Origin of the sequence: Nocardiopsis sp. CNS-639 (genome assembly GCF_000381685.1) — a bacterium.
Lineage (GTDB): Bacteria > Actinomycetota > Actinomycetes > Streptosporangiales > Streptosporangiaceae > Nocardiopsis > Nocardiopsis dassonvillei.
The window spans coordinates 230,687-435,968 of sequence record NZ_KB906857.1; the positions used below are offsets into that span (position 1 = coordinate 230,687).

Annotated in this window: 181 protein-coding genes, 2 tRNA genes and 2 pseudogenes (1 of these 185 only partly in view); 69 read left to right on the plus strand and 116 right to left on the minus strand. The window is 73.2% G+C overall.

Going from position 1 to position 205,282, the window contains the following annotated elements; all coding sequences use genetic code 11:
• From G011_RS0108430 to G011_RS0108450, 5 genes and pseudogenes are all read right to left on the minus strand, one after another.
• Nucleotides 1-447: the 5' portion of an HAD family phosphatase gene (locus G011_RS0108430; RefSeq protein ID WP_019608085.1), read on the minus strand. The gene continues 228 nt to the left of window position 1, outside the view; 447 of the gene's 675 nt are visible here — the first part of the coding sequence; it begins with the start codon at nucleotides 445-447; its stop codon lies off the left edge, out of view.
• Nucleotides 448-560: 113 nt separating this feature from the next.
• On the minus strand, nucleotides 561-2,237 hold the full coding sequence (locus tag G011_RS0108435) for a glycoside hydrolase family 3 protein (RefSeq protein WP_019608086.1): 1,677 nt from the start codon (nucleotides 2,235-2,237) through the stop codon (nucleotides 561-563).
• A 152-nt stretch (nucleotides 2,238-2,389) separates the two neighbouring features.
• Nucleotides 2,390-2,878: a PTS glucose transporter subunit IIA gene (locus G011_RS0108440; protein WP_026338139.1), complete on the minus strand. Its 489-nt coding sequence runs from the start codon at nucleotides 2,876-2,878 to the stop codon at nucleotides 2,390-2,392.
• Between the two features lie 47 nt (nucleotides 2,879-2,925).
• Nucleotides 2,926-3,174, minus strand: a pseudogene (locus tag G011_RS0108445) (glucose PTS transporter subunit EIIB); the annotation flags it as partial.
• 101 nt (nucleotides 3,175-3,275) lie between these two features.
• Entirely contained in the window at nucleotides 3,276-4,319 is a 1,044-nt protein-coding gene (locus G011_RS0108450; protein ID WP_013154737.1) for an SIS domain-containing protein, read from the minus strand.
• Nucleotides 4,320-4,635: 316 nt separating this feature from the next.
• Here G011_RS0108450 and G011_RS0108455 point away from each other — a divergent pair, with 316 nt between their 5' ends.
• From G011_RS0108455 to G011_RS0108465, 3 genes are all read left to right on the plus strand, one after another.
• Nucleotides 4,636-5,373, plus strand: coding sequence for a GntR family transcriptional regulator (locus G011_RS0108455; RefSeq protein WP_013154738.1), 738 nt, complete (start codon nucleotides 4,636-4,638; stop codon nucleotides 5,371-5,373).
• Between the two features lie 42 nt (nucleotides 5,374-5,415).
• Complete coding sequence (locus G011_RS0108460; RefSeq protein ID WP_019608088.1) at nucleotides 5,416-6,894, plus strand: PTS transporter subunit EIIC; 1,479 nt, start codon at nucleotides 5,416-5,418, stop codon at nucleotides 6,892-6,894.
• Between the two features lie 116 nt (nucleotides 6,895-7,010).
• Nucleotides 7,011-7,751 carry an MBL fold metallo-hydrolase gene (locus G011_RS0108465; RefSeq protein WP_013154740.1) on the plus strand — a complete coding sequence of 247 codons (741 nt, stop codon included), beginning with the start codon at nucleotides 7,011-7,013 and terminating at the stop codon, nucleotides 7,749-7,751.
• A 37-nt stretch (nucleotides 7,752-7,788) separates the two neighbouring features.
• Here the strand turns inward: G011_RS0108465 and G011_RS0108470 are convergent, their stop codons facing one another.
• Complete coding sequence (locus G011_RS0108470) at nucleotides 7,789-8,409, minus strand: LysE family translocator (protein WP_019608089.1); 621 nt, start codon at nucleotides 8,407-8,409, stop codon at nucleotides 7,789-7,791.
• A gap of 106 nt (nucleotides 8,410-8,515) precedes the next feature.
• On the opposite strand from G011_RS0108470, the gene G011_RS0108475 reads away from it, so the two are divergent.
• The gene (locus G011_RS0108475; protein WP_019608090.1) at nucleotides 8,516-8,968 is read left to right on the plus strand and encodes an Lrp/AsnC family transcriptional regulator; all 453 of its coding nucleotides are present in this window, start codon (nucleotides 8,516-8,518) and stop codon (nucleotides 8,966-8,968) included.
• A gap of 143 nt (nucleotides 8,969-9,111) precedes the next feature.
• Here the strand turns inward: G011_RS0108475 and secA are convergent, their stop codons facing one another.
• Nucleotides 9,112-11,955 (minus strand): preprotein translocase subunit SecA, encoded by a 2,844-nt coding sequence (gene secA, locus G011_RS0108480; RefSeq protein WP_019608091.1) that lies wholly within the window; start codon nucleotides 11,953-11,955, stop codon nucleotides 9,112-9,114.
• Nucleotides 11,956-12,412: 457 nt separating this feature from the next.
• Between secA and G011_RS0108485 the strand changes: the two genes are divergently transcribed.
• Complete coding sequence (locus G011_RS0108485; protein ID WP_026338140.1) at nucleotides 12,413-12,937, plus strand: hypothetical protein; 525 nt, start codon at nucleotides 12,413-12,415, stop codon at nucleotides 12,935-12,937.
• A 145-nt stretch (nucleotides 12,938-13,082) separates the two neighbouring features.
• On the opposite strand, the gene hpf is transcribed toward G011_RS0108485, so the two are convergent.
• The 6 genes from hpf to mtrA form a co-directional block, all read right to left on the minus strand.
• Nucleotides 13,083-13,760: a ribosome hibernation-promoting factor, HPF/YfiA family gene (gene hpf, locus G011_RS0108490; RefSeq protein ID WP_019608093.1), complete on the minus strand. Its 678-nt coding sequence runs from the start codon at nucleotides 13,758-13,760 to the stop codon at nucleotides 13,083-13,085.
• 742 nt (nucleotides 13,761-14,502) lie between these two features.
• Entirely contained in the window at nucleotides 14,503-15,297 is a 795-nt protein-coding gene (locus G011_RS0108495; protein WP_019608094.1) for a ComF family protein, read from the minus strand.
• A gap of 290 nt (nucleotides 15,298-15,587) precedes the next feature.
• A complete protein-coding gene (locus G011_RS0108500) occupies nucleotides 15,588-16,430 on the minus strand; it encodes a maleylpyruvate isomerase family mycothiol-dependent enzyme (RefSeq protein WP_019608095.1) in 843 nt (280 codons plus the stop codon).
• Nucleotides 16,431-16,518: 88 nt separating this feature from the next.
• Nucleotides 16,519-18,393 carry an LpqB family beta-propeller domain-containing protein gene (locus G011_RS0108505; protein WP_019608096.1) on the minus strand — a complete coding sequence of 625 codons (1,875 nt, stop codon included), beginning with the start codon at nucleotides 18,391-18,393 and terminating at the stop codon, nucleotides 16,519-16,521.
• Entirely contained in the window at nucleotides 18,390-20,207 is a 1,818-nt protein-coding gene (gene mtrB / locus G011_RS0108510) for an MtrAB system histidine kinase MtrB (protein ID WP_026338141.1), read from the minus strand. Before mtrB ends, G011_RS0108505 begins: the two co-directional genes overlap by 4 nt.
• 16 nt (nucleotides 20,208-20,223) lie before the next feature.
• Nucleotides 20,224-20,901 (minus strand): MtrAB system response regulator MtrA, encoded by a 678-nt coding sequence (mtrA, locus tag G011_RS0108515; protein ID WP_013154750.1) that lies wholly within the window; start codon nucleotides 20,899-20,901, stop codon nucleotides 20,224-20,226.
• Between the two features lie 419 nt (nucleotides 20,902-21,320).
• Here mtrA and G011_RS0108520 point away from each other — a divergent pair, with 419 nt between their 5' ends.
• From G011_RS0108520 to G011_RS0108545, 6 genes are all read left to right on the plus strand, one after another.
• Entirely contained in the window at nucleotides 21,321-22,937 is a 1,617-nt protein-coding gene (locus G011_RS0108520) for a glycerophosphoryl diester phosphodiesterase membrane domain-containing protein (protein ID WP_019608097.1), read from the plus strand.
• Entirely contained in the window at nucleotides 22,934-23,557 is a 624-nt protein-coding gene (locus G011_RS0108525) for a DUF4129 domain-containing protein (protein ID WP_019608098.1), read from the plus strand. The genes G011_RS0108520 and G011_RS0108525 overlap by 4 nt, the downstream gene beginning before the upstream one ends.
• Nucleotides 23,554-24,768 carry a DUF4350 domain-containing protein gene (locus G011_RS0108530; RefSeq protein ID WP_019608099.1) on the plus strand — a complete coding sequence of 405 codons (1,215 nt, stop codon included), beginning with the start codon at nucleotides 23,554-23,556 and terminating at the stop codon, nucleotides 24,766-24,768. Before G011_RS0108525 ends, G011_RS0108530 begins: the two co-directional genes overlap by 4 nt.
• Before the next feature lie 58 nt (nucleotides 24,769-24,826).
• Nucleotides 24,827-25,810, plus strand: a complete 984-nt coding sequence (locus G011_RS0108535; protein WP_013154754.1) for a MoxR family ATPase — start codon at nucleotides 24,827-24,829, stop codon at nucleotides 25,808-25,810.
• A complete protein-coding gene (locus G011_RS0108540) occupies nucleotides 25,810-27,114 on the plus strand; it encodes a DUF58 domain-containing protein (RefSeq protein ID WP_019608100.1) in 1,305 nt (434 codons plus the stop codon). Before G011_RS0108535 ends, G011_RS0108540 begins: the two co-directional genes overlap by 1 nt.
• A 64-nt stretch (nucleotides 27,115-27,178) precedes the next feature.
• Nucleotides 27,179-29,203, plus strand: coding sequence for a tetratricopeptide repeat protein (locus tag G011_RS0108545; RefSeq protein WP_019608101.1), 2,025 nt, complete (start codon nucleotides 27,179-27,181; stop codon nucleotides 29,201-29,203).
• Between the two features lie 126 nt (nucleotides 29,204-29,329).
• Here G011_RS0108545 and G011_RS32950 read toward each other — a convergent pair whose 3' ends face one another.
• Together G011_RS32950 and G011_RS0108555 are read right to left on the minus strand one after the other, a co-directional pair.
• Entirely contained in the window at nucleotides 29,330-29,536 is a 207-nt protein-coding gene (locus tag G011_RS32950) for a DUF397 domain-containing protein (protein ID WP_036552419.1), read from the minus strand.
• 155 nt (nucleotides 29,537-29,691) lie between these two features.
• The gene (locus G011_RS0108555; RefSeq protein ID WP_019608103.1) at nucleotides 29,692-30,696 is read right to left on the minus strand and encodes a stage II sporulation protein M; all 1,005 of its coding nucleotides are present in this window, start codon (nucleotides 30,694-30,696) and stop codon (nucleotides 29,692-29,694) included.
• A 163-nt stretch (nucleotides 30,697-30,859) separates the two neighbouring features.
• Between G011_RS0108555 and G011_RS0108560 the strand changes: the two genes are divergently transcribed.
• Nucleotides 30,860-31,717 (plus strand): RDD family protein, encoded by an 858-nt coding sequence (locus tag G011_RS0108560; protein ID WP_019608104.1) that lies wholly within the window; start codon nucleotides 30,860-30,862, stop codon nucleotides 31,715-31,717.
• 109 nt (nucleotides 31,718-31,826) lie between these two features.
• Here G011_RS0108560 and ahcY (G011_RS0108565) read toward each other — a convergent pair whose 3' ends face one another.
• Together ahcY (G011_RS0108565) and ahcY (G011_RS0108570) are read right to left on the minus strand one after the other, a co-directional pair.
• Nucleotides 31,827-33,089, minus strand: a complete 1,263-nt coding sequence (gene ahcY, locus G011_RS0108565) for an adenosylhomocysteinase (protein WP_019608105.1) — start codon at nucleotides 33,087-33,089, stop codon at nucleotides 31,827-31,829.
• Nucleotides 33,090-33,096: 7 nt separating this feature from the next.
• A complete protein-coding gene (ahcY, locus tag G011_RS0108570) occupies nucleotides 33,097-34,533 on the minus strand; it encodes an adenosylhomocysteinase (protein ID WP_019608106.1) in 1,437 nt (478 codons plus the stop codon).
• 128 nt (nucleotides 34,534-34,661) lie between these two features.
• Here ahcY (G011_RS0108570) and G011_RS0108575 point away from each other — a divergent pair, with 128 nt between their 5' ends.
• Nucleotides 34,662-35,072: a MerR family transcriptional regulator gene (locus G011_RS0108575; protein ID WP_019608107.1), complete on the plus strand. Its 411-nt coding sequence runs from the start codon at nucleotides 34,662-34,664 to the stop codon at nucleotides 35,070-35,072.
• A gap of 95 nt (nucleotides 35,073-35,167) precedes the next feature.
• Complete coding sequence (locus tag G011_RS0108580) at nucleotides 35,168-36,313, plus strand: hypothetical protein (RefSeq protein WP_026338143.1); 1,146 nt, start codon at nucleotides 35,168-35,170, stop codon at nucleotides 36,311-36,313.
• Nucleotides 36,314-36,340: 27 nt separating this feature from the next.
• Here the strand turns inward: G011_RS0108580 and G011_RS0108585 are convergent, their stop codons facing one another.
• The 4 genes from G011_RS0108585 to G011_RS0108600 form a co-directional block, all read right to left on the minus strand.
• Nucleotides 36,341-37,687, minus strand: a complete 1,347-nt coding sequence (locus tag G011_RS0108585; RefSeq protein WP_019608109.1) for a serine/threonine-protein kinase — start codon at nucleotides 37,685-37,687, stop codon at nucleotides 36,341-36,343.
• 142 nt (nucleotides 37,688-37,829) lie between these two features.
• On the minus strand, nucleotides 37,830-38,006 hold the full coding sequence (locus G011_RS31025; protein ID WP_013154764.1) for a Trm112 family protein: 177 nt from the start codon (nucleotides 38,004-38,006) through the stop codon (nucleotides 37,830-37,832).
• Nucleotides 38,007-38,055: 49 nt separating this feature from the next.
• Complete coding sequence (locus G011_RS0108595) at nucleotides 38,056-39,417, minus strand: phosphomannomutase/phosphoglucomutase (RefSeq protein WP_019608110.1); 1,362 nt, start codon at nucleotides 39,415-39,417, stop codon at nucleotides 38,056-38,058.
• A 150-nt stretch (nucleotides 39,418-39,567) separates the two neighbouring features.
• On the minus strand, nucleotides 39,568-39,969 hold the full coding sequence (locus tag G011_RS0108600; protein WP_026338144.1) for a DUF3499 domain-containing protein: 402 nt from the start codon (nucleotides 39,967-39,969) through the stop codon (nucleotides 39,568-39,570).
• A 271-nt stretch (nucleotides 39,970-40,240) separates the two neighbouring features.
• On the opposite strand from G011_RS0108600, the gene G011_RS0108605 reads away from it, so the two are divergent.
• Entirely contained in the window at nucleotides 40,241-40,636 is a 396-nt protein-coding gene (locus G011_RS0108605) for a metallopeptidase family protein (protein ID WP_026338145.1), read from the plus strand.
• Between the two features lie 59 nt (nucleotides 40,637-40,695).
• Here G011_RS0108605 and G011_RS0108610 read toward each other — a convergent pair whose 3' ends face one another.
• The 4 genes from G011_RS0108610 to G011_RS32850 form a co-directional block, all read right to left on the minus strand.
• On the minus strand, nucleotides 40,696-42,351 hold the full coding sequence (locus G011_RS0108610; protein WP_019608113.1) for a DUF5719 family protein: 1,656 nt from the start codon (nucleotides 42,349-42,351) through the stop codon (nucleotides 40,696-40,698).
• Nucleotides 42,352-42,597: 246 nt separating this feature from the next.
• Nucleotides 42,598-46,011, minus strand: a complete 3,414-nt coding sequence (locus tag G011_RS0108615) for a glycosyltransferase family 2 protein (protein WP_019608114.1) — start codon at nucleotides 46,009-46,011, stop codon at nucleotides 42,598-42,600.
• A gap of 417 nt (nucleotides 46,012-46,428) precedes the next feature.
• On the minus strand, nucleotides 46,429-46,716 hold the full coding sequence (locus G011_RS0108620) for a WhiB family transcriptional regulator (protein WP_013154770.1): 288 nt from the start codon (nucleotides 46,714-46,716) through the stop codon (nucleotides 46,429-46,431).
• Between the two features lie 238 nt (nucleotides 46,717-46,954).
• On the minus strand, nucleotides 46,955-48,295 hold the full coding sequence (locus tag G011_RS32850) for a hypothetical protein (protein WP_026338146.1): 1,341 nt from the start codon (nucleotides 48,293-48,295) through the stop codon (nucleotides 46,955-46,957).
• A 240-nt stretch (nucleotides 48,296-48,535) separates the two neighbouring features.
• Between G011_RS32850 and cofD the strand changes: the two genes are divergently transcribed.
• From cofD to G011_RS0108645, 4 genes are all read left to right on the plus strand, one after another.
• Nucleotides 48,536-49,525, plus strand: coding sequence for a 2-phospho-L-lactate transferase (cofD, locus tag G011_RS0108630; RefSeq protein WP_026338147.1), 990 nt, complete (start codon nucleotides 48,536-48,538; stop codon nucleotides 49,523-49,525).
• A complete protein-coding gene (locus tag G011_RS0108635) occupies nucleotides 49,522-50,817 on the plus strand; it encodes a coenzyme F420-0:L-glutamate ligase (RefSeq protein WP_019608116.1) in 1,296 nt (431 codons plus the stop codon). The genes cofD and G011_RS0108635 overlap by 4 nt, the downstream gene beginning before the upstream one ends.
• 269 nt (nucleotides 50,818-51,086) lie before the next feature.
• Nucleotides 51,087-52,670: a Na+/H+ antiporter gene (locus tag G011_RS0108640; RefSeq protein ID WP_019608117.1), complete on the plus strand. Its 1,584-nt coding sequence runs from the start codon at nucleotides 51,087-51,089 to the stop codon at nucleotides 52,668-52,670.
• A 343-nt stretch (nucleotides 52,671-53,013) separates the two neighbouring features.
• On the plus strand, nucleotides 53,014-54,276 hold the full coding sequence (locus tag G011_RS0108645; RefSeq protein ID WP_019608118.1) for a glycosyl hydrolase family 18 protein: 1,263 nt from the start codon (nucleotides 53,014-53,016) through the stop codon (nucleotides 54,274-54,276).
• Nucleotides 54,277-54,425: 149 nt separating this feature from the next.
• On the opposite strand, the gene G011_RS0108650 is transcribed toward G011_RS0108645, so the two are convergent.
• The gene (locus G011_RS0108650) at nucleotides 54,426-57,053 is read right to left on the minus strand and encodes a bifunctional FO biosynthesis protein CofGH (RefSeq protein ID WP_081642942.1); all 2,628 of its coding nucleotides are present in this window, start codon (nucleotides 57,051-57,053) and stop codon (nucleotides 54,426-54,428) included.
• 387 nt (nucleotides 57,054-57,440) lie between these two features.
• On the opposite strand from G011_RS0108650, the gene G011_RS29630 reads away from it, so the two are divergent.
• Both G011_RS29630 and G011_RS0108660 read left to right on the plus strand, forming a co-directional pair.
• The gene (locus G011_RS29630; RefSeq protein ID WP_036552391.1) at nucleotides 57,441-58,397 is read left to right on the plus strand and encodes a lysylphosphatidylglycerol synthase domain-containing protein; all 957 of its coding nucleotides are present in this window, start codon (nucleotides 57,441-57,443) and stop codon (nucleotides 58,395-58,397) included.
• 39 nt (nucleotides 58,398-58,436) lie between these two features.
• Entirely contained in the window at nucleotides 58,437-58,676 is a 240-nt protein-coding gene (locus G011_RS0108660; RefSeq protein WP_026338148.1) for a hypothetical protein, read from the plus strand.
• Here G011_RS0108660 and G011_RS0108665 read toward each other — a convergent pair.
• From G011_RS0108665 to G011_RS0108675, 3 genes are read right to left on the minus strand one after another with little or no spacing between them, the layout of a single operon-like run.
• The gene (locus G011_RS0108665; protein ID WP_019608122.1) at nucleotides 58,649-59,767 is read right to left on the minus strand and encodes a glycosyltransferase family 4 protein; all 1,119 of its coding nucleotides are present in this window, start codon (nucleotides 59,765-59,767) and stop codon (nucleotides 58,649-58,651) included. The genes G011_RS0108660 and G011_RS0108665 overlap by 28 nt on opposite strands.
• Complete coding sequence (locus tag G011_RS0108670) at nucleotides 59,764-60,699, minus strand: glycosyltransferase family 2 protein (protein WP_019608123.1); 936 nt, start codon at nucleotides 60,697-60,699, stop codon at nucleotides 59,764-59,766. The genes G011_RS0108665 and G011_RS0108670 overlap by 4 nt, the downstream gene beginning before the upstream one ends.
• Nucleotides 60,700-60,752: 53 nt before the next feature.
• Nucleotides 60,753-62,801, minus strand: a complete 2,049-nt coding sequence (locus G011_RS0108675; protein ID WP_019608124.1) for a hypothetical protein — start codon at nucleotides 62,799-62,801, stop codon at nucleotides 60,753-60,755.
• 97 nt (nucleotides 62,802-62,898) lie between these two features.
• Here G011_RS0108675 and G011_RS0108680 point away from each other — a divergent pair, with 97 nt between their 5' ends.
• Nucleotides 62,899-63,723 carry a TIGR03089 family protein gene (locus G011_RS0108680; RefSeq protein ID WP_019608125.1) on the plus strand — a complete coding sequence of 275 codons (825 nt, stop codon included), beginning with the start codon at nucleotides 62,899-62,901 and terminating at the stop codon, nucleotides 63,721-63,723.
• A 70-nt stretch (nucleotides 63,724-63,793) separates the two neighbouring features.
• Here the strand turns inward: G011_RS0108680 and G011_RS0108685 are convergent, their stop codons facing one another.
• Together G011_RS0108685 and G011_RS0108690 are read right to left on the minus strand one after the other, a co-directional pair.
• Nucleotides 63,794-65,002 carry an amidohydrolase gene (locus G011_RS0108685; RefSeq protein ID WP_013154783.1) on the minus strand — a complete coding sequence of 403 codons (1,209 nt, stop codon included), beginning with the start codon at nucleotides 65,000-65,002 and terminating at the stop codon, nucleotides 63,794-63,796.
• A 65-nt stretch (nucleotides 65,003-65,067) separates the two neighbouring features.
• Nucleotides 65,068-65,880 carry a Scr1 family TA system antitoxin-like transcriptional regulator gene (locus G011_RS0108690; protein WP_013154784.1) on the minus strand — a complete coding sequence of 271 codons (813 nt, stop codon included), beginning with the start codon at nucleotides 65,878-65,880 and terminating at the stop codon, nucleotides 65,068-65,070.
• Between the two features lie 284 nt (nucleotides 65,881-66,164).
• Here G011_RS0108690 and G011_RS0108695 point away from each other — a divergent pair, with 284 nt between their 5' ends.
• The gene (locus G011_RS0108695; RefSeq protein WP_019608127.1) at nucleotides 66,165-66,851 is read left to right on the plus strand and encodes a peptidylprolyl isomerase; all 687 of its coding nucleotides are present in this window, start codon (nucleotides 66,165-66,167) and stop codon (nucleotides 66,849-66,851) included.
• A 171-nt stretch (nucleotides 66,852-67,022) separates the two neighbouring features.
• Here the strand turns inward: G011_RS0108695 and G011_RS0108700 are convergent, their stop codons facing one another.
• Nucleotides 67,023-68,198 carry a cysteine desulfurase family protein gene (locus G011_RS0108700; RefSeq protein WP_019608128.1) on the minus strand — a complete coding sequence of 392 codons (1,176 nt, stop codon included), beginning with the start codon at nucleotides 68,196-68,198 and terminating at the stop codon, nucleotides 67,023-67,025.
• A gap of 165 nt (nucleotides 68,199-68,363) precedes the next feature.
• On the opposite strand from G011_RS0108700, the gene aroA reads away from it, so the two are divergent.
• Genes aroA through G011_RS0108715 form a run of 3 tightly spaced genes read left to right on the plus strand, consistent with a single transcriptional unit; the run spans nucleotide 68,364 to nucleotide 70,992 of the window.
• The gene (gene aroA, locus G011_RS0108705; RefSeq protein WP_019608129.1) at nucleotides 68,364-69,710 is read left to right on the plus strand and encodes a 3-phosphoshikimate 1-carboxyvinyltransferase; all 1,347 of its coding nucleotides are present in this window, start codon (nucleotides 68,364-68,366) and stop codon (nucleotides 69,708-69,710) included.
• Complete coding sequence (rsgA, locus tag G011_RS0108710) at nucleotides 69,707-70,723, plus strand: ribosome small subunit-dependent GTPase A (RefSeq protein WP_019608130.1); 1,017 nt, start codon at nucleotides 69,707-69,709, stop codon at nucleotides 70,721-70,723. Before aroA ends, rsgA begins: the two co-directional genes overlap by 4 nt.
• Before the next feature lie 32 nt (nucleotides 70,724-70,755).
• Complete coding sequence (locus G011_RS0108715) at nucleotides 70,756-70,992, plus strand: hypothetical protein (protein ID WP_013154789.1); 237 nt, start codon at nucleotides 70,756-70,758, stop codon at nucleotides 70,990-70,992.
• Between the two features lie 15 nt (nucleotides 70,993-71,007).
• Here the strand turns inward: G011_RS0108715 and G011_RS0108720 are convergent, their stop codons facing one another.
• Entirely contained in the window at nucleotides 71,008-71,364 is a 357-nt protein-coding gene (locus G011_RS0108720; RefSeq protein ID WP_019608131.1) for a helix-turn-helix domain-containing protein, read from the minus strand.
• 96 nt (nucleotides 71,365-71,460) lie between these two features.
• Between G011_RS0108720 and G011_RS0108725 the strand changes: the two genes are divergently transcribed.
• Nucleotides 71,461-72,351: an NAD(P)-dependent oxidoreductase gene (locus G011_RS0108725; protein WP_019608132.1), complete on the plus strand. Its 891-nt coding sequence runs from the start codon at nucleotides 71,461-71,463 to the stop codon at nucleotides 72,349-72,351.
• A 223-nt stretch (nucleotides 72,352-72,574) separates the two neighbouring features.
• Here the strand turns inward: G011_RS0108725 and G011_RS0108730 are convergent, their stop codons facing one another.
• On the minus strand, nucleotides 72,575-72,865 hold the full coding sequence (locus G011_RS0108730) for a DUF2087 domain-containing protein (protein WP_019608133.1): 291 nt from the start codon (nucleotides 72,863-72,865) through the stop codon (nucleotides 72,575-72,577).
• Between the two features lie 13 nt (nucleotides 72,866-72,878).
• Nucleotides 72,879-73,463 carry a TetR family transcriptional regulator gene (locus G011_RS0108735; RefSeq protein ID WP_019608134.1) on the minus strand — a complete coding sequence of 195 codons (585 nt, stop codon included), beginning with the start codon at nucleotides 73,461-73,463 and terminating at the stop codon, nucleotides 72,879-72,881.
• A 155-nt stretch (nucleotides 73,464-73,618) separates the two neighbouring features.
• Here G011_RS0108735 and hisN point away from each other — a divergent pair, with 155 nt between their 5' ends.
• From hisN to G011_RS0108760, 5 genes are all read left to right on the plus strand, one after another.
• Nucleotides 73,619-74,425: a histidinol-phosphatase gene (hisN, locus tag G011_RS0108740; RefSeq protein WP_019608135.1), complete on the plus strand. Its 807-nt coding sequence runs from the start codon at nucleotides 73,619-73,621 to the stop codon at nucleotides 74,423-74,425.
• Nucleotides 74,426-74,485: 60 nt separating this feature from the next.
• Entirely contained in the window at nucleotides 74,486-75,001 is a 516-nt protein-coding gene (locus tag G011_RS0108745; protein WP_019608136.1) for a hypothetical protein, read from the plus strand.
• 199 nt (nucleotides 75,002-75,200) lie between these two features.
• The gene (locus G011_RS0108750; RefSeq protein ID WP_019608137.1) at nucleotides 75,201-76,457 is read left to right on the plus strand and encodes an ABC transporter permease; all 1,257 of its coding nucleotides are present in this window, start codon (nucleotides 75,201-75,203) and stop codon (nucleotides 76,455-76,457) included.
• A 10-nt stretch (nucleotides 76,458-76,467) separates the two neighbouring features.
• Complete coding sequence (locus tag G011_RS0108755; RefSeq protein ID WP_019608138.1) at nucleotides 76,468-77,499, plus strand: efflux RND transporter periplasmic adaptor subunit; 1,032 nt, start codon at nucleotides 76,468-76,470, stop codon at nucleotides 77,497-77,499.
• Nucleotides 77,500-78,219 (plus strand): ABC transporter ATP-binding protein, encoded by a 720-nt coding sequence (locus tag G011_RS0108760; RefSeq protein WP_019608139.1) that lies wholly within the window; start codon nucleotides 77,500-77,502, stop codon nucleotides 78,217-78,219.
• Between the two features lie 205 nt (nucleotides 78,220-78,424).
• On the opposite strand, the gene G011_RS0108765 is transcribed toward G011_RS0108760, so the two are convergent.
• The 3 genes from G011_RS0108765 to G011_RS0108775 all read right to left on the minus strand — a co-directional run bounded on the left by G011_RS0108765 (nucleotide 78,425) and on the right by G011_RS0108775 (nucleotide 82,051).
• Nucleotides 78,425-78,501: transfer RNA gene (locus G011_RS0108765), tRNA-Met, on the minus strand.
• A 249-nt stretch (nucleotides 78,502-78,750) separates the two neighbouring features.
• A tRNA-Met gene (locus G011_RS0108770) sits at nucleotides 78,751-78,827 on the minus strand.
• A 266-nt stretch (nucleotides 78,828-79,093) separates the two neighbouring features.
• Nucleotides 79,094-82,051, minus strand: coding sequence for a UPF0182 family protein (locus G011_RS0108775; protein ID WP_019608140.1), 2,958 nt, complete (start codon nucleotides 82,049-82,051; stop codon nucleotides 79,094-79,096).
• Nucleotides 82,052-82,348: 297 nt separating this feature from the next.
• Here G011_RS0108775 and G011_RS0108780 point away from each other — a divergent pair, with 297 nt between their 5' ends.
• A complete protein-coding gene (locus G011_RS0108780; protein WP_013154801.1) occupies nucleotides 82,349-82,870 on the plus strand; it encodes a PPA1309 family protein in 522 nt (173 codons plus the stop codon).
• A gap of 135 nt (nucleotides 82,871-83,005) precedes the next feature.
• On the opposite strand, the gene G011_RS0108785 is transcribed toward G011_RS0108780, so the two are convergent.
• The 3 genes from G011_RS0108785 to G011_RS0108795 all read right to left on the minus strand — a co-directional run bounded on the left by G011_RS0108785 (nucleotide 83,006) and on the right by G011_RS0108795 (nucleotide 85,946).
• Nucleotides 83,006-84,064, minus strand: a complete 1,059-nt coding sequence (locus G011_RS0108785) for a S16 family serine protease (RefSeq protein ID WP_019608142.1) — start codon at nucleotides 84,062-84,064, stop codon at nucleotides 83,006-83,008.
• A 90-nt stretch (nucleotides 84,065-84,154) separates the two neighbouring features.
• Complete coding sequence (locus tag G011_RS0108790; protein ID WP_013154803.1) at nucleotides 84,155-84,592, minus strand: molybdenum cofactor biosynthesis protein MoaE; 438 nt, start codon at nucleotides 84,590-84,592, stop codon at nucleotides 84,155-84,157.
• Nucleotides 84,593-84,878: 286 nt separating this feature from the next.
• Nucleotides 84,879-85,946 (minus strand): NAD-dependent epimerase/dehydratase family protein, encoded by a 1,068-nt coding sequence (locus G011_RS0108795; protein ID WP_019608143.1) that lies wholly within the window; start codon nucleotides 85,944-85,946, stop codon nucleotides 84,879-84,881.
• 123 nt (nucleotides 85,947-86,069) lie between these two features.
• On the opposite strand from G011_RS0108795, the gene G011_RS0108800 reads away from it, so the two are divergent.
• Together G011_RS0108800 and G011_RS0108805 are read left to right on the plus strand one after the other, a co-directional pair.
• Nucleotides 86,070-87,557 carry a zinc-dependent metalloprotease gene (locus G011_RS0108800; RefSeq protein ID WP_019608144.1) on the plus strand — a complete coding sequence of 496 codons (1,488 nt, stop codon included), beginning with the start codon at nucleotides 86,070-86,072 and terminating at the stop codon, nucleotides 87,555-87,557.
• Nucleotides 87,558-88,148, plus strand: a complete 591-nt coding sequence (locus G011_RS0108805; RefSeq protein WP_019608145.1) for an NUDIX hydrolase — start codon at nucleotides 87,558-87,560, stop codon at nucleotides 88,146-88,148.
• A gap of 280 nt (nucleotides 88,149-88,428) precedes the next feature.
• Here the strand turns inward: G011_RS0108805 and G011_RS0108810 are convergent, their stop codons facing one another.
• From G011_RS0108810 to G011_RS0108835, 6 genes are all read right to left on the minus strand, one after another.
• On the minus strand, nucleotides 88,429-89,004 hold the full coding sequence (locus G011_RS0108810; RefSeq protein WP_026338149.1) for a M48 family metallopeptidase: 576 nt from the start codon (nucleotides 89,002-89,004) through the stop codon (nucleotides 88,429-88,431).
• A gap of 285 nt (nucleotides 89,005-89,289) precedes the next feature.
• Nucleotides 89,290-89,451: a hypothetical protein gene (locus tag G011_RS32050; protein ID WP_013154808.1), complete on the minus strand. Its 162-nt coding sequence runs from the start codon at nucleotides 89,449-89,451 to the stop codon at nucleotides 89,290-89,292.
• Nucleotides 89,452-89,505: 54 nt separating this feature from the next.
• On the minus strand, nucleotides 89,506-89,784 hold the full coding sequence (locus tag G011_RS0108820; RefSeq protein ID WP_013154809.1) for a WhiB family transcriptional regulator: 279 nt from the start codon (nucleotides 89,782-89,784) through the stop codon (nucleotides 89,506-89,508).
• A 203-nt stretch (nucleotides 89,785-89,987) separates the two neighbouring features.
• Complete coding sequence (locus tag G011_RS0108825) at nucleotides 89,988-90,332, minus strand: hypothetical protein (RefSeq protein ID WP_013154810.1); 345 nt, start codon at nucleotides 90,330-90,332, stop codon at nucleotides 89,988-89,990.
• Nucleotides 90,333-90,771: 439 nt separating this feature from the next.
• Nucleotides 90,772-91,683 carry an acyl-CoA thioesterase II gene (gene tesB, locus G011_RS0108830; RefSeq protein ID WP_019608147.1) on the minus strand — a complete coding sequence of 304 codons (912 nt, stop codon included), beginning with the start codon at nucleotides 91,681-91,683 and terminating at the stop codon, nucleotides 90,772-90,774.
• On the minus strand, nucleotides 91,676-93,802 hold the full coding sequence (locus G011_RS0108835) for an ATP-dependent DNA helicase UvrD2 (RefSeq protein WP_019608148.1): 2,127 nt from the start codon (nucleotides 93,800-93,802) through the stop codon (nucleotides 91,676-91,678). The genes tesB and G011_RS0108835 overlap by 8 nt, the downstream gene beginning before the upstream one ends.
• A gap of 247 nt (nucleotides 93,803-94,049) precedes the next feature.
• Here G011_RS0108835 and G011_RS0108840 point away from each other — a divergent pair, with 247 nt between their 5' ends.
• Together G011_RS0108840 and G011_RS0108845 are read left to right on the plus strand one after the other, a co-directional pair.
• Nucleotides 94,050-94,310 carry a mycoredoxin gene (locus tag G011_RS0108840; RefSeq protein WP_019608149.1) on the plus strand — a complete coding sequence of 87 codons (261 nt, stop codon included), beginning with the start codon at nucleotides 94,050-94,052 and terminating at the stop codon, nucleotides 94,308-94,310.
• A gap of 147 nt (nucleotides 94,311-94,457) precedes the next feature.
• On the plus strand, nucleotides 94,458-94,913 hold the full coding sequence (locus tag G011_RS0108845; RefSeq protein WP_174546883.1) for an ANTAR domain-containing protein: 456 nt from the start codon (nucleotides 94,458-94,460) through the stop codon (nucleotides 94,911-94,913).
• A 144-nt stretch (nucleotides 94,914-95,057) separates the two neighbouring features.
• Here the strand turns inward: G011_RS0108845 and nudC are convergent, their stop codons facing one another.
• Nucleotides 95,058-96,008, minus strand: a complete 951-nt coding sequence (gene nudC, locus G011_RS0108850) for an NAD(+) diphosphatase (protein WP_019608151.1) — start codon at nucleotides 96,006-96,008, stop codon at nucleotides 95,058-95,060.
• Between the two features lie 165 nt (nucleotides 96,009-96,173).
• A complete protein-coding gene (locus G011_RS0108855) occupies nucleotides 96,174-97,550 on the minus strand; it encodes a dipeptidase (protein ID WP_019608152.1) in 1,377 nt (458 codons plus the stop codon).
• Between the two features lie 234 nt (nucleotides 97,551-97,784).
• On the opposite strand from G011_RS0108855, the gene G011_RS0108860 reads away from it, so the two are divergent.
• Nucleotides 97,785-98,339 carry an EF-hand domain-containing protein gene (locus G011_RS0108860; RefSeq protein WP_019608153.1) on the plus strand — a complete coding sequence of 185 codons (555 nt, stop codon included), beginning with the start codon at nucleotides 97,785-97,787 and terminating at the stop codon, nucleotides 98,337-98,339.
• Between the two features lie 59 nt (nucleotides 98,340-98,398).
• Here G011_RS0108860 and G011_RS0108865 read toward each other — a convergent pair whose 3' ends face one another.
• The 14 genes from G011_RS0108865 to moeZ all read right to left on the minus strand — a co-directional run bounded on the left by G011_RS0108865 (nucleotide 98,399) and on the right by moeZ (nucleotide 114,508).
• Nucleotides 98,399-98,656, minus strand: a complete 258-nt coding sequence (locus tag G011_RS0108865) for a Txe/YoeB family addiction module toxin (protein WP_019608154.1) — start codon at nucleotides 98,654-98,656, stop codon at nucleotides 98,399-98,401.
• Entirely contained in the window at nucleotides 98,653-98,898 is a 246-nt protein-coding gene (locus G011_RS29635; RefSeq protein ID WP_036552396.1) for a hypothetical protein, read from the minus strand. The genes G011_RS0108865 and G011_RS29635 overlap by 4 nt, the downstream gene beginning before the upstream one ends.
• A gap of 135 nt (nucleotides 98,899-99,033) precedes the next feature.
• The gene (locus tag G011_RS0108875; RefSeq protein WP_019608156.1) at nucleotides 99,034-100,086 is read right to left on the minus strand and encodes a 2-aminoethylphosphonate ABC transporter substrate-binding protein; all 1,053 of its coding nucleotides are present in this window, start codon (nucleotides 100,084-100,086) and stop codon (nucleotides 99,034-99,036) included.
• A 30-nt stretch (nucleotides 100,087-100,116) separates the two neighbouring features.
• Nucleotides 100,117-100,914, minus strand: coding sequence for an ABC transporter permease (locus tag G011_RS0108880; protein ID WP_026338151.1), 798 nt, complete (start codon nucleotides 100,912-100,914; stop codon nucleotides 100,117-100,119).
• Nucleotides 100,901-101,830, minus strand: coding sequence for a 2-aminoethylphosphonate ABC transporter permease subunit (locus G011_RS0108885; protein ID WP_019608158.1), 930 nt, complete (start codon nucleotides 101,828-101,830; stop codon nucleotides 100,901-100,903). Before G011_RS0108885 ends, G011_RS0108880 begins: the two co-directional genes overlap by 14 nt.
• On the minus strand, nucleotides 101,827-102,882 hold the full coding sequence (locus G011_RS0108890) for an ABC transporter ATP-binding protein (protein WP_019608159.1): 1,056 nt from the start codon (nucleotides 102,880-102,882) through the stop codon (nucleotides 101,827-101,829). The genes G011_RS0108885 and G011_RS0108890 overlap by 4 nt, the downstream gene beginning before the upstream one ends.
• A gap of 4 nt (nucleotides 102,883-102,886) precedes the next feature.
• Nucleotides 102,887-103,570 (minus strand): phosphonatase-like hydrolase, encoded by a 684-nt coding sequence (locus G011_RS0108895; protein WP_013154821.1) that lies wholly within the window; start codon nucleotides 103,568-103,570, stop codon nucleotides 102,887-102,889.
• Between the two features lie 2 nt (nucleotides 103,571-103,572).
• Complete coding sequence (locus tag G011_RS0108900) at nucleotides 103,573-104,688, minus strand: TIGR03364 family FAD-dependent oxidoreductase (RefSeq protein WP_019608160.1); 1,116 nt, start codon at nucleotides 104,686-104,688, stop codon at nucleotides 103,573-103,575.
• A 158-nt stretch (nucleotides 104,689-104,846) separates the two neighbouring features.
• Nucleotides 104,847-105,629, minus strand: coding sequence for a GntR family transcriptional regulator (locus G011_RS0108905; protein ID WP_013154824.1), 783 nt, complete (start codon nucleotides 105,627-105,629; stop codon nucleotides 104,847-104,849).
• Between the two features lie 50 nt (nucleotides 105,630-105,679).
• Entirely contained in the window at nucleotides 105,680-109,090 is a 3,411-nt protein-coding gene (locus G011_RS0108910) for an ATP-dependent helicase (RefSeq protein WP_019608162.1), read from the minus strand.
• Nucleotides 109,083-112,283, minus strand: coding sequence for a UvrD-helicase domain-containing protein (locus tag G011_RS0108915; RefSeq protein ID WP_019608163.1), 3,201 nt, complete (start codon nucleotides 112,281-112,283; stop codon nucleotides 109,083-109,085). The genes G011_RS0108910 and G011_RS0108915 overlap by 8 nt, the downstream gene beginning before the upstream one ends.
• 86 nt (nucleotides 112,284-112,369) lie before the next feature.
• Nucleotides 112,370-112,696: an MGMT family protein gene (locus G011_RS0108920; RefSeq protein WP_013154827.1), complete on the minus strand. Its 327-nt coding sequence runs from the start codon at nucleotides 112,694-112,696 to the stop codon at nucleotides 112,370-112,372.
• A 76-nt stretch (nucleotides 112,697-112,772) separates the two neighbouring features.
• Nucleotides 112,773-113,159: an SPW repeat protein gene (locus tag G011_RS0108925; protein WP_019608164.1), complete on the minus strand. Its 387-nt coding sequence runs from the start codon at nucleotides 113,157-113,159 to the stop codon at nucleotides 112,773-112,775.
• A 185-nt stretch (nucleotides 113,160-113,344) separates the two neighbouring features.
• The gene (gene moeZ, locus G011_RS0108930; RefSeq protein WP_013154829.1) at nucleotides 113,345-114,508 is read right to left on the minus strand and encodes an adenylyltransferase/sulfurtransferase MoeZ; all 1,164 of its coding nucleotides are present in this window, start codon (nucleotides 114,506-114,508) and stop codon (nucleotides 113,345-113,347) included.
• 282 nt (nucleotides 114,509-114,790) lie between these two features.
• Between moeZ and G011_RS0108935 the strand changes: the two genes are divergently transcribed.
• From G011_RS0108935 to G011_RS0108945, 3 genes are all read left to right on the plus strand, one after another.
• Nucleotides 114,791-115,015 (plus strand): hypothetical protein, encoded by a 225-nt coding sequence (locus G011_RS0108935; RefSeq protein WP_013154830.1) that lies wholly within the window; start codon nucleotides 114,791-114,793, stop codon nucleotides 115,013-115,015.
• Between the two features lie 264 nt (nucleotides 115,016-115,279).
• The gene (locus tag G011_RS0108940) at nucleotides 115,280-115,918 is read left to right on the plus strand and encodes a TetR/AcrR family transcriptional regulator (protein WP_013154831.1); all 639 of its coding nucleotides are present in this window, start codon (nucleotides 115,280-115,282) and stop codon (nucleotides 115,916-115,918) included.
• A 296-nt stretch (nucleotides 115,919-116,214) separates the two neighbouring features.
• Nucleotides 116,215-117,012 carry a mechanosensitive ion channel family protein gene (locus tag G011_RS0108945; protein ID WP_019608166.1) on the plus strand — a complete coding sequence of 266 codons (798 nt, stop codon included), beginning with the start codon at nucleotides 116,215-116,217 and terminating at the stop codon, nucleotides 117,010-117,012.
• Between the two features lie 105 nt (nucleotides 117,013-117,117).
• Here G011_RS0108945 and G011_RS0108950 read toward each other — a convergent pair whose 3' ends face one another.
• From G011_RS0108950 to G011_RS0108960, 3 genes are all read right to left on the minus strand, one after another.
• Nucleotides 117,118-117,360 carry a hypothetical protein gene (locus G011_RS0108950; RefSeq protein ID WP_013154833.1) on the minus strand — a complete coding sequence of 81 codons (243 nt, stop codon included), beginning with the start codon at nucleotides 117,358-117,360 and terminating at the stop codon, nucleotides 117,118-117,120.
• Nucleotides 117,361-117,631: 271 nt separating this feature from the next.
• The gene (locus G011_RS0108955) at nucleotides 117,632-117,943 is read right to left on the minus strand and encodes a DUF6401 family natural product biosynthesis protein (protein ID WP_013154834.1); all 312 of its coding nucleotides are present in this window, start codon (nucleotides 117,941-117,943) and stop codon (nucleotides 117,632-117,634) included.
• A 161-nt stretch (nucleotides 117,944-118,104) separates the two neighbouring features.
• Nucleotides 118,105-118,788: a ferritin-like fold-containing protein gene (locus tag G011_RS0108960; RefSeq protein ID WP_019608167.1), complete on the minus strand. Its 684-nt coding sequence runs from the start codon at nucleotides 118,786-118,788 to the stop codon at nucleotides 118,105-118,107.
• 561 nt (nucleotides 118,789-119,349) lie between these two features.
• Between G011_RS0108960 and G011_RS0108965 the strand changes: the two genes are divergently transcribed.
• Together G011_RS0108965 and G011_RS0108970 are read left to right on the plus strand one after the other, a co-directional pair.
• Nucleotides 119,350-120,900, plus strand: a complete 1,551-nt coding sequence (locus G011_RS0108965; protein ID WP_019608168.1) for a DEAD/DEAH box helicase — start codon at nucleotides 119,350-119,352, stop codon at nucleotides 120,898-120,900.
• A gap of 188 nt (nucleotides 120,901-121,088) precedes the next feature.
• Nucleotides 121,089-121,961, plus strand: a complete 873-nt coding sequence (locus G011_RS0108970; protein ID WP_019608169.1) for an alpha/beta fold hydrolase — start codon at nucleotides 121,089-121,091, stop codon at nucleotides 121,959-121,961.
• 86 nt (nucleotides 121,962-122,047) lie between these two features.
• Here the strand turns inward: G011_RS0108970 and G011_RS0108975 are convergent, their stop codons facing one another.
• The 8 genes from G011_RS0108975 to G011_RS0109015 form a co-directional block, all read right to left on the minus strand.
• The gene (locus tag G011_RS0108975) at nucleotides 122,048-123,067 is read right to left on the minus strand and encodes an MBL fold metallo-hydrolase (RefSeq protein WP_019608170.1); all 1,020 of its coding nucleotides are present in this window, start codon (nucleotides 123,065-123,067) and stop codon (nucleotides 122,048-122,050) included.
• 110 nt (nucleotides 123,068-123,177) lie between these two features.
• Nucleotides 123,178-124,053, minus strand: a complete 876-nt coding sequence (locus G011_RS0108980) for a PHP domain-containing protein (protein WP_019608171.1) — start codon at nucleotides 124,051-124,053, stop codon at nucleotides 123,178-123,180.
• A gap of 61 nt (nucleotides 124,054-124,114) precedes the next feature.
• The gene (locus G011_RS0108985; protein ID WP_013154840.1) at nucleotides 124,115-124,780 is read right to left on the minus strand and encodes a DUF6758 family protein; all 666 of its coding nucleotides are present in this window, start codon (nucleotides 124,778-124,780) and stop codon (nucleotides 124,115-124,117) included.
• Nucleotides 124,781-124,871: 91 nt separating this feature from the next.
• Nucleotides 124,872-126,764, minus strand: coding sequence for a translational GTPase TypA (typA, locus tag G011_RS0108990; protein ID WP_019608173.1), 1,893 nt, complete (start codon nucleotides 126,762-126,764; stop codon nucleotides 124,872-124,874).
• Between the two features lie 323 nt (nucleotides 126,765-127,087).
• Nucleotides 127,088-127,522, minus strand: a complete 435-nt coding sequence (locus G011_RS0108995; protein ID WP_019608174.1) for a (deoxy)nucleoside triphosphate pyrophosphohydrolase — start codon at nucleotides 127,520-127,522, stop codon at nucleotides 127,088-127,090.
• Nucleotides 127,523-127,774: 252 nt separating this feature from the next.
• On the minus strand, nucleotides 127,775-130,027 hold the full coding sequence (locus G011_RS0109005) for an ATP-dependent RecD-like DNA helicase (RefSeq protein WP_019608175.1): 2,253 nt from the start codon (nucleotides 130,025-130,027) through the stop codon (nucleotides 127,775-127,777).
• Between the two features lie 19 nt (nucleotides 130,028-130,046).
• Entirely contained in the window at nucleotides 130,047-130,472 is a 426-nt protein-coding gene (locus tag G011_RS0109010) for an MmcQ/YjbR family DNA-binding protein (RefSeq protein WP_019608176.1), read from the minus strand.
• A 93-nt stretch (nucleotides 130,473-130,565) separates the two neighbouring features.
• On the minus strand, nucleotides 130,566-131,651 hold the full coding sequence (locus tag G011_RS0109015; RefSeq protein ID WP_019608177.1) for a hypothetical protein: 1,086 nt from the start codon (nucleotides 131,649-131,651) through the stop codon (nucleotides 130,566-130,568).
• Nucleotides 131,652-131,830: 179 nt separating this feature from the next.
• On the opposite strand from G011_RS0109015, the gene G011_RS0109020 reads away from it, so the two are divergent.
• On the plus strand, nucleotides 131,831-132,904 hold the full coding sequence (locus G011_RS0109020) for a serine/threonine-protein kinase (protein WP_026338154.1): 1,074 nt from the start codon (nucleotides 131,831-131,833) through the stop codon (nucleotides 132,902-132,904).
• A gap of 164 nt (nucleotides 132,905-133,068) precedes the next feature.
• Here the strand turns inward: G011_RS0109020 and G011_RS0109025 are convergent, their stop codons facing one another.
• Nucleotides 133,069-133,629, minus strand: coding sequence for a hypothetical protein (locus G011_RS0109025; protein ID WP_013154847.1), 561 nt, complete (start codon nucleotides 133,627-133,629; stop codon nucleotides 133,069-133,071).
• Between the two features lie 285 nt (nucleotides 133,630-133,914).
• Between G011_RS0109025 and G011_RS0109030 the strand changes: the two genes are divergently transcribed.
• Nucleotides 133,915-136,053, plus strand: a complete 2,139-nt coding sequence (locus G011_RS0109030; RefSeq protein ID WP_019608178.1) for a 5'-nucleotidase C-terminal domain-containing protein — start codon at nucleotides 133,915-133,917, stop codon at nucleotides 136,051-136,053.
• A 232-nt stretch (nucleotides 136,054-136,285) separates the two neighbouring features.
• Here the strand turns inward: G011_RS0109030 and G011_RS0109035 are convergent, their stop codons facing one another.
• Nucleotides 136,286-136,894 carry a hypothetical protein gene (locus tag G011_RS0109035; RefSeq protein ID WP_026338155.1) on the minus strand — a complete coding sequence of 203 codons (609 nt, stop codon included), beginning with the start codon at nucleotides 136,892-136,894 and terminating at the stop codon, nucleotides 136,286-136,288.
• Nucleotides 136,895-137,724: 830 nt separating this feature from the next.
• Here G011_RS0109035 and G011_RS0109045 point away from each other — a divergent pair.
• Together G011_RS0109045 and G011_RS0109050 are read left to right on the plus strand one after the other, a co-directional pair.
• Nucleotides 137,725-138,393, plus strand: a complete 669-nt coding sequence (locus tag G011_RS0109045) for a response regulator transcription factor (protein ID WP_013154850.1) — start codon at nucleotides 137,725-137,727, stop codon at nucleotides 138,391-138,393.
• Nucleotides 138,394-138,456: 63 nt separating this feature from the next.
• Nucleotides 138,457-139,743 (plus strand): HAMP domain-containing sensor histidine kinase, encoded by a 1,287-nt coding sequence (locus tag G011_RS0109050; protein WP_013154851.1) that lies wholly within the window; start codon nucleotides 138,457-138,459, stop codon nucleotides 139,741-139,743.
• A gap of 145 nt (nucleotides 139,744-139,888) precedes the next feature.
• Here G011_RS0109050 and G011_RS0109055 read toward each other — a convergent pair whose 3' ends face one another.
• The 3 genes from G011_RS0109055 to wecB all read right to left on the minus strand — a co-directional run bounded on the left by G011_RS0109055 (nucleotide 139,889) and on the right by wecB (nucleotide 145,299).
• Nucleotides 139,889-142,075 carry a glycosyltransferase gene (locus G011_RS0109055; protein ID WP_026338156.1) on the minus strand — a complete coding sequence of 729 codons (2,187 nt, stop codon included), beginning with the start codon at nucleotides 142,073-142,075 and terminating at the stop codon, nucleotides 139,889-139,891.
• A gap of 65 nt (nucleotides 142,076-142,140) precedes the next feature.
• Nucleotides 142,141-143,859: a hypothetical protein gene (locus G011_RS0109060; protein WP_019608181.1), complete on the minus strand. Its 1,719-nt coding sequence runs from the start codon at nucleotides 143,857-143,859 to the stop codon at nucleotides 142,141-142,143.
• 330 nt (nucleotides 143,860-144,189) lie between these two features.
• Entirely contained in the window at nucleotides 144,190-145,299 is a 1,110-nt protein-coding gene (gene wecB / locus G011_RS0109065; RefSeq protein WP_019608182.1) for a non-hydrolyzing UDP-N-acetylglucosamine 2-epimerase, read from the minus strand.
• Nucleotides 145,300-145,528: 229 nt separating this feature from the next.
• On the opposite strand from wecB, the gene G011_RS0109070 reads away from it, so the two are divergent.
• The 4 genes from G011_RS0109070 (at nucleotide 145,529) to G011_RS0109085 (ending at nucleotide 150,836) form a co-directional block, all read left to right on the plus strand.
• The gene (locus G011_RS0109070) at nucleotides 145,529-147,256 is read left to right on the plus strand and encodes a glycosyltransferase family 4 protein (RefSeq protein WP_019608183.1); all 1,728 of its coding nucleotides are present in this window, start codon (nucleotides 145,529-145,531) and stop codon (nucleotides 147,254-147,256) included.
• A 103-nt stretch (nucleotides 147,257-147,359) separates the two neighbouring features.
• A complete protein-coding gene (locus tag G011_RS0109075; protein ID WP_019608184.1) occupies nucleotides 147,360-148,721 on the plus strand; it encodes a nucleotide sugar dehydrogenase in 1,362 nt (453 codons plus the stop codon).
• A 244-nt stretch (nucleotides 148,722-148,965) separates the two neighbouring features.
• Complete coding sequence (locus G011_RS0109080; protein ID WP_019608185.1) at nucleotides 148,966-150,120, plus strand: glycosyltransferase; 1,155 nt, start codon at nucleotides 148,966-148,968, stop codon at nucleotides 150,118-150,120.
• Between the two features lie 110 nt (nucleotides 150,121-150,230).
• On the plus strand, nucleotides 150,231-150,836 hold the full coding sequence (locus tag G011_RS0109085; protein ID WP_019608186.1) for a malonic semialdehyde reductase: 606 nt from the start codon (nucleotides 150,231-150,233) through the stop codon (nucleotides 150,834-150,836).
• A 113-nt stretch (nucleotides 150,837-150,949) separates the two neighbouring features.
• Here G011_RS0109085 and G011_RS0109090 read toward each other — a convergent pair whose 3' ends face one another.
• From G011_RS0109090 to G011_RS0109115, 6 genes are all read right to left on the minus strand, one after another.
• Entirely contained in the window at nucleotides 150,950-152,632 is a 1,683-nt protein-coding gene (locus G011_RS0109090) for a PP2C family protein-serine/threonine phosphatase (RefSeq protein WP_019608187.1), read from the minus strand.
• A complete protein-coding gene (locus G011_RS0109095; protein ID WP_019608188.1) occupies nucleotides 152,629-153,678 on the minus strand; it encodes a SpoIIE family protein phosphatase in 1,050 nt (349 codons plus the stop codon). The genes G011_RS0109090 and G011_RS0109095 overlap by 4 nt, the downstream gene beginning before the upstream one ends.
• Nucleotides 153,675-154,109: an anti-sigma regulatory factor gene (locus G011_RS0109100; RefSeq protein ID WP_019608189.1), complete on the minus strand. Its 435-nt coding sequence runs from the start codon at nucleotides 154,107-154,109 to the stop codon at nucleotides 153,675-153,677. The genes G011_RS0109095 and G011_RS0109100 overlap by 4 nt, the downstream gene beginning before the upstream one ends.
• Nucleotides 154,106-154,501 carry an STAS domain-containing protein gene (locus tag G011_RS0109105; protein ID WP_013154862.1) on the minus strand — a complete coding sequence of 132 codons (396 nt, stop codon included), beginning with the start codon at nucleotides 154,499-154,501 and terminating at the stop codon, nucleotides 154,106-154,108. The genes G011_RS0109100 and G011_RS0109105 overlap by 4 nt, the downstream gene beginning before the upstream one ends.
• 12 nt (nucleotides 154,502-154,513) lie before the next feature.
• Complete coding sequence (locus G011_RS0109110) at nucleotides 154,514-155,401, minus strand: STAS domain-containing protein (RefSeq protein WP_026338157.1); 888 nt, start codon at nucleotides 155,399-155,401, stop codon at nucleotides 154,514-154,516.
• Nucleotides 155,402-155,527: 126 nt separating this feature from the next.
• Nucleotides 155,528-156,652: a PP2C family protein-serine/threonine phosphatase gene (locus G011_RS0109115; protein ID WP_019608192.1), complete on the minus strand. Its 1,125-nt coding sequence runs from the start codon at nucleotides 156,650-156,652 to the stop codon at nucleotides 155,528-155,530.
• 286 nt (nucleotides 156,653-156,938) lie between these two features.
• Between G011_RS0109115 and G011_RS0109120 the strand changes: the two genes are divergently transcribed.
• From G011_RS0109120 to G011_RS0109130, 3 genes are all read left to right on the plus strand, one after another.
• On the plus strand, nucleotides 156,939-157,364 hold the full coding sequence (locus tag G011_RS0109120) for a MarR family transcriptional regulator (RefSeq protein WP_013154865.1): 426 nt from the start codon (nucleotides 156,939-156,941) through the stop codon (nucleotides 157,362-157,364).
• Nucleotides 157,365-157,741: 377 nt separating this feature from the next.
• A complete protein-coding gene (locus G011_RS0109125) occupies nucleotides 157,742-157,927 on the plus strand; it encodes a hypothetical protein (RefSeq protein WP_019608193.1) in 186 nt (61 codons plus the stop codon).
• Nucleotides 157,924-158,271: a hypothetical protein gene (locus G011_RS0109130; RefSeq protein WP_019608194.1), complete on the plus strand. Its 348-nt coding sequence runs from the start codon at nucleotides 157,924-157,926 to the stop codon at nucleotides 158,269-158,271. Before G011_RS0109125 ends, G011_RS0109130 begins: the two co-directional genes overlap by 4 nt.
• Before the next feature lie 145 nt (nucleotides 158,272-158,416).
• On the opposite strand, the gene G011_RS0109135 is transcribed toward G011_RS0109130, so the two are convergent.
• From G011_RS0109135 to G011_RS0109170, 8 genes are all read right to left on the minus strand, one after another.
• Nucleotides 158,417-159,283, minus strand: coding sequence for a glycosyltransferase family 2 protein (locus G011_RS0109135; RefSeq protein WP_019608195.1), 867 nt, complete (start codon nucleotides 159,281-159,283; stop codon nucleotides 158,417-158,419).
• Between the two features lie 302 nt (nucleotides 159,284-159,585).
• A complete protein-coding gene (locus G011_RS0109140; protein ID WP_019608196.1) occupies nucleotides 159,586-160,356 on the minus strand; it encodes a CDP-alcohol phosphatidyltransferase family protein in 771 nt (256 codons plus the stop codon).
• Entirely contained in the window at nucleotides 160,334-161,383 is a 1,050-nt protein-coding gene (locus tag G011_RS0109145; RefSeq protein WP_019608197.1) for an iron-containing alcohol dehydrogenase family protein, read from the minus strand. The genes G011_RS0109140 and G011_RS0109145 overlap by 23 nt, the downstream gene beginning before the upstream one ends.
• 5 nt (nucleotides 161,384-161,388) lie before the next feature.
• The gene (locus tag G011_RS0109150) at nucleotides 161,389-162,120 is read right to left on the minus strand and encodes a sugar phosphate nucleotidyltransferase (protein WP_013154871.1); all 732 of its coding nucleotides are present in this window, start codon (nucleotides 162,118-162,120) and stop codon (nucleotides 161,389-161,391) included.
• Between the two features lie 33 nt (nucleotides 162,121-162,153).
• Nucleotides 162,154-162,885 carry a DUF5941 domain-containing protein gene (locus G011_RS0109155; protein WP_019608198.1) on the minus strand — a complete coding sequence of 244 codons (732 nt, stop codon included), beginning with the start codon at nucleotides 162,883-162,885 and terminating at the stop codon, nucleotides 162,154-162,156.
• The gene (locus tag G011_RS0109160; protein ID WP_026338160.1) at nucleotides 162,882-163,868 is read right to left on the minus strand and encodes a hypothetical protein; all 987 of its coding nucleotides are present in this window, start codon (nucleotides 163,866-163,868) and stop codon (nucleotides 162,882-162,884) included. The genes G011_RS0109155 and G011_RS0109160 overlap by 4 nt, the downstream gene beginning before the upstream one ends.
• Nucleotides 163,869-164,082: 214 nt before the next feature.
• Nucleotides 164,083-164,973, minus strand: a complete 891-nt coding sequence (locus G011_RS0109165; RefSeq protein ID WP_019608199.1) for an ABC transporter ATP-binding protein — start codon at nucleotides 164,971-164,973, stop codon at nucleotides 164,083-164,085.
• Nucleotides 164,973-165,821: an ABC transporter permease gene (locus G011_RS0109170; protein ID WP_019608200.1), complete on the minus strand. Its 849-nt coding sequence runs from the start codon at nucleotides 165,819-165,821 to the stop codon at nucleotides 164,973-164,975. The genes G011_RS0109165 and G011_RS0109170 overlap by 1 nt, the downstream gene beginning before the upstream one ends.
• 862 nt (nucleotides 165,822-166,683) lie before the next feature.
• Here G011_RS0109170 and G011_RS0109175 point away from each other — a divergent pair.
• Together G011_RS0109175 and G011_RS0109180 are read left to right on the plus strand one after the other, a co-directional pair.
• Nucleotides 166,684-167,433 (plus strand): 2-C-methyl-D-erythritol 4-phosphate cytidylyltransferase, encoded by a 750-nt coding sequence (locus tag G011_RS0109175; protein WP_019608201.1) that lies wholly within the window; start codon nucleotides 166,684-166,686, stop codon nucleotides 167,431-167,433.
• The gene (locus G011_RS0109180) at nucleotides 167,430-168,203 is read left to right on the plus strand and encodes a glycerophosphodiester phosphodiesterase (protein ID WP_019608202.1); all 774 of its coding nucleotides are present in this window, start codon (nucleotides 167,430-167,432) and stop codon (nucleotides 168,201-168,203) included. Before G011_RS0109175 ends, G011_RS0109180 begins: the two co-directional genes overlap by 4 nt.
• Nucleotides 168,204-168,292: 89 nt before the next feature.
• Here G011_RS0109180 and G011_RS0109185 read toward each other — a convergent pair whose 3' ends face one another.
• From G011_RS0109185 to G011_RS0109195, 3 genes are all read right to left on the minus strand, one after another.
• Nucleotides 168,293-169,351 carry a DUF4429 domain-containing protein gene (locus G011_RS0109185; protein ID WP_019608203.1) on the minus strand — a complete coding sequence of 353 codons (1,059 nt, stop codon included), beginning with the start codon at nucleotides 169,349-169,351 and terminating at the stop codon, nucleotides 168,293-168,295.
• Between the two features lie 99 nt (nucleotides 169,352-169,450).
• On the minus strand, nucleotides 169,451-170,446 hold the full coding sequence (locus G011_RS0109190; RefSeq protein ID WP_026338161.1) for a glycosyltransferase family 2 protein: 996 nt from the start codon (nucleotides 170,444-170,446) through the stop codon (nucleotides 169,451-169,453).
• A gap of 124 nt (nucleotides 170,447-170,570) precedes the next feature.
• Nucleotides 170,571-170,807: a TM2 domain-containing protein gene (locus G011_RS0109195; RefSeq protein WP_013154880.1), complete on the minus strand. Its 237-nt coding sequence runs from the start codon at nucleotides 170,805-170,807 to the stop codon at nucleotides 170,571-170,573.
• A gap of 360 nt (nucleotides 170,808-171,167) precedes the next feature.
• On the opposite strand from G011_RS0109195, the gene G011_RS0109200 reads away from it, so the two are divergent.
• From G011_RS0109200 to G011_RS0109215, 4 genes are all read left to right on the plus strand, one after another.
• Complete coding sequence (locus G011_RS0109200; RefSeq protein WP_026338162.1) at nucleotides 171,168-172,661, plus strand: LCP family protein; 1,494 nt, start codon at nucleotides 171,168-171,170, stop codon at nucleotides 172,659-172,661.
• A 19-nt stretch (nucleotides 172,662-172,680) separates the two neighbouring features.
• The gene (locus tag G011_RS0109205; protein ID WP_019608206.1) at nucleotides 172,681-173,382 is read left to right on the plus strand and encodes a hypothetical protein; all 702 of its coding nucleotides are present in this window, start codon (nucleotides 172,681-172,683) and stop codon (nucleotides 173,380-173,382) included.
• A gap of 230 nt (nucleotides 173,383-173,612) precedes the next feature.
• Nucleotides 173,613-174,944 (plus strand): UDP-glucose/GDP-mannose dehydrogenase family protein, encoded by a 1,332-nt coding sequence (locus tag G011_RS0109210; RefSeq protein ID WP_026338163.1) that lies wholly within the window; start codon nucleotides 173,613-173,615, stop codon nucleotides 174,942-174,944.
• Between the two features lie 166 nt (nucleotides 174,945-175,110).
• Complete coding sequence (locus tag G011_RS0109215; RefSeq protein ID WP_019608208.1) at nucleotides 175,111-175,854, plus strand: TNT domain-containing protein; 744 nt, start codon at nucleotides 175,111-175,113, stop codon at nucleotides 175,852-175,854.
• Between the two features lie 126 nt (nucleotides 175,855-175,980).
• Here the strand turns inward: G011_RS0109215 and G011_RS0109220 are convergent, their stop codons facing one another.
• Complete coding sequence (locus G011_RS0109220; protein WP_019608209.1) at nucleotides 175,981-177,522, minus strand: MFS transporter; 1,542 nt, start codon at nucleotides 177,520-177,522, stop codon at nucleotides 175,981-175,983.
• 70 nt (nucleotides 177,523-177,592) lie between these two features.
• Here G011_RS0109220 and G011_RS0109225 point away from each other — a divergent pair, with 70 nt between their 5' ends.
• Complete coding sequence (locus G011_RS0109225) at nucleotides 177,593-178,195, plus strand: TetR/AcrR family transcriptional regulator (RefSeq protein ID WP_019608210.1); 603 nt, start codon at nucleotides 177,593-177,595, stop codon at nucleotides 178,193-178,195.
• 31 nt (nucleotides 178,196-178,226) lie between these two features.
• Here G011_RS0109225 and purE read toward each other — a convergent pair whose 3' ends face one another.
• Both purE and G011_RS0109235 read right to left on the minus strand, forming a co-directional pair.
• Nucleotides 178,227-178,781 (minus strand): 5-(carboxyamino)imidazole ribonucleotide mutase, encoded by a 555-nt coding sequence (gene purE, locus G011_RS0109230; RefSeq protein WP_019608211.1) that lies wholly within the window; start codon nucleotides 178,779-178,781, stop codon nucleotides 178,227-178,229.
• Entirely contained in the window at nucleotides 178,778-179,935 is a 1,158-nt protein-coding gene (locus G011_RS0109235; protein WP_081642943.1) for a 5-(carboxyamino)imidazole ribonucleotide synthase, read from the minus strand. The genes purE and G011_RS0109235 overlap by 4 nt, the downstream gene beginning before the upstream one ends.
• 240 nt (nucleotides 179,936-180,175) lie before the next feature.
• On the opposite strand from G011_RS0109235, the gene G011_RS0109240 reads away from it, so the two are divergent.
• The gene (locus G011_RS0109240; RefSeq protein ID WP_019608213.1) at nucleotides 180,176-180,685 is read left to right on the plus strand and encodes a GtrA family protein; all 510 of its coding nucleotides are present in this window, start codon (nucleotides 180,176-180,178) and stop codon (nucleotides 180,683-180,685) included.
• Here G011_RS0109240 and G011_RS0109245 read toward each other — a convergent pair.
• Nucleotides 180,682-181,743, minus strand: a complete 1,062-nt coding sequence (locus tag G011_RS0109245; RefSeq protein ID WP_019608214.1) for a type II CAAX prenyl endopeptidase Rce1 family protein — start codon at nucleotides 181,741-181,743, stop codon at nucleotides 180,682-180,684. The two genes, G011_RS0109240 and G011_RS0109245, sit on opposite strands and share 4 nt — an antisense overlap.
• Before the next feature lie 463 nt (nucleotides 181,744-182,206).
• On the opposite strand from G011_RS0109245, the gene G011_RS0109250 reads away from it, so the two are divergent.
• Nucleotides 182,207-183,346 (plus strand): Mrp/NBP35 family ATP-binding protein, encoded by a 1,140-nt coding sequence (locus tag G011_RS0109250; protein ID WP_013154891.1) that lies wholly within the window; start codon nucleotides 182,207-182,209, stop codon nucleotides 183,344-183,346.
• 123 nt (nucleotides 183,347-183,469) lie between these two features.
• Here G011_RS0109250 and G011_RS0109255 read toward each other — a convergent pair whose 3' ends face one another.
• From G011_RS0109255 to sigE, 4 genes are all read right to left on the minus strand, one after another.
• Entirely contained in the window at nucleotides 183,470-184,531 is a 1,062-nt protein-coding gene (locus tag G011_RS0109255) for a S1C family serine protease (RefSeq protein ID WP_036552427.1), read from the minus strand.
• Nucleotides 184,532-185,391: 860 nt separating this feature from the next.
• Nucleotides 185,392-186,474, minus strand: coding sequence for a hypothetical protein (locus G011_RS0109260; RefSeq protein WP_019608215.1), 1,083 nt, complete (start codon nucleotides 186,472-186,474; stop codon nucleotides 185,392-185,394).
• Nucleotides 186,471-187,145 carry an anti-sigma factor gene (locus G011_RS0109265; RefSeq protein WP_019608216.1) on the minus strand — a complete coding sequence of 225 codons (675 nt, stop codon included), beginning with the start codon at nucleotides 187,143-187,145 and terminating at the stop codon, nucleotides 186,471-186,473. Before G011_RS0109265 ends, G011_RS0109260 begins: the two co-directional genes overlap by 4 nt.
• A 2-nt stretch (nucleotides 187,146-187,147) precedes the next feature.
• Nucleotides 187,148-187,762, minus strand: a complete 615-nt coding sequence (gene sigE, locus G011_RS0109270; RefSeq protein WP_165435966.1) for an RNA polymerase sigma factor SigE — start codon at nucleotides 187,760-187,762, stop codon at nucleotides 187,148-187,150.
• A 314-nt stretch (nucleotides 187,763-188,076) separates the two neighbouring features.
• Here sigE and G011_RS0109275 point away from each other — a divergent pair, with 314 nt between their 5' ends.
• Nucleotides 188,077-188,682 (plus strand): O-methyltransferase, encoded by a 606-nt coding sequence (locus tag G011_RS0109275; RefSeq protein ID WP_019608218.1) that lies wholly within the window; start codon nucleotides 188,077-188,079, stop codon nucleotides 188,680-188,682.
• Nucleotides 188,679-189,692 carry a GNAT family N-acetyltransferase gene (locus G011_RS0109280; RefSeq protein ID WP_019608219.1) on the plus strand — a complete coding sequence of 338 codons (1,014 nt, stop codon included), beginning with the start codon at nucleotides 188,679-188,681 and terminating at the stop codon, nucleotides 189,690-189,692. The genes G011_RS0109275 and G011_RS0109280 overlap by 4 nt, the downstream gene beginning before the upstream one ends.
• Nucleotides 189,693-189,902: 210 nt before the next feature.
• On the opposite strand, the gene G011_RS0109285 is transcribed toward G011_RS0109280, so the two are convergent.
• The 7 genes and pseudogenes from G011_RS0109285 to G011_RS0109315 all read right to left on the minus strand — a co-directional run bounded on the left by G011_RS0109285 (nucleotide 189,903) and on the right by G011_RS0109315 (nucleotide 196,988).
• The gene (locus G011_RS0109285; RefSeq protein ID WP_019608220.1) at nucleotides 189,903-191,393 is read right to left on the minus strand and encodes a leucyl aminopeptidase; all 1,491 of its coding nucleotides are present in this window, start codon (nucleotides 191,391-191,393) and stop codon (nucleotides 189,903-189,905) included.
• Between the two features lie 99 nt (nucleotides 191,394-191,492).
• Nucleotides 191,493-191,660, minus strand: coding sequence for a DUF3117 domain-containing protein (locus G011_RS30735; RefSeq protein ID WP_013154899.1), 168 nt, complete (start codon nucleotides 191,658-191,660; stop codon nucleotides 191,493-191,495).
• A 482-nt stretch (nucleotides 191,661-192,142) separates the two neighbouring features.
• Complete coding sequence (locus G011_RS0109295) at nucleotides 192,143-192,736, minus strand: hypothetical protein (protein WP_019608221.1); 594 nt, start codon at nucleotides 192,734-192,736, stop codon at nucleotides 192,143-192,145.
• 732 nt (nucleotides 192,737-193,468) lie between these two features.
• Nucleotides 193,469-193,825, minus strand: a pseudogene (locus tag G011_RS29640) (hypothetical protein); the annotation flags it as partial.
• A 165-nt stretch (nucleotides 193,826-193,990) separates the two neighbouring features.
• Nucleotides 193,991-194,776 (minus strand): TIGR00730 family Rossman fold protein, encoded by a 786-nt coding sequence (locus G011_RS0109305; protein ID WP_019608222.1) that lies wholly within the window; start codon nucleotides 194,774-194,776, stop codon nucleotides 193,991-193,993.
• Nucleotides 194,777-194,912: 136 nt separating this feature from the next.
• Entirely contained in the window at nucleotides 194,913-195,977 is a 1,065-nt protein-coding gene (dapE, locus tag G011_RS0109310; protein WP_019608223.1) for a succinyl-diaminopimelate desuccinylase, read from the minus strand.
• A 174-nt stretch (nucleotides 195,978-196,151) separates the two neighbouring features.
• Entirely contained in the window at nucleotides 196,152-196,988 is an 837-nt protein-coding gene (locus tag G011_RS0109315) for a 2,3,4,5-tetrahydropyridine-2,6-dicarboxylate N-succinyltransferase (RefSeq protein WP_013154904.1), read from the minus strand.
• A gap of 188 nt (nucleotides 196,989-197,176) precedes the next feature.
• Between G011_RS0109315 and G011_RS0109320 the strand changes: the two genes are divergently transcribed.
• Nucleotides 197,177-198,058, plus strand: a complete 882-nt coding sequence (locus tag G011_RS0109320) for a hypothetical protein (RefSeq protein WP_019608224.1) — start codon at nucleotides 197,177-197,179, stop codon at nucleotides 198,056-198,058.
• Nucleotides 198,059-198,339: 281 nt separating this feature from the next.
• On the opposite strand, the gene dapC is transcribed toward G011_RS0109320, so the two are convergent.
• On the minus strand, nucleotides 198,340-199,446 hold the full coding sequence (gene dapC, locus G011_RS0109325) for a succinyldiaminopimelate transaminase (RefSeq protein ID WP_013154906.1): 1,107 nt from the start codon (nucleotides 199,444-199,446) through the stop codon (nucleotides 198,340-198,342).
• A gap of 219 nt (nucleotides 199,447-199,665) precedes the next feature.
• Nucleotides 199,666-199,986 carry a ferredoxin gene (gene fdxA / locus G011_RS0109330; RefSeq protein ID WP_013154907.1) on the minus strand — a complete coding sequence of 107 codons (321 nt, stop codon included), beginning with the start codon at nucleotides 199,984-199,986 and terminating at the stop codon, nucleotides 199,666-199,668.
• A gap of 183 nt (nucleotides 199,987-200,169) precedes the next feature.
• Between fdxA and G011_RS31035 the strand changes: the two genes are divergently transcribed.
• From G011_RS31035 to G011_RS0109340, 3 genes are all read left to right on the plus strand, one after another.
• Nucleotides 200,170-200,427, plus strand: coding sequence for a hypothetical protein (locus tag G011_RS31035; protein WP_081642944.1), 258 nt, complete (start codon nucleotides 200,170-200,172; stop codon nucleotides 200,425-200,427).
• 235 nt (nucleotides 200,428-200,662) lie between these two features.
• Entirely contained in the window at nucleotides 200,663-202,024 is a 1,362-nt protein-coding gene (locus G011_RS0109335) for a hypothetical protein (protein WP_019608225.1), read from the plus strand.
• Between the two features lie 130 nt (nucleotides 202,025-202,154).
• Nucleotides 202,155-203,246, plus strand: a complete 1,092-nt coding sequence (locus G011_RS0109340) for a site-2 protease family protein (RefSeq protein ID WP_019608226.1) — start codon at nucleotides 202,155-202,157, stop codon at nucleotides 203,244-203,246.
• Between the two features lie 69 nt (nucleotides 203,247-203,315).
• Here G011_RS0109340 and G011_RS0109345 read toward each other — a convergent pair whose 3' ends face one another.
• The 3 genes from G011_RS0109345 to G011_RS31040 all read right to left on the minus strand — a co-directional run.
• Entirely contained in the window at nucleotides 203,316-203,864 is a 549-nt protein-coding gene (locus tag G011_RS0109345) for a hypothetical protein (RefSeq protein WP_231391409.1), read from the minus strand.
• 37 nt (nucleotides 203,865-203,901) lie between these two features.
• Nucleotides 203,902-204,768, minus strand: coding sequence for an N-acetyl-1-D-myo-inositol-2-amino-2-deoxy-alpha-D-glucopyranoside deacetylase (gene mshB, locus G011_RS0109350; RefSeq protein ID WP_196808499.1), 867 nt, complete (start codon nucleotides 204,766-204,768; stop codon nucleotides 203,902-203,904).
• A 158-nt stretch (nucleotides 204,769-204,926) separates the two neighbouring features.
• On the minus strand, nucleotides 204,927-205,282 hold a 356-nt coding region (locus G011_RS31040), incomplete at its 5' end, for a zinc ribbon domain-containing protein (RefSeq protein WP_155979738.1).

A 205,282-nucleotide genomic window follows, 5' to 3' on the forward strand; every position in this document is an offset into this window, starting at 1 on the left:
CATCCCCACCTCGCCCGAGATCACCACCGCGTCGAAGGTGGTGTCGAAGTGCTCACGGGGATAGCAGTTGCCCCAGGAGTTGGACAGCAGGGCGGTCACGGCCCCGGCGGTCCTGGCCTCGCGTAGGGCCTCGTACATGTCGTGCACGGGGTCGAACTCGCAGAACATGCGGTTGATCAGCCCCTCGGCCACCACCGGGCCGCCGTGCGTGCAGCGCAGCAGGGCCGCCAGCTCGCGCTCGAACGCGCAGGTGTCGATCTCGCCCCGCTCCAGCGCGTGTACGAGGTTCTCCCCCTCGACGCTGCCGTCGAAGTAGGGCCGCATGACCTCGTGGTAGTGCTCGACGTCGATGCGGTCGGCGTGCAGCCAGGCCCGGATGCCCACGGGCAGCGGCGGTGTGAGGACACCGCCCCAGTCGCAGATGACCCCTCGCCGGGTGCCGTCCATCCGATCCCCTCCTCCGGTCGTCGGTGACCTCTCCCCCCAGACGCCCGCGGGTCGGGCGGGGAAGCGTTCTTCCCGTTCCCCGCCCGTTTCAACCCCCGGCGAAACCCGGCCGGTCAGGTGGTCAGCCCGGTCCCGATCTCCACGTCGGCCGCGGGGATGTCCACCGGCAGCTTGCCGGAGGGCTTCACCTGTCCGGCGACGACCCTCGCGGCGGCCGCCCGCGACACGTCCATGGACGAGTACACCGCCACGAACGCCTCCGCCTCCGGGAAGGCCGCCAGGTCGTAGGGCGTGCCCTGGGACACCACGACCACCGGCAGCCCCTCGGCGCGCGCGGCCTGGACCAGGCCGCTCTGCTCCGAGGCCCCGCTGCCGCCCCCGGTGCCCACGACCACGGCGTCGGCACCGCTCTCCACCACGTCGATCCCGGCCTCGGTGAGCGCGGCCGCGATCTGCTCCGCGCCCACCCCCTCGACGCGGACTCCGCTGCCCTCGGCCAGGGGCAGCAGGTCGCCCTCGTTGCGCAGCAGGGTCGCGGAGGCGTCCGCCACGCGCTGGGCGGCCTCGGCGTGCTCGGGGTCCTCCAGGACCGCCGCGGCGCCCTGCGCGTCCACCGGTTCGGCCTCCAGGATCCCGCGCTTCTCCTTGAGCGCCAGGACGCGCAACACTGACTCGTCGATGCGCTCCTCGGTCAGGCGGCCCTGCTCGACGGCCTCGCGGATCGCCGACACCGCGGCGGCGGGGTCCGGCGGCATGAGCAGCTGGTCCACGCCCGCCTCCAGCACGCGCACGGCGATCTCGCCGTCGGAGTGGCGCTGGCGCACGCCCTCCATGTTGAGGGCGTCGGTGGTCACCACGCCGTCGTAGCCCAGTTCGTCGCGGAGGATGCCGTCGATCAGCTCCGGGGAGATGGTGGCGGGCTCGGGGTCCTCGCTCCCGTCCAGCTGCGGCATGAGCACGTGGGCGGTCATGATGGCGTCCACGTCGGCGTCGATGGCCGCCCGGAACGGCGGCAGGTGCCCGGCCTCCCACTCCTCGCGCGGCATGTCGATGACGGGCAGGCCGCTGTGGCTGTCCACGTCGGTGTCGCCGTGCCCGGGGAAGTGCTTGACCACCGACACCACACCGGCGCCGGAGTAGGCGCCCGACTCGGCGACGGCCATCTGCGCGACCAGGTCGGGGTCGGAGCCGAAGGAGCGGATGCCGATGACCGGGTTGCCGGGGTCGGTGTTGACGTCGGCGTCGGGCGCGTAGTTGAGGTTGACTCCCAGGGCGGTGAGCTCCTCGGCGGTGGTGGAGGCGCGCAGCTCGGCCAGCTCGGTGTCGCGGGTGGCGCCGACGGCCATGGCGTCGGGGAAGCGGGTGCCCACGGGCAGCCGGGCCACCAGGCCCTGCTCCTGGTCGATGCCGACGAACAGCGGAACGCCCTGCCCCTGGTCGGCGGCGAGGTCCTGCACGCCCGCCGACATGGTGGCGATCTGCTCGGCGTCGGTGAGGTTGGCGTCGAAGTAGATGAGGCCGCCGGGCCGGTAGGCCTCGATCTGGGCGGCGTTCTCGGCGGCCGAGGTGCCCTGCGCGGTCAGGACGAGGAGCTGGCCGATCTTGTCGTCCAGGTCCATTTCGGACAGCAGCCGGGGTGCGAGCACGGGCTCGAAGGGTTCGGCCTCGGCCGACGGCTGGGTTGCGCGGTCCTCCTGCGAGGAACCCACCTCCTCTGTGGTGCATGCGGTGGCGATCAGTGCGAGTCCCACGCAGGCCGGGGCCAGGGCGTGCGGAACGGACAGTTTCATGGCGGACTTCATCTCCGGCGAAATCGTGGGTTCGCCGCCGGAGAATACCCGTTGTGACAGGCCCAGAGGCGGAACCGCCGCCACGCGGGCGCGCGTGGCGGCGGTTCGGGGCCGCGTTGGGCGGGGTGCGCGGGCCCGGGTCCGCGCACCCTTCAGGCCCAGGTGAAGAGGGCGTCCCCCCGGTCGACCGAGCCGCTGGCCACCTCGCCCAGCGCGTCGGGCGAGGCGTCCAGGGCGACCACCGGGACCACCGACGGCCTCCCCTGCGCGGCCACCGAACCCGGCGACCAGCGGACCACCGGGGTGCCCGCCTCGACCTCGTCGCCCTCGGCGGCCAGGAGGGTGAACCCCTCCCCCGCCATCTGGACGGTGTCGATGCCCAGGTGCACGAGCACGCCCCGTCGGTGGTCGGGCGCCATCACCACGAACGCGTGGGGATGCAGCTTGACCAGGGTCCCCGCGATGGGGGACACGGCGTCCTGGACGCCCTCCTGCCCGCCCTCCTGGCCGGGCTCGGGGTGGACGGCGACCCCGGGGCCGACCATCGACTGGGAGAAGACGGGGTCGGGCACCGTTTCGAGGGACAGCGCCGTTCCGGGCACGGGGGAGAGTACGCGCAGCGTACCGATCACGTCTGGCATGGGGGGTGTCTTCCCTCCCTGGAGGGTTTGATCCTTCCGGGCGGGGCCTATTCGAGCAGGTCCCGAATGTCGTCGGTGAGGACGTCGGCCTCGGGACCGACCACCACCTGGACGACGTTGCCCGAGACCAGCACGCCGTGGGCTCCGGAGGCCTGGAGGGCCTTCTCGTCCACGAGACCGGGGTCGGCCACCTCGGTGCGCAGCCGGGTGATGCAGGCCTCGATGTCCTCGATGTTGTCCGCGCCGCCCAGACCGGCGACGATCGCCGCTGCCTTGTCCGCCATGTGTCCTCCGTGTTCTGCCGTGGAACGGGGTGTACCCGAAACCTGAGGGCGAGCTTAGGGGCGGGGCACCGCGCGCACCAGGGTCGGGGGCCGGACGGGGTGTTGTGCCCCGCTCAGGAGGTCTGCGTGACCTTGTTCAGGCCGCGCGGGACGTCGGGGTTGTAACCCAGGCGCCGGGCCAGGCGCTCGGTGAGCAGCTGGGCGGGGACGATGAGGTTCATCGGGGACACCCACTCGGGCACGTCGGGGACCGGCACGGACACGTCGCTGGCGGCGGCCAGGGCGTCGCCGCCGCCGAAGCCGAAGACCGGCGCCCCGGCGGAGCGGACGCGCTCGGCGAGGGAGACCGTGCCCTGGAGGGTCGGGCCGGTGGGCGCGGCCACCAGCAGCGCGGGGGTGCGCGGGTCCACCACGGCGATGGGGCCGTGCAGCAGGTCGGCGTAGGACAGGCCCATGGCGTGGAGGTAGCAGGCCTCCTTGAGCTTGAGGGCGGCCTCCAGCGCGGTGGAGAAGGCCATGCCGCGGCCGGAGATGACCGCTCCCTGGACGGCGACCATCCGCTCGACGATCTCCTCCAGGGCGTCCGAGGGCGCCGCGAGGGTCTCCTCGATGCCCTCGGAGACGCGGGTCAGATCGCCGGGGTCCAGGTCGGCGCCCAGGCCCAGGGCCAGGACGGCGAGGGCGGCCAGCTGGGTGCTGTAGGTCTTGGTGGCGGGTACCGCGACCTCGCTCCCGGCCCGGGTGACCAGGGCGACGTCGGCCTCGCGGGCCAGCGGGGACTCCGCGCCGTTGGTGACGCCGACGGTGCGCGCTCCGCAGTCGGCGGCCCAGCGCATGGTCTCGACGATCTCCTCGGTCTTGCCGGACTGGGAGATCGCGACGGCCAGGACGTCGGACAGGTCGATCCGCGCCCCGTAGGTGGTGGCGATGGACGGCGAGCCCAGGGTGGCCAGGCGGCCGGTGTGCGCCTGGAGGAGGTAGCTGCCGTAGACCGCCGCGTTGTCGGAGGAGCCGCGGGCGATGAACAGCACGTGCCTGGTGCGGCGGCCCAGGGCCTCGATCTCGGGGCGCAGCGGCAGGAGTTCGGTGAAGGTGCGGCGCAGCGCCTCCGGCTGTTCGGCGATCTCGGAACGCATCACGCTCGTGGTGGTGGTCATGGAGGGCCCTTCCTGTGGGTGGCGCGGACGGTGGACGCGGCGGAGCGCGCGCCTCGGCTGGCGGACGGCGGACAGGGGGTCGCGCGGGTGGTCCGGACTCCCGGGCGGACCCCTCGGTCTGCCCTGATAACAGGTGCGAACCGCCTGCCCTTGGGTGGATTGACACGCGGTCGGAGCTGTGGTCTAGTCCGGACTATACCAGTCGCGCCCGAATCGTCCCGGAGGAACCCGGACCGGGTGCGCCGGACACGCAGGGTCCGTCCGCGCTAAGGTCTGACGCCAACTCCACCCGCCGACCGAGAAGGCCACCCGCTCCATGTCGATCGACCCCAGCAACCCGCTGCCCAAGTACAGCCAACTACGCGACCTGCTCCTGGACTGGATCACCGCGGCGGGGCTGGGCGTGGACGACATGATCCCCTCCGAGCGCGAGCTCAGCGCCACCTACGGGCTCTCGCGGATGACCGTCCGCCAGACCATCGACCTGTTGGTGGCCGAGGGGCGGCTGTACCGGGTCCCCGGCAAGGGGACCTTCATCGCCCGCCCCAAGATCGAGATGTCCCTGGTGCTGGCCTCCTTCAGCGAGGACATGCGCGCACGCGGCTTCGAACCGGGGGCCCGCGAGCTGATCCGCCAGGTCATCCCGGCGAGCGGGCACACCGCGCGCATGCTCGACATCGCGCCGGGCACCCTGGTGCACCACATCGAGCGCATGCGCACCGCCGACGACGAGCCGATGGCCGTGGAGCGCTCCAACATCCCCGCCGCCATGGTCCCGGGCCTGGAGGACTACGACCTCGCCGAGCGGTCCCTCTACGAGGTGCTGGAAAACGAGTTCGACATCCTGTTGGATTCCGGGGAACAGACCATCGAGGCCGGGATCTGCGACTCGGCCGACTCCCGACTCCTCGGCCTGCCAGCTGGGAGCCCGGTGCTGGTGATGCAGCGCCGGAGCTTCGCCAACGGACAGTGCGTGGAACTGGCGCTGTCCACCTATCGAGCCGACCGCTACCAGCTGCACTCCCGGCTGGACCCCCGGCGGCACGGCGACTGAAGTCCCGCGCCCACGAGGCGCGTGTCCGAGGAAGGACCCCCCATGAGTTCGGACCAGACCCCGACACCGACCGCGTCGCAGCCCCCGGGCGGCGACGCGGGCCGGTCCAAGCGCGGCTCGTCCGCGCTCGCCGTCCTGCAAAGGCTCGGCCGCAGCCTGATGATGCCCATCGCGGTCCTGCCCGCCGCCGCGATCCTGCTCCGCCTGGGCCAGCCCGACCTGCTCGGCGCCGACGGCCTGGCCGGGCTTTCCGGGATGGGCTGGATGGAGCCGGTCGCGGGCGCCGTCGGCATGGCGGGCGACGCGGTCTTCCAGGCCCTGCCGCTGCTGTTCGCGATCGGTGTGGCGATCGGGTTCGCCAAGCGCGCCGACGGTTCGACCGCCCTGGCCGCGGTCGTGGGCTACCTGGTGTTCGACCGGGTGGCCACCTGGACGATGGTCACCTTCGACGGCGCCACCGGTGACCTGGGGTCGCGGCTGACCACGTACCCGCTGGCGGTGGACCCGGTCACACGCCAGCCCGTCACCGACCCCGAGGCCGTCAACGCGGTCATGCCGGTGATCAACCACGCGGTGAAGAACCCGACCGACGTGCTCGGCGGCATCGCGGTGGGTCTGGTGGCGGCCCTGCTGTGGCAGCGCTACCACCGGATCAAGCTGCCGACCTGGCTGGGCTTCTTCGGCGGCCGCAGGTTCGTGCCGATCGTGACGGCGCTGGCCGGTCTGGTGATGGGCGTGGTGCTCGGCCTGGTCTGGCCGGTCGTGGGCGGATGGATCCAGGACCTGGGCGAGGGCATCATCGGCGCGGGCGCGGTGGGAGCCGGAGCCTACGGGGTGATCAACCGCCTGCTGCTGCCGCTGGGCCTGCACCACGTGGTGAACTCGTTCATCTGGTTCGTGTCGGGCACCTACACCGCTCCCGACGGCACCGTGGCGCACGGCGAGATCACCCGCTACTTCGCCGGCGACCCGGACGCGGGCGGTCTGCTGTCCGGGTTCTTCCCGGTGCTGATGTTCGGCCTGCCCGGTGCGGCGCTGGCGATGTGGCTGGCCACGCCCAAGGCCCGGAGGACGCAGATCGGGTCGATCATGATCCCCGCGGCGCTGACGGCCTTCGCGACGGGCATCACCGAGCCGGTGGAGTTCGCGTTCATCTTCGTGGCCCCGGCGCTGTTCGCGGTGCACGTGGTGCTGACCGGCATCTCGATGGCGGTGCTCAACGCGCTGGACGCCCAGTTGGGCTTCGGGTTCTCGGCGGGTCTGATCGACATGCTGTTGAACGCCACCAAGGACAACACCCAGGGGCTGGGGGTGATCCTGTTGGTGGGCCTGGTGTACTTCGCGGCCTACTTCGGGATCTTCTACCTGCTCATCACCCGCTTCAACCTGCCCACGCCGGGCCGGGAGCGCGACCCGGACGAGCCGGGCGAGACCGTGCGGGCGCGCACCGAGGCCGACGCGGGTGAGGACCCGCCGGGGGCCGGGGGGACGGCCAAGGGCGGGACGGGCTCGTCCGGCTGACCCGCCGGGACGCCCGCGGGCCCGCGGCCCGGAACCCGTGCACGGGTTTCGGGCCGCTCGTGTCAGGGCAGTCCGACGCACCAGACCGGATTCATCGACCTCCCGGGAGGTGGGCGATGTTCAGGAAGGACGTGGCGGAGGGCATCCACTGCGTGCGGGACGGGTACGTCAACTGGTTCATCGTCGAGGACGAAGGGCTGCTGACGATCGTCGACGCCGGGGTGGGGGGCTCGTGGGACTCCCTGCGGCGGGCCCTGATGCTGCTCGGGCGGCAGCCCCGGGACATCCGCGCCCTGGTGCTGACGCACGGGCACTTCGACCACCTCGGGTTCGCGGAACGGCTCCGGTCCCGGATGGGCGTTCCCGTCCACATACACGAGAACGACGTTCCGCTCACACGGCATCCCCGCCAGTACGGGCACGCGCGTGCCCGCACCCCCTACTTCCTGACGCAGGTGAAGGCCTTTCCGATGGTCGCCTCGTTCGTGGGGCGGCGGGCGTGGTGGCCGAAGCCGATCAGGGAGGTACACCGCTTCCGGGACGGCGAACTGCCGGTGCCCGGGGCGCCGCGGGTGGTTCCCACCCCGGGTCACACACTCGGCCACTGCGCACTGCACTTCCCGGACCGCGGAGCGGTCATCGCCGGCGACGCCGTGGTGACCCTCAACCCGTACCGAGGCACGTACGGACCGCAGATCGTGTCGGGAGCGGCGACCGCGGACGAGGAGCGCGCTCTGGCGTCGTTGGGCGCGATCGCGGACACGGGAGCGCGGACCGTGCTCGTGGGACACGGCGAGGAGTGGCGGGACGGTGCGGAGAGGATGGCCGAGCTCGCCCTTCGGCACGGCCCCTCCTGACACCGCGACGGCGTCGCGGGGACGGTCGGCCCGCGCCCTAGAGGAGGCGTTCGGCCAGCAGGCCCACGCCGATGACGATCATGGCGGCCCCGGAGAAGCGGCTGACGGCGCGCGCGGCGGCGGGGCGGGTTCCCAGCACCGTGCGGGCGAGCACGCCCACGCACAGGTAGACCGCCCCGCAGCTGGCCGTGTGCACCAGGCCCAGGGTGCCGATCTGCGCGGCCATCGGCCACCCGCCCGCGGGGTCGGTGAACTGCGGCAGCAGGGCCAGGAACAGCAGCAGCGCCTTGGGGTTGAGACCGCTGACGCCGGTGCCGGTCAGCACCCGCGAGCTCCAGGAGGAGGGCACCGCGGCGCCGCCCGCTCCGGGCACCGCGGGACGGGCCAGGGTGGCCGCTCCGAGCCACACCAGGTAGACGGCGCCCGCCAGGGTCAGGCCGGTGAGCACGGCCGGTGTGCTGGCCACCAGCGCCGCGACCCCGCCCGCCACGACCCCGGTGAGGGCGACGTAGCCCAGCAGCAGCCCGGACACCGCCGGGAGCACCGAGCGGTCCCTCAGCCCGGCGGAGATGGTGTAGGCCCAGTCCGCCCCCGGTACCAGGATCAGCAGGACCGACACCGTCCAGAACGCCGCGACCGAAGCCGGTTCCACGGCCACCCCTCTCCTCGAAACTCCTGTTCAGAGGGGAAGAGTAGCCACAAAACGCCCGAAAATAGTTCCACTTCTTGCGGCTGGAACCGCCAGTGGTGGAAGAATCTCCTCCATGGACAACGTCGACCGGAAGATTCTTGCGGAGCTCCAGGAGGACGGCCGTCTGAGCATCACCGAACTGGCCCACCGCGTCGGGCTCAGCGTCTCCCCGTGCCATCGCAGACTGCGCGAACTCGAACGCGCCGGAGTGGTCAGCGGGTACCGCGCGGTCGTGGACGCCGAGGCGGTGGGGCTGGGCTTCCAGGCGCTGGTCTTCGTCACCATGCGCCAGGAGGACCGGGACACCGTCGCGGCCTTCGAGCGGGCGGTCGAGGACATCCCCCAGGTCGTCCAGGCCGAGCGCCTGTTCGGCGACCCCGACTACCTGCTGCGCGTGGTCAGCGCCGACCTGGCCGCCTTCCGTGTGCTCTACGACGAGTCGCTGGCCACCCTGCCCGGCGTCCAGCACCTGAGTTCGACGCTGGTGATGAAGCACGTCGTGCGGGAGCGGCCCCTGCCCGCCTGAACCCGGGCGCCCGTGTCCGGGCGGCGGTCCGGAGCCCCGGACACGCCTGCGGAGCGGTCGGCGGACGCGCTCGGGCGCGGCCCCCCGTGGGAGCCGCGCCCGAGCGCGTTTCGTTCCGGCTGCCGCCGGGGCCTACCGTCCGCCTACTTGGCGGCCGGGTCGCCGTGGCACTTCTTGTACTTCTTGCCGGAGCCGCACGGGCAGGGCGCGTTGCGCGCCGTGCCGGAGTACTCGTCGGCCGTCTCGCTGTGGCGCTCGACGGTGCCGTCCTCACTCGGCGCGGAGTACTGGAGCCGGTTGGGCTGGCCCTCGCCGAAGCCGGGGACGACCACGTCCTCGGCGGGCTCGGCCTCCTCCACCGGGGAGGCGGCGTCCTGGACCTCCTCGTCCTCCTCCACCGCGGTCGCGACGGCGGTCGCGCTGGCGGAGCCGCCGACTGCCGCGGCGGTCCTGGCCGCGGCGGCGGTGGTGAGGGCGGGCTCCTCCTTCTTGCGGACCTGCACCTCGACGTTGAAGAGGTAGCCGACGGACTCCTCCTTGATGGCCTCCAGCATCTGCTGGAACATGTCGAATCCCTCGCGCTGGAACTCGATCAGCGGGTTGCGCTGCGCCATGGCGCGCAGCCCGATGCCCTCCTGGAGGTAGTCCATCTCGTAGAGGTGCTCACGCCACTTGCGGTCCATGACCTGGAGGATGACCCGGCGCTCGACCTCGCGCATGGCCTCCTCGCCCAGCTCGGCCTCGCGGGCCTCGTAGGCGGTGTTGGCGTCCTCCACCACGCGGTCCGCGATCACCTCGGTGGTCAGCGTGTGCAGGTCGCCGTTCTCCTCGATGAACTCGTCGACGGTGAAGCTGATCGGGTAGACCTGCTTGAACGCCCGCCAGAGCTTGTCGAGGTCCCAGTCGCTGGGGTCGCCGCTGGCGGTCTCCTCCACGACGTAGCCGCGCAGGACCTCCTCCAGCATGCTCATGACCTGGTCGCGCAGGTCCTGGCCCTCCAGGACCTTGCGGCGCTCGGCGTAGATGACCTTGCGCTGGCGGTTGAGGACCTCGTCGTACTTGAGGACGTTCTTGCGGATCTCGAAGTTCTGCGTCTCGACCTGGCCCTGCGCGGAGGCGATCGCCTTGCTGACCATGCCGGACTCGATGGGCTGGTCGTCCGGGATGTTCAGCTGGTTCATGAACGCCTCCAGACGGCTGCTGTTGAACAGGCGCAGCAGGTCGTCCTGGAGGGAGAGGTAGAAGCGGGAGATGCCGGGGTCGCCCTGGCGGCCGGAGCGGCCGCGGAGCTGGTTGTCGATGCGCCGCGACTCGTGGCGCTCGGTGCCGAGCACGTACAGGCCGCCGGCCTCGACGACCTTCTCGTGCTCCTCCTCGTAGTCGGCCTTGGCCTTCTCCAGCGCCTCGGGCCAGGCGGCCTCGTACTCCTCGGGGGTCTCCAGCGGGCTCAGTCCGCGGCTCTGGAGCTCCTCGTCGGCGAGGAAGTCGGGGTTGCCGCCCAGCATGATGTCGGTACCGCGACCGGCCATGTTGGTGGCGACGGTGACCGCGCCGAGCTTGCCCGCGCGGGCGATGATCGCGGCCTCACGGGCGTGGTTCTTGGCGTTGAGGACCTCGTGGGGCACGCCCTCGCGCTTGAGCATCCGGGACAGCAGCTCGGACTTCTCGACGCTGGTGGTACCGACCAGGACGGGCTGCCCGGCCTCGTGGCGCTCGGCGATGTCCTCGGCGAGCGCCTGGAACTTGGCGTCCTCGTGCTTGTAGACGACGTCCTTGACGTCCTGGCGGACCATCGGCTTGTTGGTGGGGATGGGCACCACGCCGACGTTGTAGGTCTGGGTGAACTCCGCCGCCTCGGTCTGGGCGGTACCGGTCATGCCGGCGAGCTTCTCGTAGAGGCGGAAGTAGTTCTGGAGGGTGACCTTGGCGAGAGTCTGGTTCTCGTCCTTGATCTTGACGCGCTCCTTGGCCTCGATGGCCTGGTGCATGCCCTCGTTGTAGCGGCGGCCCGCGAGGACGCGGCCGGTGAACTCGTCGACGATGAGGACCTCACCGTCCTTGACGATGTACTCCTTGTCCCGCTTGTACAGCTCCTTGGCCTTGAGCGAGTTGTTGAGGAAGCTGATGAGCGGGGTGTTGACGGCCTCGTAGAGGTTGTCGATGCCCAGCCAGTCCTCGACCTTGGCCACGCCGGACTCGGTGATGCCGACGGTGCGCTTCTTCTCGTCGACCTCGTAGTCCTCCTCGCGCTTGAGGCGCGGGGCGATCTTGGCGAACTCGGCGTACCACCGGGAGTTCTGCTCCGAGGGGCCGCTGATGATCAGCGGGGTGCGGGCCTCGTCGATGAGGATGGAGTCGACCTCGTCGACCAGGGCGAAGTAGTGCTCGCGCTGGACGGTGTCCTTGAGCGAGAGCGCCATGTTGTCGCGCAGGTAGTCGAAGCCGAACTCGTTGTTCGTGCCGTAGGTGATGTCGGCCTGGTAGGCGCTGCGGCGGTCGGCCGCGGTCATCTGCGGTCCGACGACGCCGACCTCGAGGCCGAGGAAGTGGTAGATGCGGCCCATGTTCTGGGCGTCGCGCTTGGCCAGGTAGTCGTTGGTCGTGATGACGTGGACGCCCTTGCCCGCGAGCGCGTTGAGGTAGACCGCGAGGGTGCCGGTCAGGGTCTTGCCCTCACCGGTCTTCATCTCGGCGATGTTGCCGAGGTGCAGCGCGGCGCCGCCCATGATCTGGACGTCGAAGTGGCGCTGGCCCAGGGTGCGCTTGGCCGCCTCGCGGACGGTGGCGAAGGCCTCCGGGAGCAGGTCGTCCAGGGACTCCCCGTCCTCGTAGCGCTCCTTGTACTCCCCGGTGAGGTCGCGCAGCTCCTCGTCGGTGAGGTCGACGTAGTCTTCCTCGAGCGAGTTGACCTGGTCCTTCAGCTTGTTGAGTCGGCGCAGGATCTTTCCCTCACCCGCGCGCAGGAGCTTGTCGAGTATCCCTGGCACTTCCTATGCGCTCCTCGCAGATCGCGGTTGGCTCCACCCACGTGGAGTTCAGATCTAGGCCCGCTGACCGCTTTCCCGTGGCCGCGGAGGACGGCGGGGGTTCCTGGGCCCTCGGCCCTACATCCTAGAGGACACGAACCCTACGCCCACCCTCTCAGGTGGAGCGGCCCGTCCGCACGTTTCCCTGTGCGCAACGAAGAGAACCAACCGATATGTTCCCGCATGTCACAGACCTGGCAGAGGGGTCGGAAGGTTTTTGGCGACGTCCCGGTACCAGGGGGGATCCGATACCGGCGCGGACGGTGCGCCGGGCGCGTACGCCGACCGCCTCCCCGTGCTTTCGGCGTGGGCACCGATGGCTCCCGGCTTTCGTGGGTAGGCACGTGGTAGGAGGTCGCACCGCGGCCGAAGGGCCGCGGACGGACCGGACGCGAACGTGTTCCCAGGGGGGATCACCATGCGAACAAACCGAGACAAGAAGGACCGCGGGACACGGGGCGGCGGGGGCCGCGAGGCGAGGGACATGTCGGCCCCCTCCCCGCGTTCTCCCGACGACGTGGCCAAGGAGGTCGTCGGGGAGTCGCCCGTACTGCGGCGCGACCCGGTGGCCGACGACCCGGCGCTGGCCTGGGAGAAGGAGCATCCCGACAGCGACAGCCGTTTCGGGCGCATCCGGGGCTTCCAGCACCAGGGCGGCAGTCTCGCACCGAGCAACAGCCATCGCGGGCGCGTGTCGTCGTGGGCGGCGGTCCTGCTGGCGTGCGTCGGGTTCGTCGTGGGCGGGATCGGCGTCGCCTTGGGGATGTCCGTGGTCCTGCTGGTGATCGCCGCGGTCCTGCTGGTGGCGGCGGCCGTCCTGGCCCTGGTCTTCGACCTGATGGGCGACGTCGTCCTCGACACGCCCCGGGCCGAGCCCGAGGAGCCGCACGACACCCCGCTGCACCGGATCAAGCAGGAGGAGGCCGAGCACCGGCCCGAGTAGGCGCGAACCGAGGGCCCGACCGGCCGGGACGGGGGACGGGTTCCTGGCCGGGCGCGGGGAGGGAGCGCACACCGCCGCGGCGGGTCCGAGCGGACCCGCCGCGGCTTCGTGTGCGGGGGGATCCGTCGAGGGCGGTGGCGAACGTCTAGTCGACCAGTCGGAGGACGCCGTAGTTGAAGCCCTTGCGCCGGTAGACGACGCTCGGGGCGTCCTTGACCTCGTCGTGGAAGAGGTAGAAGTCGTGGCCCACGAGTTCCATCTCCATGAGCGCCTGGTCGATGCTCATGGGCTTGGCCCTGTGGAACTTCTCCCGGACGACGACGGGAACCTCTCCCTGGGTGTCGAGTTCGACGAACTCGTCGGAGAACCTTCCGTCCACCTCGGTGCCGTTGACGTCCTCCTCGCCGCTGCGCCGCTGGGCGGGGGGAGCCTGCGTCGCGGTGGCGGTGGCGGACGAGGGCAGGTCTCCGGGGAGGTCGGCGGTGGCCGACGCGACGGAGACGGGGGCGTGGTTACCCCGGTGGACCTTGCGCCGGTCCGCGGACTTGCGCAGGCGGGCCTCGATCTTGTCGAGGGCGAGGTCGAGGGCGCCGTACCGGTCCGAGGCGGCGGCCTCGCTGCGAATGACCGGACCGTTGGTCCGGATGGTCAGCTCAACCCGCTCGCAGACGTCGGCGAGCTTGGGGTTGCGCTCTTTGGACACCTCCACGTCGACGGTCATGCCCTTCTTCTCCCACTTGGAGAGCCTGTCGAGCTTGTTGTCGACGTGCTGACGGAACTTCTCACTCACACCGGTGCGTCGACCCTTGACGATGATGTCCATAGGACCCCCTTCATCGCGTGGCCGCCGGAAGACGACGGCCAGGCTGGCTCTGCGTCCCTTCCGCCGTCAGGGGGGCGGGAGGGGTGTCGCGCGCTAGCCCCCTTCCCCTGGTGCCCCTGTTCGGTGGGGGGCACGGCTCGGTTGGAGATGCGTATACCCACCAGCGGGGGTGTCATCACGCGCACCAGGGGCGCGATTGGCGAAGGCCGCCGCGCTGAGGGAAAGGACTGCCGGGACTGACGGTACGGGGCACTCCTCGAAGAACCGCAGGTCACCCGGGGCCGCGACGGGACGCGCGCGGCGGGGAGGCGAGGGGATCGTCTCCGGGGGTTCGCCGTTGGCGAACCCCCGGACGATGGGATGCCACCCGTCCGGCCGACCTGGTCTTCGTCCCCACATCCGCCTGCTGAGAGTGTCGCCGCTCTTGATCGCGACTACTGCTCTTCTCCCTGTCATGAGGGACATCTGGACCCTCCGCGGGGCAGGGCTTACCTCTAAGGCGCACCGTGATCGGTCGACGAAAAGTCGCCTTACGTGGGCCGTTTCGCCTGCGCCTGGCATCGGCTTGCCGGAGCGGCGCCCCGGTGTTCCCGGGAGCTCACAGACTCCGACGCAACCACGGACCCGGACGGGTGCCATACCGTGACCGTAACCTGTCCTGGCGAGGATGTCAGGTAGCAGCCACCCTCTCAACTCATCGGTAACTGCCTCAAACCCCTTCGTACATGGACTTTTCGCCTGTTCACGAGGGTTCGTAAAACCTTCTTGCACCGTCCGCCTCCTTCTCCCGGGAAGGACCTCCGACAGCACCGGGCAGGCGTTCGAGGAGGACCACCGCACCCGCCACGGCGATCCCGCGGGCCCGCAGTGCGCGGGTGGCCTCGGCCACCGTGGCGCCCGTGGTGAGGACGTCGTCCACCACGACCGCGCTCCCCCCGGACCCCGAGCCAGACCCCGAGCCGGACTGCGCGCCGGAAACCGCGCCGAGGGCCCGGGGAAGGGGGCGGTCCGCGACGAGGGTGCCCGCCCGGTTGGCCAGGCGCTCGGCCCTCCCCAGGCCTGCCTGGCGCCTGGGGCGGCTCCGGTAGCGCAGCAGGGGCGCCACCCTCCCCGCGCCCGCTCCGCCGGCCTGCGCCAGGCAGGCGCGCGCCAGCCTGGTGACCGGCGCCCGGGGGTCACCCGGCGGGCCGCGCCCGGGTACGGGGACGAGCAGGGTGTCCGGGCGGGCCAGGCCGGACGCGGTGTGGGCGGCGGCCAGCCACCCGCCCAGGGGCGCGGCCAGGGCGTCCGCGCCGCCCTCCTTGTAGGTGAGCAGCACCCCGCGGTGTCGCCCGGCGTAGGGTCCGGCCGCCCAGACGGGCGGGCAGCCGGGCCTGGGCGCGCACCGGTGGGGGCGGCGCCGCAGCGCGGTGAGGCAGTGCGCGCACAGCGGCCCCGAGGGGCCCGCGCACGCCGCGCAGGGCTGCGGCAGGAGCAGGTCGAGCAGCGCGCCGAGTATCCACCGCAGCACGCCCGTGGGGTGTGTCCGTTCGTCCATACCCCAAGGTTCGATGCCCGGAACGGCCCCCGCCAGCCCCTTCTCGAACCTGTGGACAACGCTCCCGACGGCCTCCTCCACTCCCCTCACCGGTGCCGGCACCGCGGTCACGGCCCCGGGAGAAGCCCGGACCGACCGGTCGCCGCCCGGGCCGCGGCCCGTGCCCGCGAGCCTGCGGCCGTCATCCCGGCGTCGCGGCCGCGGCGCGAAGGCGGTACGGGAGAGCCCCTCGAGGCGCGGGGCCGGTCGGCACACGGACCGGCGACCACCGTCCGGGCCGGTCCGCGCGGTCAGCGGATGATCGACACGATGCGGCAGCAGGCCCGGGCCAGGTCGGGGTCGCCCGAGAGGTCTCCCCTGGCCTCGGCCTCCTCGGGTTCGATCCCCCGCACGCACAGCCGCCAGGCGGTCTCGAAGTCCCAGCGCACGGCCGCCGCGGGCGGGCCGGAGTCCCCCGCTCCGGCGGGGGCCAGCGTCCACCCGGCTCCGGCGCGGGTGACGGTCCACTCGCCGCCGTCCGGGCCGTCCACGGCCACGCTCACCCGGGTTCCGGTCCGCGCCGGGGCGTCGCGCAGGGTGTGCGGCAGTGCGCGCATGAAGGTGTCCAGGACCAGGGAGCCCGCGGGCCCGGGGTCGGTGGCCCGCCCGACCGCGTGCCGGATCTGCTGCCGGTGGGCCCAGTTCTCGGTGAGTTCGCGGGCGCAGTCCAGCCAGACCGGCGCCGGGTCGGCGCCCGCCCAGGAGACGGCGACGCCCGGGGCGTGCGGGTCCGCGGAGCGCCAGAGCCGCACGAGCTCGCGCCCGGTCATCTCCAGCGTCTGGATCAGCGCCTGCGGGCTGATCCTGGCGGTGGCCCGCACCCACTCCTGGTTGTTGCGGTGGATGAACGCCGCCAGCGGCTCCCCCGGCGCCGGTGCCGGGGCCGCCCGGTAGCGGTCGCGCATCCCCGCGATGCGCCAGTAGTCGTCGCCGAGCAGGTGGGCGGCCACGTCGCGCGCGCTCCACCCGGTCACGGCCTCGGCCTGCCACTCGTCGGGGGTCAGGCCGCGCAGGAGCGCGAGGAGGTCCTCCCGCTCCCCGGCGAAGTGGGGGCTTGCGTCGATCGGCGTACCCAGCCGCGTCAGGTCGTCCATGGCGCCACCCTTCCAGGCCCGCGCGACGGGCGCACCCCGGTTTCACCGCGGGCGTGCGGCCGGAGTCCGACCGCACGCCCGCGGGGCCTCAGCCCGGGAAGGCGGGCGAGCCGCCCTCCACGACGCTCTGCCAGTTGAGCGGGTCGCTGGACACCCAGATGTTGCCGTCGTCCGAACCGGCCACCAGGGGCTGGCCCGGGGCTCCGGAAACGGTCACCATGCTGGCGACGGGGGTTCCGGCGCTGGCGGGCGGCGTGCCGCCGTCCAGCGACACCAGGAGGGCCTGGCTCGTACCGCCCTCACGGGTGCCGAGCACGACCAACTGGTCGCCCGAGCGCCAGGAGATGTCGGTGACGTCCTCCAGCTCGCGGGCCAGGGTCACGAACGACTCCACGGAGACCTGCCCGTCGGCGTCCTGCACCACGCGGCCCACCTGGAGCGAGCGGCGCCCGTCCACCTCGGTCACCACCGCGGCGCGGGTGCCGTCCCGGGAGATCTGGAACTGCACCAGCGGCCTGTCGCGCAGGTCGGACACGTCCACGCGGACCACCTCGTGGCCGTCGCGCAGCAGCCACAGGTCCGTCGGCCCCGGGGAGGGCGGCGGCCCGTTGAGGTTGGGGCTCTCGGCGTCGGAGTCCTCCCGGGCCTCCTCGCTGTCCTCCCCGTCCTCGTCGTCGACCTCCTCGACCACCCACAGGTCGCCGTTGACGTCCCAGGACAACTCGGTGAAGACCCCGTCGGCCAGGACCTCCCGGACGTCGGCGCCCGGGGTGGCCTGGCTCGTGACGACCTTGCGGCCGCCCGTGGTGACCCCGGCGATGGTCTGTTCGTCCAGCGACACCGCGAACCTGCCCAGGGGGACCTCGCCCGATCCCAGGGGCCCGGGTACCGGCTCGCCGCTGCCGAACGTGTCGGTGTCCCAGTCCGAGGCCGACCACAGCTGGCCCTCGTGGGAGTAGTAGACGTGGACGCCGGGCGAGGTCGCGCCGGGGCTGACCTCCGACCAGTAGGTGCTGCCCGGGCGCGGCCGGTCGGCGCTCTCGCCCTCGGCCCCGGGGAAGTCCACCTCGTTGCCGTTCACCCGCAGCGTGAACTCCTGGATCTCCGGCAGCTGGCGCAGGGTCCAGGCGATCTGGGCGCCCATGCCGAACTCGTCGGCCTGGCCGGGGGCGGTCACGCTGACGTTCACCCGGTCCTCCTCCACCTCCACCTCGGGATCGGTGTCCTCGGCGAAGGAGGAGTGCACGGAGGGGTCCAGCCAGGCGCTGGGGCCGCGGACGAGCCTGTGCAGCAGGCGCTTGGTGAGCTCGTCGTTGCTGACGGGCAGGTAGACCGGGTCAGGGACCAGGGCGTTCTCGTCGGGGTTGAAGTAGTAGAGGTTGAACGGGCGGTGGGTGCGCTCCACGTCGAGTTGGCTGAGGATGAGCTCGTCGGGCAGGCTCTGGATGCGCCACTCGCCCTCGGGGTCCTCGTCCTCCCGGGCCAGGACGAAGGTCTCGTCGAGCAGGCGACCGGAGTCGCCGGAGACGTACCTGCCGTCCTCGTCGATCGTGGCCACCAGTGAGCTGCGCATCCGCACGGTGGCGGTGAGCCCGTCTCCGCTGATCTCGGTGTCGAGGTCGACGGTGTCGTGGCCGGGGAAGACCTTGACCGTCCCGTCCGGGTTCCACGACTGGTCCGTGCTCGACAGCATGTAGCTGCGGGCGGCCTCGTAGTCCTGCTCGAAGCTGCCCATGTCCTTGAGGAAGTCGCTGACCAGGCCCTCCGGCGCCACGCCCTCCTGGGGTCCGGCGGGCAGCAGGCGCACGTAGCCGCCGTAGGGGTCGCCCTCGGACTCGTTGCCGTCGCTGGCCACGACCGGGCCGGTGGTGGGGACGGTCGCGCAGGCGGCCATGGACACGACCGCCACGGCCGCGGCCAGGCAGGCGCGCGCGGCGCGGCCGAACCGGTGCGGTGTCCTCACAGCTTCTCCTCGTCCTCGCGCTGCTCGGCGCGGGTGGCGGCCGCGCCCTCCTCCGCGGTGTCCGCGCCGTTCCGGGCGGGCACCTTCTCGGCGCGGGCGGCGCCGTTGCCGTTCTCACCCTTGTCGGCGAAGGTGGTGTAGGTGCGGCCCAGCGCGAACTCCGGCGGCACCAGCGGCAGAGGGGAGCCGCGCAGTTCGCTGCCGGAGCGGCGCGGCAGGGACAGGCGGAACTGGGAGCCCTGGCCGGGCTGGCCCCACGCCTGGAGCCAGCCGCCGTGCAGGGTGGCGTCCTCCTTCGCGATGGAGAGCCCGAGGCCGGTGCCGCCGGTGGTGCGCACCCGGGCCGGGTCGGCGCGCCAGAAGCGGTCGAAGCACAGGTGCTCCTCCCCCTCCTTGAGGCCCACCCCGTAGTCGCGCACGGCCACGGCTACCGCGTCGCGGTCGCACGCGGCGGTGACCACCACGTCGCGGCCCTCGCTGTGCTCGATGGCGTTGACCACCAGGTTGCGCAGGATGCGGTTGATGCGGCGGCCGTCGTACTCGGCGGTGCAGGGGTCGGTGGGCAGGCGCAGCACGACCTTGATGCCGCGCCGCTCGGCGATCTGCTCGGCGTCGCCGACGGCCTTCATGACGGCGTCGCGGATGTCGAGCGACTCGGTGCCCAGGGTGGCGGCCCCGGCGTCGTGGCGGCTGATCTCCAGCAGGTCGGAGAGGAGTTCCTCGAACCGCTCCACCTGGCTCTGCAGCAGCTCCACCGAGCGGCGCATGGTGGGGTCGAGCTCCTCGCGCTCGTCGAAGAGCACGTCCCCGGCCATCTTGATGGTGGTCAGCGGGGTGCGCAGCTCGTGGGAGACGTCGGAGACGAACTGGCGCTGGAGCTTGGACAGCTCCTCCAGCTCCTGGATCTTCTCCTGGAGGTTGCCCGCCATGTCGTTGAAGGACAGGGCGAGCCGGGCGAGGTCGTCCTCGCCGTGCACGGCCATGCGTTCGGTGAGGTCGCCCGAGGAGAGGCGTTCGGCGGACTGGGCGGCCGAGCGGACCGGGCTGACCACCTGCCGGGTGATGACGAAGGCGATCAGGCCCAGGAGGATGACCAGCAGCACGCCCACCAGGCCGACCGTGCCCTGGACCAGGTCGAGGATCTGCTGCTCGTGCTGGAGCGGGAAGATGTAGTACAGCTCGTAGGCGCGCGTGAGCTGCGCGCCGACCACCAGCGCGGGCTCCTCGCCCTGGTCGGTGGTGATGCGCGTGTACGTGTGGTACTGCTGCTCGTCCACCTCGGACTCGTGGACCTGGTTGATGAGCCGCTGCGGGACGCTGCCCTCGCCGGTGGCCCAGCCGACCTCTCCGCCCACCGAGGGCAGGATGACCACGCTGTACAGTCCGGTGTCGCCGCTGCGGCTGGTGAGCTCGTTGGCGAGGTTGTACATGAGCCGGTTGCGGTCGCCCGACTCGTTCTCCTGGAGCTCGGCGGACGCGTAGTTGAGCCCGGCGCGGTGGTCGGTGACGGCCGTGGAGATCTTGGCGTCGAGCAGACCGCCGCGCACCTGGGAGATGAGCACGTACCCCAGGCCCACCATGACCACCAGGGACAGCACCAGGGTGGTGGAGATGACCCGCAGGTGCAGCGAGCGGCGCCAGTTGCTGTGGACGCCGCGCACCAGGGCGCGGGCGGCGCGCTGGGCGAGCGCGTAGGAGCGGGTGAGCCCCGTGCCGCCGTCGCGCCAGCGCCCTCCGGCCGCGGACGGCCCGGAGGGCGGGATCTGGGTGTCGGAGGCGGTCCCCCGCTCCTCCTCTGGTGTGGCTGCGGTCATGTGCGGCTCGGGAGGATCAGGCGGTTCCGGCCTTGTAGCCGACGCCGCGGACGGTCACGACGACCTCGGGGTGCTCCGGGTCCTTCTCGATCTTGGCGCGCAGGCGCTGCACGTGGACGTTGACCAGGCGGGTGTCGGCGGCGTGCCGGTAGCCCCAGACCTGCTCCAGCAGCACCTCGCGGGTGAAGACCTGGCGCGGCTTGCGGGCCAGGGCCACCAGGAGGTCGAACTCCAGCGGGGTGAGACTGATCTGCTCGCCGTCGCGGCGCACGGCGTGCCCGGCGACGTCGATGGTGATGTCCCCGATCTGGAGCACCTCGGGCGCGGGCTCCTCGGTGCGGCGCAGGCGCACCCGGACGCGGGCCACGAGCTCCTTGGGCTTGAAGGGCTTGACGATGTAGTCGTCGGCGCCCGACTCCAGCCCGAGGACGATGTCGATGGTGTCGCTCTTGGCGGTGAGCATCACGATGGGCACGCCGGACTCGGCGCGGATCTGACGGCAGACGTCGATCCCGTCCGCGCCGGGGAGCATCAGGTCGAGGAGGACCAGGTCGGGCTTGGTCTCGCGGAAGGCCTCCAGGGCCTTGTCCCCGTCGTGCACGAACGAGGGCTCGAACCCCTCTCCACGCAGAACGATGCCCAGCATCTCAGCGAGGGCGAGGTCGTCGTCGACAACCAGTACACGTCCCTTCATCGGTGCGTCCGGCGCCGGGCGTCGGACCCGCGGGCGGGTACGGCGGCGCCTACTCCTCTCTCTGGAAACACTCAAGCGGCATGAACGTTCGGTGCGCCCCGAGACGCAAGAAACTGCTTCGTCCTCCCCCACCTTGCCACCTTCGGGCGGGATCGGGAGAGTGGTCGGTGTTTTTCGGTCTGTGGGAACCGTTTCGGCCTGCGGCGCGTCGACCCTGGTGACCTGGCACGCGAACCTTCGCGACTCGGCCTGTTGGTAACAGAAAGCATACAAAAGGAATGAAGTGGGTCGGTTGCGCCTGCATACGCCCGAACATCGCGGGCACCGGTGGAACCGGCGGGTAGGTTGGTTTACCAGAGGCCGAAAACCGCGGAAGCGTGCTCGCGCAGCGTAACCGAACCCCATGGAGGGCGGGGCAGATGACCCAGGAGGACGACCACCGGGACACGTCGGGGAACCCCCCGGACGGACCGGACGGCGGCGGGGCTTCCGAGGCCGCTCCCCCGCCCGCGTCCGGCGGATGGGCCGCCCCCGGTCAGGAGGGTCCGTCCTCCGCCTCCTCCGCGCCCTCCGGTACGGGGCCGGACTCCGCGTCGGCCGGTCAGACGCCCCAGGGACAGCCGGACTTCGCCCCTCCCGAGCAGACCCCCGGGTACGGGCAGCAGGGCTACGGACCAACGGCCGCTCCCGGCTACGGACCGACGGCCGCCCCCGGACAGGACCCCGGCCAGCAGGGGGCCAGCGGACAGCAGGGCCACGGGCAGCAGCCCGGATACGGACAGTACGGCCAGCACGCCTCCGGCCAGCAGCCGTCCCAGGGCGGCGGGTACGGACAGCAGCCCGCGTACGGGCAGCAGCCGGGTTACGGCCAGTACGGCCACGGACAGCAGGCGCAGTGGCAGCAGTCCGGATACGGTCAGCAGCCGGGCTACGGACAGTACGGCCAGCAACCCGGTTACGGACAGCCCGGATACGGAGCACAGGCCGGATACGGCCAACAGCCCCCTTACGGGCAGCCGCGCGCGCTCAAGCCCGGTGTGGTCGCGCTCCGGCCGATGACGCTCGGGGACATCCTCAACGGTGCGTTCAGCCTCATCCGCAACAACCCCAAGACCACCGTCGGGCTCGCACTGGTCGTCATGGCAGTCGCGAGCATCGTGAGCTCGGTCGGTTTCAGCGGCTACATGTCCGGCTACGGGGCCTTCCTCGACCAGGTGATGGCCGACCCCGCGTCGGTCGACCCCAACGACCCGTTCCCGTTCAGCGGCTGGTCCCTCGTGGCCCTGTACGGCGGCGGCCTGCTGACCCAGGCCGGGATCATCCTGGTCACCGGTCTTCTCACGGCCGTGGTCGGTATGGCGGTCCTCGGCCGCAAGCTCAGCCCCTCCGAGGCCTGGACCGCCGTACGCAGCCGGATCTGGACCGTTGTGGGCCTGGCACTGCTGCAGCTGGTGGCCATCTTCGTCCTCTACGTGGCCGTCACCGTCGGAATCGTCGTCTTCTTCATCGGTGTCTTCGTGGCCATCGCGGAGAGCCAGGGCGTCGGCATCATCGTCGTGATCGCCTCGATGCTGGGGGCCGCCGGAGGCATCGCCCTGGTCGCCTGGATCTACATCCGCATCTACTTCGCCATACCGGTCGCGGTGCTCGAGCGTGTCGGTGCGGGCACGGCCTTGACCCGCTCCTGGCGACTCACTCAGGGCAGATGGTGGCGGACCTTCGGCATCTCACTGCTTGCCTTCATCCTCATGTTCCTCGTCCAAGGACTGCTGAGCACGCCCTTCAGCATCGTCTCGGTGGTCCCCACCTTCATCGCTCCCGGTGCCGCCTGGGCCGCCGTCGTGGCGGGCGCCGTCATCTATGTGGGCAACGTCGTGGTCTACGCGATCACCGCGCCCTTCAGGGTGGGCGTGAAGACCCTCCTGTACGTGGACGCGCGGATGCGCAGTGAGGGCCTGGACCTGAAGCTGCACCAGGTGGCCCAGGCCGGCTACGAGGCGGGCCCGGAGATCTACCTGCCGGAGCCGCGGACGTGAGGGCACCCGCCGTCGGGGAGGTGACCCGTGAGGAGGGGCAGCGGCGCGCCGTCGAGGAGCTGAGCGACCCCCTGTACGGGGAACAGGAGCCCTCCCTGTGGGACCGCTTCCTCTCCTGGCTCCAAGAGCTGCTCGCGGACCTGGTCTCCCAGGCGCCGGACGCCCTCGGCGGCTGGACGGTCCTCGGACCGCTGCTGGTGGTCGTCGCGGTCCTGGTGGTCTGGCTGGTCTTCTGGCTGCGCCCGACCCGGAGCCGTCGCGCGGGAGCGCCCGTGCACGAGGGCGCGCCGCTGGACGCGGCCGACCACCGGGCCGCCGCCGACCGGCACGAGAGGGCCGGTGAGTTCGCGGCCGCCGTCACGGAGAGGCTGCGGGCCATCAGCGTGGACCTGGAGGAGCGGGCGATCATCACGCCGCGCGCGGGGCGCACCGCGACCGAGCTGGCGGCGGAGGCCTCCGCCGTGCTGACCGCCGAGGCCGAGGGGCTGGGCGAGGGGGCGCGGATCTTCAACGACGTGGCCTACGGCGACCGCCCGGCGACCGCCGACTCCGCCCGCCTCCTGCGCGAACTGGACACGCGGCTCAGGGCCGCCCGGCCCGTCGGGGAGGTGGGCCGATGACGGCCACCGCTCCCCCGGCCGCGCCCCCGCGCTCCCCCGGCCGCGCGCCGTCCCGGGAGGACTCGCGCGCCCTGCGGGTGTGGCGCTCGGTCCGGGTTCCGGCAGCCGTGGTGACCGCGCTCGTCACGGTCTCGGTGCTGCTGTCGCTGGGCAGCGAGCAGTTCCCCACCGGCCGCCTGGAACCCGGTTCCATCACCCCGGACGGCACGCGGGCGCTGGTGAACGTGCTGGAGGAGGACCGCGACGTGCACGTGGTGCGCTCCTCCGCCGCCGCCGAGGAGGCCGTGGCCGACGCCGGGGGCGACGCCGTGCTCGCGGTCTTCCTGGACCACCGCCTGCTCCCCGAGGAGCTGGACTCGCTGGCCGCGCTCGACGTGGACACCGTCCTGGTGCAGCCGTCCACGCAGTCCCTGGAGGCTTTCGCCCCCGGGGTGACGATGACCGGCCGGGAGGAGCCCGAGGGGTTCCCCACGCCGGAGACCCCCTACGCCCCCGAGTGCGGGCTGTCGGCCGCCGAGGCCGCGGGCGAGGCCTACGTCGCCGGTGAGCTGTACACGGCCGGTCCCGGCGCGGACGCCGTGGGCTGCTACCCCGGTGGCAGCGGCGACGCCCTGGTCCGGGTGGAGCGGGACGGGGCCGCCACGACCGTGCTGGGCACCGGCAGGCCGCTGACCAACACCGCGCTCTCCGCCGGGGGCAACGCCGCGCTGGCGATGAACCTCCTGGCCGCCGAGGACGTGGTGTGGCTGCGCCCCGACCCGCCCCAGCAGGAGGGCGGCTCCGGGCTGTGGCAGCTGCTGCCGCTGGGCCTGCGCTGGTCCCTGGTGCCGCTGGTGGCCGCGTTGGCGCTGCTCGCCCTGTGGCAGGGGCGCCGGATGGGCGCCCTGGTGCCCGAGTCGCTGCCCGTGGTGGTGCGCGCCTCGGAGACCACCGAGGGGCGTGCGGGGCTGTACCAGTCACGCAGGGCCCGGGACCGGGTCGCGGCCGCGCTGCGGTCGGGGTTCGTGGACCGGGTCGCGCCCAAGCTCGGGCTGGGCGCGGACGCCGCGCCCGACACGGTCGTGGCGGCGGTCGCCTCGCGGACCGGTGACGACCCCGCCCACCTGCGGGCCCTGCTCCACCCCGGGCAGCCCGACCCGTACGCGGGCGACGACGACATGCTGGTCAGGCTCGCCGACGAACTCGACGAGCGCGCCCGGAGGCTCCGGTGACCCTGAGCCGCGACGACCAGCGAACGACCACTGAGGTATCGAGAGAGGTAGACGGCACGTGAGCGCCTTCACACCCGAGGCACTGCCATCAGCCGACGAGGCGCGCGCGGCCCTGGTCGCCCTGCGCCGCGAGGTGGCCAAGGCGGTCGTGGGCCAGGACGAGACGGTGACCGCGATGGTCGTGGCGCTGCTGTGCCGCGGCCACGTGCTGATGGAGGGCGTGCCCGGTGTCGCCAAGACGCTGCTGGTGCGCACCCTCGCGGCGGCGCTGTCCCTGGACCACAAGCGGGTGCAGTTCACCCCGGACCTGATGCCGGGCGACGTGACGGGCTCGCTGGTCTACGACCAGCACACCGCGAAGTTCGAGTTCATGGAGGGGCCGGTCTTCACCAACCTGCTGCTCGCGGACGAGATCAACCGGACCCCGCCCAAGACCCAGGCGTCGCTGCTGGAGGCGATGGAGGAGCGCCAGGTGACCGTGGAGGGCAGGCCGTCCGCGCTGCCCGACCCGTTCATGGTGGCCGCCACCCAGAACCCGGTGGAGTACGAGGGCACCTACCCGCTGCCCGAGGCCCAGCTGGACCGGTTCCTGCTCAAGGTGACCGTCCCGCTGCCCGAGCGGGCGGCCGAGGTGGAGATGCTGGGCCGCCACGCGGCCGGTTTCGACCCGGGTGACCTGGCCGCGGCCGGGGTCACCGCGGTGGCGGGCGCGGCGGAGCTGCGCGCGGCCCGGTTGGCCGTGGAGCGCGTGCGGGTGGCGCCCGAGGTCCTGGGCTACATCGTGGACCTGTGCCGGGCCACCCGGCAGTCGCCGTCCCTCCAGCTGGGCGCGTCCCCGCGCGGCGCCACGGCGCTGCTGCGCACCAGCCGGGCGTGGTCGTGGCTGTCGGGCCGCGACTACGTCACCCCCGACGACGTGAAGGCGCTGGCCAAGGGCACGCTGCGGCACCGGATCTCGCTGCGGCCCGAGGCCGAGCTGGAGGGGGCGACCACCGACGGAATCCTGGACGGTGTGCTCGCCTCCGTCCCGGTGCCGCGCTGATGGTGGTCACCGGCCGGGCGGTGCTGCTGGCGCTGGCGGCCACGGTCGCGGTGGCGCTGTCCGGTCTGATCGGCGCCGCGGCCGCGGCCGTGGCCCTGGGCGTGCTGGCGGCGCTGCTCGCCCTGGACGTCGTGCTGGCGGCGAGTCCCAAGGCGGTGCTGCTGTCCCGTGAGGGCGACACGTCGCTGCGCCTGGGCGACTCGGCGACGGTGTACGTGACCGTCGCCAACCCCACCCGGCGGGCGCTGCGGGGGTCGGTGCGCGACGCCTGGCCTCCGAGCTCGCACGCCGCGCCGCGCAGCCAGCCGCTGCGGGTACCGGCCGGGGAGCGGCGCCGGGTGGGGACCGTCCTGACCCCGACGCGGCGCGGCGACGCCCGGGCCGCGGGCGTGACCGTGCGCAGTCTGGGGCCGCTGGGGCTGGCGGGCAGGCAGCGGACGCTGCCCGCGCCGTGGACCGTGCGCACGCTGCCGCCCTTCCACAGCAGGCGCCACCTGCCGGGCAAGCTGTCCCGGCTGCGCGAGCTGGAGGGGCAGCACACGGCGATGGTGCGGGGGCAGGGCAGCGAGTTCGACTCCCTGCGCGACTACGTGCCCGGCGACGACGTGCGGTCGATCGACTGGCGGGCCACGGCCCGCGGCGACGGCGTGGTGGTGCGCACGTGGCGGCCCGAGAGGGACCGGCGCATCCTCATCGTGCTGGACACCGGGCGCACGTCGGCCGGGCGGGTGGGCGACACCCCGCGCCTGGACCACGCCATGGACGCCGCGCTGCTGCTGGCCGCGCTGGCGGGCAGGGCGGGCGACCGGGTGGACTTCCTGGCCTACGACCGGCGCACGCGCGCGCAGGTGCGTTCGTCGGGCAAGGGCGGCCAGCAGGTGGGCCGGATCGTGGAGGCCATGGCGCCGCTGGAGGCGGAGCTGGTGGAGTCCGACCCGGCGGGCCTGGTGGGGACGGTCCTGGGCACGCAGGGGCGGGCCCGGCGGCTGGTGGTGCTGCTGACCGACCTGAACGCGGCGTCGCTGGAGGAGGGGCTGCTGCCGAGGCTGCCCGTGCTCACCTCCCGGCACCTGCTGCTGGTCGCCGCGGTCAACGATCCGGCGGTGGAGCTGATGGCCGCCGAGCGGGGCAGCGCGGACGCGCTGTACCGGGCGGCGGCCGCGGAGCGGACGCTGGGCGAGCGGCGCCGGGTGACCGCCGAGCTGCGGCGGATGGGTGTGGAGGTGGTCGACGCCGACCCCGAGCACATCGCGCCCGCGTTGGCTGACGCCTACATCAACCTCAAGGCGCAGGGCAGGCTGTAGGCCCGGGCCTCCCGCCCTCACCATCCAGGTGCCGCCCCCTCGGGGCGGCGCCCGGACGTGCACTATGGAGGGCATGGTTCCTCCCCCCGACGCCCACGGCAACGCCTCCTCCGGTGCCGTCCACGGCCAACTGCTCCAGGTGCGCGACATCCACGGCGGCGTGACCCTCCAGGCGCCCGCTCCCGCTCCGCCGCCGCTCGCCGACGTGTCCCTGGACCCGCCGCGCCCGGCGACGGCCGTACGGGGGCGTGAGGGGCTTCTGGAGGCCCTGGGCGAAGCGATGGAGGCCGGTGCGCCGGTTCCGCACGTGCTGACCGGTCCGGGCGGGTTCGGCAAGACCACGGTGGCGGCGGCGCTGGCCGAGCGGGCGCGTCGTGACGGGTGGACGGTGTTCTGGGTGCGGCCCGGAAGCGTGGCGTCGAGCATGGTCGAGGCCGCGGTGGAGGTGGGCGGCTCCCGGCAGGAGGCCGAGCGGGTGAAGGGGGCGCGGCGCCAGGCGGCCCGGTGGGTGTGGCGGCACCTGGACGCGGCGGCGCGGCCGTGGCTGCTGGTGATCGACAACGCCGACCGGCCCGAGGAGCTGGACCCGGAGAACCGGCCCGGGGACCAGTTGGGGTGGATGCGGGCGAGTCCGGGCGGGTTCGTGCTGGTGACCAGCCGTGTGGACGACCCCGCGCAGTGGGCGCCCGCGCGGGTGCACCGGATCGGGGAGCTGGAGGGGTCGGCGGCGTCCGAGGCCCTGGCCGACCACGCGGGGGCGGGCGGTGCGGCGGGGCTCGCGGGCGCGGAGGAGTTGGCCCGGCGGCTGGGCGGGGTGCCGCTGGCGCTGTCGCTGGCCGGGCGGATCCTGGCCACGCACCGGGTGCTGTTCCCGGACGCGCACGCGCTGCTGGCGCGGCTCGGCGAGGGAGTGGGGGCTCTGGACGAGCTGGCTGCGCCCCTGGTCGGAGGCGTCGGGGCGGAGCGGGGGCTGTTGTCGGGGGTGTGGGGGCTGTCCCTGCGCCTGGTGGAGGAGCGCGAACCCAGGGCGGTGCCGCTGTTGAAGCTGTTGGCGGTGCTGGGTCCCGATGCCAGTGAGGTTCCGCTGCGCAGACTGCCGCTGTCGGAGCTGGACGGCGGGGTGCTGGGATCCCTGACCGACGCGGACCTGGCCAGGGCGGTGAACGCGCTGGTGGTGCACGGTCTGGTCTCGGTCGTCCCGTCCCAGGGGGAGACCGCGCTGCGGCTGCACCCGCTGGTGTCGGAGACCGTGCGCGCGGGGTTCGGGGAGGAGGACCTGGCGCTGGTCAACGAGGCGGAGCGGCTGCTCGCCTGGCAGCGCGGCCGGGATCTGGGCTTCGAACTCCGCGCCCATGATGCCGTCACCCGTCTCTACCTCCGATTGTGGTCCCGGATGGACCCGGCCGTCGTCGACAGCGTGGTGTCCGGCGCCCGCAGCCTGACGTTGCTCAGCCTCACGGACGAAGCCCTCGGCATCCTGGAGAACGCGGTCGCGGAGGCGGTGGAGGTGCTCGGGAACTCCCACCCCGCGACGCTCCGCGCCCGGCATGCGCTAGGAGACGCGCTCCGTGAGCAGGAGCGGATCGAGGAGGCCGAGGAGGTCTACCGCTCGGTGTACCGCGACCGCGAGGCCGTTCTCGGGCCCGTGCACCCCGAGACCCTGAGCACCCGCCACCAGGTCGCCCTGATGGCCGGACTGCGCGGTGACCTGGACACCGCCGAGGAGGGGTTCCGCGCTGTCTGGGAGGCCCACGGGGAACGGGAGGAGGAAGAGACCGCACTGCACGCGCTGGAGAACCTGTCCTACGTATGGATGCTCAGAGGTGACCCGGACGCGGCGGAGGAGGGGTTTCGTCGTGTGTTGCGGGTGCGTTCACGTGACCTGGGTGCCGCGCATCCTCTGACGGTGTCAGCCGAGTTCAACGTGGCTCGGAACGCGTTCGAGCGAGGCGAGTACGCGCGAGCGGCGGAGGTGTTCGAACGAGTGGCCGGAGCCCGGAAGTCGTTGCTGGGCGAGGATCACCCCAGAACTCTGATGGCCTGCGAGTGGCGGGATCGGGCCTTCGGGAAGGCTCAGGCAGGCGGGTGAGGGCCACAGCGTTATCCACAGGCCACGGCGGGGACTGCCGATCCTGACTGGCCCCGCCGTACTGTTGGAAACAAGGGGGTCCCCATGGCCGCCCGCCTTGTGCTGCCCCGCGTGAGGCGGGGACGGTTACGCCTCTATGGCACCGGAACCGGCGCAGAGGGAGCGAACCAGGACGGACCACTCGCCTTGGCCGACCGCGAGGCTTCCCGCCGTGGGCGCGAGGGAGTCGCGGACACGCACACAGTTTCCCGGGCGGTCGAAGGCCGCCTCCACACAGCTGTCAGCGAAACTGCTGTGAGAGCTCTTGAACCAGTGCAGGGATTCGGTGTCCATGGCCCGGATGATGGCACGGCACCGCCCGCCCGGCCAGCCCGTGGCCGCAGGCGGCCAGGGACCGGACAGCTCGGCCCGCGCGCAGCGGACCGGCCGGTGACCGCAGGCGGCCACGCCCCCGGTCCTCGGCCCTCCGCGCTCGTCGGGACAGGCCCTCAGGCCACCGGGACGGCGGCGGGGGCGTTCTCCAGGTCTCCGGTCTCGCCCTCCTGGTAGGCCTTCCTGCCCAGCGTGAACACGTAGACCAGGAACAGCACCTCCGCCAGCACGCCGATGCCCAGCGCCACCGGGATCGGGATGACCCCGGCCGCGGCGTTACCGGTCACCACGCCCTCGATGAGCCCGGAGATGAGCAGCACCACCACCAGCCCCAGGGCCACCGCGATGGCGGCGCGCCCCTCCTCGCCCAGGGCGCGCATGCGGGTGCGGTCGCCGGGCGCGATGATCGTCCACCCCAGCTTGAGGCCCACTCCACCCGCGACGAAGACGGCGGTCAGCTCCAGCAGGCCGTGCGGCAGGAGCAGCCCGAAGAACACGTCGCCCTGGCCGTGGGCGAGCATGATCCCGGCGGCGACGCCCACGTTCACCGCGTTCATCAGCAGCACCGCCAGGGTCGGCAGCCCCAAGGCCACGCCGTAGATGATGGCCTGCGCCGACACCCACGCGTTGTTGGTCCACACCTGGGCGGCGAACGAGCCCCGGGGGTTCTCCATGTAGTAGTTCGCGAAGTCGTGGTCGACGTACTGGGCCATGAAGTCCGGCGTGCCCAGGGCGTGCAGCACGTCGGGCTCGGACACGATCCACAGAGCGGTGACCGCCGCGATCGCGACCATGCCCGCGCTGGTGCCGATCCACCACCACCGCAGCCGGTACAACACCGCCGGGAAGACGCGGGTGAAGAACCCGCCGACGTCGCGCCACGCGGAGGCGTGCGCGCCGGTCACCGCCGAGCGGGCCCGGGCCACCAGCGCGGACAGCCTGCCCACCAGCGCCGGGTCCTGCCCGGAGGAGCGCACCACCGACAGGTGGGTGGACACCCGCTGGTAGAGCTCGACGAGTTCGTCGATCTCCTCACCGTCCAGCGAGCGGCGCCCGCGCACCAGTCGGTCCAGCCGTTCCCACTCCGGGGCGTGCGCCGCGGCGAACACGTCGATATCCACGCAGGGAACCCTATCCGTTCCGCGCGCGGTCCGGCTCTGGCGCCGGTCGACGAGGTCCCCGTCGACCCGTCCGTCCGGGTGCGCTCCCGACTCCGCCGCGAACAGCCGTCCCGTGTGCCGGGTAGTGTCGGGACGACGGTTTCAGACAGTCCCGAGGGAGCGAGTGCTGGTGTCCTATCCCGGCAACGGCGACGCCCGCGCCGACGTGTACGGCGTGACACCCCTGGTCACGGGTGACGCCGTGGTCCTGGACCTGCGTCCGGCCGGTTTCGCCACCAGGGCCGCGGCTCTGGCCATCGACGCCCTGGTCCAGGTCATCGCCCTGATCGCGCTGAGCGTCCTGGTCACCTGGATCGGCAGGGGCCTGGACCCCGCGATCACCGCGGCCGTGTCGCTGTCGAGCGTGATCCTGATCCTGGTCGGCTACCCGGCCGTCTTCGAGACCGTGAGCCGGGGACGTTCCCTGGGCAAGATGGCCCTGGGCCTGCGCGTGGTCGGCACCGACGGCTCCCCCGAGCGGTTCCGTCAGGCGCTGGGCCGGGCGCTGGCCGCGTTCGTGGAGATCTGGCTGACGAGCGGCGTGGTCGCGCTGATCACGTCGATGATCAACCGCGACGGCCGCCGCGTGGGCGACTTCGTGGCCGGGACGATGGTGGTGGAGGAGCGCGGCGGCAGGCCGCGCGAGGAGGTCATCCCGATGCCCCCGCACCTGGCGGCCTGGGCGGCCAACACCGAGCTGTCGCGGCTGTCCCCGGAGACCGCGGCGGCGGCGCGCCAGTACGTGCTCCGGTACGGGGAGCTGGCCGAGCACACCCGCCACGAGATGGGCGTCCGGCTGGCCGACACGGTGGCCGCGCAGATCAGCCCGCCCCCGCCGCCGGGGACCACACCGCCCTACTTCCTGGCCGCGGTGCTCGCCGAGCGCCGGCGCCGCCACGAGGCGGCCGCCCAGCGCACCCAGCCCGGGCACCCGCAGGGCGGCCCCCGACAGCAGTGGTACGGCCCGCACTCCTCCCGCTGAGCCCAGGCGCGCGGGAGCTGCTGGCGCGGCTGGGCGCGGCGGCTTCCCGCTCCGGCCGCGACCACGCTGAGCGCGGCCTGAGGCGACCGGTCGGGCGCGGGAGCGCCCGTCAGGCGTGCCAGGAGCGCAGGTAGGCCTCCTGCCCGGGGGTGAGCGCGTCGATGCGCACCCCCAGCGCTGCCAGTTCGAGCCGGGCCACCTCGGTGTCGGTCTCCGCCGGCACCTCCACCACGCCCGGCTCCAGGTCGGAGGCGTTGCGGGCCAGCCAGGCCGTGGTCAGGGCCTGCACGGCGAAGGACAGGTCCATCACGGCCGCCGGGTGCCCCTCGGCGGCGCCGAGGTTGACCAGGCGTCCCTCGGACAGCAGGAGCAGGCGGCGCCCGTCGGCCAGCACGTACTCGTCGGCCTGCTCGCGCACGCCCCGGTTGACCTCCACGGCCCGGCCCTCCAGGGCGTTCAGGTCGATCTCCAGGTCGAAGTGGCCGGAGTTGGCCAGGATCGCGCCGTCCTTCATCAGGTCCAGGTGCTCGGCGCGGACGACGTCGCGGTTGCCGGTGACGGTGACGAACACGTCCCCGGCGGGGGCCGCCTCCTCCATGGTGGTGACGGTGTAGCCCTGCATGACCGCGTCCAGGGCCTTGACCGGGTCGACCTCGGTGACGACCACGCGGGCGCCCATGCCGCGGGCGCGCTCGGCCAGGCCCCGCCCGCAGTAGCCGAACCCGGCGACGACCACCGTGCGCCCGGCGAGCAGCGCGTTGGTGGCCCGCAGGATGCCGTCGATGGTGGACTGGCCGGTGCCGTACCGGTTGTCGAACATGCGCTTGGTGGCGGTGTCGTTGACCGCGACCATGGGCAGCCGCAGTTCGCCCTCGGCGCTCATCCGGCGCAGCCGGATCACGCCGGTGGTGGTCTGCTCGCAGCCGCCCAGCACGCCGTCGAGGAGGTCGGGGCGGGCCAGGTGGGCCGTGTTGACCAGGTCGCACCCGTCGTCGAGCAGCAGGTGCGGCCGCGACTCCAGGACCGTGACCAGGTTCCGGTCATAGGCCGCCGGGTCCATTCCGGCCCACGCGTGGACGGAGACCCCGTACTCGGTGACCAGGGCGGCGGCGGTGTCGTCCTGGGTGGACAGCGGGTTGGACGCCGCCAACCACACGTTCGCCCCGCCCGCGCGCAGGGCCCGCAGCAGGTTGGCGGTCTCGGCGGTCACGTGCAGGCACGCGGCCACGCGCAGGCCGTCCAGGGGGCGTTCGGCGGCGAAGCGCTCGCGCACGCTGCGCAGCACGGGCATGGAGCGCTCGGCCCAGTCCACGCGGCGGACCCCGGCCCCGGAGAGGCCGAGGTCCGCCACCTGGTGGGAGGGGAGTGTCATGTGCTGCCTAGTAGCGGTAGTGGTCGGGCTTGAAGGGGCCCGTGACGTCCACGCCGATGTAGGCGGCCTGCTCCTTGGTGAGCTGGGTCAGCTTGACGCCGAGCGCGTCCAGGTGCAGCCGGGCGACCTTCTCGTCGAGGATCTTGGGCAGCGTGTACACGTCGGTCGGGTACTCGTCGGGCTTGGTGAACAGCTCGATCTGCGCGATGACCTGGTTGGTGAAGCTGTTGGACATCACGAAGCTGGGGTGGCCGGTGGCGTTGCCCAGGTTGAGCAGGCGGCCCTCGGAGAGCACCAGGACGGACTTGCCGTCGGGGAAGGTCCACTCGTGGACCTGCGGCTTGATCTCCTTCTTGACCACGCCGGGGACCCTGGCCAGGCCCGCCATGTCGATCTCGTTGTCGAAGTGGCCGACGTTGCCGACGATCGCCTGGTGCTTCATGCGGGTGATCTGGTCGGCCATGATCACGTTGAAGTTGCCGGTGGTGGTGATGAAGATGTCACCGGTCTCCAGCACGTCCTCCAGGAGCGTGACCTGGTAGCCGTCCATGGCGGCTTGGAGGGCGTTGATCGGGTCGATCTCGGTGACGACCACGCGGGCGCCCTGGCCGCGCAGGGCCTCGGCCGCGCCCTTGCCGACGTCGCCGTAACCGCACACCACGGCGACCTTGCCGCCGATGAGCACGTCGGTGGCGCGCATGATGCCGTCAGGCAGCGAGTGGCGGATGCCGTACTTGTTGTCGAACTTGCTCTTGGTGACCGAGTCGTTGACGTTGATCGCGGGGAAGGCCAGGGTGCCCTCGCGGCGCATCTCGTACAGGCGCAGGACACCGGTGGTGGTCTCCTCGGTGACGCCCTGGATCCGCTCGGCGATCCGGGTCCACTTGGTGTTGTCGCGCTCCAGGCTGGCGCTGAGCAGGCGCAGCACGACGCCCATCTCCTCGCTGTCGGCGCTGTCGGGGTCGGGGACCGCGCCCGCCTTCTCGTACTCGGCGCCCTTGTGGACGAGCATGGTGGCGTCGCCGCCGTCGTCCAGGATCATGTTGGGGCCCTCGGCGCCCGGCCAGGTCAGCGCCTGCTCGGTGCACCACCAGTACTCCTCCAGGGTCTCGCCCTTCCAGGCGAAGACCGGCACACCCTTGGGGTCCTCGGCGGTGCCGTCGGGGCCGACGACGACCGCGGCGGCGGCGTGGTCCTGGGTGGAGAAGATGTTGCAGCTGACCCAGCGCACCTCGGCGCCCAGGGCGACCAGGGTCTCGATGAGGACCGCGGTCTGGACGGTCATGTGCAGCGAGCCCATGATGCGCGCGCCCTGGAGGGGCTTGCTGTCCCCGTACTCGGCGCGGGTGGCCATGAGGCCGGGCATCTCGTGCTCGGCGAGCCGGATCTCGTCGCGTCCGAAGGCGGCCAGGGAGAGATCGGCGACCTTGAAGTCGAAAGCCATGCGTTCCTCACTCGTGATGGTCGTGGCGCACCCGATTCTAGGGCCGCGACCGGGATCACCGTGCGAAATTGACATTTCACCGTCAGGTTCGCGCTCCTTGGCGGGGAGGGTCGGTTAGGGTCGCGTGCATGGCCGCCCTCGACGACGACCCGACCCCCTCCGACCTCCGGCCGCGCGGCCCCGTGCCGATCTCCGCGGCCGCCGACCGTGTGGGCACCACCGCGCGGATGCTGCGCTACCGCGAGGGCCTGGGCCTACTGCCCCGTACCCAGGAGCAGCCCACCGGGCGCGGGCACCGGCACCGCCGGTTCACGGAGGAGGACCTGCGCACGATCGCGGTGGGCCTGGAGCTGGAGCGCGAGTTCGACATTCCGCCCGCCGCGCTGGCCTTCGCCCTGCGGGTGCTGGCCGAGCCCGAGGTGCTGGCGCGGGTGCGCTCGCACGGGGAGCGCCTGGGCAGGCTCGCCGCGGCGCCCGCCCGCGCGCTGGACTTCGAGAAGCAGAAGGCGATGCGGCTGCTGCACGGCCGCCGCCCCTGAACACTCCCGGTTTACGCTCCGACGCGTCCGGTAGCGGCCACAGGTCGGGGCCCGAGACAGGTTTTGGCCAACTGTCCACTGGCTACGGAAGACACGTGGATACCCTACGTTGCGGTGCGGACCTGGACCGGATTCCGGCCCTGGTGCGCGAGGACCTCATGGACGTCGACCGGCTGCGGGCCATCTGGGCCCAGCACCGGCAGAGCCAGCCCCGACGGGCCAGGGACGCGGCGCGGCGCGAGCTGACCGGCCGCCGGGTGCGGGCGCTGGGCGGCGGGCCCGCCCTGGAGGAGCTGGTGGTCTCCGCCGCGGCGGACGGGGCCTCAGGGCGTCAGTTGACCGCCGCGTTCGTCCTGGAGCTGGCCGAGCGCGCCAGGAACCTGCCCGAGGACTGCCCGGCGCGCTCTCCCCAGCGCCCGGTGGACTCCGAGCAGGCGCTGCGGCTGGCGCGGGCCGCCTCGGTGCCCGCCCATCCGGTGGTGCGCGCCGCCCAGGTCTACGCCGAGGCCGTGGCGGTGCTGGCCGAGCTGGACCCCGAGCGCCCCGGGGGCACGCACGCGTGGGCGCTGCCGTGGCTGCTGGCGTCCCTGGTGCTGCGGCGGGCGGACTTCCCACCGCTGCTGCCCGATCCCCTGGCGCCGCCGTGGAGCGGGCGCGACGCCGACGAGCGCCTGGCCGGGATGGTCCGCCACTTCGCGCGCCTGGTGACCGGCACGCTGCTCGACGAGCTGAGCTGGACCCCCGAGCACGTCCCCGAACCCCGCTCCCCCGTGTCGCCGCTGGCGGCGGTGACGCGCCGCCGCGTCCTGGACTACGTGCGCTCGCGCCGGAGCTCGCTGGCCATGATCCTGCGGGCGCTGGACCCCGCGGCGCGCACGTCGGTGTACTCGGGCGGTTCGGACGACTCCGAGCCCGGAACCGCCTCGGAGGTGGTGGTCCGCAACCTGCTCACGCCGGGGGCCGCGCACTGGTGGACGGCGCTGGAGCTGACGGTGGGCGGGGCGTCCCTGTCGCTGTTCGTGGTGGTCCAAGAGGTGGGCCGTCCCCGGACGGGGGTGCTCGCGGTCACCGCGGACGCGCGCCTGACCACCCCGGAGGGGGCGCGCGACGCGCTGGGCATGTCCGGCACCGACAGCGTGACCGTGATGCCCACGGACTGTGTGGACGACCGCTGGCCCCAGGTGCGCGACCTCGTGGACGAGGCCGTGTCCCGGGCCATGAACGAGCTCACCCGGGTCTGAGCGGTCAGCGCCGCTGGTGGCCGGGGATCAGCCGCTGATGGCCAGCAGGAGCAGCACAAGCAGCAGGATCACGATGGTGATGAGCACCGCCGGGATCACCCAGCTCTGCTGGAGCACCGAGTTCTGCTCGACGGGGCGCGGCATGGGCTGCTGCGCGCCGGGGCGGGCGTAGGTCTGGTTGGGGTTCATGCCCGTGGCCATGGGGTTGGCGCCCGCGTGCAGGCCGTGGGGCATGCCGGGCGGCGGGGGCGGGTAGGCGGGGGCGCCCGGGCGCGGGTTGGACGTGCCCGGGTGGCCGGGGATTCCGGGCCTGGGGTTGGAGGTGCCGGGGTGGACGAAGCCGTGGCGGGGGTCGGAGCCCATGGGGTGCCCCGGCATGCCCGGACGGGGGTTGGAGGCACCGGGCTGCGCGTACCCCGCGGCGCCCGCCTGCGGGCCGCTGTGCGGCTGCTGCGGCCCGGTGTGCGGCCGGTAGGGCATCTGGGCGCCGGTGAACAGGCCGGTCTGGGCGATCTGCTCGCCCTGCTTGACGGCGTCGTCGGTGGAGGGGCCGGAGGCCTCGGGGCCCTCGTGGCCCAGCAGGCGCATGAGGAGCGTCTGGGCGTTGGGCCGGTTGTCCGGGTTCTTGTCCAGGCAGGACTCGACGATCGGACGCAGGGCCTCGTCCATGCCGGTCAGGTCCGGGGGCGCGCTGACCACGCGGTGGACGACCGCCGGGACGGTGTCGGAGCCGAACGGCGCCCGCCCGGTGGAGGCGAAGGCGATGACGCAGCCCCAGGCGAAGATGTCGCACTTGTCGGTGATGTCGCGGCCCTCGATCTGCTCGGGCGCCATGTAGGAGGGCGTGCCGACGATCGAGTTGGTCATGGTGGCGGTGCCGTCGTCGATCCGGGCGATGCCGAAGTCGATGACGCGGGGGCCGTCCGGGCCGATCAGCACGTTGCCGGGCTTGAAGTCGCGGTGGACGATGCCCGCCTTGTGGATGGCGACCAGGGCGGTGGCGGTGGTGATGGCGAGCCGCTGGAGGGTGGAGCCCTTCTGGGTGGCGCCCTTGGCGATGGTCTCCTGGAGGTCCTTGCCCGGTACGAACTCGCTGACCACGTAGGGCGGGTCGCCGTCGAGCCGGGCGTCGATGATCGCGGCGGTGCAGAAGGAGGCGACCTTCTGCGCCGCACGGACCTCCTTCTCGAACCGCTTGCGCAGGTCGCTGTCGCGCGACCACTGGTCGTTGAGGACCTTGACCGCGTACTGCTCGCCGCCGGAGTCCTCGGCGAGGTAGACGATTCCCTGGCCGCCCTTGCCCAGCCGCCCTGTCACGCTGTACTCGCCGAACGAGGAGGGGTCGCTCGGCAGTAGCGGTTCGGGACCGGGCATCGGTGTCCTCCGGGAGATTAGGGGTGAGGGGGCGCGCAGCACCAGGGTACGGGTTGCGGGGAACGCGGTGGTGCGTCCCGTCGTGCCCCGTTACCCCGGCGCAACCGTTATGACTGCTGGAACGCCCGGGGCGTTCCCGGTCTCACCCGATTTTTCGCGCCTCGTCGACCAGCAGGACCGGGATGCCGTCCCGGATGGGGTAGGCCAGGCCGCTCTCGTCGCAGACCAGCTCGTCGGTCTCGGGGTCGTGGCGCAGCGGGGCCTGGCTCTGCGGGCAGGCCAGGATCTCCAGCAGCCAGCCGTCGATCTTCGTGCTCATGTCCTCGTTCCTCTGCAGTGGGGTGTCCCTCTGCCCCCATGATGCCTGGTCAGGCGCGGACGATGGCCAGGACCTCGTCGCGCAGACCGGCCATGGACGCCTCGTCGGGGGCCTCGACGTTGAGCCGCAGCAGCGGTTCGGTGTTGGAGGCGCGCACGTTGAACCACGACCCGTCGGGGAGGGAGACGGTCAGGCCGTCGAGTTCGTCGACGGTGACGCCGTCCCGCCCGGCGAAGGCCTCGCGTACCGCGGCCATCCGCCCGGGGGCGTCGGCGACCTTGGAGTTGACCTCCCCGGACCCGGCGTAGCGCGAGTAGGCCTCGGCGATCCGGGAGAGGGGGCGGTCGTCGTTGCCCAGCACCCGCAGGACGTGCATCGCGGCGAGCATACCGGTGTCGGCGCGCCAGAAGTCGCGGAAGTAGTAGTGGGCGGAGTGCTCCCCGCCGAAGATCGCGCCCGTCTCGGCCATGGTGGCCTTGATGAAGGAGTGCCCGACCCGGGTGCGGACGGGCTTGCCGCCGTTCTCGCGGACGATCTCGGGCACGGCCTGGGAGGTGATGAGGTTGTGGATGATCGTGGCGCCCGGCTCGCGCTCCAGCTCCTGGGCGGCCACCAGGGCGGTGACGGCCGAGGGCGGAACGGCGTCGCCGTTCTCGTCCACGACGAAGCAGCGGTCGGCGTCGCCGTCGAAGGCCAGGCCGATGTCGGCGCCGGTCTCGCGGACCTTCGCCTGGAGGTCCACCAGGTTGTCGGGGTCCAGGGGGTTGGCCGGGTGGTTGGGGAAGGTGCCGTCCAGCTCGAAGTAGAGGGGGACGACCTCCAGCGGCAGGCCCTCCAGGACGGCGGGGACCGTGTGGCCGCCCATGCCGTTGCCCGCGTCCACCGCGACCCTGAGCGGGCGGACGCCCGAGAGGTCGACCAGTTCGCGCAGGTAGTCCGCGTACCCCGCCAGCAGGTCGCGGTGCGTGACCGTTCCCGCGGGGCCGTCGTGGGCGGGCGCTCCCCCCTCCAGGATCTCCTCGGCCAGGCGGCGGATCTCGTCCAGGCCCGTCTCGCCGCTGATGGGCGCGGCCCCGGCCCGGCACATCTTGATGCCGTTGTACTCGGCGGGGTTGTGGCTGGCGGTGAACATGGCGCCGGGCAGGTCCAGGTGGCCCGAACCGTAGTAGAGCAGGTCGGTGGAGCCGAGCCCGGCGAAGACCACGTCCAGGCCCTGGCCGGTGACGCCCTCGGCGAAGGCGGTGGCCAGCTCGGGCGAGGAGGGGCGCATGTCGTGGGAGACCACCACGGCCTCCCCGCCGACCACACGGGCGAAGGCCGCTCCGATCGCCCGCGCGATGTCGGCGTTGAAGGTGTCGGGGATCACGCCCCGCACGTCGTATGCCTTGAAGATGCTTGCGAGGTCAGCCACGTCTTCTCCGGCCAGGTCGGTCCTGCTTGGGTTCGGTCCCGCGCGGCCGGGCCGCGCGCGGTACAAAACTAGCAAGGCGTCCCCGTGAACCCCCGCACCACCGCCGGTTCGGGCCCGGGCGGCTCCCCGCCGCGGCGGGGGCGGCGTCGTCTACCCGCCGGAGTGCCGGGGGGGCTGCTGTTCGCCGCGCCCCGGATCGGATCTGACCACGCGCAGGTGCCCCCGGCGCAGAGTCCCGGTCCCCTCGCCGATCTCGTCGGAGGGGTCCTTGCGGGCAGGCGGGCGGGCCGCCTCACGTACGGCGTCGGCGAGGGCCTCCAGGTCGTCGCTGCCCGGGCCGCCGCCCGTCGTCTCGACCGGGAGTCGGACGACCTCCCAGCCGCGCGGTGCCGTCAGCCGGTCGGCGTGCACGGCGCAGAGGTCGTAGCAGTGCGGTTCCACGTAGGCGGCGAGCGGGCCGAGGACGGCCGTCGAGTCCGCGTAGACGTACGTGAGCGTGAAGACGGCAGGCTGTCTGCAGGCGGTACGGGAGCAGCGTCGAACAGGGCTCACAGCGTTCGACTGTATGCCTTTACTGAGGGACACGCCAGCATCGTTCCATGAGCTGGCCCGTTCGCGCTCGTCCGCGGGCTCCGCGCGCCGCCCTCCGACGCTCTCCCGGGGGTCGGCGCACCCCCTCCGACCCGTCCCCCGTCACCGTCCGGCGGCCCGCTCCTCGGGCGAGTGAGCGCTTTCGCCTCGGGAGGGACTACGCGCGGGGCCCGTGATGGCTTAGTCTCGAAGTGTGCGACGAGTGCGCCTTTCCAGTGGCCAACCAGACCGAGTGCGGCGCCGGGACCGCCGCGGCCGAGGCATCCGCGGTCCTCTCGTGCCCTCTGACCTGCCGGTTTTCCGTAGCCGGGCGCAGGCCTTCGACGACCTTGTCCTGGACGCCGTCGAACGCCTCGAACGCCTGTGGGCGCGGGAGCTGGCCAATGTCGACTTCCTCGTGGAGGACGTCCCCCCTGTCGAGCCCCACGGCCCCCTGACCGAGGCGATCCCCTTCTCCCGCCTGGAGACCGATCCCTCCGGCCGGGCCAGAATCGTGGTGTACCGGCGTCCGGTGGAGATCCGGACGAAGGATCCGGAGGAGATGGCCCTCCTCGTCCACGAGACGGTCGTCGAGGAGGTCGCCAACCTGCTCGGCGTGGAACCGGAGTCGGTGGACCCCGAGGGCTGACCGGGCCGGCCCGGGACCCCTCAGGGCCGCCCGGACGCGTCGGCCCCCGGTCAGCGCGGCTAGGGGACCACTCCCACCATGCTGTCGCGTACCACCGGGAGTTCGACCCGCACCGGCGCGGGCGTCACCGGCAGTACACCCAGCCCGCCCCCGCCGCCGCGCAGCACGCGGGCGACGTGGACGGGCTCGGAACCGTCCAGGACCTCCAGGCGGACCGCGTAGCCGTCCTCGGGCGCGGTGCCCGGAGGCGCCTGCCAGCCGTCGTCCCCGCCGAACACGGTGGTGGTCCCGGCGGCGACCTGCACGCGCACGGCGTCGCCCTGGGTGGCGTCGGCGCCGATGGGGGTGGCCATGAGGGTGGCGTCGCCCCCGACGGCGGTCAGGAGCAGCTCGGTGTCGGCGCCCTCGGGGACGTCGGGCAGGACCGCGGTGGTGTCCAGCGGGAAGCCGAGCGGCGGCACCGCGGAGGTGTGGGCCGCCTCGACCACCTCGACGTCGTCCCCCTCCCCGCTGACCGCCTCGGCGGCGACACCGGCGACCACGGGCGCGTCCGCCCGCACCACGACCGCGCCGGGCTCCCCGGCCAGGACGGTCTCCAGGCTGAGCCAGGCGGAGGCGGCCGGGGGCACGCTGAAGGTCAGCGGGTCGTCGGCGCTGGCGCCCTGTGCCTCCCCCTCCTGCCCGTCCTCCTCCCGCGTCTCGTCCGGCCCGTCCTCCGGGGCCGGGGTGACGGTGTGCACGCGCACCTGGACGGGCTCGTCGCCCGGCGCGGCCACGTGCAGGCGGCGACGGCCGTCGCCGCCGGGAACGCCGGGGATCACGTGCTCCCGGGCGGGCGCAGCCGTGGGCGGGACCCAGTCGGCGGTGCCGGAGGAGTGCTCGGCGAGCAGGGAGGCCGCGACCCGTCCCGTGCTGGTGCGCACGTGGACTCCGACGGCGCTGGTTCCGCCGACCAGTTCGGTCAGGTCCAGTTCGGTCGCCGCACCGGCGGGCAGGGCGATGCCCCTGCTCTCCTCGGAGGAGGAGGGACCGCCCTCGGTGTAGACGTCCACGCTGACCGTGGCCCGGGAGTCCTCGGGGTTGGCCAGGTGCACGGTGAGCGCGTCGAGTCGCATGCCCTCGATGCCGTCGCCTCCGGGGAGGGCGAACCAGGTTCCGACGGAGGGTTCGAGGCAGCGGACCTCGGTGGCCGAGCCGTCGGAGAGGGTGGTCTGGGCGGTGTCGAGTCCGGAGGCCAGGGAGCCCTCGGCGCGCACGGCGGTGGGGGCGTCGCTTCCGGCGGTGTCGGTGTTCCACACGCGGCCGGGCTCGGTCAGCTCCTCGCCGACGGTGCCGCCCCGGGCACCGTCCGCGCCGCCGTCGTCCCCACCGGCCTCACCGTTCCCGGGGTCCTCCTCGTTCCGGCCGTCCCCACCGGTCTCGCCGTCCCCGGGGTCCTCGGCGTCCTCCTCGGGGGCCTCGGGAACCGACTCGGCCCACAGCTCGCCCTCGTCGTCGCGGCTCACCCTCGGAGCGAAGGCGGCCACGGAGCTGTCCCCCGACTCGTGCGGGGCGGGGCACACCCGCACCGCGTGGTCGGGCCGCACGGTCCCGGGGGCGGTGACGCCCAGCTCCGCGGTGATCGGCCCGGTCGCGAACGCGACGCCGAACAGCGCGGCCAGGGCCAGCGAGACCAGCCCGAACAGCGCGAACCGGTTCTCCACGATCAGTCGCACGGTCGGGTCCTCCCGCTCGGTACCGGACGCATGGCGGGCCTGGTCGGCCCGGCCGTCCCGGTGTCCTCGTCTGCTGCTCCCCGGAGCGGCGCCCCCGCCCGGCACACCGTTCCCGGGGCCACCGTTGCCGGGTACGCCGTTCCCGGGACCGGTGACGGCCACGGGTGCACCCCCGTCGCCCCCGGTCGCGGGGCCGCCGTCCGCACACCGCCCTCCGGGCTCCCCCGGCGCGCTCTCCTCCCGCGGTCACCGGCCACGGCGCCGCTCCCCCCTGCGCACGCCGCGGGTGCCCCGGCGGCGGCCCCCGCCCCGCACGGCGGGCAGCGTGCCGGTGTCCTCCTCGGACGCGGAACCGGGCGGGACGCCGTCCTCCGGCGCGTCCGCTCCGGCGTCCCCGTCCGCGCGCACGCCGGAGTCCTCACCGCCGGGCCGCGACCGGCCGGGCCTGGCGCGTGAGCCCCGGCGCGAGGACGCCCGGGGCCTCCCCGAGCGCCGCAGCCGCTCCGGCCGCCGCGGGCGGGGTGTGGGCGTGGCCTCGATCAGCCGCGCCTCCTCCTCGGTCCGCACACCCGGCGCGGCGAGGACCGCGACCACCGTGAGCAGGATCCCCTGCGTGAGCAGCCAGGCCGCGTGGACGTAGTCGGTGTGCCAGACGCGCAGGTCGCCGCCCTCCACGGGCAGCGCCCAGGCCTGGGTTCCGTTCTGGGTGGGGACGGGGTCCAGTTCGACGCCGTCCAGGCTGGCGCGCCAGCCGCTGTCGGCGGCCTCGGCCAGGGCGAGCCGCCGCCCGGTGCCGCCCTCGGGGACCGGGGCGCTCACCTCGTCCGCGTCCCCGCGCACCGCGAGGACCTCGGCTTCGACGCCGTCCTCGGAGACCACCCGCAGCGCGCCGGTGGGGGCGGCCAGCCGCCAGAGCGCGTAGTGGCGCGACAGCGACTGCCGCTCCAGCCCCGGCGTGCCGTCCAGGGTGTCGACCATGGTGACGTCGGCGGGGCCGCTGATCCGCGGGCGCGGGTAGAGCACGTACTGGATACCGAAGTCGGCCAGGGTGTACATCTGGTCGCCGCCCTGGCCGACGGTGAGTTCGGCCACGGCCCGGTCCATCGCCCCGCGGATCCCGCTCTCGGGCACGAGGTGCTCCTCGCCCAGACGGGGTTCGCGTCCGCGCACGACCAGGTAGTCCACGCCGCCCTCACCGTCGGCGGTGACCACGAGGGTGCGCGGCCGGGTCCCCGCCCCGTCGGACCCGCCGCCCTCGACGGCCCCGGCCCCGGTCAGCGCACCGGGGACGACGGGTTCGGCGTGCGCGGTGACCGGCCCCCGCACGCCCTCCCACATCCACACGCCCGCGGCGCAGACGGGGGTCGCCAGGGCGAGCAGTCCCACGGCGAGCGCGAAGACCCGCCTGGGTCCGCCCAGGCGCACCATGTCGCCGAAGGAGCGCGCGGCGGTCGCCGCCGACAGCAGCACCGCCGTGGCGGCGAAGGTCAGGGCGACCCCGGGCCAGACCGGCGCCGGGGGGCCGCCGTAGTAGGGCTCGACGACCACCCGGCTGGTCAGGATGGCCACGAGGATCCCGAACAGGGCGAGCGACCACCCCGCTGCGGCCAGCATCCGGTTGCGGAGCAGCAGCAGGGAGCACAGCGCGGCCACGGCGAACCCGGCCGTGACCCAGAACGGCGGTGTCCCGGGGCCGCCCGGCGAGAGCATGAGCAGTTCCTGCGGGGTCGGGCCCGGCGCCGACAGCTCGGGGCGGTGCAGTCCCGCCTCCAGCAGCCACAGGCTGGGGTGCAGGAGCAGTTCGAGCGTCCACGGCATCAGCAGCACGAGCGGGACGGCCAGGCCCAGCGCGACGCTGACGTAGATCCGGCGGCCGAGGTGGCCGAAGGCGACGGCCACCAGCACACCGGTGACCAGTGACAGGAGCCACACCATCGGCACGAACGCGGTGGCGACCGTCAGGACCAGGCCCACTCCCCAGGCCGCGCGGCGCGAGGGTTTGGGCGGCATCGACACCAGCCGCACCAGCAGCAGCCCCAGCACCGGCAGCAGGACGTGGACCAGGGCGGTACCCAGGCGGCCCTGGGCGACCGCGCCGGTGGCCACCGGCAGCAGCGCGTAGGCCGCGGCCGTCCACAGGCGTGCGGGGCGAAAGCCCAGCACCTCGCGGGCGAGCAGGTAGGCGGTCAGCCCGGACAGGGGCACGCAGCCCAGCAGGACGATCGTGACGGCCAGCCAGGGCTTGCCCAGGGTGAGCGTGGACAGCAGGGCGAGCAGTCCGACGTAGGGCGGGACGGGGTCGGCCGCGCCGAGCCCGCTGTCGGGGCTGCCGGACAGGTACAGGTTCCACAGGTCGCCCGCGCCGCCCGCGACCGGGGGCAGGGCACCGCCCGCCAGGAGGTCGCCCAGGAGCAGGGAGCGCTCGGCGACGAGGGCCACCGCGGCCAGGGCCAGGACCAGCAGCACCCCTGGCCGCAGGAGCACGCTGCGCACGAAGCCGGCGGTGTCGGTGGGGATCTCGTCCTCGTCCTCGGCGGCGGGCGGCGCGGTGACGGCCTGGTGGCGGCCGGGGGTGTTGCGCACGGGCTCCCCGGACAGGATCCCGGTGAGCACGTCGTGGACCTGGCGCATGGCCACGCCGCGCGCGAGGAAGGGCCGGATGGCGCTGTAGGTGCGGCGGCGGTCGCGGCGGCGCCGGAAGCGGGCGCGCATCAGCCGGAGCGGCCGCAGGTAGACCAGGGTGATCGCGGCGGCCTCGTCCAGGGCGTTGGCGGGCTGCTTGATGAGCAGGTACCCCACCACCCGCAGCAGCGAGGCCACGGAGTTGCGCAGCAGCGCGGCCACCATGCCGCCCAGGGGCAGGTTGGCCAGCAGCACGAAGACGGCGTGGCGGCGGTCCACCCGGCGCGGATGGTTGCGGGTGGCGGAGATGGGTCGGCGGCGCCGGGCGGAGGCCTCGGCGTGGTAGGCGACCGCGTCGGTGACGAGTACGGCGCGCAGTCCGGCGCCGCCCACCCGCCAGCAGAAGTCGATGTCGTCGCGGAACAGCGGCAGGGAGGGGTCGAAGCCGCCGAGGCGGTCCCACACGTCACGGCGCACGAGCATGCCCGCGCTGGAGACCGCCAGGACCTGGCGTGTGCCGTCGTGCTGGCCGTGGTCGAACTCGCGCTGCTCCAGGCCGGTCTCGCGGCGGCCCGCGCCGTCGATGGTCACGCCCGCCTCCACCAGGAGGCGGCGGTCGAACCAGTCGCGCAGCTTGGGGCCCAGGACGGCGGCGCGGGGGTCCTGGTCGGCGGCGTCCAGCAGGTGGGCGAGCGCGTCCCGGTCCGGGGTGAGGTCGTCGTGGATCAGCCAGATCCACTCGGTGGCGTCCTCGTCGAAGCCGCGTACGGCGCTGGTGGAGCGCGGCAGTTCCAGGGCGGCGCGGACGGCGTCGCCGTACCCGGTGTCGGCGGGCAGCTCCACGACGGCGTCGGCGGGCAGGAACCGGGCCAGGATCTCGGCGCTGTCGTCGGTGCTGCCGGTGTCGGCGGCGACGGCCCGCTGGACGGGCCAGGACTGGCCGCGCAGCGCCTGCATCGTCTCGGGCAGCCAGCGGGCGCCGTCGTGGGAGACGATGACCGCGGTGACGACGTGTCGGGCGAAATCCTGGTCAGGCACGGCTGTGGTGGGTTCTCTCCGGGAGGGGGCGCGGCCCCGATCGGGTCCGCGGGTCCGGCCGGGCGGGGCCGACGGGCGCGACCGCGCTCCGGACGCGGTCCGCACGCGGGACGTCACGGCCGACCGCGGCCCTCGTGACCTCGTGGGGCCGGACAGGGCCCGCGCGGGACATCACCCTACGCCACTCGCCACCATTACGGGCCTATTCGTCACACGCCGCTGCGGCCGACCATATCGGAGCATTCACACCGCGACGGAGAGCCCTATTCGAACACACATTCGAATAGAGTCCGGCATATCCGGGCATTACAGCCCCCGGCCGCGCCGCGGACACAATCGCCGCGCGCCGGGGAAGGGACCGAACATGAAAAACGCGCGCCCGGGCTCGCGGCCCGGACGCGCGTCTCACACGCGGCCCTACAGCATCTCCGCCAGGAAATCGAAATCTCCCCCGGCGGCTTTCTTCAGCCTGCGGCGCTCGCGTTCGGAGAGTCCCCCCCAGATGCCGAAGCGCTCATCGTGCTCCAGCGCGTATTCCAGGCACTCCGCGCGTACCTCGCACGACTGGCAGACCTTCTTGGCTTCCCGCGTCGAGCCGCCCTTCTCGGGGAAGAACGCCTCCGGGTCGGTCTGCGCGCACAGGGCACGCTCCTGCCAGCCCAGATCCTCATCCGAGCCGTGCGCCAGCGGGATGACCTCGCTCATGCGCACCTCCTGTTGCCCCCCATAGATGTCCCCGGCCCTTTTCGTCCCCCGGGCCGGGTGGAATCCCACCTTGAAATTACACGTGGGTCGCTTGCTGAGAGTCAAGCGCCCTGCGTGGTAATCCACTGAATATCATGTAACGAACCGCCAACGGCAGCCCGGTGATGTCCGTTCTGCGGATTACCACGCAATTCACGACCTTCCGAGGCGGTGGGGAGCGCGGGCCGACGGAGCCGGGTCAGCGCTTGTCCTCGCCGCCGTACCACCCCTGCTGGTCACCGGTTCCGCCCTGTCCCTGCTGGTCAGAGCCGTATCCGGTGCCCGCTCCGTACTGCCCTCCGTACGATCCCCCGCCCTGGCCGGGCGTCTGGTTGCCGTTGTTCTCACCGGAGTTAAAGAAAGGATCAAGATTGCTGTCGGCCGGGGTGTCCTGCGCCTGCTTCCCCTGGTCAGCGCCCTGGTACCAGCCGTACTGGATCGCGTCCTGGGCGGCCTGCTCGCCGGAGGCGGGCTGCTGCTCGGTGCTCTGCGGGGCGTACTGGGACGGGTCGTAGGCGTACTCGCCCGGCTGGCCGTAGGCGGCCTGCTGGCCCGAGGCGTCGGTGCCGTACTGCTGGCCGTAGGACTGCTGGGCGCCGGTCCCGTACTGCTGCTGGACGGGGTCGGTCCCGTACTGCTGACCGTAGGCCTGCTGCGCGGGGTCCGCCCCGTACTGCTGGCCGTACTGCTGGGAGGCGTCGTAGCCCTGCTGGACGGGCTGCTGCCCGGAGGCGTCGGTGCCGTACTGCTGGCCGTAGGACTGCTGGGCGCCCGTGCCGTACTGCTGCTGGACCGGGTCGGTCCCGTACTGCTGGGCCGGGGCGTCGGTCCCGTACTGCTGCCCGGAGGCGTCGGTGCCGTACTGCTGGCCGTAGGACTGCTGGGCGCCGGTCCCGTACTGCTGCTGGACCGGGTCGGTCCCGTACTGCTGACCGTAGGCCTGCTGCGCGGGGTCCACGCCGTACTGCTGGGCGGCGCTCTGGGCGGGGTCGGCGGGCTGGCCCGGGTAGGCCGGCTGGGCGAAGGACTGCTGCGCGCCGGTGGCGGGCGGGAACTGCTGCGGGTAGGCGTTCTGCGGCCGCACCACCCTGGGGACCAGGGTGGGGTCGTTGAAGGCCTTGAGCGCGGCGAAGCCGAAGATGCCGAGCACCGCGCCCTGGGCGACGGTCCCCAGCATCCGGGCGAAGCCGTGGCCGATGTTGATCGCGTCGATGAAGCCGCAGATCACCGTGATCAGGCAGAACAGCAGGCCCACACCGGTGATGATCATCGCGGTCAGCACGACCGGGGAGGCGCCCGCCCTGGTCCTTTCGCTGGTCAGCACGAGGGCCACGGCGACGGCGACCAGGATCGTGATGGTCACACCGAAGAAGTTGGCGGAGCCCGCGTCGTACATGGCCGAGGCGAAGGACGTCTCCGAGCGCCAGCCGCTGGATCGGACGATCACCTGGATGAGCCCGGAGAGCATGAGCACGCCCGCGGCTGCAAGCAGGACCCAGGCCCCCGGAAGGCGCAGGCGTTCTAGCGTTTCGTTCTTCAAGAGAGGTTCCCCATCTACTGCTGCTTCGCCGTCGGGTCGTTGGGAACGGCGTCGGGCTGTCACGTGTGGATCGACCGCGTCCGGGCATGGATGTGGGGACACCGGGCGGGGCCGAAGAGTGGGATGGCGACCGCGGCCACGGAGTTCACGGATCTCCGATACCGGAACGGTCACACACGGATCATGCCCACGGCGGGGCAGACGACCCATACACGCCCCCAGACTGCCAGACTTGGACGCATGCGGATAGTCGTACCGGCTGGCGGTATCGGCGGCGCGCGGTTCCTCCGCGGCCTCAGGGCGGCGCTCGGAACCGTGGCGTCGGCCACCGAAGAGCACACCACAGACAACAGCATCACCGTCATCGGCAACACCGGTGACGACATCACCCTGTTCGGGCTGAGAATCTGTCCGGACCTGGACACGGTGATGTACACCCTCGGCGGGGGGATCAACGAGGAGCAGGGCTGGGGCCGGACCGACGAGTCCTTCACCGTCAAGGAGGAGCTCGCCGCCTACGGCATGAAGCCCACCTGGTTCGGTCTGGGCGACCGCGACACCGCCACCCACATCGTGCGGACGCAGATGCTCGCCGCCGGATTCCCCCTCTCGGCGGTCACCGAGGCGCTGTGCGACCGCTGGCGCCCGGGCGTGCGGCTGCTGCCGATGACCGACGACCAGGTCGAGACGCACGTGGTCGTCGACGACGGCGAGGGGCGCCGGGCCATCCACTTCCAGGAGTGGTGGATCCGGCACCGCGCGGCGCTGCCCGCCGAACAGATCGTCAGCGTCGGGGCCGAGACGGCCAAGCCCGCACCCGGTGTGCTGGAGGCGATCGCCGAGGCCGACGCCGTGATCCTGCCCCCGTCCAACCCGGTGGTCAGCGTGGGCTCCGTCCTGGGCGTTCCCGGAATCCGCGAGGCCATGGCGGCCAAGACCGTGGTGGGCGTCTCCCCCATCATCGGCGGAGCGCCGGTGCGCGGCATGGCCGACGCCTGCCTGACCGCGATCGGGGTGGAGACCAGCGCGGGCGCGGTCGCCGCGCACCTGGGCGCCGACCTGCTGGACGGCTGGCTGGTGGACGAGGCCGACGCGGGCACCGAGGTGGAGGGGATCGAGGTGCGCTCGCGTCCCCTGTACATGAGCGACCCCGCCACCACCGAGGCGCTCGCACGGGCGGCCGTGGACCTGGCCGTGGAGCTGGCGCAGAGCAGGGGAGGCGGCGAGTGAGCACCGAACTGCGCGTGCGCGGGCTCGGCGGCATCCCCGAGGTGCGGTCGGGCGACGACCTGTCGGCCCTGGTCGCCGAGGCGGTGGCCGCCTCCGGGACCGCGCTGGCCGACGGGGACATCCTCGTGGTCACCTCCAAGATCGTGAGCAAGGCCGAGGGCCGCGCCCGCCGGATGGACCGGGAGGAGGCCGTCGCCTCCGAGACCGTCCGAGTGGTGGCCCGCACGGGCAGGACCGGGATCATGCAGACCCGGCAGGGGCTGGTCATGGCCGCCGCGGGGGTGGACGCCTCCAACGTCGAACCCGGCACCGTGCTGCTGCTGCCCGAGGACTCCGACGCCTCCGCCCGCGCGCTGCGCGCCGGGCTGCGCGAGCGCCTGGGTGTGAACGTCGGTGTGATCGTGTCCGACACCTTCGGGCGGCCGTGGCGGATCGGGCAGACCGACGTGGCCATCGGCGCCGCCGGGCTGTCCGCCGTGCAGGACCTGCGCGGCACCGCCGACACCCACGGCAACCTCATGGAGGCGACCGTCAACGCGGTGGCCGACGAGATCGCCGGGGCGGGAGAACTGGTCAAGGGCAAGACGAACGGGGTCCCGGTCGCGGTGGTCAGCGGCCTGGGCGGCCTGGTCACCGAGGAGGACGGTCCGGGGGCGGCGGTGCTGATCCGCACGCCCGAGGCCGACCTGTTCCGGTACGGGTCGCGGGACGTGGTCCCGGCCCGGCGGACGGTGCGCTCGTTCACCGACGCGCCGGTGGATCCGGCGGCGGTGCGGCGGGCGGTGGCCGCGGCGGTGACGGCCCCCGCGCCGCACCACACCACGCCGTGGCGCTTCGTGCTGGTGGAGTCGGCGAACACGCGCAAGCGGCTGCTGGACGCGATGCTCGCGGCGTGGGTGGCGGACCTGCGCGGTGACGGGTTCAGCGAGGAGCAGATCGCCCGGCGCACGCGGCGCGGCGACGTGCTGCGCGGCGCGCCGTACCTGGTGGTGCCCTTCCTCGTGGCCGACGGGGCGCACCCCTACCCGGACGCGCGCCGGGCCGACGCCGAGCGGTCGATGTTCCTGGTGGCGATGGGCGCCGGGGTGCAGAACCTGCTGGTGGGGCTGGCCGTGGAGGGGCTGGGGTCGGCCTGGGTCTCCTCGACCATGTTCTGCGCGGACGTGGTGCGCGAGGTGCTGGAGGTGCCCGAGGAGTGGCGGCCGATGGGCGCGGTGGCCGTGGGGCACGCGGCCGAGGCGCCGAAGGAGAGGCCGCCGCGCGACCCGGAGGACTTCGTCGCCGTGCGTTAGCGGACCGGCCGCGACCGTCGTCGGCGTGGACCGGGGGACCTCCTTCGTGTCGGTCCCGTACCCGTAGCGGGGTCGGACGGTCCCGACCCGCCGCAGGTGCGGGACCGCACTGGGCGGCACCGGTCGCGACGCGTCGGGCGGCGCTCCCTCCGCTCGGTGACGCGGTGGTCGCCGGGGGCCTCTCCCCCCGGCGACCGGCGCGTCAGGGCGGCCGGCGGGCCCCGGCAGCGCCATGCTGGTGCGTGCGGGGGTCGGCGGGGAGGTGCGGAGTGTCCGTCGAGGAGTACGTGGTCGCCACACTGGTGATCGTGGTCGCGGTGATCTGCGGCCGGCTGGTCGCGGGGCGGCTGCGGGTGCCGGGCGCGGTCGTGCTGGTGCTGCTGGGCATGCTCCTGGGGCTCGTGCCCTGGCTGCACTCGCTGTCGATCTCCCCCCAGGTCATCCTGCTGGTGTTCCTGCCCCCGCTGATCTACAACGCCGCGTTCTTCTCCTCGCCCAAGGACATGCGCGAGCTGGCGCGCCCCATCGTGGTGATGGCGGTGGGGGTGACGCTGCTGACGGCCTTCGGCCTGGCCGGGATCGTCCACCTGCTGATGCCGTCGGTGGGGTGGCCCGCTGCGATCGCCCTGGGCGCCGCCGTCGCGCCGACCGACGCCGTGGCGGCCTCGGCGATCCTCAAGCGGGTGGGCACCCCGCGCCGGGTGCTGACCCTCCTGGAGGGCGAGTCCCTCATCAACGACGGGGTCGCGCTGACCCTGTTCAGCCTGGCCGTGACCGCCATGGTGCACCCGCTCACACCCGAGGAGGGCCTGGTCGAGCTGGTGAAGGTCGTGGCGGGCGGCCTGGTCTACGGCGCCGTGGTGGCCCTGGCGGTGTCGTGGTCGCGGACCCGCATGCGGGATCCGTCCCTCCAGCTGATGGTCGTGCTGATCACGCCGTTCGCGGCCTACATCCCGGCGGAGATGGCGGGGTTCTCCGGGGTGCTGGCGGCGGTGGTCGCCGGTTTCTACCTGGGCACGCGCGGTGAGGGGCTGCTGCCGCCGCGGGTGCGGGTGAACGGGCAGACGATCTGGGGCGCCCTCGTGGGGCTGTTGGAGTCGATGCTGTTCGTGGTGCTGGGGTTGCAGCTGGACTCGGTGGTCACGGCGGTGCGGGACCAGTTCGCCTTCCTGGACCTGGTGTGGGTGGCGCTGGCGACGACGGCCACGGCGGTCGCCCTGCGCATGGGGCTGATGCTGGTGGTGATCCCGCTGCACCGGATCCCGCCGTTCTCGAAACTGGAGGGCGCCGACCTGCGGGAGCGGTTGGTCGTCGGGTGGAGCGGGATGCGCGGGGCGGTGTCGCTGGCGATAGCCCTGTCCCTGCCCGCGGAGCTGGGCGGTGAGCCGTTCACCGAGCGGGGCGCGCTGGTGTTCGTGGCGGGGGTCGTGGTGCTCGGGACGCTGGTGGGGCAGGGGATGACGCTGCCGCTGCTGCTGCGCAAGCTGGGCATGGCGCGCGAGGGCGCGCGGCGGATGGAGTTCCTGCGGGCGGACGAGCAGATGAGCTGCGCCGCGCTGAGCAAGGTGGACGAGCTGCTGCGGGAGGGCGAGGTGGACGACCGCACCGCCGACTCGCTGCGCGCGGTGTACACGCGGCGCGTCTCGCAGGTGCGGGGGCTGATGGACGCCGCGGACGGGCGGGCGCGTGAACGGGTGGACAGCGGCAGGGCCGTGCACGCGCAGATCACGCAGGCGCGCAGGGACGCGCTGGTGTCGATGTACCGGGAGGGCGACATCGACCACGCCGTGTTCCAGGAGATGAGCCGGGACCTGGACATCCGGGACACGGGGACGGGTCCGTACGGTTCGTGAGCCGCGGGGCGGCCGGGGCCGGGGCCGCCTTCCCCGTGGGAAGCGGGGCCTTCCGGGACCGTTCCGCACGCCGCGTGTGAATGTGTGGGAACCGGAGCCCGCGGGGCGCGAACGCCCGCGCGGGCGCGCACGGACTGTGACGAGCGGTGGACGCGGCGGTCGTCCCTCCTGGTACTGAAGAGGCTTTTGAGGCTTGAGAAAAGCACTGAGGCTCCCAGAAAAACTACAAACTTTCCTTACCGTTTTCGTTGACGCAGCCGCGTGACAACTTTAAAGTTTCCTAACAATTAGCGGCTCACAGAGCCCCTTCGTCACCCCCGCTCGACGACAGGAGCAACCCCCGATGCCCGAACACCGCCTCAGGAAGGCCCCCAGGGCCGCGAAGGCCGCGCTGACCGGCGCCCTCGCCCTCCTGACCGCCGGACTCCTCGCCGGTTTCAGCCAGCTCTCCCCCGCTCCCGCCGAGGTCGAGACCGTGTCCGACAGCGACTCCGCCCAGGTCCAGCAGACCGGCCAGTGGCTCACCGGGTACTGGCACAACTTCGACAACGGCTCCACCGTGATGCCGCTGTCGGAGATCCCCTCCGAGTACAACCTGGTGGCCGTCGCCTTCGCCGACAACCACCCCACCCTCGACGGCGGAATCACGTTCAACCTGGCCAGCGGCGAGCTGGGCGGCTACACCGACCAGCAGTTCCGCGACGACATCGCGGCCATCCAGGCCGAGGGCCGCAAGGTCATCATCTCCGTGGGCGGCGAGCGCGGCCACGTGGACGTCACCAACGCCACCCAGGCGAGCAACTTCGCCGACACCGTGTACCAGCTGATGCAGGACTACGGCTTCGACGGGGTCGACATCGACCTGGAGCACGGCATCAACGCGCAGTACATGTCCCAGGCCCTGCACGACCTGAGCGGCCGGGCCGGGTCGGACCTGATCATCACGATGGCGCCGCAGACCATCGACTTCCAGAGCCCCGACCGGGAGTACTACAAGCTGGCGTCGGACATCTCCGACATCCTCACCATCGTCAACATGCAGTACTACAACTCCGGCTCGATGCTGGGGTGCGACGACCAGGTGTACCACCAGGGCACCCCGGACTTCGTCGCCGCGCTGGCCTGCATCCAGCTGGAGATGGGGCTGAGCCCGGACCAGGTGGGCCTCGGACTGCCCGCCGTGCAGTCCGCCGCCGGGGGCGGGTACATGGCGCCCAGCCAGGTCGTGCGCGCCCTGGACTGCCTGGAGGCCGGGACCGACTGCGGCTCCTTCTCCCCCGCCGCCCCGTACGGCCCCATCGGCGGTGTGATGACCTGGTCCATCAACTGGGACGCCACCAGCGGCTACGCCTTCGCCGAGACCATCTCGGCGCGCCTGGCCACCGGCCCCGGCAGCGGCGGCGGGCCCACCGAGGAGCCGACCGAGGAACCCACCGAGCAGCCCGGCGACTGCACCGCCGCGGCCTGGACGGCCGACAGCGTCTACACCGGCGGCGACGTGGTCTCCCACGGGGGCTCGGAGTACCGCGCCCAGTGGTGGACCCGCGGCGAGGAGCCGGGCACCACCGGCGAGTGGGGCGTCTGGAGGCTCGTCGGCACCTGCTGACCCGAGGCCGCGTGGGAGGGTCCCCACCCCTTCCGTCACACGCGGCTCCCCGGCGGCCCGTCACACACTCCCCGCGGGTGACGGGCCGCCGCCCCCACGAGGAGGGGGTGAAGCGCCGTCCCCCGGCGCTTCACCCCCTCCTCCGGCGTCTAGACCAGCGGCAGCGAGGGGCGCCGGACGCTGGGGGCCACGCCGTCGCTGGCCTCGGCCGCGCGCTGGCGCTCCTGCGGCACCGGACCGTAGGTCGTGGTGCGCTGGCGGACGGGGCGGCCCGTCGGCTCGACCAGGGCGCGGATGTCGCTGATGGTCTTGAACGACCCCTGGCCCGACCCGGCCATCCGGCTGATGGTCTCCTCCATCAGGGTGCCGCCGACGTCGTTCACCCCGCCCGAGAGCAGCTGGCGGCAGGTGTCCTCGGCGAGCTTGACCCACGAGCACTGGATGTTGTCGATGTGCCCGTGCAGCAGCAGGCGGGCCAGGGCGTGCACGGCGCGGTTCTCCCGGACCGTCGGCCCGGTGCGGGCCAGCCCGGCCAGGTAGATGGGCGCGTTGGTGTGCACGAACGGCAGCAGGACGAACTCGGTGAACCCCCGGCGGCCGTTGCGCTCCACCGACCGCTCCTGGAGGGAGCGCAGCAGCTTGATGTGCGCCACCCAGTGCCTGGGCGAGTCCACGTGCCCGTACATCATCGTGGACGTGGTGGGGATGCCCAGGTCGTGCGCGGACGTGATGACGTCGATCCACTCGGCCGCGGGCAGCTTGCCCTTGGTGAGGATCCAGCGGACCTCGTCGTCGAGGATCTCGGCGGCGGTGCCCGGCACGGAGCCCAGCCCGGCCTCGCGGGCGCGCAGCAGCCACTCGCGGACCGGCAGGTTGGTGCGCGCCGCCCCGTTGACCACCTCCATCGGGCTGAACGCGTGGACGTGCATGTCCGGGACGCGCTCGCGCACGGCGGCGGCGATGTCGAAGTAGGCGGTGCCGGGCAGGTCCGGGTGGATGCCGCCCTGCATGCACACCTCGGTCGCCCCGGCCTTCCACGCCTCCTCGGCGCGGTCGGCGACCTGCTCCAGGGAGAGCGTGTAGGCGTCGGCGTCGGTGCGGCGCTGGGCGAACGCGCAGAAGCGGCAGCCGGTGTAGCAGACGTTGGTGAAGTTGATGTTCCTGGTCACGACGTAGGTGACGTCGTCGCCGACCGCGTCCCGGCGCACCCGGTCGGCCAGGTCGGTCAGCGCCTCCAGCTCGGCCCCGTCGGCGTGCAGCAGGGCGAGCGCCTCGTCGTCGGACAGCCCCGCGGGGTCGGACTCGGCGCTGCGCAGGGCCGCCGCGATGTCGGGGTCGAACCTGCGCGGCACGGCCCCCTCGCGGTCCACGCCGGAGCGCAGCTCGTCCCAGTCCCCGTAGACGGCGTCGAAGTCGCCGCGGCGGTCGGCGGTGCGCCCCTCGGCGTCGATCCCCGTGTGCAGGTCGGTGCGGCCGGAGGAGACCAGCACCGCGTCGGGCTCCTGCCAGGGGCGGCCCACCACGGGCGCGTCCTCGCGGGCCAGGCCGGTCTCGGGGTCGGCGAGGGCGGCCACGTGCCCGGCCACGCGCGGGTCCAGCCAGGGCTCCCCGGCCAGGACGTACTCGGGGTAGACGGTGAGCCGCTCGCGCAGGGCGAAGCCGTGGGCGGCGGTGCGCGCGGCGAGGTCGTCGATCTGCGGCCAGGGCCGCTCCGGGTTGACGTGGTCGGGGGTGAGCGGGGAGACCCCGCCCCAGTCGTCGATCCCCGCGCGCAGCATCAGCCCGTACTCGTCCACGCCCCCGTGCTCGGCGCCGATGAGGTTGGGCGGCGCCTGCACGTGCGCCCTGGGCCCCATGACCAGACGGGTGACGGCGATGGCGGCGGCCATCTCCTCGCGTTCGGCGTCGGGCCGGTGCATCATCGCGGTCGCGGGCTTGGCGCGGAAGTTCTGCACGATGACCTCCTGGACGCCGCCGTAGCGCCGGGAGGCGCCGCGCATCGCGAAGATCGACTCGGCGCGCTCGGCGGTGTTCTCACCGATGCCCAGGAGGATGCCGGTGGTGAAGGGGACGCTGGAGCGCCCGGCGTCCTCCAGCACGCGCAGCCGTACCGCCGGGTCCTTGTCCGGGCTGCCGTAGTGGGCCTGGCCCTTCTCGGTGAACAGCCGGGTGGAGGTGGTCTCCAGCATCATCCCCATGGAGGGGGCGACGGGCTTGAGGCGCTGGAGGTCGGCCCAGGTGAGCACGCCCGGATTCAGGTGCGGGAGCAGGCCGGTCTCCTCCAGCACCATGATGGCCATGGCCCGCACGTAGGACAGGGTGTCGTCGTAGCCGTGGGCGTTGAGCCACTCGGCGGCCTGCTTCCAGCGGTCCTCGGGCCGGTCGCCGAGCGTGAACAGGGCCTCCTTGCAGCCCATCTCGGCGCCCCGTCGGGCGATGTCCAGGACCTCGTCGGGCGACAGGAACGGGGCGTCGAGTCGGCCCGGCACCGTGGCGAACGTGCAGTAGTGGCAGCGGTCGCGGCACAGGCGGGTCAGGGGGACGAACACCTTGCGGCTGTAGGTGACGACCCCGGGGCGGCCCGCGGCCTCCAGCCCGGCGTCGCGCACCCTTCCGGCGTGTTCGAGGAGGACGTCCAGGTCCTCGCCCCTGGCGTGCAGGAGTACCTCTGCCTCGGTGACGTCGAGGGTCTTGCCGTCCCGGGCGCGGGCCAGGGCCCTGCGCATGGCGGACGGGGTCGGGGAGGGGACGGGGGACGGGTCGTTCGCACCACTCATAGGGCGCAACCCTACGCCCCGGCCCTTTCGCGCGCGCGAACGCACCACCAGTGGCGCCGGATGTGTGCGGGGCGTCACCGCCGGGTTCCGCCGCTGGTCGGGAGTGCGGGAGGGGCCCCGGGGCGTGGTGGGGCCTGTGGTCCAGGAGTGCACGCTGTGGCCCACTGATCCGGGAATCCACGATGGCTGGGACGGCGTGGACGGACCCGCTGAGCCGGAACGCCCGCAGCGGCCGGGAGGCGGAGCGCGAGGCGCGGACGGAGGTGCCGGTCCGGTACGTCCGCGGGGCTGGGCACGGCGGCGTGGGCGGGCCTCCGTCCGTAACGTCCACGGGGACCGGCGGGTGCGCGGGCGGCGTAGGGTCGGCACGTACGGGAGGGAGGCCACGTGCTGAGTCGGCTGCGCAGTAGTCCGTGGGTGCGGTTGGCGCTGTTGCTGGTGGTGTGCGTGTGCGTGGGACTGGCCCTGCGCGCGAACTGGGCACAGGCCCGGGACGCCGCGGCGGCGCTGCCCCTGTGGGTGCTGCCCGCGGCGGTGCTGACGGGCATGGCGGGGCTCACCGCGCAGATGCTCGCCTGGCGTGCGCTGCTGGCCGGGATGGGCTCCCCCCTGCCCCGCCGCACGGCGGCCCGCGTCATGTTCGTGGGACAGCTCGGCAAGTACCTGCCGGGTTCGGTGTGGGCCTTCGTGGCCCAGGTGGAGCTGGCCCGGGACTGGAACGTGCCGCGCACACGCGGTGCGGCGGCGACCCTGCTCGCGGTGGGGGTGACGGTCGCGGCCGGGCTGGCGGTCGCGGCGGTGGCCCTGCCGCTGTCGTCGGCGGAGGCGGCCCGCCGCTGGTGGTGGGCGCTGGCGCTGGCACCCGTGCTGCTCGCCGCGCTGCACCCGCGCGTGGTCGGCTGGGGGATCCGGCTGGCGGCCCGGCCCTTCGCCCGGTTCCGCGAGGTCGCCGAGGCCGGGCCCCTGGACGTGCGCGGGAGGTCCATGGCCGCGGCCGTGGGGTGGACCCTGGTGGCGTGGGTGCCCCTGGGCCTGCACGTGTGGCTGCTGACCTGGGCGGTGGGCGGCGAGGCGCTGCGGTCGCTCGGTCCGGCGGTGGGCGCCTACGCGCTGGCGTGGACGCTGGGGCTGCTGGTGGTGTTCGCCCCGGCGGGCCTGGGGGTGCGCGAGGCGGTACTGGTGGTGGCGCTGGCGCCGGTGGTGGACGCAGGGGCCGCGCTGGTGGTGGCGGTGCTGTCGCGGCTGGTGATGACCGTGGCGGACGTGGCCTGGGCGGGGCTGTCGGTGCTGCTGTCCCGGAGGGCCGTGCCGGGGCCGGAGGCCGTGCCCGGACCGCGTTCCTGACGGGCGTCGTCTCGTTCCCCGGCCGGTCCCGCGGAGGTGGTGGACCCGGAGCGGGGGTGGCGGCCGGGATCGTGGCGGCGCTGGGGCACCACCGCGCTCACCCGCGACCCGGCCGCCGCTCTGACGCGCCTGTCCGAGGACGACCGCGACGCCCTGCTCCTGAGCGCCCGGGGAGAGCTGGCCTACGGGGGGACCGCTCTGGCGGCGTCCCCGTGGGCGCCGCGCACTCCCGTCTCCGGTGCCGGAGACCCTCAGGCCCCGAGCAACCGCTCGGTGTAGGCCCGCCAGTACGGCTCGGTCTCCACCGGGCGGACCCCCGCGCGCAGCCGCTCGGGCTCCCCCGGCGCGTAGAACTCCCCCAGCGCGCGGGCCAGGTCGGCGGCGTCGCCCGGCGCGCACAGCAGGCCGTCGACCCCCTCGCGCACGTGGTCGGGGAGGGTTCCGGCGCGGGTGGCCACCACCGGAATCCCGTGCTCGTGCGCCAGCCACACGTTCTGGGTGGCGGTGGCGGTGCGGTAGGGCAGCACCACCGCGTCGGCCGAGGCGAACAGCTCCGGCAGCTCACCGGCGGGGACGTACCCGTCCCGCAGCCGCACCCGGTCGGCGATCCCCAGCCCGGCGGCCAGTTCCTCCAGCTCCGCCGTGCCACCCCAGAACTCCCCGGCCACGGTGAGCGCCACGTCCCCGGGCACTCCGTCGGCCAGGGCGCGCAGCAGCAGGTCCACCCCCTTGTAGGGGCGGACGATACCCAGGAAGAGCAGGTGCCGCCGCTCCCCCGGCGCCGGGGCGACCGCGCCGCCGGTCTCGGGCAGGTGCGGGGGCATCCGGGCGACCACGGGCCGCCGCGCCCCGGGCCCCCGGAGCCCCTCGGCCAGGCGCGCCTGCTCGGGCGAGTGGGCGACCACGCCGTCCACCCGCCGCAGCAGGGCCCGCACGAGGGACACGTCCACGGCCCGGCGCTCGTGGGGCAGCACGTTGTGGCACAGCGCCACCACCCGCGCGCCCCCGGAACGCCGCACGGAGCGCACCCCGGCGAGGACGCCGAGGTAGGCGGGCACCTGCACCGGGGAGAACAGGGTGAGCACCACCAGGTCGGCCTCGCGGGCCAGGCGCCGCCCCGTCCGCCACCACCCGTCCGGCCGGTACCAGGCCAGCTCGTGGCGGGTGCCGGGGTAGGGCTCGCCCTCGGGGACCTCGATGGTCTGCTGTCCGGGGTAGAGGGCGGCCGGGTACTGCGCCCGCCAGGACTCCACGGCCGTGGGGTGGCCCAGCGCGCTCAGCCGGTGCGCCAGCTCGGTGGTGTGCCGGGCGCCGCCGCCCTTGTAGGGGTGGGCCGGCCCGACCAGGGCCACCCGCGCCGCCGGGCTCACGCGCTCTCCCTGGAGCGCACGATGAGGTCGGCCAGCAGGGCGATCGCCGCGATGATCAGCCCCGTCATGAGGATCATGACGGTGTTGTTGGGGATGTAGAGCGGGTTGCGCACCTGGTCGAAGACGAACTTGGCGGTGCCGACCCCCAGCAGCACCAGGGAGGGCGGCATGAGCACCTTGAGCGGGTTGAAGTACATCACCATGCGCAGCACCTGGAGGATGTAGCGGTAGGCGTCGCCCACGAAGTGGAACTTGGACGTGCCCGCGCGCTTGGCGTACTCGATCGGCACGTACCTGACCGGGTGCTGGTTGGACAGGAAGGCCAGCGTGATGGTGGTGACGCAGGAGAACCCGGGCGGCAGCAGCCGCAGGTAGGGACGGGCGACCTCGCGGCGGAACACCCGCAGCCCCGAGTTGAGGTCGGGGATGCGGGTGTTGGTGAGGCGTTCGGCGATCTTGCGGATGACCCACTTGGCGGGCACCCGCAGGGCCTTGTGGCTGCCCATCTCCTGCGTGCGCGCGCCCACGACCTGGTCGGTCTCGGGGTCCTCCTCCAGCATGCCGACCAGCTCGGGGATGCGCTCGTTGGGGTAGCTCATGTCGGCGTCGGTCCACACGACGAACTCGCCGCGGGCCCGCTGGCTGCCGATCCGGCGGACGGTGCCCGACCCGCCGTTGTGCCCGAACGCGATGACGCGCATGTGCGGGTAGAGGGGCTCCACCTCGCGCAGCCGGGCCAGGGTCGCGTCGGTGGAGGCGTCGTCCACGGCCAGCAGCTCGTAGGAGTACCCGGAGGCGTCCATGGCGCCGCAGATCCGTTTGACCTCGTCGACGACGTGGGTCTCCTCGTTGTAGCAGGGGAGCACGATGGTGACGCGGACCGGCTGGTCCTCGCCGTGCTGCCTGGGTGCGTCGTCGCTTCTGTGGCTCATGGGTTCTTCTTCGGCGGGATGGGGTGGGTTCGGGAAGGGGCCGGGCCGGGCACTCATCCCCCGTCGGGGAACACGGACACCCACACGTTTCCCCTGAAGGCCCAGGAACCGGTCGGCGGTTCCATGAGGGTACTCGGGTCCATCTGAGCGTTCACCTGGAAGGGGCGCTCGGGCTCGGCCTCACCGCCCGTGAGGTCCTCCAGGACCTGCCAGTCGGAGGCGGCGAGCACGGCGTCGCGGTCGCGTTCGTGGATCTCGGAGACCACGCGGTCCACGTCCCCGGGGGTCGGCTCGTCCATGGACGCGGTGGGCACCCCGCAGACGTTGCGCAGCAGCGGCATGTAGTTCCCGGCCATGTCGGAGTCGACCACGACCACCGAGGCGTCCTCCGACAGCGCCGCGCAGAGCCGGTGCGTGGCGGCGACGCTGCCGACGTCCTGTCTGTACCCCATGATCCCGGCCGCCGTGCCCGCGGTGGGGACGATCAGCGCCACCGACGCGCTGGCGGCGACCACGACGGGGAGGGCGCGGGCCGCCGCCGTGCTCCGACCGGAGTGGGCGGCGACGGCGCAGTAGCGGGTGAGCCAGGCCAGGAACCAGACGGCGAACAGGATGAACGCCGGGATGACCAGGGCGATCAGCCGTCTGCTGGCCCAGGGGTGGTCGGGGGTGATGGCGGGCCGCAGCAGGGTGGTGCCGACCGTCCACACCAGCAGCATGGCGGGCAGCAGCCACTGGGGGTCGCGCCGCTGGAAGAGGCGGCGCAGCACGTGGGCGACGCCGAGCGAGGCGAACAGGACCGTGGCCAGGCCCACGTACCAGCCCACCCAGTACAGGCTCATGTCGTAGTAGGTGCGGCTGCCCTCGACGGGCAGGCCCTCGCGCTGCTGGACGTAGGCGACCCAGCCGTCGGTGAAGTCGCTGCCGTGCCCGTAGTCCGGCCACAGCAGGGGGCGGACGGCGAACAGCACCATGGCGAGCAGGGCGAGCGCGGCCACCGCGTCGGGCAGCCGGCGCACGCGTTCCACGCGCGGAACGCCGTGGCGCCACAGGGCGGCGGTGGCCGCGACGGTGACGGCGATGACGACGGCGCTGATGAGCAGCAGGGGGTTGAGGGAGTCGGAGAGGTACTCCAGGTAGGGCAGGGACAGCCCGTACCCGGCGTACAGGCCCAGCCCCACACCCGCGGCCAGCCCGCCCAGCAGCGGCAGGGCCTGTCCCCGGCGGGCGAGCAGCAGCAGGCCGATGAACCCGACCACGGGCAGCAGGTCGCGGATCGCGTCGATGCGCACCACCAGCCCCAGGCCGAACGCCAGTCCCGCCACGGCGGCCAGCGTGTGCGCGGCCGACCACCGGTCGGTGAGCCGGGTGCGCCGCGCGAGCGCGTCGTAGGCCAGGACCAGGCCGCCCAGCAGCAGGATCTGGGTGACCGGCTCGCTGTAGGTGAAGCGGCTGACCCACTGCTGGGGCAGGCACACGGCCAGGACCAGGGCGGCCAGGGGCGCCCAGCGGATCCCGACCAGACGCGCGGTGAGTCCTGCGAAGGTCAGCACGCCCAGCGCGCCCAGGACCGGCGTCGTGACGAGCATCCCGTCGAGCCCGCCCAGCCAGTAGCCGATGGAGGTCACCAGGGGCGCACCGGCCATGAACTGCGGCCAGATGACGTCGCCGCGCTGGTAGTGGGCCAGGCTCTGGTAGTTGAGCGAGGGATCGTCGCCCGCGATCAGCTCGCGCTGCTGCGGGATGGGCAGGAACCCGTTCTCGGCGATCCACGCCGTGTACATGGCGTAGGAGGCGGGGTCGCGGCGGATGACCAGGGCCTCGGCGTGGTAGGCGATCTGCACGGCGGCGAAGGCGACCGTGATCAGCACGACGAGGACGACCGGCCACCAGGGCGCGTCCTCCTCGTCGGGCGGGTCCGGAATGAGCCGGGGCACCAGGAGGCAGGCCGCGAGCACGGCGGGCGTTCCGATGACGGCTGCCGTCAGCGGGGTGAGGGAGCCCAGGGCCAGGAGGGGGAAGGCCACCAGGAGCCAGGCCGAGACGGCGATCGCGGGGAGCGCGGTGGCACGGGCGAGGAACCGTGCGGGGAGCAAGCGCATGGGGCAACTCTGACAGCTCCCCGGCACCAACGCACACCCGTGGCGGCTCGCGCGCGGGGGCCGCGCGGACCCCGCGCGACGCCCTAGAGTGGCGGGCATGTCCGAAACTCCCGCGCAGCTGTGGCGCGCCCTGGTCTCCGACGACCCGTCCCGACCCTTCGTGACCTCCTACGACGCCTCGGGCGGCCGGGTGGAGCTGTCGCGCGCCACCTTCGACAACTGGGTGTCCAAGACCGCGAACATGCTGGTGGACGGCTTGGGGGCGCAGCCGGACGACCGGGTGGTGCTGGCCCTGCCGGTGCACTGGCAGTCGCTGGTGTGGCTGGTCTCGTGCTGGTCGGTGGGGGCCGTGGCGGAGTTCGCGCGGCCCGGCGCGGACCTGCCCGAGGGCGCCCAGGTCGCCGTGGCCGACGCCGACCGCCTGGAGGCCGCACTGGACAGCGGAGCCGAGGAGGTGGTGGGCACGTCCCTGCACCCGTTGGGGCTGCCGCTGGCCGAGGTGCCGCCCATGGTGCTCGACTACTCGGTGGAGGTGCGCGGGCACGGCGACCACTTCTCGCCCTACCCCGTGGACCCGGGGGCGCCCGCTCTGCGCGGCCCCGGCGTCCGGACCGGCGCGGAGCTGACCGCCGGGGGCCGCGACTGGGCGCGGCGGTGGGAGCTGGACGCCGAGGACCGGGTGGCGCTGTTCGCCGAACCCGACGCCCCGCTGACCCTGCTCGGGGAGGGCGCGGAGCTGCTGCTGGCCCCGGTCGCGGCGGGCGCGCCGCTCGTCCTGACGCCGCTGGGCTCCGCGGGCCCCGACGAGGTGCTGCGCAGGGCCGGCATGGAGAAGGTCACCGTGGCGGTGCGCGGGGCGGAGGGGGCCGGTGGCGCGGCGCTGCCGGACGGGGCCCCCTTCCGGACGGTGGGGCTCTCCTAGGGGACGTGTCCTGCGGGCTCCTGGGCGGCGCGTCCGGCGACCCGGGGTCGGGGGGTCCCGGCGCGGCCGTTCACCCCTCGCGGTAGTAGGCGTCGAGCACGGTGCGCTCGCGTGTGGCCTCGTCGTAGGTGTAGACCTCGCGGCCCTCGACGAACACGCGCAGGGCGCGGCTCATCACGTCCAGCGGGTCGCCCGACCACACGACCACGTCGGCGTCCAGGCCCGGTTTGAGGGAGCCGACCCGGTCGGAGATGCCCATGATCTCGGCGGGGTTGACCGTGAGGGCGCGGATCGCGGAGCGCGGGTCCATGCCCTCCTTGACGCACAGGGTGGCCTGGTGGACCAGGAACTCGATCGGGACGACCGGGTGGTCGGTGGTCAGGGCGACCTTGACCCCCGCCCGGTCGAGGATGCCGGGGTTGGCCAGGGTCTTGTTGTTGACCTCCACCTTGGAGCGGCTGGTCATGAGCGGGCCGGTGATGACGGGGATGCCGCGCGCGGCGATCTCGTCGGCCAGCAGGTGGCCCTCGGTGCAGTGGTTGATGATCAGCCGGTAGCCGAACTCGTCGGACAGGCGCATCGCGGTGTGGATGTCGTCGGCGCGGTGCGTGTGCTGGCACCACGGGAGTTCGCCGTCCAGGACCCGGACCAGTACCTCCAGGGTGGTGTCCCGCTCGAACGGGGTGCCCTCCGAGGCCGCGTGCTCGCGCCTGGCCCGGTAGTCCTGGGCCCTGGTGAAGGCGTCGCGGATGACGGCGGCCACGCCCTGGCGGGTGGAGGGCAGCTTGTCCTTGTTGCCGTAGACCCGCTTGGGGTTCTCGCCCAGGGCGCTCTTGACGCTGGCCGGGTGCCGGATCAGGCGGTCCTCCATGCTGCGGCCCCAGCACTTGATCGCCACGGTCTGGCCGCCGATGGGGTTGCCCGAACCGGGCTTGACGACCGAGCTGGTGACGCCTCCGGACAGGGCGTCGGCGAAGCCGCGGTCGGCGGGGTTGATGGCGTCCAGCGCGCGCATGCGGGCGCCGTTGGGGTCGGTCATCTCGTTGGTGTCGTCACCGGCCCAGCCGACGCCCTCCTCGTCGATGCCGATGTGGCCGTGGGCCTCCACGAAGCCGGGGAGCACCCACTTGCCGGAGGCGTCGACGACGGTGGCCCCCTCGGGGACCGTGACGTCGGCGCCGACGGCGGCGATCCGGCCGTCGGAGATGAGGACGGTGCCCCCGTCGATGGGGTCTCCGTCGACGGGCACGACGTATCCGGATGTGATCGCGATATCCATGGCGGGCAACCTAGCCCATCACGGGGCGTATCCCCAAGCCCTCCGGGGCTCGGGCGGACGGCCCGCTACCCCGCCGGCCAGCGGGCGGTGAGCAGCTCCGACCCCGGCGTGAGTTCCACGGTCGCGGCCTCGATGGCGTCGCGCACCGTGGTGCAGCGGCCCACCTGCTCGGGTTCGGCGGTCAGGTCCCCGCCCTCGGCCGCGAACGCGTAGACCATGCTGGGGCGGTCGGCGAACTCCATCAGCCGGAAGGCGCCGCCCAGACCGGGATGGTTCGGGGTCTGCTCGGGGATGACTCCCATGGTGACGATGCCCGCCTCGATCAGGTCGGCGAGGAAGTCGCGCTGGGCGTTGAGGACGGCGGCGCCGCCCTGCGGCCGTTGGAGGGCCGACTCGTTGAGGACCACCCGCAGCACGGGCCCCTCCGTCCCGGTCATCGCGGCCCGGTGGGCCATCTCCTCCTCCACCATCTCCTCGACCTCGTCCGGGGACAGGTCCGGATGGCGCGGGCGCAGCACCGCGCGCGAGTACTCGCGGGTGCGCAGGAACACCGGGACCGCCATGGGCTGGTGCTCCCACAGGTGGGTGGCGTGGACGCCCAGCTCGCGCTGGTCGCCGAACTCGTTGGGGAAGGCCTCGGCCTGGAGGGTGATCGCCCAGGCGTCCACGAGCTGGTGTTCGGCGCCCAGTGCGGTGTCCACCCGTTCGACCAGCGAGCGGGCCGGCCGGCAGTGCGCGCTCTCCACCTCGCGGAGCTTGTCGTCGGTCACCCCGACCGTCGCGGCGAGTTCGGCGCGTGAGAGCCCCCTGTCGGAGCGCGCGCGCAGTACCCTCGCGGCGAAGGGGAGCCACATCGCGGACGGCAGTGCGGTGTTCAATCCACTTCCCTCCCTCCAGCGCCAGGCGGGACCTCGCCCCCGGCACACCGCCGGCGCCCCGCCCCGTCCTCTTCCGACCCTCTCCCGTGCCGGGGTCGCCGGTCAAGCGACCGGACGGGTACGGCGATCCGTGACAAGTCATCGGGGCGTCTCGGCGGAGCGGCCCCCGGGGCGGACCGTGGTCGCGCCATGACGGAAAGCCAACCCGCTGACGAGGGCACTTCCCCCGGCCGAGTAGCCTGTGTGCCGCCCAGCCGCGATCCTCATTTTCCGGAAGTGAACCGATGAAGCTTCTGCCCCTCCCGGCGACAGCCCTCCTGGCCTGCACCGCCCTGCTCGCCGCCTCCGCCTGCGCCAACGGCGCCGCAGCCCCGGCCGACCAGGGCGGATCGGAGGGCGGCGGCACGCCGGAGGAGACCGCCTCCGAGCAGACCGGCAGCCCCGCCGAGGTGGACGTCACCGGAGTCGAGGGCGCCACGCTGCACACCAGCGAGGGCGACATCGAACTGGAGCTGTTCCCCGAGGAGGCGCCCGTCACGGTGGCCAACTTCGTGGGCCTGGCCGAGGGCGAGGGCGTGCCCAACCCGGCGACGGGCGAGGCCGCCTTCTACGACGGCACCGTGTTCCACCGGGTGATCGACGACTTCATGATCCAGGGCGGCGACCCGCAGGGCACCGGCCAGGGCGGCCCGGGCTACACCTTCGAGGACGAGTTCGACTCCGGCCGCGAGTTCTCCGAGCCGGGCGTGCTGGCCATGGCCAACCGCGGCCCGAACACCAACGGCTCGCAGTTCTTCATCACCGTCGAGCCCACCCCGCACCTGAACGGCATGCACACGATCTTCGGGCACGTCGCGGACGAGGCGTCCATGGAGGTGGTGAACGGCATCGCCAACGTCGAGACCGACATGAACGACCGCCCCACCCAGGACGTGACCATCGAGTCCGTCACCGTGCACCGCGCGGAGTAGCCGCACCCCGGGCGCCGGTCGGAGAGTGGTGGTTCGGGCGCCCACGGGGTTCTGGAGGTGCCGGAGGCGGGTTCGTGAGGAACGAGCGAATCCGCCGTAGGCGCCGAAGGTTCCCGTTCTCCGGGCGCCCGAACACGGACCGAAGCGGAGCGGAGGTCCAAAAAACACTGCCTAACGGCGTCTGGCGCGGGCGGCCCTGGCCCGCTCCACGGCCGGTCCGATGGCCCGCGCCAGAGCCGCCACATCCTCCCGGGTGGAGGTGCGGCCCAGCGACAGACGCAGGCTGCTCAGCGCGGTCCCGGCGTCGGCGCCCATCTCCAGCAGCACGTGGCTGGGCTGGGCCACCCCCGCCGAGCAGGCCGAGCCGGTCGAGCAGGAAATGCCCTTGGCGTCCAGGAGCATGAGCAGCGCGTCCCCCTCGCAGCCGGGGAAGGAGATGTGCGAGATCCCCGGCAGTCTGTGCGCGGGGTCGCCGTTGACGACCGCGTCGGGCACCGCCTCGCGGACCCGCTCCTCCAGCTCGTCGCGCAGGCCCGCCAGGTGCTTGGCGTGCTCCTCGCGTTCGGCGACCGCCAGGTGGACGGCCGTGGCCAGTCCGCGCAGCAGCGGCGGGGACAGGGTGCCCGAGCGGATGTCGCGCTCCTGGCCGCCACCGTGCAGGACCGGCACCGGGGCCAGGCCGCGCGCGACCAGCAGCGCGCCCGCGCCCACCGGGCCGCCGAGCTTGTGGCCGCTGACCGTCAGCGCGCTCACCCCGCTCCCGGCGAAGTCGACCGGTTCCACGCCCACGGCCTGGACGGCGTCGGTGTGGAAGGGGATGCCGTACTCGGCGGCGACGGCGGCCAGCTCCCGGACCGGCTGCACCGTGCCCACCTCGTTGTTGGCCCACATGACCGACACGAGCGCGACCGCCTCGGGGCCGGAGCCGCCCTCGATCGTCTCCCGCAGGACCTCGGGGTCCACCCGGCCCAGCGCGTCGACGGGGATCTTCTCGTGCACGGCCCCCTGGTGCTCGGCCATCCAGTGCGCGGGGTCGAGGGCGGCGTGGTGCTCGACGGCACTGGTGAGAATCCTGGGCCTGCGGGCGTCGGGCGTGTTGCGCGCCCAGTACAGGCCCTTGACGGCGATGTTGTCCGACTCGGTGCCGCCCCCGGTGAAGACCACCTCGTGCGGGGTCGAGCCGAGCGCCCCGGCCAGGCGTTCGCGCGCCTCCTCCACCGTGCGGCGCGCGGCGCGCCCGTGGCCGTGCAGGGACGACGGGTTCCCGAGGGCGCCGAGCTCGGCCGCGACGTCGGCGGCGACCTCGGGGCGCACGTCGGTCGTGGCAGCGTGATCCAGATACACCATGGCCTGACAAGGATACGTCCGTCCCGGGTCGCCGGCCCCTCCGGGCCCGCGGCCGCACGCGCCGCCGGGCCAGTCGCCGAGGCGGCCGCCGCTCGCCTCCGACGCGTTGTCCACAGGCGGGAAGGCGTTCCCCTGCGGCCGCGCCGCTCCCGATAACCTTGTGTCATGCCTGAGTCCGCGTCCTCGCAGCCCGTCCAGTCCGGCCAGAACCCCGAGACCGCACCGTCCCCGAGCCCGGCCGGGGCCCCCGGCGGGCACTGGCCCGCGCCCACGGCCGAGCGGCCGGTGCGCGCCCGGCTGTCGCTGCCGGGGTCCAAGTCGATGACCAACCGCGCGCTGGTCCTGGCCGCCCTGTCGGAGACGCCGTGCCTGGTGCGCCGCCCGCTGGTCAGCCGGGACAGCGAGCTGATGGCGGGCTCCCTGCGCGCCCTGGGTGTGGGGATCACCACCGAGGGGGAGGACATGGCGGTCACCCCCGCCCCGCTGCGCGGCCCGGCCTCCGTCGACGTCGGCAACGCGGGCACGGTGATGCGGTTCGTGCCGCCGGTGGCGGCCCTGGCCTCGGGCACGGTGGAGTTCGACGGCGACCCGCGCGCCCGCGAGCGGCCCGTGGGCGAGCTGCTGGCCGCCCTGCGCGCCCTGGGCGCCGACATCGACGACGGCGGCCGCGGCGCGCTGCCGATGGCCGTGCACGGCACCGGCGCCGTGCGCGGCGGCGAGGTGACGCTCGACGCGTCCGGCTCCTCCCAGTTCGTGTCGGCCCTGCTCCTGAGCGGCGCCCGCTTCACCGAGGGCGTGCACGTGCGCCACTCCGGTCCCCCGGTGCCCTCCCAGCCGCACCTGGACATGACCGTGGAGATGCTGCGCGCGGCCGGGGTCACCGTGTCCACCGCCGACAACTCCTGGAGGGTCGAGCCAGGACCGGTCAAGGTCTCCGACATCACCGTGGAGCCCGACCTGTCCAACGCCGCGCCCTTCCTGGCCGCCGCGCTGGTCACCGGGGGCGAGGTGACGATCGAGGGGTGGCCGGAGCACACCACCCAGCCCGGCGACGAGCTGCGTTCGCTGTTCACCCGGATGGGCGGCGAGGTCTCCCGCTCCCCCGAGGGACTGCTCACCCTGCGCGGCACCGGCCGGATCCTGGGCATCGACGCCGACCTGCGCGACGTGGGCGAGCTCACGCCCACCGTGGCCGCCGTGGCCGCGCTCGCCACGACCCCCTCCCGGCTGACCGGCATCGCGCACCTGCGCCGCCACGAGACCGACCGGATCGCCGCGCTGGCCGCCGAGATCAACCGGCTGGGCGGCGACGCAGAGGAGCTGCCCGACGGGCTGGTCATCAACCCGCGCCCGATGCGCGGCGGGGTGTTCCACTCCTACGACGACCACCGGATGGCCACCTCGGGGGCGGTGATCGGGCTCGCGGTGCCCGGCGTGGAGGTGGAGAACATCGCCACCACGCGCAAGACCCTGCCCGACTTCCCGGGCCTGTGGGCGGAGGTCCTGGCATGAGCCGCACGCGGGGCGGGGGACGCCACCTGGACGAGGACGACATCCGCGTGCGCGCCCGGGGCGGTTCGCGCCCCCGCACCCGCACCCGGCCCAAGCACGAGAACGCCGTGGAGGGCCTGGTCACCGCCGTGGACCGGGGCCGGTACCGCTGCCTGGTCAACGGCGTCCCCGTCGTGGCGATGAAGGCCCGCGAGCTGGGCCGCGGCTCGATCGTGGTCGGCGACCGCGTCGACGTGGTCGGCGACCTGTCCGGCAGACCCGACACCCTGGCCCGCGTCGTGCGGGTCAGGGAGCGGGCGTCCGTGCTCAGACGCACGGCCGACGACACCGACCCGGTCGAGCGGGTGATCGTGGCCAACGCCGACCAGCTGGCGATCGTCTGCGCCCTGGCCGACCCCGCGCCGCAGCCGCGCTTCGTGGACCGCTGTCTGGTCGCCGCCTACGACGCCGGGCTCGCACCCCTGCTGTGCCTGACCAAGGCCGACCTGGCCGCCCCGGACGAGCTGGTGCGGGTGTACGCGCCCCTGGGCGTGCCCTACGAGGTGCTCGACCCCGAGAGCGGCCTGGACGGCCTGCGCGCCCGTCTGGCCGACCGCACCACCGTGCTCGTGGGCTCCTCCGGGGTGGGCAAGTCCACCCTGGTCAACCGGCTCGTCCCCGGCACCGACCGGGCCGTGGGCCACGTCAACGCCGTCACCGGACGGGGCCGCCACACCTCCACGTCCGCCGCAGCGCTGCCCTTCGAGGGCGGCTGGCTGATCGACACCCCGGGCGTGCGCAGCTTCGGCCTGGCCCACATCGACCCCGAGGACATCGTCGAGGGCTTCGCCGACCTGGCCGAGGCCGCCGAGGACTGCCCCGCGGGGTGCTCCCACCAACCCGACGCCCCCGGCTGCGCGATCCAGGCCGCGCTGGAGCGGGGGGAACTCGACCCGGACCGCGTGGCCTCCCTGCGCCGCCTGCTCACCAGCCGCGAGGGGGACGCGGGGGGCACTGACGAGAACGAGTCCTGACCGGCACCACCCCCTGTTCCCGGAGGAACCCCATGAAGGACGACGACAGGCGTACGAGCGCGGTGGGCGTCACGGGGGCCGCCAGTGCCCTCCTCGTGACAGCGGCGGTGCTCCTGGACATATGGATGGGGAACGGCGGGCCGGACCTGACGGTACTCGCCTACGTGCTCCTCGGGCTCGCCGTCGTCGCGCTCGCCTGGCAGGCGGTTCTCCTCGTACGGCCCCTCCGGCGTCGAGGCGCCCCGGGGAAGCACTCCGTCGAACGGTGACGGTGGTCCCGGACGTCAGCTCCGGCGGGCGTCCACCGGCTCCCCGGTGTCGATGACGTGCGCGCGGCCCCAGGCCCCGAGCGGGGCCAGGGCCTCGTTCAGGGACTCCCCCAGCGGGGTGAGCGAGTACTCGACCCGGGGCGGCACCTCGCCGAAGTCCTCCCGGTGCACGATCCCGTCCTGCTCCAGCTCGCGCAGGTGCGAGGCCAGGACCTTCTCGGTGACGCCGTCGAGCGTCCGGCGCAGCTCACCGAAGCGGCGCGGCTCCTCCTCCAACGCCCACAGGATCAGCACCTTCCACCTGCCGCCGATGACGTCCATCGCCGCGTCGATGCCGCAGTGGTACGCGCCGGGCCTCCGTACGCCGACCATCGCCCCTCCCTCCCACCAGCACGCTTACCCCGGAGTGCGCACGCACTTCGAAGTGCGTACTTGTCGGGGCTCCGACGGGCGACGAGCCTAGTGCACATGAACGCACACGACACCGACAAGCCCCGCGTCGCCCTGCTCGGGCTCGGGGACATGGGCACCGCCCTCGCCCGCGCCTGGCTCGCCGCCGGGTACCCGCTGACCGTCTGGAACCGGACCCCGTCCCGAGCCGAGCCACTGGCCCGGGAGGGCGCCGACGTCGCCGCGACGGCGGCCGGGGCGGTCGCCTCCGCCCGCCTGGTGGTGGCCTGCCTGCTCGACGACGACTCCGTGGGCGCGACGCTGGCCGACGCCGACCTGGCGGACCGGGACCTGTTCAACCTCACCACCGGGACGCCGGACCAGGCGCGGGCCCGCGCGGAGTGGGCTCGCGGGCGCGGCGCCCGCTTCGTCAGCGGCGGCGTCATGGCCGTTCCGCCGATGATCGGCGCCTCCGGCTCGGGCGGGTACGTGTTCTACAGCGGTTCCGAGGAGGCCTTCGCCGAGCACGAGGCGGCCCTGTCCGCCGTGGCCGGGACCGTGTTCGTCGGCGAGGACGCCGGGCTGGCCGACCTGTACGACGTGGCCCTGCTCAGCGCGATGAGCGGCATGTTCGCCGGGGTCGCGCACGCCTTCGCCCTGGTCCGCGACGAGGACGTGCCGCTGAAGGGGTTCGCGTCCCTGCTGGCGGACTGGCTGGGCGCGATGACCCTCGGCGTCCACACCACCGCGGAGCACCTGGAGAGCGGCGACTACACCACGGGGGTCGTGTCCAACCTCGCCATGCGGGTGAGGGGCAACCGGACCCTGCTGCGCACCGCCGAGGAACGGGGGGTGAGCACCGAACTCCTCGCACCGTACGCGGAGCTGATGGAGCGCCGCCTCGCCCGGGGCCACGGCGACGAGGACGATACGGGGGTGGTGGACCTGCTCGCCGCGTCCCGCCGCTGAACGCGGGCGGGCCGCGCTCACCGGGCAGCCGCACCGGCTTCCGCCGGCTGCGGCCGCCCGGTCCGGGTCCCGGGGCGGCGGTGGCCGGAAGGGTCCGTCGTGCCGGTGCTCCGCGGCGTGACCCCGTACCCGTAGCGGGGTTCGGGCGCCGACACCGGCTACGAGCACAGGAGCATCACAGCTCGGAGTCCCTGGGACCACACCGGCGGCGCTTCCGCCCTGGTCAGACCTCCACGGTCCCGCCGCAGCGCCAGTACCGAGTGCGGTCGCGCTCCATGAACCCCTCGTCGACCAGGCCGCGGCGCAGCACCGCCACGTTGGCGCTGAACCCGCTCAGGACCGCGTTGACCTCGGCCTCGCTGTAGCGCACCCCCGGTTCGAAGGCCCGGGCCACCTGGTCGAGCAGGACCAGCCGGGCGGTGCGGCGGACCGGGATCGCGGTGATCCGCCCGTCCGCCATGCAGGCGCGCAGCACCTCCCGGCGCTCGCTCTCCGTCAGCGGACCCTCCACCACGCCGCCACCTCCCTCAGCGGCCGACCATCAGCATCCCGTGCACGACCGTCTCGACCCTGCGCGCGGCCTCGTCGGGGTCGATGGGCTGCAGCGAGTAGGACACCGTCAGGCGCAGGGCGACGTCGGCCGCGACCTCGGCGGCGGAGTCGGCCAACTCCGGGTAGCGCTCCCCCAGCAGGGCGGTGATGCGCTCGCCCAGGACGCCCAGCAGGGGCTCGGCGCGCGTGGTGAGCACCGGCAGGAGCCCGTGGTCCCCGGTCACCACCGCGCGCAGCAGCGGGTTGTCGCGGGCGGACAGCAGCACCAGGCGCGTGGCCCGGCTCACCGCGTGCGGGGGGTTCTCGCCCTCCTCCTCCAGGAGGCGCACCACCCGGTCCAGCAGCGCGTTGACCTCGCGTACCACGACGGCCTGGAGCAGGCCCTCCTTGCTGCCGAACACGTTGTACAGGGTCTGGCGCGACACCCGGGCGACCGCCGCGATGTCCGCCATGCGCCGGTCGGACCAGCCGCCCGAGACGACCTCGGCGTAGGCGGCGTCCAGCAACCGCTCCCGCGCCGAGGTGCCCTCGGCGCGCCCCTGTCGGTTCGCGGTGTCCATGCTCCCCATCCTCGCATCCGCCGCCGCGGACGACATCCCCGACGCCCCGCCGGGCCGCCGCTCCCGCGGTGCCGGGCGGTCGGGACCTAACACTCTGGTCACGCGTGTGCGCCCCTTTGGCCATGTTCGTGCCCGTGAAGGTAGCGTTACCGGTCATGGTGTCCTTTGACGATGACCTGCGGCTGGCCCACGTGCTCGCCGACGCTGCCGACGACATCGCGCTCAAGCGCTTCCGGGCGCTCGACCTCGTCGTCGACACCAAACCCGACTTCACCCACGTCACCGAGGCCGACCGGATGGTGGAGGAGACGCTGCGCGGCGTACTCTCCCGCGCCCGGCCCCGCGACGCCGTGGTGGGCGAGGAGTACGGCAAGACGGGCAACAGCAACCGGGTGTGGGTCATCGACCCCATCGACGGCACCGCGAACTACGTCCGCGGCGTCCCGGTGTGGGCGACCCTGATCGCCCTGCTGGAGGGGGACCGCCCCGTGGTGGGCGTGGTCTCGGCCCCGGCGCTGTACCGCCGCTGGTGGGCCTCCCGGGGTGCCGGCGCCTGGCAGGGCCGCAGCCTGTCCAAGGCCTCGCGCTGCCACGTGTCCAAGGTGTCGGATCTGTCGGAGGCCTCGCTGAGCTTCGCCTCGCTGACCGGCTGGGAGCAGCAGGGCCGCCTCGACTCCTTCCTCGGCCTGACCCGCTCGGTCTGGCGCACCCGCGCCTACGGAGACTTCTGGTCGCACGTGATGGTCGCCGAGGGCGTCGTGGACATCTCCGCCGAGCCCGAGCTGTCGCTGTGGGACGCCGCGCCGCTGCCCGTCATCCTGGAGGAGGCGGGCGGCCGGGCCACCAACCTGCGCGGCGAGGGCTTCGAGGACGGCGGCCCCCTGGTGTGCACCAACGGGGAGATCCACGACCAGGTGCTGACCTGGCTCAACGGCGGCCCCACCCCGCTACACCGCGTCTGAGCCCCCCGAGCACGACAGCGAGTACACGCGGGAGCACCGTACGTAGTAACGTGCGGTGGTGTGCTGAACACGACACCCCTGCGGGCCGTCCTGTGCGCGGCCGCGGTCCTGCTGGCCACCGCCTGCGGCGGTGGCCACGGACACGGTCCCGAACAGCTGGGCGAGATGATCGCCGACACCGTGCGCTCCTCCGTACGGGGTGAGGGCCCCGGCCTGGGCGTCCCCGACACCGCGTTCGACCCCGCCAGGTACCTGTGCGTGCCCGCCGTGGACGGCCGGACCGCCCGCCTCTGGCGCACCGAGGCGCCGCGCACGGCCTCGGACGGCCCCGTCGAACTGGGCGTCCTGGCGCCGGAGGACGCGGACACCCGCTCGGTGACCGTCTCCGTCATCGGACCCCGCGGCGGCACCGCCGCCACCGAGGCGGCGGTCTCCCCCGGCGAGTGGACCCGCGTGCGCTACCCCGACGACTTCGAGGGCGCCGGGGGCGACCCCTCCGCCGGGGCGCACACGGTGGTCTGGTCGGACACCGGCTCCGGGACGCCGCTCACCTGCGACGGCTTCGAGGCGGTCTGAGGCCCCGGTCGCGCCGCGTCCCCAGCCGCCCCTCCCCCCTGCGCACGGCCCGAAACGGCGACCCGAGATTCGCGCCGTCGGGCTGAACCGAAACCGTCCCCTTCCACGATGAGTCTGGTGAAACCCCGCCACCCCCGCGGGTATCCCGCCGCCGCCGTCGCGGCGTCCGGATCTCACAGACATCACGGGAAGGGGCCGAATGCTGCGTTCCCTCACAGCCGGGATCGTGCTGGCCTTCGCCGGTTCACGGGCCAACGTGGCCCGGACCATCCTGTCCTGCGCGGGCATCGTCGTCGGTGTCGGCGCGCTGATCCTCGTGGTCAGCGCCAGTGACTTCGGCCAGCGCTTCGCCACCGCCTACAGCGAGGCCAACGCGGGCCGCCCGGCGACCCTGGAGGTCACCGTGCACGGCCGGGTCACCGACCGCGCCGCCTTCGAGCAGGACCTGGTCCGGGCGGGCGGCCAGGACATCTCGATCTACCACAGGCCCTCCCAGGTCCCCTCGATCCGCTCCGGCGGCTCCGTCCTGCCCGACGTGGAGTTCCTCGGCGTGGACCCCACCCTGGGCGACATCCGGCGGATGAACCTGGCCGAGGGCCGCTGGTTCACCGAGGCCGACACCGAGTCTCTGGCCCCGGTCATGGTCGTCAACGAGGAACTCGCGAACGCGTTGGGCGACCTCACCCGCGTCCAGGTCGGCACCGACCAGTGGACGGACGTGCGCGTCATCGGCGTCCTGGAGGGCTCCGCGCTGGACATGGGCTGGTACAGCGCCTACCTGCTGCGCGCCCCCGCCTCCGAGGAACTGCTCTTCGGGACCTCCACCGGCGCCCGGGAGCAGGAGGAGTCGGCCGACCCGTTCCTCATGGGCGACATGACCACCTACCAGGTGCGGATCGACCCCAGCGACCCCGCGGCGCAGGACCCGTGGGGCGAGGTCTTCTCCGAGCGCCTGGCGTCGGTGTCCTGGCGCTGGGGCGTGGAGGACCGGGAGGCCGTCATGGCCTACCGCACGGACTACGCCGAGGAGATCGGCCAGGTCATCACCTACATGTCCTGGGGTCTGACCGGCATCGCCGCCGTCACCCTCACCACCGGCCTGCTGGGCGTGCTCAACGTGGGGCTGGTCACCGTGCGCGAACGCCGCCGCGAACTGGCCACCTACCGCGCCCTGGGCGCGAGCCGGTTCACCCTGTTCGTGGCCGTGGTCATGGAGTCGGTCGTGGTGTCCCTGGTGGCCGGGCTCATCGCGCTGGCCGCCTGCTGGGCCCTGCTGGCCGCCGTCGGCGCGGTGCTGGGCGGCCTCGTGTCGCTGCCCGCCGACGTCCCCCTCGTCATCCCCGCGTCCGGAGTACTCGTCGGCCTGGGCAGCGCCGCCCTCGTCGGGATGCTGGCCGGGATCATCCCCGCGATGCGGGCGCTGCGCGCGTCCGTGGTCGCCGGACTCCGGGAATAGGAGACATCACGTGAAGAAGTGGATCATCATCGGCGCGGTCCTGGTCCTCGTGGGAGGACTGACCGGCGCCGGCTACCTCCTGGTGTCCCGTCTGGGCGGCCCGGGCGCCGGAGAGGACGCCGGCATGCAGGAGGCCGCCCTGGACGTGGGCGGGGCCCCGGTCGAGGTGGTGCTGGGCGAGGTCAACTCCGTGCTGGTGCTGGACGCCGTCGTCCGGGCCGAGCCCGGCGAGGCGGTCGAGGCCCGCAACGGGGGCACGGTCTCCCACCTGTGGGTGGGCGAGGGCGCCGAGGTCGACCAGGGCGCCCCGGTGGTCAACGTGAGGGTTCCCGCCGAGGGCGCGCCCGTCACCGGGGAGGACGGCCGGGTCCCCGACGCCCCCACGACCGAGGAGGTCACCCTGTACGCGCCCGCCGCCGGAACGGTGTCGGGGCTGGAGGACGTCATGGTCGGCGACGTGCTGGAGCCCGGCGCGGTGGTGGCCACGGTCGCCCCCGAGGAGTTCCGGGCCGTCGCGTCGATCCCGCCCAACGACCTCTACCGGTTCTACGAGGACCCCGAGGACATCCTGCTCCAGATCGACCAGGGGCCGCCCGCCGCCGCGTGCGAGTTCCTGTCCCTGGGCACGGCCGAGGGCGGCGCCCCCGTCCCCGGGGACGGGGGCGGCGAGGGCACCGAGGACGCCGGCGGGGGCGGCGGCGGGGCCGAACTGTCCTGCCGCGTGCCCGCCGACCTGGAGGTCTTCGAGGGCGTCCAGGGACAGCTGTCGGTCAGCACCGGCGCGGCCACGAACGCGATCATCGTCCCCGTGACCGCGGTGCGCGGCACCGCCGGGTCGGGCGAGGTCGTGGTGGTGGGCGAGGACGGCGCCGAGGAGACCCGCGAGGTGGTGCTGGGCGTCTCCGACGGGTCCTCCGTGGAGGTCACCGAGGGACTGAGCATCGGCGAGATGGTCCTGGACCCGATCCCGCTCGATCCCCGGTTCGACGTGCCCGGCGCGCACGACCCCGAGGACGCGTTCGTCGAGGAGGGTGAGGGCTAGATGTCCGTCGACGCACCGGCCCCCGAGGCCGCGCCGCGCCACGCCCGCCCGGCGCCCCTGCTGGACGTGGCGGGGATGACCCGGCACTTCACGGTGTCGGGGGCCCGGATCGACGTGCTGCGCGACTGCACGTTCCGGGTGGGGCGGGGCGAGGTGGTGGCGATCGTCGGCCAGTCCGGCTCGGGCAAGTCCACCCTGCTCAACGTGCTGGGCCTGCTCGACCGGCCCAGCGGCGGCACGTACACGTTCGACGGCGTGGACACCACCCGCCTGGGCGAGGGGCCGAGGTCGCGCCTGCGCGGCGAGGGGATCGGCTTCGTGTTCCAGCAGTTCCACCTGTTGGAGCGGCGGACCGCCCTGGCCAACGTCGGCGTGCCGATGGTGCTCGGCGGCGTGCCGCTGCTGCGCCGCAGGGCGCGGGCCCGCGAACTGCTGGAGGCCGTGGGGCTGGGGCACCGGCTGCACTCGCAGCCGCACCAGCTCTCCGGCGGTGAGCAGCAGCGTGTGGCCCTGGCACGGGCACTGAGCCGGGAACCCGCCCTGATCCTCGCCGACGAGCCCACGGGCGCCCTGGACGCCGCCAGCAGCACCATGATCATGGACCAGCTGCTGGAGCAGGCCCGGCTCCGCGACGCGGCGGTGGTCGTGGTGACCCACGACCCCAAGGTGGCAGAACGGGCCGACCGGGTGGTCGAACTCGTGGAGGGCCGTACCCGCTGAGCGCGCGCCGCCCGGTCTCCCGGGCGGCGCACCGCCGCTCGGGCACACGGGCACACGGGCACACGGGCACACGGGCACACGGGCACACGGGCACACGGGCACACGGGCACACGGGCACACGGGCACACGGGCACACGGGCACACGGGCACACGGGCACACGGGCACACGAAAAACGCCGGGCGCGAAATGCGCCCGGCGTTTTGCTGGTAGCGGGGACAGGATTTGAACCTGCGACCTCTGGGTTATGAGCCCAGCGAGCTACCGAACTGCTCCACCCCGCGTCGTGATCTCTATTTTAGGGGGTTTGGCCCCTGGTGGCAAATCGGTTTTCCCTGCTTTTCCGCGTGGAAAACCGGTGGAGATCCCACCCTTCGGCAGTCGGTTTCCCGACCGCCTTCGGCAATCCTACCAGCGCTTGCGCCCTGGTCCGACCGCCCGGGCTCCCCTGGAGGAACCCGCCTTCCGTTCCCCTCCGCAAAAGGAGGGATCCGGAAAACCGACGGACCCGGGATTTCTCCCGGGTCCGGGTCTGGTAGCGGGGACAGGATTTGAACCTGCGACCTCTGGGTTATGAGCCCAGCGAGCTACCGAACTGCTCCACCCCGCGTCGTTGTGTCTACACAGTAGCGCGCCCCGGACCGAAACCCAAATCGGCGGACCCGGACGCGTCAGCGGGTCCGCGAAACCCCGGTCGACGCCGGACGCGGCGCCCGGTGAGTCCCGCGGGCCCGGCCCGCCCCGACGGCCACCGCCCCGGGCTCCGGCGCCCGGGGAGCGCGCGGGCCCCGGACGGGACCTCCCGGGAACGCCGAGGGGGCGGGGGTCCGAGGACCCCCGCCCCCTCACGGAACGGTCACCGCCGCGAGGCGGGGCTCAGTTCTCGTCCAGCTGCTGCTGGATGTCCTCCAGCGCCTCACGCAGGCGGTCGTTGGCCTCCTCGTTGGACTGCTGGGCCTCTTCCCAGGCCTCGACGGCCTCGTTGAGGGACTGGGTGAGGTCCTCGTTGCCCCCACCGCCGCCTCCGCCGCCGCCACCGGCCTCGGACTCCTCCTCGGGAGTCTGCTCGGCGCCCTCCTCGGGGGCCGCGCCCTCTCCGTCGAAGAGGTTGCTGAGCGCGTCCGGCAGGCTGTTGCCGATGGCCACCTCGTCACCGAAGCCGACCATGACCTGCTGGAGCAGCGGGAAGGAGGCGGCTCCGCCGCCGCCCGCCTGCACGTACAGCGGCTCGACGTAGAGCAGGCCCCCGGCGAAGGGCAGCGTGAGCAGGTTGCCCCGCGTCACCTCCGCGTTGGACTGCTCCAGCGGCAGCAGCACCTCGCGGACGTCGGCGTCGGCGTCGAAGGCGTTCTGCACCTGCCCCGGGCCGAGGATCACCGTGCTCCGCGGCAGTTCCAGCAGCTTGAGCTGACCGTACTCCTCGGAGCGCGGATCGCTGTCCACCGCCATGAAGGCCGCCAGGTTCTCACGGCCGCGCGGCACGAACGTGCTGGTCAGCGAGAAGGTGGACTCCTCACCCGGGTACTGGATGGTCTGCCGGTAGGGCGGCTCGGGGACCTCGGTCTCGCTGGTCGGGTCGCTGGGGACCGACCAGAAGTCCTGACCGCCGTAGTAGGCGGCGGCGTCCGTCACGTGGTACTCGCGCATGATCTGGCGCTGCACCTTGAACAGGTCGTCCGGGTAGCGCAGGTGGTCGACGAGCTCCTCGCTCATCTGGTCCCTGCTGACGACGGTCCCGGGGAAGGCGTCCATCCAGGTCTGGAGGACCGGGTCCGCCTCGTCCCACGCGTACAGGGTGACGGTGCCGTCGTAGGCGTCGACGGTGGCCTTCACCGAGTTGCGGATGTAGTTGACCTCGTTGCCCGGCAGCGCGCCCACCTGCTGGGCCGAGCCGTCGGTGAAGGTGTCGGTCACCGCCTGGGTGAAGTCGATCCGGTTGGCGTACGGGTAACCGTCGGACGTGGTGTAGGCGTCCACGATCCACACGACCCGGCCGTCGACGACCGCCGGGTAGGGGCGGCTGTCCGTGGTCAGGTACGGGGCCACCTTCTCCACGCGCTCCACCGGGTCGCGCTCGTAGATGATGCGCGAGTCGTTGGTGATGGCGCTGTTGAGCAGGATGTTGGGTTCCTGGTACTTGATCGCGTACAGGATCCGGTCGAAGAAGCTGGCCAGCTGGACGCCGCCGTCACCGTCGTAGCGGTTGTAGGCCTGCGAGTCGCTGCCCTCCTCACCGCCTCCACCTCCGGCGCCTTCGCCGCCCTCGCCGCCCTCGGCGGGCGCCTCCTCGGCGGTCTGCTCCGCGGCCTCCTGGTCCGCGTCGGCCGGGGCGCGGGCCTCGTCCGGGCTCGGGGAGACCTCCGGCTCGACCGCGTCCTCCGGGGTCGGGACGTCGCCGGTCTCCTCCTCGGCGTCGAGGGGGTAGTCGTACTCCTCCTCGGCCTGCACGATCGCGTACTCGGCGCCCTCACGGCCGTAGTAGATGCGCGGCTCGTACTCGCCGACGACGTCGCTGAGCTCACCGCGCGGAGGGATGTTGTACTCGGTGAAGACCGGGCGTCCCTCGGCGTCGATCTGGGTGCCCGCGGCGGCGACCATGCCGTAGCCGTGGGTGTAGATCAGGTGCCGGTTGAGCCAGTTGTCCTGGTCGGCGGGCGGCCCGTCCAGCTCGCGGACGGCCACGATCGTGTCGATCAGGTTGCCCTCGGAGTCCGGGTAGCGGTCGACCTCCAGCACCTCGGGGAACTGGTAGAAGCCGCGGACCTGCTGCATCTGCTGGAAGGTCTGCGAGACGACGGAGGGGTCGACCAGGCGCACGGTGGTGTCCTGGGACTCCTCCACCAGGTCCTGGGCGCTGAGCTCGGTGGTGGCGTCGTAGGCCTGCACCTCGGCGTCGTCGATGCCGTAGGCCTGGCGCGTGTACTCGATGTTGCGCTCGATGTAGGGGCTCTCCAGGCGCTGCTCGTTGGGCGCGACCTGGAAGCGCTGGACGATCTCGGGGTAGGCCACGCCGACCAGCACCGCGGACAGCACCAGCAGTCCGAGGCTGGCCATGGGCACCATGATGTTCTTGAAGTAGATGTTGGCGAAGAACAGCACGGCGCAGATGACCGAGATGACCGTGAGGATGAGCAGCGCGGTCTTGACGGCGTTCACGTCGGTGTACGAGGCGCCGAAGGTGTAGCCGCGCTCGGAGAAGACCAGGCCGTAGCGGTCCAGCCAGTAGGAACCGCCGCGCAGCAGCACGAACAGGCCCAGCAGCACCGACAGGTGCACGCGGGCCGAGGGGGTGGCGCGCTGGCCGGAGTCGTTCTGGAGGCGGACCCCGCCGTACAGGTAGTGCACGATCACCGCGGCGATGAACGCCAGGATGACCGCCGCGTACAGGTAGCCGAGCAGGATGCGCAGGAACGGGTAGGTGAACGCGAAGAAGGCCACGTCCATGCCGAACTCGGGGTCGTTCACCCCGAAGTCGGTGCTGTTCACGAACTGGAGGTAGGACCGCCAGTCACCGCTGGCCGCGGCTCCGGCCAGCAGCGCGAGGGCGCCCACGGCGATCCAGAAGAACAGCTTGCGGTGCGGGTCGATGGACTGCCGGTAGCGGTCCAGGCCCTGCTGCTCCAGGCTCATCGGTCGGATGCCGGGCCGGGAGCGGTAGGCGAAGAAGATGCTGGCGCCGACGATGACGGCCATCACCAGTCCGGCGACGGCGAACAGCAGCACGCGGGTCCACAGTTCGGTCAGGAAGACCGAGGTGTAGCCGACGGATTCGAACCACTTGAAGTCGGTCCAGAAGTTCGCGGCGAGCATCAGCCCCGCGATGATGACGACCACGGTCGCCGCGACTGGCGCGAGCAACCTTGATCGGCGAGGCATACGCGCAGGTGGTGCGCCGGGCGATCGGAAGCTCACGCCTCCCCCTCGTTCTGGCTTGGTAGGTGCGTATGGGTGCGCGTGTGGCGCTCTGTTACTGAAAACTTAATCGGTGGTCTCCGGGTTCCCGAAACGGCCCTCGTCCGGGTGACAAGGCTGCATCGTTGCTGTATCGGAGTCGCATCCGGAAGGCCACGTGGCGACCCTACTGTCCGAAAACAGGGGCGTCGCGCTTCCCGCATCGGTCACTATGGAAACGTGTCGAACATTCGCGAAGCCGTCATGGACCTCGAACGCCACGCCGCCGAGCAGGGCTGGGACCGGCCGCTGGGCCTGTACGCCCTGGTGCCGACCGCGGAGCTGCTGCGGGCGGAGCCCGCGCTGGCCGGTCTGCTGGGCATCGACTCCCCCGCCGACCCCGACGAGTTGACCCCCGTCGAGCAGGAGCAGCTGCCCGCCGACGTCCCGCTGGAGGAGGCGCTGGGCCGCATCCTGTGGCCGGAGGGCGTGGCCGGGTGCGCGCTGGTGATGGAGCGCCTGGTGGTCAAGGGCACGGACGAGACCCTGGCCCCGGACGAGCAGCCGGGCTCCTCCGGCCGCGAGACCGAGGAGATCCGCATGGTCGCCGGTGTGCTGCGCGACGGCTCGCGGCACTGCGCGATGCGCATGCGCAGCCACGACAGCGAGTCGGAGGTGCTCAACGGGGCGGACCTCATCCCGGCGCTGACCTCCGCGCTGGCGCTGACCCTGGACCTGGACGAGGAGTCCGGACAGGACTGATCCGGGCCGGTGGGGGCGCCCGCGTGGTTGCGCGGGGCCCGGGCGCGCACCCGTGGAACGCGGGTGCGCGCCCGGGGAGTCCCCTGTCCAGGGCGCCCGGGCACGGACCCGAGCCCGGGACGGGCGCCGCGCCCCCTACTCGCAGCGCGGCAGCTCGCCCTCGCCGGTGCGGATGGTCTCCAGGGCCGCGACCGCGTCGTCGAGGGTCTCCACACGGACCACCTCCAGTTCGCCGTAGGCGGCCGACTGGGCGACCTGGGAGCAGCTGTCGGCGGCCACGAGGAAGTACTCGGCGCCGTCGCGCTGGGCGCTGACCATCTTCTGCGGGATGCCGCTGATCCCGCCCACCCGGCCGTCGGCGGTGATGGTGCCCGACCCGGCGACGGCCGCGCCGCCGGTGAGGCCCTCCTCGCTGAGCCGGTCCATGATCCCGAGCGCGAACATCATGCCCGCGCTGGGCCCGCCGATGTCGCCGATCGTGATCTCCACGTCCACGGGGAAGTCGGTCTCGTCGGCGATGAGCACGCCGATCGCGGCGCCGCCGGAGTCGCCCTCCTCGCTGGCGACCTCCACCTCGACGGTCTCGCCGTCGCGCTCCAGGGTGAGTCCGACCGGGTCGCCGGGCTCGCGGTCGCCGACCATCTCCACGACCGCGGCGCTGCCGGCGGGGACGTCGGGGTCGCCGCCCTGGGTGGGTACCGGCTCGCCGTCCACGGCCACGACCGTGTCGCCCGCCTCCACCACGCCGTGCGCGGGCATGCCCTCCAGGGTGCCGCTGACCACGGGGACCGCCTCGTACTCCATGCCGAGCTGGGTGAGCGCGGCGGCGGTGGCGTCGGTCTGCGAGTCGTTCATCTGCACCGTCTGGCGCTCGGTGACCTCCTCGGGCGTGCGCCCGGCTGGGAAGAGCAGCTCCTCGGGCAGGACCGCCTGGGTGGACGAGAGCCAGGCGGTGACGACGGTGAGGAAGTCGAGCCGGTGCCCGGGCCCGCCCGCGTACTGCACGGTCACCATGGACAGGGTGCCGTCGTGCTCGTAGCTCTCGGCGCCCTCGATCTCGATGACCTGCCCGCGGTCGGTCTCCCCGACCGTGTTGACGGTCAGGCCCGGCGCGGCGACCAGGTAGGGCACGGGCAGGTGGAGGCTGCCGATCCCGAGCCCGACGAGGAGGACGAGCGCGACAACGAGGGTCATGGCACGACGAAGCATGCTCCCCAGCCTATTGCCGCGTCCGGACCGGCGAGGGTCCGCCCTCCCTCCGGCTCACCCGGCCGCCGTGGGCGGTCAGGGGGCGCCCACCCACTCGCTGCGGCCGTCCTCGAAGTCCTGCTGCTTCCAGATGGGCACCTGGGCCTTGAGGTCGTCGATGAGGCGGCGGCAGGCCTCGAAGGCCTCCTGCCGGTGCGCGGCGGCGGCGGCCACGACCACCGCGATGTCGCCGATCTCCAGTTGGCCGACCCGGTGCGTCGCGGCCATCCGCACCACGGGGCGGCCCGGGACGGAGGTGTCGCTGAGGACCTTCTCCATGACGACGCGCAGCTGGGCCTCCACCGTCGGGTGGGCGGAGTAGGCCAGGCGTGCGACGTCACGGCCGTGGTCGTGGTCGCGGACGGTGCCGACGAAGACCGCGGTGCCGCCCGCGCGCGGGTCGGAGACCGCGGCGAGGACCTCGTCCACCGACAGGGGGGTGTCGCGTACTGACGCGAGAGTGATCTCTTCCACGACATGACCGTATCAACCGGTTGTTCCCCCATGTGGGGACACGGGTGCGCGTTCCGCCGCACGCGCACGGGCACCGGCACAGGAAGCGCGCCGCACGCGCACGGCCCCCGGCCGGGTGTTCGCGGACCCGGTACAGGAAGCGCGCCGCACTCCCGCGGTCCCGGGTCGGGCTGGGAGCCGACGTCGGCCGCGTCCCCGGCGCGTGCCGCGCGCACGGGCTTCGCGGGTCAGGTGGTCGGGGTTCGTCGGCGCGCCGTCGATACGCGTGCCGCGCGGCCCCCGGGCCTCACGCCCCCTTGCGTTTGCGCAGGTGGCGGATGGCTGCGGCGGTGCCGATGGCCGCCGCGGCGGCTCCGGCGGCGCCCGCGGCGGTGATGGTGACCTCCTTGCGGCCCAGGCTGCGGCCGACCAGCGCGGGCCTGCCGCTGCGGGACTCCAGCAGGGCGGCCAGGGCGGACTCGTTGTCGTGGGCGGGCTTCCACCCGGCCTCGCGCAGCACCGCGCAGTCCACCACGCACGGGTAGACGAGGAACTTCAGCTCGCCCTCGGCCGCCGGGGTGATCCGGGCCTGGTGGAGGCGGCGGACGGCGCCGAAGGCCAGGTTGGCGGGCACCTCGAAGTGCTTCATCCCGGCGACGGCCTCCACCTCGTCCTGTGTGAGGGAGCCCTCGCTGGCCACGGCGACCACGCCCTCGGGCCCGTCCACCCCGTGCAGGGCGCAGAAGGCCAGGGCGCTGACCAGGTCGTCCTCGTGGCAGAACTGCCAGTGCTGTTCGTGCCCCTTGACGGTCAGCAGGCGCGGGGCGGAGAAGTGGCGGCTGAGGAGGGTGTCGAGCCCGGGCCCCACGAGCGGGGCGGGGCGCACGACGGTGACGGTGAGGCTGGGGTGGGCCCGGCGGGCGCGCTCGGCGAGGGCCTCGATCTCGGCGAAGTCGCCCATGAGCCCCTCGCTGTTGTCGGACACGCGCGGCGCGTTCTCCGCCAGGGGCACGGGGCTGTCGGGGGCGGCCCCGTAGACCATGGTGCTGGTGACCAGGATGACTCGGGGGACTCCCGAGGCCGCGGCGGCGGTCAGGACCGTCTGGGCCGCGCGGATGTTGTGCGCGCGGCGCCGCGCGGGCCGGGTCTCCAGGGAGCGGTCGTCGGCGGTGTGCACGAGCACGTCCACCCCGCCGAGCCGGGAGACCAGCCCGGGGTCGCACACGTCGGCGATGCGCCAGGTGACGCCGCGCAGGTCGGCGAGCTCGGCGTCGATGGCGACGACCTCACGCAGGCGCGCGGAACTCTCCGGCGCGGCCAGGCGTTGCACGAGGAGCCGGCCCACCCCGGAGGCGGCACCGGTGACAGCGACCACCGTGCCCGCTCCCTCGGAGGGGCTGTGCTCTGGGCGAACCTGGCTGCTTTCGGTATTCACTCCGGGCGACTCCCAGCTAACGTGACAGTGGAGACCAAACCTAATCCTGCCTGAGGTCTGATTGTGAGCGACCTGCCATTCGGTTTCAGCATGCCGAACGATCCCGATGACGAGTCCGGACGCCGTTCTGGCGACTCCGGCTCGGGTGCCGGCAGCGGCGGCCCGGGCGGAGGAGGATCCGGAACGCCGGACGGCTTCCCGTTCGGCGACCCGCAGCAGATGGCCAACATGCTGCGTCAGTTCGCCGACATGATGTCGGCCCAACCCGGCCCCGCTCCCGGTTCCGGCGGCGACCAGAGGTCGTCCTCCGGTGTGAACTGGGACATGGCCAAGGACGTCGCGCGCCAGACGGTCGCCCAGGAGGGCGACCCGAGCGTTCCGGCGTCCGACTACGCCAAGGTCGAGGAGGCCCTGCGCCTGGCCGACCTGTGGCTCGACCAGGCTACCGACCTGCCGTCGGGCGTCCACACCGCCCAGGCCTGGAGCCGGTCGGAGTGGATCGAGCGGACGATGGACTCGTGGGCGCAGCTGTGCGACCCGCTGACCAGCAAGACCGTCCGGTCGATGGGGCAGAACCTGCCCGAGGAGATGCGGTCCGTGGCCGGTCCGCTGCTGGGCATGATCCAGCAGATGGGCAGCATGATGGTCGGCCGCCAGGCGGGCCAGGCCGTGGGCGAGCTGTCCCGCGAGGTGGTCGGCACCGCCGACATCGGACTGCCCCTGGCCGGTGAGGGCCGTGCGGCGCTGCTGCCCTCCGGCGTGGCGCGCTTCAGCGAGGGCCTGGAGGTCCCCGAGGACGAGGTCCGCCTGTACCTGGCCGCCCGCGAGGCGGCCGTGCACCGGCTGTACTCGCACGTGCCGTGGCTGCGCTCGCACGTGTCCCGGCTGGTCAACGAGTACGCGGACGGGATGTCCTTCGACATCAGCGGCCTGGAGGACCGGCTCGGCGAGATCGACCTCACCAACCCCGAGGCGCTCCAGGAGGCCCTGGGCGGTGTCGGGGGCGAGGGACTGTTCCAGCCCGAGGACACCCCGCAGCAGAAGGCGGCGCTGGCCCGGCTGGAGACCACCCTGGCGCTGATCGAGGGCTGGGTGGCCACCGTGGTCTCGTCCGCGGTGTCGGGCCGTCTGCCGCAGGCGGACGCCCTGGCCGAGGCGACCCGGCGCCGCCGGGCGACCGGCGGGCCCGCCGAGCACACGTTCGCCGCCCTGGTCGGCCTGGAACTGCGCCCGCGCCGCCTGCGCGAGGCGTCCGCGCTGTGGTCCGCCCTGGAGGAGGCGCGCGGTGTGGAGGGCCGGGACGCGGTCTGGGAGCACCCGGACCTGATGCCCACCGGCGACGACCTGGACGATCCCGAGGCCTTCGTGCGCGGGGGCGGTGACGGGTTCGGCGACGCCGACTTCGACATCTCCTCGCTGACCGGGGACGCTCCCGGCCGGGAGAAGGCGGGGACCGACGGGGACGCGTCCGGGGAGGGTCCTTCCGACGAGGGCGCCCCCGGCGGTGACCGGGACGGCGACGGGGACGACGACCGGCGAGAGGGCGCGTAGGTGTCGCTGCACGCGGACGCCCGGGCGGTGCTGGGCGCGTGGACCGCGCCCGACGCCCGGCAGGAGGAGCTGCGCCGCTCCTACCTCGACCACCTGGAGGCGCACGGGGACGGGATGTGGCGCTCCTGCCTGCCCGGTCACGTGACGGCCAGCACGGCGATCATCTCCGCCGACGGCTCGCGTGCGGTGCTCACCCTGCACCGGATCCACCGGATCTGGTTGCAGACCGGCGGGCACTGCGAGCCGGAGGACGCCACCCTGGGCGCGGCGGCGCTGCGCGAGGCCACCGAGGAGTCGGGCATCAGGGGGCTCACCCTGCTGCCCGAGCCCGTCGGGCTGGACCGCCACGCGGTGCCCTGCGGGGGCGGCAGCTTCCACTTGGACGTGCAGTACGCGGCGGTCGCCCCCGAGGACGCGGTGCTGGTGCGCGACCCCGACGAGTCGGCCGACCTGGGCTGGTTCCCGGTGGACGACCTGCCCGAGCCCTCCGACGAGGTGTGCCGTTCGCTGGTGCGCGCCGCCGCCGAGGCGGTGGGGCGCCGCCTGCGGGCGTCCGACCGTCCCCTGGGCACGGACCCGGGCACGCGCTGACCTGAAACGCGGCGGCGCGCCGGAGCGGGCGCCGGCCCCGTGCCAGCGGTTCCACGGCACACGACGGCCCCGCTCCGGTCACGGGTTCCAGCGATCCCCGCGGCGCCCCGGGTTCCGGGGTGCCGCGGGGATCGCGGGTTCGGGGCCGAAGGCGGGGTTCTCCGAGGCGCTGGACCGGGAAGACGACGGTGTCCGGGCGGGGCCGTTCGCGTCGGGTCGGCGGCGCGGCCCTCGGCGGCCCGGGCACCGCAGCACCCGCCCCGCCGGTGCGTGGCCGGGCTCACTCGTCGAAGGCGACCTCGGCGGCGTCGAGCTCCTCCTCGTCGTCCCCGACTCCGAAGGGGTCGTCGGACTCGGCGCGGGAGGCGGCGCTGAAGCCCTCCAGGTAGCCGCGGGCCCGCTCGGCCTTGGGGTAGCGGCGCACCAGGTCCCAGAACTCCCGGCCGTGGTGCGGGATGAACAGGTGCGCGAGTTCGTGGATGAGCACGTAGTCCACGACCCAGGAGGGCATTCCGGCGACGCGGCGGGAGATGCGGATCGTGCGGGTCTCGGGGGTGCACGACCCCCAGCGCGAGTTCTGGTTGTCCACCCAGCGCACGCTCTCGGGGAGTTCGGTGCCGTCCAGATAGCGGCGGGCCAGTTCGAGCGCGCGCTCGTGGAGTTCGGCGTCGCCGGGGTTGCGGCGCCCCTCGCGGGCCTCGAGTCGTTGCAGCATGCGGCCCACCCAGCGCTTTTCCTCTGCGCGGGAGAACGTCGCGGGCACGAGGACGACCGTGGTGTCCCCGTCCCTGTAGGCCGACACCGTGCGTCGGCGACGAGGACTGCGTCGTACCTCGATTTTGGTGTTCGAGGGCACGAAGTTTACGGTAGCCGAGCGAGGCGCTCCAGCACAGGTGTGTCCTGTCCTGTTATGTCGCCGATCTTGCGTCTTCTCCGGATCCCGGAACGTAACCGAAAAACACGTCCCTGTAGCACATTCCGCCCTGACCAGGGTCCTTTTTCGGCTGTGGGACGGGCCACGGAGGGGCCCGCCGGGAAGTTCCGTTGCCCTTTCGGATACACAAAAGAGACCGGACGGTGACTCCCGGAGGAGCCCCGCCCGGTCCCGTGATCAGCTCAGGGCGCCGTGCGTCCCGTCACGTCAACACAGACGTGACCACGCGATTTCCATGAGCGCCTGTTCGGCGCGGCGCTCCTCGCGCTGGCGGGCGCGCAGCTGGCGGGCGGTGAGCCTTCTGCCCTGCTGTTCACGCGTTTCGACGTCGGTCCGCTCGACCACGCGCATGAGTTCCATCATCATCATCCGTCTTCGTCCTTCGGGTCTTGTGGGGGTTGGGTGAGGCTGTGGCTGGAACGGTCAGGCCGCGACCGGGGCGGGGTTCTTCCGGGGGCGGCCCCTGGGGCGCTTGCGCGCCACGACCTGTCCGGAGACGAGCAGCTGCCCGCCCCAGACGCCCCAGGGCTCACCGCGCTCCAGGGCGTCGGCCAGGCACTGCTCCCGCACCGGGCACGCGCCGCAGACGGCCTTGGCCGCCTCGACGTCGGCGGGCGCCTCGGCGAAGAACAGGTCGGGCTCCAGGCGGCAGGGAACTTCGGTGTCGCCCAGCCAGGGCGTTTCCAGGACCGACGCAAGCATCGGTGCCCTCCAAGATCTTTGATCGTTTCGTACAACGCGGTCGGTGACTGGTCACCGGAACCGGTCCGGTGGGGGACCTGGACTTGCGATGCCGCCGCCCTCTCCCTCGTCCCTGGGGGACGGGGAGCTGGCGAAGATACAAAGAAAGCCGCGGCCCCTGTCGGGGTCCGCGGCCACGGTCGAAACTCTCGGCCTGTCCTGCTCTAGGCCGGAATCCTCCGTGGACACTCCCCCGATGCGCCATACGGGCGCTGGGTAGCTTCTGCTGCGTGCTTCGTCTGGCGCTTGCCGCGATCAAGGGCGAGCCCGGACTCGACGGACACACCACTGCCGTCGCCGAGGACGGTCCACTCGACCTGGGACACCGTCAACGGGGAGCGGGATCCGGGGACCCCGGTGCCGCCGTTGCCGATGGTGGCCTCGCCGAAGAGGGCGAAGACGTCCGTGTGACCGCGCAGGAGGTTGCCCTGAACAGCGGTCGGGGACAGCTGATGCGACGGCATGGCGAAGCCGGCGACGAAGCCTGTGGTCTCCGTGATGCTGGTCATTGGATCGGGCACCTCCTTCACTTTCGGGCGGCGGGATCTTGCACCCGCGCCGGGAGCGGTCATTGCGACGGGGTACACACTATGGGCTGGCGCGGAAAGAGGGCAACCCATTTTTGACCTGCGTAAACGTCCGCATCCGGTCAGGGGTTGGCGGGAATGCCGCGACGCCCGGAAGCGTTGCCTTTGGGCATCCCCCGGGCGCCCTGGCGACGCCCCGCCCGCGACGCGGGGAAGGCCCCGGTCACGGCGAGCGGCCCGAGCCTCCTCCGTCCCGAAGCCCGGGGGCGGCACGGCGGCACCCGCCGCGGTGCCCGGGCCCGCCTCGTCCACCGTGATCTCGTACGCACGGCGGGGCCGGATGCTCCGACCTCGCCACAAGTACGGGATCACCGCAGGTCAGAACCCCCGCTTCACACCGGCGACGGTTCCGGCCGGTCCGCTAGAGCGGTTCCGGAAGGGTGTCGGACCAGCCCTCGGCGTCCACCACCCGGATCAGTCCCTCCTGCACCACCGAGCACACGAGTTCGCCTTCGCGGGTGTAGACCAGCCCGCGCGCCAGACCGCGGGCGCCCTGGGCGGTCGGCGCCTCCTGCGCGTACAGCAGCCACTCGTCGGCGCGGAACGGCCGGTGGAACCACATCGCGTGGTCCAGGCTGGCCATGGAGATCCCCGCGAAGGAGCGGCCGTGGCGCAGCAGCACGGTGTCCAGCAGGGTCATGTCCGAGGCGTAGGTCATCAGGCACACGTGGGTGAGGCGGTCGTCGGGCAGCTCGCCGTCCACCTTGAGCCACACCGGGTTGTTGGCGGTGCGCAGCCGCGGGTCGCGCTCGGCCTCGTAGGACAGCGGCCCCACCGGGCGCAGCTCGATGGGGTGCCAGCGCACGAACCCGGGCACGCGGCCGAAGGCCTCCTGCAGGCGCTCGCGCGCGCTCGGCAGCTCCTCCGGCGGCGGGACGTCGGGCATCGGGATCCGGTGGTCCAGGCCCGGCTCCTCCTTGTGGAAGGAGGCCGACAGGGTGAAGATCGGCTTGCCGTGCTGGATGGCCACCACCCGCCGGGTGGTGAAGGAGCGGCCGTCCCGGACGCGGTCCACCTCGTAGACGATGGGCACCGAGGGGTCGCCGGGGCGTATGAAGTACGCGTGCAGGGAGTGCACGTAGCGTTCGGTGGGGACGGTGCGCCCCGCCGCGACCAGCGCCTGGCCCGCGACCTGGCCGCCGAAGACCCGTTGGGGGCCCTCCTCGGGGCTGCTGCCCCGGAAGATGTCGTCCTCGATCCGCTCCAGGTCCAGCACGGTCAGCAGGTCGGCGAGGGACTGGCCCCGCGCCTGCGCGTCGGCGCTCTCACTCATCCGCCGCTTCCTCCCCGTCGTCCTCGGTCCGGCGGTCCATGACGTCCGCCGGGTCCGCGCCCGCCACCAGCGCCAGTACCGCCTCACCGTAGCGATCGAGCTTGACCGCGCCGACACCGGACACCGCCGCCAGCTGGGTGAGGCTGCCGGGCTCCTGCTCGGCGACGGCCTGGAGGGTGGCGTCGGTGAAGATCACGTAGGCGGGCACCTTCTGCTCCTGCGCGCACGCGCGGCGCCAGTCGCGCAGCCGCTCCAGCAGGGCCTCGTCGTAGCTGGAGGGGCAGTCCAGGCAGCGGCCCAGCTTGCGCTCGGCCGCGTCGGTGAGGGTGGCCGAGCACACCCGGCAGCGGGTCACGCCGCCCTTGCGGCGCTCGGCGCGACGGGAGGCGGTGGACGGGGAGGCGGGGCGCAGGCCGTCGAGGAAGCGGGAGGGCTTGCGGGTCTTCCTGCCGCCGGGCGAGCGGGCCAGGGACCACGACATCGCCAGGTGCTCGCGGGCCCGCGTGACGCCCACGTAGAACAGGCGGCGCTCCTCCTCCACCTGCTCGTCGGTCTCGGCGTAGATGATCGGCATCATGCCCTCGGTGAGGCCGACCAGGAAGACGGCGTCCCACTCCAGGCCCTTGGCCGCGTGCAGGGAGGCGATGGTGACGCCCTCGAAGCCGGGCGCGTGCTCGGTGGCCATGCGCACGTCGAGCTCGTCCACGAGGTCGGCCATGGTCACCGGAGTGCCGTCGGGCCTCGGCGCGGCGGCCATGTCCTCGGCCAGCTGGGCCAGCGCGGTCAGCGACTCCCAGCGTTCGCGGGCCTGGCGCCCCTCGGGCGCGCTCTCGGTCAGGCCGAGTTGTCCGAGCAGCTGGCGGACGGTGCGCACCAGGGGCTCGGCCTCCTCCCCCGCCGCCCCGTGCCGGGCGCCGCGCAGGGTGTGCACGGCCTGCTTGATCTCGGGGCGCTCGAAGAACCGGGTGGTCCCGCGCATCGTGAACGGCACGCCCTCGTCGGTCAGCGCCTGCTCGTAGGAGGCCGACTGGCCGTTGGTGCGCACCAGCACCGCGATCTCGCTGGCCGGGGTGCCGCCCTCCAGCAGGACGCTGATCTTGCGGGCGACCCCGGTGGCCTCGGCGGGCTCGTCGTCGTACTCCTGGTACATGGGGTCGGGGCCGTCGGGGCGCTGGGCCTGGAGGGTCAGGTGCTGGGCGGAGGTCGTGCCGCGCGCCTGGGCGATGACGTGGTTGGCCACCCGCACGACCTGGGGGGTGGAGCGGTAGTCGCGGACCAGCTGGACCACGGTGGCGTGGGGGTAGCGGGCACCGAACCCGGTCAGGTAGCCGGGGGTGGCCCCGGCGAAGGAGTAGATGGTCTGGCTGGGGTCGCCGACCACGCACAGGTCGTCGCGGTCTCCCAGCCAGGCGTCCAGGAGCAGGCGCTGGAGCGGGTTGACGTCCTGGAACTCGTCGACGACGAAGTACCGGTACTGCTCGCGCACGCGCTGGGCGATGGCCGGGTACTCGGTGATCATGCCGGCGGTGAGTTCGAGCATGGACTCGAAGTCGAGGAGGTTGTGCTCGCGGCGCAGGTCCTCGTAGGCCTCGAAGACCCGGGCCACCTCGCCCGCGGGCAGCGGGGGCTGGCGGCCCGCCTTGACCACGGCCTTGTCGTAGTCGGTGGGGCGCACCTGGGTGACCTTGGACCACTCGATCTCGCCGGCCAGGTCGCGCAGGCCGTTGCGGTCGGGCTGGAGGCCCACCGAGTGGGCGGCGCGGGAGACCACCGGGATCTTGCTCTCGATGAGGGTGGGCTTCTCGCCGCCCACGACCTGGGGCCAGAAGAAGGAGAGCTGGCGCAGGGCGGCGGCGTGGAAGGTGCGGGCCTGCACGCGGGGGGCGCCCAGGGCGCGCAGCCGGCCGCGCATCTCCCCTGCGGCGCGCGCGGTGAAGGTGACCGCGAGGACCTGCTGCTCGGCGACCACACCGCTGGAGACCGCGTACGCGATGCGGTGGGTGATGGCCCGGGTCTTGCCCGTCCCGGCACCGGCCAGGATGCACACGGGGCCGCGCAGCGCGCGTGCGGCCTGGGTCTGCTCCGGGTCCAGTCCCTCCAGGACGCGGTCGGGATCCATGGTGCTCCTGCGTAGGGTCGGGGTGGATGGGGTCCCAGTCTCTCAAGTATCGGCCGTGACGGGGAGCGGATCGGACCCCGTGCCCGCCGCCGGGGCCGCGGGAGGCACATCAGACATTCCAGAACCAGTTGGTCCTGTGAGGCGTCCCACCTTGTGTCACGCGGTCCCGGGAAGCGGTCCGGACCCCTCGGTGTTGAGATGACCGGACCGACCCATCGACCGTAGACGAAAGAAGGACGTGAGCGACATGACGAGCGCGGCGACCGAACAGTTCACGATGTACACCACCCCCTGGTGCGGGTACTGCAAGCGGCTCAAGAGCCAGCTCGCCCGCGAGGGGATCACCGGTCGTGAGGTGAACATCGAGGAGCACCCGGAGGCCGCGGAACTGGTCATGAAGGCCAACAACGGCAACCAGACGGTTCCGACGCTGGTCTTCAGTGACGGTGCGGCGATGACCAACCCGTCGCTCGCTCAGGTGAAGCAGAAACTGGCCGAGCTGTCGTAGGACGGTACGCGGGCCGCGGGACCACGCCCCAGGGCGGGTCCCGCGGCCCGCACCGCGGGGCCCGCCTTCGGCGGTGCACCTCCGACGGCGCTCGGGTCACCGAGGACTCGGACGATGACGACGGGGAGTGTGGAGTTGGGGGAGGACATGAGGCCTCATGACATTGCGGTCGCCGACACGGTGGACACCGGTGTGGTCCGCCGCACCCCGGCCGGGTGGCGGGTGGGCGACGGCGAGGAGGTACCCGACCTGGTGAGCGCGATGGTCCTGGCGGACCTGCTGACCGGCGAGTCGGGGACCCGGACCCCGCGTTCCCAGGCGCCCGGCCGTGCGCCGGAGGGCGCTTCGGAGGTGGAGCGGCTGCGGCACACCATCGCGCAGCTGGAGCACGCGCTGCAGTCGCGCGTGGTGGTGGAGCAGGCGATCGGGGTCCTGGCGGAGCGGCACACCATGGCGCCCCGCGAGGCCTTCGAGCGGCTGCGCTCCTCGGCGCGCTCGCGCGGGCGCAAGGTGGCGGACCTGGCGCGGGACGTGGTGGAGAGCAGCACGAGCCCCCTCACCGTGCTGCCCGACGAACTGGGCGCCTCCCCCGGTTCGCGCTAGCGCGGCGACGGGCCGGGCGGGGTCCCGAGCGAAACCCTGAAAAGAACCCGGCCCCGCCCCGGGCGCGTCCCCGCTCCCCGGAACCGACCCCGCGGGCGGCGGCTCCCGGCCGCCGCGGGGCCGGGAGCGGCCGTCGGCCCGGGGTCACCAGCCGCCGGGGAGCTCCGCGCCGTACCAGTGCTCGATGAGGGTGCGGGCGATCGAGACCCGCCCGGGCAGCAGGATCTCCTCCGCGTGCACGGCCTCGGCCAGTTCGGCGCGGGTGAACCACCGGGTGGCGCCGATCTCGTTGTCGGTGCGCTCGGTCTCGCCCACGGCCCGCGCGGTGTAGCCCACCATCAGGCTGCGCGGGAAGGGCCAGGGCTGCGAGGACAGGTAGCGCGGGCGCTCGACCACGATCCCCGCCTCCTCGGCGACCTCGCGGACCACGGCCTGCTCCAGCGACTCCCCCGCGTCCACGAACCCGGCCAGCACGGAGAAGCGGCGGGCGTCCCAGTTCGGGTTGTTGCCGAGCAGCATCTCCTCGCGGCCGTCGCGCTCGCGGTGCACCAGCATGATCACCGCCGGGTCCATCCGGGGGTACTGCTCGGTGCCCTCCCGATCGCACACGCGCACGTGCCCGGCCGCGGCCGGGGTGGTGCGGGAGCCGCAGCGGGGGCAGAACCCGTGGGTGGCGTTCCAGTTCGCGAGGGCGACGGCGCGGGTCATCAGCCCGGTGTCGCGGTCGCCCAGGAGCGCGCCGATCTCGCGCAGGGAGGCCGGGGCGGTCCGTTCGGTGGCGGTGAGCTCCCGGCCGGAGCGGACCGCGAAGTAGGCGTCCCGTCCGTCGGTGCCCAGCAGGTAGCGCTCGCCCTCGGGCGCCTCGTCCGGGGGGACCAGGACCAGTCGGGGTTCGTCCCCGGTGGTGATCAGGGCCCGGGACTGCTTGGCCATGACGGCCCGCCAGCCGTGGGTGACGGGGTCCCCGCCCTCCAGGACCAGCACCCGGGTGCCGGGGGCCGCCCACGCCTCGGCCAGCCACTCCCCGTCCAGGCGCCGGTGCGCGGCGGGGTCGACGGAGAAGCGGGAGAGGGAGGGAGTCGCGTCGGCGTCCATGGGTCCTTCCGGGTCGGCGGGCCGCCTGGCGGGGCCCGTGTCCACAACGTGCATAACACCCGTCGGGGCCGCGCGCATCCTGGCGCGGCCCCCGTGCGCGGCGGGTCCCCCGTGGGCGGGCCGGCACCGTGTGCGGAGCGGGCCCCGGCGCCGCGCGGTCACGGCTCAGCCGAGGCCGCCGAGCTCCTCCCACAGGTAGGCGGCGCTCTCGGCCCCCTTGAGCAGCAGGGGGATCTCCACCTTCTCGTTGGGGGCGTGGATGCGGTCCTCGTCCAGGCCGACGGCGAGGAAGACCAGCGGCGCCCCGAGGATGTCGGCGATGTCGGCCTCGGGGCCGCTGCCGCCCTCGCGGGTGAACAGGACCTGGGTGCCGAAGGCGCGCTCCATGGCCGAGCGGGCCGCCTTCAGCGCGGTGGAGGACAGGTCGGAGGCGCAGGCGCGCACGCCCGGCCCGCCGAACTCCGTCTCGGCGCGCAGGCCCTCGGGGACGGCCGCCTCGACGTGGGCGCGGACGCGGTCCTGCACGTGCAGCGGGTCCTGGCCGGGCACCAGGCGGAAGCTGACCTTGGCGTGCGCGGAGCGCGGGACGATGGTCTTGCCGCCCGAGCCGGTGTGGCCGCCCCACATGCCGTTGATCTCGGCGGTCGGGCGCAGCCAGATCCGCTCCAGCGTGCTGTAGCCCTTCTCTCCCCAGGTGGCGGTGGAGGCGGCGGTGGCCAGCCACTCGCGCTCGTCGAAGGGCAGCCGGGCGATGAGTTCGCGCTCCTCCTGGCTGGCCTCGACCACCCCGTCGTAGAAGCCGGGGACCGCCACCCGGCCGTCCTCGTCGTGCAGGCCGGACAGCAGGTCGCTCATGGCCTTGAGCGGGTTGGGCACGGCGCCGCCGAAGGAGCCGCTGTGCAGGTCGCGCTCGGGGCCGTACAGGCTGATCTCCACGTCGGTGACGCCGCGCATGCCCACGCACATGGACGGGGTGTCGGCCGCCCACATGGTGGTGTCGGAGATGACGACGACGTCGCAGGCCAGGCGGTCGCGGTTGGCGCGCATCAGGTCGGCGAAGTGGACCGAGCCCGACTCCTCCTCGCCCTCCACGAGCAGCTTGACCGTGACGGGCGGGGCGTCGGCGCCGGAGGCGGCCAGGGCGGCGCGCACGCCGAGGGCGTGGAAGAGCACCTGCCCCTTGTCGTCGGAGGCCCCGCGCGCGAACAGGGAGGTGCCGCGCTCGGTGGGCACGAACGGGTCGGTCTCCCACTCCTGGACCGGGTCGACGGGCTGGACGTCGTGGTGTCCGTAGACGAGCACCGTGGGGGCGTCGGGGTCGGCGGCGGGCCACTCGGCGAACACGGCGGGCAGGCCGGGGGTCTGCCACACCTCGACGGTGGGGAAGCCGGTCGCGGTGAGGTGGTCGGCGAGCCACCGGGCGGAGCGGACCACGTCGGGGTGGTGCGCGGGGTCGGCGGAGATGGAGGGGATCGCCAGCCACTCCTTGAGGGAGGAGACGAACTCGTCCCGGTGTGCCTCGATGTGGGCGCGTACGTCCATGGGACCGTCCTTGCTCGACGTCGTTGTCGGAACGAGCCTAGGACCTGCGCGAACCGTCCCGGCACGCGGGCCGGGAGCCCCGCACGCCCGTCCCCGGTCCGGTCCCGGTCCGGCCCGGGGGGGTTCGGGAGCCCGGCCGCCCGGGCGGCGGAGCCGCGGGGGTCGGGGAACTCCTCGGCTCGCGGGACACTCGAAGGTGCAGGGGCGGGACGCGCCCGCCCGCCGACGAGAGGAATGCACGTGGACACCGTTCCCGCCACCGCGGTCGCCGAGAGGTTCGGCCGCCTCTTCGACACGCTGGACACCGACCGCGACGGGGCCATCACCTGGGACGACTACCAGCGCCTGGTCGACCGCTACACGAAGGGGTACGCGCTGGACCTGAGCGACCGCCGGGCCCAGGCCGTCCACGCCTCCTACCAGATGCTCTGGCTGGAGCTTCTGCGTCACGGCTCGCCCGCCCAGGCGCGCCTGGACCGGGAGGCGTTCGTCGCGGCGATGCACGCGGCCTCCGAGGACCGCAGCCGGTTCAACATGACCGAGGGCGTGGCCGAGGCGGTCTTCGACCTGCTCGACACCGACGACGGCGGGTCGATCAGCGAGGCGGAGTACGTCAGGTACGCCGAGGTCCTGGGGGCTTCCTCCTCCGACGCCCTGGACCGGTTCAGGGCCCTGGACACCGACGGCGACGGGTTCATCGGCCGCGCGGAGTTCGTCCTGTCGGCACGGGAGTACCTCTTCGGCGAGGACTCCGCCGCCCCGGGCGGGTTCGTCTTCGGCGTGATCTGAGACCTCCCGCCGGTCCCGCGCGGTTCCTCCGGCGCGCGGGACCGGCGGCCGCGCACGGGTCAGTAGTGGCCCCGGGCGCCCAGCACCGTGATCTCCTCGTCCGTCACCACGTAGACCAGGCGGTGTTCGCCGGTGATGCGGCGTGACCAGCGGTTCGGCCCCAGATGTTTGAGCGGCTCGGGTTTGCCCGTCCCCGCGAAGGGGTCCCGGAGAGCTTCCTCGATGAGTTTGCGGACCTTCTTCGCCGTGCGGCGATCGTTCTCCACCCACCACATGAGGTCGTCCCAGCCTTCGGCGTGGAAGGCCAGCTTCCTCACCCGCCGTCCTCCAGCATCCGGTCGATGTCGTCGAGGCTGGCGCTCATGACGTTGCGCCCGGCGTCCACGTCGTCACTGCGGCGGCGGATGTCCTCCGGAGTGGGGTCGGCGACACGGGTGACCCGCACGGGGTGGAGGGTGATAGTCCCGTTGCCGGCCTTCTCCACCTCGTAGTACTCGCTGGTCGCGACCTTCTCACCGAGTGTCACCCGGCCTCTGCTGCCGGTCTTGACAAGTTCCATCGTTCAACCCCCTTGCCCTGTGTGGGTACTACCCACATTACCCGAGTGGGCGGCTGCCACCAGTACCGGAGATCTGCCTCCCGTGAAGCACGGCAGGCCCCCGGGCGGGCGCCCGGGGGCCGCGACCGGGCGAGGTCAGCTGCCGGTGGCCTCGCGCCAGGCGTCGAGGTACTCGGGCAGGTTGGCGTCGATGTCGTCCCAGTCGGGCTCGAAGACCTCCACGCCCTCCATGAGCGCCTCCAGCTCCTCGGCGCCCTCGCCCTCCACCGGGACGTCGGTGCGGGCCGGGAAGCCCCCGGCCACGGGGACGACCTGCTCCTGGGCGGCCTCGGAGAGCAGGAAGTCCAGGAGGGCGCGGCCGTTGCCGGCCTGGGGCGCGCCCTCGACCAGCCCGGCGGTGTAGGGCAGGGCGAAGGTGGTCGGCTCCCCCTCCTCGTGCGCGGGGAACCAGATGCCGAGGTTGGGCATGGTGCGGGCCTGGGCGAAGTTCATCTGGACGTCGCCGTTGGCGACGAGCAGCTCGCCCTTGTCCACCTTGGGGCCCAGCGCGCCGGTGGAGGAGGACGGGCCGACGTTGTTGGCCTGGAGCCGTCCGAGGTAGTCCATGGCGGGTTCCAGTCCGCCGAAGTCCTGCATGGTCTGGATGAGCACGGCCGTGCCGTCGCCCGCCACGCCCGGCGTCGAGTACTGGAGGCGGCCCTCGAAGCGGGGGTCGAGCAGGTCGTCCCAGGTGGCGGGCGGCTCCTCCAGCTCCTCGGTGTTGTAGGTGAGGCAGAAGTAGTTGTCGACGATCGTGGTCCACCTCCCGTCGGGGTCCTTGGTCTCGACGTGCTCCGCGCCCTGCGGCTCGTACTGCTGGAGCAGGCCCATGCCGTCGGCCTGCTGGATGAAGGGCGGCAGGGTGATGATGACGTCGGCCTGCGGGTTGGCGGTCTCGCGCCCGGCGCGCTGGACGATCTCGCCCGAGCCCCCCTCGACGTACTGGACGGTGACGCCGGTCTCGGCCTCGAAGTCGGCGAAGACCTGGTCGAGCCAGCCGGTGCCCTCCTCGTTGCGCAGGCCGTCGGCGGTGTAGACGGTGACGGTGTCGGCGGGGTCGGAGGCGGCGCAGGAGGTCAGGGCTCCGGCGAGGGCGAACGCGGCGGTGGCGGCGGACACGCGGGCGGCGGTCGTGCGGACGGCGGGCATGGCGGGCCTTCCTGGGAGAAGGAGAAGAGGTCAGCGGTAGACGGCGCGGGTGCGCACGCGGGACAGCAGCAGCAGGACGGCCAGGGTGGTGGCCATCAGGACGATGGCGGAGGCCGCCCCGGAGAAGAGGGCGCCCCGGTCGGTGGCGGCGTAGATCTGGACCGGCAGCGGCATCCAGCTGGGCGGGTAGAGCATCATCGTGGCGCTCAGCTCGCCCATGGACAGGGCGAAGCAGAGCCCGGCGGCGGCGCTGAGCGAGGGCAGCAGCAGGGGCAGCCGCACCTGGAACAGCACCCGCGCCGGGCGGGCGCCGAGGGAGGCGGCTACCTGGGCGTAGGCCGGGTCGAGCCGGTCCAGGGCGGCGGAGACCGACTGGTGGGCGAAGGCCGTCACCAGCACGGTGTGCGCGATGATCACGATGGTCCGGGTGCCGTTGAGCAGCACGGGCGGTTGACTGAAGGCCACCAGCAGGGCCAGGCCGACGACCACCGTGGGGACCGCGACGGGCAGCATGAAGAGGGCGTCCAGGACGGCCCTGCCGCGTCGGCGCAGCGCGTGCGCGGTCAGCGCGGACCAGGTCCCGGCCACCAGGGCCAGGACGCTGGCGGTGGCGGCGGTGACCACGCTGACGCGCAGCGCCTCCAGGGTGGAGCCCCGGGACAGTCCGGCGAAGTTGTCCAGGGTGGGCCCCGAGGGCAGGACGCCGCTCCAGTTGGTGGACACCGACGCGGTGACGATGACGCCGAGCGGGAGCAGGAACAGCGGCAGGACGAGCGCGGCGAACAGCGCCCACACGACCCAGCGGGCGGGTCGGCTATGCACGAGCACGGCGGCCTCCGGAGGGTGCGCGCAGCCGGGCGGTGGCCGCGCGGTAGACGAGGTAGAGCGAGACCGACAGGGCCGCGTTGACCGTGGCCACGACGCAGGCGGTGGTGTAGTCGGCCTCCAGGATCGCCGCGCTGTAGACGAGCATCGGCAGGGTCACCACGTCCTTGGCCCCGGTGAACAGGACGATCGCGAACTCGTTGAGGCACAGCACCAGCACGAGCGCGCCTCCGGCGGCGAGCGCGGGCAGGGCCTCGGGCAGGATGACGGCCCGCACGATCCTGAGGGGGCGGGCCCCCAGGGAGGAGGCGACCTCGATCTGCGCGGTGTCGAGCTGGGCGAACGCGGCGAGCAGCGGCCGCATGACGAACGGCGTGAAGTAGGTGATCTCCGCCAGGATCACGCCCCAGGGTGTGGCGAGGAAGCTGATCGGCCCGGTCTCGGCCCCGGTGACCTCCGTCCACGCGCCGTTGGCCACGCCCACGGTGCCGTAGAGGAACAGCAGCGCGAGGGTGATGAGGAAGGACGGGAAGGACAGGTAGGTGTCGATGAACCGGGCGGTGGCCCCGCTGCCCGGGAAGGGCACGAACGCCACGACCAGGGCCAGGAGGAAGCCCAGGACCAGGCAGCCCAGCGTGGCGGTGACCGCGATGAACACGGTGGTGGCCAGCGCGGACCGGAAGGACTCCGAGCCCAGGACGTCGGCGTGGTGGGCGAGGGTGAGTCCGCCCCCGGGCGCGGTGACCGACTCCAGGGCGACGAGGACGAGCGGGTACAGGAACACCAGGGCGAGCAGCACGACGGGCGGCACCGCCCACACCCACACGGGGAGGGCGCGGGGCGCCCGGGCCGGGGCGTCCCCGCCCACGGAGGGCGCGGACGCGGTGCCCGCCGGGGTCGGCGCGGTCCGGACGTTCACGAGGCCTCCTCCTCCGGCAGCAGGACGGCGTCCCGGCGGGCGAAGCCGAGCGTGACCGCCGCACCGGTCTCGGGCGGGGTCCGCATCTCCCGGAGTTCGGCGGTGACGGGGACGCCGTCGACCAGGGCGGTGACCCGGTGGGTGGAGCCGCGCCACTGGACGTCGGTGACCCGGCCCTCCAGGGTGTGCTCGCCCCCGCCGAGGGTGAGCCGGTGCGGGCGCAGGCACACGCGCAGCCCGTCGCCGTCGCCGGTGCCGGGCGGCAGGTCGCCGGGGTCGGCCTCCAGGACGGTGCCGCAGCAGTGCACGCGCCCGTCGGCCAGGCTCGCGGGCAGCAGGTTGGCGCCGCCGACGAAGCGGGCGGTGAACGGCGTCCGGGGGCGCTGGTAGAGGCGCTCGGGCGTGTCGCAGTCGCGCAGCCGGGCCCGGTCCAGGACCGCCACCCGGTCGGCCAGGGTGAGCGCCTCGTTCTGGTCGTGGGTGACGTACAGGATCGTGACGTCGGGAAGTTCGCGGTGCAGGCGGGCCAGTTCGGCGAGCATGTCCGAGCGCAGTTGGGCGTCGAGCGCGGACAGCGGCTCGTCCAGCAGCAGCACGCCGGGGCGGATGGCCAGGGCGCGGGCGATGGCCACTCGCTGCTGCTGTCCGCCGGACAGCTCGCGCGGGTGGCGGCGCGCGTAGTCCCCCATCCCGGTCATGGCCAGCACCTCGGCGACCCGTCCGGCGATCTCGCGGCGGGGCACGCCCTGCGCCCTCAGCCCGAAGGCGACGTTCTGGTCCACCCGCATGTGGGGGAAGAGGGCGTAGCTCTGCACGACCATGCCCACGCCCCGCAGGTGCGGCGGCAGGCCGGTGACGTCTCGCCCGCCGAGCAGGACGCGCCCGGAGGCGGGGCGGACGAACCCGGCGACGGCGCGCAGCGCGGTGGTCTTGCCCGAGCCGGAGGGGCCCAGCAGCGCCATGAACTCGCCGGGTTCGACGGTGAGGTCGAGGTCGTCCAGGACCACGGTCTCCCCGTAGGCGACGCTGACGCGGTCGAAGCGGATGCCCACGGGTTCAGCCCTCCCTCGACGCGAGCAGTCCGGGCAGGTCCGCCACGCCGTCCAGGACGTGGGTGGCCCCGGCCGCGCGCAGGGCGTCGTCGTCGTGGGCGCCGGTGCGGACCCCGGCGGCGACCGAGGCCCCCGCGCTCAGCCCGCTGCGGATGTCGGAGGCGGTGTCGCCGACGACGGCGACGGCGGCCACGGAGGAGACCCGCGCGCGCAGGGCGGCCGTGAGCACCATGTCGGGGTGGGGGCGTCCGCGCCCGCCCGCGTCGGCGGGGCACAGGACGAGGTCGGCGGCCTCCCGCCAGCCCAGGGCGCTCAGGATGCGCTCCTGGGTGTCGCGGGAGAAGCCTGTGGTCAGGGCGGTCGTGCGGCCCTGGGCGCGCAGCTCGCGCAGGGCGTCCTCGGCTCCGGGCAGGGGCGCGCAGCGGCCCTCGTCCACCAGGCGGGCGTAGGCACGCTCGAAGGCGCGGTTGGCCTCCTGGGCGCGGTCCTCGTCGCCGCACAGGTGGCGGAAGACGGTGATCTTGGACTCGCCCATGGTGGCGCGCACGTACGCGGCGGCCTCGGGGGTGTGGTCGGGCAGGGCCGCCTCGAAGGCCGCCTCGACGAGGCCGTCGTCGGCGACGGTGGTGCCCGCCATGTCCAGGACGACGAGTTCGACGGGCGGGGCGGGGACGGTGGTGGAGTGCATGGTTACCAGCCCAGTTCGTTGGCGGTGGTCTCGGCGATGGCCGGGGAGCAGGTCATCCCCCGCCCGCCCGGTCCGGTGACCAGCCAGGCGTCGGGGCCCACGGGGGCGCGGTGGACGACCCGGGAGGGGTCGGCGCACTGGGCGTAGACGCCCGCCCAGCGCTGGCGGATCGGGGGCAGCGGTCGGCCCAGGAGGCGGCTGGCGACCCCGGCGAGGTGCTCGTAGGGGTCCTCGGCGGTGTCGAAGGAGAAGGGCGCGTCGTACTCGTGGGTGTCGCCGATGGTCAGGGAGCCGTCGGCGCGCTGGACCATGAGCAGCTGCATGCGGTGGTCGCGCGCGGTGGGCGGTTGGGGCTGGGCCTCGTTGAGGGCGTCCAGCTCGGGGCCCCGGTAGGCGGGGTAGTAGCGGAAGCTGTCGCCGTCGGCGACGGAGGTGGTGAGGGTCTCGCCCAGGGGCTCGGTCTGCGCCATCTGGAGGCGGACGCGGCGCACGGGCAGGTCGGGGACGAGTTCGCGGACCAGGCCGCCGAGCCAGGCGCCGGTGCACAGGACGACGGCGTCGCCCCGGTGGACCTGCCCGTGGTCGTCGCGGACGGCGCCCGGTCCGGCCAGGTCGCGGACCTCGCGCCCGGTCAGGAGGGTGTAGCGGCCGCTGCGGCCGAGTTCGGCCTGGAGGGCGGCCTGGGCGGTGCGGGGTTCGACCTGGGCGTCGCTGCGGCACCACAGGGCGCCGAGGTGGTCGCCGCGCAGGGCCGGGTTGACCTCGCGGGTCCGCTCGGGGTCGAGGAGTTCGTAGCCGCGCTCGGCGGCTTCGGAGCCCCGGGCCGCCGCCTCGGCCACGGCCAGTTCGTGGTCGGTGGTGGCGACGGTGAGGGATCCGGAGGCCCGGAAGCCCAGGGCGGGGACGCGTTCGGCGATCTCCTGCCACAGGACGCGGGCCCGGCGGGCGGCCTCCAGCTCGGGGCCCGGGGCGCGTCCGCCGACCCAGACGAGGCCGAAGTTGCGGACGGAGGCGCCGCGGGCGGCCGCCTCCCGTTCGAGGTGGACGACCTCGTGACCTCGGGAGACGGCGTGCCAGGCGTGCATGGTGCCGAGGACTCCGGCACCGACGATGATCACTCGCATGGTTCGAGGTTCGCCGGTGCGGATGGAGACGACCGAGCGCGGCGGGGACGTCCCGGTGAACCGGGGTCAAACTTTGGACCAGACCCGTTATCTTTTCGATACAAAAGCGCCCGGCGGACGGGCCGCGGTCCGGTGCCCGCCGGCGGACTCCCCTACTCGCGCCCGTCCCCGGCCAGGTGGACGCTGAAGCTGAACCGGTCGCCCCGGTAGAGCGAGCGCACCCGTTCGAAGGGGCCGCCCTTCTCGTCCCGGGAGACGCGGTGGATGAGCAGCATCGGCAGCGCCGGAGGGGTACCGATGAGCAGGGCCTCGCGCGGGGTGGCCAGCACGGTCTCCAGGCGCTCGTCGGCGTCGCCGAACGTGATGCCGACCCTGTCGGCGAGGTAGCCGTAGAAGGTGGAGTCCGGGTCGAAGTCCACGTCCAGGCGGGGCACGCGCGCCACCGCGATGTAGGTGGACTCCAGCCCCACCCGCTCGTCGTCGGCCAGCAGCACCCGCTCCAGGTGCCAGACCGGCTCGCCCGGGCTCAGGTGCAGCTCCTCGGCCAGCCGGGGCGGGCACGGCCAGCTGCGCAGGTCGATGAGGGAGCGGCCCGGCCGCCGCCCCTGGCGGCGCACGCCCTCGGTGTAGCTGGCCAGGGACAGGGGCTGCTCCAGCTTGGGGCCGGCCACCACCGTGCCGCGCCCGCGGCGGCTGAGCCTGCCCTCCAGCAGGAGGTCGCGCAGCGCCTGGCGGACCGTCTCGCGGGCCGCGCCGAAGCGCTCGGCCAGCTCGCGTTCGGTGGGCAGCGGCTGGCCCACCACCAGCCCGGACACCAGCTCGGTGAGCTGTATCCGGACCGCGTAGTACTTGGGGACGCGCCCGTGCTCGGGGACGCCCGCGCGCACGGGGGCGCCGCTGTCCTGGGGGATTCCTGGGATCGACACGCGGGTCATTGTCCACCACACCGGTGAACGGACGGCGACCCGCGGTGGTGGCGGACCTCTCACCCGGGTTCGGGTACGGCGTCGATGAGCGCGGCCAGTCCCTCGGCGTCGAGCAGGTCCGCGGGGCGCACGGTCAGCCCGGCCCGCACGTAGTGGAAGGCGGCGCTCACCTCCTCCAGCGCGACCCCGGCCAGGTCGGCCCAGGCCAGCCGGTAGGCGGCCAGCTGCACGCCCACGGCGCGGCGCTCGGGGCCGTTGCCGGGCGGGCTCCCGGTCTTCCAGTCCACCACGTCGTAGCGGCCGGAGGCGGGGTCGTGGAAGACCGCGTCCATGCGCCCCCGCACGAGCCGGTCGCCGATGACCGTCTCGAAGGGCACCTCCACCTCGACGGGCACGCGCGAACCCCACTCGCTCTCCTCGAAGCGGCTCTGGAGGTCGGCGAGGTCCTCGTCCCGGCCCGCCGTCTCGTCGGCGGCGCCGGGCAGCTCGTCCAGCAGGGCGGCGCGCTGGCCGAACCGCTGCTCCAGCCAGGCGTGGAACGCGGTGCCCCGGCGCGTGTGCGGCGCGGGCGGGCGCGGCAGCGGCCTGCGGATCTGCCGGGCCAGGGCGGAGGGGTCGCGGGCCAGCCACACCATGGACGACACCGACAGGTGCGCGGGCAGTTCGACCTGGACCGTGCCGTCCCCGGATCCCGGCCCCTCGGCGCGGCGGTGGGCGAGCAGCAGCTCGGTGTCGCGCTCCCAGCCCCCGATGCGGCGGCGCAGCCCGGGCGGCGGCGCGGCCTCCTCCGCGGGGTCGGCCTCCCCCGCGAGCAGGCGGGCGCGGGCGCGCTCGACCATGGCCGCGCCCTCGGCGATCTGGGCGCGGCGCAGGGCGGCGGGATCAGGCTCCCCGTCCTTCCCCTCCTCCAGGCGGTCGGACGGCGGCCACACGGCGGAGCCCTCTTCCTCGTCGTGCGGGTTGGTCTCGCCGTCCTCGGGTGGAGGCGCCCACTGGACAACCTTCCCAGCCCCCCGCTCGCAGGCCTCCCGGACCTCCTCCAGGAACACCGACGGCCCACGCGGCGAACTGCCGGTCCTGCCCCACCAGTGACCGGTGCACACCAGCGCGAAGGAGGCCCGGGTGACGGCGACGTAGGCCAGGCGCCGCTCCTCCATGAGGTGGCGGTCGGCCTCGGCCTGCTTGAAATCGGCGATGGCGTCCTTGTCTACCCCCGTGAGTCTGGGCAGGCTGTCGCGGTCGCCACGCAGCGGGTAGGGCAGCAAGTGCTCCGCCCTGACCCAGGCCAGGGAGTCGCGGGCCTTGGCCGGGAACAGCGGAGCCTTCTGCCCTGCGCTCACACCAGGCACGACTACGACCGGCCACTGCAGACCCTTGGCGCCGTGCATGGTCATGAGCTTGACGCTGTCGGAACCGCCAACGCGCTCACCCGGAGCCAGACCGCTCTCGTTCTCCTCGGCGGCGTTGAGATAGCTCAGGAAGCTGCCCAGCGTGGGGTCCTCGCTGTTGCCGACGAAGCGGACCGCGTGGTCGATGAAGGCGTCCAGGTCGGCGCGGGCGGACAGGGGGTCGCGGCCGGTGCGAGCGCCCACCTCGATGTCCAGGCCGAGCATCCGCTCAATATCGGTGACCAGATCGGGCAGCGGCTGGCCCACGAGCTTGCGCAGGGAGCGCAGCTCCTCGGCGAGGCGACCGAGGCGCTCGTAGGCGACCGCAGAGTAGTTCTCGGCGGGGCCGGGGTCGTCCACGGCGTCCACCAGGCTGCCGCTCTCGGCGGTCAGGTCCAGGACCGTGCGACGCAGGATGTCGTCGTCGGGTTCCTCATCAGGGCCGGGCGAGGTGAGGTCGCGCCGGGTCTGGCGGGCCAGCTCGGCGGCGCGGGCCCCGAGGGCGGCCAGGTCGCGCGGGCCCAGCCGCCAGCGCGGGCCGGTGAGGAGACGGGCGAGCTCGTTCCCAGCTGAGGCGTCGTGGACCACGCGCAGGGTGGCGATGATGTCGCGGACCTCGGGCACCATCATGAGCCCGCCTAGGCCGACCACCTCCACGGGAATGCCGCGTGCCTCCAGGGCTTCGCGCAGCGGCGGGAACTGGGAGCGCTTTCGGCACAGTACTGCGACGTCACCGGGGCTGGTTCCGCCGTCCTCAGCACTGCCGGACTCGCCCTCGGGCCAAGGTAGGAAGTCCGGCGCCACGTGGGCGCTGCCCGCAGCGTCCGGCTCGGCGTGGACCAGACGGTACACCTGGTCGGCGATCCAGGCCGCCTCCTCGGTCTCGGTGCGGAACAGGGCGGCCATGGCGGCGCCCCGGCCACGGCGGGCGGGGCCCGGGTGCAGGACGGGGACGTCGCGGGCCTCGGCGCGTAGTTCCTCGGAGATTCGCTCAGCCACACCCAGAACGCGCTCACCGTTGCGGAAGCTGGTGGACAGACGGCGCACGGGAGCCGGGCGGCCGGGGGCCGCTGGGAAGTCGGTAGGGAAACGTGTGAGGTTGGCCGCGATCGCACCACGCCAACCGTAGATGGACTGGCAGGGATCACCGACGGCCGTTACCGGGTGACCCTCACCGAACAGGGAGCGCAGCAGGACGAGCTGAGCGTGGCTGGTGTCCTGGTACTCGTCCAGCAACACCACCCGGAACCGTCCCCGCTCGATGAGCCCGACCTCGGGGTGATGCTCGGCGATACGGGCGGCCAGTGCCATCTGGTCGCCGAAGTCCATGGCCTCCCGGGCATGCTTGGCGTGGTTGTAACGCTCCACGAGCGGCAGGAGCTGCTCGCGTCTGCGCTGGGTGTCGGCCAGGTCCCGGGTGGGCGCGGTGGGCCTACGGGCCATGACGTCCAGGCCCGCCTGGATCCACCGACCGATGCCGCGCACCTGGTCGGTGGTGGCCAGGTGGTCGGCGATCTCCCCGGACAGGTGCAGCACCCGCTGGGTGACGGTGTCAGCCCCGACCGTGATCAGGTCCATGGGGCCGTCGTACTCGCCGACGACGCGGGCGGCGATCTGCCAGGCCTGCCCCTCGCTGAGCAGCCGGGAGGTGGGCTCGACGGCCTCGCGCAGGGCGTGGTCGGCGACGATGCGCCCGGCGTAGGCGTTGTAGGTGGACACAGTGGGCTCGCCGTCGAGCAGCTCCTCGGGCAGCTGTTCGGTGGCGCGCAGCTGCTCCAGGCGTTTGCGCACGCGCTCGGCCAGCTCGGCGGTGGCCTTGCGGGTGAAGGTCAGGCCGAGGATCTGCTCGGGGCGCACGTGGCCGTTGGCGACCAGCCACACCACGCGCGAGGCCATGGTCTCGCTCTTGCCGGACCCGGCGCCCGCGATGACCACGCCCGGCTCCAGCGGGGCGCAGATGACCTCGGACTGCTCGGCGGTGGGCTCGGGCTGGCCGAGGAGGCGGGCGAGTTCCGGGGGCGAGAAGCGGGGAAGGGGCGGGGTTCGGGGTTCGGGGCGGGGGTGGGGGTGGGTTTCAGACATGTCTGCCCTCGTCCTGAACCGGGCAGCAGGCGCGCACGGCGCACGCATTACAGCCCTTGTTGCGTGTGGCGGTGAAGCGGGATCCGCCCATGCCGGTGGCGACCTCGCGCACCAGCGTCCCGGCCCATCCGGGGTCGGGGTCCTCGCCGAGCGGAACCTGGGGTTGCTCGCGTGCCTCGTGCTTGAAGGCGGCCCCGCCGACCTGCACGAGCGCGGCGCCGCCCGGCTCGGTGAGGCCGAGCTTGGCGAAGGCGCCCTTGAGCACGGCCATCTGGTAGACGCCGAGCTGGGGGTGGCGGGCCAGGTCGTCGGCCTTGTTCTTCCCGGTCTTGATGTCCACGACCACGGCCCTGCCCTGGCCGTCGCGTTCGAGGCGGTCCACGCGGCCGGTGATCTCGATGCCGCCCACGTCCACCCGGAAGCCCTCCTCGGTGACGACGAGTTCGCGGTCGTTGGCGGCCTCCCAGTCCACGAGCTTGCGGACCATCGTGTCGGCGCGGTCGCGCTGCGCCCTGGCCTGCCAGGGGCCGCCGAAGTCCAGGTCGGCCCAGATCTCGTCCATGCGCCCGCTGATCTCGTCGGGGGTGCTGCCCTGGGCGACCAGGACGGCGACCGCGTGCACGACGGTGCCCAGGGCCGAGGCGGAGTCGCCTGAGGAGGCCCCGGCGGCGCGTTCGAGGAGCCAGCGCAGCTGGCAGTTGGTGAAGCTCTCCACCTGGGAGGGCGAGACGCGGATGGTGTCCTCCTCCTCGGCCAGGGGCCGGTCGTCGGTGAAGGGGGTGAGCGCGTACCACTCCGCGGGGTCGGCGCCGCGCACGCCCTCCTCGGCCAGGCGGGCCAGGTGGGTGGCGGCGGCCTCGCGCAGCGGTTCGGGAGCGCCGGGGTCGGTGACCACCGAGCGCAGGTCGGCGACGAGCGAGGGCAGGGACAGCCAGCGCAGGCCGGTGCTGACCGGCTCGGGCTCGCCCGCGCCCATCTCGGCCAGGAAGCGCGAGGGCCGCTCGTCGGTGTCCTCCCCGCCCACGGCGGTCACCACCAGGGTGCGGCGGGCGCGGGTGAGGGCCACGTAGAACAGGCGGCGCTCCTCGTCCAGGAGTTTGGAGGCCAGGGCCGCTCCGGAGGAGTCGGCGGAGTGCACGTCGGTGTCGACGAGTTCCTCCACGCCGAGCAGGGAGCCGCGCAGGCGCAGGTCGGGCCAGTCCCCCTCCTGGGCCCCGGCGACCACGACCAGGCCCCACTCCAGGCCCTTGGAGCGGTGGGCGGTGAGGATGCGCACCGCCTCGCCCTCGGGCGCGCGCTCGGCGAGGCTGTCGCCGGGAATCTCCTGGGCGGCGAGGTCCTCCAGGAACCCCGCGGGGCTGCCGGGGGGCAGCCGGTCGCAGTAGCGGGCGGCGCTCTCGAACAGGGCGACCACGGCGTCCAGGTCGCGGTCGGCTGCGGCGCCCCGGCGGCCCCCGGCCAGGCTGGCGCGCAGCAGGCGGTCGGCCAGGCCGCTGTCGCGCCACAGCTCCCACAGGAGCTGTTCGGCGTCGGCCCCCCTGGCGTTCAGGTCGCGGACGGTCCGCAGCGCCTGGGCGACACGGGTGGCAGGCGCGGCGATCTCGGGGTCGACGAGGGTGAGCTCGGCCGGGTCCCGCAGGGCGTCCACGAGCAGCTGTGAGGACGGCCGGTAGGCGCCGCCCCCCTCCGGGCCCGCCTCCTCCCGGGCGCCTTCCCGCGAGGCGTCCCCTTCCGGGGTTCCGCCGTGGGCGCCGCCGTCGTGGGCGCGGTCCAGGTCCAGGCGGCGCAGCGCGCGCACGAGCCTGCGCAGCCGTACCGTGTCGGCCTCGCCGAAGGGACTGGTGAGCAGTTCGCGCGCGGCGTCCTCGTCCAGCTCGGCCGGGGCCAGCCCGTAGCGGATCAGCGCGAGCATGGGGCGCACGATGGGCTCGGCGGCCACGGGCAGGTCGTCGGCGCCGACCGCGACCGGGACCGAGGCGGCGGTCAGGGCGCGGCGCAGCACCGGCAGCTGGCGGGTGGAGGAGCGCACGAGCACGGCCATGTCCGACCACGGGACGCCGTCCACCAGGTGGGCGCGGCGCAGGGTGTCGGCGATGACCGCGGCCTCCTGGGCGGCGCTGTCGGCCAGCAGCACGCGGACCTCGCCGTCGGGCACGCCCTCGGCGGGGGTCAGGTCGCGGTGCTCGTTGACGTGGCCGCGGGCGGAGGCGACCGCGGGCAGGCGCCGGGTCAGGCCGCGCGAGGCCGACAGCAGGGCGCGGCCGCTGCGGCGGCAGGTGCGCAGCGCGACCACGGGCGCCTCGGTGCGCCGCGCGGTCGGGAAGCGGCGCGGGAAGTCGAGGATGCCCCGCACCTCGGCCCCGCGGAAGGCGTAGATGGACTGGTCGGGGTCGCCGACCGCGACCAGGTCGCGGCCGTCCCCGGCCAGGGCGCGCAGGAGTTCCTCCTGGGCGGGGTCGGTGTCCTGGTACTCGTCGACGAACACCGCCTCGTGGGCGGCGCGCTCGCGTTCGCGGACCCCGGGGTCGGAGAGCAGGTTGGCGGCGACGCGCACGAGTTCGGCGTAGTTGAGCGTGGGCACGGGGGCGATGTCGAACCGGCCGGTGTAGCGGTCCAGGAACCCGGCCGCGGCCACCCAGTCGTCGCGGTCGCGCTCTCGGCCGAGCGCGGCCAGCTCGTCCGGGCCCATGCCGCGTTCCTGGGCGCGCATGAGGAAGTCGCGCAGCTCCTCGGCGAACCCGCGGGTCTCCAGGGCGGGGCGCAGGCGCTCGGGCCAGTCCGCGGCGCCGTCCAGGGCCTCGCCCCTCAGGAGTTCGCGGACCTCCATGAGCTGCTCGGGTCCCGAGAGCAGGCGCGGCGGCAGGTCGCCCATGCGCTGGAACTCGCGCCGGATCAGGGCGTAGGCGTAGCTGTGGAAGGTCAGGGCCAGCGGTTCGCGGGTGGTGCGGCGCAGCCGGGCGGTGATGCGCTCGCGCAGCTCCTGGGCGGCCTTGCGGCTGAAGGTGAGCACCAGCACGCGCGAGGGGTCCGTGCCCCGGTGGTCGATGCGGTCCACGACCGACTCGACGATCGTGGTGGTCTTGCCTGTCCCGGGACCGGCGAGCACCAGCAGGGGCCCGCCCTCGTGCTCGACCACGCGCCGCTGGTTCTCGTCCAGCACCGGCGGCGGCTGCACCTGGTGGGCGCGCCGCACGAGACGGTACGGAGATGTGTTCACACCCCCCAGTTCACCAGAGGGTGGCGACCATCCCGCACGTCATCCCCGCCACAGCGGACCGCTCAGCCCCCGCCCTCCCCGTCCCAGCGGGCCCTGCGCATGTCCACGCGATCGCTTGCGGGGCGCATGGGCGTGCCCTCCGCCGCGTAGTGGGACAGGGCGCGGACCTCGTTGCAGGAGGGCGGTCTGCCGTCCGCGCGCACCACGCGCCACCAGGCCACCGCACCGCCCCAGGAGGACATGACCGAGCCGACCTGGCGGGGTCCTCCCCTGCCGACGTACTCGGCGATGTCGCCGTAGGCCATCACCCGTCCCGGCGGGATCCGCTCGACCACCGCCAGGACCTCCTCGGCGTAGTCGTCCGGCCCGCCCTCCGCGTCCTCGAACACAGGCGGCAGCCTACCGGGGGCCGCCGACACGGCGGGGCCCGCCGCGGAGGCGGCCCCCGGCGCACGCGGTGTCCGGTCAGGCGGTGACCTGGTCGCCGTGCGCGCCCCAGGCGAGTTCGGGGTCGCGCCTGCGGGCCTGGCGCGCCTTGACGAGTCCGAACGCCCCCAGCAGCGCCACGACGGCGCCGAGGATCCACGCCGTCCAGGCTGCGGCGGTGAGGTCGGTGAAGCCCAGCAGCCACGGCATCACGAAGACCAGGACGCCGATCGCGAGGACGCCCGCCTCGCTCGACAGCGCCCCCGGACGCGTGATGGATACCACCGAGGCCACGATGACGCCCAGTCCGAGGACGAACATCGCTCCCCCGCCGAAGCCGTACATCCCGTGCCAGATCCAGCTCAGTCCCAGGGCCAGGCCGACGAGGATCGCCACCCAGTCCGCCCAGCGTCCCCTGCGTCCCATGGAGCCACCTCCCGAGGAGCGGGCCGCCGTCGGCCGACGGCCCCTGTCCCGACCCCTACCCATCAGGCGGGCTGAGCAGGCACGACGGCGGAACGCGGGGCGGGCCGGGGCCGGGGCGCGAACGCGGCGGGGCGGTGCCGGAAGTCGCCTCCCGGCACCGCCCCGTCCCCCGTCGGGCCCGTCCGTCAGTACTCGGGCAGGCTCGGGTCGACCTGGTTGATCCAGGCCAGGACGCCGCCGCCCACGTGGACGGCGTCGGAGAACCCGGCCGCGTGCACCGCGGCCAGCGCCTCGGCGGAGCGGACGCCCGACTTGCAGTGCAGGACGATGCGCCGGTCCTGCGGCAGCCGCTCCAGGGCCTTGCCGTTGAGGAACTCGCCCTTGGGGATGAGCGTGGCGCCCGGGATGCTGACGATCTCGTACTCGTTCTTCTCCCGGACGTCCACGAGGAAGATCTCCTCGGGCTTGTTGTCCAGCAGGTCCTTGAGCTCGCCCGCGGTGATCGTGGAACCGGCGGCGGCCTCGGTGGCCTCCTCCGACACGGCGCCGCAGAACGCCTCGTAGTCGATGAGCTCGGTGACCGGCTCGGTGTCGGGGTCCTTGCGGACCTTGACCTCGCGCCAGGTCATCTCCAGGGCGTCGAAGATGAGCAGGCGGCCCACCAGCGGCTCACCGATGCCGGTGATCAGCTTGATGGCCTCGTTCACCATGACCGAGCCGATGGAGGCGCACAGCACGCCCAGGACGCCGCCCTCGGCGCAGGAGGGCACCATGCCGGGGGGCGGGGGCTCGGGGTACAGGTCGCGGTACTGGGGCCCGTACTCGTTCCAGAAGACGCTGACCTGGCCGTCGAAGCGGTAGATCGAACCCCACACGTACGGCTTGTCGAGGATGACGCAGGCGTCGTTGACCAGGTACCGGGTCGCGAAGTTGTCGGTGCCGTCCAGGACCAGGTCGTAGTCGGCGAAGATCTCCAGCGCGTTGTCCGAGTCCAGGCGCTCCTGGTGCAGGATGACGCGGACGCCCGGGTTGATCTCCTTGATGCTGTCCCGGGCGGACTCGGCCTTGGGGCGGCCGACGTCGCTCTGTCCGTGGATGACCTGGCGCTGGAGGTTGGACTCGTCGACGACGTCGAAGTCGATGATGCCGAGCGTGCCCACGCCCGCGGCGGCCAGGTAGAGCAGCGCCGGGGAGCCCAGGCCGCCCGCGCCGACGACCAGGACCTTGGCGTTCTTCAGGCGCTTCTGCCCGTCCATACCCACGTCGGGGATGATCAGGTGACGCGAGTAACGGCGCACCTCGTCCACGGTCAGCTCGTCAGCTGGTTCCACCAGCGGCGGCAGCGACACGGTGACTCCTCATGTCTGTTCGGGTTGCTTCGCACCGCCCGTACCGCGGGGGCCACCGGGCGAGGGGGCGGGGAGGCGAAGCGTGCTTGCACTCATACCCAACCTAACGGGTGGGGTATTGCATTCCCGCCACCGGGAGGCGTGGAGCACACCCTTCGCGGGTCCGTCCCCGCTCGTCACAACCAACGCGGCGTGCGAGTTCATCCCGGGGGCCGCGCGTACCGGCCCGGGCGGCGGGTAGTGGTCGGGCGTACGCACGGCGACGACGTTGGGGAGGACCCCGTGGCACAGGAGAACCGTTCCGTGGGACGACGCCCGGCCGCCGGAGGGGACCCCGCGGCCGAGGTGCCCGAGGCCGACGCGGTCGAGCAGCGCGCGTCCGCCGGGGCCGACGAGGGCGGGGACGGGTGGGAGGACCCGCCGCAGGAGAGCTTCGAGCACGCCGCCGAGGCCGACGTGGTCGAACAGGCCCGCGAGGCGGGCCCGGACGACGAGGAGCGGCGCTGACGGGGTCTCCCCCGCCCGGGACCGCGCCCTTTTTCCTCCGCTTCCTCCCGGCCGCCGATCGCGGCCCTGACCACGTGTTCGGCCGGTGCCTCACCGTGCCCGCCCGGGGCCTCGACCGGCTTCCCGCTGCTCACGGGGAACCTACGCCGGAGTAGGATGAGGGGGACCGCTGTGGAGCGCGCCACTGGCCGCGCTCCGCGAGCACTAGCCACGCAGATGTCCGGTTATGGCGTGCATCTGCCATGCCGAGTTCGGAGGGTCGGTGTGACAGCTCCTTCAGACTCCCGCGCCCGGGGAACCCGTCTGCCCCGGGTCAGGCGCCGCCGCCAGCTCCTGGCCGCGGCCCAGGAGGTCTTCGTCGCGCGCGGGTACCACGCGGCGGCGATGGACGAGATCGCCGACCGCGCCGGAGTCAGCAAACCGGTCCTGTACCAGCACTTCCCCGGGAAGCTGGAGCTGTACCTGGCCCTGCTGGAGGAACACTCCGAGGTGCTGGTCGACAAGCAGCGCGAGGCCCTGGAGAGCACGGACGACAACCGCCAGCGCGTCATCGCGAGCTTTCGCGCCTACTTCGACTTCGTCGCGGGCGACGGCGAGGCCTTCCGCCTGGTCTTCGAGTCCGACCTGCGCAACCTCCCGGCCGTGCGGGCCAAGACCGAGGAGACCTTCCAGCGCTGCGCCGAGGCCATCGGCGAGGTGATCCGCCAGGACACCAGCATCTCCGACGAGGAGGCGCACCTGCTGAGCATCGGGCTGGTCGGCATGGCCGAGACCAGCGCCCGGTACTGGCTCAACAGCCGCGGCTCCGTGCCCAAGGACGCGGCCGAGCAGCTGGTGGCCCGCCTGGCCTGGCGCGGGATCAGCGGCTGGGACCTCCAGCGCGGCTCCGGCGAACAGGGCTAGGGGCGCGGCCGCACCCGCCGCCCGAAAGGCGAGGGCCCCCGTGCGCGCGGGGGCCCTCGCCTTTCCCGGTGCTCCCCGGAAAGCACCCCGGCACACGGAAAAGGGATTTCTTCCCACCGTCACGCAAGGAATGTCCCAAAAAAAGGTAATCACCTCCGCTTGCGTGGGACAAGCGATTCAATTGCCGCCCTCCGGGTATCGCCGGAATGAGAAGTAACGCACTTCTCTTCGCCGTATCCGCCCGGTCCTTCGCTTCGAAGCCCCGGCGGAGCAAGCGATTTGGGGGTGAAGACGTTATGGACATGGGTCAGGGCCTGTCGACGGCCTGGCAGGCGGTGGCGAGTTTCGTGCCTCTGCTGATCGGCTTCCTGGTGATCCTGGTCCTGGGATGGATCATCGCCTGGCTGGTGGGCAAGGCGGTCGCCAAGGGTCTGCACGGCGTCGGACTGGACCGCGCCCTGCACCGCGGAGGTGTGGGCGAGTACTTCGAGCGCAGCCGGTGGAGCGCCAGCGAGCTGTGCGGAAAGATCATCTACTACGTCGGGCTGCTGTTCGTGTTCACGCTCGCGTTCAGCGTCTTCGGACCGAACCCGATCAGCACGCTGCTCAACGACGTCATCTCCTGGATCCCGCGCGGCATCGTCGCGCTGGTGATCGTGGTGGTGGCCGCGATGATCGCCAAGGCGGTCCGCGACATCGTCTCCGGCGCGCTGGGCGGCCTCTCCTACGGCCGCTTCCTGGCCAACGCCGCGGGCGTGTTCATCCTGGCCCTCGGCGTCATCGCGGCGCTGAACCAGATGGGCGTGGCGGTGACCGTCACCGTGCCGGTGCTGATCGCGGTCCTGGCCACGATCGGCGGCATCCTCGTCGTCGGCGTGGGCGGCGGCATGATCGAGCCGATGCGCTCGCGCTGGTCCCGCTGGCTGGACGTGGCCGAGCGCGAGACCAACCGCATGAGCGAGGAGGGCAGCTACCGGGCCGGCCGCGAGGCGGCCCTGGGCCGTCCCGCGGACACCGAGCGCACGGAGCCGCGCCAGGGCGCGACCTCCCAGAGCGCGCGGCGCGGCATGGGCGGCGAGCCGCCCGCTCCGTAGCCGGGGCGCGGACACGCGACGAGGGCGGGGCCGTGGGGCCCCGCCCTCGCCGTGTGCCGTCAGGATCGCTCGGCGGGCCGGTGCGAACGGCCCGCGAGGCGCCTCCTAGAGGAATTCGGAGTCGCGCAGCTCCAGGCGGGAGAGGTGCTCGATCCGCCGGAAGGTCAGTACGACGGAGGCGATGATCGGGAGGAAGGCCAGCCAGAAAGCGGCGTTCCCGGGCCCGGTGAAGACCATCGACACCAGCGCGACGACGAAGATCAGTGCGAAAAGCGCGAAGTCGACGCGGTCCTGTTGGATCAGGACGCCGACCGGTGGGCGCGCCGCCCCATGCCGACCGCTCCTCATTCGCCTTCCTTTCTCGCGGCTCTGCGGGCCGCTCCGCAAGTTACGGTGTCCGTGGTCCGTTTTCCGGACCGACATAACACCGTCAGTCCCAGGTTGCATTCCGCAGGGCCCTGGTTCTGCCGCGGTGCGCCGGGCCGTGGTCGGCCGCTGTGGAGTCACCGGTACTTTTCAGCGTACGCCCGATGACGGGTTTCCACCGGAGAACGGGCAGGGGCGGGGGCCACGAGGAGCTTAGGTTGTGGACCACACCGTTCTGCGGACGCCACCAAACCTAGCGGACGAAACCGCGCTCCTTGGCCAGTCGGCAGATCGCGAGGATGCGCAGTGTCTCCCAGTCGTACTCGACCGCCTCGGAGTCCCAGCCCCGTTCGAGGCAGCCGTCAAGGAACCCGTGCAGGTAGGTGCCCAGGGTGCGGGCGTTGAGCACGCCGCCGGAGGAGGTGATGCCTTCGCACACCTGTGCGGCGTGCTGGTCCAGCTCAGCGCACATCCAGGGCTCGATCGGGGCGCCTAGGGGGCCGATCCGGTGGAAGTCACGGGTGAGTCCGGCCAGCGGATGGCGCACGGAGGTCCCACTGGGCATGGAAGTACCTACTCGCGTGGTCAGGAGACGGAAACTTCACTGATTTTACGGCCAGTGCCCAACGAATCGTCACGAAAGTGTTGGATATTACCCGCGCTTGACCAAGGTCGCACAGGTCCCGGTCAAGGACGGGCAAGGAATCGGGCCGCCGCGACAGCGGGTCAGGCGGTCAGCCCCATGGCCTTGAGGCGGTCGGAGTGGCGGTCGGTGAGCGAGGCGAACATCCGGCTGACCGCGGCGAGGTCGCCGAGCCCCGTGCCGTCCGCGGCGTGTCCGCCGTCCCCCGCCAGGAGCGCGGCGAGCCGGGGGCGCGAGACCGCCACCGCCTGCGCCTGGCTGAGCGCCTCGCCGACCAGGCGGCGCGCCCACAGGGACAGGCGCCCGACCAGCTTGGGGTCCTCCTCCACGGCGGCGCGCACCGTCGCGGAGACGAACTCGGCACGGTCGGTCTCGGCCAGCACGCCCTCGACCAGGGTGCGCGTGTCCTCGTCGGCCAGCTCGGCGACCTTGCGGTAGAAGTCCCCCGCGATGCCCTCGCCGACGTAGGTCTTGACCAGGCTCTCCAGCCAGCTCTGCGGCTCGGTCCTGTCGTGCCAGGCGTCCAGCGGCTCCACGAAGGGCTCCATAGCCTCCTCGGGCACGACGCCCAGCTCCTCCAGCCGGTCGCGCAGCGACTGGTAGTGCGCCTGCTCGGTGGCGGCGAGGGCGGCCAGCTGACCCTTGGAGCGCAGCGACGGGGCCAGGCCCGCGTCGTCGGCGAGGCGGAAGAAGGAGCCGAGCTCCGCGTAGGCGAGCAGGCCGAGCAGGTCGATCACGCCGGGCTCGGCGGAGGGGCCGTGGGTCATGCCCGTCAGGGTATCGCCAGGCCGCCCGGGCGCCGAACCGGGGACTAAACGGACCGAAGGCACGGTTGTACACGCCGGGAGCGGGTACGGTCCAAGCCGTCCACAGCCCGGTGAACTGGTATGTCCACCTGGCGAGTCACCAGCTAGACTCTGCGTGATGACCGGTGTGTGCGCCCGACGCGGACATCTCCCTCACACACGCGGGATCTCCCACGTACCGGCGCCGCGGAGGCGGCGCCCGCACAGGCGCGGACCCCACCGACGGTGGCCCGGACCGCGCGAGGAACAACGACGAACCACGGATGCACCCCGTCCCGAGCGGGGACGGTCCCGATCCGCGGCCGGACAACCCCTGCGCCGCACGGGTCCTCACGGCAGCGCCACCGCACCGTTCCACGAGAGGAACGACCGGTGAGCCGCGCCCCCGCGGCGGCCAGGAGCCGTCCGCGACCGCATCCCGCCGCGGCCACGCCAACGTTGCGGCCCGCCAAGATGGAGGCTTGAGCCCTGAGCAGCACAGTAGAGACCACCAAACCCAAGACGACCTTCCGCGACCTCGGTGTGAGCACCGAACTCGCGGACGCCCTGGAGGCCGAGGGGATCATCGAGCCCTTCCTCATCCAGGAACTCGCCCTGCCGATCGCGCTGGGCGGCAGCGACATCATCGGCCAGGCCCGTACCGGCACCGGTAAGACCCTGGCCTTCGGCCTGCCCCTGCTCCAGCGGGCGCAGAAGGATCCCGGAACGCCCAAGCGGCCGCGCGCCCTGGTCGTGGTCCCCACCCGCGAGCTGGCCATCCAGGTCGCCGCGGACCTGACCACCGCCAGCAAGCGCAGCGGGACCCGCATCCTGACCGTCTACGGCGGCCGCTCCTACGAGCCGCAGGTCAACGGGCTCAAGGAGGGTACCGACGTCGTCGTCGGCACCCCGGGCCGCCTGCTGGACCTGGAGAAGCAGAAGCACCTGCGCCTGGACGGGGTGTCCGCGGTGGTGCTGGACGAGGCCGACAAGATGCTCGACCTGGGCTTCCTGCCCGACATCGAGCGCATCCTCACCAAGACCCCGGACGACCGCCAGACCATGCTCTTCTCGGCCACCATGCCGAGCGAGATCGTCTCCCTGTCGCGCAAGTACCTGCACCGTCCCACGCACGTGCGCGCGAGCGACGACGACGAGATCGACGGCTCGGCCATCACGGGGCAGATCACGCAGCACGCGTTCCGCACCCACCAGATGGACAAGATCGAGATGCTCGCCCGCCTGCTCCAGGCCAGCGACCACGGCCAGAGCATGGTCTTCTGCCAGACCAAGCGGGCCTGCGACCGGGTGGCGGGCGATCTGGAGGCGCGCGGGTTCGCCGTCGCGGCCGTCCACGGCGACCTGGGGCAGAGCCAGCGCGAGCGGGCCCTGCGGGCCTTCCGCAACGGCAAGATCAACATCCTGGTCGCCACCGACGTGGCCGCCCGGGGACTGGACGTGGACGACGTCACGCACGTGGTCAACTACGAGACCCCCGAGGACGAGAAGACCTACACGCACCGCATCGGCCGCACCGGCCGGGCCGGGCGCAGCGGCACCGCCGTCACCTTCGTGGACTGGCAGGAGATGCCGCGCTGGAAGCTGATCAACGGCGCCCTCGGCCTGCCCTTCCACGAGCCGGAGGAGACCTACTCCACCTCGCCGCACTTCTTCGAGGCGCTGCGGATCCCGGCCGGCACCAAGGGCAAGCTGGCCGAGGACCGGCGTGACGATCACGCGGGCCTGGAGGCCGAGGAGATCGAGGACATCGGCGACACCGGTGTGGCGCGCGGCGAGCGCGGCGGCCGGCGGGGCCGGGGCCGCGTCGAGGGCGCGCGCTCGGGGAGCGGACGCGGTGAGAGCAACCGTGACGAGGGCGGGCGCGGTCGCGGCCGCAACCGTTCGCGGCGGCGCACCCGCGGCGGCCAGGGCACGGCCGGGACCGAGACCGCCCCGGGCGGGAGGGCCGAGAGCACGCCCGCGGCCCAAGAGGCGCCGCGCGAGGGCGCGGCCCCCTCCGACGAGGGCGCGCGCAGGGTACGGCGCCGCCGCCGCACCCGCGGCGCGGTCCGCAGGGACCCCGAGAACACCTGACCCCTTCCGGCGCCCGCCCGTGGCGGGCGTCGCGGCCGTGCGCCCCGCGCCCGTTCGCGGGGCCCTGGGACCGACGTCCGCGCCGGTCCCGGCCGTCGGCCACGGCCCGGGTTATCTCTGCCCGGGCCGGCGATCGTCTAGGGTGACCCGACGTGAGTACACCTCAGTTCCTCGACCTGCCACCGGGCGTGCGACGCGCCGATCTGAACCTGTCGTACGGTCCGGTGGCCGCCCTGCGGGCGCTGCCCACCTCCGGCGGCCCCGAACTCGCCCCCGCTGTCCTGGTGCACGGGTTCACCGGCAGCAAGGAGGACTTCATCGCCCTCCTCCAGAGCCTGGCCCAGGCCGGGCGGGAGGTGGTCGCGATCGACCTGCCCGGCACCTACGAGTCGCCGGGCCCCGAATCCCTCTCCCCTCCCCCGGGCATGCGCAGACCGGACTACGGCCTGCCCTCCCTGGGCGCGGTGGTCGCCGAGGTCATGGACCAGATCGGTGACGGCGGCCCCGTCCACCTGCTGGGCCACTCCTTCGGAGGGCTGGTCTCCCGCGAGGCCGCGCTGGTGGAGATGGCTCCGCTGGCCTCGCTCACCCTCCTGTGCTCGGGCCCCGGCGCCCTGAGCGGCCCGGGCGCGAACACGGCGAGCGCCCTCGTCGCCGCCGTGTCCATCAACCCCACCGCCGAGCGGCTCCGCGAGCTGTGGGAGGAGCAGTTCGACTCCGTGGCGCGGGCCCGCAGCCCCCGGTCCGAGATCCGCGACTTCCTGCGCGAGCGACTGCTCAGGAGCAGCGCCGTGGGCCTGATGCACATGGCCGAGGAGCTGGTGTCCGCGCCGGACCGCGTGGACGAGGTGGCCCGGGTGGAGGCCCCCAAGCTGGTCCTGTACGGCGAGAACGACGACGCCTGGCCGCTGGAGGAGCAGGACCGGATGGCCGAGCGGCTGGGCGCCAAGCGCCTCGTGGTGCCCGGCGCCGGTCACTCCCCCAACGTGGAGGCGCCCGAGACCGTCGCGAGCGCGCTGACCGCGTTCTGGAACGAGGCGGAGTCGGTGGGCCGCCGCTGACCCCGTCCCGCACGGCGACGGCCGCCGCCCCGTCCGGGCGACGGGGGCGGCGGCCGTGCGGGGGCGGGGCCCCGGAAGGTCCGTGCTCAGACCCAGGAGTCGAAGTTCTTGCCCTCGGCCGCCGTGGTGGTGGCGGGACCGCGGTCGGGCAGGATGCGCGTGTCCGGGGGCAGGGACAGCAGCGCCTCGCCGATGGAGGCGAGCTGCGTGGTGTAGTCGATGTAGGTGTTGCCGACCATGCCGGGCTCGCCCTTGCGCAGGGTGTCGCCGCCGAAGACGACACCACGCTCGCTGACGTAGTAGCCGACGGTGCCGGGGGAGGTGCCGGGCAGGGCCAGGACGTCGATGTGCAGCTTGCCGATGTCGAGGGCGCCCTGGCCCTCCACCTCGATCTCGGGGCGGTGCTCGGCGCCGTGGTGGCGGCGCCAGGCGCGCATCTCGCGGGGGTGCAGCGCGATGGGGGCCTCGGACTCCTCGGCGACCTTGATGGCCGACTCGATGTGGGGGCTGTAGGCGTTGGTGCAGGCCACCAGGTAGACCTCGCGCTCACCGATGGCCGCCAGGATAGCCTCGGCGTCGTGGCCGGGGTCGATGACGACGACGCCCTCGTCGTCGGCGTCGATGATCCAGGTGTTGCTGACGACCGGGTACTCCTCGCCGTCGAACTCGAAGGTCCCGGCGGTGCGCACGCGCGTGATGCCGTCCTCGTCGGGGCCGGTCACTCCGGCCTCCTCACCCTCGTCGGCGAAGACGTCGGCCTTCACCGGCGCCTCGTCCTCCTCGTCATCGGACTCGTCGTCCGCGTCGGAGTCCTCGGACCCGTCCGCATCCCCGGCCTCCTCCGACTTCTCGTCGGCGGCGGAGTCCTCGGCGACCTCGTCCTTCTCCGCCTCGGTGAGCTCCCCGGCGTCGACGGCGGGCTCCGCGGCGCCGTCGTCGGCGGCCTCGGCGGCGGCCTCAGCGGTCCCGGCCGGGTCCTTGGCCCCGTCCTCCGCGACCCCGTCCCCGCTGGCGGCGGTGGTCTCCTCGCGCTCCGCCGCGGCCTCCGCAGCGGAATCGGTGGCCTCCTGGCCCTCCTGCTTCTTCGACTTCCGATTCCAGAACACGGCTCAGACCTCTCGACTTCGTCCGGGTATGGGTGGTTGCGCTGCGACCATTGTCGCGCTCCCGCACAGTGGTCGGTACCGTACCGGACGCCGGGACGAGGACACGCGGTTCACCCGCGCAGAAGGGGGACCCCCGTCGCGGGCGCCACCAGCCGTTCGAACGCCTCCGGGTCGGTGGTCCTGCACCCCAGGCGGCGGCCGGTGAGGCTTCCGTGGTCGTCGCTGGAGCCGGTGACCAGCACGCCCAGCTCCTCGGCCACGCCCCGCCAGTGACGGGCCTGGTGCCGGTTGTGCGAGGGGTGGTCGGCCTCGATCGCCCCCAGGCCCGCCCCGGCCATGCGCTCCACGAGTTCGAGGGGGACCGCGCCGTTGAGGGCGCCCTCCGCCCGTCCCGGGTGCGCCAGCGAGCAGACCCCGCCCGCCGCACGGACCAGCTCCACCGCGCGGACCGGGTCGATCGCGTACCGCGAGACGTAGGCCGGGCCGCCGGAGCCGATCCAGCGGTCGAAGGCGTCCTGCACGTCCTTGGCCGCGCCCGCCTCCACGATCGCGCGGGCCAGGTGCGGGCGGCCGATCGTGTTGGCGTCGGCGTACTCGTCGCGGCCGGCGCCCGCGATCTCCAGTACCCGCTCCCAGGTGACGTCGACCCCGTTCTCGTGGAGCTTGCGGACCATCTCCTCGGCGCGGGAGGCGCGGTCGGAGCGGACCCGGCGCAGTTCACCGTCGAGGGCGGGGTCGTCGGGGTCGAACAGGTAGCACACCAGGTGGACGCTGGACCCCGCGTGGGCGCAGGAGAGCTCCATCCCGGGGACCAGGGTGAATCCGGGGGGCAGGTTCTGGGCCGCCTCCCCGATGCCGCCGACCGTGTCGTGGTCGGTGAGGGCGAGCACGTCGAGACCCGCGGCGACCGCGTGCTCGACGACTTCGGCGGGCGTGTCGGTTCCGTCGGAGACCGAGCTGTGGGCGTGCAGGTCGATACGTGTCACCGGGCGATTGTACGTAGGGCGCGGTCCGGCGCGCTCGGCCGGGGCGAGACCCCTCGCCGGTTCAGTCCGGATCCCGCCGGGGTGCCAGGGCCTGGGTGAGGAAGGGGCTGGGGGCGCCGAAGGGCGGTTCCAGGGAGAGCCCGCCGTCACGGATGTCGCGCAGGTCCCGGAGGGAACCGATCTCGCACATGAGCACGCCGGTGTCGGCGGAGGCGAAGACCAGCCACAGCCACTGGGCGAGCGCCTCGCCGGTGTAGACGGCGCGGTCGGGGCCCACGTCCAGGCTCCACAGGGCGATCTCGTGACCGTCGAAGCGCACCTTGGCGTCGGCGGCGGAGGCGTCGAAGCCGTCGCCTGGGTCGGGGCCCTCCAGCCCGGCGAGGCGGGCGCCGAGCCCGATCCCCGGGTCCTCGGCGACGATGACCACCTCGCCGACACCGCCGACCAGGTCGGGTCCGGAGAGGGCCACGGCCGTGGCGAGGGCGCCGCTGCGGTCGTCACCGGCCTCGGCGAAGCCGGTGACCACCCAGTTGGCGGGCAGCGGCCAGGGGATCCAGACCGGGACGTGCGCCTGGGGCAGGAGTGCCTCCAGCGCGGCCGCCCCGGGGGCGCGCACCTCCTGGAGGGGCGCCACCGGCCCGTGGGCGTCACACTGCCAGGCGCTGGTCCACAGCCCCGGAGGCTGGACCGCGCGCCCGCAACGGGGACACGTGGGCTCGGACTTCATGCTGCTCAGGGGTCTACCCGAGGGGACCGGCCGGAAAACGCGTCGTGGGCGGGCCGCCGGAGCGGCCCGCCCACGGGCGGTGGCAGCGGTCCTACTGCTGCTGGCGCTTCTTGTTGGCCGTCATGCGGCCGCGCTCCTTCTGGTCCAGGACGACCTTGCGGATGCGCACGTGCTCGGGGGTGACCTCCACGCACTCGTCCTCGCGGCAGAACTCCAGGGCCTGCTCCAGGGACAGCTTGCGCGGCGGCACCAGGCGCACCAGCTCGTCGCCGGTGGCCGAGCGCATGTTGGTGAGCTTCTTCTCCTTGGTGATGTTGACGTCCATGTCGTCGGCGCGCGAGTTCTCGCCCACGATCATGCCCTCGTAGACCTCGGTACCCGGCTCGACGAAGAGCGTGCCGCGCTCCTGGAGGTTGAACATCGCGAACGCGACGGCCGCGCCGGCGCGGTCGGCCACCAAGGACCCGTTGGGGCGGGTGCGCAGCTCGCCGAACCACGGCTCGAACTTCTCGAAGACGTGGTGGGCGATACCGGTGCCGCGGGTCTCGGTGAGGAACTCGGTACGGAAGCCGATGAGGCCGCGGGAGGGCACCAGCCAGTCCATGCGCACCCAGCCGGTGCCGTGGTTGACCATGTTCTCCATGCGGCCCTTGCGGATGCTGAGCAGCTGCGTGATGGCGCCCATGTACTCCTCGGGGGCGTCCACGGTGAGGCGCTCGACGGGCTCGTGCACCTTGCCGTCCACGACCCGGGTGACCACCTGCGGCTTGCCGACGGTCAGCTCGTAGCCCTCGCGGCGCATCTGCTCGACCAGGATGGCCAGCGCCAGCTCGCCGCGGCCCTGCACCTCCCAGGCGTCGGGGCGCTCGGTGGGCAGGACCCGCAGGGAGACGTTGCCGACGAGCTCCTTGTCGAGGCGGTCCTTGACCAGGCGCGCGGTGACCTTGGCGCCCTTGACCTTGCCGACCAGCGGCGAGGTGTTGGTGCCGATGGTCATGGAGATGGCGGGCTCGTCCACCTGGATGAGCGGCAGCGGGACCGGGTTCTCCAGGTCGGCGAGGGTCTCGCCGATCATGATGTCCTCGATACCGGCGATGGCGACGATGTCGCCGGGCCCGGCCTTCTCGGCGGGCTTGCGCTCCAGGCCCTCGGTCATGAGCAGCTCGGTGATCTTGACCTGCTGGGTGCTGCCGTCGGTGCGGATCCACGCGACCTGCTGGCCCTTGCGCAGCTCTCCCTGCTGGATGCGGCACAGCGCCAGGCGGCCCAGGAACGGGGAGGCGTCCAGGTTGGTCACGTGCGCCTGGAGCGGGGCCTCGGGGATGTACTCGGGGGCCGGGATGGTGTCCAGGATGGTGCTGAACAGCGGCACGAGGTTGTCGTTGTCGGGCACCGTGCCGTTGGCGGGGCGCTCCAGGGAGGCCTTGCCGTCGCGGGCGCAGGCGTAGACGATCGGGAACTCGATCTGCGACTCGTCGGCGTCCAGGTCCATGAACAGCTCGTAGGTGTCGTCCACGACCTCGGCGATCCGGCTGTCGGGCCGGTCGACCTTGTTGATCACGAGGATGACGGGGAGCTTGGCCTGGAGGGCCTTGCGCAGCACGAAGCGGGTCTGCGGGAGGGGGCCCTCGCTGGCGTCCACGAGCAGGACCACGCCGTCGACCATCGACAGGCCGCGCTCGACCTCGCCGCCGAAGTCGGCGTGGCCGGGGGTGTCGATGATGTTGATGACCACGTCCTCGCCCTCGGGCGTGGTGTAGTGGACGGCCGTGTTCTTGGCGAGAATGGTGATGCCCTTCTCGCGCTCCAGGTCGTTGGAGTCCATCACCCGGTCGTCGACGTCCTGGTTCTCCCGGAACACACCGGACTGCCAGAGCATGGCGTCAACGAGGGTCGTCTTGCCGTGGTCCACATGGGCCACGATCGCGACGTTGCGGAGGTCGCTGCGGCGTGCGGAGCCCTCGACGGGCGTAGCGCTGGACATGGGAAAGCTCGATCTCCTGGTACTGGGAAGAACCGCGGAGTGCCACGGCCCACCGCCAGTTTATGCGGTCATGGTGGACTGCTGGGGAAACGTGCAGGCCGCCGTCGTCACGGCCCGGTGCGGGCGAACTCAATGGAGATGGGCCCGGTGCGAGCGAGCCCCGTGCACGCAAGCCCGGTGCGGACGTGCCGATGGAGACGAACCCGGTGGAGGCCGGTCGCCCCCGCGGGATGCGCGGCGGCGCCGGGTGGCGCCCGTTCGCCCGCAGGGGCCCGCTCGGGGACACGGGAGGCCCGCTGGGACGGGCCCGCGGCGCTCGCGGGTCAGGATCGGGGGACGGCGCCCGGGGTGAGCAGGGGTTCGACGAGGTCGAGGAAGGGCACGTCGGCGGGCAGCCAGTCCGGTCCGCGCAGTTCGTCGGCGGCGAGCCAGCGCAGGGACAGGTGCTCCAGGGGCCGGGGCTCCCCCGCGACCAGTTCCACGCGCCAGAGCCGCAGCACGGCGGGGCGTGTGTGCCTCCTGGCGGGCGCGGGGAAGGGCGCGTCCGCGCCGAGCTGGTGCAGGGGTCGGACGGTGGCGCCGAGTTCCTCGCGGCACTCGCGGACCAGGGCCTGCTCCGGGGTCTCCCCCGGATCGACCTTGCCGCCGGGGAACTCCCACCGGCCGCGCAGGGCCTCGGGTTCGGCGCGCTGGGCGGCCAGGACGCGGCCGTCACGGACGAGGACGGCGCCCACCACGATCAGGGTCTGCTGTTCCACGGTTCCCGAGCCTAGCCAGTGCCGGTGACCTTCGGGGCGGGGCCCGGGCGCCGACGCGGGGAGGCCGGCGCCCGGGGGTGCCGCCGCTCTCCGGGGGGAGTGGAAAGAGCGTCGGCCTCCGATGTGGCTGGTGGTCCGACCGGGGCGGGACGCGGCGCCCGGAACCGGAGGTCGGGGCAGAGCCTACGTCGCCGGGCGGAGGCGCGTGGGGGGTGTCGGCGAACGTTCACCTTCTTTTTCCGTGGCGTGCGGTCAGGGGGCGTCCGGGGGCGGGGGTTCCTCCGGCGGCCGACCGGACGACCGCAGCCGGTGCGCCAGGGCCGTGTGCCTGCGCCCGGAGGAGGCGTTGCGCACCGCCTGGGCCAGGGCGCGGCGGGAGCCGACCAGGACCACCAGCTTCTTGGCCCTCGTGACGGCCGTGTAGAGCAGGTTGCGCTGGAGCATCATCCAGGCGCTGGTGGTGACCGGCACGACCACCGCGGGGTACTCGCTGCCCTGGGAGCGGTGCACGGTGATGGCGTAGGCGTGGGCGAGCTCGTCGAGTTCGGCGAAGTCGTAGGCGATCTCCTCGTCCTCGTCGGTGCGGACCAGGACCTCCTGGGCGACCTCGTCGAGCCCCGTGACCACGCCGAGCGTTCCGTTGAACACCCCGTTCTCGCCCTTGTCGTAGTTGTTGCGGACCTGGGTGACCTTGTCGCCGACGCGGAAGACGCGCCCGCCGAACCGGCGTTCGGGGACGTGCTCGCCGGAGGGCGTCACGGCGGCCTGGAGGGCCGTGTTGAGGTTGGCCGCCCCGGCCGGGCCGCCCTTCATGGGGGTGAGGACCTGCACGTCCCGGCGCGGGTCGAGGCCGAACCGGCGCGGGATGCGGCGGGCGACCACGTCCACGGTCATCTCGGCCGCGTCCTCGGACTCCTCGCACGGGAAGAGGAAGAAGTCGGACATACCGTGGAACTCCGGCGGCTCGCCGCCGTTGATCCGGTGGGCGTTGGTGATCACCCCGGAGTTCTGGGCCTGGCGGAAGACGTGGGTCAGGCGCACGCTCGGCACGGGCGAGTCCCCGTCCAGCAGGTCGCGCAGCACCTGGCCCGCGCCCACGGAGGGCAGCTGGTCCACGTCGCCGACGAACAGCAGGTGCGCCCCGGGCGGGACCGCCTTGACCAGCTTGTTGGCCAGGATCACGTCCAGCATGGAGGCCTCGTCCACCACCAGCAGGTCGCAGTCGAGGGGGTTGTCCCGGTCGTAGGCGGCGTCGCCGCCCGGGCGGAGTTCGAGGAGCCGGTGCACCGTGCGGGCCTCGATGCCGGTCATCTCGGTGAGGCGCTTGGCGGCGCGCCCGGTGGGCGCGGCCAGGACGATCGTGGCGCGCTTGGCCATGGCCAGGGTCACGATGGAGGCGACCGTGAAGGACTTGCCGCAGCCGGGCCCGCCGGTGAGCACGCACACCTTCTCCGACAGGGCCAGACGCACGGCCTCCCTCTGGGCCTCGGCGAGGTCGGCGCGCGTGCGCGAGCGCAGCCAGTCCAGGGCCACGTCCCAGTCCACCCCGGCGAACGCGGGCATGCGGTCGGCCGGGGCGTGGAGCAGGCCGCGCAGGCCGGAGGCGAGACCGATCTCGGCGCGGTGCATGGGCAGCAGGTAGACGGCGCGCACCGGTTCGCCCTCGGGCCCGGGCACGGTCTCGCGCACCACGCCCTCGGTGGCCACGAGTTCGGCCACGCACTCGATCACCAGCCCGGCCTCCACCTGGAGGATCTTCACGGCCGCCGAGATGAGCTTCTCCTCGGGCAGGTAGACGTGCCCGTCGCCGGTGGACTCCGAGAGGGTGAACTGGATGCCCGCCATGACCCGCTGCGGGCTGTCGTGCGGGATGCCGACCGCTCGGGCGATGGTGTCGGCGGTCTTGAAACCGATCCCCCACACGTCGGTGGCCAGGCGGTAGGGCTCCTTCTGCACGATCTGGATGGAGGCGTCGCCGTACTTCTTGTAGATGCGCACGGCCAGGGAGGTGGTGACCTCCACGCCCTGGAGGAAGACCATCACCTCCTTGATGGCCTTCTGCTCCTCCCAGGCGTCGGCGATGAGCCGGGTGCGCTTGGGCCCCAGGCCCGGGACCTCGATAAGCCGTTCGGGGTGCTCCTCGATGACCTCCAGGGCGTCGGTGCCGAAGTGGTCGACGATCCGCTCGGCCATCTTGGGGCCAATCCCCTTGATCAGGCCGGAGCCGAGGTAGCGGCGGATGCCCTGGACCGTGGCGGGCAGGACGGTCGTGTAGTCGTCCACGTGGAACTGGCGGCCGTACTGCGGGTGGGAGCCCCAACGGCCGCGCATGCGCAGCGCCTCGCCGGGCTGGACGCCCATGAGGGAGCCCACGACGGTGAGGAGGTCGTGCGCGCCCCGACCCGTGTCGACCTTGGCGACGGTGTAGCCGTTCTCCTCGTTGGCGTAGGTGACCCGCTCCAGGACGCCCTGGACGACGGCTGGTCGGAAGGTCGCGTCGGGCACGTGGCCGTCCTCTCCTCGTTCACGCCCTCTCCGGGGCCCGCGGGGCCGGTCCGCCGGTCTCCGGCGCGCCGTCGCCCAGCGCCGCGAGCACGCGGTCGCGGTCGGCCCGGCGCAGGCTCCCCGCCACCAGGACGTAGGAGTGTCTGAGCATCTCCAGGATCTCGTCCTCGGGCACCGTGCCGTCCAGGAGCACGGAGTTCCAGTGCTTCTTGTTCATGTGGTACCCGGGCGTGACGGCGGGGAACTGGTCGCGCAGCTCCAGGGCCAGCCCGGGGTCGCACTTGAGGTTGACCGTGGCTGGGCCGTTTCCGTCGTCTCCCCCCGTGAGCAGGGCGAACATCTTCTGCCCGGCCACCTTGTAGACCAGGTAGCCGGGGCCGAAGGGCTCGGTCTCCCCGGCCTCGGGGAACCACAGGGCGGCGTCGATGAACTGTCCGGGGGTCATGCGGGGCTCCCTTCCTCCCCTACGACAGTGCCAGAGACCGCCGACGTTCGGCGGACCCGGCCTCGGCCTGTGGACAACCCGCGCGGGAGCGGTTCAGTCCTGGTCGTCGGCCAGCGCGGCCACCCGCAGGGCCAGCTCCTGGGCCCGCACGAGGGAGTCGAGCGTCTCGGCGCTCTGCTCGTGCACGGCGCCCGCCTCGGCGGCCTCGGCGGCGATCGCGTCGAGTTCCCGGGCCGACCTGCGGTCCTGGTCGTCCAGTTCGGCGGCGCGCACGCGGTCCGCGTAGTCCTCCAGGACGGCGATCCGCGCCGTCACCTCGGCCGTCTCGGCGGCCAGGACGGCGGCGGCGCGTGCGGCGGCCTCGCGGCTGCGCTCCCCGGGCGTGGGCGTGCGGGAGATCCGCTCCCTGACCCGGGTCTGGTGGAGGAGGCTGCGCGCGAGGGACCACTCCACGTCGGCCAGCACCACGCGGTTGCGGACGGTGTCCAGCAGGAGCCCCCGCTCGTGCAGCGGGGAGCCCAGGACCGCGTCCACGGCCCTCTGCGTGCGCTTCAGGAGGGCGCGGGACTCCTCGTCGAGCGCTCCGGGGGACACGAACTCCCCCTCGGCGGACTGGACGATCCGCACGGGGTCGCGCTCCCTCTCCGCGCGCTGGTGGCGCGTGCGGGCCAGTGCCGCGCCCGCCACCGCGAGCGCGGACGCCGCCAGAAGGGTGATCTCGGCGCCCAGGGGCAGGTCCAGGACCATCCAGCACACGGCGAGGGCCCAGAAGAGCGCGTAGGCCACCCGTGCGAACGCCCTGTTCCGTTCGTTGCCGCCGGTGCCGCGCCGGAAGCGCCTGCCGCGCACCTCGTCCAGGGCCAGGCGCAGCCTCCGGGCGCGCTCCTCTGGGAGGGAGGGGTCGAGCGTGGGCCTGCCCTCGCGTCCGGGCTCGCCGAGCAGCCCGGCCAGGGGCATGAGCACGGACCGGGCCTGGACCCCGCGCTCGGTGAGGACGAGCACCCCGTGGACGTCGCGTTCGGCCAGGCCCTGGGCGATGAGGGGTGCGCTCTCCCCGGGTTTGCGGACGTCGGGGCACCACACGTCCTGCCGGTCGGGCGGGGGCGCGGCCAGGCGGATCGACCGGATCATGTCGGAGGTGAGGATGACGTTGTACCCGCCGGAGAGGGTGAGCTCCATCGTGTCCTTCCCGGTTCGGGCGCGTGACCACGCATGGGCTTTACGACATCTTTATACCGAAACCTCCTGCGGTGTAGGGGTTTTCGACCGCGCGGACCCGCGGCGCCGCCTCCGTGCCGGATAGGATCGCGTCCCCTGTGTCCCCAGGGAGACGTGTCCCCGGTGAGGAGGGAGTCCCCATGAAGGCGCGAGGCGTGCGCAGACTCGACCCCCTGGAGCCGGACGACCCCCGTGAGATCGGCGGGCACCGGGTGCGGGGGCGGATCGGCTCCGGGGGGATGGGCACGGTCTACGCCGCCGACTCCCCCGGCGTGCACGGCTACCTGGCGGTCAAGGTCGTCCACGCCGAGCAGGCGGCGGACCGGCGCTTCCGGGAGCGCTTCGCGCACGAGGCCCGCCTCCTGGCCAGGGTGAACAGCCCCTCGGTGGCGCGGTTCGTGCGCGCCGACGTGGAGGCGCCGCGACCGTGGATGATCACCGAGTACGTGCCGGGGCCCACCCTGCGCCACCACGTGGAGCGGTACGGCCGCCTGCGCGGGGGGATGCTCCTGGGTCTGGCCGTGGGCACCGCCGAGGCGCTGCGTGCCGTCCACGCGGCCGGGGTGGTCCACCGCGACCTCAAGCCCAGCAACGTGGTGCTCTCGGGCAGGGGGCCCAAACTGCTGGACTTCGGGATCGCGCACCCGGTGGAGGACCCCGACCCCACCAAGTGGATACGTCTGCGGCGGATGCGCCGCGCCTACCGGGACCTGCGGCTGCCCTCGCCGGAGGGGCTGGCCGACGAGCGGGTCAGCGAGCGGGTCGACCGGTTGGGCACCCCGGGGTGGATCAGCCCGGAGCAGTACCGGCGCCAACCCACCGCGCAGAGCGCGGACGTGTTCCTGTGGGGCGCGACGGTGGCCTTCGCGGCGGCCGGGCACGACCCGTTCGGGCGGGCCGGGGCCAAGGAGATGGCCCGGCGCGTGATGTTCGAGGAGCCGGACCTGGAGTACCTGCCGCCGGGCCTGGAGAGGCTGGTGCTGGCCGCGATGTCCAAGGACCCCGAGGAGCGGCCCGACTCCGCCGGACTGCTGCGCGCCGCCCTGGGCCTGGAGAACGTCGAGGGCGGGGTACGCGCGTCCGGGGAGGGCGGGGACGCGGCCGTCACCGGGGCGGCGGCCGTGCGGGGTCTGCTGGAGCGGCGGTGGACCGAGGTGGCGGTGCGCCCGCCGCAGCCCCCGCGGGCCGGCCTGTTCGCCCGCGGGGAGGGTTGAGGGGAGCGCGGGAGCCGGATGCGTGCGCCGGGCCGGTCGGGGCCAGCCGTGGGCGCCCCGTCACGGAAGGCGGGCAGCACGGCGTGGGAGAGCCCTGGGGACCCCCCGACTTCCAGGAAACCGCAAAGGCGCGGGCGCCGGTAGGGGCTGTGGACAACCCCCGGTCAGAGGAGCCCGTAGTGGGCGCGGCCCTCCCGGGAGAGCATGTACGCCACCATCATGACCGCGAAGCCCAGCGGGACGAGCGCCAGGATGTCCCCGGACAGCACGGTCCACAGCAGGAGCGCGCCCGCCGCGCCCTGGAAGAGCACCACGCCCCAGAAGACGCCGACCGTGCGGCGCCGGATCCTGCCCGCCAGGAGCGTGGACAGCAGCCCGTACACGCCCGTGACCGCCGCCATGACGACCATCATGGCGCGCATGGCCTCGGCGCTGACGGCGAGCTCCAGCCCCTCCTGGGCGGCGAGCTCGGTCTGCTGGCGCAGCGCCTCGTCCATCGCGTCGGCCGGGACGCTGAGCCCCATGAGGAAGAGGCCGGACAGGGCCAGTCCGCAGGCGCCCCCCACGAACATCAGGGCGCGGACGACGGCCACCTTCCTGGGGAGGGGGGCGTCGGGGTGGAGCGCGTCGAAACCGGCCCCGGAGCCGGGCGCCCCGTACGGCGGGACGCCGCCCGCGCCCTGTGTCCCGTTGGGGTCGTACGGGTCCTGGCCAGAGGAAAACACGGACGTCCTCCGAGGGATGTCGAGACGGCTTGTCCCGTCCATGGTAGGGGTCCGGAGCGAGGGAGGCGCGGCTCCGGGCGGACCAGGGGATCCGTCCGGTGACGCAGCGCGATACGGGCAGGCCAAAAACCGGTATCGGAACCGCAGATTCTGCAAATCGTAACCGTGGGAACCATGTGCCCCCGGCCCGGGCGGCTCTAGGGTGAACCCCTCCGGACCTGTCCGCCCACCCCCCGTCCGCCCCGGCGGATCCCCCGTACCCGCCCGCGAAGGAGCCACGCAACGATGTCCAGACTCGTGCGCGCCTCGGCCGCGCTGGTGCTGACCGGCACCCTGGTGGTGCCGTCCGCCCCCGCGGCCGGAGCGCCCGTCCCCATGAACCCCGGGGACGGCGCCGACTTCACCCTGACGATCCTGCACGCCAACGACCCCGAGTCCCAGCTGCTGTCCGCCTCCGGACAGGAGGACTTCGGCGGCGCTGCCCGCTTCACGACGCTGCTCGACCGGCTGCGCGAGGCCGAGGGCGGCGGCGCCGCGGCCGGGGATGACGAGGCCGACGAGCGCGGCGTCGTCACGGTCAACGCGGGGGACATGTACCTGCCGGGGCCGGAGTTCGCCGCCTCCCGGGAGGAGGGCGCCCCCTTCTACGACGCCCTCGCCGCCGACCAGGCGGACTACGACGCGGTCTCCATGGGCAACCACGAGTTCGACTTCGGACCGGACGTGTACGCCGACTTCCTCGAACAGCTGGGCGGGGACGCCGCGGTGGTCGCCGCCAACGTGGACGTGTCGGCGGAGCCGCGCCTGGCCGCCCTGGCGGACGCGGGCCGGATCGCGCCCAGCACCGTGGTGGAGGCCTCCGGCCACGAGGTCGGCGTCGTGGGCGCGCTGTACCCGCCGCTGGACACCATCACCAGTCCGCGCGACGTGGTGGTGGAGGACCTCGTCGCCCCGGTGCAGGCCGAGGTCGACCGGCTGACCGCCGAGGGCGTGGACAAGATCATCCTCCTCTCGCACCTCCAGGGGATCGCCTACGAGGAGCGCGTGGCCAGCGAGCTGACCGGCGTCGACGTCATCGTCGCGGGCGGCGGTCACGAGGTGATGGCGGGCCCCGACGACGCCCTGGTGCCCGGCGACGAGGTCACGGCGCACCCGGAGACCGGCGAGCCGCTGTCCTACCCGCTCCTGGCCACCAACCCCGAGGGCGTCGAGGTGCCCATCGTCACCGCCGGGTCGAACTACAAGTACGTGGGCCGCCTGGTGGTGAACTTCGACGGCGGTGACCTGGTGTCGGTCTCCGACCGCTCCGGGCCGGTCCGGGTCTCCGGCGTCGGAGAGGACGCGGTGGAGCCCCACCCCGAGGTGGAGTCGCGGGTCACCGCGCCCGTGTCCGAGTACGTGGCGGGCCTGGCGGAGACGGAGGTGGCCACCAGCGAGGTGGACCTCAACGGCGTCCAGAACCCCGGCGTGCGCACCCAGGAGACCAACCTGGGCAACCTGGTGGCCGACGCGCTGCTGGACACCGGCGTGCGCAACGCGCAGGAGTACGGCGTGCCCGCTCCGCGGATCGGCATCCAGAACGGCGGCGGCATCCGCAACGCCTCGGTGGTCCCGGCCGGTCCGCTGACCGCGCTGGACACCTACTCGATCGCCCCGTTCGCCAACCAGGTGGCGGTGGTCCCCGACATCCCCCGCTCGCAGGTCAAGGAGCTGCTGGAGCAGGGCGTGGCCGCCGCTCCCGCGGCCAGCGGCGCGTTCATGCAGGTCGCCGGGGTCAACTTCGCCTACGACCCGGAACGCACGGCGCAGGTGGTGGACGGGGAGGGCGCCGTGACCACACCCGGCGAGCGGGTCCGCAGCGCGATCCTGCACGACGGAACGGTGCTCGTGGAGGACGGCGAGGTCGTGGACGGCGACCCGATCACGGTCGTGACCAACGACTTCTCCGCCCGGGGCGGCGACATGTACCCGTTCCGCGGGGCGGACTTCACCGTGGTGGGCGCGACCTACCAGGCCGCGCTGGAGGGCCTGCTCACCGGAACGCTGGAGGGCCGGGTGACCGAGGCCGCCTACCCCGAGGGCGGTTCCGGCCGCATCGTGGTGGGCGAGCGGGCCACCGTTCCCGACGGTGACGGCGGCGGAACGCCCACCGACCCGCCGACCGGCGGACCCACCGACGGGCCCACCGACCCGGACGGCGGGCCGAGCCCGGCCCCGACGGACCCGCCCGCCACGGACGGCCCGGACGACGGCTCCGGCAAGCCCGGCGGAAACGCCGACGGCTCACTGCCGCGCACGGGCGGCGCGCTGCTCGGTCTGGTGGCGGCGGCCGTGGTCGCCGTCGCGGCGGGCGGGGCCGCGCTCTACCTGGGCCGCAGGCGCGGGAGGACGGCGGGCCCGGACTCCTCCGGCTCGGACTCCTGACAGCGGGGCCGGAGCCGGGGGTCGGCCCCGGAGGCCCGGCCTCGCAGCGTCGGCCCACGGTGCTGACCTCGTAGGTCCGACCCCGCAGGGCTGGCCCCGAAGGCGGCCGGACGGCCCCCCGGCACCGCATGTGCGGAGTCGGGAGGCCGTCCGGCCGTCGTGCTTCGCAGGTCCCGGGACCCGGCGCCGTACCGGCCGCCCCCACGGGCTCCGGCTCCCCGGCCCGGGCCGGTCAGGGGCAGCCCACGATCTCGCGCGTGGCCTCGGCCATGTCGTCGCGCTCCTGCTGGTCCAGGCCGTTCTCCTCGAACCACACCAGCACGAAGTGGCAGGCGTCCTGGATGTCCGCCGCGGTGTTCTCCTCGCTCTCCAGCATGGCCATCGCGGCGATCATCGCGATTCCGGAGTTCTCGAAGGCGGCCACCCGCACCAGGTTGGTGTCCATCGACGAGGTGCACTGGAAGAGGGTCGTCTCCTCGGCTCCGGGGTCCGAGCCGCAGACCTCGTCGGTGATGTCCAGGCGGGCGTCGATCTCGAAGTCGCGGCGCAGCTCGTCGATGAGCTCCTCCGAGCTGATGAGGTTCTCCGCCCCGGATGGCGGTTGGTCCGTCGGCTCCGCGGAGGGCTCGTCGGTGGGCAGGGGCTCCCCGGTGGGCGCGGGGGCGGCGGTGGGGGCGGGGTCCCCGGTCGGCGCCTCGCGGGTCGGCTCGCCGCTGGGCTCCGCCGAGGGCTCGGAGTTCCTGACGGCGGCGACGAGGTCGGTCATCCTGCCGCCGAAGGCGAGGCCTCCGCCGAGGAAGGAGGCGCCCGCCAGCACGGCGATCACGGCGAGCACGGCCACCAGACCGGTGCCGTAGCGGCCCGGGCGAGGCGACTGGGGCGGCTGCCCGTAGGGCCCCCGTGGCCCTTGAGGTCCCTGAGGTCCCTGAGGTCTCTGAGGTCCCTGAGGACCTTGATGTCCATGAGGTCCCTGCGGGCCTTGGGGAACCTGCCCGTGAACGCCCTGTGGACCTTGAGGGGCAGGAGGCCCCTGATGTGCCTGGAACCCCTGAGGAAGCGGAGGTACCTGGGTGCTCTGGGAGGTGTGCGGTCCCTGAGCCCCCGGGGTGGGCTGAGGGCCTTGGGCGCCCTGCGCTGCCTGAGAGCCCTGTCCTGACTGAGGGCCCTGCGCTGCCTGAGGGCCCTGGCCTGGCTGAGGGCTCTGCGCTGGCTGAGGGCCCTGCTGGCCCGGAGGCGACGGCGGTCCCTGAGGACCCTGTGCGCCCTGCGGGTCTCCGGCTCCGTGGGGAGGCGGCCCGCCCCGGGGCGTGTACGCCCCCGGCGGCCTCCAGGGCGGTGGCGAACTGTCGGGATTCACGTACGTTCTCCTCGTTGTCGGGGCTGGTGGCGGACGCCTCGGCTCCACGCTTCGCTGTCCTGACGCCGACTTACCAAACGTTTTGCAATGAATCGTCCCATTTTCTCCGCCACACTGTTCACCGGGGGGCACGATCCGGACGACGCGGAACCCGAAGCAAGCTTCCCATTATCACCATGTAAGTGTAAAGAAAAGTACCAAGATGACGAATTGAACCTTTTGCCCGGTATGTGATTAGCGTATTTTCGACCAACCTTGGGACATCCGGCGCGCATAATAGGGAAATGCGCGTCCCCGGACCTACGATCGACAACATGACCTGCGTTTTGCTGGCCGAAGACGATGTCTCGATCTCCGAGCCTCTCGCGCGCGCGCTCCGGCGCGAGGGCTACACGGTGGACGTGACCGTCAACGGCGTTGAGACACTCGACCGTGCCCGTGCGGGGGACATAGACCTCATGGTCCTGGATCTCGGGCTGCCCGAAATGGACGGGCTAGAGGTGGCACGTCGGCTCCGGGCCGAGGGTCACGGAACGCCCATCCTCATCCTGACCGCCCGCGCCGACGAGGTGGACACCGTCGTCGGCCTCGACGCGGGCGCCGACGACTACGTCACCAAGCCCTTCCGGCTCGCCGAACTCCTGGCGCGCGTGCGCGCCCTGCTGCGCCGGGGCGGCGCCGAGGTGCCCGTCGTGCACGGCGTGCGCATCGACAACGACTCCCGCCGGGCCTGGCTGGGCGAACGCGAGCTCCAGCTCACCACCAAGGAGTTCGACCTGCTGCGCGTGCTCGTCCGCGACGCGGGCAAGGTGGTCACCCGCGAGCAGATCATGCGCGAGGTGTGGGACACCAACTGGTGGGGTTCGACCAAGACCCTGGACATGCACATCTCCTGGCTGCGCCGCAAGCTGGGGGACGACGCCAACCAGCCGTCGTACATCACGACCGTCCGGGGTGTGGGCTTCCGGTTCGAGCGAGACTGACGCGACCTCTCGGGGCGCCCCGCGCCGGTCGGTCGCCTCCGGGTCGCACGGACATGAGGTGACATGCGCAGGCGGATGGTTTTCTCCACCCTGGTGGTGACCGTCATCGCCGTCATGCTGCTCGGGCTGCCCCTGGGCGCGCTCACGTACAAGCTGGTGTACGACGAGAGCACCCGCCAGCTCCAGGGCGAGGCGGAGCTGATCGGCGCCGAGAGCGACACCATGCTGGAGCTGCACGGCCAACTCGACCTGGGCGAGTTCGACCGCGACCATCCCCACCGCTTCATCCGGATCACCCCGGCGGAGGAGCCCACTTCGGTGACCGCGGGCGATCCCGCGCTCGATCCCGAGGCGCCCGACTCCCCGAGCATGCTCAAGGCGACCGCGACCACCGGCCGGGGCACGCGCGTCGAGGTGTGGATGAGCGCCGAGAGCGTGCAGCAGAGCGTGGTCCGCGCCTGGATGGGGATCGCGTCGCTGTCCCTGCTGGCCATCGGCGTCGCCGTGGGCCTGTCGATGTTCCAGGCCCGCAGGCTGACCCTGCCCCTGCTCGACCTGGCGGCCACCGCGGAGCGCCTGGGCTCGGGCGTGACCACGCCGTGGGGCCACCGGTACGGGATACCGGAGGCCGACCGGGTGGCGGAGGTCCTGGACCGCAGCGCCGAGCGCATCGCCGGGCTGATCGCCACCGAGCGCCACTTCGCGACCGACGCCTCGCACCAGCTGCGCACGCCGCTGACCGCGCTGACGATGCGCCTGGAGGAGATCCTGGCGGAGGCGGACAACCCCGAGGTGGTCCGCGAGGAGGGCGAGGCCGCCCTGGCCCAGACCGAGCGCCTGGTGGAGACCGTGGAGAGCCTGCTGGGACGGGCCCGCAAGAGCCAGAACCCCGAGGTGGAGGCGGTGGAGATAGACCCCGTCCTGCACCACCTCCAGGAGGAGTGGCAGCCGGTCTTCCAGTCCGCGCAGCGCAGGCTGCTGGTCACCGGCGACCCGGGGCTGACCGCGATGACCGTCTCCGCCGACCTGGCGCAGATCGTCGCGACCCTGGTGGAGAACGCCTACAAGCACGGCGCGGGGACGGTCACCATCCGGCGGCTGGACACCGGGCAGTCGGTGCGCATCGAGGTGAGCGACGAGGGCGAGGGCGTGCCCGAGCACCTGTCGGGCCGGATCTTCGAGCGCGAGGTGAGCGGCGGGGGCGGGACCGGGCTGGGCCTGGCCCTGGCCCGGCACATCGCCGAGTCCGAGGGGGCCCGGATCGAGCTGGTGCAGACCAAGCCGACGACCTTCGCGCTGTTCCTGCCCGCGGGCGCGGGGGGCCTGTCCAAGATGACGGGCCCGGTGTAGGCGCCCCCGGGAGGCGCGTCGCGGGCCTTCCGGGGAGCGGCCCCGTTCCCCGGGAGGCCCGCGGTCCCGCGGGGAACGGGTTCACCGGCGCGGGCTCCCCCGGGCTCCGGCCGACGCCTCGCCCGGGCCCGCGCCCGGCCGCGTCTCAGGCGTCCGCTGTGGCGGCGGAGTGCTCCGCCTGGGGCGCCCTGCCGCGGACCACCAGGTCGCTCCACAGCGACCGCACCCGGGACAGGCCGTAGGCGGTGGTGACCTCCTCGCGTGCGCGCGCGGCCTCCGCGGAGAACCGCCCCTCGCTGACGGTCGCGTGGATGGCCTCGGCCATCGCCACGGCGTCGTCGTGGATCCAGTGCGGGTCGTAGATGGTGTCCGCGCCCGGCCACGGCAGCAGGGCGGGCACGCCGCCCGAGGCGGCGCACTCGGCGGGCGCCAGGTGGAAGGACTCGTCGTCGCTGGTGGAGAGCATGAACCCCACCCTCCGCAGCCAGGTGGCCACGTCCGGCCCGAAGGGGTCGAACACCACCCCGGAGGCGAGGCGCTCGTCACGCTGGATCCGCCGGTAGACGCGCTCGAAGTAGGCGCGCTCCTCCGGCCGGTTCCAGATCCACCAGTACTCCCACGGCTGCTTGGTCTTGACCGACAGCGTGTACCGCGGGTCCATGCGCCGCAGCTCGGCGATGACGTCCAGGCCCCGGTCCAGCCGCTTGCGCGAGGGCGCGATGCCGACCATGCCCAGGGAGTACTCGGCCCCGGGGAGCTTGGGGCGGCCGAGCTGCTCGTCGTCCACCCAGTTGGGGACCACGACCACCTTCCCGGCGGGCCACCCGGTGATCTCGCGGGTCAGGTCGGCGTAGTGGGGGCTCACGCACACCACAGCGTCGACCTTGTCGATGTCGAGCTTGCGGGGCCACTCCGCGTAGAGCTCGAAGCGGTGCAGCCGCACGATGAGCCGCTGGTCGGGGCGCTTCCACTTGGAGTAGAACAGCGCGTTGGGCCCGCACCACTCGCAGATCACCACATCGGCCCAGGCGGCCAGCTCCCGGGAGCGGTACTGGTCGTGGGTGCTCAGCCCCTCCCACTCGTCCATGCGCACGTCGAGACCGGGCAGCGAGTCCAGGTACTCGGCCAGGCGGGTGAAGAACTTCATGTCGTGCCCGGCGATGACCACCTTGAGCGGCCGCTCGGGGTCGGCGCCCTCGGGGGTGGGCGGCAGGGCGTCGGCGAGGTAGCCGCGCAGCCGCTCGGCGGCCCGCTCCAGCGTGTGGTCGGCCGCGGCGTCGCGGCAGCGCGCGGCGGCGTCCGCGTAGACCGCGCGGTCACCGTGGGCGCGGGCCACCACGTCGGCGACCGAGGCGACGTCGGTCCCGGCGAAGAGCGGGTAGTCCGCGCCCAGCATGGCCTCGTGCATGGGCGTGCGGTTGAGCACCACCGGCAGGCCGAGCGCGCCCAGCTCCAGCACCTTGGTGGACAGCTCCAGGCTGGCGTCCATGGACGGGTCGCGCCAGGACAGCCCGAAGCCGCACTCGGCGGCCTGGCGGAGCGCCTCGGCGCGCGACATCCCGCCGCGCCAGTCCACGTTCGGGGTGCCCTCCAGGGCCCTGCGCATGTTCTTGGCCCAGTCGGCGGGTTCGGCGTGGATCTTGTCGCCGATCATCACGAGTTCGGCGTCCACCCCGCGCCGCGCCAGCTCGGCGGGCAGCTCGGTCATCTCCAGGGTGTTCCAGCGGGGCGCGAACTTGCCGGTGTAGGCCAGACGGGCGCGGCCGCCGGCCCCGCCGTCGGCGCGCACGTCCTCGGGGACGACCACCACGGGCGGGAACAGGACCGACCGGCCGCAGGCGGCGGGCACCGTCGACTCCAGGAAGGCGCGCAGCTCCTCGGTCTGGCAGAGCAGGAACCGCGAGGCCAGCGCGATCTCGGTGAGTTCGGCGGTGGCGGTCGCGGACAGCTCGCCCACGCTGTGCGGGAAGTCGGTCAGGTAGGTCCACAGGCGGCCCGCCAGCGCCTCCTCCTGCGCGGCCAGCCCGGCCAGGCGGCGCCCGCGCACGACGACGAGGTCGAAGGGCTTGCGCTCGTGGTGCCTGATCATCAGGGTGACGGCCTGCTCCGGGGTGAGCCCCCTCGGCCCCAGGTCGGGCAGGGCCTTGTCCTCGTAGGGCCGCAGCAGCCGGACCCCGGGCACCCTGGTGAGGGGCTCGGTGAGCCGGTCGGTGCGCACGGGCGCCTTCAGCAGCAGGGTCACCTCGCATCCGGCGGCGGCCAGGGCCTGCGCCATCGACTGCGCCCAGATCGCGGAACCGTCGATGATGTTGAGGTCCACGTCCCCGTACAGGAGTGCGCGCGGAGGCGGTGTGCTCACGTTCTTCCCTTCGGATGCTTTCTCGTTGCCCGTACGGCTCATCCGACGGCGCCGGTCGAGGCGTCGGCCGCGTCGGACACGGGGTCCTCCGCGTCGTCGCCCGTCCCGTGGTCGGGGCCCAGGGCCAGGAGCCGGGTGCCGCGGCGGTTCCACTCCGCCGGGTCCCAGCCGCGCCTCAGCAGCGTGGTGCGGACCAGTTCCGGCACGACCGCGCTGACGAAGACGTACTGACGGTCCGCGGTGCCGGGACGGTCGAGGAAACCGTGCGCGCCCGGCTCGGCGGCCGACGCGTCGACGGTACCGACCGCGTCGGCGTCTGTGCACTCCACCGCGCAGACCAGGTCGGCCAGGCGCCTGCGGCCGACCGGAGCGGTCCACAGGTGCGACCACGGCGCGGTGGCGCGCTCGGCCAGGGTGGCCCAGGGCTCCCCGGCGCGGCCGCCGGGCTCGTCGCGGGTGAGTTCCTCGGGGGTGTCCGGGGCGTTGAAGCGTACCGTGCGCACGGTGACGCCCTCGGCGCGCAGCCGCTGGATCCCGGGCAGGCGGGAGGCCGTACCGGGCACGACCACCTCGGCGGGCCTGAGCGCTGCGGCCAGCAGGTCGTCGGCGAGCCGGTCGGCGTCCGCCTCCCCCGCGGGGTCGGCCAGGACGGCCACGGACCGGCCGCGCAGCGGCAGTTCACGGCCGGGCGTGCCGGGCGGGAAGTCCAGGCCGTCCAGGATCTCGGCGAGGCGGACCGGGGTGGCCTCGCGCAGGAAGACCTGGCGGAGCATGCCGCGCTGCTCGGCCGCGGTGGGCTCCTCGGCGCGCATGCGCGGCACCGTGACGGCCAGGCCCTCCCCCGCGGTCACCGCGCGGGTGCCGCAGGCCCAGGCGCGGCTGTGCAGCCGGGGCTCCTCGGCGGTCAGGGGCGCGACGACGGCGACCTTGGCGGCGCGCAGGGCGTCGGCGAGGCCGCGGGAGTCGGCCTCCACCACGCCCGCGTCCAGCCCGGCGAGGACGCCGGGGACGGGATCCTCGCGGTGGACGCGCACGAAGACCGTCTCGGGCCCGGGCGTCAGGTCGGCGGCCACGGGGTTGAACAGGTGCAGGGGGACCCCGGCGTCGCCCCGGTGGACCCTGTCGAAGCCCAGCTCGCGCAGGGCGGGCGGCGAGGGGACGTCGTCGAGCAGGACCGTGGGGATGCCGCGGGAGGCGGCGGACTCCAGCACCCAGTGCAGGGCGCGGGTGCGGTCGGCGGCCGCGGGGTCGCCCACGTGCGCCCACGGCGACCCGGGGGCGGCGGCCGAGGCCGAGACCAGGACCAGGTCCACGTCGACACCGTCCATGACGATCTGGGCGTCGTGCGGGCGCAGCGGCACCGGGCGCACGTAGGGGTCGATCGCCTCCGCGATGGAGGGGCCGACGACCGTGGCGACGACCAGCAGGTCCTCGCTGCCCCCGCTCAGGCCGGTGAGCAGGCGCGACTCCTGGCGCTCGGCGTCGAAGGAGCGGACCGGCTCGGCGCCGCCGCGGCGGCGGCGGCGCTCGGTGTGCCGGGTGTTGCCGCTGCTGCGCCAGAGGCGGTAGAGGTCACGGGGAAGTTTGACCAGGGATTTGCCGGGGCGCTTGGCGGCGGCCGTGAGCGCCTTGCCCACCTGGAGCGAGGTGGAGCCCTCCAGGGCGGCGAGTCGGCTGCGCGCCTCCTGGAGCTGGGCCTCGCGCTCGGCCAGCGCCTGCCGGAGCTGTTCGGTCTGGCTCTGTTCACGCCGTTTCACGGTCTGCCACCTTGTGTTCGGTTCGGTTCGGCGAAACCACCGCGCCGTGCGTCGGGTCCGACTGCGACGTGCGGTGCACCCTGCGAGTGCCCGGCCGGGTGCGGATACCCATGGCCAGGCGTGTCGCGGGCCCGGCGGGGCCCCTCGGGTGCGGGACGGTTGGAGGGACATGTGCCATGGTGGATCACCTGGACCGCTGCGGGGGAATAGGGGCCGCTCTTCGGCGCGCCCCGCGTGCCTGGACCGGGACCGCGCCCCGTACGGCGCGTTCCCGCGCGCTGGCGTTCCTGGGTGCGGGAACGGGTGCGCGGTGTTCGTGTGTCATGGGGTTCACCTCGACCACTGGGTGAGCACGGAGGCGATGCGCTCCCCCGCGCGGCCGTCCCACAGGGGCGGGGTGTCGCCGATCCGCTCCGGGCTCCGCCCGTGCAGGACCTTGGTGACGGCCTGGAGGAGGTCGGCCTCCGTGACGAGCTGGTTGGTGCCGTGGGTGATGGTGACGGGGCGCTCGGTGTTGGGGCGCAGGGTAAGGCAGGGGACCCCGAGGATCGTGGTCTCCTCCTGGACGCCGCCGGAGTCGGTGACCACGGCGGCGGCGCCGCGGGTGAGCGCGACGAAGTCGAGGTAGCCCAGGGGTTCGAGGAGCCGCACGCGCGGGTGGTCGCCGAGCCCGGCCCGGTCGAAGGCGGCCTTGCCGCGCGGGTGCACGGGCATGACCACGTCGGCGAGGTCGGCGATCTCGTGCAGGCGCGCGGCGAGGCGGGCGGCGGTGTCGGGGTCGTCCACGTTCGCGGGCCGGTGCAGGGTGGCGGCGACGTAGCGCTCGGGCAGGTCCAGGCGCTCGCGCAGGGCGTCGGCGTCGAAGCGGTCGAGGTTGCCCAGGAGGGTGTCGATCATGGGGTTGCCGACCAGGTGGACGCGGGAGGGCGGGACGCCCTCGGCGGCCAGGTGGCCGACGGCCTCCGGGCTGGTGGCGAAGCACACGTCGCTGAGCTGGTCGGTGACGCGGCGGTTGATCTCCTCGGGCATGGTGTTGTCGAAGGAGCGCAGCCCCGCCTCCACGTGGGCGACGGGGACGTGCAGCTTGGCGGCGACCAGGGCCGCGGCCACGGTGGAGTTGACGTCGCCGTAGACGACCACCATGCCGGGCCTGCGCTCGGTGAACTCCTTCTCCAGGCCCACCATGAGCGCGGCGGTCTGGGCGGCGTGGGAGCCCGAGCCGACGCCGAGGTCGACGTCGGGGGTGGGCAGGCCCAGGTCGCGGAAGAACACCGCGGACATGCGGTCGTCGTAGTGCTGGCCGGTGTGCACGACCGCCTGGTGCGCGCCGCGTCCGCGCAGGGCGGAGACCACGGGCGCTGCCTTGACGAAGTTGGGGCGCGCGCCGACGACGTGCACGATCCCGGTGTCCTGGCTCCCCAGGGGGGCACTCGTTGCCACGGCTCTCACGTTTCCTTCTGTTGGGGTGCTGTTCCCGCCGTGACCGGCGGGACTGGTGTGGTCCGGCGGCGTTCCTTGCCCGAGCCGTCCCGTCCGTGTCGCCGTGGTGTCACCGTACGGTCACGTCCGCGTGGTTGTGTGACTGACCGTGCATGACACCCAAGCTTCCGAAACCCAGGTTCCGCGTCCGCGCGCCCGCTGGCCGCGAGCGGCGACGTTCACCCTCTCGTTGGCCTGGCGACACCTGCGGGCCGAACCGGCCCGGCTGCCGCTGCTGGCGCTGCGGCTGACGCCCGGTCCGCCCCGGCGCGCGGTGCGCGCCCTGGCCTCCCGGGCGGGCGGCCGGGCCCGCGCCTACGCCCTGTGGGACCAGGGCCGGCGCGCGGACGCCCGCGAGGCGGTGCTCACCGCGGCGAGCGGTGCCTCCCCCCGCCGGGTGGGCCGCCTGGTGGCGTCCTGCCTGGCGGCGGGAGACGCGGCCACCGCCCGGGAGCTGGTCGAACAGCTTCCGGAGGGCGCTCTTCGGGAGGCCGCGGAGCATCGGACGGCCCTGGCCACGGGACGCGCTGTCGCCGCGCCCCCGTCCACGTCGCCTGACCGTCACGCCATCACGTTAACCCGCGATCCACGAACGCCGCCCGACGCCACGGTGAACGCTCGGCGACCGGAGGCGTCGGAGGGTGAACGGTGGCGTGTGGCCGGGGACCCGGCGTCACCCGGAGCGGGCCTGCGGGTGCTGCACCTGGTGACCAACGCGCTGCCGCACACCAACGCGGGCTACACCCAGCGCACCCACAAGATCGCGGTCGCCCAGCGCGAGGCCGGAATGGACGTGCACGTGGTCACCCGGGCGGGGTACCCCCTGGTCAAGGGGGTTCCCGACCCGCGCACGCTGGTGCGGGTGGACGGCATCCCCTACCACCGCCTCCTCCCCTGGACCGCGCCCGCCGACGCCGCCCAGGAGCTGGCCGCGGGGGTGCGGCTGGGGTCGGAGCTGGTGGAGGCGCTGCGGCCCGACGTGCTGCACGCCGCGAGCAACCACCACAACGCCCGCCTGGCCCTGGAGCTGGGCCGCAGGTTCGGCCTGCCGGTGGTGTACGAGGTGCGGGGCTTCCTGGAGGAGTCGTGGCTCTCGCGCGACCCCTCGCGCAGCGTGGACGACGCCTTCTACCGGGCCGAGCGCGCGAGCGAGACCGAGTGCATGCTGGCCGCCGACCTGGTGGTGACCCTGGGCGAGGCGATGCGCGCCGACATCGAGGCGCGCGGCGTGCCGCGCGAGCGCCTGCTGGTGGTGCCCAACGCGGTGGACGCCTCCTTCCTGGCCCCGCTGCCCCCGGGCGCGGGGGTGCGCGCCGAGCTGGGGATCGGCGGCGAGGACTTCGTGGTGGGCACCACCACCAGCTGCTTCGGCTACGAGGGCCTGGACACGCTGCTGGAGGCGGTGGCCCTGATGCGCGAACGCGGCGAGGCGGCGCACGCCCTGGTGGTGGGGGACGGTCCCGAGCTGCCCGCGCTGCGCTCCCTGGCCGACTCGCTGGGTCTGGAGGGGGCCGCGCACTTCACCGGCCGCGTCCCGGCCGCGCGGGTGCGCGACCACCACGCCGCGCTGGACGTGTTCGCGGTGCCCAGGCGCGACGAGCGGGTGTGCCGTCTGGTCACCCCGCTCAAACCCGTGGAGGCCATGGCGGGCGGGCTTCCGGTGGTGGCCAGTGATCTCCCCGCGTTGCGAGAGATCGTGGAACCGGGAGTGACAGGAGAGTTAATTCCGGCAGGCGAATCGGCGACCCTAGCCGATGTGCTGACAAAACTCGCTTACAGTCGTGAAAAGCGGATCTCCTACGGCAGTGCGGGTCGCGATCTCGTCGGCGACCGTACCTGGGCCGAGGCCGCATACCGCTACAACCAGGCGTATCGGGTTCAGATTCGCGAAATGACCGAACCAGGCCAGAACCCGTAAGCGTGGACAACACGTGCTTACACTCAGACGTCTAACGCACTGAGCAATGGCACTTCCCGCTATTTACGCCCGTTCACGAGATGAATGCGAGTGTGACCACGAAGTGGATGCCGCAGCCTCCAACCCAGCCCTTGTCTCCGAGCAGTCCGCCGGTGCGGTCAGCGACCTCGTCGTTCTCGGCCTCGGCTACGTCGGCCTGCCGCTGGCGGCCGAGGCCGTGTCCGCCGGCCTGAAGGTCACCGGTCTGGACGTGAGCGACCGCGTCGTCGACGGGCTCAACAACGCCGTCTCGCACGTGGACGACCTCTCCGCGGAGGACGTGCGCCGGATGCTGGACCGCGGTTTCACCGCGACCACCGACCCGGCCTGCCTGGCCGCCGCGCGCACCATCGTGATCTGCGTGCCCACGCCGCTGTCGGCCGAGGGCGGCCCCGACCTGGGCGCGGTGACGTCCGCGGCCGAGGCGATCGCCGCCCAGCTGCAGCCCGGCACCCTGGTCATCCTGGAGTCGACCACCTACCCCGGCACCACCGAGGAGGTGGTCCGCCCGCTGCTGGAGAAGTCCGGCCTGGTCGCGGGCGCCGACTTCCACCTGGCCTTCTCGCCCGAGCGCATCGACCCCGGCAACCCGACCTTCGGCGTGGCCAACACGCCCAAGGTGGTCGGCGGCCTGACGCAGGAGTGCGGCGAGGCGGCGGCGGAGTTCTACGGCGCCTTCGTGAACACGGTGGTGCGGGCGCGCGGCACCCGCGAGGCCGAGATGGCCAAGCTGCTGGAGAACACCTACCGCCACGTCAACATCGCCCTGGTCAACGAGATGGCCATCTTCTGCCAGGAACTGGGCGTGGACCTGTGGGACTCCATCGCCGCGGCGGCCACCAAGCCGTTCGGCTTCCAGGCCTTCTACCCGGGCCCGGGCGTGGGCGGCCACTGCATCCCCATCGACCCGAACTACCTGTCGTACAAGGTCAAGACCCTCGGCTACCCGTTCCGGTTCGTGGAGCTGGCCCAGGAGATCAACGGCCGCATGCCCTCCTACGTCATCCAGCGGGCGCAGGAGCTGCTCAACGACTCCGGCCTGGCCCTGTCGCGCTCCAAGGTGCTGCTGCTGGGCGTCACCTACAAGGCCGACATCGCCGACCAGCGCGAGTCCCCGGCCCGGCCGGTCGCGCGCAAGCTGGCCGCCAAGGGCGCCACGCTGACCTACCACGACCCGCACGTGGAGTCCTGGCAGGTCGACGGCGTGGACGTGCCCAGGTCCACCGACCTGGACCGCGCCCTGGCCGAGGCCGACCTGACCATCCTGCTCACCGACCACGCCGAGTACCGGCCCAAGCGGCTGGAGGAGTACGCGCGGCTGCTCCTGGACACGCGGGGCGTGCTGCGCCGCCCCGACCCCGAGGACTCCGCGATTCCCTCGCAGGTGCGGCGCCACGTCACACGGGAGGGCATCGAGGTCCTGTGAGCTGAGGGACCCGTCCCGACGGGCACGCCGATCCGCGACCACACCGCGTTCATCGGCGTGCCTTTCGGCGTTCACCTTCGCCCGGCCGAAGGTTCACCCGCTGCACTCCGTGCGGCCACCGGGCTTTCCTCGGCGCGTCTTTCCCGCTGAATACCGTGACGAAGAGCTGATACCGCTCCGAGAGGAGCGGCCAGGCCGATCCGCCCGAGAGGGCCTCAGACGGCGACACAGGTAGGTGAGATCGATGCACGCGCTCGTGGCCACGGTGGTGCACCACCCGGAGGACGCACGGATCCTGCACCGGCAGATCCGCGCCCTGTTGGACGCCGGACACAGCGTGACCTATGTGGCGCCGTTCCGCGAGTGCGGGGTGACCCCCTGGTCGGAACTGCGCTCGGTGGACGTGCCGCGCGCCTCGGGGCGCGAGCGGCTCGCCTCGCTGCGCGCCGCCCGCGCGGTGCTCGCCGAGCAGGCGCCCCTGGCCGACCTGCTGCTCTTCCACGACCCCGAACTCCTGATGGCCCTGCCGTCCAGACGCCCGGTGACGGTGTGGGACGTGCACGAGGACACGGCGGCGGCCCTGCTCACCAAGGCGTGGGTGCCCCGGGCGCTGCGGCGTCCGCTGGGCACGGTGGTGCGATCCTTCGAGCGGCGCGCGGAGCGGCGGATGCGGCTGATGCTGGCCGAGGAGGGGTACCGATCCCGGTTCCGCCTGGAGCACCCGGTGGTGCCCAACACCACCGAGGTGCCGGAGTTCCCGGCGCGCGAGCCGGGCGACGACCGGATCGTGTACCTGGGCCAGGTGTCCGAGGCGCGCGGCGCGCGCGAACTGGTGGAGCTGGGGCGCATGCTGCGCCCGCACGGCGTGCGCCTGGAGGTGATCGGCGGGGCCGACGCCGGGGTGCGGCCGCTGCTGCGCGAGGCCCAGCAGGAGGACGTCCTGCACTGGTACGGGTTCGTGCCCAACGACCGGGCGCTGCGGATCTGCGCGGGCGCCATGGCGGGGCTGAGCCTGCTGCACGACACGCCCAACTACCGGCACTCGATGCCGACCAAGGTCGTGGAGTACATGGCGCACGGCCTGCCGGTGGTGACCACGCCCAACCCGGTGGCGCAGGAGCTGGTGACCGGCCGCCCGGAGGGCCCGTCGGGCCTGGTGGTGCCGTTCGGGGACGTGTCGGCCGCGGCGGAGTCGGTGCTGCGGCTGCGCCGGGACGCGGAGCTGCGCCGGAACCTGGCGCGCACCGGGCACCGGATCGCGCGGACCTCCTTCCACTGGCCGGTCCAGGCGCGCCTGTTCGTCAAGCGCCTGGAGGCGTGGGCGGACGAGGCCTCCGGCGGGCCGCTGCCCGTCGTGCCGCCCCCGCGGAGTCGTCAGCGCACTCCGGTGCGTGACTGACCCCACTTCCAGTCCAAGAAATATCTTCCTCGTCAACAAGTGTTGTGGTCCGTGTCGGAGCCGACTCCGCACGGCCCCCCGCCACACCACGAGCACGACCGAGGAAACACATGACTGACGCGCTGGTACTCGACAAGGCGGCCCAGGACCTGCTCTTCCGGGACGCCCGTACCGCGAACAGCTTCACCGACGAGCCGGTGACCGAGGAGCAGGTCCGCGCGATCCACGACCTGGTCAAGTACGGGCCGACCGCCATGAACAACCAGCCGCTGCGGGTCACCGTGGTGCGTTCGGCCGAGGCCCGCGAGCGCCTCGTGGCGCACATGGCGGGCAACAACGCCCCCAAGACCTCGACGGCGCCGCTCACCCTGATCCTGTCCGCGGACTCCGACTTCCACGAGCACTTCCCGAAGACCTTCCCCGTCGCGCCCGACGCCCGGGACAACTTCTCCGGGATGCCCGTCGAGGCCCGCGAGAGCATGGCCCTGCAGAACGCGTTCCTCCAGATCGGCTACCTGGTCCTGGGCGTGCGCGCCGCCGGTCTGGCGGCGGGGCCGATGACCGGCTTCGACGCCGAGGGCGTGCGCCGCGAGTTCTTCGGCGAGGACTCCACGCTTCGGCCCCTGGTGGTCATGAACGTCGGCAGGCCGGGCCCGGACGCGTGGTTCGACCGCCTGCCGCGCCTGGAGTACGACGAGGCCTTCACCGAGGTCTGATCCGCGGCCCCTGCACCGGGCCCGGGAGGGCGGGCGACGGGGGCGGGGCACCGTGTCAGGGGCCGGGCGCCGAGAGGCGCCCGGCCCCTTGCGCGCGCGGGCCCGGGCCGCCGCTACCCGTCCGCCCGCGGGGCGTCCCGCTCGGCGGCGAGGAAGACCAGCAGGCACACGTCGTCGTCGCAGTCCTGGTACTTGACCATGGCGTCCAGCAGGTCGTCGGCCGCCTTGTCCGGGCCGCCCCGCCAGTACGGCGGTCCCCCGAAGCCCTCCACCAGGCGCGCGATCCCGTCGTCGATGGACTCCCCGCGCCGCTCGATCAGGCCGTCGCTGTACAGCAGCAGCGCGGCGCCCGGGGGCAGTTCGACGGTGTGGTCGGTGTAGGTCAGCTCCACCGGCAGGCCGAGCATGCCGCCGGACGGCAGGGGAACCGCCTCCGCCCTGCCCTCGCCGTCGCGCCACAGCGGCGGCGGGTGCCCGGCTCCGGCCATCACCACCTCGGGATCCCCCGGCCGGAAGCGCACGATGACCGCGGTCGCGAACAGGTCCGGTTCGAGGTGGCCCAGCAGCCGGTGCAGGCGCTCCAGCAGTACGGCCGGGCTGCGCTCCTCCAGCGCGTAGGCGCGCAGGGCCGTGCGCAGCTGGCCCATCATCACCGCGGCGTGGATGCCGTGCCCGGTGACGTCGCCGACCACCCCGATGAACTCGCCGTCGCCCCGCGAGAAGACGTCGTACCAGTCGCCGCCCACGTTCATCCCGCGCGTGGCGGGCAGGTACCGGGCCGTCATCTCCATCCCCGGGGTCTCGGGCAGCTCGGTGAGCATGGCCCGCTGGAGGGTGGCCGCGGTGTCGCGCTCGCGCTCGAAGCGGCGCGCGTTGTCCAGCGACGCCGCCGCCCGCCGCGCGAGTTCGACCAGCACGACCTCGTCGTCCGCGTCCAGGGGGTCGGTGCGGCGCAGCAGCAGCACCCCGAGCAGCCCCGAGCCCGTGAGCAGGGGGAGGGCCAGTTCCCCCTCCCCGGCCAGGGCGTCCGTCGGGCGTCGCCGGGCCGCGGCCAGGAGCACCGTGTCCGGCACGGCGGCCTCACGCGCGCCGGAGGCGCACAGGCCGCCGTCCTCGTCGGTGAGCCACACCTCGACGGCGTCGGCGCGCTCGGGCACGAGCAGGTCCTGGATGCGGGCGAAGATCTCCGACTGGTTCAGGGAGGTCATGAGCCTCGCGCTGGCCGTGGAGAGGAACGTGAGCCTGTTGCGGGCGGCCTCCGCCTGGTCCCGGGCCGCCCGCTCGGCCGCCAGGAGCCTGCGCTGTTCGTCGCTGGCCTCGGCGAGTTCGGCGTGCAGCGCGAGCACGCCCTGGTTGGTCTCCTCCAGCTCGCGCTGGTGCCACTCCAGCTCGCGTGCGCGCTCGGCCGCGACGGCGGCCACCCTCCCCGCGCGCTCGGAGGTGCGCAGCAGCTCCGCCGCCAGGAGTTCGGCGTCGGCCTCCTCCGGACCGCCGTCCGCCGCGACCTCCGGGTCGAGGGGCTCGGGGAGGGGCAGGGCGGACTCCCAACAGTTCTCCCCCGCGCCGTCGCGGACGGTGGCGCGCAGCACGAGCCCGTCCTCGGACAGCTCCACCGCCAGCGCGGCCGGGCCGTCGGGTTCCGCCGCGCGCAGCGCCGACGAGGAGGCGCCGTCCAGGAACTCCAGTTCGGCCTCGTCCCCGCCTCGCGCGGCGCCGAGCACGCGTGCCATGGCCGCGCGGGCCCGCGCCGCGTCGACCGCGCCGCGGACCCGCAGGTCGAGCAGCGGTTGCGTCATCGTCCTCCCCCGTCAGGGCGTGCGGTGTGCGTGACCACGGCGACGCTGGTGTCGTCGCGCAGCGGACGGGCCGCGCTGCCCGAGTCCCGGAACACCGCTCCGGCCACGACCGCGGCGTCGTGGCCGCGCAGTGCCTCGACGCCGTCGGGTTTCCAGCGTCCCGGCACCCCGTCGCTGTGCAGGATGAGCATGTCGCCCGGGGACCACTCCCGCCGGGCCGGGGCCGGCGTCCGCAGGGAGAAGGCCCCCACGATCCCGGGTTGGGAGAGCAGTGTCTCCCAGCGCCCGCCCCGGTACAGGCGCGCGCCGATGTTGCCGACCCCGCAGAAGGTGAGGCGGCCCCGGGACTCGTCGATCTCGGCGATCGCCACGGCCGCCCCGCGCGTGCGCCGCAGCGCCTCGTGCAGCCCGCGCAACAGCGTGTCGGGGGTCCCTCCCCGGCTCCCGGTCACGAAGCGCGAGGCCACGTCGGCGGCGTCCGACGCGGCCTCACCGTGCCCGAGCCCGTCCGCGAGCATGACCGTGCGCAGGGCTCCGCCGCTGCGGAAGGCCAGGGCGTCCCCGGAGAGCTTGTAGCCGCCCAGGGGGACGTGTATCCCGCCCGTGGCCGCGCGGGCGCCGAACAGCGCGCGGTCGGCGGGCCGGGCGAACCGGGCCACCGCGACCGTCCCCCTTCCGGGAGCGCTCTGGACCTCGAAGAAGTCGGCGGCGCGCGCGCAGGCGCCGAGCCCCGCCCCCAGGGAGTCCTCGGAGGTGGAGAAGCCGTCCTCCATGGCGCGCGGGACGTCGGGGATCCCGGGGCCGTGGTCCAGGGCGAGGATCTGCAGCGCCCGGGCCGTTCCCCACGGCTCCCTGGCCTCCTCCGCCACGAAGCGCCCACCACCGGCGTACCTGCACATGTTGGTCGCCAGTTCGGACGCGGCGAGGGCCGCGGCGTCCGCCGCGGCCCCGTCCAGACCGATGCCGAGCGCGGCCTTGCGGGCGGTCCGGGCCGCTTCGGACACGTGCGTGGCGTCGGTGACCGCCAGGTCCCAGACCCTGGTCATCGGGCTCCGCGCCCGTAGGGGTCGGCCCAGGAGGTGATGGTCACCCTGGTCCCTCCCTCGGGGAGGTTCTCGATCTCGAACTCCTGCACGAGGCGTTTGGAGCCGCTCAGGCCCATGCCCAGGCCGCCCGCGGTGGAGTAGCCGTCGGTCAGGGCCATGTCCACGTCGGGGATTCCCGGCCCGGAGTCGACGAAGGACACGCGCAGTCCCTGTCCCGCCTGGCCGTGGACGACGCTGATCTCGGTGGACCCGCCCCCGCCGTGCAGGAGTGTGTTGCGGGCCAGCTCGCTGGCCGCGGTCACGAGCTTGGTCTGCTGGACCAGGCCGAATCCGGTCTGCTGTGCCAGGGCGCGCACCTGTTGTCGGACCACGGTCAGGTCGGTGTCCCTGCGGATGGGTACGTGGATCGGTTCCGCGGAGGTCCGGCTCACGTCGCGCCCCGTTCCGGCCGATCCTTCCGTTCGATGGTGACCCCGAAGCTGGCCGCCGCCTCGGTGACCGTGCGGGCGGTGTCCATGCCCGGCAGGGTCAGGCCCAGTTCGACCAGGGTGATGGCCACCGCCGGGCGCATGCCGACCAGGACGGTCCTGGCCGCGAGGAGCCGGGAGGAGGCCGCCACCTCGGCGAGGACGCGTGCGAGGAAGGAGTCGACCATGTCGAGCGAGCTGATGTCGATGATGAGTCCGCGCGAACCGGTGTCGGCCACCGCGGCGGTCACGTCGTTCTGGAGATCGACCGCGGCCTCGTCGGGGAGTTCGCCCTGGATGCTCACGAGCAGCAACCCGCCGAGGTCGAGGACCGGGATGGTGGGAGGACTAGTCACGTACCTGTCCAATCAGCTCTCGGGGCCCTTGACGGACTGCACGTTGCGCTGACGGCGCTCCAGCGCCCACTCCAGCGCGTCGGCCAGACTGGCGCGGGTGGTGACCGGGCCCAAGTCGAGGCCGAGTTGGACGATGGTCTGGGCGATGGCGGGGCGGATACCGGAGATCACGCACTCCGCGCCCATGAGCCGCGCCGAGGCGACGGTCTTCATGAGGTGTTGGGCCACGAGCGAGTCCACCGTGGACACGCCGGTGATGTCCAGGATGGCGATGGTGGCCTTGTGCTCGACGATGGCCTCCAGGAGGTTCTCCATCACCACCTGGCTGCGCGCGCTGTCGAGCATGCCGATGAGCGGCACGGCGACGAGGCGGTCCCAGAGCTTGACGACCGGGGTCGCCATCTCCAGGAGCTGCTGGCGCTGGCGCTGGATGATCTCCTGGTTCTCCTGGAGCATGCTCTCGACGACCATGACCCGCAGGGTGGCGAACAGCGTGACGAGCTGGACTCGGATGTCGCACAGCTCGTCGGGCCCGGTCCCGGGGGCGTCCGAGACCAGCAGTTCCATCGCGGCCTCGCCCAGGACGCCGACCTCGCGGTCGACCTGGGCGATGGACAGCCCCGACCTGGTCCGCGAGGCGGTCATGGCGACGAGCTGTTCGCGGACGGGGTGGAAGCCCGGGGCCTCCAGGTCGTCGACGCGCCCGCTGTCGGCGACCACCGCGAGGGAGTCGACGACGGCGTGGCAGGCCTCGACGGCCTCGTCCCGGGTGACGGTGAACACCGTCTGGAAGAGGGGCAGGTCGGCCCACCGCTGGGCGATCTGCTCCCTGCGGCGCCGGAGGAAGGCGGACACGATCCGCGCGCCCGACCCTGAGTGGTCGGATGCTCCGTCAGTCATACATCTCCTCGTGGTCCTGCGTGTCACTGGAAGGGGGATTCCGCGTTGTTGCCGCGTGGCAATTGTCTACCAGACCTGAGGCGGGCGGGCACGGGGCGCGGCGTGCGCCGGAGCGGGACGCGGCGCCTACTCCGGCTCGGGCCGACCCCGCCAGTCCAGGCACACCACCAGCGCGTCATCGAGGGACTCGTGGTCGCCCCGGTACTCGGCCAGGTGGCGCAGGACCTCCTGGGGAACGGAGGCGCTGGGCACCAACCTGGTGGCCAGGATGGCCAGGGACAGGGCTCGGGTGCCGAAGGTCTCCCCCTCAGACGATCCCTTGGCGTCGAACACGCCGTCGCTGACGAACACCAGCCGGTCGCCCGGCTCGACCCGGAAGCTCTCCGCGGTGTAGACGGTGTCCTCGGCCATGCCCATGGGCAGCTGGGCCTCGAAGGGCATCTGCTCGACCCGGTCGCCGCGCAGGCGGTAGAGGAGGGGCGAGCCCGCGTCGACCGCCTGCACCTCGCCGGTGGCCAGGTCGAAGCCGAGCAGGAGGACGTCCAGGTAGCGCTCTCCCCGGTAGTGGGCGTAGACGGCCTTGTCGGCGAGGGCGACCTGGTCGGCCAGCGGGATCCCGCTGCGGCGGGCGTTGCGCAGGGCGTTGACCGCCAGGCTGGTCAGCAGCGAGGCGTCGATGCCCTCGCCCATGCCGTTGGTGATGCCCAGGGTGAGCCGGTCCGGCGCGGCCGACCAGTCGAAGTTGTCGCCGCGTATGGAGTAGGCCGGCTCCAGCTGGGCGCCGATGCTGTACTCGGGGCACTCGAAGCCCCGGCCCGGCAGCAGGTCCCACTGGACCTCGGCGGCCAGGGTGAGTCGGTCCCTGCGGCGCAGCGTCCGGTAGACGTCGGTGTCGCGTTCGGCGACGAGGATCTCGTGGCCGAGCACGCGGGCGACCTGCTCCAGTTCGGCGAGCACCCCGGCGGAGTAGTCGTCCGCCTTCAGCTCGACGGTGAGCACGCCCAGCCGGTCGCCGCGGGCGCTGACCGGGAGGTGGACGGTGACGGCCTCGGACCCGAAGCTGTCCTCGACGAAGGTCTCCTGCGCGCCGAAGACCCTGCCCACGACACTGTTGAAGACGGAGTACTCCCCCGCGCACTCCCCGGGCGGATCGGGGACGTGGCAGAGTACCTTGAGTCCGTAGTCAGCGAGGAAGAGTTCGGCGGACACCGCCGCGTAGTCCTCGGAGAGAGCCCCGCGGAGGACCGCCATGAGCCCGTACGGTTGGGCCTCGCGGAGGGACCGCGCTACGGTCTCGTATCTGTTCACTGGCTCGACCTGTTTTTTCTGTGCCGATTGGAGAAGTATCCCGCACACCGGCACGGGTACGGTCGGCGGGCGCGGAACGGGGCGTTCCGTTATGGTCGTAGAGGTACCCCATTTCCGATGCCGGATGGGTACAGCTCACAGACGCGACGTGTGAGAGTGGAAAGTGAGTCCTGAATCGCAGGAACCGACAGCCGAAGCAGCCCGTGCGGCCTCCACCGTCACCGAACTCATGGAAGTGCTCTGGGGGCGCGGCCGTGAGGTCGCCTCCTCACCGGTCTCCCCTCCGCAGCTCAAGGTCCTCTTCATCCTTGAGGAGGAGGACGGTGTGAACCTGCGTACGGTGACCGAGCGCCTGGGTTCCACCCCTCCGTCCGTGAGCAGGCTGTGCGACCGCCTCCAGGCGGTCGGCTTCGTGACCCGGACGCCGAGTCCGAACAGCCGTCGTGAGCTGAGGCTCTGGCTGAGCGAGAGCGGCCGGACCTTCCTGCGCGACCTGAGGGCTCGCAGGGAGGCTGAGCTCCACGAGGTCATCGCCCGCATGCCCCCGCGCAAGCGGGTGATGCTCATGGAAGGGCTCGTGTCCTTCCGCGAGGCGGCGAGCCGCTCCGAGGAACGCTCCGAGAGTTCCGACCAGCCGAACTTCCGCACGGCTTGAGCCACTGGTGCGGACCGGGCGGTCGGCCCGGCGCCACGTCTGGGTGGAACCCCGGCGTCCCCGCCCTGCCCTGGGCAGCCGCCACCTCGGGGCGGGCTTCCCAACCGTAAACAATGCCGCCAGAGTCAACTATTGTCAAGCGGCAACAGTTTTCCGTCACCGCATCGAGGCCGCGGCCGCCGCCCTGCCCCCGCCGCGTCCCGCCCCGAGGAATCCGGGTCGAAAACGCCGAACCGCCGGTCCGTCGGAGCCCGCTCCCCTAGGCTTCACCTACGCTTGGGCCACAGCAGCTCAGGCGCCGACCCCTCTCCCCTCTGTGCGACCGGCCGGGACTGCGTATGGTTCGTCCACGACACCCGAACAAGGATCTGGAATCCGTGCTCCGGGCAGCCGAGGTCAGACAGTGGAGGGTCGAGCGCAGGAAGAAGTACTACAAGATGTACTGCCCGTGCCCGGAGAAACACTTCAAGACCGTTAAGCTCACGCCCTCCGGGGCAAATTACCTCAAGGACCTGCTGGGGCAGCTGCGTCGGGCCACATGCTGGGAGGAGCGGAACCTGTGACCACACACCACCTCGTAGCCGACCTTTCCTTCGAAGCACGGAACGGCGCCGACAGTGACGGGGACTTCGACGACTTCGTCGACCGCTTCGTCGACGAGTTGGACAACCTCCAGGAGTGCGATCCCGGCATCGTCGACCCCGACGTGGTCGGAAGCCTGGCCAACCGCACGCTCTCGGTGACGATGGGTGTGGAGGCCGGAACCCTGGAGGACGCCTCACGCCTGTTCTCCGCCAACGTGCGCGCGGCGCTGCACGCGGCCGAATGCGGAACGCCGACCTGGCCCCACTTCGTGCCGAAGGATCGCGCCCCCCAGGTGCGCCACCGCGACGCGGCCACCAGCTGAGCGAAAAGCCCCCTCGACCGGTGGGTCCGAGGAGTTCTGGAACTCCGGAGCCCGTCGGTCGAGGGGGCTTTTCGCTGTCGTGGCCGGACCGGCCACCGGCGCGCGGGGCGGCGGGCCCCGGCCGACGCCGGGGCCGGCCGGGGGATCAGATGATCGGCGGGCGTCCGGCGCGGGTCATCCGCCACGCGGTCGACCAGCTGATCGGGGTGCGCGGACCGGCCTCCTCGCGCCAGCCCTCCCGGAAGCCCCCGAACCACGAGCGCAGCGCGTCGCGGTCGCGCTCGCGCAGCACGGTCAGCCCGACCCAGGTGCCGAGGTAGGCCGCGGCCAGGGGCCAGGGCAGGTTGCGGCGGGCCAGCCACACCCGGTTGCGGGCGTTGAGCCGGTAGAAGTTCTCGTGCCGGGTCGGCGCCACCGCCGGGTGGTACATCACCGCGTCGGCGTCGTACTCGATCCCGTAGCCCGCGTCCATGATCCGCCAGGCGAGGTCGGTCTCCTCGTGCGCGTAGAAGAAGTCGCCCGGCAGGCCGCCCCCGGCCTCGAAGGCGGTGCGCCGGATCGCGCACGCCCCGCCCAGGAACGTGGTCACCACGCTCGACTTGCGGGAGTCGCCCACGCGCAGGCGCGGCACGTGGCGGCGCTGGTCGGGGCCGCCGTCGGGGTCGGCGATGCGGAAGGACAGCGCGCCCAGCGACGGGTCGGCGGCGAAGCGCTCGCGCACGTGGCGGGCGAGGTTCCTGGAGCGGTACCAGCCGTCGTCGTCCAGGAAGAGGATGATGTCGCCGCTGGTCGCGCGCACCCCGTGGTTGCGCCCCTCGGGGATGCCCACGTTCTCCGGCAGGCGCACCCGCGTGACGCCCTCGGGCAGCTCCGGCAGGTCCGCGCCGTTGCCGACGACCACGACCTCGACGTCCGCGTCCTCCTGCTCGAACACGCTGGTGATGGCGCGGCGCAGCTCGGCCGGACGGTTGCCCATCGTCAACAGGACGCAGGACAGGGTGGGCGCGGACACCTGGGGGCGGCTCCGTTCGGCTCTGGGCGCTGGGGAGACCGTCACCTCCGGCTTCTCCGGGCTCGGTGAGGACGGAATCACGGGTGTGGCCATGGTTGCGACCGTTCAGTGGACGAAGTGTTACTGGAAGGTTGACACACGGCCAACGATCGCAGGAACAGACTAACGAAAGAATAAAGGGAAGGTGGACGGGACCGTGGACAGGGTAACCTGCACGGCCCCGTTCGTGACGTCAACGTCATCGGCGCGTCGTTCGTGACGCTCCGACCCGGTTCGGGCCGGGGGCGCCCGAAGTGTCCGCGCTATTCGAGGCGGCGTGAGGCGAGCACGCTCACGAAGTGCGCGAAGCTCATCAGCACGCCCACCGCGGCGCACGCCGCCACCAGGATCCGGGTGGCCGTCAGGTCGCCGAGGAAGGCGTCCACCACGGCCGCCACCACGACGATCAGGGACAGCTCCACGGCCTGGATGAGGCGGTGCACCTTCAGCGCCGAGGCCAGGCGGCGGGCCAGGCTGAGCCCGGACGAGCGCGGACGCATCGCCTCGTCCGAGACCTTCTCGGGCAGGCCCGCCTTGGCCCGCGCCACCACCACGTTGTCGGTCTCGGCCTTGATGAGCGCCACGCCGATCGCCGCGGCCATGCCCAGGATCACCCAGCCGCCCGGCTCCCACTCGCCCTGGGCGCGCACGCCCAGACCGATGAGGAGCGCGATCTCGGACACGTAGTGGCCGATGCGGTCCAGGTAGATCCCGGCCACGCTGGTGCGGCCGGTGTAGCGCGCCACCTCGCCGTCGGAGCAGTCCAGCAGCAGGTACACCTGCACGAACAGCGCCGCCACGATCGCCGACCACAGGCCGCCGAAGGCGACCACGACCCCGGCGAGCACGCCGAAGGCCATCATCAGGTAGGTGATCGGGTTGGGGGGGACGCCGAGCCGGACGAAGAACGTGGTCAGGTACGGGGACAGGTCGCGCATGTAGAGGCGGCCCGCCCAGTGCTCCTCGTTCGTCCTCTCCTTGATGCCGGCGGGCTGGCCGCCCGCGCGGACCTCAGCGACCGACGGCTTCGACATAGTCCTTGACGCTCCGTCCGATCTCGTCCTCGGAGAGGTTCAGGTGTTCCAGGATGGTGAACCGGCCCGGACGGGTGTCCGGGGCGTGGACCACCGCCCGTGCGAACTCCGCCTCGTCGAGTCCGACGTCGGAGGGCACGACGGGCAGCTCGTGACGGATCAGGCAGTCGCGGATCTCGTTCATCCGCGCCTGCGACCAGTCCAGGTGCCGCACCCGCAGGAAGGACGCGTACAGCGCGCCCAGCCCGGCGAGCTCGCCGTGGTTGCTGGTGCCCGGGTGGAGCTGGGTGATCGCGTGCAGGATCTCGTGGCACGCGCCGCTGGCGGGGCGGCTGGACCCGGCCACCGACATCGCCATCCCCGAGAGCACCAGGCCCTCGGCCAGCACCGTGAGGAAGGCCTCGGACTCCACCGAGTCCGGGCGGTGCAGGACCGCCTCGGCCGCGACCCTGGCGAAGGTGACGGACATGCCGTCCACCGGCTCGCCGTTGACCCGGCCCGCCAGCTCCCAGTCCTCGATGGCGGAGATGTTGCTGACCACGTCGCCGATGCCCGAGCGCACCAGGTGCGAGGGGGCCGCCCGGACGTAGTCGACGTCGATGACCACGGCGATGGGCATGGTCACGCCGATGGAGGGCTTGCCGCCCTCGTGCTCCAGCGAGCTGACCGGCGAGGCGATGCCGTCGTGCGCGAGGTTGGTGGCCACGGCCACCATGGGGATCCCCGCCATGGTGGCGGCGAACTTGGTCACGTCGATGGTCTTGCCGCCGCCGATCCCGGCGACCGCCTCGTAGGCGCCCGAGCGGAGCTTCTTGCCCAGCTCGGTCGCGGCGTCGACGGTGCCCTCCTCGACGTGGAAGACCTCGCAGTTGGGCAGGTCCAGCTCGGAGGCGATCTGCGCCCCCTGCCCCGGGCCGACGGCCACGGCGATGCGTCCCTCGGTGGCGATCCTGCGGTCGGCGAGCAGCGTCCCGAGGGAGGAGACGGCTCCCCGGCGCACGTCGATCGCCAGCGGGGAGGGGAGCATGCGGGCTAGTAGCGGCATGCGATCTCCCTCGCCTTGGCCAGGTCGTCGTGGTTGTCGACCTCGACCCAGTCCACCTCGCCGATCGGCGCCACGGCGACCTTCTCGCCGCGGTTGACCAGCTCCTGGTAGCCGTCCTCGTAGTACAGCTGCGGGTCGCGCTCCCAGGTGGCCTTGAGGGCGTCGGCGAGACGGGCGTCCAGGGAGCCCTCGATGAGGGTGGCGCCGATGTACTCGCCCGCGGCGGTGGCCGGGTCCATGAGCTTGGTGATCGTGCGCAGGTGGCCCTCCTCGTCCAGGGTCACCTTCATCTCCTCGTCAGCGAGGCTTTTCACGCTGTCCACCGCGAGGAGCAGTTCCGGTCCCCGTGCGGCGAGTAGCGTTTCCTCGACGCTCACGGGGTGAACCGTGTCGCCGTTGACGAGGAGGACGCCCTCGGAGAAGAACTCGCGCGCGGTCCACAGTGAGTAGGCGTTGTTCCACTCCTCGGCCTTGTCGTTGTGGCTGAGGGTGAGCTTGACGCCGTGGCGCTCCTCCAGTGCCTCCTTGCGCGCCTCGACCGCCTCCGCGCGGTAGCCGACCACGACGACGACGTCGGTCAGCCCGGCCGCCGCCAGGTTGCGCAGCGAGATGTCCATGATGGTCGTCTCGCCGTCGACGGGCACCAGCGCCTTGGGCAGGGTGTCGGTGTAGGGGCGTAGACGGCGCCCCGCGCCTGCGGCGAGAACCATTCCGAGCATGAGGGCGTGTTCCTCCTTAGTCGGGGAGGGCTCTCACGCCTCCCCGTTCGTTCCGGCGGCCGGTTGGCCCCCGTCTGCGTGGCCTGGTCGGGGGATCCGCGGATCCCCCTGGTCCGTGTCGCCCTCGCCGGGGGCGGCGCTGGCGCGTACGTCGGCCACCGGTGTCGCGCTCCAGGTGCGCACGGCCTCGCGGACGAGCAGCACCGCCAGGTATCCGGCGAGTATGCCGTAGGCGGGGGCGAGCGCGTGCAGCGCTCCCGCGACCGCGATGACGAGCATGCGGCCGTCCCAGCCGAGCGCCGCGGCGCGCACCCCCGCGGGGCGGGCCGCGCCGACCGCGGGACGGGCCACGTCGTCGCCGTGGTGCCAGGCGACCGCCATCAAGAGTACGAACACCAGTGGACCCGGTACACCGGACGCCAGCCCCAGGACCGCCAGGTACCCGTACTCGGTGACGCGCAGGACGGGTGGCACGAGCCAGTCGAACCGTCCGTCGTGGGGGTGGCCCGAGGCCAGTCCGGACAGTAGCAGGGCAGCGACCGGTGCGAACAGGGTAATGCCTGCCAGCCGTCCGTGGCCTGCCGCGAGGAGCGTTCCGACGACCAGGAGTCCGGTGAGCGCCGTGAGCAGGGGCGGCGCTCCCCCCGGCGCGATCCGGCCGAGCAGGAGCGCCATGTGACTGTCATCACGAAGAAACCGCAGGTCGGGACGGATCGGGTCGTACCGGTCCCGGTCCGAACCCCCGTGCGCGGCGTTCGCGTTCACTGTCGGCTCCGGGCGGGATCGGCGAGTTGGGCGGTCGCCGCGACGACGCAGCCGACCACGAGGGTGACGAAGGCGACGCGCGCGTCCCAGAGCGTGGCGGTCACCGCGATGGCCAGGAAGCGCACGGGTTGGGGGAAGTCCGCGATCCGGCGCAGCGGCGAGGAGGCGGGGCGGTCGTCGGCGCCGTCCGCGCCGCGGTCGCCGGCTCCGGCGTCGGCGCGGTCCCGGCCAGGGGCCCCGTTCGGGGGGAGGCCGTTCGGACGGGTCCCTTCCTCGGGGCTTCCGCACAGGGGGGTTCCGTGCCTGACGGCCCCGTTCACCCGGACGCCGTTGACGGAGACTCCGTTCACCGCGGGCCGGTTCACGGCCGTTCCGTCGGCGCGGGCCCCGGCGGGGGCGCGGACCGGACGCGAACCACCCGTTGTGCCGTCCACCACAGTGGCGCCGAACAGTCGCTCGGTCAGGCCGGGATCGCTGGCGCGCGGCCCCTGGGGCGGGCGGGGCGCCAGACCCCCCAGAAGGCCGCCAGCGGGCCGCTGGGCGGACGAGGGGGGTCTCCTTCGACCCGGCCCCGGCTCCGGGACGGCCGGAGCGGACCCGGCCGCCAGGAGCGAGTCGCGCAGGGCCAGGGCGACCAGCGCGCCCGCGGCCCACCCCCAGGCCCCGCCGATCCCGGCGGCCACGGCGCCCGCCGCCAGGCCGAGGTAGACCGCGTACTCGCGCAGCTGCGACAGCATCGCCGCGAGCCACAGGGTGAGGGCGTCGCGCCGGTCGGCCCGCATGTGCTCGCGGACCGCGTCGCAGAACAGGACCGCGCCGAGGAAGGCCGAGCCCGCCAGGCCGCCGACCGCGTCGGCCCGGGAGAACCAGACCGCCGCGCCCACGGCCCCCAGGACGCCGATCCGGGCCACCCCGGAGCGGGTGACGTGTCTGCGTTCGAGCATCCGCGCGGCCAGCCGCGCCACGGTGCCGCTGTGGGCCATGGACGTGTCCTCTCCCAGCTCTGATGGGAGACACCGTTTCTCACTCTGTATAACGGTTCAATCACTGACACACACGCAGATCGTCGCGGCGGGGTCGGGCGGTGCGGGGCCCTGTCCGGACATGTGGCGAAACGCCGGACGCGCACCACCGGACAGGTCTCCGGTGGTGCGCGTCAGTGCGTTCGGGGGAAGGCCGGGCGGACCCGGGCGGCTTTCAGGCCGCCTGGCCGCCGTCGCCGCCGCCGTCGTCGGCCTCGGCGGCCTTCCTGGCCTTCTCCTCCGCGCGCTTCTTCTTCTCGGCGTCGCGCTTCTTGCGCTCCTCGATCTCCGCCTGGGTGTCCTCGTTGTAGGCGGCGAGCGCGGCGTCGATGTCGGTGTCCAGGGCGAGCCCGCCGCCCTTGACGTAGAGCCCGCGGTTGCAGAACCGGCGCAGGTCCCTCTCGCTGTGCGACACCAGGACCATCGTGCGCTGGTTGGCCAGCATGCGGTCGATGGCCTCGTAGCACTTGCGCTTGAAGGCCTTGTCGCCGACCGCGAGCACCTCGTCGACCAGCATGATCGGGTGCTCCAGCTGCGAGATCAGCGCGAAGCCGAGCCGCACCTTCATGCCGCTGGAGTAGTGGCGCACCGGGGTGTCCACGAACTTGGACTTGATCTCGGCGAAGTCGACGATCTCGTCGAAGCGCTCGTCGATCTGCTTCTCGGACATCCCGTGCAGGGAGCCGACCAGGTACACGTTCTCGCGGCCGGTCAGGTTGTCGTTGAACCCGGCGCGCAGCTCCAGCAGCGGGGCCACCTTGCCGTGCACGTGCACCTCGCCCTCGTCGGGGATGAGCACCCCGGCGATCAGCTTGAGCAGGGTCGACTTGCCGGTGCCGTTCTTGCCCACGATGCCCACGCACTCGCCGCGTCCGATGTCGAACGTGACGTCGCGCAGCGGCCAGAACTCGTCGCCCTCGGCGTTGGGGTCGCGCTTGGTGCCGTGGATGAACATCTCGCGCAGGCTGCGCTTGCGCCGGCGGTTCACGGCGAACTTGACGCCGAGGTTCTTGGCCTCGATGACCGGCCCGGTGGTGATCCCGGCGCCGTAGGTCGTCTGCGCCATCACAGCTCCTTCAGGACGGACATCTCCAGACGGCGGAACGTCCAGTATCCGATGATCAGCATGAGAATCGAACCGACCACCGACGAGGTCAACGCGAGGGTGCTCGGGGTGAGTTCGTCGAATCCGGCGAACCACACGGCACGGTGCATCTCGAAGATACCCAGCAGCGGGTTGAGCTGGAAAAGTGTCTTCGCCCACTCCGGAACGCTGGGCTCGGTGAGCACCAGCGAGGCGGGGAACAGGACCGCCGAGCCGTAGAACAGCAGGCGGGAGGCGATGCGCACCAGGCGCTCGACGTCGCGCAGCAGCACGTTGACCGCGGACAGGAAGAGGGTGAGGCCCAGCCCGAAGACGAACTGGAGCACGACGGCCAGCGGCAGCCACACCAGCACGCCCTCCCACGAGGGCCTGCCCCCGAGGAAGATCACGAAGAGGATCAGCACGGGCCAGGTGAGCAGGTACTCGATGAACTTCGTGCCGACCGTGGCCGTGGGGAAGATCTCCCGCGGCACCTTCATGGTGGTGATCAGCTTGGCGTGCGTGATCATCGCGCGGGGGGCCTCGGACAGGATCGCCCCGAAGGTGTTCCAGGGCAGGATCCCCGCCACGAGGAACAGCAGGAAACCGCCCTGCGCCAGGGCCTCCTCCGGCATTCCCCGTTCCGCGTTGAGGATGACGCCGAAGACGACGAAGTAGACCATCGTCAGAGCCAGCGGCTCCAACATCGTCCACGCGTACCCCAGTACGGACTGCTGGTACTTGACCTTCAGGTCGCGCCGGACCAGGAGGCCGACGACCTTCCGGTGCTCCCAGACGGCCAGCGCCCTTGACGCCACCGCCACCTCCAAGGGTTGATGTCTCGTCCGATCCACGCTGGGGACGGACGGGCGTGCTCGTACTCGCCTGTGCGCACCGGCCGACATACGCGGTCCACCCCGTACGGCGTACCGAAACGGGGGAGCGTGTCCGGGCGACCGGGGGATGTCACGGACCGCGCCCGGTTCAACGACCGCTTCTGGGAGGAGGTCGGCACCGGGCACGCCATACAGGCGTCCATAGGTTACCGCTGCGAACGACGGGCTGTGCCACCCCACCTGTCACCAATGCGTGTTTTGTACCTTCGCCCAGAGAGGCCGGACGCGGCGTGCGGAGGCCGCGCGGGGTGCGAGGCGCCGTGCTCGACGGGGCGCGTACCGGGTGGAGGCGCCGTCGGACGGGGACACCGGCCGCCGGAAGGCGGGATGGTCCCCGCACGGGGGCGGGGCGGCGCGGCGCCGACGCCCACCGTCCGCACACGGGTGGTCGCCCGCACGCGAGGAAGCGGGCGGGGCGAGGCCGGGCCGGAGACGCCGGGCGGAGGCGCCGCGCGGCGGACCGTCGGCTAGCCTCGGCCGGGAACGCACCGGGTCCGGGGAACCGCGCCGGATGGCGGGGGCGCGGAACCGCGGACGGCACGGTGTCGTCGGGCGGCACGGTGTCGTCGGGCGGCACGGTGTCGTCGGGCGGCACGGTGTCGTTGGGAAACACGGTGTCGTCGGGAAACACGGTGTCGGCGGGCCCGGAAGGAACCGCGCGCGGAGCGCGTCCGTTGAGGGCGGTGGAGTGCGACGGGTGGGCCCCGTACATCCAGGAAACCCGAACGCGACCGGGCGCACCAGGGGTATCCGGCCGCTGTGGACGGCGGCCGTGGACGACGGAAGAGGTGGAGCCATGCGTCCGCGTGTGATCGCGGCGGTTCTGGCCGGAGGGGTGGGCGCGCGGATGGGCGCGCCCGCGCCCAAGCAGCTGCTGCCCCTGGAGGGCCGGCCCATCCTGGAGCACGCCATCGCCGCGTTCGAGGCGTGCCCGGACGTCGACGAGATCGTCGTGCTCATGGTGGAGGAGTACCTCGACCGGGTCCGGGAGATCGTCGACGCGGCCGGGTTCACCAAGGTCACCGCGGTCCTCCCCGGCGGGGCGACCCGCACCGGCACCTCCGTCGCCGCCCTGGCCGCGATGGGCGGCGCCGCCGACACCGACCTGGTGCTGCTGCACGACGCGGCGCGCCCGCTCGTGAGCCCGGCGGTCATCAGCGCGTGTGTGGCGGCGCTGGCGGAGGCGGGCGCGGTCGGGGTGGCGGTGCCCAGCGCCGACACCGTGGTGCGGGTGGCGCCCGGCGGTTCCGGCGGCGAGGTGATCGTGGAGGTCCCCCCGCGCGCGCAGCTGCGCAGGATGCAGACCCCGCAGGGCTTCCGGCTCGGTGTGGCCCGCCGCGCCTACGAGCTGGCCTCGGCCGACCCGGACCTGGTGGCCACCGACGACTGCGGCGTGGTGCTGCGGTACCTGCCGGAGGAGGAGGTGCGGATCGTGCCCGGAGAGGAGACGAACATCAAGGTGACGAACCCGGGCGACGTGGAGATCGCCGAGACGCTGCTGCGCCGCGGGCGCGAGCGCGCCGCCCTGTCGGGGGCGGACGCGTGAGCCGGGTCTTCGAGGCGACCGAGGTGGTCGGGCACCGCGGCGCGGGGCGCGGCGTGGTGGACGGCGCCCGGGAGAACACGCCGGAGTCCTACGCCGCGGCGGCGCGGGCCGGGGCGCACTGGATCGAGATCGACGTGCGCCGCACCGCCGACGACGCGCTGGTGCTCCACCACAACGCCGCCCTGGACGACGGCCGCGCGATCGTGGAGCTGACCGCGCGCGAGTGCGCCGGGGCCGGGCTGGTCGGCCTGGAGGAGGGCCTGGCCGCGATCCCGGCCGGGGTGGGCCTGGACGTGGACGTCAAGTCGGTGATGGAGGACGCGGTCGACGCCCCCTCGCGCCGGACGGTCTCGCTGCTCCTGCCGTACCTGCGCAGGGAGGCCGGACGCCGCCGGGTGTTCGTCTGCTCCTTCGACCCGGGCGTCCTGCTCGCCGTCCGCGAGGAGGTTCCGGCGGTGCCCACGGCGTGGATGCCGTTCGTGCGCAACCCGCTGGACCAGGCCGTGGCGGGCGCCGCCGGGATGGGGTGCCCGGTGGTGGCGATCGACGCGCGCTCGTTCGGGCTGTCCGGCGACGCGCCCCGGCCGGACCGCCGGTCGGTGGAGTACACCGTGGACCTGGCGCACCGGGCGGGGATCGAGGTCGTCTCCTGGTGCCCGGACCCGGTGGACGCGGCGCGGTTCGCCGAGGCGGGGATGGACGCGGTCGTGGTGGACGACGTCCCCGGGACGGTGTCCGCGCTCAAGGGCGGCACCGTCGGGGAGTCCTGAACCGGGTCCCCATCCCACCGCGCCGACCCCGCCGCCCGGGTTCCGCCGCCCGGTCCCGGGCCCACGGGTCCCGGGACCGGGCGGCGGCCTCAGATCCGGCCGAGCAGCTCGGCCTTCTTGGCGGAGAACTCCTCGTCCGTGAGCAGTCCCCTGGCGTGCAGTTCGCCCAGGCGCTCGATCTGCTGGAAGATCCACTCGTTGTCGGGTCGGCCGTCCGCCTTCCCCGCGGCGTCCAGGGCCTGCGGCGGGGAGGCCGCCCCGGCCCCCGGTCCCGCACCGGGACCGGCGCCCTCCCCCACGTCCGCGTCCGGAGCCGCGGACCCCGCGGACAGGGCCCGCAGCTGGTCGGTCGAGCGCGCCGCCGCGTCCAGCCACCACCGCGGGTCCCTGAGCCTGGCGGCGACGCCGCGCCCCTCCCGGCCGCCGGCCCCCGACGCCTCCGCGGCCCACACATGGGCGGTGACCGCCGCGGCCATGAGCAGGGTGTCGTAGCCCTCCGCCCCCTCCTCGGCGACGAGGGCGTGCAGGTCCTGCTTGGGTTTGCCGGTGTCCTTGCCGCCGGTGTCGGCGGTGACCAGGCGCATGTAGCCCCACTCCCAGCCGTCGGAGGGTGCCCAGTCCACCCCGGTGATCTCGGAGAGGTCGTACTCGCGGCGCTGCGCCCTGCGCTTGCGCCCGCTCGCCTCGCCGCCGGACCAGACCAGGCGCACGGTGGAGCCGTCCAGGGTCGCGGTCCCCTCGGAGGTCTGGATGTGGAAGGGCAGCCGGGGCACCAGGCGGACGGCCGTGTCGGGGGCGGGCGGCCCGCTCTGCTCGGCGGCGAACCGGATCTGGTCGGCCAGGTACTCGGCGACCAGTTCGCCGCTGGCCTGGCCGGTGAGCCGGAAGGGCTGGGACTTCTCCTTGAGCATCGCGCCGACCGCCGCGTAGGGGTCGGTCCGCTCGTGCAGCCGCAGCTGCAGCAGCCAGCCCTTCCTGGGGCCCGCGCCGGGCTGGAAGTCGACCTCGGCGATCGCGGCCACGGGGAGTTCGAGCTGGCCGATCCGTTTGAGCAGGGGGTCCTTGAACCAGCCCTGGGCCTCGTACCTGATCGCGACCGTCTCACCGTCGAACCGCCACACGGCCTGGTTGCCGCGCAAGTCGTCCATGGCACCCACTTTCCCTTTCCCGTCCCTCACCCCTGCTTAGCAGAAGGCCCTCTCCCGCACGAGAGAGGGCCGGGGCCGGAAGCGGCCGGGGAGGGCGCCTCAGGCCCGGGCGGCCTGCGCCGTGCGCGAGTCCGAGCCGAGTCCGGGCGGGCTGGTGATGAACCCGGCGCCCCACGACATGTGCATGGTGGCCAGCGCGAGCGGGATCATCGGCAGGCTGGCGGCGGGAAGGCCGCGGCCGAGCGGCACCGACGCGGCGGTGACCAGGACCAGGTAGGCGGCCGGGATCAGGAACAGCGGCCAGAGGAAGAAGCCGCCGACCAGCCCGGCGACCACACCCGCCAGGGCGACGGGCGGGGCCAGGTAGCGCAGGTTGATGGTGCCCTTGTGCTGGCGGGAGACCACCCTGCGCCAGCGGCCGTAGTGGAAGTACTGCTTGGCGAGCAGGCGCACGTTGCGCCGGGGGCGGTAGGAGACCCGCATGCGCGGCTGGAACCACACCGTGCCGCCGGTGGTGCGGATGCGGTGGTTCATCTCCCAGTCCTGGGCCCGCAGGAAGGCCTCGTCGTAGCCGCCGACCCGCTCCAGCGCCGAGCGCCGGAAGACGCCCAGGTACACGGTGTCGGCCGGACCGCCCTCGCCGCCGGTGTGGAAGCGCGCGTTGCCCACGCCCACCTTGGAGGTCATGGCGGCGGCGACCGCCTTCTCCCAGGGGGTCGTGCCCTCGGCGGCCATGATCCCGCCGACGTTGTCGGCGCCGGTCTCGCGGAGCGTCTCCACGGCCACCCGCAGGTAGTCCGAGGGCATCATGGCGTGCCCGTCGATGCGGGCGACGATGTCGTGCGAGGAGGCCCCGATGGCGGCGTTGAGCCCGGAGGGGGTCCTTCCCGTGGGGTTGTCCACCACCTTCACGCGCGGGTCGGCGGCGGCGATCCCGTCGGCGACCTCGCGGGTGCGGTCCGAGGAGGGCCCGACCCCGAGCACGACCTCCAGATCGCCCGGGTAGTCCTGGGCGAGGACGTGCTCCACCGCGGCGGCGAGGTGGCGCTCTTCGTTGAGTACGGGCATGACGACGGAGACAGGCGGCCAGGACACGGGCACTTCCCAGGGTCAAGACGTGTCGGGACTGCGTAGGAGCGTGTCGTACGCGCGTCAACGGTACTGCACACCCGTCGCGGTCCCGGCCCGGCGAAGCCCGCCGGGCCGGGGTCGCGGTGTCTCAGCCCTGGTTCTTGACGGGCCTGCCCTCGGCGTCCTTGAAGGAGCCGACGATGATCATGATCAGGTCGATGAGCGTCCACACGCCGGCGCCGCCGCAGGTGAGGATCATCAGGACGCCGGTGCCGATCTTGCCCGTGTAGAAGCGGTGGACGCCGATCGTGCCCAGGAACAGGCAGAGCAGGAGGGCCACGAGCCAGCTCCTGCTGGAGACGGCCTCGGGGTAGGGGTGGGTCACTGGAACTCCGTGCTGCGAGAGGGATGTGGTGAGGGGGGAACGGCGCGCTGCGGGCGCCCCCGTGCGGGCCCTCGCCGGACACGGCGGGGGTCCCGTTGGGCCGCGGGCCGGGTCCGACGTGGCCGCGCCAGGACATTGTCACCGCATCGGACCGCGATTTCGGTCACGTGGCGGTACCGGATACGGCTCAGGATGACACCGCCCGCACGGAACCCCCGCGCAGTTCACGGCGTCATAGCAAGGAGGGGGACAGGCAAAGAGGAGGACAACACGCCGGGGGTTGACATCCCGCGCGCTTCGGCGAATCGGGTGACAACCTAGAGATAAGGACACCGTTGACCGGTTGGGACGGGGACGCCGATGAGCGATGACAGAGCGGGACGGCAGGGACCCGCGGAGGAGTTCCGCCGCCAGCGCTCACAGCCCCTCCCGCCCGAACGCTCCCCGAGGTCCGGCCGGGTGACCGTGCCCAGCGCCGCCACCCGTCGGCGCCGTACCGGCCTGCTGGTGATGAGCGCGCTGTCGACGCTGGTCCTGCTCGCCTCGGGCACCTCGTGGGCGCTCACCGGGTGGATGTCGGGGACCCTGAACCGGTTCGACGTGTTCGGCGGCCTGTCCGAGGAGGGCCGCCCCGAGCAGACCGGCGGCCTGACCTTCCTGGTGATCGGCTCCGACAACCGCGACGAGATGAGCGCGGAGGCCCAGGAGGACCTGAGCGTGGGCTCCACCCCGGGCCAGCGCTCCGACAGCATGATGCTGGTGCGGCTCAACCACGACCGCGACCACCTCACCGTCGTCGGCATCCCCCGGGACCTGTGGGTGGACATCCCCGGCCAGGGCCCCGACAAGATCAACGCCGCCTACGCCCACGGCGGCCCCCAGCTGGCCGTGCGGACCGTGGAGTCGGTGACCGACGTGCGCGTCGACCACTACGTCGAGGTGGACTTCAACGGCTTCGTGGACGTGGTGGACGCCCTGGGCGGCATCGAGGTGTGCCTGCCCGAGGCGATCCACGATCCCAAGGCCCAGCTGGACATGGAGGCGGGCACGCACCGGGTGGACGGGGCCGAGGCCCTGGCCTTCTCCCGCACCCGCGCCACCTCGCGCGGCGACCTGGACCGGATCGAGCGCCAGCAGCAGGTCCTGTCCGCGATGCTCGACCAGGCGATGAGCACCGAGACGCTCTCCGACCCGGCCAAGCTGACCGACTTCCTGGACAGCGCCCTGTCGTCGGTGACCGTGGACCAGGGGCTGGACACCAGCACCATCAACGAGCTCGCGTACCAGATGCGCGACATCGACCTGGGCGAGGTCACCTTCACCCAGGTGCCCATCGCCGACATGGAGTACTGGACGCCGCGCGGCGACGTCGCCGTGCTGTGGGACGAGCCCGCCGCCCGAGAGCTGTTCGCCGCGGTCCGGGCCGACCGGCCCGTGGACGGGTCCGGGGAGGAGGAGCGGGCCGGGTCCGAGCCGGAGCCCGGCGACATCCGGGTCCAGGTGTTCAACGGGATCGGCACCGCGGGCCTGGGCGCGCAGCTGGACGCCGAGCTGGCCGCGGCCGGGTTCCAGGTGACCTCCCCGGCGCGGAACTGGAGCAGCCTCGACGTCGCCACCACCCAGGTGCGCCACGGTCCCGACGACGCGGCCGCGGCCGAGTACGTGGCCGGGATGATGCCGGGCTCGCAGACGGTCGAGGACAACGCCCTGGACGGTGGGCTCCAGATCGTGATCGGGTTCGACTACACGGCGTTCGAGGCCCCGCAGACCGCGGACGCCACCCCGCGGGAGGAGCCCTCGGCCGCGGAGGAGACCGGTTCGGTCTCGACCGCGCGGGAGAACGTCTGCGGGTGACGCGAGGGAAGGAATCACCGTGCTGCACCATCTGGTAGGCCTGCTCGGCGGCGTCGCCCTGGCCCCCGTGCTGTGGGTCGCCGCGGCCTGGTCGTCCGGTCTGCTCCCCCGGTTCGCCGAGGGGGAGGTGACCGTGGCGACGGTGTCGTCGGCGGTGGTGCTGGGGCTGCTGGGGGCGGTGTGCGCCTACCTGGTGGCGTCCCGGCTGTCGCCGCTGGTGGCCGGTGCCGGCGGGGCCCTGCTCACGGCGCTGAGCCTGTGGCCGGTCGCGCACCCGGCGTCCATGGGGGCGGCGCTGTCCTGGCTGAACGAGGACAGCTTCCTCTACCCCTCGGGCGCGGGTCTGGCCGTGGCGCTGCCGCTGGGAACGCTGCTGCTGTTCTCCGCGGCGATGCCCCTCCGCTGGCGTGCCGCGAACGACGGGGCCCTGCCCTCCGAGCGCCGGGTCGTGGCCCGCGCCAGCCGGGAGGAGTACCGGCGCGGGGCCGTCGGTGACACGGTCCCCGACGCGGTCCCCGGCGTCCCGGACCCGGCGTGGCCCGCCGACGAACCCGCCGCCGGTCCCGGTGCCGGGTTCGCTGACGGTCCCGGCGGTGGTCCCGACGGCTTCGAGGACGACCCGGACAAGACGACCACGCCCTTCCGTCGCGGGGAGGACGGCTCCGGGTGGACGCCCCTGGACCGGGGCGGGCGCGGGCCGAGATTCGGTCGCCGACGCTGAACACGCCCCTGTGGCCGATACGCCGGACCCACCGGTAACCTGAGCGCCTGACTGTTCACGCGGCGTTCGGTCGTGCGCCACGCCCCGGCGCGTAAGGTGATGCATCGCGCCCCGGGCACACCCGTAGGCTGAACAATGTCCGTTTTCTGCCCTCAAGCAGGGTGTTGACCGCCTCCAGCGGGCACAACCAGCGAAACGGGAGCGGACGAAAGCGAGGAAGGACACCACCAGTGGTCGAAGCGGACCGTATGCGCGTCTCCGTCATCGGTACCGGGTACCTGGGTGCCACCACCGCGGCCTGCCTGGCCGAGATGGGGTTCGAGGTCCTGGGACTCGACGTCGACGAGGCCAAGATCGACATGCTCCGCTCCGGCAGGGTCCCCTTCTTCGAGCCCGGGCTCGAAGAGCTGCTCACCGCGAACCTGGGAACCGGCCGCCTGCACTTCACGACCTCCTTCGCCGAGGTCGCGGAGTTCGCCGACCTGCACCTGATCTGCGTGGGCACCCCTCAGCGCGACGACTCCGGCGCGGCCGACCTGCGCTACGTCAACGCCGCGGTGGACCAGCTGGCCCCGCACCTGACCCGTCCCACCGTGGTCGTGGGCCGCTCGACCGTTCCGGTGGGCACCGCGGCGACCCTGGCCGCCCGGCTGTCCGCGCTGGCCCCCGTGGGCGAGGAGGCCGAGCTGGGGTGGAGCCCGGAGTTCCTGCGCGAGGGCTTCGGGGTGGAGGACACCCTGCACCCGAACCGGATCGTGATCGGCACCGACTCCCCCCGGGTCGAGAAGGCCGTGCGCGCCCTGTGGCAGCGCCAGATCGACGACGGCGTCCCCTTCCTGCTGACCGACCTCCAGACCGCCGAGCTGGTCAAGGTGTCGGCCAACGCCTTCCTGGCCACGAAGATCTCCTTCATCAACGCCATGGCGGAGGTGTCGGAGGTGGCCGGGGCCGACGTCATCCAGCTGGCCGAGGCGCTGTCCTACGACGACCGCATCGGCGGCAAGTTCCTCGGCCCGGGCCTGGGCTTCGGCGGCGGCTGCCTGCCCAAGGACATCCGCGCGTTCATGGCGCGCGCCGACGAGCTGGGCGTGGAGCCCGCGCTGTCCTTCCTGCGCGAGGTGGACGCGATCAACCAGCGCCGCCGCGCGCGCACCATCGACATCGCCCGCCAGCTGATCGGCGGGAGCTTCGCCGGGCGCACGGTGACCGTGCTGGGCGCGGCGTTCAAACCCAACTCCGACGACATCCGCGACTCGCCCGCCCTGGACGTGGCCTCCACCATCGCCTCCCTGGGCGCACAGGTGACGGTGTACGACCCGCGGGCGCTGGAGCGGGCGCGCGAGGCGCACCCGGAGCTGAACTACGCCGACTCCATGCTGGCGGCGGCGCGCGGTGCCGACGTGGTGCTGCTGCTCACCGAGTGGGCGGAGTTCCGCGAGGCCAACCCGGAGGAGCTGGCCGGGGTGGTGGCCCGCAAGCGCATCGTGGACGGGCGCAACGCGCTCGACCCCACGTACTGGCGCGCCTCGGGGTGGACCTACCGGGCACTGGGCCGCCAGTAGCCCTCCCCCCGTCACGCACCACGGCCGGGCCCGCGCGGGCCCGGCCGTCCGCTTTTTCGGCCGGAACCCCGATCGTGACGCGTTGACCGTGGTTGACTTCACTCCGTAGTTGCCCGTGTACGCCCGGCACCGCGCCGGGTGTCCGAGGACGGACGGAGTCCCACCCGTGAAGCTTTCCGTGACGGTCGGCACCGCGCTGGCCCTGCTCATGGCGGCCCAACCCGCCCACGCGGTGCCCGCGCCCCCCGCGCCGTCGGCGCCGTTCGCGCCGCAGGAGGCGCGGTGCCCGGTGCTCGACCCGCCGCCGAGCGAGGAGGACCTGGAGCGGTACCTGTGCGGCGATCCCCGCCTGGGCCCCGCCGAGCTGCCCGAGGACGGGCCGGTCGGCGAGCTGCTGGAGGGGTACGAGCGGCTCGGCGGCCTCTCCCCCGACGCGTTCCTGGACCGCTGGGCCACACCCGAGGGCTGGGACTACCCCGACCACATGGGCTTCGTGGTGGAGGACGGCGAGCCGGTGACCGAGCTGCGGGTCCTGCCCGAGGGGTGGATGCTGGACCGCTTCGGCTCCCCGCGCGGCACGTTCCTGGCCCCCGCGGGGGCTCCGTACGAACGGCGCGCCCTGCCGCCGGACTCGTTGAACACGTGGCCGGACGGGCCCGAGCACAACTACAACTGCTACGAGGTGACCGAGGAGTTCACCGCGCTGGTGGGCCCGATCGCCCCGCACTTCGAGCAGCCCGGCGGCGGCGAACAGGTGCTCGTCCCCGCCGAGGGGATCGTGGAGGCGCCCGAGGCGGAGTACGCCTCGGTCAACCAGCTCCTGGAGGGCGGCCACCTGGAGCAGCGCCCGGCCGGGGAGTGCGTCCTGACCGAGGGCTCCGCCGACCGCCTCGGCACCGCGGCGAGGTGAACGGGCGCCGGTGCGCCCGCCCCCGTGGGGCTCGGGCGCACCGGCCCGTCGCCGCTCGCGACCGGTACGGCCCGCGGTGGGAACGGCGGTCGGCGCGCAGGGCGGTCGGCTCGGAGGGCGGTCCGGTCACGGACGGGCCGGGACTCCCCCGGCCGGGGCCGGTGCGCCGGACTCCCCGCCGGTCGCGGGGGGCAGCCTCCGCAGCGTGACGGCGACCAGGAGCGCGACCGCGGCCAGTACGCCCGCGCCGGTGAGGGCGGCGGTGTTGACCCCGGCCGTGTAGGCGTCGAAGGCCGCGTCGAGCAGGGCCCCGGGGTCCTGTGCTCGGGGGGCGACGGCCAGGGCTCCGGTGACGGTCTCGGCCGCGGCCCCGTCCACCGAGGGCAGCGCGTCCGCCACGGAGGTGCGGTAGACGGCGCCTGCGGCGGTGCCCAGGACCGCGATGCCCAGGGCGGTGCCGAACTCGGTGCTGGTCTCGGAGATCCCCGCGGCGGCTCCGGCGCGTTCCCGGGGGGCCGTGGCCAGGACCAGGGTGTTGGCCAGGGTTCCGACGGCGCCGGCCCCGGAGGTCAGCAGGGTGTAGCCGCCGAGGAACACCGCCAGGCGGGTGTCGGTGTCCACCAGGCCCACGACCGCGAACCCCGCCGCGCTGAGGGCCAGCCCCGCCGCCATGAGCGCGCCGGGTCTGGCCCGGGGCGCGAGCGAGCCGGCCAGGACCGCGCCCAGGACGGTGCCCAGGATCGTGGGCAGCGCCCACAGGGCGGCGTGGAGCGGGCTCAGGCCGTGCACGGTCTGGAGGAAGGTGAAGGTCAGGAGCCCCATCCCCCCGACGGCGAAGGACAGGGCCAGGTTGCCGATGATCGCGGCGGTGAAGGCGGGGCGGGCGAGGAGCGAGATGTCCATCAGCGGGTGCGCGGCGCGGCGCTGCCGGAGCACGAACAGCGCCAGGAGCGCCGCTCCGGCCGCCAGGGCGGTGAGGGCGTGGGGGTCGGCCCCGTGCTCGGCCAGGCGCTTGGCACCGTAGACCAGGCCCAGGACGGCCGCGAGCGAGAGGCCCGCGCCCGGCAGGTCGAAGCCGGAGGCCTCCGGGTCGCGCGACTCGGGCACGAGCAGGGGTGCGGCGGCCACCAGCACGACCATGAACGGCAGGTTGACGAGGAAGGCCGAGCCCCACCAGAAGAACTCCAGGAGCAGTCCGCCGAGGATCGGCCCGGCGACGGCGCCGCCGGTGAAGGCGACGGTCCAGGCCCCGACCGCGGCGCCGCGCTGGCGGGGGTCGGTGAACATGTCCCGGACCAGGGAGAGCGTGGAGGGCGCCAGGGTCGCCCCGGCCACGCCCAGCAGGGCCCGCCCGGCGATGAACAGCTCCGGCGAGGGCGCCAGCGCCAGCAGCACGGACGCGGCGCCGAAGAGCACCCCGCCGGTGAGCAGCAGGCGCCTGCGGCCGACCCGGTCGCCCAGGCTTCCCATGGTGACGAGCAGTCCGGCGAGCACGAAGCCGTAGACGTCCATCATCCACAGCCACTGCGCGGACGTGGGTCGCAGCGCCTCGGCGATGGCGGGCGCGGCGACGAAGAGCACCGAGATGTCCATGGACACCAGCAGTGCCGGGATCAGTAGGAGGGCCAGTCCGGCCCAGGTACGGGCGGTGGCGCGTTGGGGGTTCATGGCTGTGATCGTACGTACGTCAAAATCAGGTGTCAATATGTACGTACGTCCAGATGCTAGGATCGCGGTCATGAGCCAACGCGACGACCTGCTGGCGGGCGCCAGGAAGTGCCTGGTGGAGAAGGGCTACAGCAAGACCACGGCGCGCGACATCGCCGCCGCCTCCGGAGCGCACCTGGCCTCCATCGGGTACCACTTCGGGTCCAAGGACAACCTCATGAACACGGCCGTGATCGAGGCGACCGGGGAGTGGGGCGACACCTTCGAGGCCGCCGTCAGCGCCTCACGCGCCGAGGCCCCGGCCGACAGGCTGCGCGTCCTGCTCGACTCGCTCTTCCGGACCCTGCCCGAGGAGCGCGACCTGCTCGTCGCCAGTGTCCAGGCCTACGCGCAGGCCCAGTTCGACGACGGTGTCCGCGCCGTGCTGGCCGAGGGCCTCAGGGGCGCCCGCCGGGGGCTGGCCGCGCTCCTGCTCGACCTGGAGCCCGGGGAGGTCGACCCGGCCGTCGAGGCCGGTCTGGGTTCCATGGCCTACAACTTCGTCACCGGCTACCTCATCCAGTACCTCATCGACCCGGAAATGCTGCCGACCGTGGAGCAGGCCGTCGAGGGCCTGCGCGTCCTCCTGCCCGCCGAGGACCGAGCGGGCACGCGAGGGCCCCGGCACCCGTGACGGGTACCGGGGCCGTTCGGGCGTCGGCGGGCTAGCGGCCGAAGCCGGTGGGCCTGCCCCCGCTCTCCACCTCGCGGCGCAGCCGCTCGCCCTTGGCGTGGGCCTGCTCCTTCAGCTCCTCCTGGAAGCGGGCCATGCGCTCGGTGAGCGCGGGGTCGCCCGCGGCCAGCATCCGCACCGCCAGCAGACCGGCGTTGCGGGCCGCGCCCACGGCCACGGTCGCCACCGGCACCCCGGCGGGCATCTGCACGATGGACAGCAGCGAGTCCATGCCGTCGAGGTACTTGAGCGGCACCGGGACGCCCACCACCGGCAGGGTCGTCACCGAGGCCAGCATGCCCGGCAGGTGCGCCGCCCCTCCCGCGCCGGCGATGATCACCTTCAGGCCGCGGCCGGCGGCCTCGGCTCCGTAGGAGACCATCTCGTGCGGCATGCGGTGCGCCGAGACCACGTCGGCCTCGAAGGGGACGTCGAACTCGCGCAGGGCCTCGGCCGCCTCGCGCATCACCGGCCAGTCGGAGTCCGAGCCCATCACGATGCCCACCACGGGGCCCCTCGCGTCCCGCCCGTTGGCGCTGTCGGTCACTGTTCGTCTCCTCGCAGGTAGGCGGCGGCGTCTCGCGCGCGCGCCAGCAGGTCACGGTAGTCCTCACCCATCACGGTGACGTGCCCGATCTTGCGGCCCGGACGCACGTCCTTGCCGTAGAAGTGCACCTTCACCTCGGGGTCCTTCGCCATCACGTGCAGGTAGCGGCGGTAGACCTCGGGGTTCTCGCCGCCCAGCAGGTTGGCCATGACGGTGTAGGGCGCGTTGGTGCGCGGCGAGCCCAGCGGCAGGTTCAGCACGGCCCTCAGGTGCTGCTCGAACTGGGAGGTGCGCGCGCCCTCGATGCTCCAGTGGCCGGAGTTGTGCGGGCGCATGGCCAACTCGTTGACGACCACGCCGTCGGCGGTCTCGAACAGCTCCACGGCCAGGACCCCGGTCACGTCCAGCGCCTGGGCGATCTCGATGGCCAGCTGCTGGGCGCGGGTGGCCTTGTCCTCGGACAGGTCCGGGGCGGGGGCGATCACCTCGTGGCAGATGCCGCCGCGCTGCACGGTCTCCACGACCGGGTAGACCGCGACCTGCCCGTGCGGGGACCGGGCGACCTGCACGGCCAGCTCGCGCGAGAAGTCCACCTTCTCCTCGACCAGGAGCGGCACCTCCTCGGCGGCGGCGCGGTCCACGACCCCGCGGGCCTCGTCGGCGCCACCGACGACCCACACGCCCTTGCCGTCGTAGCCGCCGCGGGCCGCCTTGAGCACGACCGGCCACCCGGTCTCCCCGGCGAAGGCCGTGACGTGCTCCAGGGTGGTGACGGCACGCCAGCGCGGCGAGGGCGCGCCCAGCTCGGCCATGCGGGTGCGCATGCGCAGTTTGTCCTGGGCGAAGCGCAGCGCGTCGCGGCCGGGGCGCAGCAGGCCCCCGGCCTCCTCGACCGCGCGCAGGACCGGCTCGGGCACGTGCTCGTGGTCGAAGGTGACCACGTCGTGGGCCTTGGCGAAGGCCAGGACGTCGTCGAGGCCGCGGTCGTCGCCCAGGGAGACGTCACCGCACACCAGCGCGGCGCTGTCGGTGGGGCTGGACGCCAGGACCGAGAAGTCGACCCCCAGGGCGATGCCCGCCTGGTGGGTCATCCGGGAGAGTTGGCCCCCTCCCACCATTCCCACGCGCGGGACGGTGCGGTTACGCTCGCTCACAGTTCCTCAACTCACATGCTGCTCGTCAACCGCGGTGACGGGACGGCCCCGCGCGGCGGGACCTGGCCGGATCGGCTCGGAACCCGCGGCCGGGGTCCTGGTGCGACCCCCGGCTAGAGTCTAGGGCGTGCGGACGCGGCGGTCCCGGGCCCCCTCCGCCCCTGGTCGGCGGCCCGGCCGGGACGGGCCCGCGCGGAGGCGGATCCGACCACCCCGACCACAGGACCGGAGGCGCAGAACGTGCGCGACTTCCTCTCCCGCCATCCCGGGATCGCCAAGCTCGTCCGGGAGGTGGGCAAGTTCGGCTCCGTGGGCGCCGTGGCCTACGTGGTGCAGCTGGGGACGACCAACCTGCTGTGGAGCGCGGCCGGGGCGGGCCCGCTCACGGGGCAGGTGATCGGAACGCTGTGCTCGATCGCGGTGGCCTTCGTGGGCAACCGGTTCTGGACCTTCGGCGACCGGGCCCGGACCGGCTACGGCCGCGAGACCGCGCTGTTCCTGCTGATGAACGGCGTCGGGATGCTCCTCCAGCTGGCCTGCCTGGGGTTCTCGGTGTACGTGCTGGGGTTCGACGGCCCGCTCGCGAGCAACATCGCGGGCAACGTGGTCGGGGTGGGCCTGGGCACGCTGTTCCGGTTCTTCTCCTACCGCACGTGGGTCTTCCCCGAGCGGGACGGCGACACGGTCCGCGAGCCCGCGGAGAACCCCCCGGGCGCGCCGGTCGCCGGGCCCGGAGCCGACGAGCTCTAACGGACGGCGGCAGCGCTCCTGCGCCGCACCCCGCGGCGGCCCGCCAGCCACACCACCGCCAGCACGTACAGCCCCACCTGGATCAGGGTCAGCACCAGCACCAGCGGCGTGCCCGCGCCCAGGGGCAGACCGGAGCCGACCATGACCCCCGTGCCGATCTGCTCCATACGGCCCTCGAACACGCACAGCGTGAACTGCACGAGGCTGTTGACCACGTGCAGGCTGATCGCCGCCTCCAGACCGCCGGTGCGCCAGGTCAGCCAGGACATCCCCAGCCCCATCACCGCGAGCGCCGCGGTCGTCCACGGGTCGCCCGGGTGCGTGGCCAGGTACAGCGCCGCGAACAGGGTTCCGCTGGCCAGGATGGCCGGACCCGGGGAGCGCAGGACCCGCGAGACCGCCGACCGGCCGCGCCGCTCGTCGGGACGGGCGCCGAGCGCGCCCACCAGCTGCATGAGCATGCCGCGCAGGGTCAGCTCCTCGGCCGCCGACTGCAACGGCACCAGCAGCACGATGGCGGTCATCGCCGCGGCGAACACCTCGGTTCCGCCGGAGGCCTCGCGGGGCACCAGGTCGGGCTGGAGGAGTTCGGCCAGCGGCAGGAAGGCCACGACGCACAGGGCGACCGGGACGACCGCCACCGCCGTGCAGCGGACCAGCCACCCCCAGCGCAGCCGTCCCTCGACGGAGAACAGGGAGCCGGTCCGGCGCCACTGCACGACGCGGACCAGGAAGAGGACGATGGGGATGAACAGCGCCGACGACAGGAGCCCGAAGGCCATCTCGGCGATCACGCTCAGGGTGACCGAGTCCGGGGCCAGTCCGCTGCCGTTGACGATCGCCACGATCGTCACCGACAGGATGACGGCTATCCACAGGAAGAAGAGCAGCACCGCGAGGACGGCCAGGGTGAGCGGCGTGAACCACCAGCGGAAGCGGGACGTTCGGCCCAGCCTGTGGTAGGACTCGTCCACGGGGAGTTCCGCGCGGGCGAAGTGGTTCCTGCGCACCGGCCTCGGCGGCGGCCAGGCCCACACGTCCGGGTCGGTGGCGGCCACGGCGTAGCCCCCGGGCGGCGTCAGCCTCCCCCCTCCGGGAGGATCCGCCCAGGTCTGCTCCTGCGTGTAGGCCCCGACAGTCCGCCCCTCCGGCCCCTCGGGCGCGGCGGGCCAGGACGAACCAGGCGGTGGCGGCACATTTCCCATCGTGGGCCGAGACTACTATCCGGGCATGTATTGCCAGCGTTAAGGCCACGCCGTTATCGCCTGGTCACGGCACGCACAGGGTGGTGCGCACGGCGCCGGACGACGCCCTCTCCGCTCCCCTCCCCTCCGCGACATCCCTCACACCTTTCTCCCCGGCCCCTTCCGCGGTGCCCTCGGTGGGCCGCCTCGGCGGCGGCGCGCGGCACGGGTCCGCGGGGACGCGGAATGCACGGCGCGGCGCCCTCGTTGAACGAGGTGGCCCGCGGGAGCGATCCGGCAGGCCGCCGTCCCGTCCCGCTGACCTACGATTGAGCACATGTCCTCCACACCATCCACCGAGCAGGTGCACAAAGCCCTGGCCACGGTGCAAGACCCGGAGATCCACCGCCCCATCACCGATCTCGGCATGGTCAAGAGCGTCGACGTCGCCGACGACGGTGCCGTGAGCGTCGGCGTCTACCTCACGGTGGCCGGATGCCCGATGAAGGGCCGTATCGAGAAGGACGTGACCGCCGCGGTGACCAAGGTCGCCGGGGTCACCTCCGTGCGCGTCGAGCTCGACGTGATGAGCGACGAGCAGCGCAAGGAACTCCAGACCAAGCTGCGCGGCGGCCAGGCGGAGAAGGAGATCCCCTTCGCCAAGCCGAACTCGCTCACCCGCGTCTTCGCCGTCGCCTCCGGCAAGGGCGGTGTCGGCAAGTCCTCCGTCACCGTGAACCTGGCCGCGGCCATGGCCGCCCAGGGCCACAAGGTCGGCGTCGTGGACGCCGACATCTACGGCCACTCGGTGCCCCGCATGCTCGGTGCGTCGGACTTCCCGACCAAGGTCGAGGACATGATCCTGCCGCCCACCGCGCATGACATCAAGGTCATCTCGGTCGGCATGTTCACGCAGGGCAACCAGCCGGTGGTGTGGCGGGGCCCGATGCTGCACCGCGCCCTCCAGCAGTTCCTGTCGGACGTGTTCTGGGGCGACCTGGACGTGCTGCTGATGGACCTGCCCCCGGGCACCGGCGACATCGCCATCTCCACCGCACAGCTGCTGCCCAACGCCGAGCTGCTCGTGGTGACCACCCCGCAGCAGGCCGCCGCCGAGGTCGCCGAGCGCGCGGGTGCCATCACCGCCCAGACCCACCAGCGGATCGCCGGCGTGATCGAGAACATGTCGTACTACCTGCCGCCGGACGGCGGGGAGCCGATCCACCTGTTCGGCGAGGGCGGCGGGCGCACGGTCGCCGACGCCCTCACCCGGACGCTGGGCACCGACATCCCGCTGCTGGGCCAGGTGCCGCTGGACACCCGTCTGCGCGAGGGCGGCGACGAGGGCAAGCCCCTGGTGCTGACCGAGCCCGAGGCCGAGGCCAGCAAGGTGATCGCCTCGATCGCCGAGACCCTGGTCGGCAAGCCCCGCGGACTGGCCGGTATGCAGCTGGGCATCTCCCCGGCGGGCCGCTAGGCGGTGCCTCCCCGGGCCCGGCTCTTCGCCGCGGCCCGTGTTCGGGGCGCGGCCCCGAACGGCGACGAGGCCCCCGAGCTCCGTGCTCGGGGGCCTCGCGTGTGTCCGGGGCGGTCGTGCCGGTCAGTCCGACGAGCCCAGCGTGACCGTGACGGTCTCGCGTCGGCCGTCGCGGTCGTACTCGACCTCGACCTCGTCGCCCGGGCTGCGGCTGCGCAGCATGGCGAGCAGCTCCTGGCCCGAGTTCACCGGGCGCCCGTCCAGGGAGAGGATGACGTCGCCCGGCTCCAGCCCCGCCTCGTCGGCCGGGCCGCCGCTCTCCACCGCGCCCCCGCCGTCGGCGATGACCGCGCCCGCGACCGGGCTGTCCAGGTCGATCTCGGCCCCGATGTCGGCGTAGCTGGTCTCGCCGTACTCGACGAGGCGGTTCACGACGCGTTCGGCCTCCACCGACGGGATCGCGAAGCCCAGGCCGATGTTGCCCGTGGGCTCCCCCATGGAGCTCATGGTGACGATCATCGAGTTGACCCCGATGACCCGGCCCTCCAGGTCCACCAGCGGGCCGCCGGAGTTGCCCGGGTTGATGGCGGCGTCGGTCTGGAGCGCGTAGAAGCGGCTGGCGTTCTCGCCCTCGCCTGAGCTGACCGGGCGGTTGACGGCGCTGATGATGCCCTGCGTGACGGTTCCGGACAGGCCCAGGGGCGCGCCGATGGCGATCACCTCGTCACCGACGATGACCTGCTCGGAGTCGCCGAACTGGAGCGGCTCGACGTCGATCGGGTCGTCCAGCGACAGCACCGCGAGGTCGGAGCTGGGGTCGGAGCCGACCACGGAGGCGCTGGAGAGGCTGCCGTCGCTGTACTCCACGACGATGCCGTCCGCCTCCAGACCGGCGGAGACGTGGTCGTTGGTCACCACGTAGTTCCCGTCGATGACGAACCCGGAGCCGCTGCTGGGGATGGTGGGATCGGCGCTGTGGATGAACACCACGCTCGGGCTGACCCGCTGGGCCACGCCGGCGATGGTGTCGGGGTCGCGCCGGGGGGCCTCGGGCGGCGGCTCGTTCATGACCGGGCCCTCCTCCTGCGCGGCCTCGTCAGTGGAGGAGCCGTCGAGGAGGTTGCCCGCGACACCGCCGGCGCCTCCGGCGATGAGCGCGACGACGAGCATGCCCGACAGCGCCATCCACACCGGGACGCCGCGCCGGGGCCGCTTGGGCGAGGGGGGCTGCGGGGCGCTGTGGTGGCCGGTCGTGTGGGGTCCGGGGACACCGGGGGGCGGAGCGCCCGGACCGGGGGCGGCGTGCCCCGCCTGGAAGGCCGCCGCGTAGCCGCCGTGGGCGGCAGACTGACCGGTGTGGCCGGTGTGGCCGGTGTGCTGCCCGGGAGCCGAAGGAGCACCGGGGTTCATGGGGTTTCCGGAGCCTGAGGGGGCGCCAGGGTGCATGGGATTGGCAGGACCGGAGGGACCGCCGATACCCGGGTGGCCGGGACCGGAGGGGTTGGCGAAGCTGGTGTGGGCGGTGGGGCCCGAGGGATCACCGGAGCCGGGGTTGGCGGCGGAAGCGCCGTAGACGGCGGGACCGGAGGGGTTGGCGGAACCGGGGAACCCTCCGCCCACGGGGTGGGCGGAGGCCTGGTCGGATCGGGGGGCGCCGGGCTGCTCGCCCGGCCCGGGGACAAGGTTCATGGGGTCTCCACTGCCGGGAGGCGGGGTGGGGGCGGCCTGCGCTCCGGGGGCTCCCTGTCCGGGCTGCGGGATCGGCCCGGGGTGGCGCGGGGGCGCGGGGTCGCCCTGGTCCGCGGAGGCGTTCCGGGAGGGTGTCGGCGGCCTTCCGGCGGCCCGGGCGGGCCACCGGGGGCGCTCCGCGGGCGCCCGGTCCGGCGCGTTCGCCGGACCGGGCGCGGCGCGCTCAGGGGGTGTTCCACCGCCCGGCGGGGTCGCCCGGCCGGGCTCTCCCCCGTGTTCCGGGCGGCCGTTTTCCTCGCTCAAGACCTGCTCCGTAAGTCGCTCGGCTGTGGGACGGCACGGGACCGGCCGGGGTCCTAGAGGAACCCCAGCCGGGACAGACCGCGGTGCACGCGGACCCAGAAACCCGAACCCGGCCCGGGCAGCGCGGACACGGCGGACGAGGCCAGCCCCGCGGGGGCGTCCGCGAGCACCGTGTAGACGAAGCCGTTCGCCTGCCACATGCTCTGGTACTGGCCCGCGTCACCGCCGAAGATCGTGCCGTGTTGTGGTGTGACGCCGCTTCCCCCCGTCCCGGTTCCGGCGTATCCGTTCGGTTCTGTGGGGGAATGCTTGCTGTCCAGCTTCCCACGTTGGGTGAAAACCGACACCTGGGACAGACCGTCCGAGTAGACGGCGTGCACGACGCGGTGTCCGCCGTGCTCGGTGGACCGGGCGTCGACCAGCCGCAGGTTCCAGGCCAGGTACTCGGGGAGGGGCCACTCCTCCGCGCGCAGGTCCGCGCGCTCGGTTCGGGTGAGGGTGTCGCTCCAGGGGGAGTCGCCCAGCGCCTCCTCCGGCCAGTCCTCCTCCCCCAGTTCGAGCCCGGTGAGGCGGAAGCCGATCGCGTGCTCGCCGCCGGTGCCGTAGACGGTCCGGCCCAGGAGCAGGCCGGTGGCGGTGTCCACCCAGAACCGCCCGGCGACGGTGCCGTCGGCGTGCCTGGCCTCCACCAGGCGGGCCTCCCGGCCGTCCAGGCGGGCGGGGCCCGCGTCCGAGACGGCGTAGGTGTCGCCGAGCATGCTGAGCAGGCGGTCGTCCAGCGACTCCAGGGCCGAGGAGGCGTCCACCACCAGGGCGGACTCCTCGTCTCCGACGGGGGCCAGGGCGATGCCGTCGCCGGGCCTGCTCACCACGCGCACGCGCAGCGTCCGGCCCTCGGCGGACTGTCCGTCCTCCGTGTCCTCCGGTCCGGTGACCTCGCGCACGGCCGAGTAGGCGACCTCGTCCTCCGCTGCGGCGGCGCGGTGCAGCACCGACATCCCGTCGTCCTCTCCCTCGGCCGGGACGGCGGTGGGATGGGGGTGCGCGGCGGCCGTGAGCAGCAGAGCGCACAGCAGTGCCACGACGAGGATCGTGGCCGGGGCGGAGCGCGCGGAGGAGGGTTCCTCCGCGCTCACCGGGTGGTTTCGGTGGGGCCGTGGGGGGCTTCGGCGGCGGTGGGCCGCGCGTCGACCACCGGGATGTTGCGGCTGGTCAACGCGTGCTCGACCGCGTAGTCGGCCAGGCGGGGCTCGACCACGGGCGTCTCCTCGGCCTCACCCCCGGCCACGAACGCGCTGCCGAGCAGGGCCGTGGCCACGGCGAAGCCCGCGACGGCGTAGCGGCCGCCGGGGAAGGCCGGAAACAGGTGCGCGAGGCGGTCGCCGCGGCGGCGGCGCCCGGGCGCGGCGGCGCGCTCCGGCCGTGAGGGGGCCGGGCCGCCCGCGGCGGGCGGAGTGCCCCCCGCGGTCGGGGGCGCGGCGGCCAGGGCGCCGCCGGGGAAGCCGCCCAGGGGACGCGAGGAGCCCAGGGGCGGACTGCTGCCGAAGCCGGTTCCGCCGACGGAGGGGCCGGAGGGGCCCCGGTCCGAGGGTCCGTGGTCGCGGGACAGGCTGGTGAGCCGTCCCATGAAGTCCATGTCGGGCTCGGGCTCGCACAGGCCGTGCAGGCGGCGCTTGAGGCGGCGCATCATGTCGGCCTCGAAGCGGCACGACTCGCACTTGGCCAGGTGGATGAGGGCGCTCTCGTGGTCGGCCGGGCCGAGCTCGCCGTCGACGAGCGCGGAGAGCCGCTCTCCGAGGTGGTCCATACTCACTCCGCCTCCCCGTTGATGACGTTTCCGCCGCTGCGCGCCTCGTTGTCGGCGGCCAGGGACCGCCGGTGCTCCAGGGCCCGGCGCAGCTGGGCCCGGCCCCGGTGGATCCGGCTGCGGACGGTGCCGAGCTTGACGTCGAGCGTCGCCGCGATCTCCTCGTAGGAGAGCCCCTCGATGTCGCACAGGACGACCGGGGCGCGGAACTCGGCGGGCAGCGCGTCCAGGGCGGACTGGATGTCGGCGTCGAAGTGCCGGTCGTCGTAGCGCTGCGCGGGGGAGGGCTCGCGGCCCTCCAGGCGCTCGTCGGCGTTCTCGGCCAGGCCCTCGAAGCGGATGCGGGCCCGGCGGCGGGCCATGTCGAGGAAGAGGTTGGTGGTGATGCGGTGCAGCCACCCCTCGAAGGTGCCGGGGGTGTAGTTGGCCAGCGAGCGGAAGACCCGGATGAAGACCTCCTGCGTGAGGTCCTCGGCGTCGTGCTTGTTGCCGGTCAGCCGGTAGGCGAGCCGGTACACGCGCGGGGAGTGGGTCCGCACGACCTCGTCCCAGCTCGGGGGTTCCCATGCCTCGAATTCCACGGCAGGGCCGGACTCTGGCACCGCTGCTCCCTTCATCCCGTCGATTCGCCGCCAGGTTGGTCGGGGGGAGTTTGCTTCGTGGCGATCAACGTACGTTCATCCCGTTTCAACGCCCGGGGACGTGGATTAAGTTCCCGCCACAACGCTCGGAGTTCGGTCCGGTTCAGGCTAGTCTTTTGCCAGGGACATGACCTGGCCGCGACCGACATTCTACGGTGGGTGACCACCCGCTGGTCAGAGCCCCACCAGACACGTGAACGCTGTGGGAGGCCGTTATCGCCAGCCCGGAGGAGACCGCGGCCCGGATCACCTGGGTCCGCGCCGAGCAGTCCCGGTTCGAGCAGGACGCCATGGAGGACGAGCCCCTGGCGGACGCCTACGAGGCGGGCAGCCGGTCGTCGGCCCCGCCGGTGGACGCGGCGACGGGCACGGCCCTGCGCTTCCTGGCCGCCTCCATCGGCGCCCGCTCCGTGGTGGAGATCGGCACCGGGTGCGGGGTGTCGGGGATCTGGCTGCTGCGGGGGATGGCCTCGGACGGGATCCTGACCACGGTGGACACCAACGCCGCCTACCAGGACTACGCGCGCTCGGCGTACTCCCGCGCCGGTTTCGGCCCCGGACGGGCCCGGCTGATCCGCGGGACGGCCCTGGACGTGCTGCCGAGGCTGACCGACGGCGGGTACGACCTGGTGTTCGTGGACGCCGACGCGGTGTCCTACCCCCTGTACATGGACGAGGCGCTGCGTCTGCTGCGCCGGGGCGGGATGGCGGTGTTCAACGGCGCCATGGTGGCCTCCAGCGAGCCGGACGGGCCGCTGCGCGTGCCCGACCCCCGCGAGACCGCCGTGCGCGAGGTGATCCGCCGCGTGCGGGAGGGGGAGGAGTTCATCCCCATGCTGATGCCGGTGGGCGAGGGCCTGCTGGCCGCCATCCACCAGGAACCCGGCCGACGGTGATCAGCCGCGTCGACAGCACCGACCCGGCCGCCTTCGACTCCTGGTACGCGGCCGTGCGGGCGGCCTCGCTCGCCGACCGCGACCCCGGGGTGGTCCCGCTCCCCCACCCGGACTCCCTGCGCGCGGTGCTCCGCGGACGCGGGGGCGAACGGCGGGCCCTGGCCTACGCGGCCCACGGGGAGGACGGCGGGGTGGCGGGCGCGCTCCTGCTGGAGTTCGGGGACCGGGACAACCTGCACCTGGCCGAGGTCGACGTCAACGTGCCCGTCGCGACGCGGCGCCGCGGCCACGGAACCCGCCTGTGGGAGCACGCGGAGCGCGTCCTGGCCGAGGAGGGGCGCACGACCGCGCTGGGCGAGGTCCAGCTGCCCTCGGACCGGTCCTTCGAGGACTGGCCCGGCGTCCGCTTCGCGCTCGCGCGCGGGTTCGCGCCGGTCCACGAGGAGGACTACTACGTCCTGGGACTTCCGTTGGCCGCTCGGGTCCGCGAGGAGGTCGGCGCCGACGTGCTCGCCCTCGGGTCCCGTTACGAGCTGCTGACCTGGACGGACACGTGCCCGGAGGAGCTGCTGGCCGACTACGCGCGGCTGCGCACGCGGATGCAGGCCGACGTCCCGCTCGGGGAGGCGGCCTTCGAGCGGGGGCTCTGGGACCCCGCGCGCGTGCGTGACCAGGAGGAGCGCCGCCGCGCCCAGCGGTACCGCACGCTGGTCTGCGCGGCCAGGGCCGCCGCCGGCGGCCTGGCCGGGTACAGCGAGATCGCCCTGCCCGAGGGGGAGGGCGCCGCCTACCAGGAGGACACCCTGGTGGCGCCCGAGCACCGGGGCAACCGCCTGGGCTCGGCGCTGAAGCTGCGCAACCTGGAGGTGCTGGCCGCGGAGTTCCCCGAGCGGGTCCAGATCCGCACCTGGAACGCCCCGGACAACGCCCCCATGCGCCGGGTCAACCTGCGCCTGGGCTTTCGCCCGGTGGAGCGCATGCACGAGTTCCAGCGCGTACTGCCGGGTTAGCCCGGCCCGGACGGGTCCTGTTCTCTGAACCGGCCTCAGCTATGGGGGTTGGTCCGGGCGCCCACGCGATTCCGGAGGGGCCGCGGGCGCCGAAGGCTCCCGCGCCGAAGGGCGCCCGGACACGAGCGGGACCGCGCCGCAGGCGTCCGTTGGGGGTGGTGGCGGGCGACGGGTGGGACGGAGCGGAGCGCAGGTCCGAAGAAACGCTGCCTAGCGCTCGGCGAGCCAGCGCAGCAGCGTGCGCGTGGCGAAGGCGGTGCCGCCCTTGCTGAGCAGGCCGCTCTCCTTGGTCGACCGGCCGGGACCGGCGATGTCCAGGTGGGCCCAGGGCACGCCGCCGGTGAACTCGCGCAGGAACAGGGCCGCGTCGGTGGCGCCGGCCGGGCCGAACTCGCGGCGGGTGCCGATGTTGGCCAGGTCCGCCACGCGGGACTCGGTGGTCTCGACGTACTCCTCGGTCAGCGGCATCCGCCACAGCGGCTCGCCGGAGGCCCGGCCCGCGGTCTCGATCTCGGCGGCCAGCGCGTCGTCGGTGCTGTACAGGGCGCCCATGCCCGTACCGAGCGCGACCTTGGCCGCGCCGGTGAGCGTGGCCACGTCCACGAGCACGTCCGGGGCCAGCTCGGCGACCGCGTAACCCATGGCGTCGGCCAGGACCAGGCGGCCCTCGGCGTCGGAGTTGAGCACCTCGACGGTCGTACCGCCGTAGGTGGTGAGCACGTCGCCGATGCGTGTGGCGTCGCCGCCGAAGGCGTTCTCGGCCAGGGCCAGCAGACCGGTCACCCGCACCGAGGCGCCCACGGCCGACAGCGCGGACAGCACGGCGAGCACGACCGCCGAGCCGCTCATGTCGGTCTTCATCAGCGACATGTTGTCGTTGGGCTTGAGCGAGAGGCCGCCGGTGTCGAAGGTGATGCCCTTGCCGACCAGCACCACGTGCGCGGTGGGGTTCTCGGGGGTGTAGGAGAGCTGCACCAGCCGGGAGGGGCGCGAGGAGCCCCGGCCGACGGCGAGGATCGCGCCGAAGCCGTCGCGCTCCAGCTCCGCCTCGTCCCAGACCCGCACCTGGAGGCCGGAGTCCGCGGCGACCTCGCTGGCGCGCGCGGCCATCCACGCGGGGTCCTTGGTCATGGACGGGGTGTTGATGAGGTCGCGGGCCAGGGCGGTGGCCGCGGCCAGCCGGGTGCCGCGCTCCAGCGCGTCGGCGAGGTCCCCGGCGCCCGGGTCCACCACCTCGACCACCGGGGCGGGGCGCTTGTCCGCCGGGGGTTCGGCGGTCTTGAGGCTGAAGGTGTAGGAGGCCAGGAGGGCACCCTCGGCGAAGGCCGTGGCGGCGTCGCCGCCGACACCCGGCCAGGCCAGGGCGGCCCGCTCTCTTCCCCGGGCGGCCCGGGACAGGGCTGCGCCGGCCTTCCGGAGGTCGTCGGGGGAACCCGAACCGACCCCCAGAAGGGCCAGCCGTACCAGCCCCTGGTCCCGGGGCACCGGGAACTGGGCCAGCTCACCGGGTTTCCCGGTGAGCGAGTAGTGCGCGAACAGATCGCTGAGCGGAGCCGGAAGCACCTGTGTCAGGCCGCCCTCGGCGACCCCTTCGACCTCCGCGGGTCCGCCGTCTCCCGAGAGGACGGGAAGGACCAGCAGGTCCGCGGTGGATTCGGCGAGGCTCCCCGAACGGGGCTGGATCTCCGTGGCGAATGGCACAGGCCGCTCACAATCGTTCGCTGTCATGGGGGTCTACGACCTCGGGGGGCCGTCGGGCGTTCCGGCCCGGGTGGGGGAGGGAAGAACGTGGTGCCGGACCTAGCCGACGACACCCTTGAGCGCGTCCCGGAGCTCGGTCGCCTCGGCCGGCGTCAGCTCGACGACCAGGCGTCCGCCCCCCTCCAGCGGGACCCGCATGATGATGCCGCGACCCTCCTTGGTGACCTCCATCGGCCCGTCGCTGGTCCTCGGCTTCATCGCCGCCATGCCATTCCCCTTTCTAGGTGTTTCCTCGCGGGTGACCGGGGCCGACCCACAGCACCGGCGCCGATCCGCTTGGCCCGTCTCGGCTCCGGAGCCGTAGGCCGGTTCCGCGTGACTCCCGCCCGTGTGGCTTGAGGGACGTGAATCACTCTCCGACCATTATCTCGGAGGTTGGCCCCCGTGTGTGCGCCGGTCGGCGGCCGGGCCGCCTCCGGCGGTTTCCACCAACGAGGAAACGTCGGTCAGTAAGGTTATATCGGTACTGGCCGAAACCCGGTGAGCGCACGGGGATCCGCGTCAGCCCCGCCCGGGGGCGGTGGGCCGGACCCGACAGTCCGGCGTCACCTGAACAACATCTCCGACCTGGACTTTCGTCCCCACAGGGAACCCGGCTCCCGGGGGCCGCGGTCGGGCGGATCCGGAACGGCACCGCCTCCAGGCGGTCGAACCGGCACCCGGGGCGGGCGGCGATACGGACGACCGGATCAGCTCAGGGGACCCGTCGACGTCATCCGGGTGCCCTCGTCGGTGACCGAGGACCACTCCGCCCTCAGGCCGCCGTCCGCGGCGGGCGCCAGGGTCAGCTCGGCCTCGTCGACGCAGCGGTCCTCTGGGTCGGCGGTCTCGGTGTAGGCGTAGACGCGCCGGTCGTTGTCGCCCGCGGACAGCACGAGCGTCCCCGAGCAGGTGAAGGTCGTCCAGGCGGTGCTGCCGCGCTCGGCGCCCTCCTCGATCCGCACCTCGGCGTGCCAGTCGGCGACGTGCTGGCCCTCGGTGTTCACCTGGACCATCTCGCCCGCCCAGGCTCCGACGAACTCCTCCGCCGGGGCGACGGCCTCCTGCGCGGTCTCTTCGCCGTCGGCCAGCAGGGCCCACGCGGTGGCCCCTCCGCCGACCAGGAGGACGGCCAGCGCGGCCGCGCCCAGAACGGTGAACTGGCGGCGGCGCCTGCCGCTGTGCCGGGTCGACCTGGGCGGCGGCCACAGGGACAGCTGCACGGGGGAGGCGGCTGTCACGGAGGAAGCGGGCCCTTCGCGCCGGTCGTCGGCTCCCGACTCCAGTTCGGCTGCTGTGTCCATCCTCGCCATCCTCAACGGTGATGCACCCGCTCCGGCGGAGCGGGGGGAACGCGGATACAGCGACCGAGGATAGAGCACCCGAACCCACAGGTTTCGCCCGATAACCGCGCGGGGGCTGTGATGCACGACATAGAAGGAGACGAACGCCAGGTCAGGACGGCACCGCCAAACGTGTCCCGCGCCACAGCTTTGGGTGCGGGGTCAGCGCTCGTCGCCGCGCGAGGGCGAGGCGTCGGAGGCGTCCGCGGCCCCGGAACCTTCCGCCGCCTCGGGGCGCTCCCCGGTCCCGGCGGACGTCGGGTCCCCGGGCGCCCCAACCTCGTCGGAGCCCTCCGCTCCCCCGGAGCCCGGGGCGGGCTCGGAACTCCCGGCGGATCCGGGGTGCCGGTCGGATGCGGAACCCCCGGCGGGCTCGGGGCTCCGTGGGAACCCGGGGTCCCTGGGACCCTCCGAGCGCGCGGAGCCCTCCGCGTCCTCCCCGGTCTCCCGCTCGTCCGCGGCCTTCGGGGTGTCCTCGGCCTCGGCGCCCTCGATGACCTCGGTGGGCGCGGTGGCCCCCGTGACACCCATGGGCGCGGTGGTCCCCGTGGCACCGGCGGACGCGGAACCCCGGGCGGCGGAGTCCCCCGGTCCGGTCGCGCCCCCGGGCCTGAAGGCACCGCTCCCGAAACCCGCGACCGCGGTGCTCCCGACCGCGGCGGGGCCGCGCGCGCCCTGCTCGGGGGCGTAGGCGTCGCCGGGCAGGTGCGCCCCGGGGATCGGGCCGGTGCCCTCCGGAACGTAGGACGGGTCCAGGCGCGACAGGCGCCACTCCAGGTCCTCGATGCGCTCCTCGCGCTCGCGCAGCGTGGCGGTGAGGCGCAGCAGCAGTTCGTCCACGGCGCGCACGTGGTAGCCCCACATGGCCAGGGGCAGCATCAGGCGGCCCAGGTCGAACGCCTTGACGGGCCGGTCTTCGGGCAGGGCGAGCGGGGGGTGGTCGGCCTCGAAGCGGGCGAGCTGGCCGCCCTTGCCCAGCACGATGTAGACGACGCCCACGAGGACGGCGAGCGCGGCGGCGGCGACGAGGACCATGATGAGAACAGGCACGGACACGATCGTGCCACACGCCGCCCGGGTCGGGTACGGGCGTCGCGCTCGGCCGGGGCCCCGTACCCGCCGCGCCGCCCGCGCCGGAACGGCGCACGGCCCGTACGCCGTGCGCCGTTCCCTCGTCGTCCCGCCGCCGCCCCGGGGTCGCGGCCCGTCGTCCCCCTACTGCTCCGGGCCGGGCTGCTCCTCCGACTGCACGTGCTGGCGGCTGATGTCCAGGTGCGACTTGCGGATGATGTCGACCACCTCGTCGAGGTCGTCGGTCACCTGGACCAGCTCCATGTCGTGCGACTTGATGAGCTGGTTCTCCAGCAGGCTGGAGCGGATCCAGTCCCGCATCCCGCCCCAGAACTCGGTGCCGACCAGCACGATCGGGAAGCGGGTGACCTTGTTGGTCTGCACGAGGGTGGCCGCCTCGAACAGCTCGTCCAGGGTGCCGAAGCCCCCGGGCAGGACCACGAACGCCTGGGAGTACTTCACGAACATCGTCTTGCGGACGAAGAAGTACCGGAAGGTCACCCCGATGTCGACGTAGTCGTTGAGCGACTGCTCGAACGGCAGCTCGATGCCGAGCCCGACCGACAGCCCGCCCGCCTGCTGGGCGCCCTTGTTGACCGCCTCCATCATCCCCGGACCGCCGCCGGTGATGGTGGCGTACCCGGCCTCCGCCAGCTTGGCGCCCATCTGGACGCCTATGTCGTAGTAGCGGTTGCCGGGGCGCAGGCGGGCCGAGCCGAACACGCTCACCGCCGAGGGCAGCTCCGAGAGCAGACCGAAGCCCTCCACGAACTCCGACTGGATGCGCAGCACCCGCCACGGGTCGGTGTGCACCCAGTCCGTGGGGCCCCGCTGGTCGAGGAGGCGCTGGTCGGTGGTGGTGTTGGGGATGGAGTCGCCCCGGTAGGTGAGGGGCCCTGCGCGTCGTACGGTCTCTTCTTCTTCCGTCATGACGTAAAGCTATCCGCGTGGAACCGGCTCACACCTGAACCACACGTTTCACACAGGTGGCCGCAAACGGCCTTTTCGCCGCCCCGGCCGGTGTCGGGACTGGTCAGGAACCCGTCGGCCGGGGCTCGGCGGGGGCTCAGCGGGCGCCCGACAACCAGGCGACCATGCGCTCCTCGGCCTCGTGGATGCGGGGGATCTCGGCGTACTCGTCCTTGGTGTGGGCGAGCGTCGGGTCGCCGGGGCCGTAGTTGACGGCGGGCACGCCCAGCTCGGAGAAGCGGGAGACGTCGGTCCAGCCGAGCTTGGCGCGGGCGCTGCCCTCCCCCACCGCGGTGACGAACGCCGCGGCCGAGGGCTCGTCCAGCCCGGGCCGGGCGGGGGCGGCGGCGTCGACCACGGCGACCTCGAACCCGTCGAAGACCTCGCGCAGGTGCGCCTCGGCGTCGGCGACGGACAGGTCGGGGGCGAAGCGGTAGTTGACCCGGACCACGCACTCGTCGGGGATGACGTTGCCCGCGACCCCGCCCTCGATGGCCACGGCGTTGAGGCCCTCGTGGAAGCGCAGCCCCTCCACCTCGGGTTCGCGCGGGGTGTAGGCGCGCAGGACGTCCAGGACGGCTCCGGCGCCGTGGATGGCGTTCACGCCCATCCAGGAGCGGGCGCTGTGGGCGCGCTTGCCCCGGGTGGTGACCTCCACGCGCATGGTGCCCTGGCAGCCGCCCTCGATGACGCCGTCGGTGGGCTCCATGAGGACCGCGAAGTCCCCCGCCAGCCACTCGGGGTGGTTGCGTGCCAGGCGGAGCAGGCCGTTGCGGGAGGCGTCGACCTCCTCGTTGTCGTAGAAGACGTAGGTGACGTCGTGCACCGGCTCGGCGACCAGGGCGGCCAGCCTGAGCTGGACGGCGACACCGGCCTTCATGTCCGAGGTGCCGCACCCGTAGAGGCGGTCGCCGACGACGCGGGAGGGCACGTTGTCCACGATGGGGACGGTGTCGATGTGCCCGGCGATGACGACGCGGCGGGGACGGCCCAGGTCGGTGCGGGTGACGACGGCGTCGCCGTCGCGGCTGACGCGCAGGTGGGGCAGGGCCGACAGGGCGCCCTCGACCGCGTCGGCGAGGACCTTCTCGTCGCCGCTCTCGGATCGGATGTCCACGAGGGCGGCGGTCAGGGCCGCGGCGTCCGAGGTCAGGTCAAGCATGTGTCGCCCCGTTTCGGTGAGGTTGGGAAGCCGTTGGGCCGGGGGTGCGCACCCCCGCTCCGGAGTAGTTGCACCCCTAGTTTGAGGTAACTGGGGGTGCGACCAGAAATCACCGTGGAACACGACGGGGCGCCCTCCCCGTGCGGAAGGGCGCCCCGGTCGGATGCGGACGGGTCAGGCGTTGACGCCGTGCTCGCGGAGCAGGTCGTTGAGCGCGAGCTTGTCGTGCTCCTCGCCCTCCTTCAGGCGCCTGAGCACGAGCAGCACCGGCATGCCGAAGTCGCCGCCGGGGAAGCTCTTGGCGCGGTTGGCGGTGACGCACACCGACCAGGCCGGGGCCTCGCCGCGCGGCAGCTCCTCGCCGGTCTCGGCGTCGAACACGCGGGTGGAGGAGGTGAGGATGGTGCCCGCGCCGAGCTTGGCGCCCTTGCGCACGCGGGCGCCCTCGACGACCATGCTGCGGGAGCCGAGGAAGGCGTCGTCCTCGATGACCACCGGGGAGGCCTGCGGCGGTTCGAGGACGCCGCCGACGCCGACGCCGCCGGACAGGTGGACGTTCTCGCCGACCTGGGCGCAGGAGCCGACCGTGGCCCAGGTGTCGACCATCGTGCCGGAACCGACGTGGGCGCCGATGTTGGTGAAGGACGGCATCAGGACGACACCGGGGGCGAGGTAGGAGCCCCAGCGGGCGATCGCCCCGGCGACGACGCGGACGCCGTCGAAGCGGGTCTTGAGCGGCATGCGGTCGTGGTGGTAGAAGTCGCCGACGTGCGACTCCTTCATCTCCAGGACCTTGAAGCCGAGGAGGATGGAGCGCTTGGCGCGCTCGTCGACGACGACCTCGTCGGTGGAGGGGTCGACGAAGGCCACGCGGGCCTTGCCCTCGTCGATCTGGTCGATCGCGCCGATGATGGTCTCACGGGCCTCGGTGTGACCGGGCGTGAGCTCGGCGCGGCTCTCCCAGAGTTCGTCGATGCGGTCGGGCAGCGGGCTGGAGTACGAGCTGGTCATGTGCACACACGTTAGCCGCTCGCTCCGGGTGCGGGGGCACCCCCTCCCCGAGGCGGCCGTCACCTTCGCGCGCGACCCGACGCCCGCCCCGGCGGCGGCTACAATGCGGCCGTGGCGCCGCGTGCGCCCCCGCGCGTCGCCCCCTGCCGGTGCGGAGCGCCCACCTGTCGCCGACCCTTGGTTCGCCCGTGCCCAGTAAGCGCCGGAGGCTCTCCGCCTTCGTCAAGATCCTGCTCTCCCTGGTCCTCGTCTGCGGCTCGCTCGTCGCCGGGGCCTACTACGTGCTGACCACGTTCGAGCCGATCGACACCACTCCCCCGCCCGAACCCGGCTGCCGTCTGACGATGGCCGACGGCCGGTACTCGATGGAGAACGCCCAGGCCGCGAGCGCGGCCACGGTGGGAGGCGTGGCGTTCGGCCAGGACCTGCCCCCGGAGGCCGTGACGATCGCCTTCGCGACGGTGTGGCAGGAGTCGGCGTTCTACAACGTGGAGTACGGCGACCGGGACTCCCTGGGACTGTTCCAGCAGCGGCCCTCGCAGGAGTGGGGCGACCCGGAGCAGATCCTGGACCCGGTGTACGCCAGCAGCTCGTTCTACGAGGAGCTGGTGGAGGTGGAGGGCTGGGAGTCCATCCCGGTCTACGAGGCGGCCCAGGCGGTGCAGCGCAGCGCCGACGGCTACGCCTACGACCAGCACGAGCGCCTGTCCACGCGGATGGCCGAGGTCTTCACCGGCGCGCAGGGGGCCGGGCTGACGTGCTGGTACGGCGCCGAGGGGCTGGCGGACCTGCGGTCGGGCGAGGCGGACGCGGACGCCGCCCTGGAGGAGATGGAGCGGGTGTTCGGCACCGCCCCGGCGGACCTGCCTCTGGACGGGGACGAGGAGCCGCGGACCGGTGACCTGGGCTGGGCGATGGCCCTGTGGGCGGTGGCCCACGCCGAGGAGTACGGGCTGACGTCGGTGTCCTACGACGGGCAGCGGTGGCGGGCCTCGGACGGCACCGGCGACTCCGAGGACTGGGCGGCGGCCGACGGGGGCGACACCGGGGGCGGCCTGGTCCTGGAGTGATCCGGGCCGGCCGCGGACCGGCTCGGGTGGTGGACCGGCTCGGATGGTGGACCGGTTCGAGTGGCGGACTGGCTCGGGTGGTGGGCCGCGGCACGGTCCCGCGTGCCGGTCGCCCGGTCGCCCGGACGCCCGGCGGCCCGGGCGGGCAGGCGGGCACGCCGCATGGCACCGGGACGGGTGGGCCCCCGATACGACAAGGGGACCACACCCCGGCACTCGGCGGCCACCGCCTCCGTCTGCCTGTGGACGACCGGCGGGGCCGCCCGGACGGCGGCCCCGGCTCAGGCCAGGCGCTCGGCCGCGGCCTCGACCCGCTCGTCGGTGGCGGTGAACGCCACGCGCACGTGCCCGGCGCCCGCCGGGCCGTAGAAGTCCCCGGGAGCGACCAGCACGCCGCGTTCGGCCAGGTGGGCCACCGCACCCCAGGCGTCGTGGTCGGGGTGGCTGGCCCACAGGTACAGCCCGGCGTCGGAGTGCTCGATGCGCCAGCCCGCGCCCTCCAGGGCCTCGCGCAGCCTGGCACGGCGGGACCGGTAGCGCTCCTTCTGCTCGGTGGCGTGCGCGTCGTCGTCCAGGGCGGCGCCCATGGCCGCCTGGACGGGCGCGGGGACGATCATCCCGGCGTGCTTGCGCACCGCCAGCAGCTCCTCGACCAGCGCGGGGTCCCCGGTGACGAAGGCCGCGCGGTACCCGGCCAGGTTGGAGCGCTTGGACAGCGAGTGCACGGCCAGCAGGTTGTCGTGGGAGCCGCCGCACACGTCCGGGTGCAGGATGGACACCGGTTCGGCGCCGTCCCAGCCCAGGTCGAGGTAGCACTCGTCGGAGGCCACGATCGCGCCGCGCTCGCGGGCCCACTCCACCACCTTGCGCAGGTGCGCGGTGCCCAGGACCCGGCCGGTCGGGTTGCTCGGCGAGTTCACCCACACCAGTCCGACGGGGGCGGGGCCGAGGGAGGTCAGGCCGTCGGAGGCCACCGGGGTGGCCCCGGCCACGCGCGCGCCGATGTCGTAGGTGGGGTAGGCCAGCTCGGGGTGGACGACCGTGTCGCCCGCGCCGAGGCCCAGGAGCGTGGGCAGCCAGGCCACGAGCTCCTTGGAGCCCACGGTGGGCAGGACGGCGCCCTCCGCGACGCGCACGCCGTGGCGGCGCTCCAGCCAGCCCGCGACGGAGGCGCGCAGCGCGGGCGTGCCCCAGGTCTGGGGGTAGCCGGGCGCGTCGGCGGCGTCGGCGAGGGCCTTGCGCAGCAGGGCGGGCACCGGGTCCACGGGGGTGCCGACGGACAGGTCGACGATGCCGCCGGGGTGCTCGGCGGCCCTGCGCTTGTACGGCGCCAGCCGGTCCCACGGGAAGGTCGGGAGCCGCTTCGCCACGGGTCGCCGCTCGGCCATCGCACTTACTCCATCCAGGTCGGGTCTTTGCCACAGGTCACACGGGGCCACACGGGGCCGCAGGTCACACAGGAATCGCGCCGACCCCCGCCACGGGGGTCGGCGCGACACGTCGTCCACGCCGGGCCGGTCGGGCCCGCGCACCCTCTGCGCCATAGGGGTGCCGCGGGCGTCCTCCCCGGCTCGGGAGCGCCGGAACCCGCCCGGCGCGCCGCCGGGCTACTCGGCCTGCGGCGGCAGCTTGGCCACGAGCGGGTGGTCGCGGTCGATCTTGCCGACCTTGGAGGCGCCGCCCGGGGAGCCCAGGTCGTCGAAGAAGTCGACGTTGGCCTTGTAGAAGTCGGACCACTGCTCGGGGAGGTCGTCCTCGTAGTAGATGGCCTCCACCGGGCAGACAGGCTCACACGCACCGCAGTCAACGCACTCGTCCGGGTGGATATAGAGCATGCGGTCACCCTCGTAGATGCAGTCCACGGGGCACTCGTCAATGCACGCCTTGTCCAGTACATCAACACAGGGCTGCGCGATGACGTAGGTCACGTCGTACTCCTTGTCTCACCCCCGCGTCCCACGGGGGAGGCGGGGATCTTCGCAGACTCCGGGCCGGGACCGGCGTGCGGGCGCCCTCGCCCCTGTTCCCGGGCTCTGCAAGCAATTGGCACAGATGTCGTACTCCTAGTATGACGGCGGAGAACACCCAGCGCACAATCGGGGGGCATTTCCTTGCACATGGGAGGACGTCTGGTCCACAGGATCACTCCCGCCGACATCGGTCGGCGCGTCTCCGTACGAATACGCCTCCCCGAGGGCGGGTTCACCGATATCGTCGGTGTCGTGGAGTCCTGGGACGACGGTGTCCTCACCGTGCGCCGCCGTGACGGCTCCGCGGTGGAGGTCGCCGAGCCGACGATCGCCGCGAGCCGGGTCGTTCCCCCCGTACCCCCTCGCCGCCGCGGCGGAAACCCGCCGCGAACGCCCTGAACCCCGTGCGTTCCGGGTTCCACGGAGTGAGGAGGCGTCCGCCCGGCGGGCGTCGCGAGGCGTGCAGGTCGCGCCTGGACAGTGGCATTCTTCGGGCCCTGCGGGGTAGAAAACGCACAGTTCCGCAGCGGATCCAGCCAGTCCGCCGAGGAACCGACAACGAAGCATCGCGCCCCCCGGCGGCACATCCACGCGGAACGGGCGCCGGTACGCGGGGAGGTGGTGAGCGCCCGTCATGCGCGAAGCAGTAGCGTCCGCCCTCGCCGAGCTGGCACGCCGGGACGAGCGGGCGGCCGACATGGCCCGGTCGGCCCTGGACACACTGGCTCCGGAGCAGGAGATCGAGAGGCTCAACCAGCACGCCGTCCAGCGGTTCTGCTGGTTCGAGCTACCGGTCCGCTTCCACGACCGCGCCGAGGACCGGCTGTTCGCGGTCCGCGCCCTGGGCAACCTCTTCGCCCTCCTCCAACTGCACCGGTACGCGCAGATCTGCTCGGCGCCGGAGACCGCGGCCCTGCTCACCGTCTACGAAGGCGACCACGCCGCGGGCCTGGCGATGTACGAGCGGCTCATGTGGGAGTCGGGCGTGGAGCCGCCGGACCTGCCCGAGCTGACCTGGGGGACGGCGGTCGGCGACGCCGAGATCCTGGCCCGCGACGAGACCGCGTCGGCGCTGGAGTTGGCGATCACCCTGGGCGACGTGCGCCCCGGCAAGCGCGGATGGCGGCCCGCCCAGGAGCGGTTCGCCCGGTCCTTCCTCACCCAGCCGGACAACCGGGGGCTGAGCCACCTGGACCGGATCCGCGAGGAGCGGGTGCGGGCCTGGTTGAGCTCGTCCGCGCACCCGCACCGCCAGCGCCTGTGGCCGCTGGTGGGCCAGATCATCGCGGGCGCCGACGTGCCGCGCGGGGCCGAGGCCGCGATGGCGCCGCTCCAGCGGCTGCTGGACCTGGCCGCGGAGGGGATCGCGCTCACCCAGATCGGCTACATCTCGCCGGGCGTGGTGCGCCAGATGTGCGAGGACTTCGGGTGGCGGACCACCCCCGAGCCGCCGCGCAGCGAGACCGACGCCACCCAGCTCATCGCCCTGCACCAGGCGCTGCGGGGCATGCGCGCGGTGCGCCGGTCGGGCCGCCGCCTGGTCCTGACGCGGCGCGGGCGCCAGCTGCGGGAGGACCCCGAGGCGCTGTGGCAGGCGGCCACCGAGACCCTGTGCCGCACCGGGGGCCTGGACCAGGCCGCGGCGGAGACGCTGCTGGGCATGCTGCTGGCGCGCACCCCGCAGGGCAGCGGTTCGCACGCGCGTCGCGGCGAGTCGGACGTGGAGGCGGCCGAGAGGGCGCTGACCGAGTCGGGGTGGGTGCCGGTGGAGCCCCCGGCGCCCTCGGGCAGGCACGCCGCGTCGCACCGGCGCACCGCGGAGGCCGCCTCGGACCAGGTGCGCGCGCTGGTGATGGCGGTGAGCTGGCTGCTGGAGACCCTGGGCCTGCTCACCGACGACGACGGCGCCGGACGCCGGGAGCTGACCGCGCCGGGGCGGGCGTTCGCGATCGCCTGCCTGCACCAGTCGGCGGTGGCACCCCGGGCCGTGGTCTGACCGGCGGGCCGTGGCGTGGTCCGACCGGTGGGCCGTCTCCCGGCGCGTCCCTCATCGGCCACCCGCTGCGAAGGGGTGCGGACCAGGGCCTAACCTGGAGCGCGAACCATCCGAGACCAGCAGGAGCACCATGCCCGCGCCCGAGCCGCCGCGCAAGGCGGAGACGACCGACGTGCCCGAGGCCGGCGGGGCAGTCGCCGACCCGTGGGAGCAGATGCCCGAGGACGCCCTCAACCGGCCGGACCTGGGGGAGGACACCGGGGGCCCCGGCGGAGCCGGGGACTCCGGCACCGGTGCCCGTCCCCGGGACGCCGCGGGGACGGAGGAGGCCAAGACCCCGTCCGCGCGTCCGGACGCCTCCGGGGACGCCGACCCGGACGCCTCCGGGGACGCCGCATCCCGGGGCGGCCCCGACGCCGCGCGCTCCGGCAGCTGGGCGGACTTCCTGCCCAGCCCGGTGTTCGTGCTGCTGCTGGGTCTGGCGGGGTTCGCGGGCTGGCTGTCGTGGACCGCCGCGGAGCTGGAGTGGGCCGCCGAGGGCACCAGCGTCACCCCGCTGGTCCCGCCGCTGTTCATCCTGCTCTGCTGGATCGTCTCCCTGGCCGTGCACGAGTTCGCGCACGCGCTCGCCGCCTACCTGGCCGGTGACCGCTCCCTGCGCGGCAGCGCCTACCTGCGGCTCAACCCGTTCGCCTACCGGCACGCCTTCGCCGGGTTGGTCCTGCCCTCGGCCTATCTGGGCCTGGGCGCCTTCGGCATGACCGGTCCGCCCACCTACGTGGACTGGGACCGCATCCCGTCCCGGGGCCGCCGCGTCCTGGTGGCACTCGCCGGACCGCTGGCCAGCCTCCTGGTGGCCGCCGCGTTCGCGGTCACCGTGTCCGTTCTGGTGCCCCCGGGCAACGACACCACCAACTGGGCGATCTCGGCGATGGCCTTCCTGTGCTTCGCGAACCTGACGGCCGCCCTGATCAACCTGCTGCCCGTCCCCGGCCTGGACGGCTTCGAGGTGCTGGCCGCCTGGACGCGCGGGAAGTGGGTCGGCGCGGCCCGCGCCAACGCGCTGTTCGGCTCGGTGGCCGTGTTCGCGGTCCTGTGGTTCCCGGGCCTGAACGACCTGCTGGTGAACGCGGTGTACGGCCTGTTCGACCTGGTGCTGCCCAACCCGGTGTTCCGCGGCATCGCCTTCTACGGCGAGCTGCTCCTCCAGTTCTGGGCCTGACCGGGACCGGAGCCGCGGGGGCCCGTGAGGCGCACGCCTCACGGGCCTCCGCCTTCGGCGGCCGCGCCCCTAGCCCTCGCGCCAGGGACGCGCCTTCGCGGAGGGCCGCGCCCGCCGGTAGCCCCCGGCGGCGGACGGCGCGTCGGCTCCGGCTGCCCCGGTCCTCGGGGAACCGGGCGGCGGGGAGAACGACCAGCTGCGGATCACGGCGAACACCAGCGCGAGCATCACCCCGAAGAGGTACGCGTTGTGCATGATGTGGTTCGTGAGCACGATGTCGCCGCCGGGCATGTAGCCGATCATCCCGATCAGCGCGGCCAGGTAGCCGAGCGCGAAGGCCGCCGCCCCGGAGGTGCGGCGGCTGCCCCACGCGCACAGGCGGCACGCGGCGTACAGCAGCACCAGGAAGGCCAGCAGTCCGACCGCGCTCACGGCCTGGACCGTCGCTCCCCCGCCCCAGTAGCGGGTCAGCCAGCCCGCGCCGGTGGTGCCGAGCATGCTCGCCGCGGCGCCGAGCAGCAGCAGGACCACGAGGGTCGTCCCGGTCAGCACCGGCGACAGGAACCCGGCGGAGGACTTGCCCTCGGCGGGCACTGCGGTCTCAGGTGTGGTGGTCACAGCGACGAGGGTAGACGCTCGCTCCCACCGGTCGCGGTCACAGCCCCGCGAACAGGTCGGTCTCGTACTCCCCGTGCTGGATGCGCGGCGTCGGCCCCACCAGCAGGGTGAAGTACTCCACGGCGTCGATCTCCTGGGCGATGTCGTTGGACAGGGCGAAGCGCTCGCCCTCCACCGTGATCTGCGTGGCGTGGGCGCGCATCGCGAGCGCCTTGGCCGCCCAGTGGTCGGTAGCGTCCACGCGGGTGGTCACCGCCGCATCGGGGGTGCCCCGGGCGATGTCGGACACCCGGGCGGGCGGGGTGAAGGAGCCGGACTCCTCACGCAGCCGCGCGATGGACTCCTCGATGCGCGAGACCGGCTGGGCGATCGCGTAGAGCTTGCGGACCTGCCAGGGCGTGCCGGGCATGGCCCGCTCCCCCGCCCGGAGGAAGGCCCGACGCGCGACCCTGTGCGCCTGGATGTGGTCGGGATGCCCGTAGCCGCCGTGCTCGTCGTAGCTGACCAGCACGTGCGGGCGGACCTCGCGGATGACCTGCGCCAGGAGCGTGGCGGCCTCCTCCACGTCCGCGCCCCAGAACGCCCGGGGGTGCTCGTTGGTCGGCGCGCCCATCATCCCCGAGTCCCGGTAGCGGCCGGGGCCGCCCAGGAAGCGGTGGTCGCGCACGCCCAGCGCCAGACAGGCCTTGTCCAGCTCGCCGATCCGGTGCTCGCCCAGGGTGCCCTCGCGGTCGGAGGTCAGGTGCGCGAGGTCGTCGGGGATGACCTCGCCCTCCTCCCCCAGCGTGCAGGTCACCAGGGTCACACCGGCCCCCTCGGCCGCGTACTTGGCCAGGGTGGCTCCGGTGACGATGCTCTCGTCGTCGGGGTGCGCGTGCACCATCATCAGTCGCCTGTCAGTCACGTAGCGAACGATACCGGTCGCATCCGCCCGCCACCTCCCGCACCGCACGCCTCACGGGGGCGTCGGGCCGCCGTCCGGCTCCCCGTGCGGGTGCGGCATGGGACACAATCGGCCTTTGACTTCCTCTCCTGCCTGAAGGCAGGAGAATCCGGAACCACCTACCGGTGGTTCGAGGCCAAGGCCTCGTCACGGGTCGCCCCGTGGCCTTCCTGCTTCACCGCCGGTCGCCCCGTCCGGGAGGACTCCCGTTGAGGTCTCACACCAGCTCCACAGGCAACAACCGCCAGCCCGGCGGCTTCGAGATTGAGCGCCGCGTTCACGTCCCGATCATGGGCCACCCCACAACTGGGGCACGTCCACTCCCGTACACGCAACGGCAACGACGCATGCACGTAGGCGCACCCGGGCGTCGAACACGCCTTGGAGGAGGGAAAGAACCGGTCCACCACCACCAGGTCCCGTCCGTACCAGGCGCACTTGTACTCCAGCATGGACCGGAGTTCACGCCAGGCCG

Excerpts from the sequence above, each read along its gene's own strand:
- G011_RS0109115 (WP_019608192.1), bottom strand. The coding sequence starts at position 156,652 with ATGGCGGTCCTCCGCGGGGCTCTCTCCGAGGACTACGCGGCGGTGTCC.
- G011_RS0108820 (WP_013154809.1), bottom strand. The coding sequence starts at position 89,784 with ATGCTTGCGTCGGTCCTGGAAACGCCCTGGCTGGGCGACACCGAAGTT.
- G011_RS0109335 (WP_019608225.1), top strand. The coding sequence starts at position 200,663 with ATGCGCGAAGCAGTAGCGTCCGCCCTCGCCGAGCTGGCACGCCGGGAC.
- G011_RS0109090 (WP_019608187.1), bottom strand. The coding sequence starts at position 152,632 with ATGACGCAACCGCTGCTCGACCTGCGGGTCCGCGGCGCGGTCGACGCG.
- dapE (WP_019608223.1), bottom strand. The coding sequence starts at position 195,977 with ATGCTTGACCTGACCTCGGACGCCGCGGCCCTGACCGCCGCCCTCGTG.
- G011_RS0108435 (WP_019608086.1), bottom strand. The coding sequence starts at position 2,237 with ATGAAACTGTCCGTTCCGCACGCCCTGGCCCCGGCCTGCGTGGGACTC.
- G011_RS0108960 (WP_019608167.1), bottom strand. The coding sequence starts at position 118,788 with ATGACCCACGGCCCCTCCGCCGAGCCCGGCGTGATCGACCTGCTCGGC.
- G011_RS0109250 (WP_013154891.1), top strand. The coding sequence starts at position 182,207 with ATGTCCTCCACACCATCCACCGAGCAGGTGCACAAAGCCCTGGCCACG.
- G011_RS0109265 (WP_019608216.1), bottom strand. The coding sequence starts at position 187,145 with ATGGACCACCTCGGAGAGCGGCTCTCCGCGCTCGTCGACGGCGAGCTC.
- G011_RS0108500 (WP_019608095.1), bottom strand. The coding sequence starts at position 16,430 with ATGGACGACCTGACGCGGCTGGGTACGCCGATCGACGCAAGCCCCCAC.
- sigE (WP_165435966.1), bottom strand. The coding sequence starts at position 187,762 with ATGAAGGGAGCAGCGGTGCCAGAGTCCGGCCCTGCCGTGGAATTCGAG.
- G011_RS32950 (WP_036552419.1), bottom strand. The coding sequence starts at position 29,536 with ATGGACACCGAATCCCTGCACTGGTTCAAGAGCTCTCACAGCAGTTTC.
- cofD (WP_026338147.1), top strand. The coding sequence starts at position 48,536 with ATGCGGATAGTCGTACCGGCTGGCGGTATCGGCGGCGCGCGGTTCCTC.
- G011_RS0108840 (WP_019608149.1), top strand. The coding sequence starts at position 94,050 with ATGACGAGCGCGGCGACCGAACAGTTCACGATGTACACCACCCCCTGG.
- G011_RS0108750 (WP_019608137.1), top strand. The coding sequence starts at position 75,201 with ATGCTGCGTTCCCTCACAGCCGGGATCGTGCTGGCCTTCGCCGGTTCA.
- G011_RS0109255 (WP_036552427.1), bottom strand. The coding sequence starts at position 184,531 with ATGGCGCTGTCGGGCATGCTCGTCGTCGCGCTCATCGCCGGAGGCGCC.
- G011_RS0108680 (WP_019608125.1), top strand. The coding sequence starts at position 62,899 with ATGTCCGAAACTCCCGCGCAGCTGTGGCGCGCCCTGGTCTCCGACGAC.
- G011_RS0109080 (WP_019608185.1), top strand. The coding sequence starts at position 148,966 with ATGCACGCGCTCGTGGCCACGGTGGTGCACCACCCGGAGGACGCACGG.
- G011_RS0109015 (WP_019608177.1), bottom strand. The coding sequence starts at position 131,651 with ATGGAGCTCACCCTCTCCGGCGGGTACAACGTCATCCTCACCTCCGAC.
- G011_RS0109315 (WP_013154904.1), bottom strand. The coding sequence starts at position 196,988 with ATGACCAGCTCGTACTCCAGCCCGCTGCCCGACCGCATCGACGAACTC.
- G011_RS0108760 (WP_019608139.1), top strand. The coding sequence starts at position 77,500 with ATGTCCGTCGACGCACCGGCCCCCGAGGCCGCGCCGCGCCACGCCCGC.
- G011_RS0109305 (WP_019608222.1), bottom strand. The coding sequence starts at position 194,776 with ATGACGGAAGAAGAAGAGACCGTACGACGCGCAGGGCCCCTCACCTAC.
- G011_RS0109145 (WP_019608197.1), bottom strand. The coding sequence starts at position 161,383 with ATGCTCCCCTCCCCGCTGGCGATCGACGTGCGCCGGGGAGCCGTCTCC.
- G011_RS30735 (WP_013154899.1), bottom strand. The coding sequence starts at position 191,660 with ATGGCGGCGATGAAGCCGAGGACCAGCGACGGGCCGATGGAGGTCACC.
- G011_RS0109225 (WP_019608210.1), top strand. The coding sequence starts at position 177,593 with ATGAGCCAACGCGACGACCTGCTGGCGGGCGCCAGGAAGTGCCTGGTG.
- G011_RS0108785 (WP_019608142.1), bottom strand. The coding sequence starts at position 84,064 with ATGACCCTCGTTGTCGCGCTCGTCCTCCTCGTCGGGCTCGGGATCGGC.
- rsgA (WP_019608130.1), top strand. The coding sequence starts at position 69,707 with ATGAGCCGCACGCGGGGCGGGGGACGCCACCTGGACGAGGACGACATC.
- G011_RS0109200 (WP_026338162.1), top strand. The coding sequence starts at position 171,168 with ATGAGCGATGACAGAGCGGGACGGCAGGGACCCGCGGAGGAGTTCCGC.
- G011_RS0109175 (WP_019608201.1), top strand. The coding sequence starts at position 166,684 with ATGCGTCCGCGTGTGATCGCGGCGGTTCTGGCCGGAGGGGTGGGCGCG.
- G011_RS0108715 (WP_013154789.1), top strand. The coding sequence starts at position 70,756 with ATGAAGGACGACGACAGGCGTACGAGCGCGGTGGGCGTCACGGGGGCC.
- typA (WP_019608173.1), bottom strand. The coding sequence starts at position 126,764 with ATGTCCAGCGCTACGCCCGTCGAGGGCTCCGCACGCCGCAGCGACCTC.
- G011_RS0108845 (WP_174546883.1), top strand. The coding sequence starts at position 94,458 with ATGAGGCCTCATGACATTGCGGTCGCCGACACGGTGGACACCGGTGTG.
- G011_RS0108825 (WP_013154810.1), bottom strand. The coding sequence starts at position 90,332 with ATGACCAGCATCACGGAGACCACAGGCTTCGTCGCCGGCTTCGCCATG.
- G011_RS0109050 (WP_013154851.1), top strand. The coding sequence starts at position 138,457 with ATGCGCAGGCGGATGGTTTTCTCCACCCTGGTGGTGACCGTCATCGCC.
- G011_RS0109340 (WP_019608226.1), top strand. The coding sequence starts at position 202,155 with ATGCCCGCGCCCGAGCCGCCGCGCAAGGCGGAGACGACCGACGTGCCC.
- G011_RS0108985 (WP_013154840.1), bottom strand. The coding sequence starts at position 124,780 with ATGAAGTCCGAGCCCACGTGTCCCCGTTGCGGGCGCGCGGTCCAGCCT.
- hpf (WP_019608093.1), bottom strand. The coding sequence starts at position 13,760 with ATGGACATCATCGTCAAGGGTCGACGCACCGGTGTGAGTGAGAAGTTC.
- G011_RS0108650 (WP_081642942.1), bottom strand. The coding sequence starts at position 57,053 with ATGAGTGGTGCGAACGACCCGTCCCCCGTCCCCTCCCCGACCCCGTCC.
- G011_RS0108460 (WP_019608088.1), top strand. The coding sequence starts at position 5,416 with ATGAGTTCGGACCAGACCCCGACACCGACCGCGTCGCAGCCCCCGGGC.
- G011_RS0108645 (WP_019608118.1), top strand. The coding sequence starts at position 53,014 with ATGCCCGAACACCGCCTCAGGAAGGCCCCCAGGGCCGCGAAGGCCGCG.
- G011_RS0108720 (WP_019608131.1), bottom strand. The coding sequence starts at position 71,364 with ATGGTCGGCGTACGGAGGCCCGGCGCGTACCACTGCGGCATCGACGCG.
- G011_RS0108835 (WP_019608148.1), bottom strand. The coding sequence starts at position 93,802 with ATGGATCCCGACCGCGTCCTGGAGGGACTGGACCCGGAGCAGACCCAG.
- G011_RS0108910 (WP_019608162.1), bottom strand. The coding sequence starts at position 109,090 with ATGTCTGAAACCCACCCCCACCCCCGCCCCGAACCCCGAACCCCGCCC.
- G011_RS0109020 (WP_026338154.1), top strand. The coding sequence starts at position 131,831 with ATGAAGGCGCGAGGCGTGCGCAGACTCGACCCCCTGGAGCCGGACGAC.
- G011_RS0108685 (WP_013154783.1), bottom strand. The coding sequence starts at position 65,002 with ATGGATATCGCGATCACATCCGGATACGTCGTGCCCGTCGACGGAGAC.
- G011_RS0108465 (WP_013154740.1), top strand. The coding sequence starts at position 7,011 with ATGTTCAGGAAGGACGTGGCGGAGGGCATCCACTGCGTGCGGGACGGG.
- G011_RS0108620 (WP_013154770.1), bottom strand. The coding sequence starts at position 46,716 with ATGAGCGAGGTCATCCCGCTGGCGCACGGCTCGGATGAGGATCTGGGC.
- ahcY (WP_019608105.1), bottom strand. The coding sequence starts at position 33,089 with ATGACACTCCCCTCCCACCAGGTGGCGGACCTCGGCCTCTCCGGGGCC.
- dapC (WP_013154906.1), bottom strand. The coding sequence starts at position 199,446 with ATGGCCGAGCGGCGACCCGTGGCGAAGCGGCTCCCGACCTTCCCGTGG.
- G011_RS0109110 (WP_026338157.1), bottom strand. The coding sequence starts at position 155,401 with ATGACTGACGGAGCATCCGACCACTCAGGGTCGGGCGCGCGGATCGTG.
- G011_RS0108545 (WP_019608101.1), top strand. The coding sequence starts at position 27,179 with ATGGAGGGCATGGTTCCTCCCCCCGACGCCCACGGCAACGCCTCCTCC.
- G011_RS0109085 (WP_019608186.1), top strand. The coding sequence starts at position 150,231 with ATGACTGACGCGCTGGTACTCGACAAGGCGGCCCAGGACCTGCTCTTC.
- aroA (WP_019608129.1), top strand. The coding sequence starts at position 68,364 with ATGCCTGAGTCCGCGTCCTCGCAGCCCGTCCAGTCCGGCCAGAACCCC.
- G011_RS0108950 (WP_013154833.1), bottom strand. The coding sequence starts at position 117,360 with ATGAGGAGCGGTCGGCATGGGGCGGCGCGCCCACCGGTCGGCGTCCTG.
- G011_RS0108440 (WP_026338139.1), bottom strand. The coding sequence starts at position 2,878 with ATGCCAGACGTGATCGGTACGCTGCGCGTACTCTCCCCCGTGCCCGGA.
- mtrB (WP_026338141.1), bottom strand. The coding sequence starts at position 20,207 with ATGACCGCAGCCACACCAGAGGAGGAGCGGGGGACCGCCTCCGACACC.
- G011_RS0108520 (WP_019608097.1), top strand. The coding sequence starts at position 21,321 with ATGACCCAGGAGGACGACCACCGGGACACGTCGGGGAACCCCCCGGAC.
- G011_RS0108700 (WP_019608128.1), bottom strand. The coding sequence starts at position 68,198 with ATGGTGTATCTGGATCACGCTGCCACGACCGACGTGCGCCCCGAGGTC.
- G011_RS0109150 (WP_013154871.1), bottom strand. The coding sequence starts at position 162,120 with ATGCTCGGAATGGTTCTCGCCGCAGGCGCGGGGCGCCGTCTACGCCCC.
- G011_RS0108675 (WP_019608124.1), bottom strand. The coding sequence starts at position 62,801 with ATGCGCTTGCTCCCCGCACGGTTCCTCGCCCGTGCCACCGCGCTCCCC.
- G011_RS0109275 (WP_019608218.1), top strand. The coding sequence starts at position 188,077 with ATGGAGGACGAGCCCCTGGCGGACGCCTACGAGGCGGGCAGCCGGTCG.
- G011_RS0109165 (WP_019608199.1), bottom strand. The coding sequence starts at position 164,973 with ATGGCGCAGACGACCTACGGCGCCGGGATCACCACCGGGCCGGTCATC.
- mtrA (WP_013154750.1), bottom strand. The coding sequence starts at position 20,901 with ATGAAGGGACGTGTACTGGTTGTCGACGACGACCTCGCCCTCGCTGAG.
- G011_RS0108585 (WP_019608109.1), bottom strand. The coding sequence starts at position 37,687 with ATGCCCGGTCCCGAACCGCTACTGCCGAGCGACCCCTCCTCGTTCGGC.
- G011_RS0109030 (WP_019608178.1), top strand. The coding sequence starts at position 133,915 with ATGTCCAGACTCGTGCGCGCCTCGGCCGCGCTGGTGCTGACCGGCACC.
- G011_RS29635 (WP_036552396.1), bottom strand. The coding sequence starts at position 98,898 with ATGGAACTTGTCAAGACCGGCAGCAGAGGCCGGGTGACACTCGGTGAG.
- G011_RS0108540 (WP_019608100.1), top strand. The coding sequence starts at position 25,810 with ATGGTGGTCACCGGCCGGGCGGTGCTGCTGGCGCTGGCGGCCACGGTC.
- G011_RS0109095 (WP_019608188.1), bottom strand. The coding sequence starts at position 153,678 with ATGACCAGGGTCTGGGACCTGGCGGTCACCGACGCCACGCACGTGTCC.
- nudC (WP_019608151.1), bottom strand. The coding sequence starts at position 96,008 with ATGGACGCCGACGCGACTCCCTCCCTCTCCCGCTTCTCCGTCGACCCC.
- G011_RS0108695 (WP_019608127.1), top strand. The coding sequence starts at position 66,165 with ATGAAGCTTCTGCCCCTCCCGGCGACAGCCCTCCTGGCCTGCACCGCC.
- G011_RS32050 (WP_013154808.1), bottom strand. The coding sequence starts at position 89,451 with ATGATGATGATGGAACTCATGCGCGTGGTCGAGCGGACCGACGTCGAA.
- G011_RS0108860 (WP_019608153.1), top strand. The coding sequence starts at position 97,785 with ATGCACGTGGACACCGTTCCCGCCACCGCGGTCGCCGAGAGGTTCGGC.
- G011_RS0109045 (WP_013154850.1), top strand. The coding sequence starts at position 137,725 with ATGACCTGCGTTTTGCTGGCCGAAGACGATGTCTCGATCTCCGAGCCT.
- G011_RS0108455 (WP_013154738.1), top strand. The coding sequence starts at position 4,636 with ATGTCGATCGACCCCAGCAACCCGCTGCCCAAGTACAGCCAACTACGC.
- G011_RS0108725 (WP_019608132.1), top strand. The coding sequence starts at position 71,461 with ATGAACGCACACGACACCGACAAGCCCCGCGTCGCCCTGCTCGGGCTC.
- G011_RS0109140 (WP_019608196.1), bottom strand. The coding sequence starts at position 160,356 with ATGTCGAAGCCGTCGGTCGCTGAGGTCCGCGCGGGCGGCCAGCCCGCC.
- G011_RS0108670 (WP_019608123.1), bottom strand. The coding sequence starts at position 60,699 with ATGAGCCACAGAAGCGACGACGCACCCAGGCAGCACGGCGAGGACCAG.
- G011_RS0108530 (WP_019608099.1), top strand. The coding sequence starts at position 23,554 with ATGACGGCCACCGCTCCCCCGGCCGCGCCCCCGCGCTCCCCCGGCCGC.
- G011_RS0109220 (WP_019608209.1), bottom strand. The coding sequence starts at position 177,522 with ATGAACCCCCAACGCGCCACCGCCCGTACCTGGGCCGGACTGGCCCTC.
- G011_RS0108450 (WP_013154737.1), bottom strand. The coding sequence starts at position 4,319 with ATGACCACCACCACGAGCGTGATGCGTTCCGAGATCGCCGAACAGCCG.
- G011_RS0108855 (WP_019608152.1), bottom strand. The coding sequence starts at position 97,550 with ATGGACGTACGCGCCCACATCGAGGCACACCGGGACGAGTTCGTCTCC.
- G011_RS0108905 (WP_013154824.1), bottom strand. The coding sequence starts at position 105,629 with ATGACCCGCGTGTCGATCCCAGGAATCCCCCAGGACAGCGGCGCCCCC.
- hisN (WP_019608135.1), top strand. The coding sequence starts at position 73,619 with ATGGTGTCCTTTGACGATGACCTGCGGCTGGCCCACGTGCTCGCCGAC.
- G011_RS0108875 (WP_019608156.1), bottom strand. The coding sequence starts at position 100,086 with ATGCCCGCCGTCCGCACGACCGCCGCCCGCGTGTCCGCCGCCACCGCC.
- G011_RS0109160 (WP_026338160.1), bottom strand. The coding sequence starts at position 163,868 with ATGGCCCACAGCGGCACCGTGGCGCGGCTGGCCGCGCGGATGCTCGAA.
- G011_RS0109185 (WP_019608203.1), bottom strand. The coding sequence starts at position 169,351 with ATGGACGACTTGCGCGGCAACCAGGCCGTGTGGCGGTTCGACGGTGAG.
- G011_RS0108895 (WP_013154821.1), bottom strand. The coding sequence starts at position 103,570 with ATGCACTCCACCACCGTCCCCGCCCCGCCCGTCGAACTCGTCGTCCTG.
- G011_RS0108925 (WP_019608164.1), bottom strand. The coding sequence starts at position 113,159 with ATGGGACGCAGGGGACGCTGGGCGGACTGGGTGGCGATCCTCGTCGGC.
- G011_RS0108575 (WP_019608107.1), top strand. The coding sequence starts at position 34,662 with ATGGCCGCCCTCGACGACGACCCGACCCCCTCCGACCTCCGGCCGCGC.
- ahcY (WP_019608106.1), bottom strand. The coding sequence starts at position 34,533 with ATGGCTTTCGACTTCAAGGTCGCCGATCTCTCCCTGGCCGCCTTCGGA.
- G011_RS0108475 (WP_019608090.1), top strand. The coding sequence starts at position 8,516 with ATGGACAACGTCGACCGGAAGATTCTTGCGGAGCTCCAGGAGGACGGC.
- G011_RS0109295 (WP_019608221.1), bottom strand. The coding sequence starts at position 192,736 with ATGGACACAGCAGCCGAACTGGAGTCGGGAGCCGACGACCGGCGCGAA.
- G011_RS0108955 (WP_013154834.1), bottom strand. The coding sequence starts at position 117,943 with ATGCCCAGTGGGACCTCCGTGCGCCATCCGCTGGCCGGACTCACCCGT.
- G011_RS0108945 (WP_019608166.1), top strand. The coding sequence starts at position 116,215 with ATGGACATGGGTCAGGGCCTGTCGACGGCCTGGCAGGCGGTGGCGAGT.
- tesB (WP_019608147.1), bottom strand. The coding sequence starts at position 91,683 with ATGAGTGAGAGCGCCGACGCGCAGGCGCGGGGCCAGTCCCTCGCCGAC.
- G011_RS0109010 (WP_019608176.1), bottom strand. The coding sequence starts at position 130,472 with ATGACCCCCGGACAGTTCATCGACGCCGCCCTGTGGTTCCCCGAGGCC.
- G011_RS0109120 (WP_013154865.1), top strand. The coding sequence starts at position 156,939 with ATGGAAGTGCTCTGGGGGCGCGGCCGTGAGGTCGCCTCCTCACCGGTC.
- G011_RS0108495 (WP_019608094.1), bottom strand. The coding sequence starts at position 15,297 with ATGGACGAACGGACACACCCCACGGGCGTGCTGCGGTGGATACTCGGC.
- G011_RS31025 (WP_013154764.1), bottom strand. The coding sequence starts at position 38,006 with ATGAGCACGAAGATCGACGGCTGGCTGCTGGAGATCCTGGCCTGCCCG.
- G011_RS0108735 (WP_019608134.1), bottom strand. The coding sequence starts at position 73,463 with ATGGACACCGCGAACCGACAGGGGCGCGCCGAGGGCACCTCGGCGCGG.
- G011_RS0108485 (WP_026338140.1), top strand. The coding sequence starts at position 12,413 with ATGCGAACAAACCGAGACAAGAAGGACCGCGGGACACGGGGCGGCGGG.